The organism is Streptomyces sp. SID13666, from assembly GCF_010548325.1.
Lineage (GTDB): Bacteria > Actinomycetota > Actinomycetes > Streptomycetales > Streptomycetaceae > Actinacidiphila > Actinacidiphila fildesensis.
This window is the reverse complement of sequence record NZ_JAAGLX010000009.1, coordinates 1-217,524: the sequence shown is the minus strand read 5'-3', so window position 1 is coordinate 217,524 and position 217,524 is coordinate 1. Positions and strand designations below refer to the sequence as shown.

186 protein-coding genes, 6 tRNA genes and 6 pseudogenes are annotated in these 217,524 nt (G+C 71.3%); 82 read left to right on the top strand and 116 right to left on the bottom strand.

Going from position 1 to position 217,524, the window contains the following annotated elements; genetic code table 11:
* Window positions 1–464 (top strand): annotated as a pseudogene (locus tag G3I60_RS15755) (Crp/Fnr family transcriptional regulator); the annotation flags it as partial.
* Between the two features lie 80 nt (window positions 465–544).
* Here G3I60_RS15755 and G3I60_RS15750 read toward each other — a convergent pair.
* From G3I60_RS15750 to G3I60_RS15735, 4 genes are all read right to left on the bottom strand, one after another.
* A complete protein-coding gene (locus G3I60_RS15750) occupies window positions 545–1,306 on the bottom strand; it encodes a DUF4239 domain-containing protein (protein WP_138359651.1) in 762 nt (253 codons plus the stop codon).
* Window positions 1,307–1,368: 62 nt separating this feature from the next.
* Entirely contained in the window at window positions 1,369–2,052 is a 684-nt protein-coding gene (locus tag G3I60_RS15745) for a hypothetical protein (RefSeq protein ID WP_164607223.1), read from the bottom strand.
* Between the two features lie 146 nt (window positions 2,053–2,198).
* Entirely contained in the window at window positions 2,199–3,320 is a 1,122-nt protein-coding gene (locus tag G3I60_RS15740; protein ID WP_164294059.1) for an aminopeptidase P family protein, read from the bottom strand.
* A 167-nt stretch (window positions 3,321–3,487) separates the two neighbouring features.
* A tRNA-Val gene (locus tag G3I60_RS15735) sits at window positions 3,488–3,559 on the bottom strand.
* 189 nt (window positions 3,560–3,748) lie between these two features.
* On the opposite strand from G3I60_RS15735, the gene G3I60_RS15730 reads away from it, so the two are divergent.
* The 3 genes from G3I60_RS15730 (at window position 3,749) to G3I60_RS15720 (ending at window position 6,992) form a co-directional block, all read left to right on the top strand.
* Window positions 3,749–4,990 (top strand): hypothetical protein, encoded by a 1,242-nt coding sequence (locus tag G3I60_RS15730; protein ID WP_164294058.1) that lies wholly within the window; start codon window positions 3,749–3,751, stop codon window positions 4,988–4,990.
* Between the two features lie 42 nt (window positions 4,991–5,032).
* Window positions 5,033–5,251, top strand: a complete 219-nt coding sequence (locus tag G3I60_RS15725; protein ID WP_164294057.1) for a zinc ribbon domain-containing protein — start codon at window positions 5,033–5,035, stop codon at window positions 5,249–5,251.
* Window positions 5,252–5,375: 124 nt separating this feature from the next.
* Window positions 5,376–6,992 (top strand): TauD/TfdA family dioxygenase, encoded by a 1,617-nt coding sequence (locus G3I60_RS15720; RefSeq protein WP_239069860.1) that lies wholly within the window; start codon window positions 5,376–5,378, stop codon window positions 6,990–6,992.
* Between the two features lie 133 nt (window positions 6,993–7,125).
* Here G3I60_RS15720 and G3I60_RS15715 read toward each other — a convergent pair whose 3' ends face one another.
* Together G3I60_RS15715 and G3I60_RS15710 are read right to left on the bottom strand one after the other, a co-directional pair.
* Window positions 7,126–9,069, bottom strand: a complete 1,944-nt coding sequence (locus G3I60_RS15715; protein WP_343241033.1) for a phosphocholine-specific phospholipase C — start codon at window positions 9,067–9,069, stop codon at window positions 7,126–7,128.
* A 104-nt stretch (window positions 9,070–9,173) separates the two neighbouring features.
* Complete coding sequence (locus G3I60_RS15710; protein WP_138356798.1) at window positions 9,174–9,902, bottom strand: GntR family transcriptional regulator; 729 nt, start codon at window positions 9,900–9,902, stop codon at window positions 9,174–9,176.
* A 277-nt stretch (window positions 9,903–10,179) separates the two neighbouring features.
* Here G3I60_RS15710 and G3I60_RS15705 point away from each other — a divergent pair, with 277 nt between their 5' ends.
* The 6 genes from G3I60_RS15705 to G3I60_RS15680 are packed head-to-tail and all read left to right on the top strand — an operon-like array spanning window position 10,180 to window position 15,464.
* Window positions 10,180–11,343: an ABC transporter substrate-binding protein gene (locus tag G3I60_RS15705; protein ID WP_164294056.1), complete on the top strand. Its 1,164-nt coding sequence runs from the start codon at window positions 10,180–10,182 to the stop codon at window positions 11,341–11,343.
* Window positions 11,343–12,197, top strand: a complete 855-nt coding sequence (locus tag G3I60_RS15700; protein ID WP_164294055.1) for an ABC transporter permease subunit — start codon at window positions 11,343–11,345, stop codon at window positions 12,195–12,197. The genes G3I60_RS15705 and G3I60_RS15700 overlap by 1 nt, the downstream gene beginning before the upstream one ends.
* Window positions 12,185–13,069 (top strand): ABC transporter permease, encoded by an 885-nt coding sequence (locus G3I60_RS15695; protein ID WP_138356786.1) that lies wholly within the window; start codon window positions 12,185–12,187, stop codon window positions 13,067–13,069. The genes G3I60_RS15700 and G3I60_RS15695 overlap by 13 nt, the downstream gene beginning before the upstream one ends.
* Complete coding sequence (locus G3I60_RS15690; protein ID WP_138356785.1) at window positions 13,066–14,169, top strand: ABC transporter ATP-binding protein; 1,104 nt, start codon at window positions 13,066–13,068, stop codon at window positions 14,167–14,169. The genes G3I60_RS15695 and G3I60_RS15690 overlap by 4 nt, the downstream gene beginning before the upstream one ends.
* Complete coding sequence (locus tag G3I60_RS15685; protein WP_307811581.1) at window positions 14,166–14,867, top strand: HAD family phosphatase; 702 nt, start codon at window positions 14,166–14,168, stop codon at window positions 14,865–14,867. The genes G3I60_RS15690 and G3I60_RS15685 overlap by 4 nt, the downstream gene beginning before the upstream one ends.
* 54 nt (window positions 14,868–14,921) lie before the next feature.
* A complete protein-coding gene (locus G3I60_RS15680; RefSeq protein WP_138356784.1) occupies window positions 14,922–15,464 on the top strand; it encodes a DUF4383 domain-containing protein in 543 nt (180 codons plus the stop codon).
* A gap of 49 nt (window positions 15,465–15,513) precedes the next feature.
* Here G3I60_RS15680 and G3I60_RS15675 read toward each other — a convergent pair whose 3' ends face one another.
* A complete protein-coding gene (locus G3I60_RS15675; RefSeq protein ID WP_138356783.1) occupies window positions 15,514–16,173 on the bottom strand; it encodes an O-methyltransferase in 660 nt (219 codons plus the stop codon).
* Between the two features lie 35 nt (window positions 16,174–16,208).
* Between G3I60_RS15675 and G3I60_RS15670 the strand changes: the two genes are divergently transcribed.
* Window positions 16,209–16,835 (top strand): nucleoside/nucleotide kinase family protein, encoded by a 627-nt coding sequence (locus G3I60_RS15670; protein WP_198359016.1) that lies wholly within the window; start codon window positions 16,209–16,211, stop codon window positions 16,833–16,835.
* A 25-nt stretch (window positions 16,836–16,860) separates the two neighbouring features.
* On the opposite strand, the gene G3I60_RS15665 is transcribed toward G3I60_RS15670, so the two are convergent.
* Genes G3I60_RS15665 through G3I60_RS15655 form a run of 3 tightly spaced genes read right to left on the bottom strand, consistent with a single transcriptional unit; the run spans window position 16,861 to window position 21,334 of the window.
* Complete coding sequence (locus G3I60_RS15665; RefSeq protein WP_164294054.1) at window positions 16,861–17,706, bottom strand: HAD family hydrolase; 846 nt, start codon at window positions 17,704–17,706, stop codon at window positions 16,861–16,863.
* The gene (locus G3I60_RS15660) at window positions 17,703–20,123 is read right to left on the bottom strand and encodes a phosphoribosyltransferase (protein ID WP_164607221.1); all 2,421 of its coding nucleotides are present in this window, start codon (window positions 20,121–20,123) and stop codon (window positions 17,703–17,705) included. Before G3I60_RS15660 ends, G3I60_RS15665 begins: the two co-directional genes overlap by 4 nt.
* A 44-nt stretch (window positions 20,124–20,167) precedes the next feature.
* Window positions 20,168–21,334 (bottom strand): HpcH/HpaI aldolase/citrate lyase family protein, encoded by a 1,167-nt coding sequence (locus tag G3I60_RS15655; protein WP_164294052.1) that lies wholly within the window; start codon window positions 21,332–21,334, stop codon window positions 20,168–20,170.
* Between the two features lie 177 nt (window positions 21,335–21,511).
* On the opposite strand from G3I60_RS15655, the gene G3I60_RS15650 reads away from it, so the two are divergent.
* Complete coding sequence (locus G3I60_RS15650; RefSeq protein WP_138356778.1) at window positions 21,512–22,354, top strand: TerD family protein; 843 nt, start codon at window positions 21,512–21,514, stop codon at window positions 22,352–22,354.
* A gap of 67 nt (window positions 22,355–22,421) precedes the next feature.
* On the opposite strand, the gene G3I60_RS15645 is transcribed toward G3I60_RS15650, so the two are convergent.
* From G3I60_RS15645 to G3I60_RS15620, 6 genes are all read right to left on the bottom strand, one after another.
* The gene (locus tag G3I60_RS15645) at window positions 22,422–23,156 is read right to left on the bottom strand and encodes a Tellurium resistance (protein WP_138356777.1); all 735 of its coding nucleotides are present in this window, start codon (window positions 23,154–23,156) and stop codon (window positions 22,422–22,424) included.
* An 88-nt stretch (window positions 23,157–23,244) separates the two neighbouring features.
* Window positions 23,245–24,387, bottom strand: a complete 1,143-nt coding sequence (locus G3I60_RS15640; RefSeq protein ID WP_164607219.1) for a DUF475 domain-containing protein — start codon at window positions 24,385–24,387, stop codon at window positions 23,245–23,247.
* A gap of 49 nt (window positions 24,388–24,436) precedes the next feature.
* Window positions 24,437–25,012, bottom strand: coding sequence for a TerD family protein (locus tag G3I60_RS15635; protein ID WP_138356775.1), 576 nt, complete (start codon window positions 25,010–25,012; stop codon window positions 24,437–24,439).
* A gap of 85 nt (window positions 25,013–25,097) precedes the next feature.
* Entirely contained in the window at window positions 25,098–25,673 is a 576-nt protein-coding gene (locus G3I60_RS15630) for a TerD family protein (RefSeq protein WP_138356774.1), read from the bottom strand.
* Between the two features lie 98 nt (window positions 25,674–25,771).
* Window positions 25,772–26,230, bottom strand: coding sequence for a peroxiredoxin (locus G3I60_RS15625; protein WP_164294050.1), 459 nt, complete (start codon window positions 26,228–26,230; stop codon window positions 25,772–25,774).
* Between the two features lie 123 nt (window positions 26,231–26,353).
* A complete protein-coding gene (locus tag G3I60_RS15620; protein ID WP_138356772.1) occupies window positions 26,354–26,794 on the bottom strand; it encodes a DUF3052 domain-containing protein in 441 nt (146 codons plus the stop codon).
* 381 nt (window positions 26,795–27,175) lie between these two features.
* Between G3I60_RS15620 and aceE the strand changes: the two genes are divergently transcribed.
* On the top strand, window positions 27,176–29,908 hold the full coding sequence (gene aceE / locus G3I60_RS15615) for a pyruvate dehydrogenase (acetyl-transferring), homodimeric type (protein WP_138356771.1): 2,733 nt from the start codon (window positions 27,176–27,178) through the stop codon (window positions 29,906–29,908).
* Window positions 29,909–30,004: 96 nt separating this feature from the next.
* Here aceE and G3I60_RS15610 read toward each other — a convergent pair whose 3' ends face one another.
* The gene (locus G3I60_RS15610) at window positions 30,005–30,262 is read right to left on the bottom strand and encodes a small hydrophobic protein (RefSeq protein WP_138356770.1); all 258 of its coding nucleotides are present in this window, start codon (window positions 30,260–30,262) and stop codon (window positions 30,005–30,007) included.
* Between the two features lie 64 nt (window positions 30,263–30,326).
* Window positions 30,327–30,686, bottom strand: a complete 360-nt coding sequence (locus G3I60_RS15605; protein WP_164607217.1) for a peptidase inhibitor family I36 protein — start codon at window positions 30,684–30,686, stop codon at window positions 30,327–30,329.
* Between the two features lie 295 nt (window positions 30,687–30,981).
* Between G3I60_RS15605 and G3I60_RS15600 the strand changes: the two genes are divergently transcribed.
* Together G3I60_RS15600 and G3I60_RS15595 are read left to right on the top strand one after the other, a co-directional pair.
* Entirely contained in the window at window positions 30,982–32,187 is a 1,206-nt protein-coding gene (locus G3I60_RS15600) for an alpha/beta hydrolase (protein WP_343241032.1), read from the top strand.
* A gap of 107 nt (window positions 32,188–32,294) precedes the next feature.
* Window positions 32,295–33,020 carry a DUF4429 domain-containing protein gene (locus G3I60_RS15595; protein ID WP_198359017.1) on the top strand — a complete coding sequence of 242 codons (726 nt, stop codon included), beginning with the start codon at window positions 32,295–32,297 and terminating at the stop codon, window positions 33,018–33,020.
* Here the strand turns inward: G3I60_RS15595 and G3I60_RS15590 are convergent.
* Complete coding sequence (locus tag G3I60_RS15590; RefSeq protein ID WP_232486049.1) at window positions 32,998–34,002, bottom strand: aldo/keto reductase; 1,005 nt, start codon at window positions 34,000–34,002, stop codon at window positions 32,998–33,000. The two genes, G3I60_RS15595 and G3I60_RS15590, sit on opposite strands and share 23 nt — an antisense overlap.
* 53 nt (window positions 34,003–34,055) lie before the next feature.
* Window positions 34,056–34,532 (bottom strand): MerR family transcriptional regulator, encoded by a 477-nt coding sequence (locus G3I60_RS15585; RefSeq protein ID WP_138356766.1) that lies wholly within the window; start codon window positions 34,530–34,532, stop codon window positions 34,056–34,058.
* A gap of 78 nt (window positions 34,533–34,610) precedes the next feature.
* On the opposite strand from G3I60_RS15585, the gene G3I60_RS15580 reads away from it, so the two are divergent.
* Window positions 34,611–35,426, top strand: a complete 816-nt coding sequence (locus tag G3I60_RS15580; RefSeq protein ID WP_164294048.1) for a serine hydrolase — start codon at window positions 34,611–34,613, stop codon at window positions 35,424–35,426.
* A gap of 47 nt (window positions 35,427–35,473) precedes the next feature.
* Here G3I60_RS15580 and G3I60_RS15575 read toward each other — a convergent pair whose 3' ends face one another.
* Window positions 35,474–36,133, bottom strand: a complete 660-nt coding sequence (locus G3I60_RS15575) for a pirin family protein (protein WP_164294047.1) — start codon at window positions 36,131–36,133, stop codon at window positions 35,474–35,476.
* A gap of 71 nt (window positions 36,134–36,204) precedes the next feature.
* Here G3I60_RS15575 and G3I60_RS15570 point away from each other — a divergent pair, with 71 nt between their 5' ends.
* From G3I60_RS15570 to G3I60_RS15550, 5 genes are all read left to right on the top strand, one after another.
* Complete coding sequence (locus G3I60_RS15570; protein WP_138356763.1) at window positions 36,205–37,401, top strand: CdaR family transcriptional regulator; 1,197 nt, start codon at window positions 36,205–36,207, stop codon at window positions 37,399–37,401.
* A gap of 89 nt (window positions 37,402–37,490) precedes the next feature.
* Window positions 37,491–38,486, top strand: a complete 996-nt coding sequence (locus tag G3I60_RS15565; RefSeq protein ID WP_138356762.1) for an ACP S-malonyltransferase — start codon at window positions 37,491–37,493, stop codon at window positions 38,484–38,486.
* Window positions 38,483–39,496, top strand: coding sequence for a ketoacyl-ACP synthase III (locus tag G3I60_RS15560; RefSeq protein ID WP_164294046.1), 1,014 nt, complete (start codon window positions 38,483–38,485; stop codon window positions 39,494–39,496). The genes G3I60_RS15565 and G3I60_RS15560 overlap by 4 nt, the downstream gene beginning before the upstream one ends.
* A 68-nt stretch (window positions 39,497–39,564) precedes the next feature.
* Window positions 39,565–39,813, top strand: a complete 249-nt coding sequence (locus G3I60_RS15555; protein ID WP_138356760.1) for an acyl carrier protein — start codon at window positions 39,565–39,567, stop codon at window positions 39,811–39,813.
* A 59-nt stretch (window positions 39,814–39,872) separates the two neighbouring features.
* Complete coding sequence (locus tag G3I60_RS15550; RefSeq protein ID WP_138356759.1) at window positions 39,873–41,135, top strand: beta-ketoacyl synthase; 1,263 nt, start codon at window positions 39,873–39,875, stop codon at window positions 41,133–41,135.
* Window positions 41,136–41,229: 94 nt separating this feature from the next.
* Here G3I60_RS15550 and G3I60_RS15545 read toward each other — a convergent pair.
* The 3 genes and pseudogenes from G3I60_RS15545 to G3I60_RS15535 all read right to left on the bottom strand — a co-directional run.
* Window positions 41,230–41,580, bottom strand: a pseudogene (locus G3I60_RS15545) (3-oxoacyl-[acyl-carrier-protein] synthase III C-terminal domain-containing protein); the annotation flags it as partial.
* Between the two features lie 119 nt (window positions 41,581–41,699).
* Window positions 41,700–42,575 carry an NAD(P)-dependent oxidoreductase gene (locus G3I60_RS15540; protein WP_164294044.1) on the bottom strand — a complete coding sequence of 292 codons (876 nt, stop codon included), beginning with the start codon at window positions 42,573–42,575 and terminating at the stop codon, window positions 41,700–41,702.
* Between the two features lie 63 nt (window positions 42,576–42,638).
* A complete protein-coding gene (locus G3I60_RS15535; protein ID WP_164294043.1) occupies window positions 42,639–43,133 on the bottom strand; it encodes a DUF3145 domain-containing protein in 495 nt (164 codons plus the stop codon).
* 259 nt (window positions 43,134–43,392) lie between these two features.
* Between G3I60_RS15535 and G3I60_RS15530 the strand changes: the two genes are divergently transcribed.
* Both G3I60_RS15530 and G3I60_RS15525 read left to right on the top strand, forming a co-directional pair.
* Window positions 43,393–44,274 carry an SGNH/GDSL hydrolase family protein gene (locus G3I60_RS15530; RefSeq protein ID WP_164294042.1) on the top strand — a complete coding sequence of 294 codons (882 nt, stop codon included), beginning with the start codon at window positions 43,393–43,395 and terminating at the stop codon, window positions 44,272–44,274.
* A gap of 79 nt (window positions 44,275–44,353) precedes the next feature.
* Window positions 44,354–45,838, top strand: a complete 1,485-nt coding sequence (locus tag G3I60_RS15525) for an MFS transporter (RefSeq protein ID WP_138356755.1) — start codon at window positions 44,354–44,356, stop codon at window positions 45,836–45,838.
* Window positions 45,839–45,925: 87 nt separating this feature from the next.
* Here G3I60_RS15525 and G3I60_RS15520 read toward each other — a convergent pair whose 3' ends face one another.
* The 3 genes from G3I60_RS15520 to G3I60_RS15510 form a co-directional block, all read right to left on the bottom strand.
* Entirely contained in the window at window positions 45,926–46,681 is a 756-nt protein-coding gene (locus G3I60_RS15520; protein ID WP_164294040.1) for a class I SAM-dependent methyltransferase, read from the bottom strand.
* An 83-nt stretch (window positions 46,682–46,764) separates the two neighbouring features.
* On the bottom strand, window positions 46,765–47,595 hold the full coding sequence (locus tag G3I60_RS15515) for an EI24 domain-containing protein (RefSeq protein ID WP_164294039.1): 831 nt from the start codon (window positions 47,593–47,595) through the stop codon (window positions 46,765–46,767).
* A gap of 300 nt (window positions 47,596–47,895) precedes the next feature.
* Window positions 47,896–50,382 carry a glycoside hydrolase family 3 protein gene (locus tag G3I60_RS15510; RefSeq protein WP_164607215.1) on the bottom strand — a complete coding sequence of 829 codons (2,487 nt, stop codon included), beginning with the start codon at window positions 50,380–50,382 and terminating at the stop codon, window positions 47,896–47,898.
* 146 nt (window positions 50,383–50,528) lie between these two features.
* On the opposite strand from G3I60_RS15510, the gene G3I60_RS15505 reads away from it, so the two are divergent.
* Window positions 50,529–51,101 (top strand): TetR/AcrR family transcriptional regulator, encoded by a 573-nt coding sequence (locus tag G3I60_RS15505; protein ID WP_164294038.1) that lies wholly within the window; start codon window positions 50,529–50,531, stop codon window positions 51,099–51,101.
* A 52-nt stretch (window positions 51,102–51,153) separates the two neighbouring features.
* Here the strand turns inward: G3I60_RS15505 and G3I60_RS15500 are convergent, their stop codons facing one another.
* Entirely contained in the window at window positions 51,154–51,582 is a 429-nt protein-coding gene (locus tag G3I60_RS15500; protein ID WP_164294037.1) for an organic hydroperoxide resistance protein, read from the bottom strand.
* Window positions 51,583–51,662: 80 nt separating this feature from the next.
* Window positions 51,663–52,679, bottom strand: coding sequence for an NADP-dependent oxidoreductase (locus tag G3I60_RS15495; protein WP_138356795.1), 1,017 nt, complete (start codon window positions 52,677–52,679; stop codon window positions 51,663–51,665).
* Between the two features lie 104 nt (window positions 52,680–52,783).
* Between G3I60_RS15495 and G3I60_RS15490 the strand changes: the two genes are divergently transcribed.
* Both G3I60_RS15490 and G3I60_RS15485 read left to right on the top strand, forming a co-directional pair.
* Window positions 52,784–53,212 carry a MarR family winged helix-turn-helix transcriptional regulator gene (locus G3I60_RS15490; protein WP_138356749.1) on the top strand — a complete coding sequence of 143 codons (429 nt, stop codon included), beginning with the start codon at window positions 52,784–52,786 and terminating at the stop codon, window positions 53,210–53,212.
* Between the two features lie 54 nt (window positions 53,213–53,266).
* Complete coding sequence (locus tag G3I60_RS15485; RefSeq protein WP_164294036.1) at window positions 53,267–53,770, top strand: hypothetical protein; 504 nt, start codon at window positions 53,267–53,269, stop codon at window positions 53,768–53,770.
* 219 nt (window positions 53,771–53,989) lie between these two features.
* Here G3I60_RS15485 and G3I60_RS15480 read toward each other — a convergent pair whose 3' ends face one another.
* The 4 genes from G3I60_RS15480 to G3I60_RS15465 form a co-directional block, all read right to left on the bottom strand.
* Complete coding sequence (locus tag G3I60_RS15480; RefSeq protein ID WP_138356794.1) at window positions 53,990–55,909, bottom strand: ABC transporter ATP-binding protein; 1,920 nt, start codon at window positions 55,907–55,909, stop codon at window positions 53,990–53,992.
* A gap of 41 nt (window positions 55,910–55,950) precedes the next feature.
* Window positions 55,951–57,684 carry an ABC transporter ATP-binding protein gene (locus tag G3I60_RS15475; protein WP_138356747.1) on the bottom strand — a complete coding sequence of 578 codons (1,734 nt, stop codon included), beginning with the start codon at window positions 57,682–57,684 and terminating at the stop codon, window positions 55,951–55,953.
* A 69-nt stretch (window positions 57,685–57,753) separates the two neighbouring features.
* Complete coding sequence (locus G3I60_RS15470; protein WP_138356746.1) at window positions 57,754–59,211, bottom strand: FGGY family carbohydrate kinase; 1,458 nt, start codon at window positions 59,209–59,211, stop codon at window positions 57,754–57,756.
* Window positions 59,212–59,238: 27 nt separating this feature from the next.
* A complete protein-coding gene (locus tag G3I60_RS15465) occupies window positions 59,239–59,535 on the bottom strand; it encodes a YtxH domain-containing protein (RefSeq protein ID WP_138356745.1) in 297 nt (98 codons plus the stop codon).
* A gap of 209 nt (window positions 59,536–59,744) precedes the next feature.
* Here G3I60_RS15465 and G3I60_RS15460 point away from each other — a divergent pair.
* The 3 genes from G3I60_RS15460 to G3I60_RS15450 all read left to right on the top strand — a co-directional run bounded on the left by G3I60_RS15460 (window position 59,745) and on the right by G3I60_RS15450 (window position 60,126).
* Window positions 59,745–59,817 (top strand) — tRNA-Asn (locus G3I60_RS15460).
* 5 nt (window positions 59,818–59,822) lie between these two features.
* Window positions 59,823–59,898 (top strand) — tRNA-Asn (locus G3I60_RS15455).
* A 154-nt stretch (window positions 59,899–60,052) separates the two neighbouring features.
* Window positions 60,053–60,126: transfer RNA gene (locus G3I60_RS15450), tRNA-Ile, on the top strand.
* A 301-nt stretch (window positions 60,127–60,427) separates the two neighbouring features.
* Here the strand turns inward: G3I60_RS15450 and G3I60_RS15445 are convergent.
* From G3I60_RS15445 to dnaG, 3 genes are all read right to left on the bottom strand, one after another.
* Complete coding sequence (locus G3I60_RS15445) at window positions 60,428–61,306, bottom strand: hypothetical protein (RefSeq protein WP_164294035.1); 879 nt, start codon at window positions 61,304–61,306, stop codon at window positions 60,428–60,430.
* 264 nt (window positions 61,307–61,570) lie between these two features.
* Complete coding sequence (locus G3I60_RS15440; RefSeq protein ID WP_239069858.1) at window positions 61,571–62,914, bottom strand: RNA polymerase sigma factor; 1,344 nt, start codon at window positions 62,912–62,914, stop codon at window positions 61,571–61,573.
* A gap of 256 nt (window positions 62,915–63,170) precedes the next feature.
* On the bottom strand, window positions 63,171–65,090 hold the full coding sequence (gene dnaG, locus G3I60_RS15435) for a DNA primase (protein ID WP_164294033.1): 1,920 nt from the start codon (window positions 65,088–65,090) through the stop codon (window positions 63,171–63,173).
* A 120-nt stretch (window positions 65,091–65,210) separates the two neighbouring features.
* Here dnaG and G3I60_RS15430 point away from each other — a divergent pair, with 120 nt between their 5' ends.
* Complete coding sequence (locus tag G3I60_RS15430) at window positions 65,211–67,121, top strand: glycoside hydrolase family 9 protein (protein ID WP_164294032.1); 1,911 nt, start codon at window positions 65,211–65,213, stop codon at window positions 67,119–67,121.
* Window positions 67,122–67,181: 60 nt separating this feature from the next.
* Here the strand turns inward: G3I60_RS15430 and G3I60_RS15425 are convergent.
* The 5 genes and pseudogenes from G3I60_RS15425 to G3I60_RS15405 form a co-directional block, all read right to left on the bottom strand.
* Window positions 67,182–67,559 (bottom strand): annotated as a pseudogene (locus G3I60_RS15425) (GNAT family N-acetyltransferase); the annotation flags it as partial.
* Between the two features lie 35 nt (window positions 67,560–67,594).
* Window positions 67,595–68,857 (bottom strand): NAD(P)/FAD-dependent oxidoreductase, encoded by a 1,263-nt coding sequence (locus G3I60_RS15420; RefSeq protein ID WP_138353241.1) that lies wholly within the window; start codon window positions 68,855–68,857, stop codon window positions 67,595–67,597.
* Between the two features lie 244 nt (window positions 68,858–69,101).
* Window positions 69,102–70,436: a deoxyguanosinetriphosphate triphosphohydrolase gene (locus G3I60_RS15415; protein ID WP_164294031.1), complete on the bottom strand. Its 1,335-nt coding sequence runs from the start codon at window positions 70,434–70,436 to the stop codon at window positions 69,102–69,104.
* Between the two features lie 68 nt (window positions 70,437–70,504).
* Complete coding sequence (locus G3I60_RS15410; RefSeq protein ID WP_164607213.1) at window positions 70,505–71,431, bottom strand: sirohydrochlorin chelatase; 927 nt, start codon at window positions 71,429–71,431, stop codon at window positions 70,505–70,507.
* A gap of 66 nt (window positions 71,432–71,497) precedes the next feature.
* Window positions 71,498–71,962 (bottom strand): gamma-glutamylcyclotransferase, encoded by a 465-nt coding sequence (locus tag G3I60_RS15405; RefSeq protein ID WP_138353238.1) that lies wholly within the window; start codon window positions 71,960–71,962, stop codon window positions 71,498–71,500.
* 129 nt (window positions 71,963–72,091) lie between these two features.
* Between G3I60_RS15405 and G3I60_RS15400 the strand changes: the two genes are divergently transcribed.
* The 3 genes from G3I60_RS15400 to G3I60_RS15390 all read left to right on the top strand — a co-directional run bounded on the left by G3I60_RS15400 (window position 72,092) and on the right by G3I60_RS15390 (window position 75,562).
* A complete protein-coding gene (locus G3I60_RS15400; protein ID WP_164294029.1) occupies window positions 72,092–72,811 on the top strand; it encodes a vancomycin high temperature exclusion protein in 720 nt (239 codons plus the stop codon).
* A 112-nt stretch (window positions 72,812–72,923) separates the two neighbouring features.
* Window positions 72,924–75,020, top strand: a complete 2,097-nt coding sequence (locus tag G3I60_RS15395; protein WP_138353236.1) for a molybdopterin oxidoreductase family protein — start codon at window positions 72,924–72,926, stop codon at window positions 75,018–75,020.
* Window positions 75,021–75,064: 44 nt separating this feature from the next.
* Window positions 75,065–75,562, top strand: coding sequence for an OsmC family protein (locus tag G3I60_RS15390; protein WP_138353235.1), 498 nt, complete (start codon window positions 75,065–75,067; stop codon window positions 75,560–75,562).
* A gap of 73 nt (window positions 75,563–75,635) precedes the next feature.
* Here the strand turns inward: G3I60_RS15390 and G3I60_RS15385 are convergent, their stop codons facing one another.
* The 3 genes from G3I60_RS15385 to G3I60_RS15375 all read right to left on the bottom strand — a co-directional run bounded on the left by G3I60_RS15385 (window position 75,636) and on the right by G3I60_RS15375 (window position 77,645).
* Entirely contained in the window at window positions 75,636–76,541 is a 906-nt protein-coding gene (locus tag G3I60_RS15385; RefSeq protein ID WP_164607211.1) for a DJ-1/PfpI family protein, read from the bottom strand.
* Complete coding sequence (locus G3I60_RS15380) at window positions 76,538–77,122, bottom strand: cysteine hydrolase family protein (protein ID WP_164294027.1); 585 nt, start codon at window positions 77,120–77,122, stop codon at window positions 76,538–76,540. Before G3I60_RS15380 ends, G3I60_RS15385 begins: the two co-directional genes overlap by 4 nt.
* Window positions 77,123–77,198: 76 nt before the next feature.
* A complete protein-coding gene (locus G3I60_RS15375) occupies window positions 77,199–77,645 on the bottom strand; it encodes a MarR family winged helix-turn-helix transcriptional regulator (protein ID WP_232484976.1) in 447 nt (148 codons plus the stop codon).
* Between the two features lie 240 nt (window positions 77,646–77,885).
* On the opposite strand from G3I60_RS15375, the gene G3I60_RS15370 reads away from it, so the two are divergent.
* From G3I60_RS15370 to G3I60_RS15300, 15 genes are all read left to right on the top strand, one after another.
* The gene (locus tag G3I60_RS15370) at window positions 77,886–79,217 is read left to right on the top strand and encodes an NAD(P)/FAD-dependent oxidoreductase (RefSeq protein ID WP_203672991.1); all 1,332 of its coding nucleotides are present in this window, start codon (window positions 77,886–77,888) and stop codon (window positions 79,215–79,217) included.
* Window positions 79,218–79,219: 2 nt separating this feature from the next.
* Window positions 79,220–81,841 carry a nitrite reductase large subunit NirB gene (gene nirB, locus G3I60_RS15365; RefSeq protein ID WP_239069856.1) on the top strand — a complete coding sequence of 874 codons (2,622 nt, stop codon included), beginning with the start codon at window positions 79,220–79,222 and terminating at the stop codon, window positions 81,839–81,841.
* Entirely contained in the window at window positions 81,838–82,161 is a 324-nt protein-coding gene (nirD, locus tag G3I60_RS15360; RefSeq protein WP_138353231.1) for a nitrite reductase small subunit NirD, read from the top strand. The genes nirB and nirD overlap by 4 nt, the downstream gene beginning before the upstream one ends.
* Window positions 82,162–82,305: 144 nt before the next feature.
* Window positions 82,306–83,274: an iron ABC transporter permease gene (locus tag G3I60_RS15355; protein ID WP_343241035.1), complete on the top strand. Its 969-nt coding sequence runs from the start codon at window positions 82,306–82,308 to the stop codon at window positions 83,272–83,274.
* Window positions 83,271–84,401 (top strand): iron chelate uptake ABC transporter family permease subunit, encoded by a 1,131-nt coding sequence (locus tag G3I60_RS15350; RefSeq protein ID WP_164607209.1) that lies wholly within the window; start codon window positions 83,271–83,273, stop codon window positions 84,399–84,401. Before G3I60_RS15355 ends, G3I60_RS15350 begins: the two co-directional genes overlap by 4 nt.
* Window positions 84,398–85,237, top strand: a complete 840-nt coding sequence (locus tag G3I60_RS15345; RefSeq protein WP_164294024.1) for an ABC transporter ATP-binding protein — start codon at window positions 84,398–84,400, stop codon at window positions 85,235–85,237. Before G3I60_RS15350 ends, G3I60_RS15345 begins: the two co-directional genes overlap by 4 nt.
* A gap of 59 nt (window positions 85,238–85,296) precedes the next feature.
* Entirely contained in the window at window positions 85,297–86,304 is a 1,008-nt protein-coding gene (locus G3I60_RS15340) for an ABC transporter substrate-binding protein (RefSeq protein ID WP_164294023.1), read from the top strand.
* Between the two features lie 80 nt (window positions 86,305–86,384).
* Entirely contained in the window at window positions 86,385–87,578 is a 1,194-nt protein-coding gene (locus G3I60_RS15335; RefSeq protein ID WP_164294022.1) for an acetyl-CoA carboxylase biotin carboxylase subunit family protein, read from the top strand.
* Complete coding sequence (locus G3I60_RS15330) at window positions 87,575–89,374, top strand: IucA/IucC family protein (protein WP_164294021.1); 1,800 nt, start codon at window positions 87,575–87,577, stop codon at window positions 89,372–89,374. Before G3I60_RS15335 ends, G3I60_RS15330 begins: the two co-directional genes overlap by 4 nt.
* Window positions 89,371–90,606, top strand: a complete 1,236-nt coding sequence (locus tag G3I60_RS15325; RefSeq protein ID WP_164294020.1) for an MFS transporter — start codon at window positions 89,371–89,373, stop codon at window positions 90,604–90,606. Before G3I60_RS15330 ends, G3I60_RS15325 begins: the two co-directional genes overlap by 4 nt.
* Before the next feature lie 11 nt (window positions 90,607–90,617).
* Window positions 90,618–92,432 carry an IucA/IucC family siderophore biosynthesis protein gene (locus G3I60_RS15320; protein ID WP_164294019.1) on the top strand — a complete coding sequence of 605 codons (1,815 nt, stop codon included), beginning with the start codon at window positions 90,618–90,620 and terminating at the stop codon, window positions 92,430–92,432.
* Window positions 92,429–93,661: a type III PLP-dependent enzyme gene (locus G3I60_RS15315; RefSeq protein ID WP_164607207.1), complete on the top strand. Its 1,233-nt coding sequence runs from the start codon at window positions 92,429–92,431 to the stop codon at window positions 93,659–93,661. Before G3I60_RS15320 ends, G3I60_RS15315 begins: the two co-directional genes overlap by 4 nt.
* A gap of 8 nt (window positions 93,662–93,669) precedes the next feature.
* Window positions 93,670–94,311 (top strand): PhzF family phenazine biosynthesis protein, encoded by a 642-nt coding sequence (locus tag G3I60_RS15310; protein WP_164294017.1) that lies wholly within the window; start codon window positions 93,670–93,672, stop codon window positions 94,309–94,311.
* Window positions 94,312–94,373: 62 nt separating this feature from the next.
* Window positions 94,374–95,144: an alpha/beta fold hydrolase gene (locus G3I60_RS15305; RefSeq protein WP_138353220.1), complete on the top strand. Its 771-nt coding sequence runs from the start codon at window positions 94,374–94,376 to the stop codon at window positions 95,142–95,144.
* A 134-nt stretch (window positions 95,145–95,278) separates the two neighbouring features.
* A complete protein-coding gene (locus G3I60_RS15300; RefSeq protein ID WP_138353219.1) occupies window positions 95,279–96,193 on the top strand; it encodes an oxidoreductase in 915 nt (304 codons plus the stop codon).
* Between the two features lie 49 nt (window positions 96,194–96,242).
* Here the strand turns inward: G3I60_RS15300 and G3I60_RS15295 are convergent, their stop codons facing one another.
* On the bottom strand, window positions 96,243–97,055 hold the full coding sequence (locus G3I60_RS15295; protein ID WP_187144872.1) for an HAD family hydrolase: 813 nt from the start codon (window positions 97,053–97,055) through the stop codon (window positions 96,243–96,245).
* Window positions 97,056–97,267: 212 nt separating this feature from the next.
* On the opposite strand from G3I60_RS15295, the gene G3I60_RS15290 reads away from it, so the two are divergent.
* Window positions 97,268–98,320 (top strand): LPXTG cell wall anchor domain-containing protein, encoded by a 1,053-nt coding sequence (locus G3I60_RS15290; protein ID WP_164294015.1) that lies wholly within the window; start codon window positions 97,268–97,270, stop codon window positions 98,318–98,320.
* Window positions 98,321–98,395: 75 nt separating this feature from the next.
* Here the strand turns inward: G3I60_RS15290 and ppdK are convergent, their stop codons facing one another.
* Both ppdK and dusB read right to left on the bottom strand, forming a co-directional pair.
* Entirely contained in the window at window positions 98,396–101,107 is a 2,712-nt protein-coding gene (gene ppdK, locus G3I60_RS15285; protein WP_138353217.1) for a pyruvate, phosphate dikinase, read from the bottom strand.
* A gap of 440 nt (window positions 101,108–101,547) precedes the next feature.
* Window positions 101,548–102,690 carry a tRNA dihydrouridine synthase DusB gene (gene dusB / locus G3I60_RS15280; protein WP_138353216.1) on the bottom strand — a complete coding sequence of 381 codons (1,143 nt, stop codon included), beginning with the start codon at window positions 102,688–102,690 and terminating at the stop codon, window positions 101,548–101,550.
* A gap of 104 nt (window positions 102,691–102,794) precedes the next feature.
* Between dusB and G3I60_RS15275 the strand changes: the two genes are divergently transcribed.
* The gene (locus G3I60_RS15275) at window positions 102,795–104,219 is read left to right on the top strand and encodes an MFS transporter (RefSeq protein WP_164294014.1); all 1,425 of its coding nucleotides are present in this window, start codon (window positions 102,795–102,797) and stop codon (window positions 104,217–104,219) included.
* On the opposite strand, the gene G3I60_RS15270 is transcribed toward G3I60_RS15275, so the two are convergent.
* Entirely contained in the window at window positions 104,220–105,131 is a 912-nt protein-coding gene (locus G3I60_RS15270) for a helix-turn-helix transcriptional regulator (protein WP_164294013.1), read from the bottom strand.
* A gap of 110 nt (window positions 105,132–105,241) precedes the next feature.
* Between G3I60_RS15270 and G3I60_RS15265 the strand changes: the two genes are divergently transcribed.
* From G3I60_RS15265 to G3I60_RS15255, 3 genes are all read left to right on the top strand, one after another.
* Complete coding sequence (locus G3I60_RS15265; protein ID WP_232485032.1) at window positions 105,242–106,723, top strand: MFS transporter; 1,482 nt, start codon at window positions 105,242–105,244, stop codon at window positions 106,721–106,723.
* 74 nt (window positions 106,724–106,797) lie between these two features.
* On the top strand, window positions 106,798–107,808 hold the full coding sequence (locus tag G3I60_RS15260; protein WP_138353212.1) for an aldo/keto reductase: 1,011 nt from the start codon (window positions 106,798–106,800) through the stop codon (window positions 107,806–107,808).
* Between the two features lie 440 nt (window positions 107,809–108,248).
* Window positions 108,249–108,881 carry a TetR family transcriptional regulator gene (locus tag G3I60_RS15255; RefSeq protein ID WP_164294011.1) on the top strand — a complete coding sequence of 211 codons (633 nt, stop codon included), beginning with the start codon at window positions 108,249–108,251 and terminating at the stop codon, window positions 108,879–108,881.
* On the opposite strand, the gene G3I60_RS15250 is transcribed toward G3I60_RS15255, so the two are convergent.
* The 3 genes from G3I60_RS15250 to G3I60_RS15240 all read right to left on the bottom strand — a co-directional run bounded on the left by G3I60_RS15250 (window position 108,842) and on the right by G3I60_RS15240 (window position 111,572).
* Window positions 108,842–109,624, bottom strand: a complete 783-nt coding sequence (locus G3I60_RS15250; protein WP_164294010.1) for a DUF4097 family beta strand repeat-containing protein — start codon at window positions 109,622–109,624, stop codon at window positions 108,842–108,844. The genes G3I60_RS15255 and G3I60_RS15250 overlap by 40 nt on opposite strands.
* A 71-nt stretch (window positions 109,625–109,695) precedes the next feature.
* Window positions 109,696–110,340, bottom strand: a complete 645-nt coding sequence (locus G3I60_RS15245; protein WP_164294009.1) for a response regulator transcription factor — start codon at window positions 110,338–110,340, stop codon at window positions 109,696–109,698.
* Complete coding sequence (locus G3I60_RS15240; protein WP_164294008.1) at window positions 110,328–111,572, bottom strand: sensor histidine kinase; 1,245 nt, start codon at window positions 111,570–111,572, stop codon at window positions 110,328–110,330. Before G3I60_RS15240 ends, G3I60_RS15245 begins: the two co-directional genes overlap by 13 nt.
* Before the next feature lie 169 nt (window positions 111,573–111,741).
* Between G3I60_RS15240 and G3I60_RS15235 the strand changes: the two genes are divergently transcribed.
* On the top strand, window positions 111,742–112,233 hold the full coding sequence (locus G3I60_RS15235; protein ID WP_164607205.1) for a hypothetical protein: 492 nt from the start codon (window positions 111,742–111,744) through the stop codon (window positions 112,231–112,233).
* Between the two features lie 103 nt (window positions 112,234–112,336).
* On the opposite strand, the gene G3I60_RS15230 is transcribed toward G3I60_RS15235, so the two are convergent.
* On the bottom strand, window positions 112,337–113,719 hold the full coding sequence (locus tag G3I60_RS15230) for a glycine--tRNA ligase (protein WP_138353206.1): 1,383 nt from the start codon (window positions 113,717–113,719) through the stop codon (window positions 112,337–112,339).
* A 141-nt stretch (window positions 113,720–113,860) separates the two neighbouring features.
* Here G3I60_RS15230 and G3I60_RS15225 point away from each other — a divergent pair, with 141 nt between their 5' ends.
* The 4 genes from G3I60_RS15225 to G3I60_RS15210 all read left to right on the top strand — a co-directional run bounded on the left by G3I60_RS15225 (window position 113,861) and on the right by G3I60_RS15210 (window position 117,055).
* Window positions 113,861–114,826: a metal ABC transporter substrate-binding protein gene (locus G3I60_RS15225; protein ID WP_164294006.1), complete on the top strand. Its 966-nt coding sequence runs from the start codon at window positions 113,861–113,863 to the stop codon at window positions 114,824–114,826.
* A 50-nt stretch (window positions 114,827–114,876) separates the two neighbouring features.
* Complete coding sequence (locus tag G3I60_RS15220) at window positions 114,877–115,662, top strand: metal ABC transporter ATP-binding protein (protein ID WP_138353258.1); 786 nt, start codon at window positions 114,877–114,879, stop codon at window positions 115,660–115,662.
* On the top strand, window positions 115,662–116,555 hold the full coding sequence (locus tag G3I60_RS15215; RefSeq protein WP_138353204.1) for a metal ABC transporter permease: 894 nt from the start codon (window positions 115,662–115,664) through the stop codon (window positions 116,553–116,555). The genes G3I60_RS15220 and G3I60_RS15215 overlap by 1 nt, the downstream gene beginning before the upstream one ends.
* A 74-nt stretch (window positions 116,556–116,629) precedes the next feature.
* Window positions 116,630–117,055: a Fur family transcriptional regulator gene (locus tag G3I60_RS15210; RefSeq protein WP_138353203.1), complete on the top strand. Its 426-nt coding sequence runs from the start codon at window positions 116,630–116,632 to the stop codon at window positions 117,053–117,055.
* Between the two features lie 98 nt (window positions 117,056–117,153).
* Here the strand turns inward: G3I60_RS15210 and G3I60_RS15205 are convergent, their stop codons facing one another.
* The 5 genes from G3I60_RS15205 to leuA form a co-directional block, all read right to left on the bottom strand.
* Window positions 117,154–117,984 (bottom strand): isoprenyl transferase, encoded by an 831-nt coding sequence (locus G3I60_RS15205; RefSeq protein WP_138353202.1) that lies wholly within the window; start codon window positions 117,982–117,984, stop codon window positions 117,154–117,156.
* 63 nt (window positions 117,985–118,047) lie between these two features.
* Window positions 118,048–118,794 carry a DNA repair protein RecO gene (gene recO, locus G3I60_RS15200; RefSeq protein ID WP_138353201.1) on the bottom strand — a complete coding sequence of 249 codons (747 nt, stop codon included), beginning with the start codon at window positions 118,792–118,794 and terminating at the stop codon, window positions 118,048–118,050.
* A gap of 110 nt (window positions 118,795–118,904) precedes the next feature.
* A complete protein-coding gene (locus tag G3I60_RS15195; protein ID WP_138353200.1) occupies window positions 118,905–119,252 on the bottom strand; it encodes a hypothetical protein in 348 nt (115 codons plus the stop codon).
* Between the two features lie 149 nt (window positions 119,253–119,401).
* Window positions 119,402–120,118: a TerB family tellurite resistance protein gene (locus G3I60_RS15190; RefSeq protein WP_343241031.1), complete on the bottom strand. Its 717-nt coding sequence runs from the start codon at window positions 120,116–120,118 to the stop codon at window positions 119,402–119,404.
* 427 nt (window positions 120,119–120,545) lie between these two features.
* The gene (leuA, locus tag G3I60_RS15185; RefSeq protein ID WP_164294004.1) at window positions 120,546–122,333 is read right to left on the bottom strand and encodes a 2-isopropylmalate synthase; all 1,788 of its coding nucleotides are present in this window, start codon (window positions 122,331–122,333) and stop codon (window positions 120,546–120,548) included.
* Between the two features lie 287 nt (window positions 122,334–122,620).
* On the opposite strand from leuA, the gene G3I60_RS15180 reads away from it, so the two are divergent.
* Together G3I60_RS15180 and G3I60_RS15175 are read left to right on the top strand one after the other, a co-directional pair.
* A complete protein-coding gene (locus G3I60_RS15180) occupies window positions 122,621–123,700 on the top strand; it encodes a M4 family metallopeptidase (protein WP_164294003.1) in 1,080 nt (359 codons plus the stop codon).
* Window positions 123,701–123,747: 47 nt separating this feature from the next.
* Window positions 123,748–124,014: a protealysin inhibitor emfourin gene (locus tag G3I60_RS15175; RefSeq protein WP_138353196.1), complete on the top strand. Its 267-nt coding sequence runs from the start codon at window positions 123,748–123,750 to the stop codon at window positions 124,012–124,014.
* Between the two features lie 42 nt (window positions 124,015–124,056).
* On the opposite strand, the gene era is transcribed toward G3I60_RS15175, so the two are convergent.
* Window positions 124,057–125,007, bottom strand: a complete 951-nt coding sequence (era, locus tag G3I60_RS15170) for a GTPase Era (RefSeq protein WP_138353195.1) — start codon at window positions 125,005–125,007, stop codon at window positions 124,057–124,059.
* Between the two features lie 200 nt (window positions 125,008–125,207).
* Between era and G3I60_RS15165 the strand changes: the two genes are divergently transcribed.
* Together G3I60_RS15165 and G3I60_RS15160 are read left to right on the top strand one after the other, a co-directional pair.
* A complete protein-coding gene (locus G3I60_RS15165; protein WP_164294002.1) occupies window positions 125,208–126,536 on the top strand; it encodes an ammonium transporter in 1,329 nt (442 codons plus the stop codon).
* Complete coding sequence (locus tag G3I60_RS15160) at window positions 126,533–126,871, top strand: P-II family nitrogen regulator (RefSeq protein WP_138353193.1); 339 nt, start codon at window positions 126,533–126,535, stop codon at window positions 126,869–126,871. The genes G3I60_RS15165 and G3I60_RS15160 overlap by 4 nt, the downstream gene beginning before the upstream one ends.
* 24 nt (window positions 126,872–126,895) lie before the next feature.
* Here G3I60_RS15160 and G3I60_RS15155 read toward each other — a convergent pair whose 3' ends face one another.
* Entirely contained in the window at window positions 126,896–127,249 is a 354-nt protein-coding gene (locus tag G3I60_RS15155) for a cytidine deaminase (RefSeq protein WP_164294001.1), read from the bottom strand.
* 252 nt (window positions 127,250–127,501) lie between these two features.
* Here G3I60_RS15155 and G3I60_RS15150 point away from each other — a divergent pair, with 252 nt between their 5' ends.
* Window positions 127,502–128,731 (top strand): triacylglycerol lipase, encoded by a 1,230-nt coding sequence (locus tag G3I60_RS15150; protein ID WP_138353191.1) that lies wholly within the window; start codon window positions 127,502–127,504, stop codon window positions 128,729–128,731.
* A gap of 738 nt (window positions 128,732–129,469) precedes the next feature.
* On the opposite strand, the gene G3I60_RS15145 is transcribed toward G3I60_RS15150, so the two are convergent.
* On the bottom strand, window positions 129,470–129,907 hold the full coding sequence (locus G3I60_RS15145) for a hypothetical protein (RefSeq protein ID WP_164294000.1): 438 nt from the start codon (window positions 129,905–129,907) through the stop codon (window positions 129,470–129,472).
* A 127-nt stretch (window positions 129,908–130,034) separates the two neighbouring features.
* Here G3I60_RS15145 and G3I60_RS15140 point away from each other — a divergent pair, with 127 nt between their 5' ends.
* From G3I60_RS15140 to G3I60_RS15130, 3 genes are read left to right on the top strand one after another with little or no spacing between them, the layout of a single operon-like run.
* A complete protein-coding gene (locus tag G3I60_RS15140; protein ID WP_164293999.1) occupies window positions 130,035–130,847 on the top strand; it encodes a helix-turn-helix transcriptional regulator in 813 nt (270 codons plus the stop codon).
* Complete coding sequence (locus G3I60_RS15135) at window positions 130,844–131,089, top strand: DUF397 domain-containing protein (RefSeq protein ID WP_164293998.1); 246 nt, start codon at window positions 130,844–130,846, stop codon at window positions 131,087–131,089. The genes G3I60_RS15140 and G3I60_RS15135 overlap by 4 nt, the downstream gene beginning before the upstream one ends.
* Before the next feature lie 30 nt (window positions 131,090–131,119).
* A complete protein-coding gene (locus tag G3I60_RS15130) occupies window positions 131,120–134,509 on the top strand; it encodes an NACHT domain-containing protein (RefSeq protein WP_164293997.1) in 3,390 nt (1,129 codons plus the stop codon).
* A 15-nt stretch (window positions 134,510–134,524) separates the two neighbouring features.
* Here the strand turns inward: G3I60_RS15130 and G3I60_RS15125 are convergent, their stop codons facing one another.
* The 4 genes from G3I60_RS15125 to G3I60_RS15110 all read right to left on the bottom strand — a co-directional run bounded on the left by G3I60_RS15125 (window position 134,525) and on the right by G3I60_RS15110 (window position 139,819).
* Window positions 134,525–135,856, bottom strand: coding sequence for a hemolysin family protein (locus G3I60_RS15125; RefSeq protein ID WP_138353186.1), 1,332 nt, complete (start codon window positions 135,854–135,856; stop codon window positions 134,525–134,527).
* A gap of 5 nt (window positions 135,857–135,861) precedes the next feature.
* Window positions 135,862–136,359, bottom strand: a complete 498-nt coding sequence (gene ybeY / locus G3I60_RS15120; RefSeq protein WP_138353185.1) for an rRNA maturation RNase YbeY — start codon at window positions 136,357–136,359, stop codon at window positions 135,862–135,864.
* 22 nt (window positions 136,360–136,381) lie between these two features.
* The gene (locus G3I60_RS15115) at window positions 136,382–138,508 is read right to left on the bottom strand and encodes a PhoH family protein (RefSeq protein WP_164293996.1); all 2,127 of its coding nucleotides are present in this window, start codon (window positions 138,506–138,508) and stop codon (window positions 136,382–136,384) included.
* Window positions 138,509–138,703: 195 nt separating this feature from the next.
* Entirely contained in the window at window positions 138,704–139,819 is a 1,116-nt protein-coding gene (locus G3I60_RS15110; RefSeq protein ID WP_138353183.1) for a carbohydrate kinase family protein, read from the bottom strand.
* A 46-nt stretch (window positions 139,820–139,865) separates the two neighbouring features.
* Between G3I60_RS15110 and G3I60_RS15105 the strand changes: the two genes are divergently transcribed.
* Entirely contained in the window at window positions 139,866–141,200 is a 1,335-nt protein-coding gene (locus tag G3I60_RS15105) for a 6-phospho-beta-glucosidase (protein ID WP_138353182.1), read from the top strand.
* A gap of 164 nt (window positions 141,201–141,364) precedes the next feature.
* Here G3I60_RS15105 and G3I60_RS15100 read toward each other — a convergent pair whose 3' ends face one another.
* The 4 genes and pseudogenes from G3I60_RS15100 to G3I60_RS15090 form a co-directional block, all read right to left on the bottom strand.
* A complete protein-coding gene (locus tag G3I60_RS15100) occupies window positions 141,365–143,302 on the bottom strand; it encodes a glycoside hydrolase family 5 protein (RefSeq protein ID WP_164293995.1) in 1,938 nt (645 codons plus the stop codon).
* Entirely contained in the window at window positions 143,302–143,568 is a 267-nt protein-coding gene (locus G3I60_RS44600; RefSeq protein WP_203672989.1) for a Beta-galactosidase C-terminal domain, read from the bottom strand. The genes G3I60_RS15100 and G3I60_RS44600 overlap by 1 nt, the downstream gene beginning before the upstream one ends.
* 166 nt (window positions 143,569–143,734) lie before the next feature.
* A pseudogene (locus G3I60_RS44595) lies at window positions 143,735–143,935 on the bottom strand (beta-galactosidase trimerization domain-containing protein); the annotation flags it as partial.
* 371 nt (window positions 143,936–144,306) lie between these two features.
* A complete protein-coding gene (locus G3I60_RS15090) occupies window positions 144,307–145,392 on the bottom strand; it encodes an S-(hydroxymethyl)mycothiol dehydrogenase (RefSeq protein WP_164293994.1) in 1,086 nt (361 codons plus the stop codon).
* Window positions 145,393–145,542: 150 nt separating this feature from the next.
* Here G3I60_RS15090 and G3I60_RS15085 point away from each other — a divergent pair, with 150 nt between their 5' ends.
* Window positions 145,543–146,346: an HAD family acid phosphatase gene (locus G3I60_RS15085; RefSeq protein ID WP_164293993.1), complete on the top strand. Its 804-nt coding sequence runs from the start codon at window positions 145,543–145,545 to the stop codon at window positions 146,344–146,346.
* 82 nt (window positions 146,347–146,428) lie between these two features.
* Here the strand turns inward: G3I60_RS15085 and G3I60_RS15080 are convergent, their stop codons facing one another.
* Together G3I60_RS15080 and G3I60_RS15075 are read right to left on the bottom strand one after the other, a co-directional pair.
* Window positions 146,429–147,421, bottom strand: coding sequence for an adenosine deaminase (locus G3I60_RS15080; protein ID WP_138353178.1), 993 nt, complete (start codon window positions 147,419–147,421; stop codon window positions 146,429–146,431).
* A gap of 152 nt (window positions 147,422–147,573) precedes the next feature.
* Entirely contained in the window at window positions 147,574–148,251 is a 678-nt protein-coding gene (locus G3I60_RS15075) for a TetR/AcrR family transcriptional regulator (protein ID WP_164293992.1), read from the bottom strand.
* A gap of 115 nt (window positions 148,252–148,366) precedes the next feature.
* Between G3I60_RS15075 and G3I60_RS15070 the strand changes: the two genes are divergently transcribed.
* Window positions 148,367–148,741, top strand: a complete 375-nt coding sequence (locus G3I60_RS15070; RefSeq protein WP_164293991.1) for a DoxX family protein — start codon at window positions 148,367–148,369, stop codon at window positions 148,739–148,741.
* Between the two features lie 21 nt (window positions 148,742–148,762).
* Here G3I60_RS15070 and G3I60_RS15065 read toward each other — a convergent pair whose 3' ends face one another.
* The 13 genes from G3I60_RS15065 to hrcA all read right to left on the bottom strand — a co-directional run bounded on the left by G3I60_RS15065 (window position 148,763) and on the right by hrcA (window position 162,641).
* Window positions 148,763–149,350, bottom strand: a complete 588-nt coding sequence (locus tag G3I60_RS15065) for a hypothetical protein (RefSeq protein ID WP_164293990.1) — start codon at window positions 149,348–149,350, stop codon at window positions 148,763–148,765.
* Window positions 149,351–149,354: 4 nt separating this feature from the next.
* On the bottom strand, window positions 149,355–149,954 hold the full coding sequence (locus G3I60_RS15060) for a hypothetical protein (protein WP_138353174.1): 600 nt from the start codon (window positions 149,952–149,954) through the stop codon (window positions 149,355–149,357).
* Window positions 149,951–151,351 carry a hypothetical protein gene (locus G3I60_RS15055; protein ID WP_164293989.1) on the bottom strand — a complete coding sequence of 467 codons (1,401 nt, stop codon included), beginning with the start codon at window positions 151,349–151,351 and terminating at the stop codon, window positions 149,951–149,953. The genes G3I60_RS15060 and G3I60_RS15055 overlap by 4 nt, the downstream gene beginning before the upstream one ends.
* Entirely contained in the window at window positions 151,344–152,816 is a 1,473-nt protein-coding gene (locus G3I60_RS15050) for a putative T7SS-secreted protein (protein ID WP_203672988.1), read from the bottom strand. The genes G3I60_RS15055 and G3I60_RS15050 overlap by 8 nt, the downstream gene beginning before the upstream one ends.
* The gene (locus G3I60_RS15045; protein ID WP_138353172.1) at window positions 152,813–153,115 is read right to left on the bottom strand and encodes a hypothetical protein; all 303 of its coding nucleotides are present in this window, start codon (window positions 153,113–153,115) and stop codon (window positions 152,813–152,815) included. Before G3I60_RS15045 ends, G3I60_RS15050 begins: the two co-directional genes overlap by 4 nt.
* 116 nt (window positions 153,116–153,231) lie before the next feature.
* Window positions 153,232–154,137, bottom strand: a complete 906-nt coding sequence (locus tag G3I60_RS15040) for a ribonuclease Z (RefSeq protein WP_138353171.1) — start codon at window positions 154,135–154,137, stop codon at window positions 153,232–153,234.
* A 5-nt stretch (window positions 154,138–154,142) separates the two neighbouring features.
* Window positions 154,143–154,502: a histidine triad nucleotide-binding protein gene (locus tag G3I60_RS15035; protein ID WP_138353170.1), complete on the bottom strand. Its 360-nt coding sequence runs from the start codon at window positions 154,500–154,502 to the stop codon at window positions 154,143–154,145.
* A 91-nt stretch (window positions 154,503–154,593) separates the two neighbouring features.
* Window positions 154,594–157,890, bottom strand: coding sequence for a S41 family peptidase (locus G3I60_RS15030; RefSeq protein ID WP_164293988.1), 3,297 nt, complete (start codon window positions 157,888–157,890; stop codon window positions 154,594–154,596).
* A gap of 46 nt (window positions 157,891–157,936) precedes the next feature.
* Window positions 157,937–158,401, bottom strand: coding sequence for a hypothetical protein (locus G3I60_RS15025; RefSeq protein ID WP_138353168.1), 465 nt, complete (start codon window positions 158,399–158,401; stop codon window positions 157,937–157,939).
* A 139-nt stretch (window positions 158,402–158,540) separates the two neighbouring features.
* Window positions 158,541–159,290, bottom strand: a complete 750-nt coding sequence (locus G3I60_RS15020) for a 16S rRNA (uracil(1498)-N(3))-methyltransferase (RefSeq protein WP_164293987.1) — start codon at window positions 159,288–159,290, stop codon at window positions 158,541–158,543.
* Window positions 159,287–160,351 carry a nitronate monooxygenase gene (locus tag G3I60_RS15015; protein ID WP_138353166.1) on the bottom strand — a complete coding sequence of 355 codons (1,065 nt, stop codon included), beginning with the start codon at window positions 160,349–160,351 and terminating at the stop codon, window positions 159,287–159,289. Before G3I60_RS15015 ends, G3I60_RS15020 begins: the two co-directional genes overlap by 4 nt.
* 139 nt (window positions 160,352–160,490) lie before the next feature.
* A complete protein-coding gene (gene dnaJ / locus G3I60_RS15010; RefSeq protein WP_138353165.1) occupies window positions 160,491–161,624 on the bottom strand; it encodes a molecular chaperone DnaJ in 1,134 nt (377 codons plus the stop codon).
* Complete coding sequence (hrcA, locus tag G3I60_RS15005; protein WP_138353257.1) at window positions 161,625–162,641, bottom strand: heat-inducible transcriptional repressor HrcA; 1,017 nt, start codon at window positions 162,639–162,641, stop codon at window positions 161,625–161,627. It abuts the gene before it with no gap.
* Between the two features lie 168 nt (window positions 162,642–162,809).
* Here hrcA and G3I60_RS15000 point away from each other — a divergent pair, with 168 nt between their 5' ends.
* Window positions 162,810–163,535 (top strand): MBL fold metallo-hydrolase, encoded by a 726-nt coding sequence (locus G3I60_RS15000; RefSeq protein ID WP_164293985.1) that lies wholly within the window; start codon window positions 162,810–162,812, stop codon window positions 163,533–163,535.
* Window positions 163,536–163,691: 156 nt separating this feature from the next.
* On the top strand, window positions 163,692–164,525 hold the full coding sequence (locus tag G3I60_RS14995; RefSeq protein ID WP_164293984.1) for a DUF3097 domain-containing protein: 834 nt from the start codon (window positions 163,692–163,694) through the stop codon (window positions 164,523–164,525).
* Window positions 164,526–164,687: 162 nt separating this feature from the next.
* Here G3I60_RS14995 and hemW read toward each other — a convergent pair whose 3' ends face one another.
* From hemW to lepA, 3 genes are all read right to left on the bottom strand, one after another.
* Window positions 164,688–165,920 (bottom strand): radical SAM family heme chaperone HemW, encoded by a 1,233-nt coding sequence (gene hemW, locus G3I60_RS14990; RefSeq protein ID WP_164293983.1) that lies wholly within the window; start codon window positions 165,918–165,920, stop codon window positions 164,688–164,690.
* A gap of 68 nt (window positions 165,921–165,988) precedes the next feature.
* Window positions 165,989–167,875: a long-chain fatty acid--CoA ligase gene (locus G3I60_RS14985; RefSeq protein WP_138353161.1), complete on the bottom strand. Its 1,887-nt coding sequence runs from the start codon at window positions 167,873–167,875 to the stop codon at window positions 165,989–165,991.
* Window positions 167,876–168,129: 254 nt separating this feature from the next.
* Window positions 168,130–170,016, bottom strand: coding sequence for a translation elongation factor 4 (gene lepA, locus G3I60_RS14980; RefSeq protein WP_138353160.1), 1,887 nt, complete (start codon window positions 170,014–170,016; stop codon window positions 168,130–168,132).
* Between the two features lie 197 nt (window positions 170,017–170,213).
* On the opposite strand from lepA, the gene rpsT reads away from it, so the two are divergent.
* On the top strand, window positions 170,214–170,480 hold the full coding sequence (gene rpsT, locus G3I60_RS14975) for a 30S ribosomal protein S20 (RefSeq protein ID WP_138353159.1): 267 nt from the start codon (window positions 170,214–170,216) through the stop codon (window positions 170,478–170,480).
* A 202-nt stretch (window positions 170,481–170,682) separates the two neighbouring features.
* On the top strand, window positions 170,683–171,537 hold the full coding sequence (locus G3I60_RS14970; RefSeq protein WP_239069854.1) for a hypothetical protein: 855 nt from the start codon (window positions 170,683–170,685) through the stop codon (window positions 171,535–171,537).
* A 135-nt stretch (window positions 171,538–171,672) separates the two neighbouring features.
* Here the strand turns inward: G3I60_RS14970 and holA are convergent, their stop codons facing one another.
* Window positions 171,673–172,659 (bottom strand): DNA polymerase III subunit delta, encoded by a 987-nt coding sequence (gene holA, locus G3I60_RS14965; RefSeq protein ID WP_138353158.1) that lies wholly within the window; start codon window positions 172,657–172,659, stop codon window positions 171,673–171,675.
* A 57-nt stretch (window positions 172,660–172,716) separates the two neighbouring features.
* Here holA and G3I60_RS14960 point away from each other — a divergent pair, with 57 nt between their 5' ends.
* The 3 genes from G3I60_RS14960 to G3I60_RS14950 all read left to right on the top strand — a co-directional run bounded on the left by G3I60_RS14960 (window position 172,717) and on the right by G3I60_RS14950 (window position 175,244).
* On the top strand, window positions 172,717–172,968 hold the full coding sequence (locus G3I60_RS14960) for a hypothetical protein (protein WP_138353157.1): 252 nt from the start codon (window positions 172,717–172,719) through the stop codon (window positions 172,966–172,968).
* A gap of 183 nt (window positions 172,969–173,151) precedes the next feature.
* Window positions 173,152–173,583 carry a pyridoxamine 5'-phosphate oxidase family protein gene (locus tag G3I60_RS14955; protein ID WP_232484971.1) on the top strand — a complete coding sequence of 144 codons (432 nt, stop codon included), beginning with the start codon at window positions 173,152–173,154 and terminating at the stop codon, window positions 173,581–173,583.
* Between the two features lie 212 nt (window positions 173,584–173,795).
* The gene (locus G3I60_RS14950) at window positions 173,796–175,244 is read left to right on the top strand and encodes an APC family permease (protein WP_164293982.1); all 1,449 of its coding nucleotides are present in this window, start codon (window positions 173,796–173,798) and stop codon (window positions 175,242–175,244) included.
* Window positions 175,245–175,282: 38 nt separating this feature from the next.
* Here the strand turns inward: G3I60_RS14950 and G3I60_RS14945 are convergent, their stop codons facing one another.
* The 9 genes and pseudogenes from G3I60_RS14945 to G3I60_RS14905 form a co-directional block, all read right to left on the bottom strand.
* Window positions 175,283–176,563: an MFS transporter gene (locus G3I60_RS14945; protein WP_164293981.1), complete on the bottom strand. Its 1,281-nt coding sequence runs from the start codon at window positions 176,561–176,563 to the stop codon at window positions 175,283–175,285.
* A gap of 2 nt (window positions 176,564–176,565) precedes the next feature.
* Entirely contained in the window at window positions 176,566–177,207 is a 642-nt protein-coding gene (locus tag G3I60_RS14940) for a helix-turn-helix domain-containing protein (RefSeq protein ID WP_164293980.1), read from the bottom strand.
* A gap of 43 nt (window positions 177,208–177,250) precedes the next feature.
* Window positions 177,251–179,797, bottom strand: a complete 2,547-nt coding sequence (locus tag G3I60_RS14935; protein WP_343241034.1) for a ComEC/Rec2 family competence protein — start codon at window positions 179,795–179,797, stop codon at window positions 177,251–177,253.
* Between the two features lie 71 nt (window positions 179,798–179,868).
* On the bottom strand, window positions 179,869–180,597 hold the full coding sequence (locus G3I60_RS14930; protein ID WP_343241030.1) for a ComEA family DNA-binding protein: 729 nt from the start codon (window positions 180,595–180,597) through the stop codon (window positions 179,869–179,871).
* A gap of 335 nt (window positions 180,598–180,932) precedes the next feature.
* Complete coding sequence (locus G3I60_RS14925) at window positions 180,933–181,778, bottom strand: DegV family protein (protein ID WP_164293977.1); 846 nt, start codon at window positions 181,776–181,778, stop codon at window positions 180,933–180,935.
* Window positions 181,779–181,934: 156 nt separating this feature from the next.
* Window positions 181,935–182,471 (bottom strand): annotated as a pseudogene (locus G3I60_RS14920) (hypothetical protein); the annotation flags it as partial.
* A gap of 168 nt (window positions 182,472–182,639) precedes the next feature.
* Window positions 182,640–185,528, bottom strand: coding sequence for a leucine--tRNA ligase (gene leuS / locus G3I60_RS14915; protein WP_164293975.1), 2,889 nt, complete (start codon window positions 185,526–185,528; stop codon window positions 182,640–182,642).
* 254 nt (window positions 185,529–185,782) lie between these two features.
* Entirely contained in the window at window positions 185,783–187,744 is a 1,962-nt protein-coding gene (locus G3I60_RS14910; protein ID WP_164293974.1) for a protease pro-enzyme activation domain-containing protein, read from the bottom strand.
* A gap of 555 nt (window positions 187,745–188,299) precedes the next feature.
* Window positions 188,300–188,372: transfer RNA gene (locus G3I60_RS14905), tRNA-Ala, on the bottom strand.
* Window positions 188,373–188,581: 209 nt separating this feature from the next.
* Between G3I60_RS14905 and G3I60_RS14900 the strand changes: the two genes are divergently transcribed.
* Window positions 188,582–189,934: a glycosyltransferase 87 family protein gene (locus tag G3I60_RS14900; RefSeq protein WP_343241944.1), complete on the top strand. Its 1,353-nt coding sequence runs from the start codon at window positions 188,582–188,584 to the stop codon at window positions 189,932–189,934.
* 253 nt (window positions 189,935–190,187) lie between these two features.
* Window positions 190,188–190,307: pseudogene (locus G3I60_RS14895) on the top strand (alkene reductase); the annotation flags it as partial.
* A gap of 134 nt (window positions 190,308–190,441) precedes the next feature.
* Here G3I60_RS14895 and G3I60_RS14890 read toward each other — a convergent pair.
* Entirely contained in the window at window positions 190,442–191,890 is a 1,449-nt protein-coding gene (locus G3I60_RS14890) for an MFS transporter (RefSeq protein ID WP_187144877.1), read from the bottom strand.
* A gap of 102 nt (window positions 191,891–191,992) precedes the next feature.
* Between G3I60_RS14890 and G3I60_RS14885 the strand changes: the two genes are divergently transcribed.
* The gene (locus tag G3I60_RS14885) at window positions 191,993–192,955 is read left to right on the top strand and encodes a helix-turn-helix transcriptional regulator (RefSeq protein WP_343241028.1); all 963 of its coding nucleotides are present in this window, start codon (window positions 191,993–191,995) and stop codon (window positions 192,953–192,955) included.
* Window positions 192,956–193,006: 51 nt separating this feature from the next.
* Here G3I60_RS14885 and G3I60_RS14880 read toward each other — a convergent pair whose 3' ends face one another.
* Together G3I60_RS14880 and G3I60_RS14875 are read right to left on the bottom strand one after the other, a co-directional pair.
* Complete coding sequence (locus tag G3I60_RS14880; protein ID WP_164293972.1) at window positions 193,007–193,645, bottom strand: NAD(P)-dependent oxidoreductase; 639 nt, start codon at window positions 193,643–193,645, stop codon at window positions 193,007–193,009.
* A gap of 5 nt (window positions 193,646–193,650) precedes the next feature.
* A complete protein-coding gene (locus tag G3I60_RS14875; RefSeq protein WP_343241027.1) occupies window positions 193,651–194,634 on the bottom strand; it encodes an EamA family transporter in 984 nt (327 codons plus the stop codon).
* A gap of 44 nt (window positions 194,635–194,678) precedes the next feature.
* Here G3I60_RS14875 and G3I60_RS14870 point away from each other — a divergent pair, with 44 nt between their 5' ends.
* On the top strand, window positions 194,679–195,176 hold the full coding sequence (locus G3I60_RS14870) for a MarR family winged helix-turn-helix transcriptional regulator (RefSeq protein WP_138353144.1): 498 nt from the start codon (window positions 194,679–194,681) through the stop codon (window positions 195,174–195,176).
* 93 nt (window positions 195,177–195,269) lie between these two features.
* Here G3I60_RS14870 and G3I60_RS14865 read toward each other — a convergent pair.
* The 6 genes from G3I60_RS14865 to G3I60_RS44590 all read right to left on the bottom strand — a co-directional run bounded on the left by G3I60_RS14865 (window position 195,270) and on the right by G3I60_RS44590 (window position 199,161).
* Window positions 195,270–195,342 (bottom strand) — tRNA-Ala (locus G3I60_RS14865).
* Window positions 195,343–195,436: 94 nt separating this feature from the next.
* The gene (locus G3I60_RS14860; protein ID WP_239069862.1) at window positions 195,437–196,090 is read right to left on the bottom strand and encodes a histidine phosphatase family protein; all 654 of its coding nucleotides are present in this window, start codon (window positions 196,088–196,090) and stop codon (window positions 195,437–195,439) included.
* A complete protein-coding gene (gene rsfS / locus G3I60_RS14855; protein ID WP_138353142.1) occupies window positions 196,087–196,521 on the bottom strand; it encodes a ribosome silencing factor in 435 nt (144 codons plus the stop codon). The genes G3I60_RS14860 and rsfS overlap by 4 nt, the downstream gene beginning before the upstream one ends.
* A gap of 139 nt (window positions 196,522–196,660) precedes the next feature.
* A complete protein-coding gene (locus G3I60_RS14850) occupies window positions 196,661–198,370 on the bottom strand; it encodes an LCP family protein (protein ID WP_164293970.1) in 1,710 nt (569 codons plus the stop codon).
* A 27-nt stretch (window positions 198,371–198,397) separates the two neighbouring features.
* The gene (gene nadD, locus G3I60_RS14845; RefSeq protein ID WP_164293969.1) at window positions 198,398–199,000 is read right to left on the bottom strand and encodes a nicotinate-nucleotide adenylyltransferase; all 603 of its coding nucleotides are present in this window, start codon (window positions 198,998–199,000) and stop codon (window positions 198,398–198,400) included.
* A gap of 8 nt (window positions 199,001–199,008) precedes the next feature.
* Window positions 199,009–199,161, bottom strand: coding sequence for a hypothetical protein (locus G3I60_RS44590; protein ID WP_187144878.1), 153 nt, complete (start codon window positions 199,159–199,161; stop codon window positions 199,009–199,011).
* A gap of 142 nt (window positions 199,162–199,303) precedes the next feature.
* Here G3I60_RS44590 and G3I60_RS14840 point away from each other — a divergent pair, with 142 nt between their 5' ends.
* The gene (locus G3I60_RS14840; RefSeq protein ID WP_343241026.1) at window positions 199,304–200,443 is read left to right on the top strand and encodes a M48 family metallopeptidase; all 1,140 of its coding nucleotides are present in this window, start codon (window positions 199,304–199,306) and stop codon (window positions 200,441–200,443) included.
* 75 nt (window positions 200,444–200,518) lie between these two features.
* Here G3I60_RS14840 and G3I60_RS14835 read toward each other — a convergent pair whose 3' ends face one another.
* From G3I60_RS14835 to galE, 6 genes are all read right to left on the bottom strand, one after another.
* On the bottom strand, window positions 200,519–201,622 hold the full coding sequence (locus G3I60_RS14835; RefSeq protein ID WP_138353138.1) for a hypothetical protein: 1,104 nt from the start codon (window positions 201,620–201,622) through the stop codon (window positions 200,519–200,521).
* Window positions 201,623–201,688: 66 nt separating this feature from the next.
* Window positions 201,689–202,123, bottom strand: coding sequence for a hypothetical protein (locus tag G3I60_RS14830; RefSeq protein WP_138353137.1), 435 nt, complete (start codon window positions 202,121–202,123; stop codon window positions 201,689–201,691).
* Between the two features lie 95 nt (window positions 202,124–202,218).
* Window positions 202,219–203,526, bottom strand: a complete 1,308-nt coding sequence (locus tag G3I60_RS14825; RefSeq protein WP_138353136.1) for a glutamate-5-semialdehyde dehydrogenase — start codon at window positions 203,524–203,526, stop codon at window positions 202,219–202,221.
* A gap of 171 nt (window positions 203,527–203,697) precedes the next feature.
* Entirely contained in the window at window positions 203,698–204,150 is a 453-nt protein-coding gene (locus G3I60_RS14820; protein ID WP_138353135.1) for a hypothetical protein, read from the bottom strand.
* Between the two features lie 156 nt (window positions 204,151–204,306).
* Window positions 204,307–205,437: a glutamate 5-kinase gene (gene proB, locus G3I60_RS14815; RefSeq protein ID WP_343241943.1), complete on the bottom strand. Its 1,131-nt coding sequence runs from the start codon at window positions 205,435–205,437 to the stop codon at window positions 204,307–204,309.
* A 167-nt stretch (window positions 205,438–205,604) separates the two neighbouring features.
* Window positions 205,605–206,585, bottom strand: coding sequence for a UDP-glucose 4-epimerase GalE (galE, locus tag G3I60_RS14810; RefSeq protein ID WP_138353134.1), 981 nt, complete (start codon window positions 206,583–206,585; stop codon window positions 205,605–205,607).
* A gap of 123 nt (window positions 206,586–206,708) precedes the next feature.
* Between galE and G3I60_RS14805 the strand changes: the two genes are divergently transcribed.
* Window positions 206,709–210,278 (top strand): bifunctional glycosyltransferase/CDP-glycerol:glycerophosphate glycerophosphotransferase, encoded by a 3,570-nt coding sequence (locus G3I60_RS14805; protein WP_269285055.1) that lies wholly within the window; start codon window positions 206,709–206,711, stop codon window positions 210,276–210,278.
* Between the two features lie 103 nt (window positions 210,279–210,381).
* Here G3I60_RS14805 and G3I60_RS14800 read toward each other — a convergent pair whose 3' ends face one another.
* The 5 genes from G3I60_RS14800 to G3I60_RS14780 all read right to left on the bottom strand — a co-directional run.
* On the bottom strand, window positions 210,382–211,944 hold the full coding sequence (locus G3I60_RS14800; protein WP_239069851.1) for a glycosyltransferase family 2 protein: 1,563 nt from the start codon (window positions 211,942–211,944) through the stop codon (window positions 210,382–210,384).
* Between the two features lie 111 nt (window positions 211,945–212,055).
* Window positions 212,056–213,486, bottom strand: coding sequence for a GTPase ObgE (gene obgE, locus G3I60_RS14795; RefSeq protein ID WP_138359419.1), 1,431 nt, complete (start codon window positions 213,484–213,486; stop codon window positions 212,056–212,058).
* 136 nt (window positions 213,487–213,622) lie between these two features.
* A complete protein-coding gene (gene rpmA / locus G3I60_RS14790; protein WP_138359421.1) occupies window positions 213,623–213,880 on the bottom strand; it encodes a 50S ribosomal protein L27 in 258 nt (85 codons plus the stop codon).
* 14 nt (window positions 213,881–213,894) lie between these two features.
* The gene (gene rplU, locus G3I60_RS14785; RefSeq protein ID WP_138359423.1) at window positions 213,895–214,215 is read right to left on the bottom strand and encodes a 50S ribosomal protein L21; all 321 of its coding nucleotides are present in this window, start codon (window positions 214,213–214,215) and stop codon (window positions 213,895–213,897) included.
* 262 nt (window positions 214,216–214,477) lie between these two features.
* Window positions 214,478–217,524: Rne/Rng family ribonuclease (locus tag G3I60_RS14780; protein WP_164607203.1), on the bottom strand; the 3,047-nt coding region annotated here is incomplete at its 5' end.

The following is a 217,524-nucleotide window of genomic DNA, read 5'->3' as shown; positions in this document are numbered from 1 at the left end:
GGATCCAGCCGCACGCCGGCCCCCCGCTCCCCGACGACCTCGACGAACTCATCAGCCGCCGCCGCGGCACCCGCTTCCTGCTCGCCCACCCCCGCACCATCGCCGCCATCGGCCGCGAATGGACCCGCAAGGGGCTGTACCCGAGCTCGGTCGAGGTCAGCGGCAGCACCGTCCCCGCCTGGCGCGGTGTGCCGATTCTGAGCTGCAACAAGATCCCGATCAGTGAGGCCCGCACCAGCTCGATCATCGCGGTGCGTACCGGGGAGGACAACCAGGGCGTCATCGGCCTGCGCCAGACCGGCATCCCGGACGAGTACGAGCCCGGGCTGAACGTGCGGTTCATGGGGCTGAGCGAGAAGGCCATCATCAGCTACCTCGTCAGCGCCTACTACTCCGCCGCGGTGCTCGTCCCGGACGCCCTCGGCGTTCTGGAGAACGTCAACATCGCCAACTGGCGCGACTAGAACGGCAAGCGGAAGGGCGGTGGCCCGGGGATCCCTCCCCGGGCCACCGCCCTTCTGTTGTACGCCCCGCTCCGGCTCCGCTACTTCAGTGCCGGGAACAGGTCCAGGAACACATCGGGGGCGACCGCGATGCCCCGGCCGAAGGGCGCGTCGAGGTCCCAGATCAGGAACAGCAGGAACGCGATGAGCGCGCTGAACAGGCCCGCGAGCAGCAACTCCCGGCCCGAGCGGCGGATCTGCAGCGTGAAGATCAGCCCCACCGTCACCAGGGCGCCCGCGATGAGGCCGAACCACACCATCCCGGGCATCGTCGCGCCCGCGTTCTGGCCCCGCGCGGTACGCGCCTCGTCGGCCACCGCGACCTGGTCCACCACCGGCTGGTAGGCCTGGGCGTCCAGGTCCCCCTTGGGCGCGTAGTCCGTCACGTCGCGGCGCACCGCCGACAGCAGTTCCGTCCCCTTCGGGGAGAGGGTGCCGTGGTCGGCCATGTACGGCCACTCCTTGTGGACCACGTACGAGACGTACGCGTCGACGTCCGCCCGGATCCGGTCCCGCACCTCGGGCGGATACACCTGCACGCGCGTGCTGATCTCGTGCAGGGCCTGCGCCTCACGCATCACGTCGTCCTGCGCCGCGCCCTGGCCCTCCCACACTCCGGCGATCGCCAGGCCCAGGACGATCGCGTAGATCACCCCGATCATCATCGTCATGTACTCGATGACGTCGGGCGTCTCGGTGGGGTCGTCGTCCACCGGGACGCGCCGCTGTCTGAGCACCACGACGGTGATGACGACCACGCAGGCCGCGGCCATCGCGATCACCAGAGCAATCCACTGCGACATGACGAACTCCTAGCTGACGTAACTGACAGCGGGTCTACGGGTCACCGGTCGTCGGAACGACGTCAACGGGCCCTGCGGTACACGTGCGAGCCCGGCCGGAGCACGGCCGCCGCGAGCAGTCCCGGCACCGTCGTGAGCAGCATCGTCATCATCAGCGGCCGCCGTTGGTGCTTGGGGGGCGCCGGGGCCGCGGCAGGGGCCGGCCAGTGGACGGCCGGGCGCGGAGGCGGGGCGTGCCGCGGCGACGGGGTCGGCGCGGGGGTGACGACGGGCTCCGGACTGCTGCTCGGCTCCGGGGCCGGCGAGGGCTCGACGCGCGGCGGCGGGGTGACCCGCGGGGGCGGGACGACCACGCGGTGCGTCGGCCTGGGCGCCGGGGTCGGCCTGGGCACGGGCGTCGGAACGGGCGTGGGGGTGGGACCGGGGGTCGGTGTGGGGGTGGGAGTCGGCGTCGGAGTCGGTTCAGGACACGACGGATGGCCCCCGTGCCAGTGCCAGTAGCAGTGGCAGTGGTGCCAACCCCAGTGCCAGTATCCGTGGCCGTGGCCGTGGCCGTGCCCGTCCTCGACGCCGTCCTCGACGCCGTCCTCGTCGCCGGGCCCGTGTCCATGGCTGTCGGGAGCCTGGACGCAGACGTGCACCGAGCCGTGCTCCACCTGGACCGTGACCGGCCCTGGACAGTCCTCGCCGGCGACCGCGACCGGTACCAGCAACCCCGAACCGCACAGGGCGGTCCCCGCCGCCACCACTGCTCCTCGCAGGGCGGCCCTTCCCCACCGATTACTCACAGGACAGATCTTGAGGCCGCGCGAACCGCGACCAGGCCCCAGTTCGAACCTGTTCCCCCGAACGAATCAACGCAAGGTCGTTAAACCTCGCACCAGTTCGAATATCAGCCGACAAGGCGCATCTCGTGGGGGGTGCCGTTGAGCCGCCGACCGCCCTCCTCGGTGCATGTCACGATGTCCTCGATCCGGACCCCGAAGCGCCCCGGCAGATAGATGCCGGGCTCGATCGAGAAGCACATCCCCGGCACGATCGGCCGCTCCTCGCCCTCCACCATGTAGGGCGGCTCGTGCGTCGTCACACCGATGCCGTGGCCGACCCGGTGGATGAAGTACTCGCCGTACCCCGCGTCCGTGATGACCTTGCGGGCCACCCGGTCGATCTCCTGGCAGGCGATACCGGGCCGGACCGCCTCGAAGGCCGTCTGCTGGGCCTCGCGCACGATGTCGTGCACCTTCCGCTCCTCGTCCGAGGGCTCGCCGACGTGCACCGTGCGCGTGGTGTCGGAGCCGTAGCCGTCCTTCAGGCCGCCGAAGTCCAGCACCACCATGTCGCCCTCGGCGATGGTCCGCTCCCCCGCCTCGTGATGCGGGTTGGCGCCGTTCGGCCCGGAGCCCACGACGGTGAAGTCGACCTGGCTGTGCCCGTACGAGATCAGCAGATCCGCGAGGTCGCCCGCCACCTCGGTCTCCCGGCGGCCCGCGAACCGCACCTTCAGGATGTCCCCGTACGCGGCGTCCGCCGCCGCTCCGGCCGCCGCCAGCCGCGCCAGCTCGTGCTCGTCCTTGACCGCCCGCAGCATCGGCAGCACATCGGTCAGCGACGCGTACGCCCTACCGGGCAGCGTCCGCTGGAAGCCCAGCAGGTGCATCGCCCACGCCGAATCGGAGATCCCGTAACGCCCCTCGGGCCGCAGCAGACTGATCGCCGCGTTGTAGGGGTCCTGCCCGTCGGTCCAGTCCGTCAGCAGGACCGCCCCCGCGCCCTCCGCCGTCTCGGCGTCCGGCCGCTCCAGGACCGGCACCAGCATCTGCGGCTCCTCGCCGGCGGACAGCACGAGCATCGTCAGCCGCTCGGTGATCGCCGTCGGCTGGTACCCGCACAGATAGACCAGGTCCGGGCCGGGGGTCACGACCACACCGGCCAGCCCCGCCGCGGCCGCCGCCTCCGCGGCCCGTGCCATCCGGGCCGCGTAGTCCTCCCGCGTGAACGGCTGGATACCCGCCATGACTCCTCCTGAAGCCGCCGGCCACCGGCGGACGCCGGACCGTACGGCTTCCAGCCTCAGGGCTCCCGACCTGGTGCGCGACCGGGGGCGGGCCCGCGGCACCGGCCCCGGGAACGCCGGGAGCCCCCGGCCATGGCTGGCCGGGGGCTCCCGGATGGATCGAGCGGTGGGCGTGGACGGGTTCGAACCGCCGACCAGCGCCGTGTAAAGGCGCTGCTCTACCACTGAGCTACACGCCCTCGGAACGTGAAGTGACAGATTACATCGCCGAACCCCGTGCTCCCCAACCGGATACCAAGGGCGGGTAAAGCATGGCCCGGCGTTCGGTCACGTGTCCGTGCAACCGCCCCGGGCCGTGTATTCGTCTTGGTCAGGTGGGAGACTGGAGCCGACAGACACCAGCGGCGGACCTGCGGGAGAGAGTCACTGTGACGACGGCACGCTCGTGGTGGCGGCGCGGCGACAATCTGCGCGCTGATGCCCAGGCCGCGAAGGACGCCGCCTCCCAGGCCTTCTACGAGCTGGACACCGCCCAACGGGACCTGGACCTGTCGATAGAGACCATCAGCGCCGTCGACAACTCGCCGGCCGCGCAGCGCGCGCTGGCCGGGTTCCGGGCGCTCGGCGAGCAGATCGACCAGGTCAGCGGGGCGTACATCGCCACCGTCGACGCCCATGACCTGGACCGTGACGAGCTGGACACGGCGACCGCCACCCGGGCCCGCAACGAGCTGACGAAGGCGAAGGACGACCTCGACCGGGCCAAGGCGGACCTGGAGCGGTTCGCCGCGAGCCTCGCGCCGCTGCTGGGGAAGGCCGAGACGCAGCTGGCCCGGCTGGCGCCGGCGGTGGAGCGGGCGCGGCAGGGGTTGTTGGCGGCGAGCAACGCGCTGGACGCGGTGCGCGCCGCCGGGCTGAAGGGCGACGAGCTGGCCTCGCGGCTGGCGGCGCTCTCGCCGGAACTCACGAAGCTGAACCAGGGGGCCGGGACGCACGGCGTGCCGGAGACGCTGGCGCGCGCGGAGGACGTGCAGCGCCGTGCGGAGGCGATCCGGGCGGAGGCGTCCCGGCTTCCTGAGCAGGCGAAGGAGATCGACAAGCGGCTGGTCAGCCTGCGCACCCGCGTCGAGGCGCTGGCCACCCGGGCCGGCGGCGTCGAGCCGGTCCTCAGTGAGCTGCGGCGGCGTTTCTCGCTGGCGTGCTGGCAGGACCTGCAGCAGGTGCCGGCGCAGGCGGAGACCGCCGTGGCGCAGGCGAGCGCCAAGCTCGCGGAGGCCGCCAAGGCGCGCGACGAGCAGCGCTGGGCCGACGCGACGTCCCGGCTGAGCACGGTCCGGGCGCTGCTGGACGACGTGGACGGGTCGGTGTCCGCGGCCGGTGACCGGCTGCGCCGGCTGAACGAGGTCAGCAAGGATCCGAAGGCCGAGGTCGAGAGGACCCGGTTCGCCATCCGGGACGCGCAGCGGCTGGCGATGCAGGGCCGGACGACGCCCGAGCCCCGGCATGCCCGGCCGCTGGACGACGCGGTGGCGCGGCTGGACCGGGCGCTCACCGCGCTGGACGGGCGGCATCCGGACTACTGGGCCTTCCTGACGGAGACGGCGGCGGTGCGGGAGACCGTGAACCGGGTCGTCGCGAACATCCGTGAGGACCGGGCGCAGGGGCGCTGACGCTCCGCGGGGCGGTCGGCCGGCGGGGCTATTCTTCGTCGCATGCCCCGATACGAGTTTCGCTGCCGGTCCTGCGGTACCACTTTCGAGCTGAACCGGCCGATGGCCGAGTCCTCCGACCCCGCGAGCTGCCCCGAGGGGCATGACGACACGGTGAAGCTGCTGTCGGCCGTCGCCGTGGGCGGCAGCGCCGCCGCTCCCGCGTCGGGTGGCGGCGGTGGCGGTGGCGGTGGGTGCTGCGGAGGCGGCTGCTGCAGCTGACGCTCCGCGCCGTCCCGCGCCGGGACCAGGTGTTCATCCTCGCGACATGTGGCCGTCCGTCGGTCCTCATGACCGCGTGCGAGGTTCCCTTCTAAAGTTGGCTAGACAACTTATGGAGGACCGTATGGACCTGACCCGTCTCCCGGCGGCCTGGCTGCGGGACAACTGCCGCTGCGCCCAGTGCCGCGATCCGCGCAACGGCCAGAAGCTCTTCCAGATCACCGATCTGCCAACGGACTTGGCGGTCGGCGAGGTGCGGGCCGGTGAGCTCGCGTTCGAGGTGGAGTGGCTCCCCGACGGCCACCGGTCCGTCTACGGGACGGCGTGGCTCGCCTCGGCCGACCCCGACCCCGGCGACGGCAGCGGGGACAGCGGCGACGGCCGTACCGAGGCCGGCAAGCAGCTGTGGTGCGCCGCCGATCTGGACGGGCGGCTGCCCGAGGCCGGCTGGGAGGCGTATCTCGCCGACCCGGCCGAGCGGATACGGGTGCTGGAGTCCGTCCAGCGGCTCGGCTTCGCCCTGCTGCGGGACGTGCCCCGCACGGAGCGGCAGGTGCTGGCCGTCGCCGGGACGTTCGGCCATGTCCGCGAGACGAACTACGGCACGCTGTTCGACGTGCGCGTCGAGGCGGACCCGAACAACCTCGCCTTCACCGGCGCGGCGATCACCCCGCACACCGACAACCCGTACCGCGACCCCGTACCGACCCTGCAGCTGCTGCACTGTCTGACGAACGCCGCCGTCGGCGGCGACTCGGGGCTGGTCGACGGCTTCGCCGCCGCCGCGCTGCTGCGCACCGAGGACCCGGCCGCGTTCGAGGTGCTGACCCGCACCCTGGTGCCCTTCCGCTTCGACGACGCCCGCACCGCGCTGCGCGCCGACCGGCCGCTGATCGACGTGGACCCGCTCGGGCGGATCCGTGAGGTCCGCTTCAACAACCGCTCCATCGGGACGCTGCGGCTGTCGCGGGAGGCGCTGGACTCCTTCTACCGCGCCTACCGGGCCTTCGGTGAGCTGCTGGTGCGCGCGGAGCTGCGGCTCGACTTCCGGCTGGCTCCCGGCGACTGTCTCGTCTTCGACAACACCCGTCTGCTGCACGCCCGTACCGCGTTCGCCGAGAGCGGTGAGCGTCATCTGCAGGGCTGCTACGCCGACCTCGACGGGCTCGCGAGCACGCTCGCCGTGCTGCGCCGGGAGCGGCCGCTCGACGAGCTGGCCGACCTCTTCGACGGCGCGGGCGCCGAGCAGTACCTGGGCGAGGACGTCACCCAGGCCCAGCACATGCTGCAGGCCGCTTCCCTCGCGGAGGCCGCGGGCGCCGCGCCCGCTCTCGTCGCCGCGGCGCTGCTGCACGACGTGGGTCACTTCCACGGGGCGGTGACCGGCGCGGACCTGATGGCCGGGACCGACAACCGTCACAGCCACACGGGCGCGGAGTGGCTGGCGCGGTGGTTCGGACCTGAGGTGACGGAGCCGGTGCGGCTGCACGTCGCCGCCAAGCGGTATCTGTGCGCGGTGGAGCCGGAGTACTTCGGGCGGCTGTCCGAGGCCTCGGTCCACACGCTGCGGGTCCAGGGCGGGCCGATGTCGCAGAGCGAGGTGCGGTCGTTCGAGGCTGAGGCGTTCGGGGTGGATGCTGTGCGGCTTCGGCGGTGGGACGAAGGGGCCAAGGACGTGCGGGTGGCTTCGGTTGCTGGGTTCACTCACTACCGGCCGCTGCTGGCTCGGTTGTTGCGGTAGTGCCCGGACGAGTCGTGGGATCGCCGGGGTATCTCCTCGGGCGACGAACGCGCGTGCCGGCTGCAAACCTCGCGCCGTATTCGTTCGTCGCCCTGCGGGGACACCCCGGCACTCCCCCTCCGGCCGTCGCTCCCTACGGCTGCAGCCGTCCCGCGAAGCGGCGCTCGAAGCCGTCGCCGGTGTCCGCCGTCACCGTGAAGTCGTAGCGGCGTGCGGTGGCGGACGGGACGACCGCGGTCGCCGAGGCGCCCGGCGCGACCGTCACCTGGTGGCCCGGGAAGGTGAACACCGCGGGCTTTCCACCCGCGTTGGAGAGCTTGAGGTGGACGCCGTCCGGCGCCTCGACCGCCGAGACCTCCGGGTGCGCCTTCGCCGGGTTGGTCCAGGTGCGGACGTCGCCCTTGTAGCCGCGCAGGAATCCGTCCGGGCCATGGGTGTCGATGTCGTACGGGCCGCCGCTGACGGCCTGGGCGCTGAAGTAGTCCGTGATGCTGCCGCCCACGGGCAGCGTGTAGCGCCAGGCGCCGAACTTGCGGTGGTTGACGGTGTACATCGACAGGCCGGCGCCGAGGGAGCCGAGGTTTTCCACGGTGATCCAGATCAGGCCCTTGGCGGTGTCGGTCCGCGAGGACGAGCCGAAGCGGTAGCCGGTGGGCAGCGCCGGACGGTCGCCCGGCTCCACCTCGGGGAAGTGCTGGACCACCGGCGGGAAGAGCGGCGGGAGCACCTTCTTGTGCTGCTCGGCCAGGTCCGCCAGGAGCTTCTTGGTGTCGGGCAGGGCGGGGAACGTCGTGGTGGACGTCCGGAAGTCGAACGCCGACATCAGGTCGCCGCAGACGGTACGGCGCCAGGCGGAGATGTTGGGCTCGCGCACCCCCGTCCAGTTCTCCAGGAACCGCAGGACCGACGTGTGGTCGAAGACCTCGGAGTTGATGCGGCCGCCGCGGCTCCAGGGCGATATGACGATCATCGGGACGCGCGGGCCGAGCCCGATGGGCGCGCCGTTGATGAACTCGTCCGGGGTGCCGGCGGGGGCGGCCGGCGGGATGACGTGGTCGAAGAAGCCGTCGTTCTCGTCGTAGTTGAGCAGGACGACGGTCTTGGCCCAGACCTCGGGGTGGGCGGCGAGCGCCTCCAGCACGTAGGAGGAGGTGAAGTCGGCGCCCTGGGCCGGCGGGTGGTTGGGGTGCTCCGACTGGTCGGTGGGGGCCACCACCCAGCTGACAGCGGGCAGTTTCCCGTTGGCCACGTCCTGGGCGAAGTCGTCCGCACCGCGCTTGACCATGCCGTTCACGTAGAGCGGGGAGTCCTTGGAGGCGTTCTGGTACTGCCTGAACCAGGCCAGGGCGTTGTCGTCGTAGTTGTCCTCCTGCTGGTAGACCTTCCAGGAGATGCCCGCTGCCTGCAGCCGCTCCGGATAGGTCGTCCAGGTGTAGCCCTTCTCGCTGTTGTCGACGACCGGGCCGCCGGCGGTGCCGCGCGGGTCGACCGTCCCGGACCACAGGTAGAGGCGGTTGGGGTTGGTGGACGCCATGGTGGAACAGAAGTACTGGTCGCAGAGGGTGAAGGCATCGGCGAGCGCGTACTGGAAAGGGATGTCCTGGCGCCGGTAGTAGCCCATCGTGTACCAGGACTTGGCGGGGATCCAGTTGTTGTACTGGCCGTTGGCCCAGGCGCTGTGGGTGCCGTCCCAGGAGTGGTCCAGGTCGAAGATCCGCTGGGCGTCGGAGGTGGCGGTGTCCAGGTGCCAGGGCAGCAGGCTGGTGCCGCCGACGGAGCCGAGCAGCCGCTGGTGCAGCACGTCGGAGCCGTTCGGGAAGCGGAGCAGCGAGCTGTCGCCGTAGCCGCGGGCGCCGCTCAGGGTGCCGAAGTAGTGGTCGAAGGAGCGGTTCTCCTGCATCAGGACCACGACGTGTTCGACATCGTCCAGCGTGCCCTGTCGTGCGGGCTCGGCCAGCGCCTGCTGCAGGCCGGCGGGCAGGACGCCGGTGCCGATGGCCGCGCCGGTGGCGACGGCCGAACCGAGCAGCGTGCGGCGGGACATGCCGGTTCCGGGCAGGCGGGAGAGGGCGGACACGGTGCCTCCTGGTCAGAGAGGTGCGGGGGGTTACTCGCGGTTACTGGCGAGTAGGATGATGACAGCCGCACATGAACAGGGGAAGACCGGAGACAGACGTTTCGTCAGATTCCCGTGCGACGGGACAGTGAGGTGACCGCCGTCGAGTTGTGGACGGTGAAGGCCACCGTTCCCGGCAGGTAGCGGTCCTGCGACCACTCCACCGGGGAACCCGCCGGATCGGTGGTGCGGCGCCGCTCACGCAGCAGCGGATCGCCCACCAGGCAGCCGAGCAGCCGGGCGTCGTCGGCGTCGGCGAGGGCCAGGTCGATGGTGTGGTGGGCGTCGGTGAACAGCACGCCCTGCTCCTGGAGCGGCACGGTGTGCGAGACCGCGTGCGGGTCCAGCGCCTCGACGAGGGCGCCTATGTGCTCGGGGTAGACGGTGCGCTCCACCATCACCGGGACGCCGGACAGGGTGCGGACCCGCAGCACGCGGTAGACCTCGGCGTCCGGTTCCAGCCGGAGTTGTTCACGTTCGACCTCGTCGGCGGGACTGCGGATGATCTCCACCACCCGGCCGCCGGGCTCCTCGCCGATGGAGCGGGCCCAGCGGGTGAAGCTGAGCAGCTCGCCGAAGCTCTGCACCCGGGCGGTGCCCAGCACGACGCGGCGGGTGCCGCGCCTGGAGGTGACCAGTCCGTCGGCCCGCAGTACGGCCAGGGCCTGGCGCACGGTGCCGCGCGAGACGCCGTAGCGGGTGGCGAGTTCGCCCTCGGCCGGCAGTCGGCCGCCGGACCCGTAGGCGCCGTCGGCGATGGCCTGCCGGAGGTCGGCGGCCACCTTCCGGTACATCGTCTGCCGGCCGTCCGCCACGCTGCTCCCCCACGTCGATCACTGCTCCGGCGACCGAGCCTAGATCCTGTCCGCCGGATCACCCACGGACGGCCCACCGACGGACCACACTCCGACCCTAACCGCCGAATCAACCGCCGATTCCGGGGCAACCGCGTCATTCCCGCGGCCGACACCGGAACGCAGTGGCGCGTTCATCCGCCGGACACTGGACTGCGGCGTACTGAGGTCGTCATTGTTCGAGTTGTACAGCCAACCCTGGCTATCTCCCGTCCCCATGGAGAGTCTCGTGATTCTGCCCCGCCCCCGGGCCGCCGGCCTCGCAGGTGTCCTCGCCATAGCTGCGCTCGGCCTCAGTGCCTGCGGCGCCGCACCCACCGAGAGCACGGCGGCCGACGGCAAGAAGAGTGCCGCCACCGCCACCTCCGCCGCCGAGTTCGGCGGGATGGACGCCCTGGTCGCCGCCGCGAAGAAGGAGGGCAAGCTCAACGCGATCGCCCTGCCGCGCGACTGGGCCAACTACGGCGCGCTCATCGACGGCTTCAGCAAGAAGTACGGCATCAAGGTCGAGGTCGAGAACCCCGACGCCTCCAGCCAGATCGAGATCTCCGCGATCAGCACCCGCAAGGGCCAGGACCGCGCCCCCGACGTCGTCGACCTCGGCAGCGCCTTCGCGCTGAGCGGCGCCTCGCAGGGCCTGTTCGCCTCGTACAAGGTCGCGGACTACGAGAAGATCCCGGCGGCGCAGAAGGACGCACAGGCGCGCTGGTACTACGACTACGGCGGCTACGTCTCGATCGGCTGCGACGCCAAGCGCGTCAAGGAGTGCCCCTCGACCTTCGCGGACCTCCTCAAGCCGCAGTACAAGGGCCAGGTGGCGCTGAACGGCAACCCGACGAAGTCCGGTTCGGCCTTCGGCGGCGTCTACGCGGCGGCCATCGCCAACAAGGGCTCGTTCGACAACATCCAGCCCGGTCTGGACTTCTTCGGGCAGCTGAAGAAGTCGGGCAACTACAACCCGGTGGAGTCCACCCCGGCGACCGTCCAGAAGGGCGAGACACCGATCAGCATCGACTGGGACTACCTCAACGCGGGTTACACCGACGAGTTCAAGACGAAGAACGTGGACTGGAAGGTCGCCATCCCCAGCGACGGCGTCTACGCCCAGTACTACGCGCAGGCCGTGAACAAGGACGCGCCGCACCCGGCCGCCGCCCGCCTGTGGGAGGAGTACCTGTACAGCGCCGAGGGCCAGAACCTGTGGCTCAAGGGCTACGCCCGTCCCGTGCTGATGGACGCCCTCAAGCAGGCCGGCACGCTCGACGCCGCTGCCGCCGCCAAGCTGCCGGCCGTCGCCGGCACCCCGGCCTTCCCGACGCCCCCGCAGGTGGACGCGGCCAAGAAGACCGTCACCCAGGGCTGGGCCAAGGCCGTCGCCTGATGACCCTGAGGACCAAGGCGCCGGCCGGCATGCTGGCGGCGCTGCCACTCGTGCTGTTCATGCTGGTGGCGTTCGGCCTGCCCGCCGTCGCCATGCTGACCGGTGCCTTCAGTACGTCGAGTGACGCGCCCGGCGGCGCGCAGTGGACGACGGCGAACCTCACGGACTCCGTGCAGGGCGCCTACCTCACCGGGCTGGTCAGCAGCGTCAAGCTGTCGGCGCTGTCCGCACTGCTCGCCGCCGTGCTCGGACTCCCCCTCGCGCAGGCCGTGGTGACCTCGCGTCACCGCGCCCTGCGCGAGGGTGTCCTCGCGGCGTCCGGCGTGCTCGCCAACTTCGGCGGGGTACCGCTCGCCTTCGCCTTCATCGCCACCCTCGGCAACGCGGGCGTCCTCACCGAGCACCTGGGCCTGACCGGTGCCGGCTGGAGCCTGTACACGTTCTGGGGCCTGGTCATCGTCTACCTCTACTTCCTGCTGCCGCTGATGGTCCTGGCCATCACCCCGGCGCTGGAGGGCCTGCGCAAGCAGTGGCGCGAGGCCGCGCAGAACAACGGCGCCACCGGCTTCCAGTACTGGCGGTACGTCGCGCTCCCGGTGCTGGCCCCGTCCCTGCTCGGCGGCTACGTGCTGCTCTTCGGCAGCGCCTTCGCCGCCTACGCCACGGCCGCCGCGCTGGGCAGCGGCTCGGTGCCGCTGATCACCGTGCAGATCGCCGACGCGCTGTCCGGCAACGTCCTGGTCGGCCAGGGCAACATCGCGCTCGCGCTCAGCCTGGACATGGTCGTGGTCGCCGGGCTCGTCATGGCGGTCTACGTCCCCCTCCAGCGAAGGAGCGCACGATGGCTCGACTGACCCGCAAGCCGCTGTGGCGCGGCGCCGTCGGCCTGCTGGCCGGCCTGTACTTCCTGGTCCCGGTGGCCGCCTCGGTGATCTTCACCGTGGACGTCCCGGGCCAGGGCTTCACCCTGGACGCGTACAGCGGCATCGTCAGCGCGGACGGCTTCACCGACAGCCTGCTGCTCACCCTGGAGCTGGCCGCCGCGACCATCGTCCTGGTGATGGTGCTGCTGGTCCCGGCGCTCGTCGCGGTGCGCCTCGGCGCTCCCCGGCTGCGGCCGGTCCTGGAGATCATCTGCTCGCTGCCGCTGGTGGTCCCGTCGGTGGCGCTGGTCTCCGGCTACAGCAGCGTGCTGCGCTGGGGCCCGGAACACCTGTCCCGCACCCCGCTGTTCCAGACGTTCACCGCCGTGCAGGACAAGCGGTTCCCGTTCGTCCTGGTCCTCGCCTACACGGTGATGGCGCTGCCGCTCGCCTACCGGGCGCTGGACTCCGGGCTGCGCGCGGTCGACGTCCGCGTCCTGGTGGAGGCCGCTCGCAGCTGCGGCGCGAGCGCTCCGCGGGCCGTCCTGCAGGTGGTGCTGCCCAACCTGCGCGGCGCGCTGCTGAACGCGTCCTTCCTCACCCTCGCGCTGGTTCTCGGCGAGTACACCGTCGGCGCCCTGCTCGGGTACCAGCCGTTCGCGGTATGGATCGTCAACACCGGAGGCAACCAGGCGCAGTTGTCGGTGGCCGTCTCGGTGCTGAGCCTGGTGGTCACCTGGATGCTGCTGCTGGTGTTCGCCGCCCTGGGCCGGCCCCGCGACCGGTCCCGTTCCCTGTCCCGCTCCCGCCGGGCCGGCCGCGACGCGGCCGCTCCCGCACCCATCGCACAGGAGGTGGCATGACCGCCGCCACGGCTTCCACCAAGGCCACCACGTCCGCCCCGGACCCCGCGGACTCCTCGACGGCCACCACCGTCGAGTTCCGCGCGCTCAGCAAGTCGTTCGGCGCCACCGTGGCGCTCGACGGCCTGGACCTGACCGCCCGTCCCGGTGAGCTGCTCGCGCTGCTCGGCCCGTCCGGCTGCGGCAAGACCACCGCGCTGCGGATGCTGGCCGGCTTCGAACGTCCCGACTCCGGCCAGGTCCTGGTCGACGGCCAGGACATCAGCGGGGTGCCCGCGCACCGCCGCGACGCCGGGATGGTCTTCCAGTCGTACAGCCTCTTCCCGCACCTGACGGCCGCCGACAACGTCGCGTTCGGCCTGAAGATGCGGCGGACCGGCGCCGCCGAGCGCCGGAAGCGCGCCCATGAACTGCTGGAGCTGGTCGGGCTGCCGCAGCACGCCGACCGCTTCCCGCACCAGCTCTCCGGCGGCCAGCAGCAGCGCGTGGCGCTCGCCCGCGCGCTGGCGCTGCGGCCCAAGGTGCTGCTGCTGGACGAACCGCTGTCCGCGCTGGACGCCAAGGTCCGGGTGACGCTGCGCGAGGAGATCAGGCGGCTGCAGCAGGAGCTGCGGATCACCACCGTCTTCGTCACGCACGACCAGGAGGAGGCGCTGTCGACGGCCGACCGGGTCGCGGTGATGCGCGACGGCCGGCTGGAGCAGGTCGCGGCCCCCGCCGAGCTGTACGACACGCCCGCGACGGCGTTCGTCGCCGAGTTCGTCGGCACCATGAACCGGCTGCCGGGCGTCATGGCGGACGGTGACGTGGAGGTGCTCGGACAGCGGCTGCCGGTGCGCGGCGCCGCCCCGGCGCAGGGCCCGGTGGACGTCCTGGTCCGGCCGGAGGCCCTGGAGGCCACCGCCGACGGCGAGGGTCGCTCCCGGGTGCTCACCGCCGCCTTCCACGGCTCGGTCACCCGTCTCACCCTGTCGCTGCCGGACGGCGCGACCGTCAAAGCGGACGTGCCCAGCCACCGCGCGGCCACCCTGCCGGCCGGCGCGACCGTCACCGTGACCCTCCCGCAGCGCCCCGTGCTCGTCGACGGACCCACCGCGTGACGCTTCAGGCGGTGCTCTTCGACATGGACGGCACGCTGGTCGACACCGAGGGGGTGTGGTGGGACACGGTCGCCGAGACCGCGTCGGCGCTCGGCTACACGCTGACCGACGCGGACGTCCCCGACGTGCTGGGCCGGTCCGTCGACCACACCACCGGCCATCTGCTCACGGCCACCGGGACCGCCCGCACCCGTGAGCACCTGGCGGCGGAGCTGGACGCCCGCTTCGCCGAGCTGGTGGCCCGCGAGGTACGGCCGCGCCCCGGTGCGACCGTGCTGCTGGCCCGGCTGCGCGCGGAGGGGGTGACGACGGCGCTGGTGTCCGCCTCGCCGCGGCGCGTCGTGGAGCTGGTGCTCGACGTGCTCGGCCGGGAGAACTTCGCGGTCTCCGTCACCGCCGACGACACCCCCCGCACCAAGCCCGCTCCGGACCCGTATCTGGCCGCCGCCCGGCTGCTCGGCGCCGATCCGGCCCGCTGCGTCGCCGTGGAGGACACCCCCACCGGGGTGGCCTCCGCCGAGGCCGCGGGGTGCCAGGTGCTGGCCGTGCCGTCCGTCGTGCCGATCCTGCCCGCACCGGGCCGGACGGTGCTGCGCAGCCTGGAGCAGGCGGGGCCCGCGCTGCTGCGCTCCCTCGTCGCGGACCGGGCGGCAGCCGGCGGAACAGTTGATGAAGAGGCCCGCCGGGAGGATGCTTGAGTTAAGTGGGGCATGTGGTTCCGCTTGCCCCCGCTTCCGCCAAGGAGGCCGCTCATGGTCATACGACTCGACGAGCATCTGCCCGCTGATCACCGGCTGAGCCAGGTCTACCGCGTCGGCGCGGGCCTCACGGGGCTGGTGCTGCTGGTCTTCGGCATCCTGGGGCTGCTGAACCAGGTCCCGTTCCTGGACACCCACGGTGACACGGTGGCTGGACTCAACACCAACGGCACGCTGAGTGTCCTGTCGATCGCCGTCGGACTGCTGCTCTTCGCGGGCATGGTCATCGGCGGGAACATCGCCTCGAACCTGAACATGGTCCTCGGGACCCTGTTCATCCTCAGCGGCTTCGTGAATCTCGCCCTGCTGGACAGCAGCCACAACTTCCTGGCGTTCGAGATGCCCAACGTGATCTTCAGCTTCGTCGTCGGCATCATGCTCCTCATGTTCGGCATGTACGGCCGCGTCACCGGCGGCCTCCCGCACGACAACCCGTACTGGCGACAGCGCCACCCCGAAGCGGCGGCGCGCGAGGCGGCGGCACGAGCGGCTGCGGCCGCCCGCCGGACCCCGCCTCGCGGGCTGCCTCAGCATTAGGATCCGCCGGACAGGCCCTGGCACCGGTCGCCGGAACGCCCGGGATGAGCTACCGCCGGCGGGCGATGGTGAGGCCGTCCGCGACGGTGAGCAGTACGTCGTCCATCCGGTCGTCCGAGCGCACCCGGTCGTTGAAGGCGCGGATGGCCGCCGCGGGGCCCTCGACGGCCGGATCGGCGACCGCACCGTGGAAGAGCGTGTTGTCGGCGACGATCAGGCCGCCGGGGTTCATCCGCGGCACCAGCTCCTCCCAGTACGCGACGTAGCTGACCTTGTCCGCGTCGAGGAAGACGAAGTCGATCCACGGCCCCTCGGGCAGCGCGCGCAGCGTGTCCAGTGCCGGAGCGATCCGCAGGTCGATCCGGTCCGCCACGCCCGCCTTCGCCCAGGCCTCGCGGCCGACGGCCGTCCACTCCTCGGAGACGTCACAGGCGATGAGCTGTCCGTCCGCCGGCATCGCCTGGGCCATCGACAGAGTGGAGAACCCGGTGAACGTGCCGACCTCGACGATGCGGCGGGCCCCGACCAGCCGCACCAGGAAGGCGAGCAGCGGGCCCTGCTCCTCCGCGGTCTGCAGTCCTGAGACATCCGCGAGCCGGGTGTGGGTGAGCTCGACGAGTTCCCGCTGCACCGGGTCGAGCGGCGGGTTGTGCGCGAGTACATATGCGTACAGCTCGGGGGTGAGCTGCGGATTCTTCGTCTCGTACAAGGCTTCTCCTCGGATGGACGCTTAAGGTGACGGGCATGCTCGTCGATGACGCCATCGCCCTTGTGCCCAGCATTCCAGGCCGCAGGGCCCTGCTGGGGATGGCGGGCGCGCCCGCCGCGGGCAAGTCCACCCTCGCCCGCCGGCTGGTCGGCGGGGTCAACGCGCGGCTCGGCGCGGACATGGCGGCGTACGTCCCGATGGACGGTTTCCATCTGTCCAACGCCCAGTTGGCACGGCTGGGCCGGGCCGGCCGCAAGGGCGCGCCCGACACCTTCGACGTCGACGGCTACGTCCAGCTGCTGCGCCGGCTGCGCTCCAGCCATGAACGCCCCGTCTACGTCCCCGAGTTCGACCGCCGGCTGGAGGAGCCGATCGCCGCGGGCCTGGTCGTCCTCCCGCAGGTGCGGCTGATCGTCACGGAGGGGAACTACCTGGCCGACGACGGGCCGGGCTGGGAGGCGGTACGCGATCTGCTCGACGAACTGTGGTTCGTCGACGCCCCGCAGGCGGTACGCGAGCGCCGGCTGCTGCGCCGCCACATCCGCGGCGGGCGCAGCGAACCCGAGGCGCACGCCTTCATAGCGTCCAGCGAGCGCCCCAACGCGGACCGGGTCGAGGCCGCCCGCGCCAACTGCAACCGGGTGGTCACCACCAGGGAGTGACCAACGGCCTACGCCGAGAGCGGTGTCAGGCGGCCGCGGCACCGTCCTCCGCGCCGGCCGCGACCTGCGCGAGCATCCGCCGCAGGATCTCCTCGCCCGCAGCGACACCCACCGTGGCGAGCGGCGTCACATGCGGCGCCCGCCAGCCGCTGTCCGCCAGTTCGCCGTGCCCCGGCTGCCAGCCGGCGTCGGCGGCCATCAGCAGATCGGCGTCCAGGAGGGAGTCGCCCGCGGCCAGCACCTGGTCGGCACCGGTCCGCCGGACGACCTCCTCGAGCGCCGCGCTCTTGCGCAGCGGCTTGGGGACCGTGTAGATCTTCCGGCCCTGCAGCGACACCGTCCAGCCGCGGCTGTCGGCCCACTCGGTGAGGTCCTTCACGAAGTTCTCGGGCAGCAGCGACCGCTCCACCACGAGATACGCGAACAGGTCCTCGGCCACCCGCTCCTTGCGCAGCCACGCCGGGTCCGTCACCCGCGCCAGGTGCGCGCGCACCTCGGCCAGCGGCACCGAACCGTCCGCGAGGCGGCGGCGCATCTCGGCGTTCCAGTCCTGGTCGGTGCGGCCGTCGACCAGCAGATGGCCGCCGTTCGCGCAGATCGCGAAGCGCGGTACCGGGCCCGGCAGGCTGATCCGCCGGTACTGCTTGCGCGTCCGGGTGGTGGCCGGCACGAACTCCGCCTCGGCGGCCAGCCGCTGCACCAGCGCGGCGGCCGTCTCCGTCATGAACGACAGCGGCTTCGCCTCGTGCACCTCGACGCAGAGCAGCCGCGGCGCCTGCTCGTCGGGCATGCCGAGCGCGAGCGCGGCCGAGGAGTAGATCAGCGTCCGGTCCAGGTCGCTGGCGGCGAGGGTACGGAATCCGGCGCTCATCGGGCGACCGCCTTGCCGTCGGTACCGGTGGCGCCTCTGGTGAACCGCGGGTGGATCAGGCCGACACACGAGTACGGCAGCCCGTCCACCTCCTCCACCGGCACCCCGCGCTGCTCGGCGAGCAGCCGGACGTGGTCCAGGTCCGCGCCGGCGCCGCGCTGCGCCAGGATCTTCCACGGGACGCGGCGCAGCAGCACCCGCGTCGTCTCGCCGACACCGGGCTTGACGAGGTTCACGTCCCCGATGCCGTACTCCTCGCTGATCCGCTCGACGGCGGCCCAGCCCTCCCAGGTGGGGCTGCGGTCCTGCGACCGCAGTGCCTTCACGTCCTCGGCGACCGCGTCGGCGACGTCGTCGAAGCGGGCCGTCACCGTGTCCAGGAAGAGCCCGGAGACATCCGCGCCGGCCAGCTCCTGGTAGAACTTCCCGCCGTGGAACTCGTCGGGCCCGTTCAGGTCCGCGCGCAGCACGGTGCGCGAGATGAGCCCGGAGACGGTGGAGTTGAGGCAGGCGGAGGGGATGAGGAAGTCGTCACGGGTGCCGTAGGTGCCCACGCAGCCGCCCGGGTCCGCGAGCACGGCGATGTCCGGGTCGAAGTTCCCGAACGGCTTGACGGCCTCGGCCAGTTCCCGGGTGATCGCGCCCTTGCCGGTCCAGCCGTCGACGAAGACGACCTGCTCCGGGTCGTGGTGCTCGGCCAGCCAGCGCAGCGCGGTGGTGTCGATGCCCCGGCCGCGCACGATCGAGACGGCGTAGTGCGGCAGGTCCAGGCCGTGCGCGTGCCGCGCCCAGCGGCGCATCAGCACCCCGACCGGGGTGCCGGCGCGCGCCAGCGAGACGAGTACGGCGTCCGGGCCGCGCTCGGCGAGCACCAGCTCGGTGACGGCGCCCACCGCCCGCGCGATCCGGTCGGCCGAGGTGTCCAGCGCGGCGCGGAACAGCGCCTGGTACGCCTCGCTCGGCTGGTACTCCACCGGCAGCGACTCCGCGTAGTGCGCCCCACCGCTCTGGATCGCCTCCTCGCGCTCCTCGGTCGGCGCCTCCAGCTCGACGTCCGACAGGTCCTTCAGCAACCACCCGACCTCGTCCGCCGCGTACGACGAGAACGCCGGACCGCGCAGGGGGGAGGGAAGCGTGGGGGTCTGGGCCATCTGCTGAACCTGTCCGTTCGGTTGGTACGCGGGCACGACCGCGAGCAGTACCTGCCCGGTGTGAGCCGCGAGATGCGCGAGCAGCCCGTCGGGCGCGTGCAGCGCCGGGGTGTCCCCCGCCGAGTCCACGACGGCGACGATCACGTCGAAGCCGCCGCCCGCGACGTTGTAGGCGTAGCGCGGGCCGGGCCCGTCGGAGGGGTCGTCGTGCGCGGGGAAGACGATCCGGCTGCGGATCGCATAGCCGGGGTCGTCCACGGCCAGCACGGGCGAGCGGGTGGTGGTGGAGAACCGGACCTCGGCACCGGTCCCGTCCTGGATCTCCTGGGCGAGCCGCAGCGGCGCGTACATCAGCTCCTCGTTGCCGAGGACGAGGATGCGGCGCGGGTCCTGCGCCGGGAGCGCCAGGCGGACCGCCTCGGCCATCGACGGCAGCGCCGCCTCCAGCCGCTCCCGGTCCGCGGGCGTGAAGCCGTGCCGTCCACCGTCCGGCAGCCCTTCGGGCCAGCCGAGGTCCACCCGGACCGCCTCGTACGCCGTCGCGGGCGCGGGCGGCGGGGTGACGCTCGCCCTGACGAGCGCCTGGCCGCGTTCCAGCACGCCCTCCGGCAGCCGGACCGTGCCGGACGCCAGCGACAGCAGGTCGATGCGCGCGCCGAGCCCGGCCGCGAACTCCGTCAGCCGCTCCCGGTCCGTCTCCGACCGCATGTCGACGAGCGCGACGACCACGTAGTGGGCGCGCGGGTGGCGGGCGTGCAGGTCCCTGATCGTGTTGAGGACGGTCTGACCGGTCGAGAACTCGTCGTCGACCAGCACCAGCGGCCCGTCCCCGGTCAGCAGCTCCGGATCCGCCGGCAGCAGCAGATGACCGGTCGCGTGGCTGTGCTCCTCCTCGAAGCCGCCGGCCGCCGCGACCCCGGCGACCACGCGCCGCGTCGAGTGCAGATACGGCGCGAGGGCGACCCCGTCGGCCACCGCGTGCCCCAGGCCCGTCGCGGTCTCCGCGTAGCCGAGCACGACGGACCGCGCGGCCTCCTCGTCACCGAGCAGCTCCCGCACCCGGCGGCCGAGGCCGTACCCGGCGGTGTGGACGTCGAAGGGGTGCTGGGGAACGTGCTTGCCCAGCACGTTCGACACCAGCAGGTGCGCGCGCTTCGGGTTGTCCCGCAGCGCGAGCCCGAGCAGCTCGCTCAGCCCCTCCCCTTCGAGGGCGATGTCCAGCCGGTCGGCGACCCACTGGCCGGACCATGTCGGTGTTGCTGCCATGCGGTGGTTCTCACTTCTGTGCGGCAAAACAGGCGCGGCGTTGATCAGGACGGCAGACAGGCCGCGAGCAGTTCCACGAAGCCGATGTCGGCGCGGGCCACCCCGAAGATCTCGGCGCGGCGCATGGTGCGCTCGGCCCAGGCCCGGTGCGGCTTCACCTCGTTCATCTTGTTCGTGTACGAGGAGCGCAGGACCCCGCCGCCGGTGCGGTCCTCGTGGAGGATGTCGGCGGCGTCGCTGTACTCCTCGTGCGTGACCACGTTCAGCGCGTGCACGGGGAACACATGGGTGGGGTGGATGCAGGTCTTGCCCTGCAGGCCGTTGGCCCGGTCCAGCTCGATCTCGCGGAGCAGCCCGTCCATGTCGTGCTCGATGAGCGCGGTGCGCAGGTCCTCCGCCTCCGGGGTGAAGGGGCTGCGGCGCAGCTGCGGCTTGAACATCCGCTCGTGGTGCCGGAAGTACTCCCACACCGGCCCGGTCACGGTGAACCCGGTCCCGTCGGCCCGGCCGAAGACATTGACGACGTCGGCGATCACCGAGGCGACGATCTGTACGTCGTACGCCGTCATCGCGGGCGCCCTGCGCAGCGCGTACGAGGAGCAGAAGTCCGTCACGCCCAGCCGCAGCGCCAGCACGCGGTCCCGGTACTTGTCGACCGTGCGGTAGATCCCGGAGAGCGTCTCGACGCGGCTCTCCAGGTGCATCAGCTGCGGGGACTCCAGGACCGGCATGGCGAAGAGCCGGTGGCCGCAGGCGGACTCCGCGACGGCCAGCGCCTCCATGAAGGGGACGCCGCTCTCCTCGGTGAACTTCGGCAGTACGAATCCGGACAGCAGTCGCACGGTGTCACCGAGCCGTTGCACCAGGTCGACGATCTGCGCCGGGGTCCGGACCCGGATGAACAGCAGCGGAGGGTCGCCGGCGCCCTGCCGCCGGTCGAGCTCGGCGAACTGCCGGACCAGATTGGCCTCGGCGTCGACGACCTCGCGGTCGTCTATCGAGTCCTCCAGGCACAGCACCATGGACACGACACCGTGCGCGGCCTGCTTCAGTACGTCGTCGGCCAGGTGCGGCCGGGTCGCCGGGCTGTAGAGGGTCGCGCCCAGGGCGACGGAGAGCGTGTGGGCGGAAGAGTCCGCGGTGAATTCCTGCGGCTCGCGGTGGAACAGTTCGTTCCGTACGTCCGTCGCAAGGTGTCCGAAGTGGCGCATATGCCCCCTTTTATGCATGGCTGACCGAATAGCATCTGGCGGATTATCGTACGTGCGGTCACACGACTGACGTTCCCCCCGTGCGTGAAAATCAGGTAACCCCCGCACGTCCGTCGTATGACCGCTCACGGCGCGTCCAGTCCCCTGCGTTGTGGCCCGCGCACCCGGGAAGGCAGGATGACCGCCATGACGCACGCGATGGTGAAGGGCTCGAACATCCCCCTGGACGTCCTGGGGATCAGGGCGGTGCTGCGCTGGAGCCCCGGCGCCGGTGTCCCCGACGTCGACGCCTCGGCCCTGCTGCTGGGCGCGGACGGCCGGGTCCGCTCCGATGCGGACTTCGTGTTCTACAACGAGCCGAGGCATCCGTCGGGGCTCGCCCGGCACCTGCCCAAGAAGCGGGTCGCCGAGGGTCTCACCGACACCGTCGAGGTGGACCTGACGTCGCTGGACGCCTCCGTGGCCCGCGTCGTCATCGCCGCGTCCGCCGACGGCGGCTCCTTCGGGCAGGTCCCCGACCTGCACGTTCTGCTCTTCGACACCGGTGCGGCCGCCGGCTCCGCCCCGCTGGCCACCTTCGACGTCACCCCCGACACCGGCGACGAGACCGCGCTGATCTGCGGCGAGCTGTACCGCCGCGACACCACGTGGAAGTTCCGCGCGCTCGGCCAGGGCTACGCGACCGGCCTCGTCGGCCTCGCCACCGAATTCGGCATCGCCGTCGACGACGAGGCGGAATCCGGCGCGGACCCCGGCTCCGGCCCCGCCGCGGGCTCCCGCGGGCCCGTGCACGCGCCGCCCGCCGTCCCGGAGCCCGAGGCCACCTCCGCGTACGGCTATCCGCTCCCGGAGCCCGCTCCGGGCCACGTACCGGCCCAGCCCGCCTACGGGTACCCCCAGCCGCCGCAGCAGCGCCCCCAGCCCGCCGCACCGGCCTACGGGTACCCGCAGCCGGTGGCGGCCTCCCCCGGCTTCGTGCTGCCTCCCCAGGGCCCCCAGTTCCAGACCGGCCGCCGCTAGACGCCGCCCGGGGGCCGGGGCCGGCCCCGGAACCGGCCCGGGACGGCGTCCTGCCATCGGCGGGCCGTCACACCTTGGTCTTGTAGCCCCGGCCCCACTGCAGGCCCCAGCCGTACAGCCGGTCTATCTCGGCCTGGAACCCGTAGACGTACTTCACCTCGCGCCGCACCATCAGCTCACCCTTGCGGTTCTCGATCAGCACCACCGCACAGGACCGCGCCTGCGGCTCGCGCTCGCTCAGCGGGATCTCGATCCGCGGACCCGAGCTGGGGAAGAGCGTGACCATGGCGTGGGTGCGGTCGAAGGCGGGTGTGCCGTCGTAGATGTAGACGAACACCAGCAGCCGGACGAACTCGTCCCGCTTGTCGAAGTTGATGTAGATCGTCTCGCCCGAGGTGCCGCCGAACCGGTCGTCGCCGCTGAGCTTGACGTACGGCGGCTCGTTCAGGTCGCCCAGGAAGTTGCCGAGCGGCTGGACGACGCCCTTCGTCCCGTCGGCGAGCTCGTACATGCACGCCAGGTCCAGGTCGACATTGACCATCGCCGGCCCCGCCGCCTGCACGATCTCCGGCTTGAACAGGTTCATCCGGCGGCTGAACAGCCCGCCGCCGCCCTGTTTGTTCCACCCGCCGGTGTCCGAAGTGCGCATTTCCCAGGAAAGGTTGATCCGCAGGTTGCCGACGGCCGCGCCCTGTTTGCTCAACGAGACCATGGGGTGCCGCTTCGTGAGCTCCACGGTGTGCGCGTTGGCGACGTCGAACTGCGTCGCGCCACTGGGCCGCAGGAACTTCCACCAGGCCATGACTACCCCTCCCCTGAACGGACACCGCCCCCCGCCGGATCGGCGGGGGGCGGGACTTCTCGCTCCGGGGTTCAGACTGTCAGAGCTGTCAGACCCCGGATGAGACTTCCGCCGTATCGTTCGACCCCTCTGAGTTTTCCCCGATCCGCCGGTTTCGCACCACCGAGGACCAGTAGGAAGCCGCGATCAGCACGACGCCGACGAGGCCGGTGATGACCTCGTTGATCTCGTACTTGATCGTGACGAGGAGGATGACCGCCAGCGCGCCGATCGCGTAGTGCGCGCCGTGCTCCAGGTACACGTAGTCGTCCAGGGTGCCCTTGCGGACCAGGTACACGGTCAGCGACCGGATGTACATGGCGCCGATACCGAGGCCGAGCGCCATCTCGAAGATGTCGTTGGTGATGGCGAACGCGCCGATGACACCGTCGAACGAGAACGACGCGTCGATGACCTCGAGGTACAGGAACATGAAGAACGCGGCCTTGCCGGCCAGCCCGACGACGGCCGCGGTGCTGCCCTTCTTGGCGCCCGCCTCGGCCTCCTCGTCCGCGTCGTCCTCGGCCTCCTCCAGCTGGTCCTCGAAGTAGCCGGAGATCCCGCCGACGACCAGATACGTGATGAGCCCGGCGATCCCGGACAGCAGCACCGTCGCGGCCTTGTCGATCGTCCCGTCCCCGCCGTGCACCGGAACACTGGTGGCGACCGTGGTCGCGGCGACGAGCAGCACGACCATGGCGATCACGACGGAGAGCATGTCCAGCTTGCCGAGCTTGCCCAGCGGCTTCTCCAGCCAGCCGAGCCACCGGATGTCCCGCTCCTCGAAAATGAAGTCGAGGAAGATCATGAGCAGGAACATCCCGCCGAACGCCGCGATCGACGGGTGCGCGCCGGTGACCAGCGCCTCATAGCGGTCGGGGTCGTTGATCGCGACGTCGACCGCCTCGACCGGGCTGAGCTTGGCGGTGATGGAGACGATGACGACCGGGAACACCAGCCGCATACCGAAGACGGCGACGAGGATGCCGACGGTGAGGAACATCTTCTGCCAGAAGGCGTTCATCTTCCGGAGGATCCCGGCGTTGATCACCGCGTTGTCGAATGACAGGGAGATCTCCAGGACCGAGAGGATCGCGACCACCGCGAGCCCCTCCCACCCCCAGAGGTACCCAGCCAAGGCCAGGCCGGCGGCAGTGATGCCGAACGACCAGCCAAATGTCTTGAGGAGCACGGGCTACCCAGTCCTTCTCTACGAGAGATCCCCCGCGCAGGGCGCGGCTTTACGAAACGTTGACCCCGAAGTCTAGGGCGATGCCTCGCAGTCCTGACGCGTACCCCTGGCCTACTGCACGGAATTTCCACTCGCCGTTGTAGCGGTACAGCTCGCCGAAGATCATTGCGGTCTCGCTGGACGCGTCCTCGGAGAGGTCGTAGCGGGCCAACTCGGCCTGGTCGAACTGGTTGACGACGCGGATGTAGGCGTTGCTGACCTGGCCGAAGGTCTGGCCGCGGCTGTCGGCCTCGTGGATGGAAACGGGGAAGACGACCTTGTCGACGCGCTCGGGAACCTTGGTGAGGTCGACGAGGATCTCCTCGTCGTCCCCTTCGCCCTCGCCGGTGAGGTTGTCACCGGTGTGCTCGACGGATCCCTCGGGGCTCTTGAGGTTGTTGTAGAAGACGAAGTGTTCGTCGCTGAGTACCCGGCCGTTGGCGCACAGCAGGGCGCTGGCGTCGAGGTCGAACGGCGCTCCTGTGGTGGAGCGCGCGTCCCAGCCGAGGCCGATCATCACCTGGGTGAGATTCGGTGCGGCCTTGCTGAGGGAGACATTGCCCCCCTTGGCGAGCGTGACGCCCATGGTTTTCGCTTCCTCCCCGTGCGTGCTGAGGTCGGTACGTGCACGGCGCCGCACGCCCTGCCGGGTGTGCGGCGCCGCGAGGGGTTCAGACGTTGACGCCGAAGTCCTGCGCGATGCCGCGCAGTCCGGAGGCGTAGCCCTGGCCGATGGCGCGGAACTTCCACTCCGCGCCGTTGCGGTAGAGCTCACCGAAGACCATGGCGGTCTCGGTGGAGGCGTCCTCGGTGAGGTCGTAGCGCGCCAGTTCGTTGTTGTCGGCCTGGTTCACGACACGGATGTACGCGTTGCGGACCTGGCCGAAGCTCTGCTGACGGCTCTCGGCCTCGTAGATCGAGACCGGGAAGACGATCTTGGCGACATCGGCCGGGACTCCGGCCAGGTTCACCTTGATGACCTCGTCGTCGCCGTCGCCCGAGCCGGTGAGGTTGTCACCGAGGTGCTCGACCGAGCCGTCCGGGCTCTTGAGGTTGTTGAAGAAGACGAAGTGCGCGTCGGAGATGACCTTGCCCTCGGGGCTGGCCAGCAGTGCGCTGGCGTCCAGGTCGAAATCGGCGCCGGTGGTGGTCCTGGCGTCCCATCCCAGAGCGACGATGACCGCCGTGAGATTCGGGGCCTCCTTCGTCAGTGAGACGTTGCCACCCTTGCTGAGGCTGACTCCCACGAGTCCTCCATACGGTCATGGGGTATCAGGCAGTACCCTCGCCCCCGTCGTGCGGTACACAGATCAACGCGTTGAGCTTAGTGAGCGGTTCCCGTCGGCTACAGGTCTTCGAGAGCCTTTGCGTAGTCATTGAGGTCCCGGGCGTCCGGAAGGCCGTTGACGACGGTCCAGCGGACGATGCCGTCCTTGTCGATGACGAAGGTGCCGCGGACCGCGCAGCCCTTCTCCTCGTCGAAGACGCCGTAGGCGCGCGAGGCGTCCCCGTGCGGCCAGAAGTCGGAGAGCAGCGGGTATCCCAGGCCCTCCTGCTCGGCGAAGACGCGCAGCGAGAACGGGGCGTCGCAGGAGACGGCGAGGAGCTGGACGTCGTCGTTCTGGAACGTCGGCAGTTCGTCGCGCAGGGCGCAGAGCTCACCGGTGCAGACGCCGGTGAAGGCGTACGGGTAGAAGAGCAGCACGACGTTCTTCTCGCCGCGGAAGTCGGAGAGCCGCACGGTCTGGCCGTGCTGGTTCTTCAGCTCGAAGTCCGGGGCCTTGCTGCCGACCTCGATCGCCATGCGGGCACATCCTCGTCTCGGTACCGGAAGGTCACGGACAGTCTGTCACTGCCGTCCGGAGCCGAACGCACCGCGCCCCCGGCGACCGAGGTCGACGGGGGCGCGGAGCAGGGTCCGGTAGAGCTACCGCTTTGCGGCCCGGGCCGTCTTCGGAGTGACCAGGCGGCTGCCCGACCAGTCCTTGGCGGCGTTGACTGTGCTGGTTTGGGCCAGACCTGCGGTCTGGGCTGCTTCGCCGATCTCGCTTGGCTCGACGTGGCCCTCACGGCCGGTCTTCGGGGTCATCAGCCAGATCGGGGCGCCGTCGTCGATCGTCGACGTGGCGTCGACCAAGGTGTCGGTGAGGTCGCCGTCGTCCTCCCTGAACCACAGCAGGACGGCGTCGGGCACGTCGTCGTAGTCCTCATCGGCGAGCTCTTCGCCCGTGAGCTCCTCGATACCTTCTCGGAGCTCCTGGTCGCAGTCGTCGTCGTACCCGAGTTCCTGGACCACCTGTCCGGGTTCGAATCCAAGCCGGCTAGCCGGGTTGGTCCGGTCCTCCGCGTGGTCCGCGGTCGCGCTCACGCTTTGCCTCCTGTCATGGGGGGAAACTCCCCGCGCCTGTGCGGGGTTATTGGCGGTAGTCCACACGGACGCGGCGGATCGCGCAAGTACCCGGCCGCCGAGACCGCCTAAACGGTGACGTGTCACCGCAACCCGCACGTCCAATCGTGACGCAGATCACGCCGGTTTGCCGGGGTTGTGCACGAATGAAGTCTGGGGTCGGTCGTACGTCCGAGTGGGCGTAGAGTTCTGATTTGGCCTCTCGTAGGCCTGCTTCGCTGCGCACCTCTCCGTCTCACGGAGTGGCAGTTACCGCTCAGTAGAGATGACGTTTCTGGCGACGCGGTACACGATGGAGGCGGCGCGACCCAGCAGAGCAAGACCTAGTAGCGAAGGAACAGCGTGGCTTCCGGATCCGATCGCAACCCGATCATCATTGGCGGCCTTCCCAGCCAGGTCCCGGACTTTGATCCCGAGGAAACGGCGGAATGGCTCGACTCGCTCGACGCGGCTATCGACGAACGCGGCCGTGAGCGTGCCCGCTACCTCATGCTCCGCCTCATCGAGCGCGCCCGCGAGAAGCGTGTCGCGGTGCCCGAGATGCGCAGCACGGACTACATCAACACCATCGCGACCAAGGACGAGCCGTTCTTCCCCGGCAACGAGGAGATCGAGCGGAAGGTCCTGAACGCGACCCGCTGGAATGCGGCGGTCATGGTGTCGCGCGCACAGCGCCCGGGTATCGGCGTCGGCGGCCACATCGCCACCTTCGCCTCCTCCGCCTCCCTCTACGACGTGGGCTTCAACCACTTCTTCCGGGGCAAGGACGAGGGCGACGGCGGCGACCAGATCTTCTTCCAGGGCCACGCCTCCCCGGGTATCTACGCCCGCGCCTTCCTTCTGGACCGGCTCTCCGAGCAGCAGCTCGACGCGTTCCGCCAGGAGAAGTCGAAGGCCCCGTACGGCCTGTCCAGCTACCCGCACCCCCGGCTCATGCCGGACTTCTGGGAGTTCCCGACCGTCTCGATGGGCCTCGGCCCGCTCGGCGCGATCTACCAGGCGCGGATGAACCGCTACATGGAGGCGCGCGGCATCGCCGACACCTCCAAGTCGCACGTATGGGCGTACCTCGGCGACGGGGAGATGGACGAGCCGGAGTCGCTCGGCCAGCTGTCGATCGCCGCCCGTGAGGGTCTGGACAACCTGACCTTCGTCGTCAACTGCAACCTGCAGCGCCTCGACGGGCCGGTGCGCGGCAACGGCAAGATCATCCAGGAGCTGGAGTCGCAGTTCCGCGGCGCCGGCTGGAACGTCATCAAGCTGGTCTGGGACCGCAGCTGGGACCCGCTGCTCGCCCAGGACCGCGACGGCATCCTGGTCAACAAGATGAACACCACGCCGGACGGACAGTTCCAGACGTACGCCACCGAGACCGGCGGCTACATCCGTGAGCACTTCTTCGGTGACGACCAGCGGCTGCGCAAGATGGTCGAAGGCATGACCGACGAGCAGATCCTGCACCTCGGCCGTGGTGGTCACGACCACAAGAAGGTCTACGCGGCGTACGCGGCGGCCAAGGCCCACAAGGGCCAGCCGACGGTGATCCTCGCCCAGACCATCAAGGGCTGGACGCTCGGTCCGAACTTCGAGGGCCGCAACGCGACCCACCAGATGAAGAAGCTCACGACCGAGGACCTCAAGCGCTTCCGCGACCGGTTGCACATCCCGATCACGGACAAGCAGCTCGACGAGGGCTACCCGCCGTACTACCACCCGGGTCGCGACTCCGAAGAGATCCAGTACATGCACGACCACCGCAAGGCGTGCGGTGGCTATGTGCCGACCCGTGTGGTGCGCGCGAAGCCGCTGCCGCTGCCGGACGAGAAGGCGTACGCGCCGGCCAAGAAGGGCTCCGGTCAGCAGTCGATCGCCACCACCATGGCGTTCGTCCGCATCCTCAAGGAGCTCATGCGGGACAAGGAGATCGGCAAGCGTTTCGTGCTGATCGCCCCGGACGAGTACCGCACCTTCGGTATGGACGCGTTCTTCCCGTCGGCGAAGATCTACAACCCGCTGGGCCAGCAGTACGAGGCGGTCGACCGCGATCTGCTTCTCGCGTACAAGGAGTCGCCGACCGGCCAGATGCTGCACGACGGCATCTCCGAGGCGGGCTGTACGGCCTCGCTGATCGCGGCGGGCTCGGCCTACGCCACGCACGGCGAGCCGCTGATCCCGGTCTACGTCTTCTACTCGATGTTCGGGTTCCAGCGCACCGGTGACCAGTTCTGGCAGATGGCGGACCAGCTGGCGCGTGGTTTCGTGCTCGGCGCGACCGCGGGCCGGACCACCCTTACGGGTGAAGGCCTGCAGCACGCGGACGGCCATTCGCAGCTGCTCGCCTCGACCAACCCGGCCGTCGTCGCGTACGACCCGGCGTTCGGCTTCGAGATCGCGCACATCGTGCAGGACGGTCTGAAGAGGATGTACGGCGAGAACGCCGAGGACGTCTTCTACTACCTGACCGTCTACAACGAGCCGATCCAGCACCCGGCCGAGCCGGCCGATGTGGACGCCGAAGGCATCCTCAAGGGCCTGTACCGGTACGCGGAGGGCACCGAGGGCACCGTTCCGGCGCAGATCCTGGCGTCGGGTGTGGCGGTTCCGTGGGCCGTCGAGGCGCAGCGGATCCTCGCGGCGGACTGGGGCGTCAAGGCGGACGTCTGGTCGGCCACCTCGTGGAACGAGCTGCGTCGTGACGCCATCGCGGTGGAGGAGCACAATCTGCTCCACCCCGAGGAGGAGCAGCGCGTCCCGTACATCACGAGCAAGCTCGCCGGTGTGCAGGGCCCGTTCGTGGCGGTCTCGGACTGGATGCGCGCGGTGCCGGACCAGATCTCGCGCTGGGTGCCGGGCACGTACCAGTCGCTGGGTGCCGACGGGTTCGGTTTCGCCGACACCCGTGGCGCGGCCCGTCGCTTCTTCCACATCGACGCCCAGTCGATCGTCCTGGCGGTGCTCACCGAGCTCGCCCGTGACGGCAAGGTCGACCGTTCGGTGCTGAAGCAGGCCGTGGACCGCTACCAGCTGCTCGACGTCTCGGCGGCCGACCCCGGCGCCGCGGGCGGCGACGCCTGAGATAGCCCCGAGGCGGTACGTCTCACGTTTCGAACGCCGGGCCCGCACCACTTTCCGTGGTGCGGGCCCGGCGTTTTCGTTCGGCTGCCGGACCGGCTACTGCGCCAGCCAGAGGACGGCGACGACGGTGTCGAAGGCGCCGAGGACGACGGCGACGACCGCGGGGATCGACTTCGCGCCACGCCAGCTGCGGCCCATGGCGAGCCAGCCGAAGATGATCGCGAGGGGTCCGAGGACGATCCCCAGGACGAAGAAGCCGACGACGGCGCAGACGGCGCCGACGACGGCGATCGTTCCGATGTCGGACCGGCTGCGGGAACGCATACGGGTACGGGTGCGGGTTCGGGTGGCCATCGTCCCTCCGTAAGGTTTCGGGGCTCGCCGTTCGTGTTCCCCGCCCCCGGCCGCCCATGCGGTGTCAGTTCTCCCAGACCTTGAACGCCCGGACGGTGTAACGGGATTCGGGCACCCAGGTACCCGTCGGATAGGTGTCGAACTCGGCCTCGGTGGCGCACTCCGCGCTCTGGTAGGTGGTGACCGGCCGGCCGATCCGGTTGACGAAGGAGCGGGCGGGGGTGCCCGCGGGGAGCGGCACGCAGTTGTCGATGCCGGTGTCGGCGAGTTCATGGGCCTGCCGGGCGCTGCTGTAGCCGGCCTTGCCCCACAGGCACAGCTGGCCCGGATCGCAGGCCCCTGAGGACGCGGCGGAGGCCGGGGCGAGGGCGGTGACGGGCAGCAGCGCGGCCACCAGGGCGGCGGCGGTGAGGATCGTGTTCATGCGGCTCAGGCTGGTGCGGCCGGCGCGGCGCCCACAAGAGCGGCCGGGCACGTTCCCCCTGATAGGGGGATTGCGCACGGCCCGCCCCACCGGTAACGGCCGCCCCAGTCGCTTGGCCCGTACAGTCACTTTCGAAACGTGACTTGAGTCACCCTTGGCTCAGGCATGGCCCTGCGTCTTCTACGCTGGCGGAGATACCGCAAACCTCCGAGGGGCCACCACACCCCCCGCGCACCTTCTGCCGACGGACCGGGCCGGCGTGCGCGTCCGGGACGATTTCGCGAGGCAATACTGAGTGACCCCATTCGATGAGCGCTTCAATGCAACGTCCATCCGGGCCCTGCTGGCCCTGGCCGTCATCTTCGTCATGCTCGCGACCACCGGCTGGACCGCCATCCGGCCGCACAAGGGCGCCGAGGATCCGCGGGCGGCGGCACTGGTGTCGTGGCTGCACGGCTCGGTGGCCGGGCACAAGCTGCCCAGCGCCTCGGCCGGTGCCGACTCGATAGCGCACTTCTTCGCGACGCTGACCGCGGGCCAGACCCGGCAGCTCGCCAACCGCTACCCGCTCGTCGTCGGCAACCTGGACGGCGCGCCGGTGAGCGTGCGCTATCTCGCCAACCGGGTGGCGCTCGCCCAGACGCGCGTCACGGAGATCGCCCGCTCGCACAGCTCGCTGCTCACACCGGCAGGCCGCAAGGACGCGGACAAGCGCGCCCACCGCTACGCCTCGCTGCTGAGCGACGGCCGGCAGATCCTCGCCTTCGACCCGACCGGAGCCGGCCGGGCCGCCGAGGTCTTCGGTGATCTCGGTACCGCCGACCGGGTGGCCGTGGTCGTGCCGGGTGTGGACACCGACATCAGCACGTTCGAACGCACCGCGAAGTCGTACGCGGCCCCGGTCGGCATGGCGCGCGCCCTGTACTCGGCCGAACGCGCCCAGGACCCGTCCGCGCACACCGCGGTGATCGCCTGGGCGAACTACACGACGCCGTCGGGTGTCGGTCTCGACGCCTCCACCGGCGAGCTGGCGGAGAACGGCGCGGTCCGGCTGAACTCGCTGGTCGAGGCGCTGCCGTCCACCGCGCGCATCTCGCTGTTCTGCCACTCCTACGGCTCGGTGCTGTGCGGTGTGGCCGCTCCCGGCCTGCCGTCGGACAAGATCTCCGACATCACCGTCTTCGGCAGCCCCGGGATGCGGGTGAGCCGCGCCGCGCAGCTGCACACTTCCGCCAATGTGTGGGCCGCCCGCGATCCGAGCGACTGGATCGGCGAGGTGCCGCACCTGGAGATCGCCGGCCTCGGGCATGGCGCCGACCCGGTCTCGGCGTCCTTCGGGGCCCGTGTGGTCGGTACCGAGGGCGCACTGGGGCACCCCGGCTACTTCGCTCCCGACACCGAGAGCCTGGCGAACTTCACCGACATCGCCCTCGGCCAGTACGGCGCGGTGCAGTGTGCGCCGAACCGCGAGGACTGCGCGTCGGGCCTCGGCCAGGGCTGAGCCGGAGTCGCAGGGGTGGTTCCGGGCCTGGCGCCCGGAACCACCCCACGCGCGTTTTTGCGGCCGGTTCGGCAGTTGATCCCACATTCGGCCCTACGATGAGCCACATGGGTGACGTTTTGGCCGGATCCAACGCCGTGTGGGAGTTCGACACGGATGCCGTGGTCATCCGGTACGAGCGCGGGGTGCGCAATTCGAAGCTGCTCCAGACGCTCGGCGAGCGCCGGATCCCGTACGCCGCGCTGACCGGCGTCGAGCTCGTTCCCGGCAAGCGCGGCACGGTCGTGCTGCGCGCCCTGCCCCGGCCTGGCGCCGATCCCCTGATGGAAGCGGCGGGCGGGCAGCTGAAGGACTCCGCGGACCCCTACCGGCTGGTGCTGCCGGCCGACCGCGAGACCCTCGCCGAGTACTACACGGACGAGCTACGGGTCGCGGTCTCCGACAACGACACCGGCGAACCGGCCGACCGCTTCCTGGTCGCCGCGCCCACCGGGCCGCAGTCGTTCAAGGCGTACGACGCCAGGGCCGCCTTCGACGGCCGCACGGTGTCCTTCCGCTGGTTCTGGACGGGCGCCTCGACCGCCAAGTGGAAGGCCGGCGACCAGCACTTCCCGGTCGCCGGCCTGAGCGGGGTCGACTGGCGCTCCCCCGAGCTGCTGCACGGCTATCTGCGGCTGCGGCCGAACGACGACACCGAACACCCCGGCGACCCCGACCAGAACCCGGCCGCGGTGGTCTTCGGGCTCGGCTACGGGCAGGTCCATGAATCGCTGCCGTTCGCCGCGTCCGTGCTGGCCGCCGTGCAGACGGCTACTCGCGCGCGGCGGAAGTAGAGCTCATGTCCGGGTAGCGGTCGCCCGCGACGTGCTCGGCGATCGGTTCCAGCCACTCCAGCTCGATCCGGTCGAGAGTGATCCGGGTCGCCCCGGTGTTCTCCAGCACGCGGCTGACCTTGCGGGTGCCCGGGATCGGCACCACCGTCAGCTGGTGCACCTGGGCCCGCTGCTGCACCCAGGCGAGCGCGATCTGGCCGAGCGTCGCCCCGTGCGCCTTGGCGGCCTTGCGGACCGGGTCCAGCAGATCCGCGTTCCGCTTGGCGTTCTCACCGGTGAACCGGGGCTGGTGCTGCCGGTAGTCGCCACCGCTCAGATCCGTCGTGGCGTCCAGGAACGAGCCGGTCAGGAAGCCCCGGCCCAGCGGTGAGTACGGCACGAAGGCCACGCCCAGCTCGGCGGCGGCCGGTACCGCGCTGCGTTCCACATCCCGGCTGAACAGCGACCACTCGGACTGCAGCGCGGCGATCGGGTGCACGGCGTGCGCCTCGCGCAGCTCCGCGCCCGTCACCTCGGACAGACCCAGGTACCGGACCTTGCCCTCCGCGACCAGCTCGGCCATCGCGCCGACGGACTCCGCGAACGGGACGCCCGGGTCACGGCGGTGCATGTAGTAGAGGTCGATGACGTCCGTGCCCAGCCGGCGCAGGCTGCCCTCGACGGCCTGCCGGATGTACGCCCGGTCGTTGCGGACGCCGCGGTACGTCGCGTCGTCCGCCCTGCGCTCTATGGCGAACTTGGTCGCCAGCGTGATCCCGTCCCGGTGCGCCTTCACGAACGGGGCGAGGAACTCCTCGTTCGCCCCCGAGCCGTAGGCGTCGGCGGTGTCGAAGAGCGTGACGCCCGCCTCGAGGGCCGCTTCCAGCGTCGCCCGCGCCGCGTCCACGTCGGTCTCGCCGTAGAACTCGCTCATGCCCATGCAGCCCAGGCCCTGGACGCCGACCAGCGGTCCGTCCGTGCCCAGCCGTACGGTGTCGATCATTTCCGTGCCGGCTTCCGTGCCGTTCTCGGTGCTCGCGTTGTCGCTCATCAGGGTCAGACCCTCTCCGGCGCCCGCTGGGCGCCCCCATACATGTCGATCTTGTAGTCCAGTACCGCGAGGGTGTCCTGCAGCTCGGCGATCCGCCGGTGCACGTCCTCACGGTGCGCCACGAGCAGCTCCTGCCGCGCGGCGAAGGTCTGCTCGCCCTCGCGCACCATCTCCGCGTACCTGACCATGTCCGCGACCGGCATCCCGGTCAGCCGGAGCTTGCCGACGAAGGCCAGCCAGTGCAGATCGCGGTTGGTGTAGCGGCGCTGCCCGGTGTGGGAGCGGTCGACGTGCGGCATCAGTCCGATCCGCTCGTACCAGCGCAGGGTGTGCGCGCTCAGCCCGGTCACCGTGACCACTTCGCTGATCGTGTACTGGTCCTGCCCGTCGGGCCGCAGAATCGAGGCCTGGTCGTCACAGCTGGCGATCCGGCCGGCCCTGGTCCTCGCCACCTTCGTCACAGCCACCTGCGTTACGGTCATGCCCCTACGCTACGGACTTGGAGTGCACTCGAAGCAAGCGCCTCAGGAGATCTTTTCCGGCCGCGTTACGCTCGCCCCATGGAGAGCTTGCGTGAGATCCGGAACTGGCCCGTCCCCACGGCGGCCGCGGCCGTCGTCCGCCGGGACGGCACGGTGGCCGGGACCCACGGCCCGGTCGGTGAGCCGTTCCGGCTCGCGTCCGTCACCAAGCCGCTGACGGCCTACGCGGCGCTGGTCGCCTGCGAGGAGGGCGTCTTCGAGCTCGACGACCCGGCGGGCCCCGAGGGCTCGACGGTGCGCCATCTGCTCTCCCACACCTCGGGGCTGGCCTTCGACCAGCACCGCGTCATGGCGCCGCCCGGTGACCGCCGGCTCTACTCCAACGCCGGGTTCGAGGTGCTCGCCGACCACATCGCCAAGGCCACCGGCATCCCGTTCCCCGAGTACCTGCGCCAAGCCGTCCTGGAGCCGCTGGGGATGACCGCCACCACGCTGCCCGGCTCGGCCGCCGCCGACGGTGTCTCCACCGTCGAGGACCTCGTCCGCTTCGCCGCCGAACTGCAGGCGCCGCGCATCCTGCACCCGTCGACCCTCGACGAGGCGACGTCCGTCGTCTTCCCCGGCCTCAAGGGCGTGCTGCCCGGCTACGGCCACCAGAACCCCAACGACTGGGGGCTCGGCTTCGAGATCCGGGACTCCAAGACCCCGCACTGGACCGGCCCCGCCTCCAGCCCGCGCACCTTCGGGCACTTCGGCCAGACCGGGACCTTCCTGTGGGTCGACCCGGACGCGGGCGCCGCGTGCGTCTGCCTCACCGACCGCGCCTGGGGCGAATGGGCGGTCCCGCTGTGGCCGGCGCTGACGGACGCGGTCCTCGCGGAGCTGCGGGCCTAGGGCGTGTCGCGAAAGTCCCGCCTGGCCCACGACGCCTGGCACGCGCCCTAGTCCGCCGGGTCGCGCGGCACCGGACGCATCTCCCAGACGAGGTACTCCACCGGGCCCGCCGCCGCCTGCACCAGAAGCCCCTCCTCGTCGGTGATGCGCGCCGCGTCGCCCGCTTCGAGGGTCTCGTCGCCCAGCCGGACGCTGCCGCGCACCACGTGCACGTAGACGAAGGGCGCGGCCGGCAGTTCGCCCGGGCCGCGGCCGACGGACAGTGCCGCGTGCGGCTGCCGGAACGGGACGAAGGGCGTGCCGTGTTCGACGCCGTAGCGCGGGCCGCCGCCGAACACCGCGGGCTCCAGCCACATCTGAAGGAACCTCAGCGGGCTCTCCCCGGCGTTGCGTTCGACGTGGCGGACGCCGTCGCCGGCGCTGAGCAGCTGTGCCTCGCCGGCCCGCACCACGGTCTCGTGGCCCGCGGAGTCCCGGTGCCCCAGCTCGCCCTCGATCACCCACGTCACGATCTCGACTCCCCCGTGCGGGTGCTCCGCGAAGCCGGCGCCGGGCGCCAGCCGCTCCTCGTTGCACGCCATCAGCGGCCCGAAGCGCAGGTTGCCGGGGTCGTAGTGGGAGCCGAACGAGAACGCGTGCAGGGTCTCGATCCCCGCGGCGGGATCACCCCCGGCGTACCGCTGCGCACCGCGCCGAACGTCGATCATTCCGCCACCGTACAAGCGACCGGCGCGCACCCCGGCGCCGTGCGCCCCCGGGGATAAGGCAGTCTTGTCCCGTGCCCGACACTCCGCAGCCCCCGAAAAAGCCCGTCCGCGCTGAGCACGCCGCGACGCTGCGCCGACTGGAGAAGTCGTCCGGCCGGCTCGCGGCGAACGCCATCGCCCGGATGGATGAGCAGCTGCCGTGGTACCGGGCGATGCCACCGGAGAACCGGTCCTGGATCGGGCTGGTGGCGCAGGCGGGCATCGCGGCGTTCACCGAGTGGTTCCGGCATCCCGAGGCGCCGCAGGCGATCAGCACGGATGTGTTCGGGACCGCGCCCAGGGAGCTGACCCGGGCGATCTCGCTGCGGCAGACCGTGGAGATGGTGCGCACCACCATCGAGGTGATGGAAGCGGCCATCGACGAGGTGGCGGCGCCCGGTGACGAGTCCGTGCTGCGCGAGGCGCTGCTGGTCTACGCCCGGGAGATCGCGTTCGCCACCGCCCAGGTGTACGCGCAGGCGGCCGAGGCCCGGGGCGCGTGGGACGCGCGCCTGGAGTCGCTGGTCGTCAACGCGGTGCTGTCCGGTGAGGCGGACGAGGGGGTGCTGTCGCGCGCGGCGGCGTTGGGCTGGAGTTCGCCCGACAAGATCGTGGTGGTGCTCGGGACCGCGCCGAACGGCGACAGCGAGCTGACGGTGGAGGCCATCAGGCGGGCCGCTCGGCACGCGAAGCTGCAGGTGCTCACCGGGGTGCTCGGTGAGCGGCTGGTGGTGATCGCGGGCGGTGAGGGCGAGCCGCTCAAGGTCGCGAAATCACTGATCGCCCCGTTCGCGGCGGGCCCCGTGGTGGCCGGACCGGTCGTCGGGGACCTGCTGTCCGCCACCCGTTCCGCACAGGCCGCCGCCGCCGGTCTCAAGGCGTGCGCCGCCTGGCCGGACGCGCCCCGGCCGGTCGTCTCGGACGACCTGCTGCCCGAGCGTGCGATGGCCGGCGACCGTTACGCGCGTGAACAGCTGGTGGAGGAGATCTACAGACCGCTGGAGGAAGCGGGCTCCGCGCTCCTCGAAACGCTGAGTGTCTACCTCGAACAGGCCTCGTCGCTCGAAGGGGCCGCGCGGATGTTGTTCGTTCACCCAAACACCGTCCGCTACCGGCTGCGACGTGTGACGGATGTCACCGGATGGTCGCCCTCCGACGTACGTTCGGCGTTCACGCTGCGCATCGCCCTCATCCTGGGACGACTGTCCGCCGCCGATCAATCACCCTGAGTTTTTGTTGGACACCAACAAATCGTCCAGCAGTTCTTCGTCCCTGTCCCCACGGGCGGTGAGACCCGCCCGCGAGAGAGAGTGTGTACGTGCTCGTACTCGTCGCTCCCGGCCAGGGTGCCCAGACGCCCGGCTTCCTGACTCCTTGGCTCGACCTTCCCGGCGTCGCCGACCGCCTTCACTGGTGGTCCGCGGTGGCGGGGCTCGACCTTGTCCACTACGGCACGAAGGCCGACGCGGACGAGATCCGCGACACCGCCGTGGCCCAGCCGCTGCTGGTGGCCGCCGGACTGGTCTCGGCCCTGTCGCTGTTCCCGCACCCGGCCGACGGCCGGCGCGCGGTCGGCGCGGTCGCCGGACACAGCGTCGGTGAGATCACCGCCGCCGCCGGTGCCGGGGTGATCACCGCGGAATCGGCGATGGCCCTGGTGCGACAGCGCGGACTGGCCATGGCCAAGGCCGCGGCCGTCACCACCACCGGCATGTCCGCGGTGCTCGGCGGCGACCCCGAAGAGGTCCTCGCGCACCTGGAGAAGCTCGGCCTGACCCCGGCGAACATCAACGGCGGCGGACAGATCGTCGCCGCCGGTACCGCGGAGCAGCTGGCCGCGCTCGCCGAGGACAAGCCCGAGAAGGCCCGCGTCATCGCCCTGAAGGTGGCCGGCGCGTTCCACACCCACCACATGGCTCCCGCGGTGTCCGCGCTGGAGGCCCTCGTGCCCGGTGTGACCGTGCACGATCCGGGTATCCGCTATGTGTCGAACGCCGACGGCCAGGTCGTCGGCAGTGGCGACGAGATCGTCCGCCGGCTGGTCCAGCAGGTCTCCAACCCGGTCCGCTGGGACCTGTGCATGGAGACGTTCAAGGAGCTCGGCGTCACCGCCATCATCGAGATGGCGCCGGCCGGCACGCTGGTCGGCCTGGCCAAGCGCGCGCTGCCGGGCGTCAAGACGCTGGCCCTGAAGACCCCGGACGACATCGACGCGGCTCGCGCGATCGTCGCCGAGCACGGCGACCCGGACGCCGGCGGCGCGTCCCTGCCGCTCATCCATCCCGCGGCCGAAGAGGAGTCACCCCAGACATGACGGCGAAGATCCAGCCCAGCCAGGGTGCCCCGTACGCGCGGATTCGCGGGGTCGGCGGCTACCGGCCGACCCGGGTGGTCCCCAACGAGGTGATCCTGGAGACGATCGACTCCAGCGACGAGTGGATCCGCTCCCGCTCCGGCATCTCCACGCGCCACTGGGCGAACGAGTCGGAGACCGTCGCCGAGATGTCGATCGAGGCCTCGGGCAAGGCGCTCGCGGACGCGGGCCTGTCGGCCGAGGACATCGGCGCGGTGATCGTCGCGACCGTCTCGCACTTCAAGCAGACCCCGGCGATCGCGACCGAGATCGCGTTCCGGCTCGGCGCGGGCAAGGCCGCCGCGTTCGACATCTCCGCGGCCTGCGCCGGCTTCGCCTACGGGCTGACGCTCGCCAAGGGCATGGTCACCGACGGCAGCGCCAAGAACGTGCTGGTGATCGGGGTCGAGCGGCTGAGCGACCTGACCGACCTGACCGACCGGGCGACCGCCTTCCTCTTCGGCGACGGCGCCGGCGCGGTCGTGGTCGGCCCGTCCGACGTGCCCGCCATCGGCCCCTCGATCTGGGGCTCGGAGGGCGACAAGTCCGATGTGATCGCCCAGACCGACTCGTGGGAGGTCTTCCGCGCCGGCGGCCAGCCGGAGACGGGGAAGTTCCCGGCGCTGCGCCAGGAGGGCCAGACGGTCTTCCGCTGGGCGGTCTTCGAGATGGCCAAGGTGGCCCAGCAGGCGCTGGACGCCGCCGGGATCACCGCGGAACAGCTCGACGTGTTCATCCCGCACCAGGCGAACATGCGCATCATCGACTCGATGATCAAGGCACTGAAGCTGCCGGAGCATGTCGCGATCGCCCGCGACATCGAGACCACCGGCAACACCTCGTCGGCCTCCATCCCGCTGGCGATGGAGCGGCTGCTGGCCACCGGCCAGGCCAAGAGCGGCGACACCGCCCTGCTCATCGGCTTCGGGGCGGGTCTCGTGTACGCCGCAACTGTGGTTACTCTCCCCTAGTCACAACCCCTTCGCGGCGCCGCAGTCCCGCACGCCGCACTCCCCCGCAACACATAAGGAGCGCCGTAATGGCCGCCACCCAGGCAGAGATCCTCGAAGGCCTCGCCGAGATCGTCAACGAGATCGCCGGCATCCCGGTCGAGGACGTCCAGACGGAGAAGTCCTTCACCGACGACCTGGACGTCGACTCCCTGTCCATGGTCGAGGTCGTCGTGGCCGCTGAAGAGCGTTTCGAGACCAAGATCCCGGACGACGCCGTCAAGGACCTGAAGACCGTCGGCGACGCCGTCGACTACATCCTCAAGAACCAGGCCTGACATACCCCCTGGGACGACGTGTCTGTCGCCCGCCCTTCTATACGTGGAGAGACATTCCTGTGAACTCGACCAATCGCACCGTGGTCGTCACCGGTATCGGCGCAACCACACCGCTGGGTGGCGACAGCGCGTCGACCTGGGAAGGCCTGGTCGCCGGACGTTCCGGTATCAGCGCCCTGGAGCAGGACTGGGCAGCTGAGCTGCCGGTCCGCATCGCCGGTCAGATCGCCGTCGAACCGTCGGAGATCCTGCCGCGCCCGCTGCTGCGCAAGCTGGACCGCTCGGCGCAGTTCGCGGTGATCGCGGCCCGTGAGGCGTGGGCCGACGCGGGCTTCACCGCCAAGGCCGGCGAGGACTCCTCGATCGACCCGGACCGGCTCGGCACCGTCGTCGCCTCCGGCATCGGCGGCGTCACGACGCTGCTGGGCCAGTACGACGTGCTCAAGGAGCAGGGCGTCCGCAAGGTCTCCCCGCACACCGTTCCCATGCTCATGCCGAACAGCCCGTCCGCCAACGTCGGCCTCGAGGTCAACGCGCGGGCCGGCGTTCACTCGTTGGTGAGCGCGTGCGCCTCCGGCGCGGAAGCGGTCGGCTACGCCATCGAGATGATCCGCACCGGCCGCGCCGATGTGGTCGTCGCGGGCGGCACCGAGGCGGCCATCCACCCGCTGCCGATCGTCGCCTTCGCCAACATGATGGCGATGTCGAAGAACAACGACGACCCGCACGGCGCTTCGCGCCCGTACGACAAGGGCCGTGACGGCTTCGTCCTCGGTGAGGGCGCGGGCGTCATCGTCCTGGAGTCGGCCGAGCACGCCGCGCAGCGCGGCGCCAAGGTCTACTGCGAGGCGCTGGGCCAGGGCCTGTCCGCGGACAGCCACCACATCGCCCAGCCCGAGCCGACCGGCCGCGGCATCTCCGCCGCGCTGGAGCACCTGATCGCCTCCACCGGTCTGAACACCTCCGAGATCATGCACCTGAACGCGCACGCCACCTCGACCCCGCAGGGTGACGTCGCCGAGGTCAAGGCGCTCGCCAAGGTGCTGGGCCACGAGCTGGACCACATCGCGATCTCCGCCACGAAGTCGATGACCGGGCACCTGCTCGGCGGCGCGGGCGGCATCGAGTCCGTCGCCACCGTGCTCGCGCTCCACAACCGCCTCGCCCCGCCGACGATCAACATTGTCGAGCTGGACGACGAGGTCGACGCGAAGCTGGTCTCCACCGAGGCGAAGCCGCTGCCGGAGGGCCCGGTCATCGCCCTCAACAACTCGTTCGGCTTCGGCGGTCACAACGTCGTCCTGGCGTTCCGCACCGTCTGACGGCCACAGCGCCGAAACGGCCTGTTCCCCGGTCCGCCGACCGGGGAACAGGCCGTTCTCGCGTCAGGCGCCCGTTCACGGGCAGGCGACGTCCTTACGGGCAGGCCACCACCTGAGCGGCCCAGGAGAGACCGCCGCCGAAGCCCAGCAGCAGCACCGGGGCGCCCCGCGGGATCGTGCGGTCCTCGACGAGCTTGGAGAGCGCCAGCGGGATCGAGGCGGCGGACGTGTTGCCCGAGACCGTGACATCGCGGGCCACGACGGCCTGCGGGGCATCCAGTTGGCGCACCAGCGAGTCGATGATCCGCAGGTTCGCCTGGTGGGTGACGATGCCGCCCAGGTCCGCGGGGGTGAGGCCGGCGCGGCGGCAGGCCTCGACGGCGACGGGTGCCAACTCGGTGGTGGCCCAGCGGAAGACGGTCTGGCCGTTCTGCCGGAAGCGCGGCTGCCAGTCGTCCTGGAGGCGGGCGCCGTCCCCGCGGGCGGGGTCGGAGCGGCCGCGCCCGCCGCGCGGTGGCGCGGCTGCTGGACGGACCCGCCGCGAACTGAGCGAGGTACCGGCCGCTACGTGTCGAAGCTCGCGAAGTACGAGGCCGCCATGTCCTCGCCGCCGTGCCCCTGGCCGGCCGCGCGGCTGAAGCGCTCCGCGCCCGCCGCGGCCACGTCCAGCTGGACGCCGTGCGCCTCGCCGGCGGCGACGATGAGCCGGGCGTCCTTCAGCGCGCCGTCGACCGTGAAGTTCGGTGCGAAGTCACCACGGAGCATCGCCTCGGCCTTCAGACGCAGATACGGCAGGTCGAGCGGGCCGCCGTCGAGCGCCTCGAAGAAGTGCCGGGGGTCCACGTCCAGGCCCTTGGCCAGGGCCATCGCCTCGGCCGCGCCGTTGGTGACCGCCAGCACCCAGCTGTTGAGAACCAGCTTGAGGCTGCTGGCCGTTCCCTTCCCGCCGTCGTCGCCCAGCCACAGGACCTTGCGCCCGACGGCGTCGAAGACCCGGCCCGCCACCGGCCGGGCGGCTTCCGGGCCGGCCGCCAGCACCGTCAGTTGACCCGCTTCCGCGGCCGACCGGGTGCCGAGCACGGGCGCGTCGACGAAGTGCGCGCCACGCTCGCGGGCCAGGGCCGCCAGCGGTGCCAGCGCGTCGGGCCCCACGGTGCACATCTGGGCCCACACCACACCCTCGCGCAGCCCGGGGGACGCCTCCCGCATCGTCCGGAGCACGGACGGGCCGTCGAGCAGCATGGTGACGACGGCGTCCGCGCCGCGGACCGCCTCGACCAGGTCGCCGGTGATGTGCACTCCGGCGGCGACCAGCGGCTCGGCGCGGGCGAGGGTGCGGTTCCAGGCGCGCACTTCGAGCCCGGCGGCGGCGAGGTTGCGCGCCATGCCCGCGCCCATGAGGCCGGTGCCGAGCACCGCTACGGAAAGTGTGTCGTCCATACCGGCACGTTAGACCCCGCGACGGGACCTACGGCAAGGGCGCGGGCGGAACGTGAGGGGGCGTCACACGACCTGGTGCAGCCAGCGCACCGGTGCGCCCTCGCCCGCGTACCGGAACGGTTCGAGCTCGTCGTCCCACGGTTTGCCGAGCAGCCTGGCGACCTCGGTCTCCAGATCCGCCTCACCGGTGCGGGCCCGCTGGAGCGCGGCGCGGAGCCGGTCCTCGGGGATGAGGATGTCGCCGTGCATGCCCGTGACGGCGTGGAAGATGCCGAGTTCGGGGGTGCAGCTGTATCTCTCCCCTTCGGCGGCCGGGCAGGGTTCGGCCGTGACTTCGAAGCGCAGCAGGTGCCAGCCGCGCAGGGCGGACGCCAGCTTCGAGGCCGTACCGGGCTCCCCCTGCCAGGAGAACTCGGCCCGCCAGGTGCCCGGTGAGACGGGCTGGCGGATCCAGTCGAGGCTTACGCGCACGCCGAGGACGCCCGCGACGGCCCATTCGACGTGCGGGCACAGCGCGCGCGGTGCGGAGTGAACGTACAGAACTCCACGTGTCGTCACCGGTACCTCCAGTGTGGGACGAGGTTCGCCTTCCCCAGCGGCCTCACGCCCGAACCGGCTGCTTCCGGGGCAACATTAGATATTCTGCACCATTGATAACAAACAGGACAAGAGTGAACTCCTGCCAACTGGGCTTCGGTAAACCTCCCGCCGGTTCTCCTGGGCTGTCAGGGAAAAGCTACCGTGCGGCGTCTCCAGAGGAGTGACGTACCGTCGGGCTCGGACCAGATGTCACCCACTCGTCGGAGGGGATCACCGGATGCGACCGTTCCTGCGAGGCTGCGTGGCCGCTGCCGCCGCCTCCCTGTTGCTGGCCGGATGCTCCGGAGGGGGAACCGCACCGCACGAGAAACCGGCCGCCCCGGTCAGCCGCAAACCTGTTCCCCGGCCCACCCCCACGTGGAACGCGCACCCCGCGTCGATCGCCGCGCTGGGCGATTCCATCACCCGTGGCTTCGACGCCTGTTCCCTGCTGGCGGACTGCCCCGAGGTCTCCTGGGTCACCGGCACCCGCAGCCAAGTGGACAGCATCGCCGGGCGGGTACTGACCGCCACCGGCATCGCCGCCAACAGCTGGAACCTCGCCAAGAGCGGCGCCCGGATGTCGGATCTGCCGGACCAGGCGGTGGCGGCCGCCGCGAAGAAACCGTCACTGGTGACGGTCCTGATGGGCTCCAACGACGCCTGCCGGGACTCCGTCGACGACATGACACCGGTGGCCGACTTCCGCGCCGACTTCACCCGGGCGATGACCGGGCTGCACAGCGCCCTGCCGAAGTCCCAGGTGTTCGTGGCGAGCATCCCCGACCTCAAGCGGCTGTGGGAGGTGGGCAAGGAGAACCCGCTCGGCAAGCAGATCTGGAAGCTCGGCATCTGCCCCTCGATGCTGCGCGACGCGGACTCGGTGAGCGAGAGCGCGCAGAGCCGGCGGGACGCGGTCCGGGCGCGCGTGGTGGCGTACAACCGGGTCCTCAAGGAGGTCTGCGCGAAGTACCAGCACTGCCGCTACGACGGCGGCGCGGTCTTCGACTACCGCTTCACGTCGGACGAGTTGAGCAGCTGGGACTGGTTCCACCCCAACGCCCAGGGCCAGGCGCAGCTCGCCCGGATCCTCTACACGGCGGCGTTCGCGAAGCCGTGAAACAGCTCCTTCCGACCCCTTCAACTCCCCTGTTCCTTGCGGACAGAAGCTGACCGCAAGGGTCCGTAACGTACTGCTCATGGACACGAAGAACGCACTTCACCGGTACCGCTGGCTCGGGTACACCGCCGTCATCGCGGCGAGCGTCATGGACCTGCTGGACTCGACCGTCGCCAATGTCGCGGCGCCCGCGATCCGCACCGGACTTGGCGGCTCGTACGCCGACCTCCAGTGGATCGCGGCGGGCTACACCCTCGCCATGGCGGTCGCGCTCCTCACCGGCGGACGGCTGGGCGACATGTACGGCCGCAAGCGGGTCCTGCTGGCCGGGATCGCCGGGTTCACCGTCACCTCGATGATGTGCGCGGCGGCGCAGTCCCCGGAGATGCTGATCGTGGCGCGGATCGCGCAGGGAGTGTGCGGCGCGGTGATGCTGCCACAGGGCTTCGGGCTGACCCGGGACCTGTTCCCCGCCTCCGAGATGAAGAAGGCGTGGGGGATCTTCGGTCCGCTGATGGGGCTGTCCGCGGTGATGGGCCCGATCATCGCCGGCGTGCTGATCCACGCCGACCTGTTCGGTACCGGCTGGCGCATGATCTTCGGCATCAACCTGCCGATCGGCGCGTTCGCGTTCGTGATGGGCTGGAAGTACCTGCCGGACGTGGCGCCGACCGCCCGCGGCGCGCGGCTGGACCTCCCCGGGGTGCTGCTCGCCGGAACCGGCGCCTTCCTACTGGTCTTCCCGCTGGTGCAGGGCCGTGAACTGGGCTGGCCCACCTGGGTGCTGGTGATGCTCGTCGCCTCGCTGCCGGTCCTGGCCGTCTTCGCCCGCTACCAGGTGCTGCGCAAGCGCTCGGGCCGTACGCCGCTGGTGGAGCCCAGCGTCTTCACCAAGCGGGCCTACGTCTCCGGGGTCGCGTTCGCCATCGCCTTCACCGCGTCCATGGGCGGCATGATCCTCACCCTCGGCATCTTCCTGCAGCTCGGCCTCGGTTACACGGCCCTGCACTCCAGCCTGACCACGGCGCCCTGGGCGCTGGGCGCGCTCTTCGGCTCCGCCTTCGGCGGCATCATGATGGCCCGCCTCGGCCGCCGGATCCTGCACCTCGGCCTGCTCCTGATGGGCGGCGGACTGCTCGCCCTCCACGGCGTCTTCCAGTGGGCCGGCGCGGACATCACGGACTGGGACTTCGCCGCCCCGCTGCTGGTCGGCGGCGCCGGGATGGGCATGATCTTCGTGCCGCTCTTCGACATCATCCTCAACGGCGTCGACGGCCACGAGATCGGCTCCGCCTCGGGCACCCTGCAGGCGCTCCAGCAGCTCGGCATGACGCTCGGCTTCGCCGTCCTGGGCACCGTCTTCTTCAACATCCTCAGCGACGCCCGGCCCGGTCCCGCCGGCCATATCGACGCAGCGCTGGACGCCGCGGGGACGACGGCGCTGTGCACGGTGGGACTGATCGCGCTGGCCTTCGTGCTCGGCTTCTTCCTCCCGAAGACGGTCCGCTCCGCGGAGGAAGCGGAAGCGGACGTCACGGCCGACCGGGAACTCGCCCTCGTCTGAGAAGCGCCCTCGAACGCCGGACAGGCTGGTGTCCTCAAGCGCCGGACGGGCTGGAATTTCCAGCCCGTCCGGCGCTTGAGGACGTTCTCAACCTGCCTTGCGCGCCAGGAAGAACATGCTCGGCCCGAACGACACCTTCGCCAGGGGCGACTGGAGGGCGCCCTCGGCGCGGACCAGTGCCTGGTGGGGCACGAACTTCTTGAGCTTGCTGCTGCGCAGGTTGGAGACGGACAGCGTCCGCTCCACCGTCAGACCCGCCGCCGCGAGCTGCTCGGCGACCTTGCGCGGGTGGTGGTTGACGAAGGGGATCGAGTCCCGTTCGCGGTTCTCGGCGGAGCGGATGTCGACCGGCTCGGTGGGGATGCGTTGCCGGCGGGCGGCGTAGCGGACCCGGTTGGCGGCGTGCGCGAGGTTGGCGCTCTCGATGACGGCGATGCCGCCCGGCCGCAGCAGCCGGGCGATCTCGGACAGGGCGGGCACCGGGTCGGGCAGATGGTGCATGACGCGGATCATCGTGACGAGATCCACGCTGGCCTCGTCCATGCCGAGCCGGCCCGCGCTCATCAGCCGCATCGCGACGTTGGTCTCACCGGCGAGGAACTCCTCGGCGTCCGAAAGCTGCTTCCTGCTCGAGTCGACGAGCGTGACGTGATCGGCGAACTCCCGCAGTACGGGGACGAGACGGCCGTAGCCGCCGCCGACGTCGGCGGCGTGGCCGAACCGCCGGCCGTCCAGGAGCGAGCGGAGCGCTGCGACCTCGGCATCGTGCTCGTAGCTCCGGTCCTGCCAGTACGTGCGGTAGCTGTGTTCGTTCTCGTCGTACTGGTTCGTGCGCTCCGGCATGAACGTCCCCTCCCATGTCACTGCGGACTTCCGCATGGACCGGGTTCCCCCCCATGTCGATGCGGTCTCTCGCATGGACATGCCTAGGAGGCCGGAACGGTTCCCGGCGCGTCGTCATGGTGTTCGTCAATTTCCTCGTCGGGCACCGGATCCGGGTCGGCCGCCGGATCGGGGTCGGGTGCCGGGACGAGTTCGCGCACCAGCAGTGCGGCGCCCGCGACGGCGCCCGGCATCGCGAAGACGGCGATGACCGGCACCAGGAACAGGAGGACCAGCGGCACGCCGAAGCCGAGCGCCAGCGGGAGCCGGCCGCGCAGCAGTCGCAGCCGGGTCCGCAGCGGGACGGAGCGGCGCTGCATGGCGACCGAGGTGAGCTCGGTGGTCAGGAAGAAGCCGGAGACGCAGATGCCCACGACGGGGACGACGGTCTGGCCGACCACCGGGATGAAGCCGCAGGCGAAGAGCAGCAGTCCGAAGGCCGCCACCCGCGCCAGCACGGACAGGCTGTCCCGTACCGAGGTGAGGATCTCGCGCCAGAGCGGGATGTCGGGCTTGGGCGGTGCGCCGCCCTCCATCTCCTCGACGCGTTCCGAGAGCGACTCGTAGAACGGGTCGCCGATCAGCAGCGCCACGGCGGTGAAGGTCACCATCGCCAGCAGCAGGCCGCCGCTGAAGACGATGACGGTCAGCGTCCAGCGCAGCAGCGACCGGAAGGGGGTGTCCCAGCCGTCCGCGAACGGCGTCGCCCAGGACGACAGGTCGTCCGCCCAGAAGCCGAGGGCGACGAGCGCCGCGATGTAGAGGACCAGGGCGATCAGGCCGGGCAGCAGCCCGAATCCCCACCACCTCCGGTGCCGCGCCACCCAGCGCTGGCCTTCCAGGAAGTACTTCAGACCGGTCGTGAGATCACGCATGGGCGTCACCCTAACGACCAGGGCCCGTCCGGCGGATCAGGGGCGGTCCAGGCGTCGTCCGGTGCGGTGGATCGCAAGGCGCCGGAATGCCCGCATACGCTTTCGTATGTGCGCGTTTTGGCAACGCCGCGAGCTGCCGTGCCAGGCGGCGAAGGGGCCGTTCATGATCCGCCGGACAGGCCCTGGGTCGGACGGCCCGGCCGGGGAGGGCCGGAAAGGGGCGGGGCGCGTCAGGGCGCCCCGCCCCCGGTCATGGGGTTCCCGTCCGGTCCGGCCGGTCCGGCACGGGCTTCGCGGGTGTTACGGAAGGTCGAGCGGGGCACTCACCCGGAGGTCGGCGAGCGAGCGGCCGGCCTCGACCTCGTAGTGCCCGGGGACCAGCAGCCAGCCGCCGTCCGCCTCGTCCCACACCTCGGCGGCCCGGCGCGGCAGTTCGACGACGACCTCGGCGCTCTCCCCCGGTCCTGCCTGGACGGAGGCGAAGCCGGCCAGCCAGCGGGCCGGCCGCTCGACCGCGTCGGCGGCGGGGGCCAGATAGACCTGGACGACTTCCCGTCCGGGGCGCGAACCGGTGTTGCGGACGCGGACGGTGAGCGTGCCCAGCGCCTCGCCCTCGCCCTCGCCGCGCTCGAACTCCGCCGACTCGTAGGCCCAGTCGGTGTATCCGAGGCCGTGGCCGAAGGCGTACGCGGGGGTGGCGCCGGCCTTCTCCCAGGCGCGGTAGCCGATGAAGACGCCCTCGTCGTAGGAGAGCGTGCCGTCCTGCGGGGTGACCTGGGTGACGGGTACGTCCGCCAGGGCGACCGGCCAGGTCGTGGGCAGCCGGCCGCCCGGCTCCTCGGCGCCGAGCAGGACGTCGGCGGCCCCGGCGCCCGCCTCCTGGCCGGGGAACCAGCCGAGCAGCACCGCGGCGACGTCCTCGCGCCACGGCATCTCCACCGGGGAGCCGGAGTTGACGATGACGACGGTGCGCGGGTTCACCGCGGCGACGCGGGCGACGAGCTCGTCCTGGCGGCCGGGCAGCCGCAGATCGGTGCGGTCGAAGCCCTCGCTCTCGACGCGCTCGGTGGTCGCGACGACCACGATCGCGGTATCGGCGGCGGCGGCCGCCGCGACGGCGTCCTCGATCAGCTGGTCGGGGTCGCGCTCCGGCTCTCCGTGCACGAAGGAGAAGCCGATCGCCTGGATCGGGGCGTCGGCGAACTTCGCGACGGTGTAGGTGAGGCTGACGTCGACGGTCTCGCCCTCGGTCAGTTCCACCGTGCCGCGCGGCACCGGGGAGCCGAAGAACGCCTCGAACGGGTCGGCGTGGTCGGCGGACTGCTCGCCGTCGAAGAGCACGGTCCCGGCGACCACGAGCCGGAAGCCGCCGAGGCCGCGGGTGCCGAAGGCGTGCGCACCACTCTCGCGGGGGGTGAAGGTGCCGGTGGCCTCGACGGTGGTGACCTCGTCGTAGCTGACGCCCTCCGGCATGTCGCCGAGCCACTGCACCATGCCGTTGGGCATCCGCTCGGAGCCGAGCTCCCGGCCCTCGGCGTCGCGGGCGACGGCGCGCAGCGTGAAGCCCCTGTCGGCGACGGAGAGTTCGTCGCTGGGGTCGGCGCCGACCGCGTAGCTCAGCGCGAAGCCCTCGGGCAGCGCGGCGCGCAGGCCGTCGAGCGGGGAGACGATGTGGTCGGGGAAGACCTGCGCGGAGCCGCCGCCGAGCACCCGGGCGTCGCGGGCCGCGGCGCCGATCAGGGCGATGCCGCGGACGGCCGAGGCGTCGACGGGCAGCGCGCGGCCGCCGCCGGCCACGGTCTCGTTGCGCACCAGGACGAAGGCGCGGCGGGCGATCTCGCGGGCCAGCGCCTCGCCGTCGATCCCGGCCGGCCGGTCCGCCTCGGCGACGGCGGCCGGGACACCGTCCAGGATGCCGACGCGGGCGGCGAGCCGCAGCACGTTGCGGACGGCCGCGTCGACCACCGGCTCCTCGACGCTCCCGCCCCGGACGGCGGCGGCCAGCGCCTCGCCGTAGACGGTGCGCGGGCCGGGCATGGCCACGTCCAGGCCGCCGTTGACGGCGCCGACGGTGTCGCGGGCGGCCATCCAGTCCGAGACGATGTAGCCGTCGAAGCCCCATTCGCCGCGCAGCACCACGTTCTGCAGGTAGTGGTGCTCGCTCATCGTGGTGCCGTTGACGCCGTTGTAGGCGCACATGATGCCCCACGGGTGGGCGTTCTTGACGATGGCCTCGAACGGCGCCAGGTACAGCTCGCGCAGCGCGCGGGTACCGACCACGTTGTCGACGGTGAAGCGCTCGGTCTCGGCGTCGTTGGCCACGAAGTGCTTGACGGTGGTGCCGACGCCACCCGCCTGGACGCCCGCCACGTAGCCGGTGCCGATCTCCCCGGTGAGGTACGGGTCCTCGGAGTACGCCTCGAAGTGCCGTCCGCCGAGCGGGGAGCGGTGCAGGTTCACCGTCGGCGCCAGCAGGACGTGCACGCCCTTGCGGCGGGCCTCCTGGGCGAGGAGGTTGCCGGCCCTGCGGGCCAGCTCCGGGTCCCAGGTCGCGGCGAGCGCGGTCGGGCTGGGGAGCGCGATCGACGGGTCATCGGCGGTCCAGCGCACCCCGCGCACCCCGATCGGGCCGTCGGACATCACCAGCGAACCGAGGCCGATCTCCGGCAGCGCGGGCAGCGTCCACATGTCCTGGCCGGACAGCAGCCGTGCCTTCGCGTCCAGATCCAGCTTGCCCAGCGCGGCCTCGACCGCGTCCTCGATGGCCGTGCGCCCGGTGTCCGTCATCGTCTGCTCCCTCTGTCCCTCGGTGTCGTCCCGCGCCCATCCTCACCTCACCTACCTGTAGATCGGTAGGGTAAGTTACAGATACGTTACTTAAATCTTTCACCGATCAGGTTCGATTAGGCTCACGGCCGAACGAAGGGGGCACGGTGTCCAGAACGACCGGAGACCGGCGGGCGGAGATCATCCAGGCCGCGGTGGAAGTGATCGCCGAACGCGGCTACCGGGGGGCCTCCCTCGGCGCGGTGGCCGAGCGGGTGGGACTGACCCAGCAGGGGCTGCTGCACTACTTCCCGACGAAGGAGGCGCTCCTGGTCGCGGTGCTGGCGGCGCGCGACCAGTGGGACGTGGCCTCCACGGCGCTGCACGGCACGACATGGCCGCTGGAGATGCTGACGTCCCTGGTCGAGTACAACGCGACCCGGCCCGGCATCGTGCAGACCTTCACGGTCCTCGCGGGCGACAGCGTCACCGAGGACCATCCGGCCCGCCCCTACTTCGAGGAGCGCTACCGCTGGGTGCGCGAGGGCGCGGCCGACATGCTGCGCGCGGAGTTCGGCGACCGGCTGCCGGGCGGCCTCACCCCGGAGCGGGCGGCTCCGCTGCTCGTCGCCGTCATGGACGGCCTGCAGGTGCAGTGGCTGCTGGATCCGGAGGCGGTGGACATGGCGGCGGCGTTCCGCGACTTCGTCGCCCTGCTGGGCGGTACCGGAAACACGTAAGGGCCGCACCCCTGGGGGTGCGGCCCTCACCCGGCCGATGGCCGAGCGGTGATCAGACGACGGTCAGCGCCACGTCGACGTTGCCGCGCGTCGCGTTGGAGTACGGGCAGACCTGGTGCGCCTTCTCCACGAGCGACTGGGCGGTGGCCGCGTCCACGTTCGGGATCGAGACCGCGAGCTCGACCTTGAGGCCGAAACCGCCGGCCGGGGTCTTGCCGAGGCCGACCTTGGCGGTTACCCGGGAGCCGGATATGTCCGCCTTCTCCTGGCGGGCCACCACACCGAGGGCACCCTGGAAGCAGGCGCTGTAACCGGCGGCGAAGAGCTGCTCCGGGTTGGTGCCGGCACCGTTGCCGCCCAGTTCCTTCGGCGGGTTGACGACGACGTCGAGCTTGCCGTCGTCGGTGGCGACCCGGCCGTCACGGCCGTTCTCGGCCGTGGCGACGGCGGTGTACAGGACGTCTACGGACTGGATGGTCATGAAAAGAACCCCTCCTGGTTGGTGCACTCACGTGCATCGCCGCGACTCGCGCCCACGATCGCAACAATTTGTTGAAGAGCTTACTCCGGCAGGGTGACGATCATCTTGCCGGTGTTGTCGCCCCGCAGTACGCCGAGGAAAGCTTCGAAGTTGTTCTCGATGCCCTCGACGACCGTCTCGCGGTAGTGCAGCTTGCCGTCCCGGATCCAGCCGCCGACCTCCTGCACGAACTGCCCCTGCAGCGCCGCGTGGTCGCCCACGAGCATGCCCTGCAGCCGCAGCCGCTTGCCGATGATCTGCGCCAGGTTGCGCGGCCCGCCCGAGGCCTCGGTGTCGTTGTACTGGGCGATGGCGCCGCACAGCACGGCACGGCCGCGCAGGTTGAACGAGCTGATCGCGGCTTCCAGGTGCTCGCCGCCGACGTTGTCGAAGTAGACGTCGATCCCGTCGGGGGCGGCCTTCTTCAGCTGCTCGGCCACCGGGCCGTTCTTGTAGTTGAAAGCGGCGTCGAAGCCGTACTCCTCGACGAGGAGCTTGACCTTCTCGTCCGAGCCGGCGCTGCCGATCACCCGGGAGGCGCCCTTGAGCTTCGCGATCTGGCCCACCTGGCTGCCGACCGCACCGGCCGCGCCCGAGACGAAGACCACGTCGCCCTCGGTGAACGAGGCGACCTCCAGCAGTCCCGCGTACGCGGTCAGGCCCGGCATGCCGAGCGCGCCGAGGTAGGCGCTGAGCGGCGCCGCTGCCGGGTCGACCTTCACAGCGTGCGCCGCGTCGAGGACCGCGTACTCGCGCCAGCCGAGCCAGTGCAGCACGTGGTCGCCGACCGCGAACCCGTCGGCGTTGGAAGCGGTGACACGGCCGACCGCGCCGCCCGCCATCGGCTCGTTCAGGGCGTACGGCGGCGAGTACGACTTCACGTCGTTCATCCGGCCGCGCATGTACGGGTCCACCGACAGGTGCAGGTTGCGGACGACGATCTGGCCGGGGCCCGGCTCCGCCGTCTCGACCTCGCGCAGGGCGACGTCATCAGTGGTCGGCCACCCGTGGGGGCGGGCTACCAGGTGCCATTCACGGCTCTTCGGCATGAGGGGGATGCCTCCGTCCGCCATAGCTTGACTATGGCAAAGATTGATTTCCTCAAATAACGATGGACCTTGATGTTTGAGGTTGTCAAGTAACCGGGGGTACGCTGTGGCACATGTCCCCCACGCCTCAACGTACCGACCCCCTGACCCTCGAAGTGGTCGACCTGATCGCCACGGTCGTGGCGCGCTACCACGAGGAGTACGAGGAGGCCGCCGCGAACCACCAGCTCACCGGTGCGCAGGCCCGCGTCCTGGCGCTCCTGTCCCGTGAGCCGCTGCCCATGCGGCACATCGCCCAGCAGCTGAAGTGCGAGCCGTCCAACATCACCGGGATCGTCGACCGGCTGGAGGCGCGCGGGCTCGCCGAGCGCCGGCCCGACCCGGCCGACCGCCGCATCAAGCTGGCCGCCGCCACCGACGAGGGCCATGAGACGGCGGCCCGGCTGCGCGGCGCGCTGCACTTCGCCCGGGCGCCGCTCGCCGGGCTGTCCGAGGCGGAGCGCACCTCACTGCGCGATCTGCTCAAGCGCATGCTGACCTGACCTGACGGCCGGCCCGCGGGACCGAACCGCTACTCGCACCACCACAGGACGGGCTTGCAGGTCGGGCTGTGCGTGGGGTGCGGCGTCCGGGTCGGCGAGGGCGAGCCCGAGGCCGTCGGCGACGTCGGGGGCCGGCTGGTCGGCGATGCCGGCCGGGTCGGCGTCCTGGAGCCCGACGGGGTCGCGGACGGCGAGCCCGACGGGGTGCCGGAGGTGCTCGCGGTGGTGGCCGGCTTCGAGTGCGTCGGCCGGGCCGTGGTGTGCCGCGGGGCCGGGCTGGACGCGCCGGCCTGCGGGACGGAGTCCCCGGCGGGCGCCTGCGACGGGCCGGTGTCCGCTTCCGGGCCGCTCGCGAAGGTCCCCGACGACAGTGCCGCGGCCGTGCAGACGACGACCACGAGGCCGACGCCGACTCCCGTCAGCAGCCGCCTCCTGCCGCGCCGCCGCGCCCGGCTCGGTGCCCGGCGCCGGGCGGCCCGGCCGCCCGAATGGTCCGGTTCCGGCGGGGCGGCCGGTGTCCCCGACACCGGCACGGGGTCCACCGGGATGACGAGCTGATCCACGGGCGTGCCGCACCCGGGGCACGACAGGGCGCCGTTGAGGTGCCGACGGCACGAGTAGCAGTAGTCCATTGTGGTTGGGACGCTATGCGGCCCGTAGGTCACGGGTGAACGCGAACGTGTGAAACTTCTGGGAAGATCGCGGCCCCGCAGGGGCGTTGCCGGACAATCCGGTCCCCTCCGGCGCCGGTCGTGCGGCGCCGGAAGGGATCCCGGATCAGTCGACCTCCGCCACCGCCTGCGCGAACTGCGCCGCGTACAGCCGTGCGTAGGCACCCTCGGCGGCCAGCAGTTCACTGTGCGTGCCCTGCTCGACGATCGCGCCGGACTCCATCACCAGGATCACGTCCGCGTCGCGGATCGTGGACAGCCGGTGGGCGATGACGAAGCTGGTCCTGCCGTGCGCCAGGGTCGCCATGGCGCGCTGGATCAGCACCTCGGTACGGGTGTCGACCGAGCTGGTCGCCTCGTCGAGGACGAGGATCACCGGATCGGACAGGAACGCCCGCGCGATGGTGATGAGCTGCTTCTCGCCCGCGCTGACCCCCGAGCCCTCGTCGTCGATCACCGTGTCGTAGCCGTCCGGGAGGGTGCGGATGAAGCGGTCGGCGTGCGCCGCGCGCGCCGCCTCCTCGATCTGCTCCTGGGTACGGCCCTCGGAGCCGTAGGCGATGTTCTCCGCGATGGTGCCGCCGAACAGCCAGGTGTCCTGCAACACCATGCCGATGCCGGAGCGCAGGTCCTCGCGGGACATCTCGGCGATGTCCACGCCGTCCAGGGTGATCCGGCCCGCGGTCACCTCGTAGAACCGCATCAGCAGGTTGACCAGCGTGGTCTTGCCCGCGCCGGTCGGACCGACGATCGCGACGGTGTGGCCGGGCTCGACGCTCAGCGACAGGTCCTCGATCAGCGGCTTGTCCGGCTCGTACCGGAACGCCACCCCTTCCAGGGCGACCCGGCCGAGCAGTTCCCTGGGCCGGGCGGCGTTCGCCGGGTCCGCGTCCTGCTCGGGGGCGTCCAGCAGCTCGAAGACCCGCTCGGCCGAAGCGACCCCGGACTGCACCAGGTTGGACATGCTCGCCACCTGGGTGAGCGGCTGGCTGAACTGCCGGGAGTACTGGATGAACGCCTGGACGTCGCCGATGGACAGCGCGCCGGTCGCGACCCGCAGCCCGCCGACGACCGCCACCAGCACGTAGTTGATGTTCCCGATGAACATCATCGCGGGCTGGATGATCCCGCTGATGAACTGCGCCTTGAAGCCCGTCCGGTAGAGCATCTCGTTCTGCACCCTGAAGGCCTCGGCGGACTCGTCCTGCCGCCCGAAGACCTTCACCAGCGAGTGGCCGGTGTACATCTCCTCGATGTGCGCGTTGAGCTTGCCGGTGGTCTTCCACTGCTGGACGAACTGCGGCTGCGCGCGCTTGCCGACCGCGGTGGCCACGACCACCGACACCGGCACCGTCACCAGCGCGACCAGGGCCAGCAGCGGCGAGATCCAGAACATCATCACCAGCACGCCGACGATCGTGAGCAGCGAGTTCACGATCTGGCCCATGGTCTGCTGCAGGGTCTGCGCGATGTTGTCGATGTCGTTGGTGGCCCGGCTGAGCACCTCACCGCGCGGCTGCTGGTCGAAGTACGACAGCGGCAGCCGCGACAGCTTCGCCTCGATGTCCTCGCGCAGCCGGTAGACGGTGCGCTGGATGATGCCGGTGGCGGTCCGCATCTGTACGAGGCTGAACAGCCCGGCGGCCAGGTAGATCCCCAGGACGGTCAGCAGCACGCTGCCCACCGCCTCGAAGTCGATGCCCTGGCCGGGGGTGAAGTCCACCGCGGAGAGCAGATCGGCGACCTGGCCCTCGCCGTGCTGGCGCATGGCCTCGATCGCCTGCGCCTTGGTGGTGCCGGCCTTGAACTGACCGCCGATCACGCCCGCGAAGATCAGGTCGGTGGCGTGGCCCAGGATCTTGGGGCCCAGCACGGAGAGCGTCACGCTCGCGGTGCCCAGCGCCAGCACCAGGTAGAGGAAGAGCCGGTCCGGACGCATCAGACGGATCAGCCGCCGGAACGAGCCCTTGAAGTCCATCGACCGCTCGACCGGCCCGCCGCCCATGAAGCGCGCGGGCCCGGCCATCGGCGCGGGGCCGCGGCGGGGCGCCGCTTTCGCCGGGGTGGTCATGCTGCCTCCTGCTCGGTGAGCTGGGAGAGCACGATCTCCCGGTAGGTCGGGTTCTCCGACATGAGTTCGCTGTGCGTTCCGGTGCCCACCACCTGGCCCTCGTCGAGGACGATGATGCGGTCGGCGTCCCGGATGGTGCTCACCCGCTGCGCGACGATCACCACGGTGGCCTCGGCGGTCTCCCGGCCGAGCGCCGAGCGCAGGGCCGCGTCCGTCGCGTAGTCGAGCGCGGAGAAGGAGTCGTCGAAGAGGTAGATCTCGGGCCGGCGCACCAGCACCCGCGCGATGGCGAGCCGCTGCCGCTGACCGCCGGAGACGTTCGTGCCGCCCTGCGCGATCGGGGCGTCCAGGCCGCCTTCGAGTTCCTCCACGAAGCCGCGGGCCTGCGCGACCTCCAGCGCGTGCCACAGCTCCTCGTCGGTCGCGTCGGGCTTGCCGTAGCGCAGGTTGGTCGCGACGGTCCCGGAGAACAGGTACGGCTTCTGCGGGACGAGGCCGACGGTCTCGGCGAGCAGCGCGGGGGCCAGGTCCCGGACGGAGGCCCCGTCGACGAGCACGTCGCCGCCGGTCGCGTCGTAGAGCCGTGGGACGAGTCCCAGCAGGGTGCTCTTGCCGCTGCCCGTCGACCCGATCACCGCGGTGGTCTCCCCCGGCCTGGCGACCAGGTCGACCCCGCGCAGCACCGCCGCCTCGGCACCCGGATAGCTGAAGTCCGCGCCGCGCAGCTCCAGATGGCCGTGCCGGAGCAGCTTCGTGATGGGTGCGACCGGCGGAACGACGCTCGACTCGGTCGCCAGGACCTCCTCGATGCGCTCCGCGCAGACCTCGGCGCGCGGCACCATCATGAACATGAAGGTGGCCATCATCACGGACATCAGGATCTGCATCAGATAGCTGAGGAACGCGGTCAGCGCGCCGATCTGCATGCCGCCGCTCGCGATCCGGTGTGCGCCGAACCACATCACCGCGACGCTGGAGACGTTCACGACCGTCATGACGACGGGGAACATCAGTGCCATCAGCCGGCCGGTCTGCAGCGACACGTCCGTCAGCTCGTCGTTCGCGCCGGCGAAGCGCTTCTTCTCGTAGTCGTCCTTCACGAACGCCCGGATCACCCGGATGCCGGTGATCTGCTCACGCAGTACGCGGTTCACCGTGTCGACGCGCACCTGCATGGTGCGGAACAGCGGCCGCATCCGGCGGACGATCAGCCCGATGAGGATGCCGAGCACCGGCACCACGGCCAGCAGAAGCGAGGACAGCGGTACGTCCTGGCCGAGCGCCATGATGATGCCGCCGACGCACATGATCGGCGCCGACACCATCAGGGTGAACGTCATCAGCACCAGCATCTGGACCTGCTGGACGTCATTGGTGGTGCGGGTGATCAGCGACGGGGCGCCGAACTGCCCCACCTCGCGGGCGGAGAAGCTCTGCACCCGGTCGAAGATCGAGGCCCGGATGTCCCGGCCGACGGCCATGGCCGTCCTGGCGCCGAAGAACACGGCGCCGACCGCGCACACCACCTGGAGCACGGTGACCGCGATCATGATGCCGCCGAGCCGCAGGATGTATCCGGTGTCGCCCTTGACGACACCGTTGTCAATGATGTCGGCGTTGAGCGTGGGGAGGTACAGCGTGGCGATGGTCTGCACGAGCTGGAGCAGCACGAGCAGCGTGATGGGTCGCTGGTACGGGCGCAGGTGGGTGCGCAGAATTCGGATCAGCACACGGAATCTCTCAGAGTCGGCTTGATCGGCGAGCGATCCTATCTTCCGACATCCTGGGTCCGCATTCGTTTAAACCTCGGCAAAGGCCCCGGGGTGGGTCTGCTCCCGAACAGCTGTGTACTGCTGGCGTATCGCCTGCCCCACCGGCAGGTCGTCGCCCGGCTCCAGCAGTCGGTGCCCGCCGGTCCGCCAGGCCGGCGGCTCCTGCGCCGTCGCCGAGCCGAGCACCACACCCAGCGACCACGCCGCCTGCCGGGCCGCGCCCAGCGCCGCGTGGTCCCCCGGCTGCGGGACCACCACCTGCGCCTCGAAGAGCGCCGGGGCGATCGCCCGCACGGCGGGCAGCTCGGCGGCCGCCCCCAGCAGGAAGATCCGCCGCACCGCGACCCCGCGCCCGCGCAGCACCTCCAGCGCGTCCGCGAGCCCGCACAGCATGCCCTCGAACGCGGCCCGCGCCAGGTGCTCGGGCTTCATGCTCTCGCGCCGCAGCCCGGCCAGCGTGCCGGCGGTGTGCGGGAGGTCCGGGGTGCGCTCGCCCTCCAGATACGGCAGCAGCACCAGGCCGTAGGCGCCCGGGGTGGAGCGCAGCGCCAGGTCCGACAGGCCCGCGAGGTCGGTGCCGAGCAGCTCGGCGGTCGCGCGCAGCACGCGCACCGCGTTACGGGTCTGGAGCAGTGGCAGATGACGCCCGGTGGCGTCCGCGAAGGAGGTGATCGTCCCGGAGGGGTCCGTCAGGGCTTCGTCGTGCACCGCGAAGACGGTGCTGGAGGCGCCCAGCGAGACCACCGCGTCACCGGGGCCGACGCCCAGGCCGAGCGCGGCCGCCATCGTGTCGCCGCTCCCCGCCGATATCAGCAGCCCCTCGGGGGTCTGCCCGGCCGGCTCGGCGGGACCGAGTACCTGCGGCAGCGCCACCTGGTGTCCGAGCGCCAGCTCCACCAGATCGGAGCGGTACTCCCCGGTGGCCGCCGACCAGTAACCCGTGCCGGACGCGTCGCCGCGGTCGGTCGTACGCCGCTGCGGCCGGCCCAGCAGCTGCCAGACCAGCCAGTCGTGCGGCAGCAGCACCTCGGCGGTGCGCTGCGCCGCCGCCGGCTCGTGCTCGGCCAGCCAGCGCAGCTTCGCCACCGGGTATCCGGCGTGCGGCACGGACTGGACGGCCTGCGCCCACTTCGCCGGGCCGCCGAGCGCCGCGGTCAGATCCAGCGCCTGCGGCTGGGCCCGCTTGTCACCGCGCAGCAGTGCCGGGCGGACCAGCACGCCACCGGCGTCGAGCGCCAGCAGGCCCTGCTGCTGCCCGGATATGCCGATCGCCAGGACGCCCTCGAGCAGGCCGTCCTTGGCCGCCTCGCCGAGCGACAGCAGCCACGACTGTGGATCGCTCTCGGTCGGCTTGCCCGCCGGGGCGGCCTCGCCCTCCACGGGATGGGGCGCGTACCCCTGCCGGAGCACCTCGCCGGTATCCGTGTCGCACACGACGACGGTGGTCCCTGCGGCCGAACTGTCGATGCCCGCGACTTTCCCCATAGGGGGAGATGATGCCGCACGGCACCGTCAGGTGTTCGAGGTACCCCAGTCGTCCTCGGTGCGGCCCCGGTCGCGCAGCGCCCTGACCTTCGCGGTGACCGATTCCGGCATCTTGTCGCCGACCTTGGACCCGACGGCGTCCGCGGCCTTCACCGCTACCCCGCGCCCGGTCTGCGCCGCGCTCTCGGCGGCGTTGCGCACTGCCGGGTTCTGCGCGATCCGCTGGGCGCTCTTGCGCAGCTGCTCGTACCGCTCCCGCCCGGCCCGCGCCCCGAGCACGTACCCGACGACGGCTCCGGTGATGAACGTCAGCCGGTAGCGCATGGGCTCCACCCTTCCTCGTACTCGTACCGGGTCCGGCCCTCGGGGCCGTCCTGTGGACTGTGCTTCGCGCCTACCCGCTGTAGCCGGACGACAACCCCGGCGATAGGGGTTGGCGGAGCACCCCCCCACTTGCGCTAATGTATGTCTCGCAGCGAGCGCGCGCCGTCCGGTTGGTCCGGACGTGGCGTTCCTCGATGCGCACAGCGCAATCCCCTGTAGCTCAATTGGCAGAGCAGCCGGCTGTTAACCGGCAGGTTACTGGTTCGAGTCCAGTCGGGGGAGCGCGGTCCCCTGTAGCTCAATTGGCAGAGCATTCGGCTGTTAACCGGAGGGTTACTGGTTCGAGTCCAGTCGGGGGAGCCAACGACAAGAGGACCCCGTTGGGGTCCTTTTTCGTTTCCCGGGAACCGCCCGCCCCCTGATCGAAGTCCACTCAGTGATGCGTCTGTGACCCGCGAGGGCGACAGATCGTATGAGCAGCTATGCTGCGGCAGACGGCGCGTGAGGCGTGTCGTACGGGGCGGTAGCTCAGCCGGTTAGAGCAGCGGACTCATAATCCGTCGGTCGTGGGTTCGAGTCCCACCCGCCCCACCCTGAGGTCTTGCCGGAGAACTGGCCAGCCGTACTCACGATGGAAACCAAGGCGCAGGGGACGCTCAGGGGACATGAGGGGCCCGTTCCGGGTCGTCGTCAGCTGCTCGCCGACGCCGACCGGGACGATGAGCCGCGGGAGCCGGCCGTCTGCCGTGAGGCTCTGACGCACCACGTGGTCGTTCCGGGGCGCCGCGGGCCTGGTCGGGCGCCCGGCTGCCGTCCGGCGTGGGTTCCGCGCCGGACGGCGACACTGCCAGGGATGAGCGGGCTCGGGCCTGGCGGTGTCCGCATCCGCGGATCAGGCGGTGTGCGTCACCCAAATTGCGGCGTGGAACGGGCCGTTGGCGGTGAATGGGCCGGGGGGCGGCAGGGCCGCTTTTCCCACAACGATCCCCGAACAGCTGGACTGCGACGCCGTGGAGTTGAGTCCGCCCAGGGCAGGCAGATTCGTGAATGCGCCGGTCTTCATGTCGAAGGCGAAAGCGAAGGAGTTGGAGGCGAATACGTTGCCGACAATGAGGTCGCCTTTGATCGCGCTGACCTCGGTGACGCCGTTTCCGGGGCCGATGCTGATGACTGCGTGGGTGGTCAGGTTGAAAGTGGACGACAGGAGGCTGTCTCCGCCCACAGCGGTGTTCCCGCTGACCAGTTGGGAGATCATCAGGCTGCGCCCGAGGTCGGTGCGGGCGTGGGTGAGCAGGTTGTAGGCGTACCCGTGGAGGGCGGCGTTGCCGGCTGTTCGGGATTGGCCCACGACGGTGTGACCGCTGACCGCACTGGCTGTGCTGAAGGTGCCGCCGAGGGTACCGAGGTCGGTCATGGTGCGGGCGTGCCGGTTGTAGGCGAACGCGTGGGTAGCGGCGTTGCCGGTGGTCTGGGACGTCCCGACGACCGTGTCGTCGTCGGCCGCGGCCGCGGAGCTGTTGGTGCCGCCCAGTGCGCCGAGGTCAGCGAATGTGTACTGGACAGCCGGCGTTCCTGGGTCCGCCGGCGCGGGGCCGGCCGCGAGGGCCTGTCCGGCACCGGCGGTGATCAGTGCGAATGTACTCACCGACGCGAGCAGGCACGCACGTAATCGAGTCACTTTCATGTTGCCCCCCTGTAAGAAGGATTGCGAACGCGAAAATGCACGGAATCCGCTATTCCAGCCCCAAGCGGTATCCAAAACATCGTGCATTGCGGCTCCGGCGCTAATTCTGCGCTGACTGAGCCCGTTTCCCCATCACTTTGTACAGCTTTCTCTGCGGGCCACCGGACGGCAATCGCCGTGGCTCGTACTTCCCTTGAGGTGGGCCGGCGCCGGTGGCGCTCAGGTCATCGCGACGAGGCCGGCGGTGAGAGCCGGGAGGCCGATCCCGGCAAGCATGCAATCAACTGCGACCCGGAAGGGACAAACCCTCCAGGGTGCCCGCGCGGCCACCCGCGAGGCTACGGAGCAGGTTCAGTCCAGGTAGCCGCGGAGCTGGTCCGCGAAGGCGTGGTCGCGGAGTTTGTTGAGGGTCTTGGACTCGATCTGGCGGATGCGTTCGCGGGTGACGCCGAAGATGCGGCCGATCTCCTCCAGCGTGCGGGGGCGGCCGTCGGCGAGGCCGTAGCGGAGCTGGACGACCTTGCGTTCGCGTTCGCCGAGGGTGGAGAGCACCGCTTCGAGGTGTTCGCGCAGCAGCAGGAAGGCGGCGGATTCGACGGGGGACGTAGCGTCGCCGTCCTCGATGAGGTCGCCGAGGGCGACGTCGTCCTCCTCGCCGACCGGGGCGTGCAGGGAGACCGGTTCCTGGGCCAGCCGCAGGACTTCGGTGACGCGCTCCTCGGAGAGTTCGAGGTGGGCGGCGACCTCCTCGGTGCTCGGCTCGTAGCCGTGTTCCTGCAGCAGGCGGCGCTGGACGCGCACGACGCGGTTGATGAGCTCGACGACGTGCACCGGGACCCGGATGGTGCGGGCCTGGTCGGCCAGCGCCCGGCTCATGGCCTGCCGGATCCACCAGGTCGCGTACGTCGAGAACTTGTAGCCCCGGGCGTAGTCGAACTTCTCGACGGCGCGGATCAGGCCGAGATTGCCCTCCTGGACGAGGTCGAGCATGGTCAGACCGCGTCCGACGTAGCGCTTGGCGACGGAGACGACGAGCCGCAGGTTGGCCTCGATCAGCCGCCGTTTCGCCATCCGGCCGTTGACCACCAGCCGGTCGAGGTCGACGGCGAGCTGGGAGTCCAGGTCAGGGAAGTTGTTCAGCTTCTCCTCGGCGAACAGGCCGGCCTCGACCCGGCGGGCCAGTTCGACCTCCTCGACGGCGGTGAGCAGCGGTATGCGGCCTATCTCGCGCAGGTACTGCCGGAAGAGGTCCGCGGAAGGGCCCGCCGCCTCCTCGCGGGACCGGCGCTCCCGGTCGTCGGCCTCGTCGTCGGGGTCCCGGGCCTCGGGTTCCCTGACTATGGAGCCGCGGGATTCCCGGGGCTCGCGGGGCTCCGGGGGCTCGGGGGGCGCGGCGGGCTCGGACGCGAGGACCTTCAGGAGCTCCGGCGGCTCGGGTGGCTCCGGGTCCGGTTCCGAGTCCGGGCCGTCCTGCACTTCCCGGCCGTCCTCGGTTTCCAGGACGTCCTCCGTTTCCAGGACGTCCTCCGCTTCCGGGTGGGTGGCGGCGTGGTTCTGCTCCGGTACCCGCTCCCGTTCCCTCGGCTCGGCCTCGGGTTCCGACAAGACCACCTCGGCCACGGTCGTCAGGGGGTGGGTCTGCACGGGAGCGACCTCCATGGTGAGCACAGTCACGGGCTCGGAGACGCGCGGCATTGGGACGGTCGCGGCCTGGCCGCTGTCCGTCCGGGAGTTCGCCGTATGCGGATCACCGGTCGCATCTCTGTTTGCAGAATCCGGTATTCCGCGCTCCGAGGACTCAGGCACCGCCCCCCAGTGTGGCGCACGGCACACCCCCGCCACGAGGGGCGTGCGCCGGGTTTTTCGGGCCAATGTCACGGGGTGCGTTCGATCGGTCACCGCACCGGACAGCGGCCTGGGGGCACCTCCCAGCAATAGCTGGAGGACGGCCCTACAGAGCCGCGGTGCCCTGTTCGCGCAGCCGCTGGCCGTACTGCTGCAGCGCCCACAACTCGCTCTGGACGGCGCTGAGATCATCCGCACCGGCGCGCGGGCCGAGCCGGGTCAGATTGGCGCGGACCTCGCTGATGCGGCGCTCGACGGCCTGCAGCCGGACGGCGACGAGCTGCATGCCCGCGTAGACCTCGTCGGGGGCCCGCCGGGTGTGGGTGGCCTCGACGGCCAGCTCGGTGACGAGGATCCGGACGGTGTCGTCCGGGGCGACGTCCCGGACCCGGGCGAGGTAGCCGTCGTCCGCGTGCTCGGTGCCGCCGGCTTCGGAGATGGCGTGCCGGACGGCGGCGTACGGCGGGGCGGTGAACTCGTCCTCGCCGTAGGCGTCGAAGGCCGGGGAGACCAGGTGCGGATGCTGGAGGGCGAGCTTGAGCAGCTCGCGCTCCACCCGGTGGGAGGGGCTGCGCAGATCCAGCCGCGGGCCGCGCGGCGGCTGGGGGCGGGTGACGCCCTGGCCCGAACCACCGGAGCTCTGGCCCTGGCCCTGCTGACGGTCGCGGCGCGGCTCCGGGCCGCGCTGGCCGCGGTCGCGGGCCCAGCGGGCGAGCTGGGAGACCCGGCGGACGACGAACTGCTCGTCCAGGATGCCGAGCTTGGAGGCGAGCGACACCGCGTACTCGTGCTGGATGGAGCTGTCCTTGATCCCGGCGACGATCGGTGCGGCTTCCTCCAGGGCGGCGGCGCGGCCCTCGGCGGTGTCGGTGTTGTGCCGGGCGACGGCGCTGTGGATGGCGAACTCGAAGAGCGGGGAGGAGTGCTCGACAAGGTTGCGCACGGCCGCGTCACCGTCGGCGAGCCGCAGCTCGCAGGGGTCCATACCGCCGGGGCTGATCGCGATGGAGGTGCGGGCGGCGAACTTCTGGTCGTCCTCGAAGGCGCGCAGCGCGGCCCGCTGGCCGGCCGCGTCCCCGTCGAAGGTGAAGACGACGTGCGAGCTGGAGTTGTCCATCAGCAGCCGGCGGAGGATCTTGATGTGGTCCTCGGCGAAGGCGGTGCCACACGTGGCGATGGCGGTGGTGACGCCCGCGAGATGGCAGGCCATGACGTCGGTGTACCCCTCGACGACGACTGCCTTGCCGGTCTTGGCGATCTCCTTCTTGGCGAGGTCGATGCCGTACAGCACATGCGACTTCTTGTAGAGCGGCGTCTCGGGGGTGTTCAGGTACTTGGGCCCGTTGTCGTCCTCGCGGAGCTTGCGGGCGCCGAAGCCGATCACGTCACCGGTGATGTCGCGGATCGGCCAGATCAGCCGGCCGCGGAAGCGGTCGATCGCCCCGCGGCGGCCCTCGCTGGCCAGCCCGGACGTGAGCAGTTCCTTGTCGGTGAAGCCCTTGCCGCGCAGGAAGCGGATGAGGTGGTCCCAGCCGGCGGGCGCGTATCCGACGCCGAAGTGCTCCGCGGCGGCCTGGTCGAAACCGCGCTCGGTGAGGAACTTGCGGCCGATCTCGGCCTCGGCGCTGCCGAGCTGCTCGACGAAGAACTGCGCGGCGATCTTGTGCGCCTCGATGAGCCGGATCTTCTCGCCCTGCTGGCGGCCGGGGTTGTACCCGCCCTCGTCGTACCGCAGCACGATGCCGGTCTTGGCGGCCAGCCGCTCGACGGCCTCGGAGAAGGAGAGGTGGTCGAGCTTCATGACGAAGTCGAGCGTGTCGCCGCCTTCTTGGCAGCCGAAGCAGTAGAAGAGCCCCTTCGAGGGACTTACCTGGAACGACGGGGACTTTTCATCATGAAAGGGGCAGAGCCCTTTCAGGTTCCCACCACCCGCGTTCTTGAGCTGCAGGTACTCCGAGATGACGGCGTCGATCGGGACCGCGTCCCGGACCGCCTTGACGTCCTCATCCTTGATCCTGCCTGCCACCCGTGAAGTCTAAGGCCCAGGTGTGACAGACCCTTGACCTCCGCCGCGGCCACCCACTAGCTTCCCCAATTGTTAAGAATGTTTACTAATGGCGCGCGGTACCGACGGAGAGGCGGGCGCATGCCCCACAAGCACAGTCGACGACGCGGACTCGGCCTGGCGGCAGGTGCGGCCACGGCCACTGCCGCTGTCGTCGCGGCCCTGCTGAGCGGCGGCGCGGGTTCCGCCGAGGCCGCCACCACCGGACAGGTCCGGGTCAACCAGGTCGGATACGACGGCAGCGGCGCCAAGGAGGCGTTCCTGCTGGCGAAGGGCGCCGTCTCGGGCGCCACCTGGAAGCTGCTCGACAGCACCGGCGCGACCGCCGCCACCGGCACGACCGGCACGAGCCAGGGCAGCTGGAACACCGCCTACCCGGCCGTCTACCTGATCGACTTCAGCTCGGTGCAGGCCGCCGGCACCTACCACCTGGAGGTCAGCGGCGCGGCCACCGGCGCCTCGCCCACCTTCACCATCGGCAGCGCGAAGGCCGTCTACGGCAAGCCCGCCGCCGATGCCACCACCTTCTTCCAGGCCCAGCGCGACGGCCGCGACGTCATACCCGGGTCGCTGAAGCGCCAGCCGTCCCATCTCAACGACGCGCACGCCGCCGTCTACGACTGGCCCAAGTTCACCAGCGGCGACGGCGACACGATCTCCAAGGCGCCGGTCAAGCTCGGCGGCACCGTCGACGCCGAGGGCGGCTGGTTCGACGCGGGCGACTACCTGAAGTTCACCGAGACCACGACGTACGCCGCCGCCACGCTGCAGATCGCCGCCCGCGAGACCGGCGCCTCCCCCACCTCCGCGCTCGGCGCCGAGGCGCAGCACGGCCTGGACTGGCTCGACAAGATGTGGGACGGCGACACCAAGACCCTCTACATCCAGGTCGGCCTCGGCTCCGGAACCGACAGCGGCAGCGTCGTCGGCGACCACGACGTCTGGCGGCTGCCGCAGAAGGACGACTCCGACACCGCCAACGCGTTCCTGCGCAACCGCCCGGTGTTCCGGGCCGGCGCCCCCGGCTCGAAGCTCAGCCCCAACCAGGCCGGCCGGCTCGCCGCCGACTTCGCGCTCGGCGCGCAGCGCTACGCCGCCTCGGACCCCGCGAAGGCCAAGAGCTATCTGGCGGCCGCCGCGCAGGTCTACGCGCTGGCGGACACCAAGCCCGGCAAGCTCGTCACGACCGTCCCGTACGCGTACTACCCGGAGACCAGCTGGCAGGACGACCTGGCCTTCGGCGGCGCCGAGCTGGCGCTGGCCGCGCAGCAGCTGGGCGACTCCCGCGCCGCCGGCTGGCTCCAGCAGTCGGCCACCTGGGCGAAGGCGTACGGCACGACCGGCGACACGCTCAACATGTACGACACCAGCGCGCTCGCCTACACGGACCTGGCGCGCGCCATCAAGGCCGCCGGGAACCCGGCCGGGCTGCCGGTCTCGTACGACACCCTGGTCGCGAACCTCAAGGCGCAGATCGCCTCGGGGCAGGCCCGCGCCGCCAAGGACCCGTTCCACGCAGGCGCGGTCTACAACGACTTCGACGCCGACTCGCACACCCTGGGCCTCGCGGCCACCACCCGGCTCTACCGGGGGCTGACCGGCGACACCTCCGTCAACCGGTTCGCCGTCCAGCAGCTCGACTGGCTGCTCGGCGCCAACGCCTGGGGCACGTCCTTCATGGTCGGCTCGGGCACCACCTACCCCAAGTGCACCGCTGGGCAGCTCGGCAATCTCGCCGGGAGCCTGGACGGCAAGGCGCCGGTGGACACCGGTGCGATCGTCAACGGGCCCAACGGGACCGCGCAGTTCGCCGACGGGCTGGGCGACTACCTGGACGACATGCGCAAGTGCCAGCCCGGCGGCGCGGACCCGTTCGGGACCTTCACCGGGCGCGGAAGTCGCTATGTCGACGACGTCCGGTCCTGGCAGAGCTCCGAGCCCGCGCTCGACATGGACGCCTCCGGACTGCTGGCGTTCTACCTGTCGAGCTGATCCGGCCGTCTTGATCATGAATATGAAGTGCGGTCCGCTCGGTTCGACGATGAACTCCTCGCCGGTCGCGGTGAACCCGAGATGCTCGTAGAAGCCCTGGGCGGACGTACGGCCGTTGCACCACACCAGCTCGGCGCCGCGCACCGTGGCCTCGGCGAGGCCGGCCTGCAGCACGGCCGCGCCGTAGCCCTGGCCGCGCACCTCGGGGGCGCTGCCCATACCCCGGAAGCGGTAGGCGGCGGCGCCCTCGCCGGGCAGCGTGTCGGGGAAGAACGTGACGCACGCCTGGACCGCGCCCTCGTCGTCGTAGGCCGCGACGTGGAAGGTGGACTCGCGGGAGTCCTCCGGGTAGATCGCGGTCTCCCGGGGCAGGCCGGTGCGGAGCACCGCCCAGCGCAGCTCGAAGATCTCCTCGACGGGTACGACGGCCGTGCGCATGACGTGGTCCTCCGCTGGTCAGTCCGGTCCTTCGGTCATTCCAGGAAGGAGGCTAGCGGCACGGTGGGGTCGGACAGCCGGTCGGGGTCGACGGTGCGGCCCGAGCGGATCAGCTGCTGGATCGGGTCGGTGACGTCCCAGACGTTGACGTTCATCCCGGCCAGCACGCGTCCCCCGCTGAGCCAGAAGGCGATGAACTCCCGCTTGCCGACGTCTCCCCGGCACACCACCTGGTCGTAGCTGCCCGGCGCGGCATGGCCGGAGAACTCCATGCCCAGGTCGTACTGGTCGGAGAAGAAGTACGGCACCCGGTCGTAGCTGACGTCCCGGCCGAGCATGGCGCGGGCGGCGGCCGGGCCGCTGTTGAGGGCGTTGGCCCAGTGCTCGACACGCAGCCGGCCGCCGGAGAGCGGGTGCTCGATGTTGGCGACGTCGCCGGCCGCGTAGATGTCCGGGTCCGAGGTGCGCAGGGACGCGTCCACCGCGATACCGCCGCCCGCCGAGCGTTCGGCGAGGGTCAGCCCGGCGGCCTCGGCGAGCGCGGTGCGGGGGGCGGCACCGATCGCGGCCAGCACGTCGTGGGCGGGGTGCTCCTCGCCGTCGTCGGTGACGGCGGCCAGCACCATGCCGTCCTGGCCGGAGATCTCGGCGAGCTTCGCGCCGAAGTGGAAGCGGACGCCGTGCTCGCGGTGCAGATCGGCGAAGACCCCGCCGAGCTCGGGGCCGAGCACCGAGTACAGCGGCGTGGGCTCGGGCTCCACGATGGTGACCTCGGCGCCGTAGCCACGCGCGGCGGCGGCGACCTCCAGGCCGATCCAGCCCGCGCCGGCGATGACGATATGGCCGTTCTCGCGGCCGAGCGAGGTCAGTACGTGCTTGAGGCGCTCCGCGTGCGAGAGCCGCCGCAGGTGGTGGACGCCGGCCAGTTCGGTACCGGGGATGTCCAGCCGGCGCGGCTCGGCGCCGGTGGCGAGCAGCAGCTTGTCGTACGGGAGGACGGTGCCGTCCCCGAGCCGCACGGTTTTGGCCGCGGGGTCGAGGTGCACGACCGGCTGGCCGAGGTGCAGCTCGATGTCGTGCTCCGCGTACCAGGCCGTCTGCTGGACGAAGACCGAGTCGCGTTCCGCGCTGCCGATCAGAAAACCCTTGGACAGGGGTGGCCGCTCGTACGGGTGCTCGCGCTCGTCGCCGATCAGGATCACCCGCCCGGTGAAGCCCTCCGACCGGAGGGTTTCCGCCGCCTTGGCGCCGGCGAGTCCCGCTCCGACGATGACGATGGTCTGGTCTGCGTCCACCACTGTGCGCCTCCCCAACAGATGCCGTACCTGCGAGCGTCCCTTACGTCACGCCTGGCGGGAAGAGCGCCGCGCCGAGTCGACAAAGCGCCCCTCGTATGCCTCGCGCGCCCGCAGTACTTCGGACAGATGCGCGCGGGCCCGGTCGCGGGTGGCCGCGACGGGACCGGAAAGAGTACGTCCGCGGCCGGTCGGCCCGGCCCGGCGGCACGTCGCACCGCCCGGCCCCCACCGCCGCGTCACCGCCTCACAGCAGCCTGGCGGACCGGCCCGTCGTGAGCCGTGTGTGCAGGGCCGTGGCCGTCGCGTCGGTGAGCGACGCGATCTGGTCGACGACGGCGCGCAGCCGCGCACTGTCGTCCGCCGCCTCGTCGAAGATGCCGCGGAACTGCGGGTCCAGGCCCTCGGGGGCGCGCGCCAGCAGCGCTTCTGACAGCTCCGAGATGAGGATCCGCTGCTCGGCGCGGCGGCGCTCCTGCGAGGCGCGCTGCATGACGTACCGGTCGGCGACCGCCTTGAGGACGGCGCACTCCAGGCGCTGTTCGCGCGGCACGACCAGCTCGGCGCGGTACCGGGTGAGCCGCCCGGTACCGTACGCCTCGCGGGTGGCGCGCTCGGCGGCCAGGCAGAACCGGCCGATGAGCTGCGAGGTGGCGTCCTTCAGCCGGGCCTGGGAGATGGCCGAGCCGTCGTAGCCGTGCGGCCACCACGCCTGCTCCAGGAGCCGGTCGAGGGCCTCGGCCAGCTCGTCGGGGGTGGCGTCGGCCGCGTACCGCTCCCCCGCGCAGTCGAAGATGTCGGCGCGCTCGGCGTCGGCGAGCAGCAGGTTCGGGTCGAGGTGGCCGGCGTGCAGGCCGTCCTCCACGTCGTGCACCGAGTACGCGACGTCGTCGGCCCAGTCCATGACCTGGGCCTCGAAGCACTGCCGGTCCGCCGGCGCACCGGCCCGCAGCCAGTCGAAGACCGGCAGATCGTCCTCGTAGGCCCCGAACTTGGGGCTGCCGGGGTTCGTGGGGTGGCCGCCGCGCGGCCATGGGTACTTCGTGGCGGCGTCCAGGGCGGCACGGGTGAGGTTCAGGCCGACGCTGACCATCGTGCCGTCGGCGTCCCGCATGAAGCGCTTCGGCTCGATCCGGGTCAGCAGCCGCAGCGACTGCGCGTTGCCCTCGAAGCCGCCGCACGCCTCGGCGACCTCGGCCAGTACCTGCTCGCCGTTGTGCCCGAAGGGCGGGTGGCCGAGGTCGTGCGCCAGGCACGCCGTCTCGATGAGGTCCGGGTCGCTGCCGAGCGCGGCGCCCAGCTCCCGCCCCACCTGCGCGCACTCCAACGAGTGCGTGAGGCGGGTGCGCGGGCTGGTGTTCATCAGGGCCGAGCCCGGGTCCACCACCTGGGTCTTGCCCGCCAGCCGGCGCAGCGCGGCCGAGTGCAGCACCCGCGCCCGGTCGCGCTGGAACGCCGTGCGGCCCGGCCGCTTGTCGGGCTCGGTCACAAAGCGGTCGGTATCGGCGTCCCCGTACGGCCCGTACCGCTCGTACGGCCCGAGGTGCGCGGCCGCCGCGTCGGTCCGGTAGTTCGCTTCCATGCCTGTGACCGTAACGCTCCGGAGTGACAGACGCGCCGCCGCCACCGGTCCCGCGGTCCCGTACCGGGTTACGCGCTGGCGAGATGGCGCGGCGCGGCCCGGCCGGCGGCGGCCAGCGCCTGGTCGTAACGGTGCAGCACCAGGCGGGCCATGGCGCTGTGCGCGCCCAGCGGCGCCGCCGCGATCCAGGGCGCCCCTGCCGACGTCCGGGTGGCGAACCGACCGGGGGCGGTGAAGTACGAGGCGACCGCGACCCGGTGGCCGCGCGCGGTCAGCGCACCGACCGCCTCGTCGACGGACGGTCCCGCGCCGGAGGCGTAGGCGGGCAGGACGGGGGCGCCGCCGAGCCGGTGGCTGAGGAGTTCGGCGGTGCGGGCGGTGTCGGCGGGCCAGTCGGGGTCGTGGGAGCCGGCGGCCGCCAGCACCACACCCGCGCGCCGCAGGCCCTTGCGCCAGCCGGCCTCCGCGAGGCGCACGTGCAGCGTCTCGGCGAGCAGCGGATGCGGGCCGAGCGGCGCGGCGGTCAGCCCGCGCAGGTGCGGGGCGCGGGCCAGCGCCTGCGGTATGTCCTGCTTGACGTGGTAGCCGTGGCCGAGCAGCAGCGGCACGAGCACCACATCACCGCGCAGCGCGGCGAGTGTGTCGTCGAGCAGCGGCTCGTTCAGCTCGATGTGCCCGAGGTGGACGGGCAGGCCGGGGCGCAGCGCCCGGACCCGGTCGAGGAGCGCGCGCACGGTGCGCCGCGCCGCGGGGTCACGGCTGCCGTGCGCCACGGCGACCAGGGCCGGGCCGCGCGGGACAGCGGTGAGGGTGACGTGGGAGAGCTGGCTGCTGAGCTGTGCGGTGATCCGGTTCAGGAGCTGCGCCGTACTGTCGAAGCTGCCGGACAGGCCGGAGTTGTCGGGGCTGTCAGAGCTGCCGGGGCTGCCGGAGCCGTCGGCCGGGGCCAGGCCGAACTCCGGGTGCGGGTGCGGATGCGCTGTCGACGCCGTCATGGACCGAGCCTGAAGTGCGGAGGTTGCGCCCGCATTGCACAGTGATGACAAGTGTTTTCCTCGGTCTCACGAGCGTCGGTACGGCCTGTGAGACCGCTGGGTGCGGACCCAGTCACCGCCCGGAATGATCCGCCCCGACGCCCGCAGGGTCCTGGCCGGCCCCTCCCCCGCGAGATACACCCAGGCATCGCACCGCAGACCGTCGCAGATCACGCGCAGCGCCAGCCGCTCGTACAGATTCCCGCGCGCGCCCGGGACGTGGTCCTCCAGCCGGTCGAGGTCGGCGAGGACGGTGTCGTACTGGTCGGGCAGCACGTCCAGCAGCTCACCGTGCACGGTATCGGTGACGGGTTCGGCGGCCGGGGCAGCGACCGCGTAGGGGTAGCCGGGCCCGGCGTACAGCAGCGCCCCGGGCAGTACGGCGGGTCTCGGCGGTGCGGTACGGCCCTCCACCAGCGGGTGGTTGGCCTGGCCGGGACGCAGCGTCCCGTAGACGAAGAAGGGCAGGCGGGACGGGGGCGGCGGGGTCAAGGCGGCGGTCCTCTCTTCGCTGGCGGCGCGGCTGCGTCCATCGTGCCCGGAACCGTACCGGCGCCGTACGCGTCGATCCGGACGACGGAGTTGACCGCACGACAGAGTCGCTCAGCGAGGGGACGCCGAATGAAGCCGGGCCGGATACGTGCCGCCGTGCCCGCCGTGCTGCGCAGGCTGCGCCCGCCGCGGACCCGGCGCGGCCGCCAGCTCCTCCTGCAGGCCGTGATGGCCTGCTGCGTCCTGGCGCTGCTGCCCGCGACCTGGCTGCAGGTCACGGCGGACGGACGGGTGCGGGCGGTCGCGGACGTACCGTCGGAGCCGGTGGCAGTGGTGTTCGGCGCGGGCCTGGCGGACGGGAGACCGACGCCGTATCTCGCGCACCGGCTGGACGCGGGCGCCGAGCTGTACCGGACGCACAAGGTCCGGGCGATCCTGGTGACCGGCGACAACAGCCGCACCGACTACAACGAGCCGGGCGCGATGCTCGGCTATCTGCAGAAGCAGGGTGTGCCCGCGTCGAAGGTCGTGCTGGACTACGCGGGCTTCGACACCTGGGACTCGTGCAGCCGCGCCAAGCGGATCTTCGGTGTGGACCGGGCGATCCTCGTCAGCCAGGGCTTCCACATCCGGCGGGCGCTGGCGCTGTGCGACGCGGCGGGCGTCGAGGGGTACGGCGTCGGGGTCGACGAACCGCACGACGTGACGTGGTTCTACGGCGGCGGGCGCGAGCTCGTCGCGGCGACCAAGGCGGCGCTGGACATCGTGGTCGAGCCCGACCCGGTCTTCCTCGGACCCCGGGAGCCGGGCGTGACACGGGCCCTGGCCCCGGACCCGGCGGCACGCTGACGGACGTCCGCCCCGCCCTCACAGGGCGCCCGGCGGCGCGCTGAGGTGCGCGTACCGGCCGCGTAACCGCGTCGCGTACGGGGGCGAAACACGTACGGCGCAGGCTGGGCGGATGAGCCCGAGCACCATTGACACGCACTGTCCCTACTGCGCCCTGCAATGCGGCATGGGGCTCGCGGCGCTGCCGGCGGGCGGCGTCGAGGTCGTGGAACGGCCCGCGTTCCCGGTGAACCGGGGCGCGCTGTGCGGCAAGGGGCGCACCGCGCCCCAGGTGCTGGCACGCGGCGCGCGGCTGACCGGGCCGCTGGTGCGCGGCGCCGGCGGCGCGCTGGAGCCGGCCGGCTGGGACGAGGCGCTCGACCGGGTCGCCGAGGGACTGCTGCGGACGCGGGCCGAGCACGGTCGCGACGCCGTCGGGGTCTTCGGCGGCGGCGGGCTGACCAACGAGAAGGCGTACGCGCTCGGCAAGTTCGCGCGGGTGGTGCTGCGCACCTCGCAGATCGACTACAACGGCCGGTTCTGCATGTCCTCGGCGGCCGCCGCCCACCAGCGGGCCTTCGGCCTGGACCGGGGGCTGCCGTTCCCGCTGGAGGACATCGCCCGCACCGGCTGCGTGATCCTCGTCGGCTCCAACCTCGCCGAGACGATGCCACCCGCGCTGCGGTACCTCACGGAGCTGCGCGAGCGGGGTGGCAAGCTGATCGTCGTCGATCCGCGCCGCACCCGTACCGCCGAGCACGCGGATCTGCATCTGCAGCCGCGGCCCGGCACCGATCTGGCGCTCGCGCTCGGGCTGCTGCACCTCGCCGTCGCCGAGGGACATCTGGACGAGCGGTTCATCGCGGAGCGCACGACCGGCTGGGCCGAGGCGCGGCCGGGCGTCATGGCGCACTGGCCGGAACTGGTGGAACGCATCACCGGGGTGCCGGTGCCGCAACTCCGGGAGGCCGTGCGGATGTTCTGCGCGACACCGGAGAGCATGGTGCTCACCGCGCGCGGCCCCGAGCAGCAGTCCAAGGGCACCGACACCGTCAGCGCCTGGATCAACCTGTGCCTCGCGACCGGCCGCGCGGGCCGGCCGCTCTCCGGCTACGGCTGCCTCACCGGGCAGGGCAACGGGCAGGGCGGGCGCGAGCACGGCCAGAAGGCCGACCAGCTCCCCGGCTACCGCAAGCTGGACGACCCGGGCGCACGGGCGCACGTGGCGGCGGTGTGGGGTGTCGACCCGGACGACCTGCCGGCGCCGGGGCGCAGCGCGTACGAACTGCTGGACACGCTCGGCGTGGAGGTGCACGCGCTGCTGCTGATGGGCTCCAATCCGGTCGTCTCCGCGCCGAACGCCGCGCACATCACCGAACGGATCGCCTCGCTCGGCTTCCTCGCGGTCTGCGACGTCGTCCTGTCGGAGACGGCCGAGCTGGCGGACGTCGTGCTGCCGGTCACCCAGTGGGCGGAGGAGACCGGCACGACCACCAACCTGGAAGGCAGGGTCATCCTGCGCCGCAAGGCGATCGACCCGCCGCCGGAGGTCCGTACCGACCTGGAGGTGCTGAACGGGCTCGCCGCCCGGCTCGGGTGGGAGAAGGGCTTCCCCACCGACCCCGAGGAGGTCTTCGACGAGCTGCGCCGCGCGTCGGCGGGCGGCCCGGCGGACTACTCGGGCATCACCTACCGGCGGATCGCGGAGGAGGACGGCGTCTTCTGGCCGTGCCCGCAAACGTCTTCGGACGCCGCGCACCCCGGAACGCCCCGCCTCTTCCTGGACCGTTTCGCGACGCCGGACGGCCGGGCCCGCTTCGTCCCGGTCCTGCACCGGCCCTCCGCGGAGGAGCCGTCGGCCGACTACCCGCTCCATCTGACGACCGGCCGCGTCCTGGCGCAGTACCAGTCCGGTGCCCAGACCCGCCGTGTCCCCGAACTCAACGCCGCCTCCCCCGGCCCCTTCGTGCAGCTCCATCCACAGCTCGCCGCGCGCCTGGGGGTCGCCGAGGGCGACGTCCTCGCGGTCACCAGCCGCCGGGGCCGCGCCGTCGCCCCCGCGCTCATCAGCTCCGCCATCCGCCCCGACACCGTCTTCATGCCGTTCCACTGGCCGGGCGAGGGCCGCGCCAACACCCTGACCAACCCGGCTCTCGACCCGACGTCCCGCATGCCGGAGTTCAAGGTGTGCGCGGTGCGGGTGGAGGCGGTGGGTCCCGCGACCGGCTGAACGTACTCTGGGCCCTGTCCGGCAGATCAACAGAAGGAGCCGCCGTGCCCACGCCCCACACCTATGACACGCAGGTCACCTGGACCGGCAACCTCGGTACCGGGACGAGCACTTACCGCGCCTACGACCGTTCCCACGAGGTCTCGGCCGCCGGCGTACCCACCATCCTCGGCAGCTCCGACCCGACCTTCCGCGGCGACGCCTCCCGCTGGAACCCCGAGCAGCTGCTCCTCGCCGCACTGTCGCAGTGCCACATGCTCGCCTACCTGCACGTCTGCGCCGTCGGCGGCGTCACCGTCACCGCGTACACGGACAACGCGCACGGCACGATGGAAACCACCCCCGAGGGCGGCCACTTCACGGAAGCGGTCCTGCGCCCACAGGTCGAGGTCGCCTCCCAGGAGATGGCCGACAAGGCCGCCACCCTCCACGCCGACGCCCACCGCACGTGCTTCATCGCCGCCTCGGTCAACTTCCCGGTCCGCCACGAGCCGGTGATCACCGTCTCATCGCTCGCACCACGGGGCAACCGGTCCGCATGATCGATCTTCGATAGCGGCCGATGCGCCGCACCAACCACGTCGGACCACCTCACTCAACCGGGACCCGGCGCCGTCAGGCCCGGGCGCGCAGGCGGCGGAGCATGCGGGCGTCCTCGAAGCCGACGGCTCGGGCGGCGGATTCGATGGTGGAGCCGTGGGAGATGAGGTGTTCGGCGCGCTCGACGCGGAGGACCTGCTGGTAGCGGAGCGGGGTGAGGCCGGTGGCCTCGCCGAAGCGGCGGGTGAGGGTGCGTTCGCTGACGCCGGAGGTGGCGGCGAGGTCGGCGAGGCCGAGGTGTTCGGTGAAACGGGCGTCGATGAGGTCCTGGACGCGGTGGACGGCGTCGCTGAGGTGGGCGCGGTGCCGGAGCATCGCGCTGGTCTGCTGTTCGTCGCCGTTGCGGCGGGCGTAGACGACCATGTTGCGGGCGATGCGGGCGGCGGCGCCCGGCCCGTGCCGGCCGGCGACGAGGTGCAGCGCGAGGTCGATGCCGCTGGCGATGCCGGCGGACGTGACGATCCGGTCGTCGACCACGTAGAGCACATCGCGCACGACGGTGGCCCGCGGGTGGCGGACGGCGAGTTCGTCCTGCACGTCGTGGTGGGTGGTGCAGCGGCGGCCGTCGAGGAGGCCGGCCCGGCCGAGGGCGTCGGCGCCCGCGCAGATGCTGGCGACGACGCCGCCCGCGGCGTGGTGGTCGCGCAGCCGCTGGAGCGTGGACTCCGCCACGTGCCCGTTCTGCCTCAGCGTGCGGGACCGCCAGCCCGGGACGATCACCAGGTCGTCGGGGGTGAGGTCGGGCCAGCGGGTTGCCGCCCTGAGCGGTACGCCCTGGGCGGTCGGGATGTCTTCCTGCTCGCCGACGTAGGCGGTCTCGTAGTCGTAGCCGAAGTCGGCCGCGGTCGAGAACACCTGCGCCGGGCCCGCGAGATCCAGCAGGTGCAGGTGCGGGACGAGCAGGAAGACGACCCGGGTCACGATCCGGTCAGCTCCTTGACGGTGGTCACCCGGGCGAACCGGCCGGCGAGCGCGTACTCGGTGCGCGCGATGATGTCGTCGGTCTGCAGGGTGCGGGGGTCGGCGAGGATCTCCTCGACCGAGCGGCCGGCCGGCGCGTCCCAGTGCTCGCACGGGGTGGTGGCGGTCGCGTCGGTGACGAAGGTGACCTCGTAGCCGAGGTCGGAGGCGAGCCGGGTGGTCGTCTCGACGCACTGCTCGGTGCGGATGCCGCTGGTGATGACCTCGGTGACGCCGCGCGAGGTGAGGAGCTGCTGGAGGTTGGTGGTGGTGAAGGCGTTGTGCGCGGTCTTGGTGAGCACCGGCTCGCCGTCGAGCGGCTCCAGTCCCTCCATCAGGCGCACGTGACCGCTGGCCGGGTCGAAGACCCCGCCGGTGCCGGGCTCGCTGTGCAGCACCCAGACGACGAGGTCGCCCTCGTCGCGGGCGTGCGCCACGAGGCGGTTCACCTGGCCGACGATGCCGGGGTTGGACGAGGCCTGCCACAGCGGGTGCTGGAGGAAGGACTGCTGGACGTCGATGACGATCAGTGCTCGGTTCATGCCTCGATCCTGGCCCTCGGCGGAGTCCGCGGTACAGACACCATTGTGCCTGGATGCGGAACGATCCGGTCACCGATCACGCGTCGGCGGGCGGTCCGGCGGGCGGCAGGGCGAGGGTGCGCAGCGCGGCGAGCAGCGCTTCCTGGTCGGGCGCCGCGCCGAAGAACGCCGCGTCGGTCGCCTCGACCGTGGCGACCGCCTCGGTGGCCAGCTCGGCGCCCGCGGGCGTGATGCCGAGCCGCTTGGCCCGGGTGTCGCTCGGATCGGTCACGCGGGTGAGCAGGCCCTTGTCCTCCAGCCGGCGCAGCACCTGGGACGTCATCTTCACGTCCGTGCCGCTGTGCCGGGCCAGTTGGAGCTGGTTGGGCTGCTCGCCCTGGCTGTCGAGCCACCACAGCCCGGCCAGCAGGACGAACTGGGCGTGGGTGAGATCGAGCGGCGCCAGGGCCGCCGCGATGGCGCGCTGCCAGTGGAGGGAGGTGCGCCAGAACAGGAAACCGGGGCTGTCGTCGGGTGCGGCCATCATCAGACCGTACCCGTCCCCACCGGCCGTCAGCGGATTCGGGGGCAGCAATCTTCGCAGAGATCATCTACGCGCAGTCTTTATTCTGGTTCGGGTGCGGCCCGGGTTCGGCTCTCGTGCGGCTCAGAGCCGCGCCGCCATCCGTCTCACACCCGCCGCCGTCCCGCGCTGAGGGCACCGTTCCCTCAGGGAAACGGACGCGATGCGGCCGGGTAACAGCCGCGCCGCAGGCTGACCGGCATGGACATCGAAGCGGGCACGGAGATCGTGGTGGTGGGCGGCGGGATGGCGGGTGCGCGCCTGGCGCAGCAGCTCGCGCCCGCCGCCCCCGGCGTCCGCGTGACGCTGTTCGGGGAGGAGGCGCACGCCCCGTACAACCGGGTGCTGCTCGCCGAGGTACTCGCCGGACGGTACGAGCCGGACGTCATCACGCTGCCGGACGCCACCTGCACCGTACGGCGCGTGGTGCGGGTGGACCGCGCCGAGCGCCTCGTGATCTGCGACGACGGCTCCGCCACTCGCTACGACCGGCTGGTGCTGGCCACCGGCTCCAACCCGGTGCTCCCGCCGCTGCGCGGCCTGTTCGAGGCCGGGCGCGGTGAACTGCCGCTGGGCGTGCACGCCTTCCGCACCATGGACGACTGCCTGGCGCTGTCCGGGGCGCTGCACCCCGGCGTGCGGGCGGTCGTCGTCGGGGGCGGGCTGCTCGGGGTCTCCGCGGCGCGGGCGCTGGCGGCGCGCGGCGCCCATGTCGTCCTGCTCCAGCAGGGCGAGTACCTGATGGAGCGGCAGCTGGACGAGCAGTCCGGCAGGCTGCTGCGCACGCATCTGGAGTCGATGGGCATCGAGGTCCACACGGAGTGCCGGGTGCGGGGACTGCGGACCGCCCCGGACGGTACGCCGCAGGCCGTCCGCGCCGTCCGGTCCGTCGAACTCGCCGACGGCTACTGCCTCGGCACCGACCTGGTCGTTCTCGCCTGCGGTGTGCGGCCCCGCACCGGGCTGGCGCAGGCGGCGGGGCTCGAGGTCGACCGGGGCATCGTCGTGGACGACGAGCTGCGGACGTCCGACCCGTTCATCCACGCGATCGGCGACTGCTCGCAGCACGGCGGTGTCGTGTACGGCCTGGCGAACGCGGCCCGTGAACAGGCGGACGCGCTGGCGCTGCTGCTCACCGAGGCGGCGCGGGGGCCCGCCCCCGGCCGCCCCGCGGACCCACCGCGCTACACCGGCACCCGCGCCCTGACCCGGCTGACCCTCGGCGGCTCCCCCGCGCCCGCAGCCAACGCCTCAGAGCCCACCCGTACCGGTGCCACCGGGATCGCCCCCTTCGACCTCGCCGCGTTCGGCGACCCGCTGCCGGTCCCCGGCGACGACGTACTGCGCCTCACGGACGCGACCCGCGGCGCCTACCGGAAGGTCGTCATCCGTGACGACCGGCTGGTCGGCGGGATCCTGCTCGGCGATCTCGCCGCGGTGGGCACGCTCGCCCGCACCTGGGAGGCCGACGAGCCGCTCCCGGCCTCATCCGCTCCGCTGCTCCACCTGCTCACCAACGACGGAGGTTCCTGACCATGGCTGTTGACACGATGGCTGGCGGCACGACGGACGTTCCCACGGTTCCGACGATCGTGCTGGTCGGACACGGCATGGTCGGTCAGCGGTTCCTGGAGGCGCTCGCCGACCGGGGCGTCACCGAGCGGACGCGGGTGGTCGTGCTGTGCGAGGAGCCCCGCGCGGCGTACGACCGGGTCCATCTGACCTCGTACTTCTCCGGGACGACGCCGGACGGACTCGCCCTCGCCGAGGACGGCTTCATGGAGAAGCACGGCATCGAGCTGCGGCTGGGGGATCCCGCGCTCACCGTCGACCGCGCGGCCCGCACCGTGACCGCCCGCTCCGGGCTGACCTTCGGGTACGACACGCTGGTGCTGGCCACCGGCTCCTTCCCGTTCGTGCCGCCGGTCCCGGGCAAGGACGCCGAGGGCTGCTTCGTGTACCGCACCATCGAGGACCTGCTGGCGATCGAGGAGTACGCCGCGACCGGCGGCACCGGCACGGTCGTCGGCGGCGGACTGCTGGGCCTGGAGGCGGCGGGCGCCCTGAAGGGGCTCGGACTGGACACGCACGTAGTGGAGTTCGCGCCGCGCCTGATGCCGGTGCAGATCGACGAGGGCGGCGGCGAGGCGCTGCGGCGCACCATCGAGGAGATGGGCGTCACCGTCCACACGGGTGTCGGCACCCAGGCGATCGTGGCGGGCGAGGACGGCAGGGTCGCCGCGATGTCGCTGTCGGACGGCTCGACGCTCACGACCGGCCTGGTGGTCTTCTCGGCCGGCGTCCGCCCCCGCGACCAGCTGGCCCGGGAGTGCGGGCTGCCGGTCGGCGAGCGCGGCGGGATCGTCGTGGACGAGCAGTGCAGGACCGAGGACGAGGCGGTGTACGCGATCGGCGAGTGCGCGCTGGCCTCCGACGGCCGGGTGTACGGGCTGGTCGCGCCCGGCTACGAGATGGCGGAGACGGCGGCGAAGGCGATCGCGGGCGACGCGGGTTCCTTCAAGGGCGCGGATCTGTCGACGAAGCTCAAGCTGCTCGGCGTGGACGTGGCGAGCTTCGGCGACGCCCACGGCGCCACCCCCGGCTGCCTGGACGTGCTGTACTCCGACTCCCGTTCCGGCGTGTACAAGAAGCTGGTGGTCTCGCGCGAGGGTGTGCTGCTGGGCGGCATCCTGGTCGGCGACGCCGACTCGTACGGCATGCTGCGCCCGATGACCGGCTCGGTGCCGCCGGTGCCGCCCGAGCGGCTGGTGCTGCCTGCGGGCGCCGGAGGGCCGGTCGAACTCGGGCCGTCGTCGCTGCCCGACACGGCGGTGATCTGCAGCTGCCACAACGTCACCAAGGGCGCGATCCTCGGCGCCGTCACCGAGCACTCCTGCACCACCGTGCCGCAGCTCAAGAAGTGCACCAAGGCCGGCACGGGCTGCGGCAGTTGCCTGAAGGTGCTGGGGCAGCTGCTGCCGCCCGCCGAGGACAAGGGGCTGTGCGGCTGCTTCGCGCACACCCGCCAGGAGCTGTACGAGATCGTGCGCGCGCTGCGGGTCACCTCGTTCGCGGCACTGCTCGACAGCCACGGGCGCGAGGCGGCCAGGGGCGGCGAGGGCTGCGAGGTCTGCAAGCCGGCGGTGGCCTCGGTCATCGCCTCGCTGGCGCCGTCGATCGGCGCTCCGGTGCATGTACTGGACGGCGGACAGGCCGCGCTCCAGGACACCAACGACCACTTCCTGGCGAACCTGCAGCGCAACGGCTCGTACTCGATCGTGCCGCGTATCCCCGGCGGTGAGATCACCCCGGAGAAGCTCATCGTGATCGGCGAGGTGGCCCGGGACTTCGGCCTCTACACGAAGATCACCGGCGGGCAGCGGATCGACCTCTTCGGCGCCCGTGTCGACCAGCTGCCGCTGATCTGGACACGGCTGGTGGACGCCGGGTTCGAGTCGGGGCACGCGTACGGCAAGGCGCTGCGCACCGTGAAGTCGTGCGTGGGCAGCACCTGGTGCCGGTACGGCGTCCAGGACAGCGTGAAGATGGCCATCGGCCTGGAGTTGCGCTACCGGGGGCTGCGTTCGCCGCACAAGCTCAAGTCCGCCGTCTCGGGGTGCGCCCGCGAGTGCGCGGAGGCCCGTGGCAAGGACTTCGGGATCATCGCCACCGCGTCGGGCTGGAACCTGTACGTCGGCGGCAACGGCGGCGCCGACCCGCGCCACGCGGACCTGCTGGCACAGGACCTCAGCGACGCGGAACTGGTCCGGCTCATCGACCGCTTCCTGATGTTCTACATCCGCACCGCGGACCGGCTGGAGCGTACCTCCGCCTGGCTGGAGCGGATCGAGGGCGGCCTGGAGCACGTCCGCGACGTCGTCGTGCACGACTCGCTGGGCATCTGCGACGAGCTGGAGTCACTGATGTCCGCGCATGTCGCGGGGTACCGCGACGAGTGGGCCGACACCATCAACGACCCCGAGCGGCTGAGCCGCTTCGTCTCCTTCGTCAACGCGCCGGACGTGCCCGACCCCAGCGTCCGGTTCGTCGAGGAGCGCGACCAGGTCAAGCCCGATCTGGATCTGCTGGCCGGCCCGGTGCTGCTGGCCGGCCCCACCCTCGCCATCCGCACCCTCGAAGGGACGGTCACCGCATGACCATCGAACTCCTCCTCGACGACGCCTGGTTCCCGGTCTGCGACGACGCCCTGCTGACCCCGGGCCGGGGCGTCGCCGCCCTGCTGCCCGACGGCTCGCAGGCCGCCCTCTTCCAGGACCGCCACGGCGCCCTCTACGCGATCGGCAACCGGGACCCGTTCACCGGCGCCTACGTGCTGTCCCGCGGCCTGCTCGGCTCGGCGGCGGGCCGGGCGTACGTCGCCTCACCGCTGCTCAAGCAGCGCTTCGACCTGGCGACCGGCACCTGCCTGGACGACGAATCGGTCAGTACCGCCTCGTATGCCGTCAGGTCCCAGTAATCCCCCATACAGCGCGACCGCGTCACGTAATGTGGCGAATGTACAGCGAATTGACAAGGTTAGGTTTACCTAACCTAAGATCGACCGGTGCTCAAGACCCAGCGGACGGCCGTCGCCGGCCAGCTCCCCTCCCCGGTCCGGCGGATACCGCTGTTCCTGCTCGGCGCCGTCGCGTTGACGGCGTGCGCCGCCGCGAGCCTCGCACTCGGCTCGCGGCCGGTCCCCCTCGGCACCGTGCTCGACGCCCTGTTCCACCACGCTCGCGGCCGTGACGCCGTGGTGGTCACCGGGCTGCGCGTACCGCGCACCCTGATCGGGCTCGCGGTCGGCGCGGCGCTCGGGGTGGCGGGCGCCGTCGCCCAGGGCGTCACCCGCAACCCGCTGGCCTCGCCGACCACTCTGGGGATCAACGCGGGCGCCGGCTTCGCCGTCGTGACCGCGATCTACGCACTGCATCTGACGCACCCTTCCCAGTACTTGTGGTTCGCGTTCGCCGGAGCCGCGGCCGCCGCGCTCTTCGCCCAGACGCTCGCCCGGCGGGCGGGCGACCTGGACCCGGTACGGCTCGCACTGGGCGGCACGGTGCTGACGGCCGTCCTGGTGTCCTGGACGTCCGCCGTGATGCTGGCGAGCAACCGCACCCTGGACGAAGCCCGGTTCTGGCTCGCCGGCTCGCTCTCCGGGCGGACACTCGACGTCCTCTACCCCGTACTCCCGCTGATCGCCATCGGGTTGGTCATCGCGCTGGCCATCACCCCGGCGCTCAACGCCCTGGCCCTCGGTGACGAGACCGCGCAGGCCCTGGGCGTGCCGGTGGCCAGGATCCGGGTCGCCGGCGGCCTCTCCGTGGTGCTGCTCGCGGGCTCCGCCGTCGCGGTGGCGGGACCGGTCGCCTTCATCGGGCTGGCCGCCCCGCACCTGGTGCGGCTGGTGTTCGGCAACGACCACCGGCTGCTGGTCCCCGGCTGTCTGATCGCCGGCCCGCTGCTGCTGCTCGGCGCCGACGTCCTGGGCCGCGTCATGATCGCGCCCTCCGAACTGGAGGTCGGCATCGTCACCGCCTTCCTCGGCGCGCCGCTGCTCGCGGTGCTGGCCCGGAAGGTGGCCCGATGACGCCGCCCGCCCCCACGACCCCGCCCACGCCCGTGACCCCGCCCGCCCCCACGACGACGCAGTCCCTCGTCCCCGCACCCCGGAAGGATGCCAAGGATGCCTCCGCCGCCCCGAAGCGGCGGCCCTCCCGCGGGCGCCGGACCGCGCTGTTGAGCGTCTGCGCCGTGGCGGCGATCCTCGTACTGGCCACCACCGCGCTCACCACCGGGCAGATCCCGATGCCCCCGCTCACCGCGCTGCGCGCCCTGATCGGCCTCGGCGACTCCGGCGACGTACTGGTGGTCCAGGAGTTCCGGGCGCCCCGGATGGCGGCGGCGATCGTCGCCGGAGCGGGCCTCGCCGTCGCCGGCGGGCTGCTGCAGCGGCTGTTCCGCAACCCACTCGCCTCCCCCGACGTCATGGGCGTGACCGGCGGCGCCTCCCTCGGCGCCGTCTCGCTGCTCGCCACCGGCGCCTCGCAGACCCTCATCCCGCTGGCCGCCCTCGGCGGCGGGCTGCTCGCCGCCGTCCTGCTCGGCGCGTTCGCCTGGCGCTCGGGGCTCGGCGTCACCCGTCTCGTCCTGGTGGGGCTGGCCGTTCAGGCGGGCCTGGCCGCCGCCGTCAACCTGATGGTGGTGCGCTTCCCCGCCGAACTCGCCAACTCCGCGCTGCAGTGGACGACGGGGTCGCTCTACGGGCGGACCTGGACCGAGGTGTCCGCCGCCGGCGGCGCCGTGGCCGCCGCGATGGCCGCCGCGTTCGTCCTCCACCGGCGCCTCGCCGTCCTCGACCTGGGCGACGACTCCGCGGGCGGGCTCGGCCTGGCGCCGTCCGCCGCACGCCTCCAACTGCTGCTCACCGCCATCGTGCTGGCCTCGCTGGCCGCGGCGCTCACCGGCCCGGTCGCGTTCGTCGCACTCGCCGTACCGCACGTGGTCCGTTTCCTCGCCGGGCCGCCGACCGCCGGAACGCTCGCGCTGTCGGCCCTCACCGGCGCCGTCCTGCTGCTCGGCTCCGACCTGGTCGTCCAGCATCTGCTGCCGGTGCACGGACTGCCCGTCGGCGTGGTCACCGCGACCCTCGGCGCCCCCTGGCTACTCGTCCTGATGATTCGTCAGAGCAGGCCCACGCACAGGAGTTTCGGATGACCGCCCGCGCCGACCGGCCGAACCGCACCAACCAGCTCTCCACCCACGGCCTGGACCTGCGCTACGGCGACCGTCTGGTGATCGGCGGCCTGGACCTCGTCCTGCCCGGCGGCGCCGTCACCGCCATCGTCGGCCCCAACGCCTGCGGGAAGTCGACGCTGCTGCGCGGGCTGTCCCGGCTGCTCTCCCCCGCCGCCGGCACCGTGGCCCTGGACGGCGCGGACATCCACCGGATGCCCGCCCGTTCGCTGGCCCGCCGGATGGGGCTGCTGCCGCAGCAGCCGGTCACCCCCGACGCGATCACCGTCGAGGCGCTGGTCCGGCTCGGCCGCTACCCGCACCAGCGGCTGCTCAGCCCCTGGTCGGCCACCGACCAGGCCGCCGTCGACGAGGCACTGGAGCGCACCGGCACCACGGAACTACGCGACCAGCACGTGGACCAGCTCTCCGGCGGTCAGCGGCAGCGCGCCTGGATCGCGCTGGCCCTCGCCCAGGACACCGAGCTGCTGCTCCTCGACGAGCCCACCACCTTCCTCGACCTGCGGCACCAACTCGACGTCCTCGACCTGGTGTCGGACCTGCACACCGAGTCCGGGCGCACCGTCGTCATGGTGCTGCACGACCTCGGCCAGGCCGCCCGGTACGCCGACCATCTCGTCGTCCTCCAGGAGGGCCGGCCGGCCGCGGCCGGGCCGCCCTCCGAGGTGCTCGACGCGGCGCTGGTGAAGGCCGTGTTCGACGTGGACTGCCAGGTCATCCCCGACCCCGAGACCGGCACCCCGCTCGTCGTGCCCCGCGGCCGCGCCAGACGGCACGCCACCGCCGTCGCCGGCTGAGCCCCGACCTTTCCCTTCCCCGTCCCCCTCTCCTGTCCAGTCGCAAGGAACCCACCCTCATGAACACCAGAGCCCCGCTCCGCCGCCGTCTCGTCCGGCTGATCGCCGCGCCCGTCGCCCTCGTCATCGGCGTGGGAGCGCTCGCCGCCTGCGGCAGCGGGACCGCGGCCAAGGACGACAAGGCGAACGCCGCGGCCACCGCCGACGGTTTCCCGCGCACCATCACGCACGCCATGGGCAGCACCACGATTCCCGCGAAGCCGCGGCGCGTGGTCGTGCTCGACACCGGCGAGCTGGACGACGTGACGATGCTCGGCATCACCCCGGTCGGCGCGGTCGCACCGCACCTCAAGTCCGAGGGCGGCTTCCCGGCGTACCTGAAGGGCAGGACCGAGGGCACCAAGGACGTCGGCCCGTCCGCGGAGCCCGACCTCGAGCTGATCGCGTCCCTCAAGCCGGACCTGATCCTGTCCTCGAAGGTCCGCCACGAGAAGGTCTACGACAAGCTCAAGGCCATCGCGCCGACCGTCTTCACCGCGACCACCGGCTTCCCCTGGAAGGAGAACCTGGCCGTCCACGCCAAGGCTCTCGGCCTGGAGAAGGAAGCCGCTACCGCGCTGAAGTCCTACGAGGACCGCGCCAAGAAGCTCGGTGCGGCCATCAAGGCCAGGAACGGCGGCAAGGAGCCGACCGCCTCGGTCGTCCGCTTCGTCGCCGGCCCGACCCGGCTCTACCAGCTGGACTCGTTCAGCGGCGTCGTGCTGAGCGACATCGGCCTGGGCCGCCCGGCCTCGCAGAACGTCCACAGCGCGATGCTGGAGGTCGGCCCCGAGCAGATCGACAAGGCCGACGCGGACCTGGTCTTCGTCACCGTCTCCGACGACCCGGCCAAGACGCAGCAGAGCGTCGTCGAATCCAACCCGGTCTGGAAGGACCTGGGCGCGGTCAGGAACCACAAGGTCGTCAACGTGACCGACGAGACGTGGATGTCCGGCATCGGCGTCCAGGCCGCGCTCAGCATGCTCGGCGACGTGGCCAAGGCCGCGGGCGTCGACCTGCCGGAGTAAGGCTTCCCGTGTGAGAGGGGCGGGCCTCCCCCCGGCCCGCCCCCTCCCCACCACACGTTCCCAGAACAGGACTCTCAGCCATGCGGCTGTATCTGCTCGCGCTCAACCCCACGGACTCCGTCACCGAGGGTTTCCTGCCGGCCGCCTCCCGGCTCGGCCTGGACGTCACCGTCCTCACCGACTCCCCCGCCGCCCACCAGGAGCTGTACGGCACCCAGGTGGACGTCGAGGAGTGCGACGTACGCGACTTCCGTGCCGTCATCACCCGGATCGCCACCGGCCGCACCCCCCACGCCGTCTTCACCAACAGCGACCACCTGCAGACCCAGACCGCGCTCGCCGCCGAGTACTTCGGTCTGCCCGCCAAGCCCTGGCAGGCCGCCCTGCGCACCAAGGACAAGGCGCAGATGCGCCGCCACCTGGCCGCCACCGGCGCCGACACCGTGTGGTCCGCCGAACTCGCGGCCGGCGCGGACCCCGCCTCGCTGCTCGGCCTGCCGGTCCCCTACCCGTGCGTGGTGAAACCGCGCGAGGGCGTGGCCAGCGAGGACGTGGTCCTCGTCGGCGGCCCCGAGGAACTGGTGCTGCGCTGCAAGGAGATCCAGGCCCGCCGCCCGCGGGCGGCGCTCGTGGCCGAGGAGTACCTCACCGGCGAGCTGTACACGCTGGAGACACTCGGTGACGGCCGGACCCGGCACGTGCTGGGCGGATTCCACACCGGGCTCTCGCCGCTCCCCTACTTCATCGAGGAACGGCTCACCTTCGTTCCCGAGCACCCCGCCGCGGTCGTCGAGCAGATCCTCGCGCAACTGGACGCCCTCGGCGTCGGGTTCGGCGCCTGTCACACCGAGTTCGTGGTCCAGGACGGCCGGGCGCGCATCATCGAGGTGAACTACCGGGCCATCGGCGACCAGTGCGACCTGCTGCTCGCCGGGCTGCTCGACATCCCCCTCTTCGAGCACATCCTCCGCGTCCACCTGGGCGAACCGCTCCCCGCCGACCTCGGCGCCCGCGGCGGCGGCCGCGCCCGGCTGGAGTACCCGTGCGCGGACCGGGCGGGCACCCTGACCGCCGCGCCCGAGGCCACCGAGCGCACGGTGGACGGTGTCCGGCTGGTCTACCGCCCGCTGCGCGCGACCGGTGAACGGCACGAACTGCACCACACCAACCGGGACCTCCTCGGCATCGTGCGCGCCACCGGAACCGACCAGGAGGCGGTGGACCGCGTCGTGACGGACTTCCTCCGGGCGCAGCGCTGGGAGATCACCCCATGACGGGCACCCGTACGACCGATGCCGGTGTGGACGCGGAACTGATGCTGCGCGTGCTCAGCGCGCTGCTGCGCGAGGACGTCGTCGGGCTGCGCACCCGCTCCACCCTCGTCGAGGAGTCCGACGGCCGCTGGCTGCGGCTGCCGTACACCTACGGCGGTGACGGGGCCGGCGGGTTCGGGAAAGCGCTGCTGCTCCCGGTGACCGACGACGGCTTCCAGAGCGAGTACGCCGCCCGGCTGCCGCTGCTGCGGCGCGCCTCGGACGGCCGCGAACTCACCGGCGCCGACGCCGTGCTGCGGGCACTGCGCGCCCTGGCGGACCCCGTCGACCGGGCCGGCTTCGACGCGTTCGCCGAGGAGTGCCGGCAGACCGCGGCGACCCTGCGGCTGCACGACCGGGTGCGCGCGGAGGTGACCGGCCGGCTCGCCGAGCGCTACGGCTCCGACACCGCGTACTGGACGTACGCCCGCAGCCTGGGCTTCGACGCGCTGGCCGCCTTCCTCGACCACCCGGTGTATCCGACATCGCGCGGCCGCAGCGGCCTCGGCGAGTCCGACCTGCGCGCCTACGCGCCGGAGTTCCACGAGGACGTCGCACCGCGCTGGCTCGTCCTGCCCCGTGATGCCGTGACGGAGTCCGGCGGCGGCCCCGCCGAGACGTACGCCTATCTGTGGCCGACACCCGCCTCCCTCGGCATGCCGGAGCTGCGCGACACCCACACCGTGCTCCCGGTGCACCCGCTGACCGTCGGGACGCCGCTGGACGAGGCGCTGCGCGCCACCGGTCTGGAAGGGCGCGCGTTCCTCGCCGAACAGGCGCCGCTGTCCCTCGTCCCCACCCTGTCCATGCGCACGCTCGCGGACCGTACGTATCCGCTGCTGCATCTGAAGCTGCCGCTGGCCACCGCGACTCTGGGGCTGCGCAACCGGCGGACCATCAAGCCGGGCACGCTCGCCGACGGGGCCGCCTGCCAGCTGCTGCTGAGCGAGGTGATCGCCCGCGAACCCCGGTTCCAGGACACCGTGCTGCTCGCCGACGAGCGCCGCTACGCGCACGCCGGGCACGAACTCCTCGCCGTCCTGCTGCGCCGCTATCCGGAGCACCTGCAGAACTCCGTCCTGGTCCCGATGGCCGCGCTGCTCGCCGGCGCCCCGGACGGCCGGCTGGTGATCGACCAGCTCGCCGACCGCTTCTACGACGGCGACCCCATCGCTCTCCTGGACGCCTGCCTGACTCTGCTGTTCGACTGGCAGACCACGCTCTTCGGCTACGGGATCGCCCTGGAGTCGCACCAGCAGAACATCTCCCTCGCCCTGGACCAGGACCGCACGACGGGCACCACCCGGCTGCGGCTGGTCCTCAAGGACAACGACGGGCCACGCATCAACACCGCGCGCCTGAGCCGGGCACTGGGCGAACTTCCGGCCAGGATCGACGAGTTCGACGACGAACGGATCTTCTGCGTCTCCGACGAACCGCTCGTCGACCTGTTCACCACCATCACCGTCCACCTGTGCGCGGGCTCGTACGCCTTCGGGCTGGCCGACCACGGCCGGGCGCCGCTGGACGACCTGCTGCGGCTGGTCCGCGACCGGCTCTCCGAGGCGTTCGACCGTCTGGGCGGCGAGCCGGCCGAGCTGCTGCGCGAACGCGTGCTGAACGCCGAGCGGCTCCCGGTCAAGGCGATGGTCAGCGCCGGGACCCTGCTCAGCAAGGAGCGCTCCGGCGCGGCCGACATCAACAAGCACTACACGACTGGCCCCAACTACCTGCTGGTCGGGACTGGTTCACGGTGAGCGCCGAGGCGGCGACGATTTCCGCCGCTCCGGCTCCCACCCTGGGGCGCCGCCAGGTGCACGCCGTCGCGGCCTGCTACTTCGTCGCCTCGTTCGCCGCGCTCGGCCTGCCCCCGTACCTGACGTCCATCCTGCCGGAGCTGGGTGACCCGACCGCGCACTGGGCCGGGCTGCTCTACATCGTCCCGACGGTCTTCGGCGGCCTCGCCGCCCCGCTGTGGGGGCGGCTGGCCGACCGCTACGGCCGCAAACGGCTGCTGCTGCGGGCCCAGTTCGGGCTGGCGCTGTCGTTCCTGCTGGCCGGGGCCGCCGACTCGCTGCCCACCTTCACCGCCGCCCTCGTGCTGCAGGGCATCCTCGGCGGCACCTTCGCCGCCACCAACGGCTATCTCGCGGCGGGGCTGGACGGCACCCGGCTGTCCTGGGCCCTGACCCTGATGCAGGGCAGCGCCCGCGCCGCCCTCGTCGCCGCGCCCATCGTGGTCGGCACGCTGTCCCCCTGGCTCTCCCCGCACCGCCAGTACGCGCTGCTCGCCCTGCTCCCGCTGGGCGCCGCGGCGATGCTGCTGGCACTGCCGGAACCGCGCGAGACCGTCGTGGTCATGGAGAAGCCGCGGGCGGAGCAGCAGATGACAGCGCCGGTGGCGGAACCGGCGGCGGCAGCGCCGCCGGTCACCGCGCAGCGCGGGCTCCTGCGGGAGCTGTACATCTTCGAGTTCGCGTTCGTCTTCTCGACCGTGATCTCGTTCCCCTACCTCATCGCCCTGCTCGGGGACCGAATATCGGGGATCTCCCCGGTCGTCTCCGGGTCGCTCTTCGCCCTGCCGCACCTGTGTTACCTGCTCTTCGCGGCGCCCGTGCACTCCGCCTTCCGCAACCGCCCCCGGCTCGGTATCGCCCTCGGTTTCACGGCGGTGACCGCGGGTCTCGCGGGGCATGCCGTGGCCGGTTCGCTGATCACGTTCACGGCCGTCCGGCTGCTGCTCGGCGCCGGGCTCACGCTCGGCCTGGTCGGTCTGTCCCTGCTCGCCGCCGACGCGGTGCAAGGCCGCTCGCCGGGAAGGATGTTCGGCTCCCTGGAGTTCGTCTCCAAGGGCGGGGCCGTCGCCGCCGGAGTGGTCGCCGCACTCGGCAACAGCGCCTTCGGACCGACCGCGCCCGTGCTCGCGGGCACCGCCGTCGCTCTGATCACCGTCGCAGCCGCCGTACACGCTCTCTTCTCGCACCCTTGATGGAGCCGTTGATGACGCTTCCCCTGCACCTCGCGCAGCCTTCCGCCGGCCTTTCCGCCAGCGGCCTTTCCGCCAGCGGTCTTCCCGACGCCGATGACGTCGTGGCCCACACCCTCCTCAACTGCCTGCTCCGCGAGGTATCGGGACCCGAGCACCAGACCGCGGTCGCGGACGGCCACCTCCTGCTGCGGCTGCCCCGCGCGGACGCGCTGCTGCGTGTCGCGCTGCGTCGCACCTCGCTCATCGGCGCCCACCGGTTCACCGGCCCCGTCGCGGAGCAACACGCGGACGGGTGGAAGGAGTTGGACTGGTACCGACTCGCCGAGTACGTGCACGACGAGCTGTCACTGCGCACCGGGGTGCGCAACGACGAGTTCCTCGACCAGATCGTCTCCAGCCACCGGGGCGTCGCCGCCGCGCTGTCGCTCCCCCGTCCGGTGCCCGGCAGCGACGACGGTCCCGGCGCCCCGGACTACCTGGAGTCCGAGCGGTCCCTGCTGTTCGGTCACCGCTTCCACCCCACCCCCAAGGCGCGCTCCGGCGACCCGGCGTCGTGGGCCGCGTACGCCCCGGAGGCGGGCGCGACGTTCCCGCTGCGGCACTTCGCCGTCCGCGAGCACCTGATCGCGGAGGAGCGCAGCGAACCCGGCGCCGCCGACCCGCTGGACCGGCTGCGGCCGGTGCCCGCCGGCTACCGGCTGCTGCCCGCGCACCCGTGGCAGTACGGGCTGCTGCACGACCACCCGGCGCTGCGCGCCGCCCTGGCCTGCGGCGACATCCTCGACCTGGGCACCGGCGACGCGGCCGCGGCACCGACCGCGTCGGTCCGCACGCTGTACGACGGCGACACGTTCCTCAAGTTCAGCCTCAACATCCGGATCACCAACTGCCTGCGGAAGAACGCCGTTTACGAGCTGTCCGGCGCGGTCGCGCTCACCCGCCTGCTGGCGCCGGTCCTCGCCGACCTGGCCGGGCGCTTCCCGGACAGCGCCATGCTCCGGGAGCCCGCGTACCGCAGCCTCGCGCTGCCCGGCGCCGACGGGCGCCCGGACATCGGCCTGCTGGAAGGCTTCGGCGTCATCGTCCGCGACGGCCTGGCCGCGCATCTGCGCCCCGGTGTCATCCCGCTGCTGGCGGCCGCCGTCGCCGACGAGTACCCCACCGGCTCCGCGCACATCTCGCGGCTCCTCGACGGGGCGGGCCCACAGGCCGCCCTCGACTGGTGGACGGCGTATCTGCGACTGCTGCTCCCGCCGGTGCTCGCCGCCTATTTCGACCACGGCGTCGTGCTGGAACCGCATCTGCAGAACGTGCTGATCGGGGTGGACGGCGACGGCTTCCCGGTCCAGGTGCTCTTCCGCGATCTGGAGGGCACCAAGCTCCTCCCCGAGCACCATGCCGCCACCCTTGCCGCGCTGCCCGCCGATGTCGCGGCCCCCATGACGTACGACGCGGAACGCGGCTGGGACCGCGTCATCTACTGCCTGCTCGTCAACCACGTCGCCGAACTGCTCGCGGCCCTCGCCGATCTGCACCCGCAGTCCGAGACGGCGCTGTGGGCGCGGGTGCACGGTGTGCTGCGCGAGTACGCGGACGACCACGGCTGCCCGCCCCGGCTCAGCGCCCTGCTCGCCGGGGTCCCGCTGCCCGCCAAGGCCAACCTCCTGACGCGCTGGGAGCGCAAGGCGGACCGCGAGGCCGGCTATGTACGGCTGCCGTCTCCGCTGGCCGAGGACGTGCTGTCGGGGGCGTCGGTGCCGGGCGCGGCGGGCTGCGGAACCGGCGGCGACGACAGCGACCGGACCGAGCCCTGGAGCACCCGATGACCCCGAACCCTTCCGCCGGCCCGGCGCTGCTGACCGACGCGGTCCGCGAACGGGCCACGTACCTCGCCGCCGACGACCTGCCCGCCTACCTCTACGACCTGGCGGAGCTGCGCGCCCACGCCGCCGCCGTACGGGCCGCGCTCCCCGAGCGCGTCGAGCTCTACTACGCCGCCAAGGCCAACCCCGAGCCGGAGATCCTGACCGCGCTCGCCCCGTACGTCGACGGTTTCGAGGTCTCCTCCGGCGGCGAACTGACCCATGTCCGCAAGGCCGTCCCGGACCGCCCGCTGGCCTTCGGCGGGCCCGGCAAGACCCCGGCCGAGATCGCGGCGGCGCTGGAGCTGGGCGTGGAACGCTTCCACGTGGAGAGCGAGTACGAGCTGCGCATGCTCGGCCACCTCGCCGCGCGGCCGGCCCCCGGCCGGACCGTTCCCGTCCTGCTGCGCTTCAACCTGCCGGTGCCGGGCGCGGCGCTGGAAGGCAGTTCACTGGCGATGGGCGGCTGCCCGACCCCGTTCGGCCTCGACCCCGCACAGGCCGACAGCGCCGTCCGGCTGCTCACCGACGGCAGCCACCCCCAACTGGAGCTGCGCGGCATCCACGCCCACCTCGCCAGCGGCCTCGACGCGACGGCGCAGCTCGCCGTGGCCGCCGAGGTGGTGGCGTTCGCGGTGGGCCTGGCCGCCCGGCACGGCATCGCGCTGCCCGAGGTGAACGTCGGCGGTGGCATGACCGTGGACTACGCCGATCCCGGCGCCCGCTTCGACTGGACCGCCTACGGCGAAGGCCTCGCGCGCCTCATCGCCGCCCACCCCGGCCTGCTGCTGCGCATCGAGCCGGGCCGCGCCCTCAGCGCCTACTGCGGCTGGTACGCCACCGAGGCGCTGGACGTGAAGCCCAGCCACGGTGAGGAGTTCGCCGTGCTGCGCGGCGGCACCCACCATCTGCGCACCCCGGCGACGAAGGGCCACGACCAGCCCTGCGAGGTCCTGCCCGTCGGCCACTGGCCGCACCCCTGGCCGCGCCCCGCCGCCGAACAGGACCACGTCACCCTCACCGGCCAGCTCTGCACCCCGAAGGACGTCCTCGCCCGCCGGGTTCCGGCGCCCGGCCTGCGGGCCGGGGACCGCGTGGTGTTCGCGCTGGCCGGGGCGTACGCGTGGAACATCTCCCACCACGACTTCCTGATGCATCCCCGGCCCGGCTTCCACTTCCTGGGCAGTGCTTGAATCGGCCCATGACCGATCATGAAGTGCTCCGGGTGTTCATCGGCCCCGACGGCCGGGGCGGCAACCTCCTGGGCGTGGTGTCGGCCGGCTCCGCCGACCCGGCCGCCCGCCAGGCGATCGCCGCCGAACTCGGCTACAGCGAGACGGTGTTCATCGACGACGCGGAGCGCGGCGACGTTCGGATCTTCACCCCCAGCGTGGAACTCCCCTTCGCCGGCCACCCCCTCACCGGCACCGCCTGGCTCCTGAAGTCGTCCCTCCTGCGCCCGCCGGCCGGCGACGTCCCCGCCTGGACGGAGGGCGACTTCACCTGGATCCGCGGCCGCGCCGCCTGGGCCCCCGGCCGCCGCACCGCGCAGTACGCGACGGTCGCCGAGGTCGACGCCCTGCCCTCCCCGCCACCGGGCGAGGGCTGGCTCTACGCCTGGGCCTGGGCCGACGAAGCGGCGGGCCGCGTCCGCGCCCGCGGCTTCCCCCGCCGCGGCGACGCGATCACCGAGGACGAGGCGACCGGCGCCTCCGCGATCGTCCTCGCCGCCCAACTCGCCCGCCCCCTCGACATCCGCCAGGGCACCGCCTCCCAGATCCTGACCCGCCCCGGCCCGGACGGCACGATCGACGTGGGCGGCCGGGTGGCAGCCGTGCGCTGAAGGCGCGCGAGGGGCCGGTGATCCAGGGGTGGGCCGGACCGCGGCTGAGTAGGGTCTGCCGGATGACTCTTTCTCATGACGTGGCCGGAGACGGCCCGGCCGTGGTGCTGTTGCATTCCGGGGTGTGCGACCGGCGGATGTGGGACGCGCAGTGGACGGACCTGGTCGACGCCGGGTACCGGCCGGTGCGGTGCGACTTCCGGGGGTTCGGCCGCAGTCCCGTGCCGGACCGGCCGTACAGCAACGCCGACGACGTGCTGGACCTCCTCGACACCCTCGGCATCGAGCGGGCCGCGCTGGTGGCGTCCTCCTCCGGCGGCCGGGTCGCTCTGGAGATCGCGGCGCGCCGGCCGGAGCGGGTGAGCGCCCTGGCGCTGCTCTGTTCCGCGCTTCCCGGACATGAGGTCAGCGCCGGGCTGCGCGCGATCGGCGCGCGGGAGGACGAACTGCTGGAGGCGGGGGACGTCGCCGGGGCGGTGGAGCTGATGGTCGACACCTGGGTGGGTCCTGCGGGCGGGCCGGACGTCCGGGAGGCGGTGCGCGGGATGCAGCGGCGCGCCTTCGACGTACAGCTGGCCGCCCTCGAGGAGTTCGAGCCGATCAGGGCCGAGTTCGACCTGGCGGCGGTCACGGCGCCGTGCCTCGCCGTGTCGGGCGCCCATGACGTGACGGACTTCCGGGAGATCGCCGCCGCCCTGCCCGGCCTGCTCGCCGACGCCCGCCACGTCGAACTGCCCTGGGCGGGCCATCTGCCCAGCCTGGAACGGCCTGCCGCCGTCACCGAACTTCTCGTCGGCTTCCTGCGCGGAACGGTACCCGCTGCGGGGCGCTGACCGGCCGCGAGGCCGCACGCGTACGTGCCGTTCTTGTCCTGTCACGCACATGCCTCGTGCATCGGCGGCCCGCTCTCTAAGCTGACCGCCGGGGGATCCGGATTTCGGCCAGCGACACGAGGAGAACCGGTCACATGGGCTGGACTGCGAACGACATCCCCGACCAGACCGGACGCACCGCCGTGGTGACCGGGGCCAACAGCGGCATCGGGTACTGCGCCGCGAAGGAACTGGCGCGGCGCGGGGCGCTGGTCGTCCTGGCGTGCCGCAGCGAGGAGCGCGGGCAGGCGGCGGCGGACCGGTTGGTGGCCGAGGTGCCGGAGGCGCGGGCCGTGTTCCAGCGGCTGGACCTGGGGGACCTGGGGTCGGTGCGGGCCTTCGCGGAGGAGTTCGCGGGCGACCGGCTGGATCTGCTGGTGAACAACGCGGGGGTGATGGCCCTGCCGTACACGCAGACCGCCGACGGGTTCGAGACGCAGTTCGGCGTCAACCACCTCGGTCACTTCGCCCTGACGGGCCTGCTGCTGCCGAAGCTGCTCGCGACACCCGGGGCCCGGGTCGTCAGCGTCTCCAGCGGGATGCACGCGATCGCCAACGTGGATCTCGGCGACCTGAACAGCGAGCGCCGCTACCGCCGCTGGATCGCGTACGGCCGCTCCAAGAGCGCCAATCTGCTGTTCATCCACGAGTTGGCGCGGCAGTTGGGGACGACGGGCGCGGACATCGTGGCCGCCGCCGCGCACCCCGGCTACGCCGAAACGAATCTCCAGACGGCGGGCGCCAAACTGGAGGGCCGCAGGCGCGCCGAGCGCGTCATCGGGATCGGCAACCGGATCATCGGCCAGTCGGCCGCGGCGGGCGCGCTGCCGACGCTCTACGCGGCCACCGCACCGGACGTGGCCCCCGATTCGTTCACCGGCCCCCGCCTGCAGGGCTGGCGTGGCGCGCCCAGCCGCTCCTGGCGCGCCTCCTGGACGAAGGACGACCGCGCGGGCGAGATGCTGTGGACGGCGTCCGAGCAGCTGACGGGTGTGACGTACAAGTTCTGAGGCCCGGGAGCGGACGCGCCGGGGGAACGCGTACCGCCGCGCGCGGGTGCTACCCGCCGTAGAGCTCCTCCAGCACCCGCGCCACCCCGTCCTCATCGTTCGTGGCGGCCCGCAGCGGCGCCGCGGCCAGGACGTCCGGGTGCGCGTTGCTCATCGCGTAGCCGGCTCCTGCCCAGGTCAGGGTGGACAGGTCGTTCGGCATGTCGCCGAAGGAGACCACCTCGGAGGCGCCGATCCCGCGGGCCGCGCACCACAGGGCGAGCGTGCCGGCCTTGGTGACACCGGGCGAGCTGATCTCCAGCATGCCGGAGCCGCCGGAGTGCGTGACCTCGACGCCGGTGAGCGCCGCGTCGTGCGCCGCGGTCATCATCCGGTCCGCGTGGTGCCGCGACGAGTGCACGAGGAGCTTGACGATGTCCTCGTCCGACTCCCACAGCTCGGCGGCGGTCTCCACGATCACCTCCTGGAAGTCCTTCTTCCCGAAGTCCCGCTCGCTGATGAGGCGGTGGCCGGTCTCCAGGGCGAGCGTCGAGCCGGGCAGCACCGCGACGAGCGCCTCCGCCGCCTTGCGCGCGACGGGGTTCGGCATCAGCCGTGCGTCGAGGAACTGCCGGCCGGGGACGTCGTAGACGATCGCGCCGTTGCAGCAGATCGCGGTCCCCTCGTGCCCGGCGCCCTCGGCGATGCCGTCCACGTAACGCGGCGGCCGCGCCGTCACGAAGACGACCTCGGCGCCCGCGGCCGCCACCGACCGCAGCGCCCGCCGGGTCCGCTCCGAGACCGTTCCGTCGCTGCGCAGCAGCGTGCCGTCGAGGTCGGTGGCCACCAGCCGGGGAGGGGTTCGGGAGGGAGAAGCAGTCATGTTCGGATCATGGCAGATACGCCGGAAAAGGGTGGAGACGAAAGGTGGAGGCAGGGCGGCGTGGGGTGAAACGACGGGGGGCGACGAGGGAGAACGGGCTCCTGGGACCACGGGAAGGGTGCGCCCCGTACAACTTCCCATGGCCATCAGGTGTCTTGCAGTGAACACATGGCCATTTCGGCTCTGTGGCTCACGGGGCGAAGGGGACACCGATGGGACGGCACACAAGGGCGATTCTGGCCGGATTGGGACTCGCGGGGCTGCTGCTGGCGGCCGGTCCGGTGGCCGAGGCGCAGGCGGATGCCGGCCCGGTGGACGCCGACGTCCAGATGCAGTTCCTCCACCCGCAGGTGGCTCCCGGCCGGCAGTTCCACTTCTATCTCCTCACGCACCTGAAGTCGGGCACACTGAGCACGTTCCGCGGCTTGGTGCACCTGCCGGAGGGCATGACGTACGTTCCCGTGGTGGAACGTACGTGCGAGCCCACGTCGGCGAACAAGCGGGAGATCGCCTGTCGCCCTGATAGCCAGAGTCTGACCGTCCAGGTCGCGGACGATGTACCGGTCGGCACCAGGCTGACGATCACGGCGACGGCCGACATCGGCGACGCGGTCGACACGCATCCGGAGGACAACACCGCTCGACAGGAGGTGCTGGTCAAGCCGGGCGCGGACTGGAGCGTCAAGTGGACCGGCCCCACCACCCCGGTGCAGCCCGGCAGCACACCGGTGACCACACGGCTGGTCGTCACCAATCACGGCCAGGAGGCAGACCTCCCGTTCATCCTCACCAGCGGCCCGGGCGACTACCCGAGGCAGATGGAGTACTACGGGAAGTGGGACAAGACCTGCGGCATCGCCACCGAGGGAAACGGCCTGTTGTGCCGACCCACCACACCGGTGCCGCCCGGCGGAACGATCACCTACACCTTCCGCTTCAAGGTCTACCCCGCGGCACTCGGTAAGGAGCAGCGCCGGGAGGCCCGCGTCAGCTCCGAATTCCCGGCGACGGAGCCGGACATCAACGACAACACGACCACGCTGGTGGTCAAGGTCGCCGACAAGGCGGCGCAGCCGACCGGCAAGCCCACGTCCCCGGCCACCGGCGGCGCCAAGCCCACCTCGGTACCCACCACGGCGCCCGGCGACCATCTCGCGGACACCGGAGGGGCCGGCACCGGGTCCGCGCTCACCGCGGCCGGAGCAGCCGCCGTGGTCGGCGGCGGCCTCCTGCTGACCTCTCGCCGTCGGCGCCGCAACCACTGACACCAGGGAAAAAAGGGGGGCGGCGTCTCCGCACGAGACGCCGCCCCCGGTGAGGGTGGAGATGGTTCTACGGGGTCACCGGCTGTCGTTGCCGGACGGGTCCGCCGCCGCGCGGCCCGCTTCGAGGCGGGCCACCGGGATGCGGAACGGGGAGCAGGAGACGTAGTCGAGTCCGACCTCGTGGAAGAAGTGGACGGACTCGGGGTCGCCGCCGTGCTCGCCGCAGACGCCGAGCTTGAGGCCGGGGCGCGCCGCGCGGCCGGCTTCACAGGCGGAGCGGATGAGGGCGCCGACGCCGTCCCGGTCGATGGTCTCGAACGGGGAGACGCCGAAGATGCCCTTCTCCAGGTACGCGGTGAAGAACGAGGCCTCCACGTCGTCGCGGGAGAAGCCCCACACCGTCTGGGTCAGGTCGTTCGTGCCGAAGGAGAAGAACTCCGCGGCCTCGGCGATCTGGCCCGCGGTCAGCGCGGCACGCGGCAGTTCGATCATCGTGCCGAGCGTCAGCTTGAGGTTTATGCCGGTGGCGGCCTCCACCTCGGCGATGACCTTCTCGGCCTCCTCGCGGACGATCTCCAGCTCCTGGACGGTGCCCACGAGCGGAATCATGATCTCCGGACGCGGATCGCCCTTCATGTTCTTGCGGTGCGCGGCCGCTTCGGCGATCGCCCGTACCTGCATCGAGAACAGACCGGGGATGACGAGGCCGAGCCGGACACCGCGCAGGCCGAGCATCGGGTTCTGCTCGTGGAGCTTGTGGACGGCCTGCAGCAGGCGCAGATCGTTCTCGTTGGCGTCCTTGCGGGACTCCGCGAGCGCCACCCGCACCGACAGCTCGGTGATGTCGGGCAGGAACTCGTGCAGCGGCGGGTCGAGGAGCCGGACCGTCACCGGCAGGCCGTCCATCGCCTCGAAGAGCTCGATGAAGTCGGCCTTCTGCAGCGGCAGCAAGGCACCCAGTGCCTCGTCGCGCTCGCTGTCGGTGTCGGCGAGGATCAGCCGCTCGACCAGCTCGCGCCGCTCGCCGAGGAACATGTGCTCGGTACGGCACAGGCCGATGCCCTGGGCGCCGAAGCGCCGCGCGCGGTTGGCGTCCTCGGCGTTGTCGGCGTTGGCCCGTACCCGCAGCCGGCGGACCCGGTCGGCGTAGGCCATGATCCGGTGCACGGCCTGAACGAGTTCGTCGGCGTCGTCGGCGCCCGCGTGCATCCGGCCCTCGAAGTACTCGACGACCGGGGACGGGACGACCGGCACCTCACCGAGGTAGACCTTGCCGGAGGAGCCGTCGATGGAGACGACGTCGCCCTCCTCGATGACGATCCCGCCCGGCGCGGTCATCCGGCGCCGCTTGGTGTCGACCTCCAGCTCCTCGGCGCCGCACACACAGGTCTTGCCCATGCCGCGGGCGACGACGGCGGCGTGCGAGGTCTTGCCGCCGCGTGAGGTCAGGATCCCCTCGGCGGCGATCATGCCGTTGAGGTCGTCCGGGTTGGTCTCGCGGCGGATCAGGATGACCTTCTCGCCGGACCGCGACCACTTGACGGCGGTGTACGAGTCGAAGACGGCCTTGCCGACGGCCGCGCCGGGCGAGGCGGCGATGCCCCAGCCGAGCCGCGTGACCTTCGAGTCCTCCTCGAAGCGCGGGAACATCAGCTGCGCGAGCTGCGCTCCGTTGACCCGCTGCAGCGCCTCGGCCTCGTCGATCAGGCCCTGGTCGACGAGCTGGGTGGCGATCCGGAAGGCGGCCGCCGCCGTGCGCTTGCCGACGCGGGTCTGCAGCATCCACAGATGGCCGCGCTCGATGGTGAACTCGATGTCGCACAGGTCCTTGTAGTGCGTTTCGAGCGTCGTCATGATCTGCATGAGCTGGTCGTACGACGCCTTGTCGAGGCCTTCGAGATCGGCGAGCGGCACGGTGTTGCGGATACCCGCGACGACGTCCTCGCCCTGCGCGTTCTGCAGGTAGTCGCCGTAGACGCCCTGGTGGCCGGTGGCCGGGTCACGGGTGAAGGCGACGCCGGTGCCCGAGTCGGGGCCGAGGTTGCCGAAGACCATGGAGCAGATGTTGACGGCCGTGCCGAGGTCGCCGGGGATGCGCTCCTGGCGGCGGTAGAGCTTGGCGCGGTCGGTGTTCCACGAGTCGAAGACCGCGCGCACGGCGAGGTCCATCTGCTCACGCGGCTCCTGCGGGAACTCGCGGCCCGTCTCCTTGAGCACGATGCCCTTGAACTCCTCCACGAGCTGCTGGAGGTCGGCCGCGTCGAGCCCGAGGTCGCTCTCGGCGCCCTTGGCGCGCTTGATCTCCTCGAGGGCCTCCTCGAAGAGCTCACCGTCCACGCCCATGACGGTCTTGCCGAACATCTGCAGCAGCCGGCGGTAGGAGTCCCACGCGAAGCGCTCGTCCCCGGCCTGGGCGGCGAGCCCGGCCACCGAGGCGTCGGACATGCCGATGTTCAGGACGGTGTCCATCATGCCGGGCATGGAGAACTTGGCCCCGGACCGCACGGACACCAGCAGCGGGTTGTCCGGCTGCCCGAGCTTCTTGCCCATCTTCTGCTCGAGGGCGTCGAGGTGCGCACTCACCTCGTCGCGGAGCTCCGCCGGTTCGTGGCCGGAGTCCAGGTAGACCTTGCACGCCTCGGTCGTGATGACGAAGCCCGGAGGGACGGGCAGACCGAGGTTGGTCATCTCGGCGAGGTTCGCACCTTTTCCGCCGAGCAGGTCCTTGAGTTCCTTGTTGCCCTCAGTGAAGTCGTAGACGAACTTCTGCGATACCTGTTCCGACACGGGACTCGACTCCTCGTGAGGTCCCCCCGGACAGGGTCTGGGGGAGGGATGCCCTGACGGCGGGGAGCGTACCCATTCCCAAGGCTTTGCAGCACGTCCATCACCACATCAGACGGCCGTAACCACCCGTCTGCCACTAGATCGAAAGTAACGCGCCCCGGTGATCCACACCGGATTCCGTTCACTTGTCGAATCGACGACCGCGCAGCGTGGTGCGATCACCCATCAGAGATCACCCTGCGTGAGAAATCGTTGATCAAGTGGAGAAGCCAGGATGGCACTGAGTGCCATCCTTTGGAGAGATGCAGTCATGTCTCCGCGCTCATCTGAGCGCAACCCCCATCAAACGTGGCGTGAATCACGCGGTCCCGGAGGCCCCGCTGGACGCCCCATCTCACCTTTCGGACGTCCGAGGACAGCGAGGACAGCGAGCGAGGACGTCAGCCGCCCGACGTGTCCAGTTCGGCTTCCGGGCTGACGGCGGCGCAGTCGTACGGGTCGTTCAGCCAGCCGTCCGGGAGGACGACGCGGTTGTTGCCCGCGGTGCGGCCGCGCGGGCCCTCGGCGCTCTCGGGCCAGGGCTGGTCGAGGTCCACGGCGGCCAGGTGCTCGTCCAGCTCGGCGAGGGAGGAGGAGACGGCGAGGCTGCGGCGCAGCTGGGAGCCGACCGAGAAGCCCTTGGTGTACCAGGCGACGTGCTTGCGGAAGTCGATCACTCCGCGCTCCTCGTCGCCGATCCACTCGCCGAGCAGCTCGGCGTGCCGCCGCATGACGACGGCGACCTCCTTGAAGGTCGGCCGGGCCTGCGCGTCCCCGCCCTCCATGGCGCTGACCAGGTCGCCGAAGATCCAGGGGCGGCCGAGGCAGCCGCGGCCGACCACGACGCCGTCGGCGCCGGTCTCGCGCATCATGCGCAGCGCGTCGTCGGCGCGCCAGATGTCGCCGTTGCCGAGCACCGGGATCTCCGGGACGTGCTCCTTGAGGCGGGCGATGGCGTCCCAGTCGGCGGTGCCGCCGTAGTGCTGTGCGGCGGTGCGGCCGTGCAGGGCGACCGCGGTGACGCCCTCCTCGACCGCGATCCGGCCCGCGTCGAGGTACGTCAGGTGGTCGTCGTCGATGCCCTTGCGCATCTTGATGGTGACCGGCAGGTCGCCCGCGTTGCCGACCGCCTCGCGCAGGATGGAGCGCAGCAGGTTCCGCTTGTACGGGAGGGCCGAGCCGCCGCCCTTGCGGGTCACCTTGGGGACCGGGCAGCCGAAGTTGAGGTCGATGTGGTCGGCCAGGCCCTCGTCCGCGATCATGCGGACGGCCTTGCCGACGGTCACCGGGTCGACGCCGTAGAGCTGGATGGAGCGCGGCTTCTCGGTCGCGTCGAAGCGGATCAGCCGCAGCGTCTTGGAGTCCCGCTCGACGAGGGCGCGGGTGGTGATCATCTCGCTGACGAACAACCCCTTGCCGCCGGAGAACTCACGGCACAGCGTGCGGAAGGGCGCGTTGGTGATGCCGGCCATGGGGGCGAGCACCACGGGCGGCCACACCGTGTGCGGGCCGATCTGAAGTGGCATGGTGGCGTCAGCGGTCATGGCCCCATTGTCGCGTACGCCGGACGGGGATTTCGATGTACCGTTCACGTATATGTGTGCCCTTGGCCACGAGGGCGGAGAACGGCCGATCCCAGGAGGCCCAAGTGCCGGAACTGAGCCCCCGGCGCCGCATGCTCGTGCTGGCGATCTGCTGCATGAGCCTGCTCATGGTCAGCCTCGACAACACCATCCTCAATGTGGCGCTGCCCTCCCTGCAGAAGGAACTGCACGCCTCGGTCTCCGGTCTGCAGTGGACGATCGACGCGTACACGCTGGTGCTGGCCTCGCTGCTGATGCTGGCCGGCTCGACGGCCGACCGGATCGGCCGCCGCCGGGTCTTCCAGACCGGTCTGGTGCTCTTCACCGCGGGCTCGGTGCTCTGCAGCCTGGCGCCCAGCCTCAACTGGCTGGTCGTCTTCCGGATGGTGCAGGCGGTCGGCGGCTCGATGCTCAACCCCGTCGCGATGTCGATCATCACCAACACCTTCACCGACCCCCGGGAGCGCGCCCGCGCGATCGGGGTGTGGGGCGGCGTCGTCGGCGTCAGCATGGCGGCGGGCCCGGTGCTCGGCGGACTGCTCGTGCAGACCGTCGGCTGGCGTTCCATCTTCTGGATCAACCTCCCGGTCGGACTGCTCGCGCTGGCCCTGACCGCCCGCTACGTGCCCGAGTCGCGCGCCCCCAAGCCGCGCCGGGTGGACCCGGTCGGCCAGCTGTTCGTCATCGCCCTGCTCGGCTCCCTGACGTACGCGATCATCGAGGCGCCGGACGCGGGCTGGACGTCGGCGCTGATCCTCGGCTGCCTGGCGGTCGCCATCGGCTCGCTCGCCGGGCTGCTCAGCTACGAGCGGCGCCGCGTGGACCCGCTGATCGAGCTCGGCTTCTTCCGCAGCGCGCCCTTCAGTGGCGCGACGGTCATAGCGGTGAGCGCGTTCGCGGCGCTCGGCGGCTTCCTCTTCCTCAACACCCTGTACCTGCAGAACACCCGCGGTCTCTCCGCCCTCGACGCCGGGCTCTACATGCTGCCGATGGCCGTCATGTGCCTGGTCTTCGCCCCGCTGTCCGGGCGGCTGGTCGGCAACCGGGGGCCACGGCTGTCGCTGGTGCTCGCGGGTACGGCGATGACGATCAGCGGTGCGATGTTCGCGGCCCTGGACGCCGAGTCCTCCAACACACTGCTGTTCACCTCGTACGTCCTCTTCGGCATCGGGTTCGGGCTGGTCAACGCGCCGATCACCAACACCGCCGTGTCCGGGATGCCGCGCTCGCAGGCCGGGGTGGCCGCCGCCGTCGCCTCCACCAGCCGCCAGGTCGGGCAGTCGCTCGGGGTCGCCGTGATCGGCGCCGCCATCGCCGCCGGGCTGCACACCACCGCCTGGTGGATCATCGCGGGCTGCGGCGCCGTCGTCCTGCTCCTCGGCACGCTGACCACCGGCCGCTGGGCCGCCGGGACCGCGGAACGGGCCGCGGCGCGGTTCCGGGAACCGGCGCCCCTGACCGTCGGGACCGAAGCGGTCACGAACTCCTGACTACGACCGGCCCGCCGACGCGAGAACGGGCCGCGCGTCACTCGCGGCAGGGCCGCACAGCTCGTACAGCCGCTGCAGCCGGGTACGCGTCACGTCGTCCGCCGGGGTGTACGTCACGAGCCGCGGCCCGGAGCGCGGGCCGAGCCACAGATGGGTGAAGTCGAAGGTGAGCAGCCCGACCTGCGGGTTCAGATAGCGCTTGGAGCGGTTGTCCGGCTGGAGCACCTCATGGCGGTCCCACGCCTCGCAGAACTCCGGTGACGCCTGCTGGAGGCGCTTGAGGAGCGACTTCCAGGCCGGCTCCGCCAGGTGCTCGGCCATCGCCGACCGGAATTTGGCGGCCATCAGCCGGATCACCTCTTCCCGGTCGATCAGCGCCTCGCGCCAGGCCGGGTCGGTGAAGGCGAGCCACATGATGTTGCGGTCCTCGAAGGGCCGCGCGTCCAGATCGTCGACCAGCCGCCCGTAGGTGCGGTTGTACGCGATCACGTCGTGCCGGCTGTTGGCGACGAAGGCGGGCAGCGGTTCCAGCTGCTCCAGCATCAGACGGATCTGGTCCGACATGCCGGGGCAGTCGGCGAAGGGGCTGGGGTCGGCGACCCCGGCGAGGGTGAACAGGTGCACGCGCTCGTTCGGATCGAGCATCAGGGCGCGGGCGATCGCGTCCGCGACCTGCGCGGACACCTGGATGTCCCGGGCCTGCTCCAGCCACGTGTACCAGGTGACGCCGACCGCGGCGAGCCCCGCGACCTCCTCGCGGCGCAGCCCGGGCGTGCGGCGCCGCCGCCCCGCCGGCAGTCCGACCTGCTCGGGAGCGATGCGCTCGCGGCGGCTGCGCAGGAACGAGGCGAGCTCGCGCCGCTTGATGTCGGCGTCCGACTCGTGCTGCGCGGGGGGCGTCGTCGTAGGCATGCTTCCAGCATGCCGGATCGCGGAGCCAGTTGCGTGGTGGTTCTTATACCTGGATAAACGCTCTCTGGTACCACCCTGAAAACCGGCGCATGGTTGCTCACGTGACCCCCATGGAACGTACTCCCGTCCTCCCCTCCCGCGCCCTGGTCCTGCCCCGGGTGACGCGCATCGGCACTCCCCCGGCCACCACGGGCCCCGCCGCTCCGGCCGGTCCTGTACTGACCGCACTCGGCCTGTTCACCGTGCTGCTCGGCGCGGCCCTGCCGCTGATCGACTTCTTCATCGTCAACGTCGCGCTGCCGACCATCGACCGCGACCTCGCCGCCGGACCGGCCCTGCTGGAGCTGGTGGTGGCCGGCTACGGCACCGCGTACGCCGTGCTCCTGGTGCTCGGCGGGCGGCTCGGCGACATGTTCGGCCGCCGCCGGCTCTTCCTCGCCGGGATGGCCGCCTTCGGCCTGACCTCGCTGGCCTGCGGCCTCGCGCCGGACGCCTGGACGCTGGTCGGCGCCCGGGTGGCGCAGGGCGCCGCGGCCGCGCTGATGCTCCCCCAGGTGCTCGCCACCATCCAGTCCTCCACCGCAGGACCGCGGCGCGCCCGCGCGCTCAGCCTGTACGGCGCCACGGCCGGCCTGTCGATGGTCGCCGGGCAGATCCTCGGCGGCGTCCTGGTGGCCGCCGACATCGCGGGCACCGGATGGCGCGCGGTGTTCCTGGTGAACGTGCCGGTCGCCCTGATCGGCCTGGTCCTGGCGGCCCGCACCATCCCCGAGACCCGCTCCGAGCGCCCCACCCCGATCGACGTCCCGGGCACCGTCCTGCTGGCCGTCTCCCTGGTGACGCTGCTGGCGCCGCTGACCGAGGGCCGCGCCTCCGGCTGGCCGCTGTGGACCTGGATCTCGCTCGCCGCCTTCCCGTTCGCGGCCTGCGCCTTCTACGCGGTCGAACGCCGCGCGGACCGGCAGGGCCGCACCCCGCTGGTGCCGCCGAGCCTCTTCCAACTGCCCGGCATCCGGCGCGGACTGCCGCTCGTCGTCCCGTTCTCCATCGGCTTCGGCGGCTTCATGCTGGTGATGGCGGTGGCCCTGCAGCAGGGCCTGGCCTTCGGCCCGGTCGCGGCCGGCATGGCGATGGCGCCGCTCGCCGTCACGTTCTTCGCCGCCTCCCTGATGGGCCCGCGCCTGGTCGCGCGGTACGGCAGCCGGGTGGTCACGGTCGGCGGCCTGATCCAGGCACTCGGCCTCCTCCTCCTGGTCGCCGCGGCCCTGCACGACTGGCGGCACCTGAACGGCCTCTCCCTCGCCCCGGGCATGGCGGTGGCCGGCTTCGGCCAGGGCCTGCAGCTCCCGGTGCTCTTCCGCATCGTCCTCGCGGAGGTGCCCGCCGAGCGCGCGGGCGTCGGCAGCGGCGTCATGGTCACCACCCAGCAGTCCGCCCTCGCCCTCGGCGTGGCAACGCTCGGCACCCTCTTCCTCGCCCTGATCCCGTCGGCCGGCATGCGGAACGCCCTGGTCATCACCCTGCTCGTGCAGCTCGGCGCGATCGCCCTGACGATCCTGCTCAGCCTGCGACTCCCGCGCCATGTCTCCTAAACTGAATGACAAATATTGAAATCTGTCACTCCATATGCCATGCTTCAGTCACCCCCTCGTCCAAGGAGCACCCCGTGCTGAAGCGCACCCTCGGAACCACCGGCCCCTCCGTCTCCGCCCTCGGCCTCGGCGCCATGGGCATGTCGGCCCTCTACGGCGTCAGTGACGACGCCGAGTCGACCGCCACGATCCACGCCGCACTCGACGCCGGCGTCACCCTCATCGACACCGGTGACTTCTACGGCATGGGCCACAACGAACTCCTCATCCGTGACGCCCTGCGCAGCAGCTCCCAGGGCCGCGACCAGGCCGTCATCAGCGTCAAGTTCGGCGCGCTGCGCGACATCGACGGCGGCTGGTCCGGCTACGACGGCCGGCCCGCCGCCGTGAAGAACTTCCTCGCCTACTCCCTCAACCGCCTCGGCACCGACCACATCGACATCTACCGGATCGCCCGCGTCGACCCCGACGTACCGATCGAGGAGACCGTCGGCGCCATCGCCGACCAGGTCCAGGCAGGCCACGTCCGCCACATCGGCCTCTCCGAGGTCGGCGCGGACGCCCTGCGCCGGGCCGCGGCCACCGCCCCGATCTCCGACCTGCAGATCGAGTACTCGCTCTTCTCCCGCGGCATCGAGGCCGACATCCTGCCGACCGCCCGCGAACTGGGCATCGGCGTCACGGCCTACGGCGTCCTCTCCCGAGGACTGCTCAGCGGCCACTGGACCCGCGAGCGCTCCGCCCGGAGCAGCGCCACCGGCGACTTCCGCGGCATGAGCCCGCGCTTCTCCGGCGACAACCTGGACCGCAACCTCGACCTCGTCGAGGCGCTCCGCAAGATCGCCGGGGCCAAGGGCGTCACCGTCGCGCAGGCCGCGATCGGCTGGGTGCTGGCACAGGGCCCCGACATCGTCCCCCTCGTCGGCGCGCGCCGCCGCGACCGCCTCACCGAGGCGCTCGGCGCCCTCGACGTCACCTTCGACGCGGCCGACCTCGCGGCCATCGAGGCCGCGGTCCCTGCGGGAGCGGCAGCGGGCGCGCGCTACCCGCAGGCACAGATGGCCCACCTCGACAGCGAGAAGTAGCCCGCCCGCCTCCGGCGGGGGTGCGGGTACATCAACCCCCACAGCACCATCACGCCTGCGGCGGGCAATGCCCACCCTCCCGCCCTTTCGCCTACCGGCAGGGGTGGACTGGCGTCCGGCGGGTGCAGGTACGTCGGTCCCCTGCCGCACCGCTGCACTGCGGCGGGCTGTGCCCACCCTCCCGCCCTGGTTCGCCTACCGGCGAGGTCGCCTGCGGCGGACTTCGGGCGCCGGGCCGGACGGACCTGTTGTGACGTGAGGGGGACGGGGCCGCAGGGGGAGGGGTCAGAAATGCTGCCGTGTATTTGTGAGCCGCTGGGGGCACCCCCGGCCGAAGGTTGGGGGATCGTAAATATACGATTTCGGACCCCTCCCCCGGAGGGCCCGGTCCCCGCACCCCCCACACTGGGGACGTAGCACCCCGTACCGAAAGGCCCCCCATGCCGCCCCCGCCCCGGACGCTCACCACCGACCGCATCCTCGAAGCCACCGAGGACGTGCTCCGCCGCTACGGCCCCGCCAAGGCCACCGTCGTGGACGTCGCGCGGGCCCTGGGCGTCAGTCACGGGACCGTCTACCGGCACTTCGCCAGCAAGGCCGCCCTCCGCGAGGCCGTCACCCAGCGCTGGCTGGACCAGTCGCACGCCACGCTCGCCGCCATCACGACCGCCCCGCACCCCGCGCCCGAACGGCTGCGCCAGTGGCTGACGGAGCTGTTCGCGGCGAAGCGCCGCAAGGCCGGCGGCGACCCGGAGCTGTTCGCGACGTACCTGGCGCTCGCGAGCGAGGCCAGCGCCGTGGTCGCCCAGCACGTCGAGGACCTCGTGGGCCAACTCTCAACCATCGTCAGCGGCGGCCTCGCACACGGCGAATTCTTCCTCCCCGAGTCCACCGACCCCTCCACCATCGCCCGCGCCATCTGGGACGCCACCGGCCGCTTCCACGACCCGGTGTACGCGGCCGAGTGGTCGCAGCCCGGCATCGATACCGCCTTCGACGCGGTCTGCGACCTCCTACTGAACGGGCTTCGCCCTCAGGACGCTCCCGGAACCTCCGGTACCCCACCCACATAGTCGACATCCACCGACCCCGACCCCGCCGTCGCGTCGATGATCCGCGGCGACGTGCTCTCCTCCAGCCCCGCCGCATACTCCCGCGACCCGCTCCCGCTGCGCCCGACCACCTGGTAGTGGGAACCCGGCGGGACGCCGATCGTCACGGCGCCCGAGCCCACCTTCGCCGTCACCTTGTCCGGGGCCGTGGTGAACGCCAGGTCCAGCGAACCGGAGTTCGCCCCCACGTCCGCCGTCCGGGAGGAGAGCCCGGTGCCCTCGAGCGCGCCCGATCCGGTGCGGGCCCAGATGGTGCCGCCGACGTCGGTCAGGGTCGTGGACCCTGAGGTGCTCGTCAGGTCCAGGCGGCCGGTGGTGCCGCGCACGTCCGTGGATCCCGAGGTGCCCACGACCTGGATCTCGATCTCCGGCGGGACGTCGAACTCCAGCTTCACCGAGCAGTCCAGGCCGGTCAGCGACCACCAGCCGGGGCACTCCGCCTGCACCTTCAGCACGCTGCCGTCCCACACCTTCCTGACTTGCGGCTTCGTCGTCGACCAGATCAGCGTCTGGCGGACCCGCACCTGACCGGCAGGACCGGGCCGCACCGTCACCGACGCGTTGCCCGCGTCCACCTGCAACCGCTGGACCCGCCCTCCCCCGGGCGGGACCTCGAGCGACTCCGTCGGTCCGGGCCGGTGCCCGCCGAAGTACGCCCAGGTCTCCACGGCCATCGGCGACACGATGAACAGCGCGCTGATCACCGCGACCACCAACCAAGCCGCACGATGCTTGCGGGGCTTCCGGGGATTCGAAGGGCTCCCCTCCGGGACCGTCACGCCCCCTCCAGGAACCGCAGCACAGCAAGCACCCGCCGGTGATCCCCGTCCGCCACCGGCAGATCGAGTTTCGCGAAGATGTTGTTAATGTGCTTGGCGACCGCGCTCTCGCTGACCACCAGTTGCTCGGCGATGCCCGCGTTGGAGCGCCCCTCCGCCATCAGCGAGAGCACTTCGCGCTCGCGCGGCGTCAGCCGCTCCAGCGGGTCGGAGTTGCGGCGCAGCAGAAGCTGCGCGACGACCTGCGGGTCGAGCGCGGTGCCGCCGTTCGCGACGCGGCGCAGGGCGTCGATGAACTCCTCGACGTCCGCGACGCGTTGCTTGAGCAGATAGCCGATACCGCCGCCGTGGGACGACAGCAGGTCGGCCGCGTACCGTTCCTCGACGAACTGGGAGAGCAGCAGGACCGCGGTGTCCGGCCACTGCCGGCGGATCATCAGGGCGGCCCGTACGCCCTCGTCGGAGAAGCCGGGCGGCATCCTGACGTCCACCAGGGCCAGTTGCGGCCGGTGCTCGTCGACGGCCGTCAGCAGGGCCTCGGCGTCGCCCACTTCGGCGGCGACCTCGAAGCCCGCGGTCTCCAGGACCTTGACCAGTCCGATGCGCAACAGGACCGAGTCCTCGGCGATTACAGCCCGCACGGCAACTCCACAGTGATGATGGTCGGGCCCCCGGCGGGGCTGCTGATTCCGATGGATCCGTCGACGGAGCCGACGCGCTGCGCGAGCCCGGCCAGGCCGGTACCGCCCGCCACGTCCGCGCCGCCGATCCCGTCGTCGGTGACGGTCACCCGCAGCACGTCCCCGCGCCACCGCACCTCGACGTCCACCCGCTCCGCGCGGGCGTGCTTGGCGACGTTCGCGAGCGCCTCGGAGACCACGAAGTACGCGACGGCCTCCACGGTGGGCGACGCCCGCCGCTCCATGTCCACCTTCAGATGGACGGGCAGCGGCGCCCGCGCGGCGACACCCGACAGTGCCGCGTCCAGGCCCCGGTCGTCCAGGACGGCCGGATGCAGCCCGCGCACCAGGTTGCTGAGTTCCTCGATGGCTTCCTTCGCCTCGCGGTGCGCCTCGTCGATCACCCGGCGCGCCTCGGGCGGCAGGTCCTTGAGGGTGGCGCGGGCCAGGCCGAGGTTCATCGCGAGGGAGACCAGCCGCTGCTGCGCGCCGTCGTGCAGATCGCGTTCGATCCGGCGGCGTTCGGCGTCCGCGGCGTCCACCACTCCCGCCCGGCTCTCGGCGAGGTCCTCGACGCGGCGCCGCAGTTCCCCGGCCCGGTTGGGCCCCAGCAGCGCGGCGGCGGCCGAGGTGTCGAGCCGGGTGACGGCGGCGGCCAGGAAGGGCGCCACGAGCAGCAGGACGACCCCGGCGGCGGTGACGAGCGTGTACCGCTCGGTCCAGCCGGGCAGCCGGTCCTCGACCGGCAGCGCCCACACCCAGGAGAAGACCAGCGCGCCGAAGATCCCCGCGACCCAGGAGCAGACGACGAGCACCGCTCCGGCCGCCGCCAGCGGGGCGGCCAGCAGGTGGTAGCCCAACTGCCGCCAGGTCGCCTCCGAGCGCAGCCACCGCCAGGCGCCGCGCGGGGTGTACCAGGGGCTCGCCCGCGGCACCCGGGGGACGGTCAGCCCCAGCAGCGACCAGAACCGGCTGCGCTGCAGCATCGTCAGCGGGCCGCACACCAGGGGCAGCGCGGGCAGCAGGATCACCGACCGCCAGTCCGTCACGAGGTCGAAGATCAGCAGCGCGCTCACCCCGGCCAGCGGCACGCCCGCCGTGACGAACGCCGTGTTCCGCCATGCCCAGGCCGACCACGGGGCGTATGCGGCGGCCTGCTGGAGTGCACGCCGCAGCGGCCCTGTTGATGCCATGAGCTCACCGTAGAGCCCCAGGTGGGGCGGTGTGCATCCCGTAGGGGTCCGCTCTCGGGGTATGGCCAGCACCACCACAGGTCGGTCCCGGGCGTTACTGACCTGCGCGGGTCCGGCGACGAGGCTGGTTCCCGTACCCGACCGCCGGGTCCGGAAGGAGTTCACCACCATGTCCGTCCTGGAGATGCCGGCCACCCGGATCCGTCCGACCGCCACCGTGCACGGCAGCACCGGCGCCGAGATCATCGAGTTGTACGCCGTCCCGGAGCCGGAGCCGCGCCGCCCCAGACCGCTCGGCTACGTCCTGATCGCGCTCGGACTGGCCCTGGTCCCCTGGCTGTTCATCCTCGCGACCTCGCTCCCGGACACCGCGCAGGCGTCCCACTGGTCGACCGCCTGGGTGGGCCTGGACGCCCTGGAGGCCGTCGGCCTCATCGGCACCGGCCTGCTCCTGCGCCGCCGCGACCACCGCCACGGTCTCGCGGCGGCCGCCACCGCGATGCTGCTGGTCGTCGACGCCTGGTTCGACGTCACGACGGCCGCCCCTGGAGCAGATATCGCATCCGCGCTCCTGATGGCGGCCTGCCTCGAACTGCCGCTGGCCGCGCTGTGCGCGGCACTGGCCGTACGGGCGTCCGCACGCACGAACTCCCCCAGCTGACGCTGGGGCTCAGTTCATGCGTCCGCACGCGCAAACGCAAACGCCGGCGGGGCTGGAAATTCCAGCCCCGCCGGCGTTTGCGGCGAACGTTGTACAACCCGCCCTAGCAGCCGAGCAGTCGGCCACCCAGGTACGACTGGATCTGGTCCAGCGACACGCGCTCCTGCTTCATGGTGTCGCGCTCGCGCACCGTCACCGCGTTGTCGTCGAGGGTGTCGAAGTCGACAGTGACGCAGAACGGCGTACCGATCTCGTCCTGACGACGGTAGCGGCGGCCGATGGCACCCGCGTCGTCGAACTCGATGTTCCAGTTCTTCCGCAGGTCGGTCGCCAGGCCCTTGGCCTTCGGCGAGAGCTGCGGGTTGCGGGACAGCGGCAGGACGGCGACCTTGACCGGCGCCAGGCGCGGGTCGAGGCGCATGACCGTGCGCTTCTCCATGACGCCCTTGGCGTTGGGCGCCTCGTCCTCGTTGTACGCGTCGAGCATGAAGGCGAGCATGGCGCGGTTCACGCCCGCCGCCGGCTCGATGACGTACGGGAACCAGCGCTCGCCGGCCTCCTGGTCGAAGTACGAGAGGTCCTGGCCGGAGGCCTCGGAGTGCGCCTTGAGGTCGAAGTCGGTGCGGTTGGCCACACCCTCCAGCTCGGAGAACTCGTTGCCGCCGAAGTTGAAGCGGTACTCGATGTCAGTGGTGCGCTTCGAGTAGTGGGACAGCTTCTCCTTGGCGTGCTCGAACCAGCGCATGTTGTCCGGGTTGAGGCCCAGGCCGGTGTACCAGTTCCAGCGCTGCTCCATCCAGTACTCGTGCCACTGCTCGTCCTCGCCCGGCTTGACGAAGAACTCCATCTCCATCTGCTCGAACTCACGGGTCCTGAAGATGAAGTTGCCGGGCGTGATCTCGTTGCGGAAGCTCTTGCCGGTCTGGGCGATACCGAACGGCGGCTTCTTGCGCGAGGTCGTCTGCACCTGGGCGAAGTTGGTGAAGATGCCCTGGGCGGTCTCCGGCCGCAGGTACGCGACGGAGCCCGCGTCCTGGGTCGGGCCGAGGTGTGTCTGCAGCATGCCGGAGAACTGCTTGGGCTCCGTGAAGGCGCCCTTGTTGCCGCAGTTCGGGCAGTTGATGTCGGCGAGACCGTTGGCCGGCGGACGGCCGTGCTTGGACTCGTACGCCTCCTCCAGGTGATCCGCGCGGTAGCGCTTGTGGCAGGAGGTGCACTCGGTCAGCGGGTCCGAGAACGTCGCGACGTGGCCGGACGCCTCCCAGACCTCGCGCGCCAGGATGACCGACGAGTCGAGTCCGACAACGTCGTCGCGCGAGGTGACCATGGAGCGCCACCACTGGCGCTTGATGTTCTCCTTGAGCTCGACGCCGAGCGGCCCGTAGTCCCAGGCGGCCCGCGAGCCGCCGTAGATCTCACTGCACGGGAATACGAAGCCTCGGCGCTTGCTCAGGCTGACGATGGTGTCGATCTTGTCGGCGGCCACGGTGCTCTCTTCAGTACGACGAAGCGGTCAGTTGCCCCAGGTTACCGGCGGGCCCTGTCCCCATATCAAATCGGTTCCGGCGGAACTCCAGGGATCGAGGGCAATTGACAATCGTTTCCACTTCAGATGAAAATGAGTGTCATGAACAAACGCCACCGTCTGATACCCGCCGCCGTCGCCGGAACCGCCGCCCTGGGCCTGCTCACACTGAGTGCCTGCTCGGCTTCGGACGCCGCGGACGGCGCGGGGAGCAGCGGAAAATTGAAGGTCACGGCGTCCTTCTACCCCATGGAATTCCTGGCGAAGGAGATCGGCGGCGACCATGTCGCCGTGACGGCGCTCACCAAGCCGGGCGTCGAGCCGCACGATCTGGAGCTCACCCCGCGGCAGACCGCCGCCCTCGGCAAGGCCGACGTGATCGTCTACCTCAAGGGCCTGCAGCCCGCCGTCGACGAGGCCGTCAAGCAGTCCGGGGTGAAGAACACCGCCGACGCCGCCTCGCTGACCACGCTCGAGGAGCACGGCACCGAGGTCGACGGCCATGCGCACACCACCGGCGACAACCACTCCGGCGAGGGCGAGGCCGGCGCCGACCCGCACATCTGGCTCGACCCGGTGAAGTACGCCGAGGTCGCCAAGGGCGTCAACACCACGCTCGCCAAGGCCGACCCGGACAACGCCGCCACGTACCAGAAGAACACGGACGTGCTGGTCAAGAAGTTGGACGCGCTGAACAACCAGTTCAAGGACGGTCTCAAGAACCGCGCCTCCGACACCTTCATCACCACCCACGCGGCCTTCGGCTACCTCGCCGAGCGCTACGGCCTGGTCGAGGAGGCCATCGGCGGCATCGACCCCGAGGCCGAGCCCAGCGGCGCCCGCATCAAGGCCCTGCAGCAGCTCTCCGCGAAGCACCACGTCTCGACGGTCTTCTTCGAGACGCTCGCCAGCAACGCCACCGCCAAGACCCTGGCCGGCGACCTGAAGCTGAAGACCGATGTACTGGACCCCCTCGAGGGCATCACCGACAAGTCCAAGGGCACCGACTACTTCGAGGTCCAGCAGAGCAACCTCAAGGCTCTGCAGACGGCACTCGGCAGCAAGTGAAGGACGCGATGACCGAGCAGATGACGGAGCACCTGGTGAAGGAGGCAGGCATGACGGAGGCGGACAGGGAGCCGGTCCCGGTCATATCCCTGCGCGGGGCGACGGCCTCGCTCGGATCCCGGCCCGTACTGCGCGGGGTGGACCTGGCGGTCGGCCGCGGAGAGGTCGTCGCGCTGCTCGGTGCCAACGGCTCCGGCAAGTCGACGGCGGTCCGCGCCGTCGTCGGCCAGGTGCCGCTCAGCGAGGGCCGTCTCGAGCTGTTCGGCACCCCGCTCAAGCGCTTCCGCGACTGGGCCAGGATCGGCTACGTCCCGCAGCGCACCACCGCCGCGAGCGGCGTGCCGGCGACCGTCCGCGAGGTCGTCTCCGCCGGCCGGCTGGCCCGTACCCGGCTGCGGCCGCTCGGCCGGGCCGACCGCGCGGCGGTCGACCGGGCGCTGGAGCTGGTCGGTATGGCCGACCGCGCCAGGGACTCCGTCAACGCGCTGTCCGGCGGGCAGCACCAGCGGGTGCTCATCGCCCGCGCGCTGGCCGTGGAGCCCGAACTGCTGATCATGGACGAGCCGATGGCGGGCGTGGACGTGGCCAGCCAGGAGATCCTGGCCGGCACCCTGCGCGAGCAGGTCGCGGGCGGCGCCACCGTGCTGCTCGTCCTGCACGAGCTCGGGCCGCTGGAGCCGCTGATCGACCGCGCGGTGGTGCTGCGGGACGGCTGCGTCGTCCACGACGGACCGCCGCCGCGCGCCGTCGGCCAGCACGCGCTGCCCGGCCACGACCATGTGCACCCGCACGCCGCACACGACGCCGAACCGATCAGGACGGGGCTGCTGAGCTGATGGACATCCTCGACTACGCCTTCATGCAGCGGGCCCTGATCGCGGCCGTCCTGGTCGGCATCACCGCCCCCGCCATCGGCATCTACCTCGTCCAGCGCCGCCAGGCGCTGATGGGCGACGGCATCGGCCATGTCGCGATGACCGGCGTCGGCCTGGGCTTCCTGCTCAACGCCAGCCCGATCTGGATGGCCACCGCCGTGGCCGTCGTCGGCTCCGTCGCCATCGAGCTGATCCGCTGGTACGGCAAGACGCACGGCGACATCGCTCTAGCGATGCTGTTCTACGGCGGCATGGCCGGCGGCGTGATGCTGATGAGCATGTCCGACACGGGCTCCAACGCGAACCTCGTCACGTACCTCTTCGGCTCGCTCAACACCGTCTCGCCGCAGGACGTCACGACCATCTGCGTGCTCGCCGCGTTCGTGGTGCTCGTCACAGTCGGGCTGCGCCGGCAGCTCTTCGCGATCTGCCAGGACGAGGAGTTCGCCCGCGTCACGGGGCTGCCGGTCCGGCTGCTGAACCTGCTCGTGGCGGTCACCGCCGCCGTCACCGTCACCGTCGCGATGCGCGTCGTCGGCCTGCTGCTCGTCAGCGCCCTCATGGTTGTCCCGGTCGCCGCGGCCCAGCAGCTCTCCCGCAGCTTCGCGATGACGTTCGCCCTGGCCGTCCTCATCGGTGTGACGGTGTCGCTCTCCGGAGCCGTCACGTCGTTCTACGTGGACGTTCCGTCGGGACCGACGATCGTTCTGCTGGCCATCGCCATCTTCATCGCCCTGGCCCTGCTCGCCGGTCCGCTCGCAAGAAAACGGGCCCGAGGTTCCGCTGCCGCCGCGGAACGGTGCACCCTGGAGGTACCCGCCGCGCGCGTCCCCCAGGACGACGTTCGGGTTTAGGCCCTGTGGCCTGACACAATGACGACCGACCGGACATCTGGACGGTGACGGTGACGACCGAGAAGGAGGCGTCGGTGACGACCACCAAGCCCCCCGTGCAGGGCCGATCGACCCGGCAGCGCGCTGCCGTCGCCGCCGCGCTCGACGAGGTCGAGGAATTCCGCAGCGCCCAGGACCTCCACGACCTTCTCAAGCACCGCGGCGACTCCGTCGGCCTCACCACCGTCTACCGCACGCTGCAGTCCCTCGCCGACGCCGGCGAGGTCGACGTGCTGCGCACGGACGACGGCGAGTCCGTCTACCGCCGCTGCTCCGACGGCCACCACCACCACCTCGTCTGCCGCATGTGCGGCAAGGCCGTCGAGGTCGAGGGCCCGGCCGTCGAGAAGTGGGCCGAGGCCATCGCCACCGACCACGGCTTCGTCAACGTCGCCCACACGGTGGAGATCTTCGGCACCTGCGCCGAGTGCGCCACCGCGGCTCCCCCGAAGGACGCCTGACCGCTGCGCGGTCCCGCACGTCATAGCAAAGCCGATGGTCCGCCGCGGGTAGGCGGCGGACCATCGGCTTTCGTGCTCAGCCGCGACGCACGCCCTGCTCAGCCGCGCTTATCGGCGTCCGGGACGAGGTCGTTCGGGAGGGCGCCGCCGAAGCGGCGGTCGCGGGAGGCGAATTCGTGGCAGGCGCGCCAGAGGTCGCGGCGGTCGAAGTCGGGCCACAGGACGTCCTGGAAGACCATCTCGGCGTAGGCGGTCTGCCAGAGCAGGAAGTTGGAGGTGCGCTGCTCGCCGGAGGGGCGGATGAAGAGGTCCACGTCCGGCATGTCCGGGTAGTACAGGTACTTCGCGAAGGTCTTCTCGTTGACCTTGGAGGGGTCGAGCTTGCCGGCCTTCACGTCCGCCGCCATGGCGGCGGCCGCGTCCGCGATCTCCGCTCGGCCGCCGTAGTTGACGCAGAAGTACAGCGTCATGGCGTCGTTGTCCTTCGTCTGCTCCTGGGCGACCTGGAGCTCCTGGACGACGGACTTCCACAGCTTGGGCATCCGGCCCACCCAGCGGATGCGGATGCCGAGCTCGTCCATCTCGTCGCGGCGGCGGCGGATGACGTCCCGGTTGAAGTTCATCAGGAAGCGCACCTCGTCGGGCGAGCGCTTCCAGTTCTCGGTCGAGAAGGCGTACAGGGAGAGGTTCTTGACGCCCAGCTCGATGCTGCCCTTGAGGACGTCGAGGACGACGGACTCGCCGACCTTGTGGCCCTCGGTGCGCGGCAGGCCGCGCTCCTTCGCCCAGCGGCCGTTGCCGTCCATGACGATGGCGACGTGCTGCGGCACCAGCTCCCCCGGGATCTTCGGGGGCACCGCACCGGACGGGTGCGGGTCCGGAGTCCGGTACTCCGGTCGGGAACGGCCCAGAATCCCGCGACGTGCCATGCGCGTTGCCTCTCCTACATCTCGGTACTGCGTACTGCTCGGTCCACCGCGCGCTGCCGCGCGCTACTTCTCGACGAACTTCAGCGACCGCAGCCCACGCTCCAGGTGCCACTGCAGATACGCCGCGACCAGCCCGCTGCCCTCCCGGCAGAAGTGCGGCTCGCAGGCGTCCGCCGTCTCCCAGTCCCCGCCCAGCAGCGCGCCGAGCAGTTCCAGGGACTCCCGTGAGGGTACGACGCTTCCCGGCACACGGCACTCGGCGCAGACGACTCCTCCCGCCCCTACCGAAAAGAACCGATTCGGCCCGTCCATACCGCATTTGGCACAGTTGTCGAAGCTGGGCGCATAGCCGTTCACGGCCAGTGAGCGCAGCAGGAACGCGTCGAGGATCAGCCGTGGCTGGTGCTCGCCCGCCGCCAGGGTGCGCAGCGCGCCGACGAGGAGCAGGTACTGCTGGACGGCCGGTTCGCCCTCGTGGTCGGTGAACCGTTCCGCCGTCTCCAGCATCGCCGTGCCGGCGGTGTAGCGGTCGTAGTCGGCCGCGATGGCGCTACCGTACGGAGCGATCGTCTCACCCTGTGTGCACAACGGCAGCCCGCGTCCGACCAGTTCCCCGCCCCGCGCGAACAACTGCACGTCGACATGGCTGAACGGTTCCAGCCGCGCCCCGAACTTCGATTTCGTGCGGCGGACCCCACGGGCCACCGCCCGCACCCGCCCGTGTCTGCGGGTGAGCAGCGTGATGATCCGGTCCGCCTCACCCAGCTTCTGGGTGCGCAGCACGATGCCGTCGTCGCGGAACAGACTCATACGGCCCATTGTCCGGTACGGGAAGGGGCCTCCGGGCACCCTGGCCCGTGCAAGACCGCTGTGCCCCGGTACGGGCTGCGAGCGGCTCGTACCGGGGCGCAGCAGGACGGTCAGACGAACAGGACGGAGCGCAGCTTCAGCCGCTCGGAGCCGTGGCCGGTGAAGGGCCGCAGCCGGTAGGAGTCGCCCTCGCAGCCGGGGTCGGTGAAGACGACGGCGGTGGCGTCGGTGCGGTTCAGCGGAGAGTGCGCGGGCGAGCTCGACGACGGGTCGGCGACCTCGGGGAGGGTGATGCACTCCCGGTTCGGCGGGTTGTCCAAGGTGGCCGACTGTGGGCTGCCGTCCAGGCCGGAGTACGTGTAGACGAAGGTCCCGTCGGCCGCGTCCGCCGGTGCGGACAGGGTCAGGACGAGGGCGAGGGCGCCGAGGGACGCGGCGACCGAATGACGAATGCGCATGGGGACAGGCTCCTGTGAGAAGGCGTACTGAACGCCTGAGCCCTTCCGTCGATGCGCCGGCGTTGCACCTCACCGACCTGCGGAAACGATTCACTGTCACCCGGACGGCCGCGCCCGGGGGGCGCGCCGCCCGGCATCCGGGGGCTGTGTCAGGACGGTGCGCCCGCGGCCTCGGCGAGGAGCCGGTCGGTGTCCCCCGCGGGCAGCGACAGACAGCGGCCGACCGCGACCAGCGCCTCCCGCTCGGCGGGAAGGTAGGGACCGTCGGCGAGGGCGATCCGCGCGCCCTGCAGCAGGATCCGTTCGCGCCCCTGGGGCGCGAGGTGCGCGGAGAGCGGCTCCAGGGCCTCGTGGAGCTCGATGGAGAGCCAACTGCCGCAGCCGTCGAGGGCGTCGGCGAAGGAGTCGGGGCCGAGGGCGTCGGCGGCGCCGGGGAACCGGCCCGCGTCGGCGACGATCGCCGCCAGCAGTCCGAGGAGCTGGTCCTCCGTGCAGTCGGCGAAGCCGGCGGCGCGCACCGCGCGCACGGCTTCCTCCCGGGCCGGCCGGCCCGTGGCCCCGCCCGCCGTCAGCACGGCGAGTGCGACGGTGTGGACGGCGTCGCGCAGCATCGCGGAGAACCGGGCCGTCGTGGGGTGGTCGAGCGTCTCGGCACCGAAGTGCCCGTGGCAGCCGCTGCATTCGATGACCACACCGGCCGGTCCCCGCGTCAGCAGGGGAACGTTGAGCACGGTGAGGCGCCGTGTGCCGCTGCGCCGGTGATAAGCACGGTCGCCACCGCAGGCGGGGCAGAAGAACTCGCCGTCGTCCTCGGTGTGCCATGCGGTGCGCACACCCCAGAAGCACAGCCCTCGCAGCTGAACCACGTTGCACCCTCCGGCGTTTCGTCCCGGTACGCACCGATCCGGCACGCACATGTGCGTAACGCCTCGGCAACGGTGCCGTTACTGCTGCCGTGATGTTAGCCACACCAATGACGCGCAGTCAGTACCGCGTAAGGGGGGATTTCCGGATCGGCCGCCTCCGCACGGAGTCGTAGCAGGTCACAGCGGGTCGGCCCGGGAAGAGGATTGACGTGATCTCGCTGTTGGCCGGCGCCCCTGCGGCCGGTGGGCACAGGACAGGGGTTTCCGGGCGTACCGGGCACGTTCCGGGGTCCGTTCCGCCCAGGTTCCCGGACGCGCCAACGGCCGCGGCGGGCCCGTGAAGGCCGCCGCGGCCGTTGCCGTAGGAGTTCGTCCGCGAGCCGGCCGGACGGGCTCAGGAACGGATGTACTCACCCGAAGGCGTCACTCAGCGGGCCGCCCGGTTGACGGCCGAGACGACCGCCTTCAGGGAGGCGCGCGTGGTGTTGGGGTCGATGCCGATGCCCCACAGCACCTTGCCGTCGATCGCGCACTCGATGTACGACGCCGCCCGGGCGCTCGCGCCCTCGCTCAGCGTGTGCTCGGTGTAGTCCAGCAGCCGCGCGTCGATGCCGACCGAGGACAGCGCGTCGAAGAACGCGGAGATCGGACCGTTGCCGCGACCGTTGAGCACCGTCGCGACACCGTCCACGACGGCTTCCACGGTCAGCGCGTCGCCGCCGTCCGTCGTGGTCTCGGCCTGGGCGGAACGCAGTTCGATGCGGCCCCAGGCGTTCTCCGTCGTCGGCAGGTACTCGTCGCGGAAGGACGCCCAGATCTCGGCGGGCGTGATCTCGCCGCCCACGTCGTCGGTCCTGGTCTGAATGATCTTGGAGAACTCGATCTGCATCCGGCGCGGCAGGTCCAGCTTGTGGTCGTTCTTCAGGACGTACGCGATACCGCCCTTGCCGGACTGCGAGTTGACCCGGATGACGGCCTCGTAGGAGCGGCCGACGTCCTTCGGGTCGATCGGCAGGTACGGGACCGCCCACGGGATCTCGTCGACGGTCCTGCCGGCGGCGGCCGCGTCGGCCTCCATCGCCTCGAAGCCCTTCTTGATGGCGTCCTGGTGGGAGCCGGAGAAGGACGTGTAGACCAGGTCGCCCGCGTACGGGTGGCGCGGGTGGATCTCCATCTGGTTGCAGTACTCGGTGGTGCGGCGGATCTCGTCGATCTGCGAGAAGTCGATCTCCGGGTCCACGCCCTGGCTGAACAGGTTCATGCCCAGGGTGACCAGGTCGACGTTGCCGGTGCGCTCGCCCTGCCCGAACAGGCAGCCCTCGATCCGGTCCGCACCCGCCATGATCGCCAGCTCGGCGGCGGCCACCGCGGTGCCCCGGTCGTTGTGCGGGTGCACCGACAGGCACACGTTCTCGCGGCGCGACAGGTTGCGCGACATCCACTCGAAGCGGTCGGCGTGCGTGCTGGCGGCGGAGCGCTCGACGGTCGCCGGCAGGTTCAGGATGATCTCGCGGCCGGCCTCCGGCTGCCAGACGTCCATGACGCCCTCGCAGACCTCCAGGGCGAAGTCCAGCTCGGTGTCGGTGAAGATCTCCGGGCTGTACTGGTAGCCGAAGACCGTGTCGGAGCCCAGGATCTTCTCCGCGTACTCCATGACCAGCCGCGTGCCGTCCACGGCGATGGCCTTGACCTGCTCCTTGGTGCCGCGGAAGACCACCCGGCGGAAGACCGGCGCGGTCGCGTTGTACAGGTGCACGGTGGCCTGGCGGGCGCCGACCAGCGACTCGACGGTCCGCTCGATCAGCTCCTCGCGGGCCTGCGTCAGGACGGAGATCGTCACGTCCTCGGGGATCGCGCCCTCTTCGATGATGGAGCGCACGAACGCGAAGTCGGTCTCGCCGGACGACGGGAAACCGACCTCGATCTCCTTGTAGCCCATCTTCACCAGCAGATCGAACATCGCCCGCTTGCGCGCCGGGGACATCGGGTCGATCAGCGCCTGGTTGCCGTCCCGCAGGTCCGTGGAGAGCCAGCGCGGCGCCTTGGTGATCCGCGCGTTCGGCCAGGTGCGGTCGGCGATGTCGACGGCGTCGTAGGGCGCGTACTTGTGGATCGGCATCGAGGTGGGGCGCTGGCGCACGCTCGCCGCCGTGATGGGCGTGGGGCGGCCTACGGAATTCGCGGGGTTCTGGGACATCTGCGGTGGGCTCCTCATGGGTCCGGCTCCAGTACGGCCGACGGCGATGCGCACGCCAGAACTCCGCGGGGAGGGGGTCGGCCTACGACTACAGGCCCTCGCCGCGGCAGCTAAGGAGAAGCAGCCCGAAACGCATGATGTGGACGACCATAGCCGAGCCCGCTCGGAAATCGCACCCGAAGCGCGCTCCCTCTCAGTATGCAAGACGAGTGGTTCTGTCCAGTAAAACCATGATCTTCCGTCCCTTTTCAGTAATCATCGTCGCAAGCAGTGACAGTCCCGTCGCCACGTGCCACATTGCCGCCATGGACGCGACACCTACTTTCTGCACGATCATTCCTCCGCACGTCCTCGACAAGATGGCCACGTCCGAGGACCGCGCACTCTCCGATCTCGGCCGCCGCACCCTGGAACGGGATGCCTACGAGCGCACTCACCGCCGGCTGACCACCGTCATCGGCGCTCCTTCCATCGCCGGCGCGATCGTCTCCGACCAGCCGAAACGCACGATCTTCGACGCCAAGCACCAGACGGCGCTCCCGGGCCGGAAGTGCCGCGGCGAGGTCGACAAGGACAGCAAGGACCAGACCGTCAACCGCGCGCACGCGGGTCTCGGCGCCACCTTCGAGCTGTACCTCAAGGCGTACGGACGGCACTCGATCGACGACCAGGGCCTGCCGCTCAACGCGACCGTGCACTACAGCCAGGGGTACAACAACGCCTTCTGGAACGGCGAGCAGATGGTGTTCGGGGACGGCGACGGCGAGATCTTCCTCGACTTCACCCTGCCGATCGACGTGATCGGCCACGAGCTGACCCACGGCGTGACCCAGTACACGGCGAACCTGACCTACTTCGGCCAGTCGGGCGCGCTCAACGAGTCGATGTCCGACGTGTTCGGCTCGCTCATCAAGCAGTACTCGCTGCAGCAGACGGCCGATACGGCCGACTGGCTCATCGGCGCCGGACTGCTCGGCCCGAACATCCACGGTGACGCGCTGCGCTCGATGAGGGCGCCGGGCACGGCCTACGACGACCCCCAGCTCGGCAAGGACCCGCAGCCCGGCAGCATGGACCAGTATGTGACGACCGGCCGTGACAACGGCGGCGTGCACATCAACTCCGGCATCCCCAACCACGCCTTCTACCTGGTGGCCGAGTCCCTCGGCGGGTATGCCTGGGAGAAGGCCGGGCAGATCTGGTACGACGTGCTGACCGGCGGGGAGATCTCCACGAAGGCGACGTTCGCCGAGTTCGCCCGGCTGACCGTCTCCGCCGCTCAGGCGCGGTTCGGGGAAGGTGAGGCGCACCAGGCCGTACTGAAGGCGTGGTCGCAGGTCGGCGTCCCGACGTCGACGGGCAATGGCGCGGACCTCCCGCGCTAGACCTGACGGCCGGACGGCACGTGGGGTCACGAGGGCTGAGGAGCACCGTGCGCATTGAAGTCATCCGTTCCGGCGGCTTCGCCGGAATCGAGCGTCGGGCCGTGCTGGACACCACCGGCCGGCCCGATGCCGCTCATCTGCACGGTGTGGCCCTTGAGGCCGTCGAGCAGGGCGGTTCCGCGCCGGACCGCGGGGTGCCGGACGGTTTCCACTACGAGATCACCGTCGACGGCCGCACCGTCCACTGCGCGGACCCGCACCTGACGGACGCGCAGCGCGATCTGATCCAGACGGTGCTCAAGGAAGGTGCGTGACGGGTGGCCCCGAACGCCGGCCGGCGTTCGGGGCCACGACCGTCAGAACCCCAGCTTGCGCAGCTGCTTCGGGTCGCGCTGCCAGTCCTTGGCGATCTTCACATGCAGATCAAGGAAGACCGGCGTGCCGAGCAGCGCCTCGATGTGCTTGCGCGACTTGGTGCCGACGTCCTTGAGGCGGGCGCCCTTGGGGCCGATGATGATGCCCTTCTGGCTGGACCGCTCGATGTAGATGTTGGCGTGGATGTCGAGCAGCGGCTTGTCCTTCGGCCGGTCCTCGCGCGGGATCATCTCCTCGACGACGACCGCGATGGAGTGCGGCAGCTCGTCCCGTACGCCTTCGAGCGCGGCCTCGCGGATCAGTTCCGCGACCATGATCTGCTCGGGCTCGTCGGTGAGGTCGCCGTCCGCGTAGAGCTGCGGGCCCTCCGGGAGCAGCGGGATGATCAGGTCGGCGAGCAGGCCGACCTGGACGTCCGCGACGGCCGAGACGGGGATGATCTCCGCCCACTCGATGCCCAGCTCGCGGCCGAGCTCCGCGATCGCGAGCAGCTGCTCACGGAGCACCTTGTCGTCGACCAGGTCCGTCTTGGTGACGATCGCGATCTTGGGGGTCTTGCGGACCCCGGCGAGCTCCTTGGCGATGTACTTGTCACCGGGGCCGAGCTTCTGGTCGGCCGGCACACAGAAACCGATCACGTCGACCTCGGCCCAGGTCGAGCGGACCACGTCGTTGAGCCGCTCGCCCAGCAGCGTGCGCGGCTTGTGCAGTCCAGGGGTGTCGACGAGGATCAACTGCGCGTCAGGGCGGTGCACGATGCCGCGCACCGTGTGCCGGGTGGTCTGCGGCCGGCTTGAGGTGATGGCGACCTTGATGCCGACGAGAGCGTTCGTGAGGGTCGACTTGCCCGCGTTGGGGCGGCCGACGAAGCATGCGAAGCCGGACCGGTGGACGGCCTCGGAGGACTGGGGACTGGCGCTCATGCGGCCCATTCTCCCCGATCGCGGCGGGCCCGGGTCACACCGGCACCCGTGAACCCGGGCGGCGGCCGGATGTGAGCTGCCGGAAACTCCTCCGCAACACGAAACACGGCGGAAACACGTCTGCCCACATCCGGAAACCGCCGACCGTGAGGCTCGGGTCCATCCACCGCCGTGCACCACCCCCCGCCGCCCCGGGAAGGGAAGTCCTCGTGCCGTATCTGTCGGCCGGAATCGACTCCGGAGACACCGCCTGGCTGCTCGCCGCCACCGCGCTCGTCCTGCTGATGACACCGGGCCTGGCCCTCTTCTACGGCGGCATGGTCCGCACGAAGAGCGTCCTCAACATGCTCATGATGAGCTTCGTGTCGATCGCGCTGGTGACGGTGGTCTGGCTGGTCGCGGGCTATTCGCTCGCCTTCGGCCCGGACGCCGGCGGCCTCGGGCTGATCGGCGGCCTGGACCATCTGGGCATGCACGACATCGGCCCGACGAGCGTCACGGGCCATGTCCCGACGCTGCTGTTCGCCACGTTCCAGCTGACCTTCGCCGTCGTCACGGCCGCACTGATCAGTGGCGCCATCGCCGACCGCGCGAAGTTCGGCGCCTGGGTGGCGTTCGTGCTCGTCTGGACGCTTCTCGTATACGTCCCGGTGGCCCACTGGGTCTTCGGCACCGGTGGCTGGATCGTGGCGAAACTGGGCGCACTGGACTTCGCGGGCGGCACCGTCGTCGAGGTCTGCTCCGGCGCTTCGGGACTGGCGCTGGCGCTGGTCCTCGGCCCGCGGCTCGGCTTCCGCAAGGAGGCCATGCGGCCGCACAACCTTCCGCTGGTGGTGCTCGGCGCCGGGCTGCTCTGGTTCGGCTGGTTCGGCTTCAACGCGGGCTCGGCACTCGGCGCGAACGGCCTGGCCGCGGCCGCGTTCCTCAACACCCAGGTCGCGGGCTGCGCAGGCCTGCTCGGCTGGCTGATCGTGGAGAAGCGCCGCGACGGCCACGCCACGACGCTGGGTGCCGCGTCCGGTGCGGTGGCCGGCCTGGTCGCGATCACCCCGGCCTGCGGGTCGGTGGACCTGATGGGGGCGCTGGTCGTGGGCCTGGCCGCCGGGGTGCTCTGCTCGTTCGCCGTCAGCTGGAAGTTCCGGCTCGGCTACGACGACTCCCTCGACGTGGTCGGGGTGCACCTCATCGGCGGCATCGTCGGAACCCTGCTCATCGGCTTCCTCGCCACCGCCACCATGACCGGCGGCCCCGAGGGCCTGTTCTACGGCGGCGGCCTCGGCCAGCTCGGCAGGCAGGCCGTCGCGGTGGCGGTCGTCGGGGCGTACGCGTTCACCGTCACGTACGGGATCGGGAAGGTCATCGACCGGCTGATGGGCTTCCGGGTATCGGCGGAGGACGAACTCACCGGCCTCGACCTGACCGTGCACGCGGAGTCGGCATACGATCACGGCGTCGTCTCGCAGGGCGCCCCGCACGTGCACGCCTCGGCTCTCGCCCAGGCCCTTGCCCACGCCAAGAACAGGAGCTCCGCCGAATGAAGCTGGTCACCGGCGTCATCAAGCCGTTCAAGCTGGACGAGGTGAAGACGGCGCTCCTGGAGCTCGGCGTCCACGGCCTCACCGTCACCGAGGCCAGCGGCTACGGGCGCCAGCGCGGCCACACGGAGGTCTACCGGGGGGCCGAGTACCGCGTCGACCTGGTGCCGAAGGTCCGGATCGAGGTCCTGGTGGAGGACGCCGACGCCGAGGCCGTCATCGAGGCGGTCGTGAACGCCGCCCGCACCGGCAAGATCGGCGACGGCAAGGTCTGGTCGGTGCCGGTCGAGACGGCGGTACGGGTCCGCACGGGCGAGCGCGGACCCGACGCGCTCTGAGCGCTGTGCGTCCGGGGGTTTCGGTCAGCCCGCGGAGACCGTGACGCGCAGCGTCCCGTCGGGGCCCGCCAGGTGCACCGGGGTCTCCGGTCCGCCGAGGTCGCGGACGGCGGCCCGGTCGGCGTCGGCCGGGGTCTCGGCGGCGGTGACGACGGCCGCCGCCTCCAGGGACTGCGCGCCGCTGGCGACCGCCATGGCGACGGCGGTCTGCAGGGCGCTGAGCTTCAGCGAGTCCAGCGCGACGGTGCCGGCGACGTACGTACGGCCGGTCTCGTCGCGTACGGCCGCGCCCTCGGGCACGCCGTTGCGGGCCCGGGCGGACCGCGCCAGGGTGATGATCTTCAGGTCCTCGGGCCCCAGCGGGGTCGCATCGCTCATACCGGCGAGCATAAAGCGCCCGCGAGGACGGCGTCCGAGGCGGCGGTCCAACCCGGTGCGCAAGACGGCCTAATGGGCCACCTGATCACGCTATAAGCGTCTTTTAGCCTTATTGCTGATGTTCGGTCATGTTCGGATTACTTCTTCCGCTCCCGGCGATACGTTCCCGATGGCCGCCGAGGACACCGCCGGCGGCCACCGGCAGCACGAGGGGCCCACGGGCCCATGGGGCACATAGGAGGGGACCGACCTATGACCGGACCTGCTGTTCAACCGTTCGGCTCGCTGGGAGCCACCACCGCCCGCGTGACAGGCGACCCGCACGTCGGGCCCGTGGTCGACGAGACCTGGGAGTTCGAGGGCGGCACCGCCTGGGTGTTCTACGCCGAGGGCCACACGGAACTGGTGAAGCCCGTCATCCTGAGCGACGGCTTCTCGATGGGGCCGAGCAATCTCTTCCTGTTCTGGGAAGGGCTGGACCACGGCGAGTACCCGTTCGTCCGCGAACTGGGCGCCCGCGGCTATGACTTGATCATCCTCGGCTACGCCGAGCGGTCCGCGTCGATCCTGAAGAACGCGGAGGTCGCGATCTCCTGTATCAACCGCGCGAAGGACCAGCGCGCGAACAAGAGCGACCTCATGACGGTCGGCGGGTTCAGCATGGGCGGGCTCGTCACCCGGTTCGCCCTCGCCAAGATGGAGCACGAGGGCAGCAACCACGAGGTCGGCACCTACATCTCCTACGACAGCCCGCACCGGGGCGCCTGGATCCCGCTGAGCCTCCAGGGGCTGGCGCACTTCCTGGCGCCGATCAGCGACGGCATGCAGAACATGATCAACAGCGAGGCCGCCACCGAACTCATGTGGCGGCACAAGGCGAGCATCGCCGCGGAGCCCATCCAGCACCAGAACCGTACGGACTTCCTCGCGAAGCTGGCGGAGTACGGATGGTGGCCGACCGGCCCCCTCAACCCGAACGGGATCCGCAAGATCGGCGTCGCCAACGGCTCCGGTACCGGCACCCCCAACGACGTCCCGGCCGGTGAGCTGGCGCTGGAGATCACCGGCGGCCTCTTCAAGAACACCGCCCTGTACCTCCAGGACGACACCGAGAACCAACTCGTGGCCTACCTCAAGCTGTTCCTCCAGACCGCCAAGGAGGTCCACACCTCAGGGCTGCCCGAAATGGACGGAGCTCCCGGCGGAACCCTCGAATCCTTCGGCATCGCCGCCGACGAACTCAACGGCGCCGACCAGCCCGCCACCGCCCACTACCGCTCGATCGCCTTCGTCCCGGCCGTCAGCGCCGTCGCCATCCGCGACATCGACACCCACGAGGACCTCTACGCCGACATCAGCGCGATCCCGTCCCAGGAAAGCGAGCTCGACGCGTTCCTGTGCGCCTCCCAGAACGAGGAACACACCCTCATGACGGAGGAACTGGGCAGCTGGATCATCGACCAGCTGGAACTCAACAAGTAGCCCTCCGGGGGGAGGGGTTGGGGGCTCGCCCGATGGGCGGGCCCCCTCTCGTGTGTTCGTGTACGTGTGCATGTACGTGTGCGGGTGCGGGGGGTGGGTGCGGGGGGTGGGTGCGGGGGGGTGGGTGCGGGGGGTGGGTGCGGGGGGTGGGTGGCTGGGGTTCGAGCGATGCGGAGTGCTCTTCTGCGTCGCTTCGCGCCTTGACCGGGCGGAGGGGGAGGCCCCGGCGCTGCGCGCCTGCCAGTGAGCCGACCCGCTGCGCGGCCCGGTGATGCGAAGCGAACCGGTCAGCTTCGCTCCCCTGGCCGAGTGGTGGGTGGTCGGGGCCGGAGGTGCCCTGACGGTGGCGGGTTCTGGCCGTGGCCGGACTCCGGCCCACTCTCCCCGCCGAAATATGGGGCGAGTGTGACGAGAGATGACCCATGGGGTTCAGGGGGCGCCTTCGGGCCCGATGTGGATCACCGTGTGTGGCCGGAGGACTGCTCAGGCGGCATCCAGGCGCACGGGGTGATCCCTTGCGGCCGCATGGGGCTCAAGGCGTCAGGATGCGCCCCCATCCGGGGAGCGCAGCGGACCGGCCTCACTCCGCACCCGGGGAGCGCAGCGGACCGGATTCACCGCACAACACCGGGCCGCGCAGCGGGGCGGCTCACTGGCAGGCGCGCAGCGCCGGGGCCTCCCCCTCCGCCCGGTCAAGGTGCGCAGCGCCGCAGAAGGGCACTTCGCACCGCCTGAACCTCAACCACGCTCCAACGGGCGCGGCTCCCAGCCGAGTTGGGCACAGAGCGTTCCGTGCAGGAGGTCGGGGTCGACGAGCCGGCGGTCGGGCCGAGGCGCGCAGCGCCAGCTCAGGGGCCAGGTGAGACCGGCGAGGGCGGGGATGCCGACGTAGGCGTCGCGGCCGCCCGATCCCAGACGGGTGGTCCCCGGTGGCCAGCTGCGCCCCGCGGAACTCCCGGGCGCAACCAGGAAGTACATCCACCGGCACCCCGCCGACTCCCCGATCACCGGCCCCGGTTCACCGTTCGTGAGAGCTTCGAGCCGCGTCGCCAGCTCCTCGCCGACCTCTTCCGCGACCCGGACGGCGTCGAAGAAGACGCCGGCCTTGCGAAGCCGGTGCCCGGAGACCGGCAGCCATGGGTGCAGGACGTTGACTCGGTTACTTTCTGTATTCATGCGTCCACTGTCGGCACGCACAGCTAGCCTGAACAGGACCGGAACCTCGACAGAGGCTGGGTGGGGGTTCGGGTCGAACTCCCGTGGAGACGTGTGGAATCGAGCTGACGGGTGTGGGGTGGCGAGAATGGGTCAGAGCGCTGGATCCTCGGGGACCGCACGGTACTTCGCCGAGCTATTGCGTACGTTCCGCAAGTCGCGCGGCCTCACACAGGCCCAGCTGGGCGAGCTGGTACATGTCTCCGACTCGTACGTCAGCGCCGTCGAGACGTGCGAGCGCATCCCGTCGCCTGAGTTCATCGCGGCGGCTGATGAGGCGCTGGAGGCGGGTGGACTTCTGGCGATCGCTACTGAGCACCTGGCTCACGACCGGTACCCGGCGTTCTTCAAGGACTTCGCGAAGCTGGAGGCGGAGGCGTTGAGCGTCTCGTCGTACAGCACGCACATGCTGAATGGGTTGCTGCAGACGGAGGCTTACGCGCGGGCCGTGATCGGTTCGCGCTTCCCCCCGTTGGAGGACGAGGAGGTCGAGCGACTGGTCGAGGCGCGCCTCGCACGGCAGACGCTGTTCTTCCGCAAGCCGGTGGCGTTGTTCAGCTTCGTGATCGAAGAGTCCGTACTGCGGCGGCGGTTCGGAACCCGCGACGGCATGCACGAACTGCTTGACCACATCCTGCGGTGCGCGGCCCTGCGGAACGTGGTCGTGCAGGTTCTGGCTTCGGCTCACGGCGAGCATGCGGGCGTTGATGGCGGAATGACGCTGGTTGAAACCCCGGGGCACAAGCAATTGGTTTATCTGGAGGCACAGGAGCGCAGCCTGTTGATCTCCGACCCGGACGAGGTGGCCCGCTACTCCCAGCGTTATGCAATGATCCGAACGCAGGCCCTCGGGATCGAGGAATCCGCAGCTCTGATCAAGCAGTTGGCGGGAGAGACATGAGCGACCTGATCTGGTTCAAGAGCACCTACAGCGGCGGCAGCGGCGGCGAGTGCATCGAGATCGCCTACGACTGGCGCAAGTCCACCCACAGTGGCGGCGAAGGCGGCGAGTGCGTGGAGGTAGCCATCCACCCCACCACCGTTCACATCCGCGACTCCAAGGACCCGCAGGGACCGGCCCTCGCCGTCCCCGCCTCCTCCTGGGCCGCCTTCGTCGCATTCGCCGCCGCTCAGCCCAGCTGAGCTGAGCCGTCAGCACACGTCGGGGGTTACGTGTTAGTCCAGTCGGCTGCTGCGAACAACACCACGCTCTACACGATGTTCGGCGCCATCACGGCGGCACTCATCGCGGGGGCCGGGCTGCTCTATCAGATACGCCGCACGCGGGCGTTGGAGCGGGACAAGGCCACGTGGGCGGCCGAGCTGGAAGCGCAGAAGGTGCAGCACCAGCTCGATGTCGATCTGGAGGTGAAGCGCCGGACGTGGGACCACGAGGTGGAGACGGCCGAGCGGGAGCGGCGGCGCGCCGAGGCGGAGGCCGAGCGGGAGCGGGAGCGGGCCGCGCTGCTGGAGGCGACGCTCCATCGGGAGGTGGAGCTCGGGGCGGCCGAGTACTGCGAGAAGCTGGCGCACGAGCTGTCGATGCTGCGCATTCTCGACCTGTCACGGCCGTTGGACCTGAAGAAGCTGTACGTCCAGGTGCGGGTGCAGGAGCAGGAGCCGCTGCGGTATCTGTACGACGATGAGCTCCTGACCGCGATCGAGCTGGAAGATCTGGCGTCTGCCGTCGTCGACCAGGAAGGGATCGAGGCGCCCAAGAAGCCTCCGAGGCCCGATCGGGCCTCCCCCGCCACCCTCGCGCCGATGGAGGCGCTGCAGCGGCATCAGCGCATCGTTGTCGTGGGGGATCCCGGTGCCGGCAAGACCACCATGGTGCGGCATCTGGCGTTCGGGATCGCGACCCGGCGCGGGATGCCGGGGCTGCCCGACCTGCCCGCCTACGTGGAGCTGAACCACTTCATCGGCAGCGGCCACACCAGCCTGCTCGACTACCTGGCCGAATTCTGGGCCGATCGGTACGGGTTCGCGGGCTCCCGGGCCCACATGGAGGCGAAGCTCACCGACGGGACAGCCGCGCTCCTGCTCGACGGGCTCGACGAGGTGCTGGGCGGGGGTTCCACCGAGGAGGCGACGGCGGCGTACAACCGCGTGGCCAACGAGGTGAACCGGCTGGCGGCCCGGTTCCCGAAGGCGCCCATGGTCGTCACCTGTCGGCGGCACGGCTGGCGCAGCGGGCTGGTGCAGTTCCAGGTGATGGAAGCGCTGGACTTCGAGTGGGCGCAGATCAAGACGTTCATCGCGAACTGGTTCGGTCCGAAGGACGTTCGCTCCGACGGTCTGGTGCAGGCGCTGTCCGGCAACTCCCGGCTGCAGACCCTCGCCGCGAACCCGCTGCTGCTCAGCCTGATCGCCATCGTGTACGAGCGGGATCTCGAACTTCCGGAGCGACGGGCGGCGTTGTACCGCCGGTGCGTGGAGGTGATGCTCCGCGAGTGGGACTCCCACCGGCAGATCTCCCGGTACAGCCGCTTCACGACCGACAACAAGCAGGATCTCCTCAAGCAGATCGCCTGGCACTACCACCAGCTGGGCCAGCGCTATTTCGCCGAGGACGATCTGCTGGCGCTCATCGCGCAGTATCTGCCGACGATCGATCTCCCGCCGGGCGACAACCGCGCCATCCTCGACGAGATCGCCGCCCAGTACGGCCTGCTCAAGGCCCAGGCGCACGGCTGGTACGGGTTTCTGCATCTGACGCTCCAGGAGCACTTCACCGCCACCGCCCTGTGGGAGCGGGGTCCCGAAGGGATCGAGGTGGCCACGGCGAGGCGCTACGACCCGTGGTGGGAGGAGGTCGTCCTGCTGCTCGCGGGATCGTTGCCGGATGCCACTCCCCTGCTGCTCGGGCTGCTGCAGCTGCCGGCGGACGGCTCCGGGCGCGAGGACGACGTGCTCAGCCTGCCGGACGACGATCTGTTCCACACGGATCTGCTGATGGCCGCGCGGTGTCTCACCGGAAGCCCGCGCATCGCCGACACCCGGCTCCGGCAGCAGATCGTGCGGTCGCTCTGGCGGTTGCTGGAGGAGACGCCGTACGAGCAGGACCGGGAGCGGGCGGCGCAGGTACTGGTGGGGTTGCTCGGTTCCGGACGCCAACTGCCGGAGATCATCGACTACATCGCCGACGATCAGCACTCCGAGGACGTGCGGATCGCCCTCGTCGACGCGCTGGGTGCCCTCGGTGGGCGCGGGGCCGGTGAGCGGCTGCTGGGGCTCTTCACCCTTCGTTCCGAACTGCCCGGTGAGGTGAGAGAGCACTTCATCAGAGCGCTGGGGAAACTGCGGGTCGGGCAGGCGGTTCCCGCGCTTCTTCAGGAGCTCTCGAAACTGCAGAACTCCCGTCCTTCGTCGGACATGGACGCGATCGCCAGAACGCATCTCCTGGCGGCGATCGCCGAGGCGCTGGGCGCTACCGGTGGCCCTGCCGACACTCTTCTTCTCCTTCTGGAGCAGGAGGCAGGATCAGAGTGGTTCGGCACCCTCGTCCGAGCCGTGGGTGACGCGCTGGCGCAGCTCGATGATCCTTCGGTGCCGGATCTCCTGCTGCGGTTCGCGGACCGCAACGGCGGCTGGGACCTCGGCGGTGGTTCGAGCCTGGCCGGGACGTATCTGAACGTTGCCGGAGAACCGGGCTTCCGATCCCTCCTGGACCTCGTCCGAGCCGGCGACGCCACCGGGTGGGAAGCCGTCCTCATCATGGTGAGCCTGGCGGAGTTCAGCACGCGGGGGCACGGCAGGGCCTGGCGGGAGGACTTCCTGGCCCTCGCCGTCGACGACAGCAGGCCCTGGCAGATCCGCTGGCTTGCCATGCACTGTCTGGACCACCTTCCGGGCAGCGTCGATGAACTGGAGTTCCTCACCGCACACCCGAGCAGGAACGTGGCAGTCTCCGCCGCGGTCACGTTGGCGGCCTGGGGAGCACCGGGCCATCTCCACCTGGTCCAGGAGGCGATCGTGAAGCATCGCCTCAGGCCGTTCATCCCTCTCAGGTCCCGCGATATCCGTAGGAGCATTGGGATCGCGTCCGTGAGGGGCCGTCTGATGCAGGTACTCGCACCGTACAACGACGTCGCGTTCTCGCGCCGGCTCACCCGGGCCGCCATCCGGGCCGGAATTGATTCGTCCTCCATGCAATGGCTGTGGGAGATCGATCCGGAGGCCGCATTCGACAACTGCCTGCGCCGGGGCAATCGATTCAGCCTGCTGTCCGACAAGATCTACGCGGTGCTCAAGGTTCCCCGGTCGTGCGTAGCGGACGCGCTGGAGACGATCCGGCACGTCAACGCTCAGCCGACCGTCGACGGGGACATCGGGACGCGGTCCCTGTTGCGGATGATCTCCGTCGTGGCCGACGATGCGGAGACCGTTGCCCGCCTGCTGGCTTTCGTCACCACAGAGATCCGGGATCCACGCCACCTACCTCCGGACTACGGGCTCCACACCAGCCAGCACGCCGTCCGCGAAGCCCTCTACGCCGTCAGCCGCCGCGCCCGCGTGCGGGTCCTCAAGGACGGGACCGTCGTCCCGATCACGTCACGCTAGCGCGCGGCGAACCCGCTACTCGCTGCCGTTCACCGCAGCCGCCGGCCCGCCGTTCGACCCCGCCGTAGCCCCGATCGGCTCCACCAACACCGTGCCGATGCGGTTGCGGCGGCCTGCCTGGGTTTCTGCGGTGAGACGCAGAGCGGTCGGCTGGGCCGGGGTGTAGGCGCCGTCCTGCGGGAGTTCGACGAAGGCGGAGGCGCCGGGGATCGGGACGCGGCCGAGGGACTTGGCAAGGAGGCCGCCGACGGTCTCGACGTCGTCGTCGTCGAGTTCGACGCCGTAGAGGTCGCCGAGGTCGCCGATGTCGAGGCGGGCGGTGACGCGGTAGGAGCCGCCGCCGAGGTCCTCGACGGGCGGGACCTCGCGATCGTACTCGTCGGTGATCTCACCGACGATCTCCTCGAGGATGTCCTCGATGGTGACGATGCCGGCCGTGCCGCCGTATTCGTCGATGACGACGGCGACGTGGTTGCGCTCCTGCTGCATCTCGCGCAGCAGGTCGCCCGCGTTCTTGGTGTCGGGGACGAAGGTGGCGGGCCGCATGACGGACGAGACGAGATCGTTCTCGGCGTCGCGGTTGATGTGCACCCGGCGGGCGAGGTCCTTGAGGTAGACGACGCCGACGATGTCGTCCTCGCTCTCGCCGGTGACCGGGATGCGGGAGAAACCGCTGCGCAGCGCGAGCGTCATGGCCTGGCGGATGGTCTTGAAGCGCTCGATCATCACCAGGTCGGTGCGGGGCACCATGACCTCGCGGACGATGGTGTCGCCGAGTTCGAAGACGGAGTGCACCATGCGGCGCTCGTCGTCCTCGATGAGGGACTCGGACTCGGCGAGGTCGACCATCGCGCGCAGTTCGGCCTCACTCGCGAACGGGCCGCGCTTGAAGCCCTTGCCGGGGGTGAGGGCGTTGCCGAGGAGGATGAGCAGGCCGGGGATGGGGCCCATGATGCGGGCCAGCGGCAGCAGGACGTAGGAGGCCGCCGTGGCCGTGTTGAGCGGGTGCTGGCGGCCGATGGTGCGCGGGGAGACGCCGACCGCGACGTAGCTGACGAGCACCATGATGCCGATGGCGACGCCGAGGACCTGCCACGTCCGGTCGAAATGCCGGTCGCAGACGACCGTCACCAGGACGGCCGCCGCCATCTCGCAGCCGACCCGGACGAGCAGCGCCACGTTGAGGTAGCGGGTGGGGTCGGAGGCGACGGCCATGAGCTTGTCGGCGCCGCGCCGGCCGGTGCGGACGGACTCCTCGGCGCGGAAGCGCGAGGTGCGGGCGATACCGGCCTCGGCGCAGGCGGCGAGCCAGGCGACGACGACGAGCAGTACGGCGGAGAGGACCATCGCCGTCAGTGGGTGGTGGTCGGGGCCGGGGAGGGGCCCTCGATGCCGCGCTCGGTGCGCCAGCCGTCGAGGATGGCCTTCTGGAGGCCGAACATCTCGGCCTTCTGGTCGGCTTCCTCGTGGTCGTATCCGAGCAGGTGCAGCACCCCGTGGACGGTGAGGAGCTGGAGCTCCTCGTCCATGGAGTGCTGCGTCTCCGCTTCCTCGCCCTGCTTCTTCGCGACTTCGGGGCAGAGCACGATGTCGCCGAGGAGGCCCTGCGGGGGCTCCTCGTCGTCCTTCCCGGGGCGCAGTTCGTCCATCGGGAAGGACATGACGTCGGTCGGACCGGGGAGGTCCATCCACTGGATGTGCAGCTGCTCCATGGCGGCCGCGTCCACGACGATCACCGACAGTTCGGCGAGCGGGTGGATTCGCATGCGCTGGAGGGCGTAGCGGGCGATGTCGAGAACCGCCTGCTCGTCCATCTCCCAGCCTGACTCGTTGTTGACGTCGATCGCCATGGTGCGGTGCGACTACTCTCGGTTAGGGGGTACGGGCTTTGCCGCCGTTTGCGGCACTTCGCCCGGCGTTCCCGTCGTCGAAACGCTCGTACGCATCGACGATGCGCCCCACCAGCTTATGACGCACGACGTCGGTGCTCGTCAGGCGCGAGAAGTGGACGTCCTCGACGCCCTCCAGAATGTCCTGCACCTGTCGCAGACCGCTCTTCGTGCCGTTCGGCAGGTCGACCTGGGTGACGTCGCCCGTGATGACCATCTTCGATTCGAAGCCGAGCCGGGTCAGGAACATCTTCATCTGCTCGGCGCTGGTGTTCTGCGCCTCGTCGAGAATGATGAACGCGTCGTTCAGCGTGTTGTGCGTCAACAAGTAGTTCTCGGTGACGTAGAGCGAGTCGGCGGCTGCGACCTGGATGCACACCGCCTCCTCATAACCCGCGGGTTCGATGCTGTCGATGAAACGCATCGGCCGCCCGCCACCCCCGGCGGCCCGGTACTTCTCGAGCTTGCGCGTGAGCCGGAACGGGTCGATGCCTTCAGGCAGTCGGATATCGACGATGTGCGCGTCGCGGCGATGGAGGACGTCACGCCCGTTCGCCTTCCCCGGCGTCCGGCCCTCTGCGGCCCTGCGGCGCGTGTACGCGACGCCTCCCAACGACTGGACCAGCGCGATGACGTCGTCACGGAGCAGGATCGATGTCGTGGTGTATTGAATGCGGCACGTCCGTCCCGCCTGGGCCACCGGCCCCCCATCGGAGTCCAGCAGCCCTTGGAGCAGGGCCAGCCGCACATCCGCAGAGTTGTGGAGATAGTCGTCGGGCACGAACTTCGAACCCGACCTGTTGCCGAGCAGATCCAGGACGCGGAGGGCTCCGGTGACCGGATTCTCCAGGGTGACGACGTCGCCCGGTGCCCTCACACGGCTCAGGGTGTAGTTGACGCGGTCTTTCCACCGCACGTCGGTGCCGGGCAGAGCCGCTTCGAGGGCGGATACGAGTTCCGGGTCGTTGGTGGCGAACGACGGTGTGGTGGAACCGGTCAGACAGCCGTCGCCGAGCAGCAGGCCCAACGCGTACGGATTCATGGGAACGGCGCGTTCCGGGAAGCACACCGGCTGACTCAGCAGCGGCAACTCGTACCGGCGGGCGTGTGCGGCACGGAGGTTCCCGATCATCTCCTTGGTCTCGAGGACTCGCCAGGGCTTGTCCCGACGACGGTCGGACGCCGTTCTGACTGTCCAGAGATGGTCTCCGCAGCAGAGCGTCCAGGCCCCGTCCTGGGCCGTGAGCCGGTAGATCTGCTTCTTTCCCTGCGGGTACACACCCAGGACCGGAGTCGGCTCACCGTTCGATCCGACGACAAGATCGCCTACTGCCAGTTCCCCGATCGGACGGAAGCCGGACGGTGTCAGCACCTTGGTGAAGACCGGCTGAGCCCGGCCGCGCATGTACGCCAGGGGGGCGACCTCGATCGTCCCGGCGGCCATCAGGCGCGGGATGGTGTCGGGGTCGATCATGTCGTGCAGCGCGTCGACGAGCGGGCGCAGATATGGGTCGATCTTCTCGAAGAGCGTGCCGGGCAGGAAGCCGAGGCGCTCACCGGCCTCGACGGCCGGGCGGGTGAGGATGATCCGGCTGACCTGCTTGGCCTGCAGGGCCTGGATGGCCTTGGCCATGGCCAGGTAGGTCTTGCCGGTGCCCGCGGGGCCGATGCCGAAGACGATGGTGTTCTTGTCGATGGCGTCGACGTAACGCTTCTGGTTGAGCGTCATGGGGCGGATGGTGCGGCCGCGGTTGGACAGGATGCTCTGCGTGAGCACCTGTGCCGGGGTCTCCCCCGCCGGGTCGGCCGCGTTGCCGTTGGTACGCAGCATCGCGATGGACCTCTCCACTCCGTCTTCCGTCATCGGCTGGCCGGTGCGGAGCACCAGCAACATCTCGTCGAACAGCCGCTGGATGAGGGCGACGTCCTTGGGCTTCCCGGTCGCGCTGATCTCGTTGCCCCGGACGTGGATGTCGACGGCCGGGAAGGCCGTTTCGATCACACGGAGGAGGGCGTCTCCCGATCCCAGGACCGTCACCATGGGGTGCTTGGCCGGAACGACGAAGTGGGCGCGTGCCTGCGGCTGGTGCTGTGTCGGTGTCTGAGTCATGGGCCGGCTCGGAGCCTGGGAAACCCACCTTCTGATGACGACATGCCCGGTGAGGGCCTTGGAACACCAAGGGTACGTCGGTGACCCTTCTGGCCCGAGGGGTTTTACGCCGGGGTTTCGCGACCGGTTCCGTGACCAGTTCTGTGACGGGTGGGGTTTGACGCGGGCGGGCTCTGCCCCGGGCCCGTCCCGGGCTCAGCGCCTGCCCTTCCCCGCCGGTCCCGCCGGGCGCCGGAAGCCGATGGTCGGTACCGCCCGGGGCAGCGGGCCGGGCCGGGTGCCGGACGGCAGCAGCGCGTCGAGGAACGCGTACCGGCGCATCACGTCCTGGTCCTGCTCGTCGAAGGATTTGGCGTGCTGCCACCAGGCGGCGATCTCGATCCAGCCGGGGGCCGACAGCGAGCCGCCGAATTCCTGGACGGACAGGGACGCCGACAGGCAGGCGAAGGCGAGCCGGTCGGTGAGCGGCCAGCCGGCGAGGGAGCCGGTGACGAAAGCGGCGACGAAGACATCGCCCGCGCCCGTCGGGTCCAGCGCCTCGATCAGCAGGGCCGGGACCTCGGCGGTCTCGCCGGTCGCGGAGTCCACCGCGTACGCGCCCTCGGAGCCGAGCGTGACGACGGCCAGCGGCACCAGCTCGGCGAGCTTGCGGGCGGCGGCGCGCGGGCACTCGGTGCGGGTGTAGTGCATGGCCTCGGTGGCGTTCGGCAGGAAGGCCGCGCAGTGCTCCAGGTCCGCGAGGTCGGCCGGGTCCCAGCGGCCGGAGTCGTCCCAGCCCACGTCGGCGAAGATCCGGCTGCCGTGCCGGGCCGCGTGCCCGATCCACTCCTGGCCGGGGCCGCCGGGCTCCAGGGAGGCCACGCAGGCGCGGGCCGCGGGCGGGCACTCGGGGGCGGGTTCCTCGGGCGGCGGCGCCTCGTGGCCGTGCGAGACCATCGTGCGCTCGCCCTCGTAGGCCATGGAGACCGTGACCGGCGAGTGCCAGCCGGGGATCCGGCGGGACAACGTGAGATCGATGCCCTCCCCCGCCGCCAGGCTGTCCCAGCAGTAGTCGCCGTACATGTCGTCGCCGAAGGCCGCGGCCAGCTTGGTGCGCAGGCCGAGCCGGGCCAGGGCGGTGGCCATGTTGGCGATGCCGCCGGGGCTGGAGCCCATGCCGCGCGCCCACGACTCCGTGCCCCGCACCGGCGCGCTGTCCAGGCCGGTGAAGATGATGTCCAGGAAGACGGTCCCGGTCAGGTACACATCGGATGCCGGGTCTCCGGGAGAGCGGACCCCGGCCAGCGGATCGAATACGGGCTGGTCGTCCATGAACAACACTCTGCACGATGAGACGGACAGTGGAGGTCACAGACGCATGAGACTCGTGATTCTCGGTGGCGGCGGTTTCCGCGTGCCCCTGGTGTACCGGGCGCTGCTCGCGGACGCGGGTGCCCCCGGCGCCTGCCGTGAGCTGGTGCTGCACGACACGGATCCGGTGCGGCTGCGGGTCATGGCGTCCGTGCTGGCCGCACAGGCGGCCGGGGTGCCGGGCGCTCCGGCGGTCCGGATCGCCCAGGACCTGGACGACGCGCTGCGCGGCGCCGATTTCGTCTTCTCCGCCATCCGGGTCGGCGGCACGGCCGGCCGGGTGTGCGACGAGCGGGTGCCGCTCGCGGAGGGGGTGCTCGGGCAGGAGACCGTCGGTGCGGGCGGGGTGCTGTACGGGCTGCGGACGCTGCCGGTCGCGGTCGCCATCGCGGAACGGGTGAAGGCGCTGGCGCCCGACGCCTGGGTCATCAACTTCACCAACCCGGCCGGGATGGTGACCGAGGCCATGGCACGGGTGCTGGGCGGGCGGGTGATCGGCATCTGCGACTCCCCGGTCGGGCTCGTACGCCGCGCCGCGCGCGCCGCGGGCGCCGACCCGGACTCCCCCACGTTCCGCTACGACTACGTGGGCCTCAACCACTTGGGGTGGCTGCGCCGGATGTCGGACGGCGGCCCCGACCTGCTGCCGGGTCTGCTCGCCGATCCCGGGGCGCTGGACTCGTTCGAGGAGGGCAAGCTCTTCGGGGCACCGTGGCTGGCCGCGCTGGGGGCGCTGCCCAACGAGTATCTGCACTACTACTACTTCGAGCGGGAGGCGCTGGCGGCGGTGCGGTCGGCCGAGGCGACCCGCGGGGAGTTCCTGGACCGGCAGCAGGGCGCGTTCTTCGCCTCGGCGGCCGCTGCCGCGGACCGGCCGGCCGACGCGTACACCCTCTGGGACCGGACGCGGCTGGAGCGCGAGGAGACGTACATGGCGGAGAACCGTGCCGCCACCGGCGGCTGGCAGCGCGATCCCCACGACCTGGACGGCGGCGGCTACGACCGGGTCGCGCTGGCCCTGATGCGGGCCATCGCGCGCGACGAGCGGACCACGTTGATCCTCAACGTGCCGAACGGGACGACCGTCCCCGCGCTCGACGCGGAGGCGATCATCGAAGTGCCCTGCGAGGTGGGCGCCTTCGGTGCCCGGCCACTGCCGGTCGCGGCGCCCACCGAGCACCAGGCCGGGCTGATGCTCACCCTCAAGGCCGTCGAACGGTCGGCGATCGAGGCCGCCGCCTCGGGCTCCCGGGCGGCGGCCCTGCGGGCGCTGGCGCTGCATCCGCTGGTCGACTCCGTCGCGGTCGCGGGCCGCATCCTGGACGCCGGGCTGCCGCGGTAGTCCGGCGATACTCGGTGGGACGTGCTCCGGCCGGCCCGTGGGTGGGGCCGGCCGGTGCGTCGGGCCGTCTCGTCTGTCAGGCCGTCTCGTCTGTCAGGCCGTCTCGTCTGTCAGGCGGGTCAGGCGGGTCAGGCGGGTCAGGCGGGTCAGGCGGGTCAGGCGGGTCAGGCCAGCTTGCGGCAGAGCAGGGCGTCCGGGGTCCGGCGGGAGCCGACGCGGCCGGTGTAGGCGATACCGGCCGCGTACTCGTCGGTGGCGCACTGCCCCTTGTAGTTCCCGGACGCGAACTCGCCGCCGGGACCGCCGGCCGGGCGGTTGTCGCCCCGGTCGAACCAGACGGTGCGGCCGGCGGTGCCCAGCGCGGCACGCGCCGGGACGCACAGAGCCGCGGAGACGGCGGCACCGCGGACGCTGTAGCCGTCGAGGAACTGTCCCGCCGGGCATTCGAGCTTGGTGTAGCCGCCCGCCCAGTCGCCACTGCGGACGTAGCTCTCGTCGCGGACGACCGTGTACTCGGGGCCTGCCGACCGCAGGTCACCGGCGCCGGTGTCGGTGCACAGACCGCGGTTCCCGGTGTGCGCCAGGCCGATCAGCCGCTGCCCGTCGGGGCAGGTGGCCTTGCGGGCTCCGGAGTCCCAGTCGGGCCCGCCGCGCATCCGCAGGGACCGGACGGCGTCGGCGTTGTCCAGGTCGAGCATGTTCCAGCGGGCCGGTACCGCCACCTGCCCGGTCCGGGAGGGAGCGGTGATCAGGTGGTTCCAGGCGGCGGACCGCCAGTCGGGGCCGTCGAGGATTCCCGAGCGGTGCCCGGCCGCGTCGTAGCGCACGAGCGCGTAGGCGTCGCCCTGGCCGTTCCCGCTCCAGCCGACCACCGGCCAGTACGAGAAGTCGGTGTCGTTGGTGGCGAGGAAGTCGGTGAAGTTGGCGAACCAGGCGCGCGCCTTGGGGTCGTTCTCCTCGGTGCCGGTGCCGAACTCGCTCACCCACAGCGGCGCCGTGAAGTGCTGCCCCTCGGCGGTGATGAAGAACGCCTGCTGCTGCAGCACCGCGAACAGCTGGTCGCGGGTCATGTCCTGGTAGCGCGGGTCGTGCGTCTCGCCGGTGCCGTAGGCGCCGGTGTGGTTCGGGCCGGTGTATCCGTAGAAGTGCGCGGAGTACACGAGCTTTCCGGACCGCAGGAGGGTGTGGGAGAGCGTGCGGGCCGGTTCCAGGGTGGGGCGGCCGTGCGGGAGGCCGTCGGCCGGGATGCCCGTCCAGTTGATGCCCTCGATGATGATGAGCAGGTCCGGGTCGGCCTCGGTGAGGATCCGGTCGCCGGCCTCCTGGGCGGCGCTGAACCAGTCGTGGCCGTCGCCGCTGCCCCAGTTGGGGTCGTCGAGGATGGTGCGCCGTACCTCGTTGTAGAGGTCGGCGCCGACGACGCGCTGGTTGTCCTTGTAGCGACGGGCCATGAAGACCCAGTCGTCCTCCCACTGGGCGGTCGACTGGGAGGTGTTCCAGCGCTCGTTGCCGTCCAGGCCGCAGCAGAAGCGTGAGGTGTTGGTGTGGTTGTTCAGGACGACCGCGAAGCCGTCACCGGTCAGGGCCGTGATGACGGCGTCGTACACCTGCAGCGGTGTCTTCCCGCGCAGCTGCGGGTTGGCGGCGACGGCGGCGTCCGGGACGGGCGTCGTGTTGTGGATCATCTCGTTGGAGAACGGCAGCCGGATGCTGTTGATCCCGAGCTGGTGGTAGCTGCCCAGCAGGGCGGGCAGGCTCGCCCGGTCCAGCCCGACGGGCATGTTGTACGAGTCCTCGCCCGCGTGGTGGTTGGCCGGGTCGTTGATGTCGCCGCTTCCGGTCCAGCTGCCCTGCGCACCACCCCAGTTGGCGGACCTGAGCTTGAACCGGTCGCCGTGCGCGTCGACGATGTAGCGGCCCCGGGCGGACAGCGGTCCGGTCCAGGAGTCGGCGAGCTGGGCGGCGGTGCGCTGGGTCGCCGTGGGCTGGGCGGTGCTGTCGGGGAGGTCCGGCGCGGCCTGGGAGGCCGGTATCGCCGGGCCTGCGAGGAGCCCGGCCACCGTGGCCAGGACGAGGGTGGAACGAGCCAGGATTCTGTGCATCAATGCCTGCCTTCAGCTGGGTTGCCGAGGACCGCGACGCCGAACGGTTCGAGGGTGATCCGGCGCTGGGGGTCACGGTCCTGGTGCAGCAGATCCCGGCGTTCGCCGGGAAGGTCCACGACGTGGGTACCATCGGTGTGATGGAGCAGGAAGAGGATGTCGTACCCGTCCCCGGCGCGCACCGAGGCCTGCACCCCGGCCGGCAGCCCCGGCAGCACCGGGGTGACTCCCGCGTCGGCGAGGGCGCGCTCCAGGATGGCGCGCATCGTCGCCTCGTCCGGGCGGGTGGCGATGTAGCGGGCCGTTCCTGATCGGTACCCGTGGACCGTCGCCGCCGGGCGGCCGTCCCAGCCGGCCGGCGAAGAGCAGCTCGGGAGCGGCCCCGGTCAGGACCACGTCCTCGCGCCACAGGTCGGCACTGCTCCGCCCCTCATGGGAGGTGCCACCGTCGGCCGCCTCCCGCACGGGGAACGTCGCGCCCTCGTCGGCCGGCCAGAACTCCTCGACGTACAGGCCGAGTACATCGCGCAGGGGTGCCGGGTAGCCGCCCAGGTGGACGCGGTCGTGCTCGTCGACGATGCCGCTGAAGAAGGAGACGACGAGCGAGCCGCCGTCCGCGGCGAAGTGGGTCAGCCGCTCGGCGTGCTCCGCCGAGAGCAGATGGAGCCCGGGGGACGACCACCAAGTGGTACCCGGAGAGGTCGGCCGAGGGGTGGACCACGCCGACGCCGACGCCGAGGTCGACGCCGAGGTCGAGGTCGAGGTCGAGGTCGAGGTCGAGGTCGAGGTCGAGGTCGAGGTCGAGGTCGAAGAGGATCCACGCGGCCGACCCCGACAACTACATCACCTACACCGACCCCGGGGACGCCGGCACCGCAACAGCATGATCTGGCAGGCCGGCGGCTTCCCGTACAAGGTCGCCGGGACCACCGGTGTGACGGCCGACCTCAAGGGCGACCCCGGGGCCCGGAAGTGGGCGGGCGCCTACGGCTCGCTGCACGACGTCAGAACACCACGACCGAGCGCAGCACGTCGCCCTCGTGCATCCGCGCGAACGCCTTCTCGATGTCGCCGAGCCCGATCGTCTCGGTCACGAAGGCGCCCAGGTCGAGGCGGCCCTGCAGATGGAGGTCGATCAGCATCGGGAAGTCCCGCGACGGCAGGCAGTCCCCGTACCAGGACGACTTGAGTGCGCCGCCGCGCCCGAAGACGTCCAGCAGCGGCAGCTCCAGCTTCATTTCGGGCGTGGGCACGCCCACCAGCACGACCGTGCCCGCCAGGTCACGGGCGTAGAACGCCTGCTGGTACGTCTCAGGGTGGCCGACCGCCTCGATGACGACATCCGCGCCATTGCCGGCGGTCAGCTCCCGGATCGCCTCGACCGGGTCGGTGGAGCGGGAGTTGACGGTGTGGGTGGCGCCCATCCGCCGCGCCGTCTCCAGCTTCCGGTCGTCGATGTCGACGGCAATGATCCGGCCGGCGCCCGCGAGCCGCGACCCGGCGATGGCCGCGTCCCCGACGCCGCCGCAGCCGATGACGGCGACGGAGTCACCCCGTCCGACCCCGCCGGTGTTGATCGCGGCGCCGATCCCGGCCATCACACCGCAGCCGAGCAGACCGGCGACCGCCGGGGAGACCGCCGGGTCCACCTTCGTACACTGCCCCGCCGCGACCAGGGTCTTCTCGGCGAACGCGCCGATGCCGAGAGCTGGGGACAACACTGTTCCGTCCTCCAGCGTCATCTTCCTGCTCGCGTTGTGCGTGTTGAAGCAGTACTGGGGACGGCCGCGCAGACAGGCGCGGCACTGGCCGCACACCGCACGCCAGTTGAGGACGACGAAGTCGCCGGGCGCGACCTCCGTCACCCCCTCGCCGACCGACTCCACGATGCCGGAGGCCTCATGGCCGAGCAGGAACGGGAACTCGTCGTTGATCCCGCCCTGCTTGTAGTGCAGATCGGTATGACACACCCCGCAGGCCTGTACCTGGACCACGGCCTCGCCGGGCCCCGGATCCGGCACCAGGATCGTCTCGACGCGAACGGGTTCGTTCTTACCAGGCGCGATTACTCCGCGTACGTGCTGAGTCATGGATTCACCGTACGCCCGGACGGCCGCACCACGCAGGCACCGTGCCGCATCCGCCGGATCCCCGCGCGTAGACCATCCTTGACCAGCCATGATCATGGGTCTAGGTTCGCGGAATCACCCGACGTGCACATGACGTGAAGGAGCACCGCCATGCCCCGGACCCGAGCCCTGGCGCTCACCGCCGCGACCCTTGCGGTCGGCGCCACCCTCTACGGAATCGGCGGCGCCTCCGCCGGCAACTCGGTGCCGCGCAGCGACCAGCAGATCCCCAACCTCACCAACGTCGTCACCGAGATCAAGGCGTACTACGGCGACACCGTGGACGCCGCCGGTGAGCACAACGCGTCGCCGCAGAGCGGCTACGCGCAGCAGGTCGCGGGCATCGAGAGCAAGGCGAAGGACTACCTCAAGGACACCCTGCGGCACGAGGGTCATGGAGACGGGAACGGCTACGGGAGCGGGCACGGCGCCAAGCCCGCGATCGTCCTCGACGTCGACGACACGACGCTGCTCACGTACAACTACGAGCTGGAGGTGGGCTTCAACTACACGCCCGCCACCAACGACACGTACATCCGCACCAAGAACATGGCGCCGGTCTTCGGCATGCCGGACCTGGTCAACTGGGCCTCGGACCACGGCATCACGGTCTTCTTCCTGACCGGCCGCCCCGAGGCGCAGCGTGACCCGTCCACCGCCAACCTCGCCGTCGCGGGCTACAAGCCGGCCGCCGACGCCGCGCACTTCTTCCTGAAGAACAAGACGAGCCCGCCGGCGTACCTGCCGTGCGGTGCGACCTGCACGACGGTCGAGTACAAGGCGGGCACCCGCAAGCACATCGAGTCGCTCGGCTACAACATCGTCGCCAACTTCGGCGACCAGTACAGCGACCTCGAGGGCGGCTACGGGGACAAGACCTTCAAGCTCCCCAACCCCATGTACTTCCTGCCGTAGGCGCCCTGCTGCAAGCGCCTGCCCTAGGCGCACCGTCCGGCCCGGCCGCGGCTCCGAGGGGCCGCCGGCCGGGCCGACGTCATCAGTCGAAGACGTACGCCTCGACCTCGGCGAGGTAGCGCGCCCGCAGGGCCTCGTCCCCGTCGAGGAAAGCCGCCTCGAAGGAGTTGCGGGCCAGCCCGCGCACCGTCTCGTCGTCCAGGCCGAGCGCGGCACGGACCGCCTCGTAGTTGTCCTCGGCGTACCCGCCGAAGTAAGCGGGGTCGTCGGAGTTGACGGTCGCCAGCAGACCGGCGTCGAGCATCGCGCGCAGCGGGTGGTCCTCGATGCGGTCGATGCAGCGCAGCCGGACGTTGGAGAGCGGGCACAGCGTGAGCGGGATGCGGTCGCGGACGAGCCGGGCGACCAGTTCCGGGTCCTCCAGGGAGCGCAGGCCGTGGTCGACGCGCTCGACGCCGAGCACGTCCAGGGCCTCCCAGATGTACGCCGGCGGGCCCTCCTCGCCCGCGTGGGCGACGCGGCGCAGCCCTTCGGCGGCGGCCCGCTCGTAGACCTCGCGGAACTTCGACGGCGGGTTGCCGACCTCGGCGGAGTCCAGGCCGACGGCGGAGATCCGGGACAGGTACGGCTTGGCCGACTCGAAGGTGTCCAGTGCGGACTGCGCGGACTCGTCGCGCAGGAAGCACATGATCAACTGGGTGCTGATGCCGTGCCGTTCCCGCCCGGCGTCCAGCGCGCGGGACAGCCCCTCGACGACGGTGCCGATGTCGACGCCGCGCGCGGTGTGCGCCTGCGGGTCGAAGAAGATCTCGGCGTGCCGTACGCCCTGTTCCGCGGCGCGCGCGAGATAGGCGTCGGCCAGGTCGGCGAAGTCCTCCTCGGTGCGCAGGACGGCCATCAGCGCGTAGTACAGGTCCAGGAAGGACTGCAGGTCCGTGAAGGAGTAGGCGCGGCGGAGCTCGTCGGCGTCGGCGTACGGCAGCGAGATCCCGCCGCGCGCGGCGAGCGCGAAGGCCAGTTCCGGCTCCAGGGTGCCTTCGATGTGGAGGTGCAGTTCAGCCTTGGGAATGGGCACGGGGGAATCACTTCACAGTCGGTACGGCGGCGAGGGGTCGTACAACGGTACAGGTCAGCGCGGTGCCGGCCGCGCGCGCCGCTGTCCGGGGCAGCGCTTTCGGCCGGTGGCGGGGCGTCAGCCGGTTGCGGGGCGTCGGCCGGTTGCGAGCGTCAGCCGGGGCAGGAGCTGCTGCCACCCAGAGCGGCCATGGCGAGGCCGACCTGCGTGGGCGTCAGGGCGGGCTCGGGCAGCGGGTGGGCGCGCTCGGCGCGGAAGCCGTCGAGCAGCAGCGCGAGATGACGCCGCCAGGCGCGCGGTGCGACCTCCCGGGTGGCCTGGGTGATCCGCGCCTGCGACCAGATGAGGAAGGCCAGGTCCTCGGGCGTGAGATCGGGGCGTACGGCGCCGGCCCGCTGGGCCCGGTGCAGGATGTCGCGGCTGAGCTCGAAGGTGCGCAGCCGCAGCCGTTCCACCTCGGGTGACGACGGCAGCCGCATGGACGCCAGGTCGTTGAACCCCCGGTCGCCGGCCTGCAGCGCGCACATGTCCTCCAGATACCCGGCGAACCCTTCCCAGGGATCCTCGGCGGCGGCCCCGCGCTCGGCCGCCGCCAGCCACTCGGCGAGCTTCTCGGCGAAGATCGCCTCGATGACGTCGAGCCGGGTCGGGAAGTGCCGGTAGAGGGTGCCGATGGCGACCCCGGCGCGCTTGGCGATCGACTCCAGCGGCGCGTCGATGCCGTCCTGCGCGAAGGCGGTGCGGGCGACCGCGATCAGTGCGTCACGGTTGCGCTGCGCGTCGCGCCGCAGGACACGCTTCGGGCAGCGAGAGCGGTCGGAGTCGGACATGTCCGCCAGTCTACCGAACCGGAGGCATGCCTCAGGTTCGGTGGTACGGTATTCAACCTGAGGAACATGAGGGTTGCCTCAGGTTCGTCCCCACATCCCGGAAAGAGTCCCCGCCATGAACACCGTTCTCTGGGTCCTGCAGGGCGTTCTCGCCGCCGCCTTCCTCGCGTCCGGACTGATGAAGGTCACTCAGCCCAAGGAGAAGCTCGCCGGCACGATGAAGTTCGTGAACGACTACTCGGCCGGGATGGTCAAGCTCATCGGCGCGGCCGAGGTCCTCGGGGCGATCGGCCTGATCCTCCCGGCCGCGACGGACATAGCGCCGATCCTCACCCCGATCGCCGCCGCCGGCCTCGCGGTGACGATGGCGGGCGCCGCGAACTACCACCTCCGCAAGAAGGACACGGCGAAGGAGGTCCTCCCGTCGGTCGTTCTGCTGGTCCTCGCCGTGGTGATCGCATGGGGCCGCTTCGGGCCGTACTCCTTCTGACCCGGCCCTCGCGTCACACCCTTACGTCGCCGTGATCTTGAGGGTGTGGACGATCTGGTCGGCCGCCGCCGTCATCAGGTCGGCGAGGCCGGGCGCCGTCCAGGAGACGAGGACCATGACCGCGCTCTCGATCCCGGGCGGCCGCACGCCGTAGGTGACCGTCTCCATCAGGGAGCGCTCACCGCTCTGCCCGGTCCCCCGGCCGGCCAGCCCCTGGCGGATGCGGACGGCCGGTCCCGCCGGAAGCATGGCCCGCTCCACCTCCGGCTCCTGGAAGTCACCGGTCGCGAAGACCTCGGTGATCCAGTCCAGCGTGATCGACGGCACCTTGTCGTCGGGGTGGACGACATCCACCTCCAGCACCGCGAGCGCCTCCTCGAACCCCTCCGGATACAGCCCGAACGCGAACACCGGCTCCCGCCCCCGGCTGTCGGCGGCCCGCTCCCGCAGGTCGTACATGAGCGCGTCGGCGTCGACCTCCGCCGGCGCCGCCGCGAGCTTCCCGGCCTGCTCCAGCGCCCACGCGCCGAGGTCGATGCCCGGCTCCAGGGGCAGCGGGATCCAGTCCTCGGGACATTCGATACCGACGTTCCACGTGTCGTCGTTCACTGGCTCATGCGCTCCACTTCAGGGACAGCGCCACGGCGTCGAAGAGATCCGCCATCGCGTCGGCGATCGGGTCGAGGGGCGTGGAGAAGGACAGCAGCAGATACGCCTCCGAGCCCGGCACCGGCACGTGATAGTCCACGGACGTGACCGGCAGCGCGCCGCCGGACGGATCGTCCGCCGCCGGAACCGTCCGGGCCCTGGTCCGCACCGACGAACCGGCCGGCAGGTCCTCGACCGTCACCTGGTACCCGTCAGGACCACCCCGCTCCGCCAGAAACCCGGCCAGGTCGTCCACCGGCACCCCCGACCCCAGGCTCTCCTGCGGCACCAGCGTGACCAGCAGCGACGCCGGAACCGTCAGCGCACCGGCCGACTGCAGGCTCATGTACAGCTCGATCCCGCCGTTCCGGTACGCCTCCAGCGCCCGGCCGCGCAGCTCGTCGCGCACCTGCTGCTTGATGATCGGCGCATCGTCGATCCCTCGGAACTGCCGCTCCACGAGCGCGTCGACCGCGCCCTCCCGCCGCTCCGGATCGAGGTCGATCCGGAACCAGCCGTCCGGGAGCAGGAGTTGGTAGTCACTCGGCGAATCGGCCGGTGTCATGAACGTGGCTCCTGTCGAGAAGTGTTGTCCGGTGCCTGGCCCTGGGCCGGGCGGTCGAGCCGCAGGCGGCTGCGCAGGCTGTGGCTGATCTCCGGTCCCGCCGTGCCGCAGAACGCCAGTGCGCCCGACGCCACGACCAGCCATCCGATCGCCGGATGCGCCCCGGTCACGGACAGGCCCGTGCCGAGGGTGAGGAGCGAGAACAGCGGCACCAGGAACGCGGTCGAGTCACCGATGACTCCCCCGTGGAAACTCGTGATCCGCCGGGCTTGCTTGGCCTCGACGGGGGCCATCTGCACGCTGTCCGCCCGCGCCAGCTGGTCCTGCGGCCACTGCTTGCCCTTGCCGAGCGGGCGGTCTTCCACCGGCCGCCCGACGGCCGCCACGAACTCCGTCCACCGGGCGCCGCCTTCCGCACCGCCGAACCACCAGTTCCAGGGAAGGGCGGCGCGCACCTGGCCGCCGCTGCCCTGCAGTTCGACGCCGAGCGGCGTGCCGTCCGCCGGGGCCAGGAAGCGGACCACCCGGTCCACCGAGTGCGGGCCCGAGCGCGGCAGCCAGCGCTCACCCCCCAGGCTGTCGACCATCACGATGTCCCCGCTCTGCACCCGCACCATCGCGGTAGTACAGAAGCGCGTGGTCGCGCCGGCACCGCCGGGCGGGCAGGGGTTCAGCCGGGCGCGCACGCCGAGGTCGTCGCGGCGCTCCTTCCCACGGGCACGGAGCCGGAGCGTCGCGGTGGCGACCGGCAGCGCGAGCAGGGCGAGGCCGGACACCGCCAGCAGCCACGGAGCGCTGTCGCGCAGCATGAGGCCGAGCAGGAAGGCGACGGCCCAGAGCAGCATGCCGGTTCCCCGGGCCACCGAGTGCCAGACGGGCACCGTGTCGTAGAAGCGGATGTCCTTGTCGCCCCCGCCACTCGAACCCGCCAGCAGCGGATCGTCCGGCTCGTGAACCCGGTGGACGGGAATCCCGGACTCCTTCAGCAGCCCCGCCAGCCCGGTCCGCTCCAACAGCTTCTCGCCGCGCAGGGGATGCGGTTCCACCAGCCCGGATTCGGGCAGCCACTCGGCGAGCGGGATCCGCCATACCGTGCGCCCGTCCCCGTCCTGCAGGTCGACGACGCCCCAGCGGCCCGTGAGTGGCAGCCCCATCTGCCGTGCGGCGTCGAGGCCGAGCAGGTCGGCGTGGACGGCGCGCCGGATGCCTCCGGTGCCGATCGCATGGCGGCGTTCCGTTCCCCGGGGGGAACGGACCACCAGGTCCCGGCCGTCCCGGTAGATCCGCGCGTGGCGGACGACCTCCAGGCCGGGAGGCCGCCGGGCCGACGGCCGCAGCGCCGGCTCCGCGATGCCCGCGGTCCCGTTCCCGACAGGTACCAGCTGCGGATCAGTCACCGATCTCCCTGACTGTGGAGTCCTTCAGTCCCAGCGCGTCACCGGCGCCGGCCTTGTCCGCCGCGTCGATGCCCGAGGCGATGCCGGTCGCACCGATCCATATCCTGGTCTGGGTCTTGAAGACGTCCGCCCCCGCGTGGACCGCGCCGTTGGCGATGTTGCCGACGTTGGCGCGGGCCAGGTTGGCCGCGTCCGTGGCGAGTCCCGTGTCGCCCACTGCGGCACGTACGCCGGTCCAGGTGTTGCCGTGGAACAGCTGGGGAACGTCGCGGAAGGCCTTGAGGTCCTTGACGCTCTGCCAGCTCTCCTTGGCGATCTTGACGGGGTTGACCGCGTCACCGACGCGGCCCCAGCCGGGGAACCAGCCCTTCGGCGCGTTCTTCATGGCGTTCGCGGCATCCTTGCCGCGGGCGGCTCCGCCGGACTCGCGGTTGGCGATCTTCCAGGCCTTGGCCACCTGTTTCTGGTACGCCTTGGTGCCCTTCTTCAGACCGTTCGCGACCGCGCTCTCCATGATCGATTTGTAGCGGGCCGAGCGCGCCAGCGCCCGCGTCCCCGCCGACGCGCCGCGCGCGCCCGCGATCGCGCCGCGGCCGATGCCGAAGGTGGCGAGGCCCACGACGTCGAGGGCGACATCGAACCAGTTGCCGTCGCCGGACAGCGCCAGCAGGACGTGCGCGACGAGCGAGACGAGCGTGGCGACCAGGGCGATCGTGCCGAGGATGCCCGCGAGGGCCTGGCCGATGATGGGGATCCAGCCGACGAGGAGCGAGAGCGTGCCGCAGATCGTGGCGACCCAGCCCGCGATGTCGGCGATCTTCCCGATGATGTCGGCGTGCTCGTGGACCCAGCCCTTGAACTTGTCCCAGCGGCTGTCCTTCAGGCCGTCGTGGTCGATGGCGTGGCGGATCGCGTCGGCTGCCGCCTTCGCGGCGTGGTCGCGGATGTCCTTCGCCCGCTGCAGGTCCTTCTTGGCCTCGCCGATCGCGCCTGCGGCGGCGTCCTGCTTGGCCTTGAGCTTGACGGCCGTCGGGTCGTCCTTGGGGGTGTCAGCGGGCTGTTGGGAGATCGCCCGCTGCGCACCGGAGTGCTCGGTGTCGGCGTCCTGGGCGTCGCGCAGGGCCTTGTCGGCGATCTTCTGCGCACGGTGCAGCTCGCGCGCGTACGGGCCGCCGGTCACGCCGTCGCCGGCGTCCTCCCCGAGGGCCTTGGCCGCCTCGTCGTAGCGGTGGAACGCCTTGCGGAGCTTGTCCGACGCCTTCGACGCCTGGTCGCGGAACTCGTCCGCGACCTTGCCCTTCCAGGCCTCGACGGAGGCGAGCGCCTTGATCTCGCGGGCCTCGCGCTCGATCGACTCCGCCGTCTTCCGCAGCTCCCGGCCCAGCCGGGCCACCGTGTCCGGGTCCCCCGGGACCGGGTCACCGTGCTCGCCGAGGACTTCCCAGCCGTACGAGGGGCGGGTCATTTCTTGTCCTCCCCGCGCAGCGCCTTGGCGAGTTCGGAGTCCACCTGGTCGTATGTGTCCGCCGCCTGTTCGGTGATCTTGGCGAGCTTCTCCAGTTCCTCCGTCAGCTTCGTCCGGTGGACCTTCCAGTTGCTGCCGAAGTCATGGAAGACATCCGTGAGGAGGTCGGAGCCGATCTCCGCCCGGCCGTAGCCGTCCGCCGGGTTCGCGTGCTTGTCGAACTCGTCGTGGACGCGCTTGAGCGCGGCCGAGCACTGCCGTATCCGTAGCGTGTCCGCAGCAAGATCCGGTTCCCCCATGGCTGTCCTCCGCTGACCTCGAGCTGGAAAAGACTTGTACAAGTCTTGGGCAAGATCGAAGCAGGGTATCAACGCAGCGCCAAAGCGGCAGCAATGAAGCATCAAGGGAGCGGCATTCAGCGGCGCTTCGGCACCGGGACGCGCATCAGGTCCTCCGCCACGGTCAGTTCACCCTCGAAACCGGCCTCGCGGGCCTGGCGGCCGAAGAGGGCGGGGTCGGTGTAGCGCTGGGAGAAGTGGGTGAGGACGAGGTGGCGGACGCCGGCTTCTGCGGCCACCTGGGCGGCCTGGCCCGCGGTGAGGTGGCCGTGGTCACGGGCGAGGTGTTCGTCCTCGTTGAGGAACGTGGACTCGATGACGAGGAGATCGCAGCCCTCGGCGAGGGCGTGGACGCCGTCGCAGAGGCGGGTGTCCATGATGAACGCGAAACGCTGTCCGGTACGGACCTCGCTCACCTCGTCGAGGGTCACCCCGTCGAGCACCCCGTCGCGCTGCAGCCGGCCCACGTCCGGGCCGGTGATGCCGTGTGCGGCGAGGCGCGCGGGGATCAGACGGCGGCCGTCGGGTTCGACGAGGCGGTAGCCGTAACTCTCCACGGGGTGCGAGAGCTTGGCCGCGGACAGGGTGAAGGCCTCCGTGGTGGCCAGCACGCCGTCCGCGGCGACCGGCTCCTCGGTGATGACGGCCGTCTCGCGGTAGGCCGTCGAGTAGCGCAGCCGCTCGAAGAAGTGCTGCCCGCTCGCGGGGTAGTGGGCCGCGATCGGGTGCGGGACGCGGTCCAGGTTGATCCGCTGGATCACCCCGGCCAGGCCGAGCGAGTGGTCACCGTGGAAGTGCGTGACGCAGATCCGGGTCAGGTCGTGCGCGGCGACGCCGGCCAGCAGCATCTGGCGCTGGGTGCCCTCTCCCGGGTCGAAGAGGATGCCCTCGCTGTCCCAGCGCAGCAGATAGCCGTTGTGGTTGCGGAGCCGGGTGGGGACCTGGCTGGCGGTGCCGAGCACCACGAATTCACGGATGGACAAGGCGGTTATCCGGGGGGCCACTCAAGGCCGCGCCCACCGAGGACGTGCGCGTGCGCGTGGAACACGGTCTGGCCGGCGCCCGCACCGGTGTTGAAGACGATCCGGTAGCCGCGGTCGACGGTCTTCTCCGCCGCCGCCACCTCGCCCGCCTCGCGCAGCACGTCGACGGCGGCCTGCGGGTCGCCGGCCGCGAGCGCGGCGGCGTCCGCGTAGTGCACCTTGGGGATCACCAGCACATGCGTGGGGGCCTGCGGATTGATGTCGCGGAACGCCACCGTCGTGTCGGTCTCGCGGACGATCGTCGCCGGGATGTCCCCGGCCGCGATCTTGCAGAACAGGCAGTCCGCCTGGGGTTCTCCCGCCACGGGTGCTTCTCCCTCTTCGCTCGTTGCAGCGTTGGTCGTCGAAAGGCGCATCGTATCGGCCGGGCCCCGCCCGGCACGGTCAGGACGGGCCCTACGGCATGGGCGGCGGTGTCTTGGCCGGGTGCTCCGCGAGGGACGCCAGGGCCAGGTCGACGGCGGTGTCGAGCTGCGGGTCGGTGCCCGCGGCCCAGTCCTGCGGGCGCTGCAGCACCTCGACGTCCGGGTCGACGCCGTGGTTCTCGACGTCCCAGCCGTAGCCCTCGAACCAGAAGGCGTACTTGGGCTGGGTGACGGCCGTGCCGTCCACCAGGTCGTACCGGCTGTCGATGCCGACCACGCCGCCCCAGGTGCGGGTGCCGACGACCGGGCCGATGTTCAGGGCCTTGACGGCGGCGTTGACGATGTCCCCGTCCGAGCCGGAGAACTCGTTGGCGACGGCGACGACCGGCCCGCGCGGCGCGTCCAGCGGGTAGCTCTGCGGGCGCAGGCCGCGCGGAAGGTCCCAGCCGACGATGCGGCGCGCGAGCTTCTCGATGACGAGCTGCGACGTGTGCCCGCCGCGGTTCTCGCGGACGTCCACGACCAGGCCCTCGCGGGCGACCTCGACCCGCAGATCGCGGTGCAGCTGCGCCCAGCCGAAGCCGACCATGTCCGGGACGTGCAGATAGCCGAGCCGGCCCCCGGAGCGCTCGTGGACGTGGGCCCGGCGGCCCGCGACCCAGTCGTGGTACCGCAGCGGCTCCTCGTCGGCGAGCGGTACGACCACGACGTACCGGACCGGGCCGCCGTCCGCCGGGGCGACGGTCAGCTCGACGGGCTTGCCCGCCGTGCCGGTCAGCAGCGGGCCGGGGCCGGCGACCGGGTCGACGGCGTGTCCGTCGACCGCCAGCAGGCTGTCGCCGGCACGCACCGCGACCCCGGGTGCGGCGAGCGGGGAGCGGGCCTGCGGGTCCGAGGACTCGCCGGGCAGCACCCGGACGAACTGCCAGCGGCCGTCCTCCGCGCGGGCGATGTCCGCGCCGAGCAGGCCCTGCCGGGTCAGTGCGTCCCGGTGGCCGCCGGGCGGGGTGACGTAGGCGTGCGAGGTGCCGAGTTCCCCCTGCACCTCCCACATCAGGTCCATGAGGTCGTCATGGGTGGCGGCACGCTCCAGGACGGGCTTGTAGCGCTCGCCGACCGCGTTCCAGTCGACGCCGCTCATGTCGGCACGCCAGAAGTTGTCGCGCATCAGCCGGTGCGCCTCGGCGTACATCTGCCGCCACTCGTCCTGCGGCCGTACGGTCACCCGGATCCGCGACAGGTCGACGGTGATGTTCGCGTCCGAGTCGTCGTCGTCCGACGACTTGCTGTCGGCGGGTACGACGCGCAGCCGGCCGTTCGCGGCCAGCAGCACCTTGGTGCCGTCACCGGTGACCGCGAAGTCCTCGGCGTCGTCGGCGAGTTCCTCGACGCGGAGCTGCTTGAGGTCGTAGCGCTCCAGGACGCTGCCGGGCGGCTGCGCCTCGGGCGTGGCCAGGGCGGTGCCGAGGGTGCCGACCAGCGGGTGGCGCAGCCACAGCAGGCCGTTCTTGGCGGCGGTCAGCGAGGTGTAGCGGCCGGCTTCGACGGGGAACGCGACGATGCGGTCGGCGATGCCCTCGAAGTCGACGCGGGTGGCCGGGACCCGGGGGCGGTCCTCGCCGTCGGTCCCCCGGCCGTCCTTGCCCGCGCTGTCGCCGTCGCCCTCGGACTTGTCGTCCTTGGCCTCGTCGTCCGGCTCCTCGACCGGGCGGCCGTGCCGCTGCGGGCCGAAGGGCGACGGGGTGGTGGCGGCCAGCGTGATCAGGTGCGGGCGGCAGGCGTTGGGGAAGGACAGGTCGAAGACATGGGCGTCGTAGACCGGGTCGAAGGCCCGCTCGGACAGGAACGCGAGGTGCTTTCCGTCCGGGGTGAACGCGGGCGCGTAGTCGTTGAAGCGCAGCGGGGTCGCGTCGGCGACGGACAGGTCCGACGTCGCGGCGATCCTGAGCTGGCGCAGCGGGTCGGGGCCCGGGTGCGACCAGGCGAGCCAGGCCGAGTCCGGAGAGAACGCCAGACCGGTCACATCGCCCGCGTCGCTGGCCGCGACCTCGCGCACCTCGCCGGTCTGCGTCTCGACGAGCAGCACCCGGCCGTCGTGCGAGGCGACGGCGATCCGGTGCCCGTCCGGCGACACCTCGAGCTCCAGGACGCGGCCGAGGCGGCCGGCCGCCAGCCGGCGGGGCGCGACGCCGGGCGCCAGACCGGCCGCAGGGGAGAGTTCGAGGGCGTCCTCGCCCTCGGCGTCGGTGACCCAGACGACCTGCTGGTCGCCCTCGCCGCCGAAGGTGCGCGGCAGCCGCGTCCGAACCCCAGGCTCCGCGGCGAGCGCGCGCGCCGGGCCGCCCCGGTGGGTGACCCAGTGGGTGGTGCCGCGGACCTCGACGGCGCTGCCGCGTCCGGTGTGGTCGGGGCGGGCGTCCCCGAGGTGGTGCGAAGCGCGGACCGGGTGCGGCTGCAGGTCGGTGCGCTGGCCGCCGAGGCGGACCGCGAGCGGGCGCGGCGTGGCCGACTCCAGGTCGTCGAGCAGGTGGAGTTCACCGGCGGAGCTGTAGACGACGCGGGTGCCGTCGGTCGCGGCCTGCCGGGCGTAGAAGCCGTCGAGGGGGGTGTGCCGGCGCAGGTCCGAGCCGTCCGGGAGGCTGGAGTAGAGCGCGCCGGTGCCTTCGTGGTCGGAGAGGAACGCAACGCGCCCCCGACCTTCGGCCGGGGGTACCCGCATCTCGCTTCGCTCGCCGACCCAGAGCGGGGATTCGAGGTTGCCGTCGAGGTCCGCGTGCAGCCGCTCGAAGTCGCCGCCGCCCGTCAGGTCGATCCACAGCTTGCCCGCCGTGCCGCCCCGGTAGCGCTTCCAGGCCGCGGCCTCGCGGCCCATCGTCGCCGACTGCAGCAGCACCGCGCCCCCGGGCCCGTAGGCCAGATCGCCGACCGGTCCGTACGGCAGCGTGCGCGCGGGGCCGCCGTCCAGCGGCAGCGCCCGAGCCCAGGTGCGGCGCAGCGATGGCTGGCCCTGCGTGCTGATCGCGACGACCTCGCCGTCCGGCGTCCAGCCGCGCACCGAGGTCTTCGCGCTGCCCCAGTGCGTCAGCCGCCGTGACGGGCCGCCGTCGACGGGTGCCACATGCACCTCGGGCGCTCCGTCGCGGGTGGAGGTCCAGGCGACCGTCGTTCCGTCCGGCGAGATGCGCGGATGGTCGACCGGCATGTTGTCGGCGCTGACGCGCCAGGCACGCCCGCCGTCGAGCGGCGCCACCCAGACGTCGTCCTCGGCGACAAAAGCGACCAACTCACCGTTTACATGCGGATACCGGAGGTACGAAGGCTGTGTCACTCCGCCACATTAACCATGATCGAGGACGCGAACGAGCGCTTTGTCTTCAGCTTCTGGCGGATGCGGCGGAGGTTTTGCCGGACGGGCCGGACGTCGCCGAGCAGTCGCCCAGTCCGTTCACGTCGAAGACCGTACGCTTGCCGACCTGCGCGGTAAGCCTGCCGCGCACACAGCGGCCGTCGAGTTGCTCGGTCACCCGGCCGGTGACGGTGATCTTCTGCTTGTCGGTGGTCTCGCCCTGGCAGTCCACGGACGCGACGCCCTTGACCGGTGCGCCGGACGCCCGGGGGCTCGCCGTGCCGGAGGCGGTCGTGGCGCCGTCCACGGAGGCGTGGCACGACATCCACTGCACATTGATCCCGTGGTCCTTCAGGGCTCGGGTGCCCAGCTGGTCCGTGGTGATCGACACCGCCGAGGCGGTCATCCCACTCGCCGGATCGCACGCCACCACTCCGCCGAACGCGGCCAGTGCGAGGCCTCCGGCCACTCCCCACTGCTGTAAACGCTTCATACCGGCAGGGTCCCGCCGTCCTGCCCGGCGCACATCGCCCACACGACGTAGAACGCCCCTTACGGGACCGGGATTTCGCCACACATCCGGCAGTCTTCGGCGTTCTTCGAGCGTCCTTCGATCCCGTCGACCGGACCGGTCAGGACCAGCGGCCGGTACGCCCGAGGAGCAGCGCGGTCGCGGCGACCCCGGCGGTGGAGGTCCGCAGCACGGTCGCGCCCAGCCGGTACGGCTTGGCCCCGGCGGCGGCGAAGGCGGCGAGCTCGTCGGGCGAGACCCCGCCCTCCGGGCCGACGACGAGCACGATGTCGCCCTCGGGCGGCAGTGCGGCGTCGGCCAGCGGCGCGGAGCCCTCCTCGTGCAGAACGGCGGCGAAGGCCGCCCCGCCGAGCAGACCCGCCAGCTGCCGGGTCGTCATCAACTCGGTGACCTCGGGGAACCGCAGCCGACGCGACTGCTTCGCGGCCTCGCGTGCCGTGGAACGCCACTTCGCGAGCGCCTTGGCACCCCGGTCGCCGCGCCACTGCGTGATGCACCGGGACGCCGCCCACGGCACGATCGCGTCGACACCGGTCTCCGTCATCGTCTCGACGGCCAGCTCACCGCGGTCGCCCTTCGGCAGCGCCTGGACGACGGTGATCCGCGGCGCCGGCGCCGGTTCGGTGCGCAGCTCGGAGACGGCGACCTCCAGCCGGTCCTTGCCCTCGACGGAGGCGACCACGCCGTACGCTCCGAGGCCCTCGCCGTCCGTCAGGACGATCTCCTCGCCGACCGCGAGCCGCCGCACGGACACCGCGTGCCGCCCCTCGGCACCGGACAGCACGATCCGGCCGCCCTGCGACCCGTCCCGCAACTGCCCGGGTTCGACGATGAATACCGGCGCGGTCATCCGAAAGCCTTCCGTGCTGCGTTGAGTTCTTCCATGAGCACGGCGACGAGTTCGCCCGCCGGCAGGTCACGGGCCAGCCGGTGTCCCTGCCCCGCCCACAGCGCCATCGCCTGTGGATCTCCGGCCGCCGCTGCGGCCTTGCGGATGCCCGCGGTCAGATGGTGGATCTGCGGATAGCCCGCGGGCGCGTACGGCCCGTGCTCCCGCATGAAGCGGTTGACCAGCCCGCGCGCCGGCCGCCCGGAGAACGCCCGGGTGAACTCGGTGCGCGCGTAGACCGGGTCGGTGACGGCGCGCTTGTGCAGCGCGTTGGCCCCGGACTCGGGACAGACGAGGAAGGCGGTGCCCAGCTGCGCGGCGTCCGCGCCCACCGCCAGAACGGCCGCGATCTGGTTGCCGCGCATCAGCCCGCCCGTCGCGATGACGGGGAGCTGTACGGCGTCGCGGACCTGTGGGACGAGCGACAGCAGCCCGAACCCCGCGTGGTCCAGCTCCGGATCGTCCCGGTGGGTGCCCTGGTGGCCGCCCGCCTCCGTCCCCTGGACGCACACCGCGTCGGCGCCCGCCCACTGGGCGGCGAGCGCCTCACCGGGTGTGGTGACGGTGACCACGGTGTACGTCCCGGCCTTCGCGAACGCGTCGAAGACCGGCCGGTCGGGACAGCCGAAGGTGAAACTGACGACGGGGACCGGATTGTCCAGCAGTATCGAGACCTTGGCGTCGTAGGCGTCGTCCTGTCCCGATTCGGGGTCGCCGAGCGGCGTGGAGTACCAGGCGGCCTCGCCCGCGAGCTGCTCGGCGTAGACCTCGACGGCGGACCGGTCGGCGGTGTCGGGCTGCGGCGTGAAGAGATTCACGCCGAAGGGGTTCGACGTCAGGTCGCGCAGCTGCCGGATCTCCTCGTACATCGCTTCCGGCGTCTTGTACCCGGCGGCGAGGAATCCCAGGCCGCCGGCGTCACTCACGGCCGCGGCGAGCCGCGGGGTGGACCCGCCGCCGGCCATCGGCGCCTGGATGATCGGGAACGCCGAGAACGACGAGAGATCGGTCAACGCGGACATACGCCCATCGTTTCACGCCGGGCGGGCCCGAACAGGTCAGGCCCGCCCCATGGGGGCACCCCCGGCCGGAGGCTGGGGGACGGTCGGAGCCGGCGCCCCGCTGGAGGAGCCGGCGCCCCGCTGGACGCCGGCGGCGGTCTCAGCGGCCGTTGAAAGCGTCCTTCAACCGGGAGAACAGCCCCTGCTGGCCGGGCTGGAAGTGACCGGTCGGCCGCTCCTCGCCACGCAACTTGGCCAGTTGCCGCAGCAGGTCCTCCTGCGCGGCGTCGAGCTTGTTGGGCGTGATGACCTCGACGTGCACGATCAGGTCACCCCGGCCGCCACCCCGCAGATGGGTCACCCCGCGCTGGTGCAGCGGGATCGACTGGCCGGACTGGGTACCGGGCCGGACGTCGATCTCCTCCATGCCGTCGAGCGTCTCCAGCGGGCACTTCGTGCCCAGGGACGCCGCCGTCATCGGGATGGTGACCGTGCAGTGCAGATCGTCGCCGCGCCGCTGGAAGGTCGGGTGCGGAAGCTCCCGGATCTCCACGTACAGGTCGCCGGCGGGGCCGCCGCCGGGGCCGACCTCGCCCTCGCCCGCCAGCTGGATGCGGGTGCCGTTGTCGACGCCCGCCGGGATCTTGACGGTGAGCGTACGGCGGGACCTGACCCGGCCGTCGCCCGCGCACTCCGGGCACGGGGTCGGCACCACGGTGCCGAAGCCCTGGCACTGCGGGCACGGCCGCGAGGTCATGACCTGGCCCAGGAAGGACCGGGTGACCTGCGAGACCTCACCGCGGCCGCGGCACATGTCGCAGGTCTGCGCCGCCGTGCCGGGCGCAGCGCCCTCGCCGGAGCAGGTGCCGCACGTCACCGCCGTGTCGACCTGGAGGTCCTTGGTGGTGCCGAAGGCCGCCTCGTCCAGCTCGATCTCCAGCCGGATCATGGCGTCCTGGCCGCGCCGGGTCCGCGACCGCGGACCGCGCTGCTGGGACTGCCCGAAGAAGGCGTCCATGATGTCGCTGAAGTTGCCGAAACCGGCTCCGAAGCCGCCCGCGCCACCGCCGCCGGAGGACGACAGAGGGTCGCCGCCCAGGTCGTAGACCTGCTTCTTCGCCGGGTCCGAGAGCACCTCGTACGCGGCGTTGATCTCCTTGAAGCGCTCCTGGGTCTTCGGATCCGGATTCACATCCGGATGCAGCTCGCGCGCGAGGCGGCGGAAGGCCTTCTTGATCTCGTCCTGTCCGGCGTCACGGCGCACGCCAAGGACCGCGTAATAGTCCGTGGCCACCTACGACTCCGCCAGGATCTGTCCGACGTAACGTGCCACTGCGCGTACCGCTCCCATCGTTCCGGGGTAGTCCATGCGGGTCGGTCCGACCACACCGAGTTTGGCGACTGCCTCGTCGCCCGAACCGTAGCCGACCGCCACAACGGATGTGGAATTCAAGCCCTCGTGAAAATTCTCATGCCCGATCCGCACGGTCATGCCCGAGTCGTTGGCCTCACCGAGGAGCTTGAGGAGCACCATCTGCTCCTCAAGGGCTTCCATCACCGGCCGGATCGTCAGCGGGAAGTCGTGGTTGAAGCGCGTCAGGTTCGCCGCGCCGCCGAGCATGATGCGCTCCTCGGTCTCCTCGACGAGCGTCTCCAGCAGCGTCGCCAGCAGGATCGACACCGACGGCCGGTCGTCGTACTCGAAGCCGTCCGGCAGATCCGCCACCAGCGGCGGGACGTCCGCGAACCGGCGGCCCACCACCCGGGCGTTCAGCCGGGCCCGCACATCGGCGAGCAGCGTGTCGCTCATCGGCGCCGGGCAGTCGATGAGCCGCTGCTCGACGCGTCCGGTGTCGGTGATGAGGACCAGCATGATCCGGGCCGGGGCCAGCGCCAGGAGCTCGACGTGCCGCACCGAGGAGCGGGTGAGCGACGGGTACTGGACGACGGCGACCTGCCGGGTGAGCTGCGCGAGCAGCCGTACGGTGCGGCCCACCACGTCGTCGAGGTCCACCGCGCCGTCCAGGAAGTTCTGGATCGCGCGCCGCTCGGCGGACGTGAGCGGCTTCACCCCGGCCAGCTTGTCGACGAACAACCGGTAGCCCTTGTCCGTCGGGATCCGGCCCGCGCTGGTGTGGGGCTGGTGGATGTAGCCCTCGTCCTCCAGCGCCGCCATGTCATTGCGCACCGTGGCCGGCGAGACGCCCAGGCCATGGCGCTCGGTGAGCGCCTTGGAGCCGACCGGCTCCTCCGTGCCCACATAGTCCTGGACGATGGCGCGCAGTACTTCGAGTCTGCGTTCGCTGAGCATCGCGCACACCTCCAGCCGTAGATCCCGCACCAGCACTGCCGTGGCCTGGCACTCATCCGATACGAGTGCCAGCATCCCCCGCAGTCAGTGTACGGCGGAGTAGCAAGGCCCCGGCAAGGGTCGCAACGGTAGCGCGCGGGGAGGGTCCCCCGGCGATAGCGTCACAGGGTGGATACCGCAGAGTCCGGCGCCGACGGCTGGGAGCACCTGGCTCCCGGCGTCGCCCGCCGCCGTCTTCCCTTCCTCGACGTCACGATCGGCCTGGTCGTCGGTGACGAGGGCGTGCTGCTCATCGACACCGGCTCCACCCTCGCCGAAGGCGCTCGACTACGGCTGCAGGTGCGGGAACTGACCGGCCGCCCTGTGACGCACATCGCTCTTACCCACGGCCACTTCGACCATGTCTTCGGCACCGCCGCCTTCTCCGGAGTGCGGGTGTACGGGCACCGGGCACTCGACGGCCGGCTGGAACGCGGGCGCGACGCGCTCCGCGAGGACGCGGTCACGCACGGCGTCGACCCCTCGGCGGCGGCCGAGGCGGCGGACGTCCTGGTGCGCCCCGACCGGCTCGTCGACGACGGCTACGATCTCGACCTCGGCGGCGGCCGCACCGCCCGGCTCTTCCACCCCGGCACCGGCCACACCACCCACGACCTGGCCGTGTACGTGCCCGGAACGCCCGCCGTCGTGTTCTGCGGCGACCTCGTCGAGGAGTCCGGCGAACCACAGGCGGGCCCCGACGCCGTCCCGGCCGCCTGGCCCGCCACCCTCGACCGGCTGCTGGCGGTGGGCGGCGGGACCGCCGTGTACGTCCCCGGCCACGGCGCCGCCGTGGACGCCCGCTTCGTCCGCGCCCAACGCGACGCCCTGACGGCCCGGTTCACCGCGTCGTAGTCCCCGCCCAGGACGCTGTCCTCGATACGATCCGCCCATGCGCGGCAGAGAGTACGGTCCCGACCTCACCCCTCCCTGGCTGCGATCTCCCGGGTGATAACCCCCGTACCCCCAGCAAGCCCACGTCCGCGCCAGCACCTGAGCAGAATGGCCCCCATGCGCAGCAGAGAGTACGGTCCCGACCTCACCCCTCCCTGGAAGAAGAGCGTGCCCGCGCCCGAGGTGGCGGCGGAGCCGGATCTGGTGGTGGAGGAGGTCTCGACGGGATTCTGCGGGGCGGTGATCCGCTGCGAGAAGACGGCGGAGGGCCTGACCGTGACGCTGGAGGACCGCTTCGGCAAGCACCGGGTCTTCCCGATGGAGCCGCGCGGCTTCCTGCTCGACGGCAAACCCGTCACCCTCGTCCGCCCCCGCACCAGCGGCCCCGGGGCGCAGCGCGGCCCGCTGCTGTCCGCGTCGGGCTCGATCGCGGTGCAGGGCGCCCGCGCGCGGGTGGCACGGGCCGGGCGGATCTACGTGGAGGGCCGGCACGACGCGGAGCTGGTCGAGCGGGTCTGGGGCCACGACCTGCGCGTCGAGGGCATCGTCGTCGAGTACCTGGAGGGCATCGACGACCTGCCGGCGATCGTCGCCGCGTTCTCCCCCGGCCCGGACGCACGCCTCGGCGTCCTCGTCGACCACCTGGTGCCCGGCTCCAAGGAGTCCCGGCTCGCGAGCCAGGTCTCCGGCATCGACGACGTACTCGTCGTCGGCCACCCCTACATCGATGTCTGGGAGGCCGTGAAGCCGTCCTCCGTCGGCATCCCCGCCTGGCCCTCGGTACCACGCGGCCAGGACTGGAAGACCGGCGTCTGCGAGGCACTGGGCTGGCGTGAGACCACGGGCGAGGCCTGGCAGCGGATCCTGGCGTCGGTCCACACGTACAAGGACGTGGAACCGGCACTACTGGGCCGCGTGGAAGAACTGATCGACTTCGTCACCGCCCCCTGAGCCGGCCTGCCCACGCGGCACCCCATCCAGCCCGTGCGCCACGGCCCCGTCCAGCCCGTCCGGCGTTTGAGGACAAGGGGGCCCGGGGGCTTGCCCCCGGTTTCGGGAAGGGGCGGGGTCGGGGAACAGCCCCGCAGGGCTCCCACGCCCACCCCCACCCACTCAGTCGACCAGGTCCCGCACCACCGCGTCGGCGAGCAGCCGCCCCCGCAGTGTCAGAACGGCCCGCCCGTCGGCGTAAGGACCGGCCTCCAGGAGACCGTCCGTTACCGCCTTCGCCGCGGCCGCCGCCCCCGCCGGTGCCAGCAACCCCAGCGGGCACCCCGCCGCAAGCCGCAACTCCAGCAGGATCCGCTCGACGCGCCGGTCCTCGTCCGCGAGCACTTCCCGTCCCGCGCCAGGGCTGCGCCCCTCGGCCAGCGCCTGCGCGTACGCGCCCGGATGCTTGACGTTCCACCACCGCACGCCACCGACGTGGCTGTGCGCGCCGGGGCCCGCGCCCCACCAGTCGGCGCCGGTCCAGTACAGCTCGTTGTGCCGGCAGCGGCCCGCTTCGGTGGTCGCCCAGTTCGACACCTCGTACCAGTCGAATCCGGCCGCGGCGAACCGCTCGTCGGCGATCAGGTACCGGTCGGCGTGCACGTCGTCGTCGGTCATCGGCACCTCGCCGCGGCGGATCCGCCGCGCCAGCTGGGTGCCCTCCTCGACGATCAGGGCGTAGGCGGAGACGTGGTCGGGTCCGGCGCCGATCGCCGCGTCCAGCGAGGCCCGCCAGTCGTCGTCCGACTCGCCCGGTGTGCCGTAGATCAGGTCCAGGTTGACGTGCTCGAAGCCGGCGGCGCGCGCCTCCGCGACGCAGGCCTCCGGCCGGCCCGGGGTGTGTTTGCGGTCCAGGATCTTCAGGACGTGCTGCTTGGCGCTCTGCATACCGAACGAGATCCGGTTGAAGCCGCCCGCCCGCAGCTCCGCCAGATAGGCCGGGTCGACGGACTCGGGGTTGGCCTCCGTGGAGATCTCCGCGCCCGGCGCGAAGCCGAACTCGGCGCGGATCGCGGCCAGCATCCGGACCAGGTCGGCGGCCGGCAGCAGCGTCGGGGTGCCGCCGCCGACGAAGACGGTCTCGACCTGGCGCGGGTCGTCGCCGAGCACCTTGCGGGCGAGCCGGACCTCGTCGATCAGGTAGTCCGCGTAGTTCTCGCGCGAGGCGAGCACCCCGCCGGAGCCGCGCAGCTCGCTCGCGGTGTAGGTGTTGAAATCGCAGTAGCCGCAGCGGGTGGCGCAGTACGGGACGTGCAGATAGAACCCCAGCGGCCGGGCGCCCGCCTCTGCGAGCGCGCTCGCGGGCAGCGCCCCGTCCTCGGGCATCGGCTCACCATCAGGCAGTACGGAAGGCATGACCCCATTGTCCGCCCCCGGCGGCGGCGCTCGTCCCACTCACTCGGGGACGAGCGCCATCGCTCCTGCTACGCCTCGCGCGATCCCGCGTACATGTCGTCGATCAGCGACTGGAACTCGCGCTCGACGACCGGCCGCTTGAGCTTGAGGCTCGGGGTCAGGTCGCCGTGCTCGACGTCGAGGTCGCGGGGCAGCAGCCGGAACTGCTTGATCTGCTGCCAGCGCTGCAGGTCCTCGTTGACCCGCGCCACATAGCCCTCGATCAGCTCGCGGGCCTGCGGGGAGGCGACGACCTCGGCGTAGCTCCGGCCTTCGAGCCCGTTCTCGGTGGCCCAGCCGAGGATCGTCGGCTCGTCCAGGGCGAGCAGCGCGGTGCAGAAGTTGCGGTCCGCGCCGATCACCAGGACGTTGCTGACGAACGGGCAGACCGCCTTGAACTGGCCTTCCACCGCGGCGGGCGCGATGTACTTGCCGTTCGAGTTCTTGATGATGTCCTTCTTGCGGTCGGTGATCGTCAGGAAGCCGTCCGCGGACAGCTCCCCGATGTCACCGGTGTGGAACCAGCCGTCGGGCTCCAGGACCTCGGCGGTCTTCTCCGGCAGCCCGTGGTAGCCCTGCATGATGCCGGGGCCGCGCAGCATGATCTCGCCGTCCTCCGCGATCCGGACCTCGAGGCCGGGCAGCGGCTTGCCGACGGTGCCGGTGCGGTACGACTCGCCGGGGTTGACGAAGCTGGCGGCGCTGGACTCGGTGAGCCCGTAGCCCTCCAGGATGTGGATGCCGACGCCGGAGAAGAAGTAGCCGATCTCGGGCGACAGCGCGGCGGAGCCGGAGACGCAGGCGCGCAGCTTGCCGCCGAACGCCTCGCGGATCTTGGCGTAGACGAGCTTGTCGGCCACGGCGTGCTTCGCGGAGAGCCCGAAGGGGGCGCTGGCCTTGCCGGTGAGGCGCAGGTTGTTCTGGGTGACCTTGGCGTACTCGCGGGCCACTTCCGACGCCCACTTGAAGATCTTGTACTTGGCGCCGCCGCCCGCGCGGGCCTTGGCCGCCACACCGTTGTAGACCTTCTCGAAGATCCTGGGCACTGCCGCCATGTAGGTCGGCTGGATCAGCGGCAGATTGGTGATGATCTTGTCGACCCGGCCGTCCACGGCGGTGACGTGGCCGATGGTGATGTGGCCGGCGGTGAGCACCTTGCCGAAGACGTGCGCGAGCGGCAGCCACAGGTACTGGACGTCGTTCTCGTCGAGCAGGCCGACCGACTGGATCGCGCGGGCCATGTAGGCCCAGCAGTCGTGCGGCAGCCGCACGCCCTTGGGGCGGCCGGTGGTGCCGGAGGTGTAGATCAGCGTCGCGAGCTGGTCGCGGGTGATCGCGCCGACGGCGTCCTTGACCGCCTCGGGGTGCTTCTCCAGGAACGCCGCGCCGCGCCGCTCCAGCTCGTCGAGCGAGAGCACCCAGCCGTCACCGGAGCCGTCGGCGTCCTCGACACCGGTGGCGTCGATCACGACCACATGGGCCAGCTCCGGAAGCTCGGCGCGCCGCTCACGGGCCTTGCCGACCTGTACGGCGTCCTCCGCGATCAGCACCCGGCTGCCGGAGTCCGCGAGGATGAAGGCCGTCTCGTCGGCGTTGGTGCTGGGGTAGATCGTCGTGGTGGCCGCACCCGCGCACAGCACTCCCAGGTCGGCGAGGATCCACTCGACCCGTGTCGCGGAGGCGATGGCCACCCGCTCCTCGGAACTGATCCCGAGGTCCATCAGACCGGCCGCGATGGCGAACACCCGTCCCGAGGCCTGGCCCCAGGTCAGCGAACGCCAGCTGTCCGGGCCCCCGGCCGCGTCGATCACGGGGTAGCGGTATGCCTCCGCGTCGGGAGTCGACTCCACCCGTTCGAGGAAGAGTGTCGCCACGGATGGCGGTCGGGTCTCGATCAGCGTCTGTGTCTCTGTCACGACATCCTCCGGGCCCGCGCCTGCTCTGTTAACTCACCAGTAACCTCTGCGTCGCGATCAGAGTAGAGGCCCATCGCCCGGCGCGTAAGGGGCTCAGGGCCGCTCGTTGCAACCGTAACCAATCGAGTAGGTGCCAGGTACATGCTTCGGACGCGTCGCAGGTGGGGGTTGCGCCCGCGAACCGGGCCGGATACACGGAGGGCGCCCCTCCGTTTCCGGTGGGGCGCCCTGGGCGCGGAGTGTGACGCGAAGAACTACTTCTTGCCCTTGCTCTCGCTGCCGCCGCCGTCGGAGTCCGTGGACAGCACCGCGATGAAGGCCTCCTGCGGGACCTCCACGCTGCCGACCATCTTCATTCGCTTCTTGCCTTCCTTCTGCTTCTCCAGCAGCTTGCGCTTACGGGAGATGTCGCCGCCGTAGCACTTGGCGAGCACGTCCTTGCGGATCGCGCGCACCGTCTCACGGGCGATGACGCGGCTGCCGACCGCGGCCTGGATCGGGATCTCGAAGTTCTGCCGCGGGATGAGCTTGCGCAGCTTGTCGACCATCCGGACGCCGTACGCGTACGCCTTGTCCTTGTGCAGGATGGCGGAGAACGCGTCCACCTTGTCGTGGTGCAGCAGGATGTCGACCTTGACGAGGTCGGCGGTCTGCTCGCCCTTGGGCTCGTAGTCCAGCGACGCGTAGCCGCGGGTCTTCGACTTCAGGTTGTCGAAGAAGTCGAAGACGATCTCGGCCATCGGCAGGTCGTAGCGCAGCTCGACGCGGTCCGCCGACAGGTAGTCCATCCCGAGCAACGAGCCGCGACGCGACTGGCACAGCTCCATGATCGCGCCGACGAACTCGTTGGGCGCGAGGATCGTCGACTTCACCATCGGCTCGTACACCGAGGTGATCTTGCCCTCGGGGAACTCGCTCGGGTTCGTGACGATGTGCTCGGAGCGGTCCTCCATCACCACGCGGTAGACCACGTTGGGCGCGGTGGCGATCAGTTCGAGGCCGAACTCGCGCTCCAGCCGCTCACGGACCACGTCCAGGTGCAGCAGGCCGAGGAAGCCGACGCGGAAGCCGAAGCCGAGCGCGGCGGACGTCTCCGGCTCGTAGACCAGCGCGGCGTCGTTGAGCTGGAGCTTGTCCAGCGCCTCCCGCAGCTCCGGGTAGTCCGAGCCGTCGAGCGGGTACAGGCCGGAGAACACCATCGGCTTGGGGTCCTTGTAGCCGCCCAGGGCCACGGTGGCGCCCTTGGACTGCGACGTGATCGTGTCACCGACCCTGGACTGCCGGACGTCCTTCACACCGGTGATGATGTAGCCGACCTCGCCGACCCCGAGACCGTCGGAGGGCGTCATCTCCGGACCGGAGATGCCGATCTCCAGCAGCTCGTGGGTCGCGCCGGTCGACATCATCTGGATGCGCTCGCGCTTCTTGAGCTCACCGTCCACGACCCGCACGTACGTGACCACGCCACGGTAGGAGTCGTAGACCGAGTCGAAGATCATCGCGCGGGCCGGGGCCTCGGCGATGTTGGCGCCGACCGGGGCCGGCACCTTCTTCACGACCTCGTTGAGCAGGTCGCCCACGCCGACGCCGGTCTTCGCGGAGACCTTGAGCACATCGGACGGCTCGCAGCCGATGATGTGCGCCAGCTCCTCGGCGAACTTCTCCGGCTGGGCGGCCGGCAGGTCGATCTTGTTGAGCACCGGGATGATCGCGAGGTCGTTCTCCAGCGCCAGGTACAGGTTGGCGAGGGTCTGGGCCTCGATCCCCTGCGCCGCGTCGACCAGGAGGACGGTGCCCTCGCAGGCGGCGAGCGACCGCGAGACCTCGTACGTGAAGTCCACGTGGCCCGGGGTGTCGATCATGTTCAGGATGTGGGTCGGGGCCGTGGCGTCGCCGTCCGTGGGCGCCCAGGGCAGCCGGACCGCCTGGGACTTGATCGTGATGCCACGCTCACGCTCGATGTCCATGCGGTCGAGATACTGGGCACGCATCTGCCGCGGATCGACCACGCCGGTCAGCTGGAGCATCCGGTCGGCGAGCGTCGACTTGCCATGGTCGATGTGCGCGATGATGCAGAAGTTACGGATCAGCGCCGGGTCGGTACGGCTCGGCTGCGGAACATTGATCGGGGTCGCGGGCACGCAGGGTCCTGTTTCTCGACGCTTGACGTCTGACGTCTGTAGGCGGATCGATACGTTGACCCCCATCGTCCCATGACTGGAGGCCTGGGACCGGTTTGGGAGGTCGTGCGGGCGGCTGGTAGCCTGGAGCACTGTGCCTCGTGCCCTGTGACCCGAGGCGCTCAATGAAAAGTACCCGAACCTGAGAAGGCTCCTTCGTGGCGAACATCAAGTCCCAGATCAAGCGGAACAAGACCAACGAGAAGGCGCGCCTGCGCAACAAGGCGGTCAAGTCCTCCCTCAAGACCGCGATCCGCAAGGCCCGCGAGGCCGCGGCGACCGGTGACCTCGAGAAGGCCACCATCGCCAACCGCGAGGCCGCGCAGAAGCTCGACAAGGCCGTCAGCAAGGGCGTCATCCACAAGAACCAGGCCGCGAACAAGAAGTCCGCGCTGGCTCACAAGGTCGCTTCGATCAAGGCCTGACCGTTTGACCGGGGCCCCTGGCCCCATCTCGCCGGAAACGGAACCAGCGGCCCCTCTACCGCCCGGACCGGCAACCGAAAGACATCGCGCCGCGCTCGGCCGTTCGCCACGCGGGTGCGGCGCACACAGCATCATCCGAAGGCCCCGCAGCCATCCTCACGGGACGGCAGCGGGGCCTTCGGCGTTGCCATATCCTCACGGCATGTCGACGCCGCCTGATCAGCCGAGCGCCTACCCGTATCCGGGTCCCCAGTCCGCCGCGCAGCCCTCGCCGGGGTTCGGGCCGCCGGTTCCGGCCCAGCAGAACCCGTACGCGCAGCCCGTGCCGCAACAGGTACCGCCGCAGCCGGGCCAGCCCGGGTCGTACTACGGACCGCAGGGTGCGCCGATACCGCAGCTGCCGCCACCGCCGCCGGGCGGTGGCTCGGGCGCCGGGAAGGCCGTGCTGTGGGCGGCCGTCGGCGCGCTGGTCGCGTCCGCCTTCTGGGGCGGCGGAGTGCTTCTGCTCGGCGGGAAGGACAAGGACACCGCGACCGCCGACCTCAAGGGGTACAAGGTCCAGTCCGATGTCTGCTCGGCCGCCGAGATCTCGGCCTTCAAGGGCAAGTACCCGGAGAGCGACAGCTCCCCGGTGACGTACACGCTCAAGCACGACGCGCTGGACGACATGTACTGCGACATGGACCTCAAGGCTTCGGGGTCGACCTACGCGGACGCCTATCTGTCCACCACGGTGCAGCTGCACAAGAGGACCGATCCGTCGGCCGAGTTCGTGGCGCGGTGGGAGAGCTACACACAGCGCAAGGGCGACTACAAGGCCGAGAAGGTCACCGGCTTCGGCGACGCGGCCTATCTGATCACCGAGGACACGATCAGCGGCTCGTCCGGGTCGCGCTCGGTGACGCTGGCCGTGCGGGACGGCTGGATGACGTACCAGATGGCCTGGAGCATGTATCTGTCCTCGCTCGACAAGGACAAGACCCCGCCGTCGGTGAGCGAGGTCACCGGCTGGGTGAAGAGCTCCACCACGGCGACGCTGGCCAAGCTGAAGAACTGAACAGGGCCGAAGAACTGAGCCGGGGCTGAGGAACTGAGCCGGGGCTGAGGAACTGAGCCGGGGCTGAGGAACTGAGCCGGGCGGCCCGGCCGGAGGCCTGCTGGGCCGCCCGCGACTCCAGGAGCCGCCAGGCTTCTACGAGCGGTCGCGGGCGGCGCGGGCCACGGCTACGACGGCCTTCTCCAGGGCGTATGCGGGGTCCGCGCTGCCGCCCTTGACCGCGGCGTCCGCCTCGGCGACGGCGCGCAGCGCGGCGGAGACCCCGTCGCCGGTCCAGCCGCGCATCTGCTGGCGCACCCGGTCGATCTTCCACGGGGGCATGCCCAGGTCACGGGCGAGCTGGCCGGGGTTGGCGCCGCGCGGGGCGGAGGCGAGCTTGCCGATGGCGCGCACGCCCGAAGCGAGGGCGAAGGTGATGCCGGGCAGCGGCTGGCCCACCGAGAGGGCCCAGCGCAGCCGCTCCAGCGCCTCCGCGGTCCGGCCGGTGACGGCGAAGTCGGCGACCTCGAAGCCGGTGGCCTCGGCGCGGCCGGTGTAGTAGCGGGCGACGACGGCCTCGTCGATCGTGCCCTCGACGTCGGCGACGAGCTGGGCGGCGGCGCTGGCCAGCTCGCGCAGGTCGCTGCCGATGGCGTCGACCAGCGTCTGGGTGGCCTCGGGGGTCGCGGAGCGGCCCAGGGCGCGGAACTCGCTCCGCACGAACGCCAGCCGGTCGGCCGGCTTGGTCATCTTCGGGCAGGCGACCTCGCGGGCCCCCGCCTTGCGGGCCGCGTCCAGCAGAGCTTTGCCCTTGGCCCCGCCGGCGTGCAGCAGCACCAGGGTGATCTCCTCGGCGGGCGAGTCCAGGTACGCCTTCACGTCCTTGATCGTGTCCGCACCGAGGTCGTGCGCGTCGCGCACGATGACGACCTTGCGCTCGGCGAAGAGCGAGGGGCTGGTCAGCTCGGCGAGGGTGCCGGGCTGCAGCACTCCGGGGGCGAGGTCGCGCACATCGGTGTCGGCGTCGGCGGCGCGCGCCGCCACGATCACCTCCCGCACGGCGCGGTCGAGCAGCAGGTCCTCCTGGCCCACGGCGAGCGTGAGCGGAGCGAGCAGATCGTCTGGGGAACTCTTCCTGGCCATCGCGGACCAGCATCCCACGGGGTACTGACAGCGGCGGCCATGGCGGAGAATGGTCCGGTGAGCGACGTACGACATGTCCTGGTGCTGCCCGACCGCGATGCCGCCGAGGAGGCCGCAGAGGCGGCCATGGAGCGGTTCGGCCTCCCCTTCGAGCCGCAGCTCGTCCGTGACGCCCTGGCCGGCGAGGACGACGCCGAGGACGCCCAGTGGCTGGTCGTGGTGGAGGACGAGGAGGGCCGCCTCGAAGGCGCCGCCCTGCACGCCCTGGCGGAGGAGTTCGACGGCTGGCGGGAACAGCCCCGCGAGTAGCGGGTCGCCAGGGCGGCCTAGGTCCGGAGATCTAGTGCCTCAGGCTGTGGTGGCGTCCGTCGGTGCTCGGTAGCGTCACGGGGCATGACGACACCTTCCGCACCGCTCACGCCTTCCGCCCCTTCTTCCGCTGCCGTCTCTCCCGCTTCGCCCCCTTCGCCCGTTCCGGACGGGCCCCGGAGCTTGAAGCAGCGCAAGGACGAGGCGCTGCACCGGCTCGAACACGACGCGGACGTATGGGTGGCCACCGCCGACGCCCAGGGGGCGCCGTGCCTGGTGCCGCTGTTCTTCCTGTGGGACGGCGAGGCGCTGTGGCTGTCCACCCGCGGTACGAATCCCACCGGCCGCAATCTGCGGGAGAGCGGGCTGGTGCGGGTCTGCCTGGGGCACACCCGTGACGTCGTCCAGATCGATGCCACGGCCGGCACCCTGACCGCCGCGGAGCTGCCCGTCGAGATCGGTGACGCCTTCGCCGCGAAGGGCGACTGGGATCCGCGCGGCGACGGACCGTCCTATCTGTGGTTCCGGGTCCAGCCGCACACCGTCCAGGCGTGGGGCACCGTGGCCGAGTTGAAGGACCGGGACCTGATGCGTGATGGCCAGTGGCTTCTCTGACGGGAATCTATCGAGGTCGACAGCTCGGGTGATCCATTGCTTCGCATACACCATGGAACGGCAATATTGACGACGGATTTCGTTGTTCTGAATCTCTTGACGCGTTCTTGGCGGCCGGGGTTTGATGCCGGGGATGAAGCGGCCGTTCCGCTTCGATTTTCCCTGGACCGGAGGCGGTAAGCCCCCCTCAGCACCATCCGATCGGACCCCGCATGACTGACACGCTGCGTCCTCCGCACTCCCCCATCGCGCCGCCCGTCACCCCGCCGAAGGCCCTCACCCGGTCCATCGGCGTGGTCGGCGGCACGCTGCTGACGCTGTCCTGCCTGACGCCCGCCTCGTCGCTCTTCGTCATCGTGCCGGGCCTCTTCGGGGATCTCGGCACCGGGACGGCGCTGACCATCGTGATCGCGGCCGTCCTGTGCATCGCGGTGGCCTTCTGCTACTCCGAGCTCGGCACCCTCATCCCGAGCGCGGGCGGCGAGTACGCCATGGTCGGGACGCTGATCGGCCGGCTGGCGGGCTGGATCGTCTTCATCCTGTCGCTGATCGTGGTGATGATCGTGCCGCCGATCATCGCGCTCGGCACCGGCGAGTACCTCGAACCGATCATGCACATCAACGCCCAGTGGGCGGGCGCGGGCGTCATGCTGCTCGCCACCGTCATGGGCCTGCTCGATCTGCGGGCGAACGCCTGGATCACCGGCATCTTCCTGGTCCTGGAGGTCATCGCGGCCGGAGTGGTCGCCGTCCTCGGCTTCTCGCACTCCTCCCGTTCGGCGTCCACGCTCATCCACCCGGTCGTCGAGGCGACCGGCGGCGCGCCGGGCAGCCCGGCCACCGCCGCCCTCACCGGCGGCGCGATCGTCGCGGGGCTGGCCGTCGCGCTCTTCGTGCTGCAGGGCTTCAGCACGGCGGTGTACCTGTCGGAGGAGATGGAGAACCCGCGCCGGAACGTCTCGCGGACCGTGCTGTGGACACTGGGCATCGGCGCCGTGGTCGTCATCGTCCCCACCATCGCGATCACGCTCGGCGCGCCCGACATGCAGACCCTGACCGAGGGCAACCTCTCGGCGATGGTGAAGGCCTGGAGCAACTCCGCCGTGGGGACGTTCGTCAGCCTGTGCATCGCGCTGGCGATCATCAACGCGGGCATCGTCATGGTCATCCAGAACTCCCGGGTGCTCTACGCCTCGGCCCGCGACCGCGCCTGGCCGCGGCCGGTCAACAAGGCGTTCTCCACGCTGAACAGCCGCTTCGGTTCCCCGTGGGTGGCCACCCTCGCGGTCGGCGTGCCGGGTGCGGCGCTCTGTTTCGCCCCGCTGGACACGCTCACCAACGTCACCGGGGTCGCGGTCGCCGGGATGTATCTGCTGGTCGCGGTCGGCGCCCTCGCCTCACGGCGCGGCAGCCACAAGTCGCGGCCCGCGTGGCGGATGCCGCTGTGGCCCGTGGTCCCGGCGGTCCTGATCCTGGTGATGGCCTACGTCCTGTACGTGCAGGAGATCAAGGACCTCGCGATCACCGGCGGCATCGTGGCCGTCGCCTGCCTGTACTGGCTGGGCTATCTGCGGCCCCGCCAGGACACCCGCTGGGTGATCACGGTGCCGGAGGAGCAGCTGGGCCTGGAGGACGAGCCCGCGCACGCCACGGTCGGCTGATAACACCGCGGTTGTGCGGCGGCGCTGCGGGCGCCGCGTCACGCCGGCTCCATCGTTGTGGCCTCCCGGGCCGGGATCTCCTCCTGGTCCGGGAGTTCGCGTATCCGGGGTACCGGCGAGGGCAGCAGCCACAGGACGCACAGCACTCCGCCGACGGTGGCGATCCACAGCGTGGGCCGCAGTCCGAGTGCCGTGCCGAGCACGCCGCCCGCCAGGGCGCCGAGCGGGCGGACGCCGTGGTTGACCATGCGGTAGGCCCCGGTCACCCGGGCCCGCAGCCGGTCGGGGATGACGGCGCTCTGCAGGGAGCCGCTGGCTATGTCCAGCACCATCACCCCGAATCCGGAGACGAATTCGGCGAGGAAGAGCAGGGCGAGGACCAGCGGGGTGGGTCCGCCGGCCAGCGGCACCAGGATCAGCGGGGTGGGGAAGACCGCGAAGCCGAGGACGACCGCCGGGCCGATCCCGATCCGCCGGACGATCCGGCCGCTGAGGGCGGCGCCGATGAGTCCGCCGACCGCCCCGGCGCCGATCACCAGCCCCAGCACGCCCGCGTTCAGGCCGAGTTCACCGACCGCGTAGAGCACGACGATGGTGTGGAAGACGAAGTTGAAGAAGTTCACGGTCGCCGCGGCGGCCAGCAGCGGGCGCAGGATGCGGGAGCCCGCCATGAACCGCAGCCCGGCGGTGAAGTGCCCCTTCTCCGCCGGGGCGACCGGTGGTTCCACCGTGGAGATACGTGCCAGGTAGCCGGCCGAGACGAGGTAGGAAACGGCGTCGACGAGCAGCGTGAGCGGTGCGGCGAGTATCTGCACCAGCAGACCGCCCACACTCGGCCCCGCGACGAAGGAGAAGGCCCGGCTGCCGTTGACGAGCGCGTTGCCGTCCACGTACTGGCCGGGCCGCACGAGAGAGACGAAGAGCGTGGCGTTGGAGACGTCGAAGGCGACGCTGCAGGCGCCGACGGCGAAGGCGATCACATACAGGTGCGTAAGGGTCAGCACGTCGAGGGCATAGGCGGCGGGCAGCGAGAGCATCAGCGCCGCGCGGACCAGGTCGGCGGCGATCATGATGCGCCGCCTCCTGCTCCGCCGGTCGGCCCACGCGCCCGCGGGCAGCGAGAACAGCAGGGCCGGCAGCAGACCCGCGGCGGAGAGCCAGCCCATCTGGGCGGCGTCCGCGTGCAGCACCAGGACGGCCGCGAGCGGTATCGCGAGGAACGACACCTGGTCGCCGAAGAGCGAGACGGTCTGGCCGGTCCAGTACCGGCGGAACGGGCGTTCGCGCAGCAGAGCCGGCATGCGCTCGGCGACCTTCATGACTACTCCTCGGCGGTGTCAGGGTCGGGGTTGTCGGCGGGGTCGTTGCCGGGGGCCGGGTTGTCGGCGGGAGCCTCGGCTTCCCGGTCCAGGAAGGCGATCCGCAGGACGGAGACGCGCTGCGCGCCGTCGGGGCGGAGCGCGGGATCCGTGTCGCGGTCGGCGAACGTCTCCAGCAGTTCGTCCACCTTCGCGCCCAGCGCGGTCAGTTCCTCCGGGGTCAGATAGACCCACGTGTCGCCGAACTGCTCCGCTTCCTGCCAGTCGCGCGACAGTTCACGGCGGGTCTCCAGCGCCTTGGTCATCTTCTGGAAGTAGTCCTCGGCGACGGCGACGGTGAGCGCGTCCGCCGCGTCCGCCACCGCCGGGTCGTCCGAGTAGCCGGGCCAGTCCGTGAAGCGCGCCGTCGCCCGCCACGGCTTCTGCCGGCCGTGGCCGCCCTCGGCCTCCTCGACGAGTCCGAACTTGGCAAGCACCCGCAGATGGTAGGAGCAGCTGGCGACGGACTCCCCCGTCAGTTCGGCGGCCCGCGTCGCGGTGAACGGGCCCTCCCGGCGGAGCAGACCGGTGAGCTTCATCCGCGTCGGGTGGGCGTAGGCCCGCAGGGCGCGCGGGTCGCTGAGGTGTATCTGCCGCTCGGTCATGATGTAAAGATACCTTTAGAAAGAAATCTTTACAACGAAGTCTTTACATAGAACTCCCCACCACAGTGGCCCGGAGATCGTCCGCACGGTCCCCCACGACCGCGACCGATCCGTCGGTGTCCGTCCGCAGCACCCTCGCGCCCTGCGCGCGCAGCGCCGAGACCGTACGCGGCGCCGGGTGGCCGTACGGGTTGTCCGCGCCGCAGGAGATCAGCGCCAGACGCGGCCGGAGCCGGGCCAGCAGCACCGGGTCCTGGTAGGCCGAGCCATGGTGCGCGACCTTCAGGACATCCACCCGGGGCAGCTCGGGGACGGCCGCCAGCAACTGCCGCTGGGCCGGCGGCTCCAGGTCGCCGAGCAGCAGGAACGTCAGCCCCGCCGTACGGACCAGCAGGACGACGCTGGCGTCGTTCGGACCGTTGTCCGGCAGCTCGCCCGGGGTCACGGGCGGCCAGAGCAGCTGCCACTCCAGCCCTCCCAGCCGGCGCCGCTCCCCCGCCGCCGCACGGACCACCGGGACCCGCGCGGCGGCCGCCTGTCTGCGGACGAAGGCCGCCTGCTCGGGCGGTTCGTCCAGCGTCGTCGTCTCGATCGCGCCGATCTTGCGACCGCGCAGCACCCCCGGGAGCCCGTCCACATGGTCCGCGTGGAAGTGGGTCAGGATCAGCAGCGCGATCGAGGTCACCCCGAGCGACCGCAGACACCGGTCGACGAGGGCCGGCTCCGGCCCGGCGTCGATGACGACGGCCGAACCGTCCGTCCCGGACAGCACCAGGGCATCCCCCTGGCCCACATCGCACATGGCGAGCCGCCAGCCGGGCGGCGGCCAGCCCGTGATGACGCGTGGGAGCGGTACGGGCCGCAGCACGGCGAGCAGCAGCAGGAGCGCGACCGCCGCGCACAGCCATGGGCGGGCCAGCAGCCGGCGGCCCGTCGTCACCACCGCCACGGTGAGCACGGCGAGCAGCAGGCCCCCGCCCCATCCGCCGGGCCAGCCGATCCCGGCACCGGGCAGTGCCGCGCCCCGCCGGGCGACGGCCGCGATCCAGCCGGTGGGCCACCCGGCCAGCCAGGCCAGCCACTCGGCGGCCGGCATCGCGAACGGCGCGGCGGCCAGCGCCCCGAACCCGAGCACCGTGGCCGGCCCCACCGCCAGTTCCGCGAGCAGATTGCACGGGATCGCGACCAGGCTCACCTGCCCGGCGAGCACCACGATCACCGGGGCGCAGACCGCCTGCGCGGCGCCCGCCGCGCCCAGCGCCTCGGCCGGCCCTGGCGGCATCCCGCGGCGGCGCAGGGCCGCGCTCCACCGTGGGGAGATCGTCAGCAGCGCGCCGGTGGCCAGCACGGAGAGCAGGAAACCGTGGGAGCGGGCGAGCCAGGGGTCGTAGAGGACGAGGAGGAGCACCGCCGCGGCCAGCGCCGGCAGCAGGGCGCGGCGGCGGCCGGTGCCGATCGCCAGCAGCGTGATCAGCCCGCAGGCGGCGGCCCGCAGCACACTCGGATCGGGACGGCAGACGATGACGAACCCGACGGTGAGCAGCCCGCCGAGGACGGCGGTCGTGCGCAGCGGGATCCCGATCCGCGGGGCGAGCCCACGGCGCTCCGCGCGGATGGCGAGGCCGGGCGGCCCGATGAGCAGCAGCAGGACGATGGTCAGATTCGAACCGGAGACCGCCGTCAGATGGGTCAGATCCGTGGTCCGGAACGCCTCGCGCAGTTCCGGAGTGAGCCGTGCGGTGTCCCCTACGACGAGCCCGGGGAGCAGTGCCCGCGCATCGGGCGGCAGCCCGTCCGTCGCCGCGCGCAGCCCCGCCCTGAGCCGCCCCGCGAAACGCTGCGTCGCGGTGGGCGGGCCACTGATGTGCGGCGGCCCGCGCACCGACAGCACGGCGGCGCTCCGCTCGCCGGGCAGGACCGACGGTGCGATCCGTGCCGCCACGGTGACCCGGGTGGACGGCAGCAGTCCGAGCCACGGATCGGCGGACGACGCGGACACCCGGCCCTCCGCGGGACCCGACCCGGCCGGGCGCGAGCCCGGTCCCGTTCGTGGCCCCGGCCGCTGTCCCGGTGCCGGCTTGCGCGGTGCGCCCGCTTCGGCGATGACCAGGACCGGCGTGCGGACCTTCGTGGTCACCCCGTGCGCGGTGACACGGACGGCCTCCGCCGCGACGATCACGGCGTCCGGGGCGCGGGCCGCGCCCCGGACGTGCGGGAGGGCAGGCCGCGGATCGCCGGTGATCCTCAACTCGACGACAGCGTGGGCATGTTCGGCAGCCAGTGCCGGCAGCGGCCCGCGATGACCGTCCGCCGCATGCAGCACGGCGACGGCCGTCGCCGCGGAAGCGCACAGCAGCGCCGTGGCGGTGGCCACCGCCAGCCCGGCGGGCCGCCCCCGCCGGACCACCAGCAGCGCCACCCCCAGTACGGCGGTGACCACCGCACACCAGGCCGCCATCTCTCCCGGCATCCCCAGCGCGAGCGCCGACGCAAGCCAGGCGGCGAGGGCCGGCGGCACGAGCCGCAGGTCCGCAGGGCCCTCCTGGTGCGGGTTGGACGCGCCGAGCGGTGATACCGCCGACGCGTGCACGGCCGAGCGCGCCACGGCGCCCGTATCCGCCCGGCGCCCCGCCGCCGCGTCGGGGCCCGCCCTGGGACGGGTCACGGCTGGACCAGGGGCTTGAGGTCGGAGAAGCGCCGGTCACCGATGCCGGTCACATTGCGCAGCTGGTCGACGGAGGCGAAGCCGCCGTGCTGGGCTCGGTAGTCGAGGATGTGCCGTGCCAGAACCGGTCCGACGCCCGGCAGGGTCTCCAACTGGGCGCTGGTCGCGGAGTTGAGGCTCACAGGACCGGCCGGCGCACCGCCTCCCGGTCCGGGGGCGGCGGGTGCGGGCGGCCCGCCGACGACGACCTGCTCACCGTCGGCGAGCACCCGGGCGAGGTTCAGCGCGCTGGTGTCCGTCCCCGGGAGCGCCCCGCCGGCCGCCGCGAGAGCATCGGCCACCCGCGACCCGGCGGGCAGCCTGAGCAGCCCGGGACGGCGGGCCTTGCCCGCGACGTCCACCGTCAGGACCGTCTTCGCCGCCCCCACGGCGGGTGGCACGTTCGGTACGGACCCGGCCGGCCCGGAGCCGGGCGCGGCGCTCGGCCCCCGCATCGAGAACAGGGACGCTCCGGGCGACGGTCCGTCGACGCGCGCCGGAGCGGAGACCGTCCGCGGGCGCCCGGTCCAGAAGTGCTGCACGGCGAAGCCGACGGCGACGGCCAGGACGACCAGCAGGGCAGCGGCGGTCCTGAACTCCAGGCCGCAGCGCACATACAGCCAGCCGCGGAAGGCTCGTAACCGCTCGGCAGGAGTCGCCCGGAACCGCGCCACGCCCTCAGGCACCGACCCCGACGCCAAGGTCGACGGCGCGGCCGAAGAAGCCGCAGAAGGAGCAGTAGAAGGAGCAGTAGAAGGACTAGAACCAGCGGGCGGTGACGGTGGCGGATCCGGGCGAGGGTCCGGGCGCGGGTCCGGTGGGTCGAAGAGCGCGGCGGCGCGCTCCCCCACCGTCCCCTGGAGGTGCTGAACGCCCCGATTGCCCTGGAGGTGACTGCGGCGGCGGCTGATCGTGGTGAGCGCTGTGGTTCCCATGCCGCGAAACTAAGCGGAATCACCGAACGAAGATGATCACTGCCAAATCCTGTGGATAACCCACGAGTTGTGGACAACTCGCTCACTCAATGAGGTGAAATCACCGCTCCGAGCAGCCCCGGCCCCGCGTGCGCGCCGATCACCGCGCCCACCTCGCTCACCACCAGCTCGTCCAGCCCCGGCACTCGCTCCCGCAGCCGTTCGGCCAGCGCCGCCGCACGGTCGGCGGCGGCCAGGTGGTGGACCGCGACGGCCACCCGCCGGCTGCCGGCCCGCTCGACGACGATCTCCTCCAGCCGCGTGATCGCCCGGGAGGCCGTACGGACCTTCTCCAGCAGCTCGATCCTGCCGTCCACCAGCTGCAGGATCGGCTTGACCGCCAGCGCCGACCCGAACAGCGCCTGCGCGGCACCGATCCGGCCACCGCGCCGCAGATAGTCCAGGGTGTCGACGTAGAAGTACGCCAAGGTGTCCGCCGCGCGCTTCTCGGCGGCGGCCACGACCTCGTCGGCCGTGCCCCCGGAACCGGCGGTCTCGGCCGCCGCCAGAACCGTGAAACCGAGCGCCATCGCGACCATTCCGGTGTCGACGACCCGTACCGGAACGGGCGAGTCGCGCGCGGCGACCAGCGCCGCGTCATGGGTCCCGGAGAACTCGGCGGACAGATGCAGCGAGACGATGTGGTCCGCCCCCGCCTCCGCCGCGGCCCGGTAGCACGCGGCGAACTCCGCCGGGCCGGGTCGCGAGGTGGTCACCGGACGTCTGCGCTGCAGGGCTCTGGCAACCGCCGGGGCGGAGATCTCCGTGCCCTCTTCGAACGCCTCGTCGCCGATCACCACGGTCAGCGGAACGACGGTGATGCCGTGCCGGGCCAGTGCCTCCTGCGACAGGTAGGCCGTGGAATCCGTGACGATAGCGACATGCGGGGACATGTGCGGGAGGTTACCCGGGGCCCGGGCGTGGCGACAGTGCGGCCCGGGTCAAGATCGGCTGATGTGCTTGTGCGGCCCGGGTCAAGATCGGCTGATGTGCTTGGGATCGCCGGCGGGGCCGCCCGTGGGGCCACCGGTCGGCAGCGTGCTCGGCGCCCAGTGGCGCAGCGCTCCGGCCTCGATGTCGATCTGCTGCGCCAGCGCGGTGAGATCGTCGTCGGCGAACTGTCGGGCCCGGTCCTGGGCGGCCCAGCGCAGCGCGTCGGCGGAGTGGGTGATCCGCTCGGTGCGCTCGGCCAGGGACGGCAGCCGGTCGGCGATCCGCGCCTTGTCCGGCTCGCGCTCCAGCACCTTCAGCTCGGTGTCCAGCACCCGCGCGTGATCGTTGAGCCGGGCGAGCAGGGCGGACGCCTCGGAGAGCGAGGCGTCCTCGGCCGAGCCGGCCTCCAGCGCCCGGTAGGTGCTGTCGATGGAGGTCCGCAGGTCCAGCCGGAGTTGCGCCAGCTCCCCCGCCGCCCCCATCAGCGTGTAGCGGCGGGCCTTGAGCGCGGTGTCCTCGACGACCCGGCGGGCCTGCGCGCTGCCGCGCTCCACGCCGCGCTTCACCGCCCGCACGGTCCGTACGGTGGCGACGACGCCCACCGCCACGAACGACGCGAAGAGCAGCAGCAGCACAACGACGGCGATATCCACGGGTGCTCCTCCGGTCGAACGGGCGCGGGCAGCCGGGTGGGCCCACCGTCAACGGTAAACGCACCGGGCGGATCGGTGGCTCCGTACGAACCCCCAATCCGCCCGTAAGGGAAACCCCTGGTACCCGGCGCACCGCCGGATACCAGGGGTTCTGCGCACTCCGTAGCGTCAGCCGGTGACGATGTTGACCAGCTTCGGCGCCCGCACGATCACCTTGCGCACCGCGGCCCCGCCCAGCGCCGCGACCACGCCCGCGTCGGCCAGCGCCAGCTCCTCCAGGTCCGCGTCCGAGATCGTCGGCGGCACCTCCAGACGGGCCTTGACCTTGCCCTTGATCTGAACGACGCAGATCACGGCCTCGTCCTGGACCAGCGCCGGGTCCGCGACCGGGAACGCTGCGTGGACCAGCGAGTCGTCGTGGCCCAGCCTGCGCCACAGCTCCTCGGCGATGTGCGGGGCCAGCGGGGCGACCAGCAGCACCAGCGGCTCGGCGATGGCGCGCGGCACGGCGCCGCCCGCCTTGGTCAGGAAGTTGTTCAGCTCGGTGACCTTGGCGATGGCGGTGTTGAAGCGCAGGCCCGCCATGTCCTGGCCGACGCCGTCGATCGCCTTGTGCAGCGCGCGCAGCGTCGCCTCGTCGGGCTCGGCGTCGGACACGGTGACCGCACCGGTCTCCTCGTCGACGACATTGCGCCACAGCCGCTGCAGCAGCCGGTACTGGCCGACCACCGCGCGGGTGTCCCAGGGGCGCGAGACGTCCAGCGGGCCCATCGCCATCTCGTACAGGCGCAGGGTGTCCGCGCCGTACTCGGCGCAGATCTCGTCCGGGGTGACGGCGTTCTTCAGGGACTTGCCCATCTTGCCCAGTACGCGGCTGACGGGCTCGCCCTGGTGGAAGTAGGCCCCGTCGCGCTCCTCGACCTCGGCGGCCGGCACCGGGAAACCGCGGCTGTCGCGGTACACGAACGCCTGGATCATGCCCTGGTTGTACAGCTTGTGGAACGGCTCGGAGGACGAGATGTGCCCCAGGTCGAACAGCACCTTGGACCAGAAGCGCGCGTACAGCAGGTGCAGCACGGCGTGCTCGGCGCCGCCGACGTACAGGTCGACGCCGCCGTGCGGCTGGCCCTCGCGCGGGCCCATCCAGTACTGCTCGATCGCGGGGTCGACCAGCCGCTCGCTGTTGTTCGGGTCCAGGTAGCGCAGCTCGTACCAGCACGAGCCGGCCCAGTTGGGCATGGTGTTGGTCTCGCGGCGGTAGCGCCGGGTCCCGTTGCCGTCACCCAGGTCCAGGTCGACGTTCACCCAGTCCGCGTTGCGGGACAGCGGGGTCTCCGGGCGGGTGTCCGCGTCGTCCGGGTCGAAGGTGCGCGGCGAGTAGTCGTCGACCTCCGGCAGCTCCAGCGGCAGCATCGACTCGGGCAGCGAGTGCGCCACGCCAGCCTCGTCGTAGACGATCGGGAAGGGCTCGCCCCAGTAGCGCTGCCGGCTGAACAGCCAGTCGCGCAGCCGGAAGTTGACGGTGGCCTCACCGATGCCGTGCCCGGACAGCCACTCGGTGATCCTCGCCTTGGCGTCGACGACACCCAGGCCGTCCAGGGAGAACTCGTCGTTGGCGGAGTTGACCAGCTTCGCCTCGTACGAGGCGAAGGCGTCGTCCCACGCCGCCGGGTCGGTGCCGCGGCCGTCGGAGGGCTGGACGACACAGCGCATCGGCAGCTCGAAGGCGCGGGCGAAGGCGAAGTCGCGGCTGTCGTGCGCCGGGACGGCCATGATCGCGCCGGTGCCGTAGCCCATCAGCACGTAGTCGGCGATGAAGACCGGGACCTGGTCCCCGCTGACCGGGTTCACGGCGTAGGCGCCGGTGAAGACGCCGGTCTTCTCCTTGGCGTCGGCCTGCCGCTCGACGTCGGACTTGGCGGCGGCCATCTTGCGGTACGCGGCCACGGCCTCGCCCGGGGTGGCGTGCCCGCCGGTCCACACGTCGTGGGTGCCCTCGGGCCAGGCGGCCGGGACGACCGTCTCGACCAGTTCGTGCTCGGGCGCCAGCACCATGTAGGTGGCGCCGAACAGCGTGTCCTGGCGGGTCGTGAAGACGGTGATCTTCTCGTCGCCGACGGCGAAGTCCACCCGGGCGCCCTCGGAGCGGCCGATCCAGTTGCGCTGCTGCAGCTTGATGGCCTCGGGCCAGTCCAGCGGCTCCAGGTCGTCGATCAGCCGGTCCGCGTAGGCCGTGATGCGCATGTTCCACTGGCGCAGCTTGGACTTGAAGACCGGGAAGTTGCCGCGCTCGGAGCGGCCGTCCGCGGTGACCTCCTCGTTCGCCAGGACGGTGCCCAGCCCCGGGCACCAGTTGACGCGCGACTCGGACGCGTACGCCAGCCGGTACTCGCCCAGCAGGTCGGAGCGCTCGATGGCGCTCAGCGCGTCCCAGGCGCGGCCGTCCGGGGTCGGGCGGGCGCCGGAGGCGAACTGTGCGACCAGGGTGTCGATCGGACGGGCCCGGCCCGCCTCCTCGTCGTACCAGGAGTTGAAGATCTGCAGGAAGATCCACTGGGTCCACTTGTAGTACGCCGGGTCGATCGTCTCGACCGACCGGCGCATGTCGTGGCCCAGGCCCAGCCGGCGCAGCTGGCGCCGCATGTTCTCGATGGCGTCCTCGGTGGAGGCCCGCGGGTGCGTCCCGGTGGCGACCGCGTGCTGCTCGGCGGGCAGCCCGAAGGAGTCGAAGCCCAGGGTGTGCAGCACGTTGTGGCCGGTCATCCGCTGGTGGCGGGCGTACACATCGGTGGCGATGTAGCCCAGCGGGTGGCCGACGTGCAGTCCCGAGCCCGAGGGGTACGGGAACATGTCCATGATGAATTTCTTGGGCTTGGCGGCCAGCTCGGCGTCCCCCGCCAGGTCACCGCTGGGGTTCGGCGCCTCGTAGGTACCGGACTCCTCCCAGAAGTCCTGCCAGCGGGCCTCGATGTCGGCGGCCAGCTGAGCGGTGTACTTGAAGGTCGGCACAGTACGGTGCGGCTCGGCTGCCTCAGTGGCGGCGGTGGTCTCGCTCATCGTCCTCGAAGCTCCATCGTGATCATGACGGGCGTACGCCGCGTCTGCTGCCTGCCTGCGGAAACGAAAAAACCCCTCGCACAGGAGGGGCCGCCGCACTGACTCGGTTCGTCGTCAGTGCGGCTTGCTAAGCAGAAGGCGTACGGCACGCATGGGGTCAGGTTACCGCAGCGCGCGAGGGGCCCGCACCGGGAATGCCCCGGTGCGGGCCCGTGCACTGGCTCAGGAGCTCAGCCCGTGCGCCGACCGTGAGGTCAGCGGTGGTTCTTCTTCGGCAGGTACGAGGTCACGTAGTCGGCACCAGGGGTACCGACGCCGGTGACGTCGTCGAAGCCGACCGTGGCGTGCAGCGACGCGTCCTTGCCGAGGCTGCGCAGGGACGTGATCGTGCCGTCCGCCGCGTCGACACCGTTGACGAAGTCAACGCGGACGACCGCCTGGTCACGGCCCTGGCCCAGCGGGTGGTCCGTGACGTCGTGGTAGGCCGACGTGGCGTACCGGTCGTAGATCAGCGGGTTGGCGAAGCCGACCGGGATCCCGTGCCGCGCCTGCTGCACGAGCGCCTGGACGCCGGCGATCACCGGGGCGGCGAGCGAGGTGCCGCCGATCCGGTACTCGCTGTACGCCAGCGAACCGTCCGCGAGGGACTGGGTCTGACCGACGAGGAAGCCGGTGTTCGGGTCGGCGACCGCCGAGATGTCCGGCTCGACGCGCTGCTTCACGCCGCCGCCGTTGGCGAGGGCGAGCGAGTCCGGGACGACGTTGCGCTGGTAGAACGGCTGCGCGTACAGGTTGCTGGTGCCGCCGCCCGCGCCCGAGGTGTAGGCGCCGGGGAAGCCCGTCCAGCTGTTGCCGTCAGCCGACAGCACAGCCTTCTCGGTGCCCCATCCGGTCTCCCACTGGTACTTCTCACCCTTGCCGACGTTCAGCGAGGTGCCGCCGACCGAGGTGGCCCAGGGGGAGTTTCCGGGGGTGTCGACCTGCTTCTTGCCGGTCTTGGCGACGTTGTCGCCGGAGTCACCGGAGGAGAAGTAGAAGCCGATGCCCTCGACAGCACCCTGCAGGAAGGTCTGGTCGTAGGCCGCGGCCACGTCCGGGGTCTCATTGGCCTCGACGTCGCCCCACGAGTTGGAGACGATGTCGGCCAGCCGGCCGTCGACGATCTTGTTCAGGGCGTCGAGCAGGTCGTTGTCCTGGCAGGACGCGCCACCCACGTAGACGATGTCGGCGTCGGGGGCCACGGCGTGCACGGCCTCGACGTCGAGCGTCTCCTCGCCGTACCAGCCACCCGCGTCGCAGGCCTCGGTCGAGTTGTAGTCGGCGGGCAGCACCTGGGAGAGCTGGCCCTTGCGGTACGCCTGGTCACCGTTGTTCTTGGCGTACTTCTTCGCGTCCTGGACGATGTACGGCGAGGCGTACGCGTCCGTGATCGCGACCGTGACGTTCTTACCGGTGTAGCTCTTCGCACCGTAGGCGGCGCGCAGGTCCTTGCCGGTGTAGCCCTTGATCGCGTACGGCGCCTTGGTGCCGTAGGCGGACGGGAGCTTCTTGTTGGTGTTCGAGCCGAAGTAGCTCGAGAACGGCCCGGCGTTCTTGAACACCGCGCCGGGAGGCGGCAGCGCCTCGTCGTGCTTGGCGATCTTGGGAGCGTTGTCCAGGCCGACGACCGTGAGCACCGCGCCGTTCAGCGCCGCCGGCGCGGACGCCGTCGTCGCCGGGGCGTGGTAAGTCTTGCCGTCCTTGGCGAAGTTGTGCAGCTGGGTGCCGAACGCCTTCTCCGCGGCCGCCACGTCACCGCTCACGGTGATGTAGTGCTGGGTGGTACCGGTCACCTTGAGGCCCGAGGACTTCAGCCAGGCGGTGACCTGGGCTATCTGGTCCTTCGTCGCACCGAACCGCGCCTGTGTCTGCGCCGCGGTCAGATACTTGCCGTAGGAAGCCGAGTTCGGGTCGGAAACCGCGGTCGCATAGGCCGTGAGGCCCTTCGCGTCCCGGCCCGCCAGGTAGACACGGGCGGTAACGCCGCTGGCGTCCGCCGTGTCGCCCTTGTCCGCATTGGCGGTTGCCCACAGCGGCTTGGTGCCACTGAGCAGCTGCCTGTCGTGCGGTTGGTCAGCCTGCGCGGCAGGTGTGCCCAGCGCGAGCGCGCCGGCCATCAGCGGCAGCGCTGCGGCCACCGCCAGCCCGGCACGCGTTCTTTTGCGCTCAAATCTCATGAAACCCCCATGCGAAGCGAGTTGACGCCGATTACGGTGTCGCCGCTATGCGTACGGCTCGTACCGCAGAGCGCCACTCTTTCGCCGAAAAGCTCATGTCAGGGGCATGCAATTGCCAAGAGCAGGCCAAGGAAACGCCAGCGAACGGTAAGCGGCACGAGCCGGTCACGAGGGGCGGAAGCCGCTGCCCGGCCGGTGGGAACCGTGGCCGGGCCGACCGGAACCGCGGTCCGATCGGCGGGTGCTGACGGGGAATCCGGCACCCGGTCGGATCGACGTTAGCAGCGGCGGCAACGGCGTGGCCGGAGTTGCCGGAAGCCGGCCGCCGGAGGACGACCGCGGCTGCGGGCTCGGCCGGGGTCACGCGCTCGGGGCGCACCGCGCCCGGCTCACCTCGGCAGCGGCGGTGACCGGCGGCCGGCCGGGCGGTCCGCCGCTGTCCGGCGCCGGCGCTGCGACCCGAAGACGCGAAGACGGGAAGACGCGAAGACGCGAGGAGAAGGCCGGACGAGAAGAAGGCCCGACCGCCGGTTCGGCGATCGGGCCTTCTGATTGTGGAGCTACGGAGAATTGAACTCCGGACCTCTTGCATGCCATGCAAGCGCTCTACCAACTGAGCTACAGCCCCGCGGTGTACCCCGCCGGGTTCCCCCGGCGACTCGGCATACATTACACGGCCCTGGGGGTGTTTCGCCAAATCGTTTACCGGGAAGCCGGGGGCTCACCTGGAGGAACGGTTGCTCTGCTGTTCCGAGGCCGAGCCAGGTAATGTCGGGATTCCGTGCCAGGTTCACCGGCGCCCCGTGCCCCCCACCAGTCTCCCTGGAGCAGCGCACTGTGACAGCGACGCAGCTGACCGCCGACACCCGCATGATTGCGGCCAGGACGTTCATTCTGCGGCGACCGACGCTGCTCGCCGCGGCGATCTGCCTGGTCTCCTTCGCCGGCTTCTGGATGGCGCAGCGCGCCTCCCATGTGTCGATGATCGACCTGATGGTCTACCGGGCCGAGGGCGCGACCGTGCGCAACGGCGGCGACCTGTACGAGATGCGGGCCACGTACGCGAACCTCCCGACCACCTATCCACCCTTCGCCGCGCTGATGTTCATGCCTCTGACGTGGATCGGCGTGGGCGGGATGCGCGCGGTGGCGACGGTGGCGAACCTGGGCCTGCTGGTGGCGCTGGTGCATCTGTCGCTGCGGCTGACCGGGCGGCCGGCCAAGCTGCCGGCCGCGGCGGTGACGCTGTCCGTCGCGTCCGTCGCGGTGTGGTGCGAGCCGGTGTGGACGACCCTGCGGTACGGGCAGATCAACCTGCTGCTGGCCGTGCTGGTGCTGTGGGACCTGACGCGGCGCGCGGGCCATCGCTGGGCCGGCTTCGGGACCGGGATCGCGGCGGGCATCAAGCTGACGCCCGCGCTGTTCGCGGTGCTGCTGGCGGTGGCCGGGGTGGCGCTGGGCTGGCGGCGGCTGCGCCGTGGCCACAGCCCCTGGAATCCGCATCTGCGGCGGGCCGCCGTGGCCGTCATCACGTTCGTCGGGACGGTCGCGATGGCAGCGGTGGCGCTACCGCACGACTCACGGCGGTTCTGGACCGAGATGCTCTTCGCGGCGGACCGGGTCGGCTTCGGCGAGGACACCGCCAACCAGTCGCTGCGCGGGATCTTCGCCCGCGCCCTCCACACCGGCGACCCGGGCAGCGGCTGGCTGCTGGCGGCCGCCGCCGTCGGCTGCGCGGGCCTGGCCGTCTCGGTCGCGGCACTGCTCGCCGGGGACCGGCTCCCTTACAACGTGGCCTGGGCGACGCTGGCCTGCGCGGTGACCGCGCTGCTGGTCAGCCCGATCTCCTGGTCGCACCACTGGGTGTGGGGGGTGCCGATGGTGATCCTGCTCGGCACCGAGGCGTTGCGCCGCCGGGACGCGCTGTGGGCGGCGGGGGCGGCCCTGGTGGGGCTGCTGTTCTGCTCGTTCATGCTGTGGCTGGTCCCGCACGGCGCCGGGCGGTTCGAACTGGGGCAGAGCGGCGGGCAAATGGCGCTGTCCGCGGTCTATCCGGCGATCGGCGCCGCGTTCCTCGCGGTGACCGGCACGGTGGCGTTCCAGGCCTTCCGCAACGATCCGCGCCGACGGCGCTCCACACCCGTGCTGTCGTCGCGGCGGGCGGCCGCGTACGACTACGTCAACCGCTGACCGAACCCTCTACCCCGGCAGTCGTCTCCATCGCAGCCGCCTCGCCCGTCCCGTCCGTCTCTTCCGCCCCGTCCATGCCACGGCGGAGCAGGTTGTCCTCGACCCGGGCCAGCAGCCGGGCCAGTTCCCGGCGGTCGGCCGCCGACAGCCCCGCGACGGTGATCTCCTCCAGCTGCCGCCACGCTTCCTCGACGGGTGCGCGCAGCGTGTGGCCGGCCTCGGTCGCCTCGACGAGGACCGCGCGCCCGTCGTCCTCGCCAACCCGGACCTGCCGCGCCGCCTCGCGGCCGGCGGCCCGTACAACACCCCCGACTCCGCCACGTTCTTCGGCGGGGACGAGCGCGGCTTCACCGACTATCCCGCGCTGGTCTGAACGGAGCGGGCGGAGCCGAACGGTTCCGAGCGGAATGGTTCGCAGCGGAACGGTTCGCAGCGAGGCGGTCGGAGCGCGGGGCAGGGGGCGGGAGGAGCCGGGATGCGGGGAGGCGGTCCCGGCTCCGTCCGGCCCTACGCCTTGTCGCGCCGCAGCCCCAGCAGCGCCCCGGCCACCGCGACGACGGTCAGCGCCGCCGCGGTCACCGCGAAGGCATGGGCCGCCGGGTGCGGCCCCGCGACGTCGAGGCGGTTCAGGAACAGGGTGCCGAGGGTGGCCACGCCCACCAGCATGCCGAGCTGGGTGACGGTGGCCAGCAGCCCGCTGGCGTCGGCCGCGTCCTGCGGGGCCACCTTCCCCAGCGCGCGGGTGAGGGTCGGGCTGAACGCCGATCCCAGCCCCGTGCCGATCCCCGCCAGTCCGGCGAAGAGCGCGAACCCGCCGTGCCCGCCGCCGCGCAGCGCCAGGCCGAGCACGGCGAAGGAGAGCGCCCCGACGGCGAAGCCGGCCGGGGCCAGCCACCGGTGCCAGCTCTGCGGCAGACGGCGCCAGTTGAGGCCGACTCCGCCGAAGAACACCGCCGCGACGGCGAAGGTGAGGCCGGTGCGCAGCGCGCTGTCCCCCAGCCCGGTCTGCAGATGCAGGGCGATGCTGAACAGGAAGCCCGCGTTGACCGCCATCGCCAGGCCGATCATCGTCGCCGCCCGCGCCATCCCCGGCGCCCGCAGCACCCGCCCGGACACCAGCGGGGCGCCGCCGCGGCGCGCCAGCCGCGACTCCAGCACCGTGAACAGCCCGAACAGCACCACGCTCAGACCCAGGCAGATCCAGCCCCACACCGGCCAGCCCTCCTCCTGCCCGAGCACCAGCGGCACGGTGAACAGCGTCACCGCGGCAGCCAGCGTCACCAGTCCCGGCAGGTCGAGCCCGCGCCGCCGTTCCGGGGCGCTGCGGACGTCGGCCGGGATCACCCGCGGCGCGACGACCAGCATGACCAGCCCGATCGGTACGTTCACCAGGAACACCGGCCGCCAGCCGGTGCCGAACAGGTCCGCGCTGACGAGCACCCCGCCGAGCGACTGGCCGATCGCCGCGCCCGAGGCGATCACCGCCGAGTAGACGCTGAGCGCCTTCGACCGCGCCTCGCCGCTGAACGTCAGCTGGATCAGGCTGAGCACCTGCGGAATCATCAGGGCCGAGCCCGCGCCCTGGACGAACCGGAAGCCGATCAGCTGACCCGTGGACTGCGCGAGGCCGCAGGCCAGCGACGAGGCCGTGAAGAGGGCCAGTCCTGACAGGAAGACCCGCCGGTGGCCGAGCAGATCGCCGATCCGGGCGCCGGTGATCAGCAGCACGGCGTACGCGATGGTGTAGCCGGCCACGATGAGCTGCAGCCCGGCGCCCGAGGCGTGCAGATCGGTACGGATGGTGGGCGCGGCGACGTTCACGATGAAGACGTCGAGCAGGGCCATGAACTGGCCCGTCAGGATGATGCCGAGCAGCAGGCCGGTGCGCGGGCGCCGGTCGGCGCCGGGGGTGGTCTCCTTGTCGGTGACGGGGAACGGGAGCACGGAATTCGTCATGTCCGCCAGCCTGCGCGCGGCGCACTACTGGTAACGAGAGCCCTGTGATGCTGGTACCGGCAGCACCTGGCAAGCGTGCCCGGGCCGATGGAGGATGGGGAGATGCCCCAACGCCGCACCGAGCTGGCCGCCTTTCTCCGCAGCCGCCGCGCCCGCATCACCCCCGCGGACGTCGGCATGCCGCCGGGGCTGCGGCGCCGTACCCCCGGTCTGCGGCGCGAGGAGGTCGCGCAGCTCGCCGGGGTCGGGGTCACCTGGTACACGTGGCTGGAACAGGGCCGCCCGATCAACGCCAGTGTGCAGGTGCTGGACGCGGTCGGCCGGGTGCTCCAGCTCGACGTGACCGAACGCGAGCACCTCTACCGGCTGGCCGGGGTGCCGTTCGTCCGCCAGGACGTCTCCGACGCGGAGGTGGTGGGCGAGGAGGTGCAGGGCATCCTCGACGCCTTGGACCCGCTGCCCGCCGTGGTCTACAGCGCGCGCTACGACGTACAGGCCTCCAACGCCGCCTACCGCGACATCTGGCCGGCGACCACGTTCGTCCCGCGCGCGGAACGCAATGTGCTGCTGAAGCTGTTCACCATCCCGGACTGCTGCTCGTCGATGGTGAACAGCGACGAGGAACTGCCCCGCATGGTCGGTCAGCTGCGCGCCGCGTACGGCCGGCATGTCGGGGAGCCGGTCTGGGAGACGTTCATCGCGCGCCTGATCCACGAGAGCCCGGAGTTCGCGCAGATGTGGGCACGCGGTGACGTCGCCTCGCCGGGACCGCGGCTCAAGGTGTTCCGGCACGCGTCGGTCGGGCTGATCAACCTGACCTCGGTGTCGCTGGCCATCGACGGCATGGCCGAGCACCGGATCGTCGTCTACACCCCGGCCGACGACGAGAGCCGCGCGCAGATCGAGCGGTTGCGCGTCATGGCCGAGCCGATGATCGGCTGCCCCGTGCACCGCCGGAAGGTCTCGGAGATCGTGGCGGAACGAGAAGCGGAGCGAGCGGCGGAACGGGTGGCCGAGCGGGTGCCCGACCGGGTGGCGGAGCCGGTGGAGTCCCGCCTCCCGTGAGGGGGCGGGACACCCGCACACCGGCGGGCGCGGCCGGCGGCCACCCGGGGATCAGTACCCGGCGGTGAAGCGGGTCCTGTGGTGGCGGGGCCGCTCGGCCTCGTCCAGCAGCGCCACCGCCAGGTCCTCCATGGATATCGCCGAGTCGCCCTTGGCATCGACCAGCAGTTCATCGGTGCCCAGCCGGTAGCGGCCCGTGCGCACTCCCGGCTCCAGCAGCGCGGACGGGCTCAAGTAGGCCCAGTCCACCGCGGTTTCCGCGCGGCAGACGGCGAGCTGCTCGTTGCACGCCAGCGCGATCGGGCGCCACGAGGCGGGGAAGCCGGGTCCGTCGACGACGGTGACGCCCCCGGTGCCGGGCACGGTCAGGCTGCCCGCGCCGCCGACGACCAGCAGCCGGACGCCGGTCCCGGCGAGCCCGGCCAGCAACCCCCGGGTGGCCGTGACGAGTTCGCCCTCGCTGCCGGGGGCGGGACGGGTCGCTCCGATCACCACGTCCTGGCCGGCGCTCAGTTCGGCCACGTCGTCGGCGTTCGCGGCGTTGCCCGCCCGTGCGTCGGCGGCGGCCGGCAGCTCGGGGAAGCGGGCCGGATCGCGCACGACGGCGGTGACCTGATGGCCCCGCGCCAGCGCCTCGGCCACCACCCGGCGCCCTACGTTGCCCGCTGCTCCGAAGACGGTGATGCGCATCAATCTCAGCTCCTGCTCGATGAGTTGTCGATGGGGACGGACGAGGGGTTCCGGACGTCGCCGGCTTCGGGGGCGCCGCCGGTAGCGGTGCCGGCGCCCCGGAACCACGGCGGTCCGCCGGGGCCCGGCCGGTGCGCAGCGTTCCGCGTCTGGGCCACGACGAGGGCGGCGAGGACGATCAGCCCGCCCAGGATCTGGGCCGCGGTGAGCTCCTGGTCCAGGACGAGCCAGCCGAGCACCGTGGCGACCACGGGACTGAGCAGACCGAGGAACGTCACGCTGGTGGGCGACAGGTCGCGGATCCCCCGGAACCACAGGGCGTAGGCGAATGCCGCGCCGATGATCGAGAGATAGCCGTAGCCGGCCAGGTTCTCGGCTGTCAGGTTCGCCGGGGGCGGGCCTTCGACGAGGAGGGCGACCGGGAGCAGCAGCAGGCCGCCCGCGACGAGCTGCCAGCCGGTGGTGGCGAGCAGCGGTGCGGGTGACGTCCACCGCTTGCTGAGCACCACTCCGGTGGCCATCACGACGGCCCCGCCGACAGCGGCCGCGACACCGATCGCGTCGAGCCGCGCGTCGGCCCGCAGCACGAGCAGGCTGACGCCGGCCACGCCCGCTATGCCGGCCAGGACGGTGCGCGGGGACAGCCGCTCGCCGAGCAGACCGGAGGACAGGCCCGCGACCAGCAGGGGCTGGAGCGCGCCGAGGGTCGCGGCGACCCCGCCCGGCAGCCGGTAGGCGGCGATGAACAGCAGCGCGAGGAACGCCCCGATGTTGAGGGAGCCGAGCACCAGGGCACGCCACCACCACGACCCCTGCGGCAGCCGCCGGGTGAGGGCGACGAGCACGAGGCCCGCGGGAAGCGCGCGCAACAGCGCGGCCAGCAGCGGCCGGTCGGGCGGCAGCAGCTCGGTGGTGACGAGGTAGGTGGTGCCCCAGATCGCGGGCGCCAGCGCGGTCACGACGATGATCCGGACTCGATTACTTAGCACTAAGACAATGTATCTCATCGCTAAGACATTGGTACAGTACTCAGGTGGCAGATCATGTGGACCGCGTGCTGGAGCAGTGGGGAACGCAGCGCCCCGACCTCGACGTCTCGCCGATGGCGGTGATCGGCCGGCTGAAACGGCTCTCGCGGGTGATCGACGCCGAACTCCGCCGTACGTTCGCCGCGCACGGACTCGACGCCGCGTCGTTCGACGTCCTCGCCACGCTGCGCCGCAGCGGCCCCGAGAACCGGCTGACACCGGCCGAGCTGATGCTGGCGGCCATGGTCACCTCAGGAGCCGTCACCCAGCGGCTGGACCGCCTCCAGGACCGCGGCCTGGTGACGCGCACCCCCAGCCCGTCGGACCGCCGTGTGGTGCATGTCGCTCTCACCCGTGACGGCCGCGATCTCATCGACGAGGTGCTGCCCGACCACCTCGCCACCGAGAACCGGCTGCTCGCCGCGCTGACCGAACCCGAGCGGGCGGCCCTCGCCAACGCCCTGCGGCATCTCTCCGAGTCCCTCGGCGACACCATCGACTGACCCGCGCCCGGCCAGAGCCGGACCCGCACCCGACTGACCTGCGGAAACGCAAAGATCCCGCCCGATCGCAGTGATCGGACGGGATCCTCATTGTGGAGCTACGGAGAATTGAACTCCGGACCTCTTGCATGCCATGCAAGCGCTCTACCAACTGAGCTACAGCCCCGCCGTTTCCAGCGGCTCGCGCTGGGAACGAGAAGAAGCTTAACCGGTCTCCGGGGCAGATGCGAAATCCGCCCGGTGATCCACCGGCGAGTGGATCAGTTGTCGTCGCCGAGCACCGGTTCGGGCAGCGTGCCCGCGTTGTGCTCCAGCAGCCGCCAACCGCGCGCTCCCTCGCCCAGCACCGACCAGCAGCAGTTCGACAGACCCCCGAGGGCCTCCCAGTTGCCCGCTTCCAGCCCCAGCAGCCGGCCGATCGTGGTGCGGATCGTGCCGCCGTGGCTGACCACCACGAGAGTGCCGCCGTCGGCCAGCTTGTCGGCCTCGCCCAGCACCACGGGCGCCGCCCGGTCCGCGACCTCGGTCTCCAGCTCACCGCCGCCGCGCCGTACCGGCTCGCCGCGCTTCCAGGCGGCGTACTGCTCGCCGTGCCGCGCCACGATCTCCGTGTGGGTCAGACCCTGCCAGTCCCCCGCGTACGTCTCGCGCAGCCCCTCGTAGTGGGTCACACCGAGGCCGGTCACGGCGGCCAGCTCGGCGGCCGTCGCGGAGGCGCGCTGCAGGTCGGACGCGATGATCGCGGCCGGTTCGAGAGCGCCGAGCAGCCTGGCGGCGCGCCGGGCCTGGGCGATACCGTCCGCGGTCAGCGGGATGTCGGTACTGCCCTGGAAGCGCTGCTCCAGGTTCCACTCGGTCTGGCCGTGCCGCCAAAGAACGATCCGGCGGCCGCGGCCCGTCGTGTGCCCGTTCAGCTCAGGTCTCCATCCGCTTCGGCCGCGTACAGCTTCGCGTGCTCCTCGCCCTTGCCACGGGTGGCGACGGCGTCGGCGGGCAGCTCGATCTCGGGGCAGTCCTTCCAGAGCCGCTCGAGGGCGTAGAAAACGCGCTCCTCGGAGTGCTGCACGTGGACCACGATGTCGATGTAGTCGAGCAGCACCCAGCGGCCGTCGCGCTCGCCCTCGCGGCGCACCGGCTTGGTGCCCAGCTCCTTGAGGAGCGCCTCTTCGATGCCGTCGACGATGCCCTTGACCTGCCGGTCGTTCGGGGCGGAGGCCACCAGGAACGCGTCGGTGATGGAGAGGACGTCGCTGACGTCATAGGCGATGATGTCGTGCGCGAGCTTGTCGGCGGCGGCCTGCGCGGCGGCCTTGATGAGCTCGATGGAGTGGTCAGTGGCGGTCACAGGTGAGGCTTTCGGGTCGAGGGCGTGTCTCTCCAGGGTCTCACGCCCCACGGACAGCCCCCGACCCGTTATCCATCAGGCCTGGTCAGGCCCCCTGAGCGGATTCCCGGCCGGTCCGGGGCCGCCGCTCAGGGGGGTGTCAGCCCTTGTAGTCCTTGCCGAGGACGACCGTGATGTCCGCATTCGCGGCGACCGTTCCCTTCTTCACCGCGCCCGCCGGCAGCCCCAGGGTCTTGGCCACATCGGCGGCCGCCGCCTTGCGGGCGTCGTCGGCGTAGAGCACCTCGGAGGCCGGCTGCGACGACGGGGCCGTACCGCCCGCCACGTAGGTGTACACGCCGCCGTTCAGGATCGCGGCCTGGGCCAGGCCCGCCGCCTTCTTGTCGCCGGAGGCGTCCTTGATCAGCACCCTGGCCTGCGCCGAGGCCCCGGCGTTCTTCACGGTGCCGCCCAGCACGTCCTTCACGACGCTCTCGGTGGCCTGCGCGCTCAGCGTCCCGTTCGGCTGCACCGGCAGCAGCGCGGTGCTGTAGGTCCCCGTCTTCGCCTGCTCCGCGAGCTGCGCCAGCGAGGCGCCGAGCGCGTTGACGGGCAGCGACGGGTCCGGGATCGAGTTCAGCGCCTCGACGGTCTTCGTCGCCGAGGCGGAGTCGCTCGGCATCTTCGCCAGGACGGCCTGCATGACCTGGCCGAAGCGGATGAGCTGCTTGGCCTGTGCCTCGCCGGGCCCGCGGTGGGTGGCGTACGCGACGGCCCCCTGGCCGTTCAGCTCCTGCGCCTTGCCCTGGGTGACCAGGACCTTGCCCGCGTCCTTCTGCGTGCCGTTCACCGCGGTGTCGGTGTCCAGGGTGATGCCGCCGAGGGACTCGACGAGGATCTCCAGATACGGGGTGTCCAGCCGCCAGCTGCCCTTGATGTCGGACCCGAGGAGCGTGTTCAGCCCCTGCCGGGTCGGCTCCTGGCCCTGGTCGATCTGCTTGCCGAGGGTGGTCGAGCCGCCGTCGTCGGTACTGAGGGCGAGCGTGTTCGGCAGCAGCACCGTGGTGCCCTTGCCGGTGGTCTGGTTGCTGACCAGCAGCGCCGTGGAGGACTCCGAGCCGTCCACCGGCCGCAGGTTCACCACGATCACATCGCGCTTCTGGCCGCCCGCGCCGGCCGCCGCCGTGTTCTTGCCCGAGCCGCCGAGGCCGGGGATCCGGCCGGTCTTCCAGAGGTAGCCGGCGCCACCGACCAGCGCCACCACGACCAGCAGCACCAGGGCGATCTTGCGCTTGCGGCCACGCCGCTTGGTCTCGGCACGGCGTTCGGTGCGGGACTCCGAGAACTTCAGCCAGTCGATGACCTCTTCCGACTCCTCGTCGTCCTCGTCGACGAAGGCGAACTGCTCGGTGCGGTAGTCCTGTCCGGCCTGCTGCCGCGGCGGTCCGGCGTCGGGCCCGGGGACCTGCGCGGGCACCGGGGCGGGCGCCGCGTAGTACGGCTGAGCGGGCGGCGCGCCGTACTGCGGCTGCTGCTGGTACTGCGGGTCCTGGTACGGCGGCTGCTGCAAGGGCTGCGGCTGCGCGTACTGGGGGTCCGGATACGGCTGCTGCTGCGGGATCCAGCCCTGCTGCTGCCCCGCGTACGTCTGCGCCGGGTCCGCGTAGTACGGGTCGGCGTACCCCGGCTGCTGCTGCGGCGGCTGCTGTTGCCGGGGCTGCTGCTCCGGCTGCTGTGCATACGGGTCGTATCCGTACTGCTGCTGGTAGTAAGGGTCCTGGGGCGCGGGCGGGTCCTGCGGGGCGTTCGGGTCCTGACCGTTCTCAGGACCTCCCTCGGCGTATTGCCAACGGGGGTTTGCGTCGTTCACGAGGACCCCTTCACTGCGATGCGTCCGCTACCCGTCGTCCCGGTAGAGCCTGCGTTTGTCGATGTAGCGCACCACCCCGTCCGGCACCAAGTACCAGACCGGATCGCCCTTGGCCACTCTCTGGCGGCAGTCCGTCGACGAGATCGCCAGCGCGGGAACCTCGACCAGCGAGACCCCGCCCTCCGGGAAGCCCGGATCCGCCAGGGTATGCCCAGGACGCGTCACCCCGATGAAATGCGCGAGGGAGAAGAGCTCCTCGGCGTTCCGCCAGGAGAAGATCTGGTTGAGCGCGTCCGCGCCGGTGATGAAGAAGAGGTCCGCGTCCGCGTGCTCGTCGCGCAGATCCCGCAGGGTGTCGATGGTGTACGTCTTGCCGCCGCGGTCGATGTCACTGCGGCTCACCGAGAACTGCGGGTTGGAGGCGGTGGCGATCACCGTCATCAGATACCGGTCCTCGGGTGGCGAGACCGGTTTGTCGGCCTTCTGCCACGGCCGGCCGGTCGGCACGAAGACGACCTCGTCGAGCTGGAACAGACTCGCCACCTCGCTGGCCGCGACCAGGTGACCGTGGTGGACGGGGTCGAACGTTCCGCCCATCACGCCGATCCGCTTCTTCACGTTCCCAGACATCGCGGAGACTAGTCCCGGTTGAAGCGGGTCGTGATCCACAGCAGGAGGAGCAGCGCGAACAGCGCGCCACCGCCCGTGAGATACGGGCTGAGGCTCTCGTGGTTCCCCCCACCCGACTCCTCGGCGAGGGTGGTCAGTGCGGCAGCTGCGTATGACGTCATGGTCGGCAGGACCTTTGCGGTTTCGAGGGTGGACGGGAAGACTCACGCACATCGTACGGGCGGGCCCTGTGGAACTTAGCGCAGGCTCCGCGCGTCCAGAGTATGTACCGGTTGGCTATCTGGGGGTTGGGTCACTATGTCCGTGCCGAACGATCCGAGCGACTCCACGGAGTCCAGTGGCGGTGCCGCGAAGGTGCCCAGCCGCACGCGCAAGCGCTTCCCGGGGATCTCCTCCAGGGCGTACGAGCATCCCGCCGACCGGTCCGCGCTGGTCGCGCTCCGCAAGCTGACCGGTTTCGACACCGCTTTCAAGGCGCTCAGCGGACTGCTCCCCGAGCGCTCGCTGAGACTGCTGTTCCTCTCGGACTCCGTCCGGGTGAGCGACCAGCAGTTCGCGCACCTGAACGTCATGCTGCTCGACGCCTGCTACATCCTGGACCTGGAGAAGGTCCCGTCGATGTACGTCACGCAGGACCCGCAGCCGAACGCGATGTGCATCGGCATGGACTCGCCGATCATCGTGGTCACCACCGGCCTCGTCGAGCTGCTCGACGAGGAGGAGATGCGGGCGGTCGTGGGCCACGAGGTGGGCCATGCGCTCTCCGGCCACTCGGTCTACCGCACCATCCTGCTGTTCCTGACGAATCTCGCCGTGCGGGTCGCGTGGATCCCGCTGGGCAACCTGGCGATCCTGGCGATCGTCACGGCGCTGCGCGAGTGGTTCCGCAAGTCCGAGCTGTCGGCCGACCGGGCCGGGCTGCTGGTCGGGCAGGACCTGCAGGCGTCGATGCGCGGGCTGATGAAGATCGCCGGCGGCAACCACCTGCACGAGATGAACGTGGACGCGTTCCTGAAGCAGGCCGACGAGTACGAGGCCGCCGGCGACCTGCGCGACTCCGTCCTGAAGATCATGAACGTGCTGCCGCGCACCCACCCCTTCACCACGGTGCGCGCCGCCGAGCTGAAGAAGTGGGCGGCCAGCCGCGACTACCAGCGGCTGATGGACGGGCACTACCCGCGCAGGAGCGAGGACAAGGACACCTCGGTCTACGACACCTTCAAGGAGTCGGCGAACCACTACGCGGAGAACGTCAAGACCAGCAAGGACCCGCTGATGGGCCTGATCCGCGACATATCGACGGGCGCGGGCGACATCGGCGGCAAGCTCAGGAACAAGTTCACCGGTCCGGGCGGCACGCAGACCAGCACCCAGGAGCGGCCGGCGGACGAGACGCAGGACAGCCCCGGGGACAGCCCGGAGAACGGTCCCCGCGCGGAGTGACACCGATTCCCGGGCACCGGCTCCAGGCACCGCCTCCGGGCACCGCCTCCGGGCCGTAACGCCCTCGGGCGCGGCCTAGGGAGCTGCTGAGGACGTGGTGGAGGGCGCCGCCGGGGTACCGGTGGCGCCGTTCGCCAGCCCCGCGCAGACGGATACTGCCGGACGGTCGCGGTCGTACGGATCGGCGGTGGTCGGGCCCTGCGGCGACTGGCCGGCGAGCAGCGGCCGGAAGTAGTCGGCGGCCGGGGCCGTGCAGGACAGCGGTCCGGCGGCGACATCGGCCTGCACCACTTCCATGTGGTGGTCGCGCAGGTCGTCCCGGTCGAAGCGGAACCGCATCTCGCGCCGCACGGTGAACAGCGAGGTGGTGCCCTGCGCCGCCCCGGAACCGGTGACGCCCTGCACCGCGTACACGAAGGTGTGGTCGGCGACGACCTCCAGCCGGTCGTCACCGACCTGGGCCACCGCGATGGTGCCGTTCACCCGTACCTTCTGGTCGGCCAGCCGCACCTTGGCCGGGTCCAGCCGCACCAGCCAGCCGGTCGCCGCGTGCTGCCCGTCGTCGCCAGGGGCGCTCAGGCTGCGGTCGAACTGGTCGACCTGGCCGGGATCGATCAGATCCCGGACGGCGCGCACACCGCCGCCCGTAACCGCTTCCGGGTCGAGCGACGAGGCCACCAGGTACTCCTTGGTGGTGCTGAGCGCCTGCATCACCTGACTCTCGGTGAAGTCCCCGACACGGCGCGCGGTCGGCAGCGGAAGCCCTTCGGCACCGGCCCGGTAGTGCGCGGCCGGATCGTTCGCGTACAGCGACTTCGTGTCCACGGCCGGTACCGGGCCCGGCGGCACCAGCGGTATCAGCGTGATCCGCAGCGGCTCCACCGCATCCGGCCCCGAACTGCTGTACGGATGACGTATGCCCAGGTAGATCGCGGTGCCGAAGGCGACGGCGATGAGTACGACCAGGATCAGGGCCTGGCGCGGGGCGCCGGCGACGGGCCACATATGGCGGACGCGCACCGCCCGCGAGGTCCCGTCCAGCCGCTCACGGGCCGAGTACTCCTGGATACGGGCAGCTCGAACAAACGATTCGTCGAAGACGACGGATCGGTACTCGTCCTCACCACCTCCCGGGACTCCCTCAGGGGCGCCCTCAGGAGGGTCTCCAGGACCGGCCATACCACAAGGTTAAGTCTCCGGAGGCACATATAAACGCCGTGATACGCGACAACTTCTGACAGCAGCTCAGGGAAGCGGGGTCGCGGCGACCGGCGGCAGGGTCTGGCTGCCGACCCGGCCGCTCGACGGAGGCGCAGGTACGGCGGGCTGGCGGCCGCCCCCGGCACCCCGGTACACGGCCGCGAAGGTCAGCGCCACCACGCCGATTCCCATCAGCACGGCGAGCAGCCAGGCGAGTGAACGGTGCCAGCGGACACTGCCGCCGCGGTACGGGCGGCCTTCGGCCATACGGACGTGCTGCAGATACAGGTCGTCGGATTCGCCGGTGTCGTACCGGACGGGATCGGCCGGCGCGGACCCGCCGCCGGAAACGCTTTCGGCCTCGGCACGGGCCCGCGCGGCGGCGAGCATGCGCTGGCGCGCGGTGGGCTCGTGCACGGGCGCGGACCGTACGAAGTCCTCGTCGAAGACCAGGGATGCGAACTCGTCATCATCCGGCATCGCACCAGGGTAGTCCGGCCAACGGCGCTTTGGGCAGGGAGCGGATGAAATACACTGCCCGCCCGCCCAGTTGGCCCTGTGGACGGACCGCCCCGCTACCGGATGTGGCCGTCGCCGGTCACGATGTACTTGGTCGACGTCAGTTCCGGCAGCCCCATCGGGCCGCGGGCGTGCAGTTTCTGGGTGGAAATGCCGATCTCCGCACCGAACCCGAACTCACCGCCGTCCGTGAACCGCGTCGACGCGTTGACGACGACCGCGGCCGCGTCCACCAACTGGGTGAACCGGCGGGCCGCGGGCTGCGAGGTGGTGACGATCGCCTCGGTGTGGCCGGACGACCAGAGCCGGATGTGGTGGACGGCCGCGTCCAGCGAGTCGACGACTCCCGCCGCGATGTCGTAGCTCAGGTACTCGGTCTCCCAGTCCTCCATGGTCGCCGGCACCACGGTGGCCTTGGAGCCGGTCCGCTCGGCCAGCGCCAGCACCCGCTCGTCACCGTGCACGGTCACCCCGGCCTCGGCCAGCGCCGCCAGCGCCAGCGGCAGGAACGCCTCGGCGATGTCCTGGTGCACCAGCAGGGTCTCCGCGGAGTTGCAGACGCTGGGACGCTGCGCCTTGGAGTTGATGAGCACCTCCACCGCCATCGGGAGGTCGGCCTGCGCGTCCACGTAGACGTGGCAGTTGCCGGTACCGGTCTCGATGACCGGCACCGTCGACTGTTCGACGACCGTCCTGATCAGCGACGCTCCGCCGCGCGGGATGAGGACGTCGACCATGCCGCGGGCCCGCATCAGCTCCTTGACGGACTCCCGGCTCTCGCCCGGCACCAGCTGCACCGCGTCGGCCGGCAGCCCGGCACCGCCGACGGCGTCCCGCAGCACCTTCACCAGTGCCTCGTTGGAGGCGTACGCGGAGGACGAACCGCGCAGCAGCACCGCGTTCCCGGACTTCAGGCACAGGGCGGCCGCGTCCACGGTCACGTTCGGCCGGGCCTCGTAGATGATGCCGACCACGCCGAGCGGCACCCGCACCTGGCGCAGATCGAGCCCGTTCGGCAGCGTCGAGCCGCGGACGACCTCGCCGACCGGGTCCGGCAGGCCCGCCACGTCGCGGACGTCGGCGGCGATGGCCGCGACCCGCTCGCGGGTCAGCGTCAGCCGGTCGATGACCGTGTCGCTGCTCCCCGCCGCCCGGGCCCGCGCCACGTCGCGCGCGTTCGCCTCGACGATCTCCTTCGTCCGCACCACCAGCGCGTCGGCGATGGCGAGCAGCGCGTCGTCCTTCACCGAGCGCGGCAGCGGCGCGAGGTCGGCCGCGGCGGCCCTGGCCCGGTAGGCGGCCCGCAGCACGGCGGACTCGGGCAGGGGGGAGGGCAGGGAGGGGGCGTCATGGCTGCTGCTCATGTCAGGCAGCCTACGGCGCCTCCCGGGGACGGCGGGACGGGATTCCGGCCGTTGAGACGGCCCGCCGCCCCGGCCTGCCGGCTCCCCCGCCGGCCGGGCGGGGCGGGACCCGGGCCGGGCTGGGGCACCACTCGGCAGTGGTCAGGGGTGCTGGGGAAACACAGAGACGGCCTAGAAGGGGTGGACACCCACCGGCACGGCCGGCGGGGGGCCGTAGCCCTCGGAGATGCGCTGGTGATAGGTCTCACGGTCGATCACTTCGAGGCCGACCGTCTCCCATGGCGGGAGCTTGGCCGTCGAGCGGTGCTCGCCCCACAGGCGCAGCGCGATGGCCGCGGCATCGTGGAGGTCACGGGCCTCCTCCCAGTACCTGATCTCGGCGTGGTCATGGGCATATCGGCTGGTCAGCAGGAACGGGTGATCGTGCGCGAGCTGTTCCAGCGCGCGTCTGACCTCCGGGAGCGGGGCCCCGGGCCCGGAGACGCTGAGCGTGACGTGCCAGAGCCGGGAGCTGGTGCGCGCTTCCGGCTGATGGTCCGCACTGGTATCCGCTCCGCTGTCGACGCTGACCAGTGCCCGTTCCGTCGTCCCCCGGGGGAACGAACCTGGGCGCCCTCGTCTCACCGGCGGCCTCCCTGTGGCGTTCTGCTTTGCGAGCGCCGCCCGTCCCCGCGGCGGTATTGGCGACTCCTCCGCTTCAAAGTTGACCAGGGTGCGGGCTACCGCGGGGGCGTTTTCGACAAGAAGTCCCCGACTGGGTCTGCCGGGCCGGCCGTTCGCTCAGTGCTGGTGCAGCACAACGAGGTCGTCGCGGTGCACGACCTCGCGCTCGTACGCGGGTCCGAGTTCGCGGGCGAGGTCGTGCGTCGAGCGGCCGAGCAGCCGCGGCAGCTCCCTGGCATCGAAGTTGACGAGGCCTCGGGCGACCGCCCGGCCGGACTCGTCGAGCAGGTCGACCGGGTCGCCGGCCACGAACTGCCCCTCGACGCCGGTCAGTCCGGCCGGCAGCAGCGAGGTACGGCGCTCCGTGACGGCCTTGACCGCGCCCGGGTCCAGGCGCAGCGCGCCGCGCGGGGTGGAGGCGTGCGCGAGCCACAGCAGCCGGTCGGCGGACCGCTTGCCGGTGCGGTGGAAGAGCGTGCCGGTGACGCGGCCGCCGAGGGCGTCGGCGGCGTGGCTGGCGGAGGTGAGCACGACCGGGATGCCGGCGGCGGCCGCGATCCGGGCCGCCTCGACCTTGGTGACCATGCCGCCGGTGCCGACCCCGGCCTTGCCGGCGCTGCCGATGGTGACGCCTTCGAGGTCGGCGGGTCCCGCAACCTCGTCGATCCGGGTGGCGCCGGGCGAGCGCGGGTCGCCGTCGTAGAGGCCGTCCACGTCGGACAGCAGCACCAGCAGGTCGGCGCGGACCAGGTGGGCGACGAGGGACGCCAGCCGGTCGTTGTCGCCGAAGCGGATCTCGTCGGTGGCCACGGTGTCGTTCTCGTTGACGACCGGCACCGCGCCCATGACGAGCAGCTGGTCCAGGGTCCGGTACGCGTTGCGGTAGTGGGCGCGGCGGCTGATGTCGTCGGAGGTCAGCAGCACCTGGCCGACCCGGATCCCGTAGCGGGAGAACGACGCGGTGTACCGCGCCACCAGCAGTCCCTGGCCGACGCTGGCGGCGGCTTGCTGGCGGGCCAGGTCGCGCGGCCGCTTCGCGAGACCGAGCGGGGCGAGGCCTGCGGCGATGGCGCCGGAGGAGACCAGCACGATCTCCTTCGGGCCGTTCTCCCGGGCCGTCGCCAGCACGTCCACCAGCGCGTCGACGCGATCCGCGTCCAGCCCGCCGGAGGCCGTCGTCAGCGAGGACGAACCGACCTTGACCACGACCCTGCGGGCCTCCACCACGTCCTGCCGCGCCGCTGCCACGTACGTCCCCTGTGCTCGCCTGTTCCCGTCGGTCCGCCTGCCCCGATCCGTGCAATCTACGTGATCCGGGGCACCGCGCGGCCGGGCGTATCGCGCCCTGGACACCGCGCCCGGGCACCCGCCGGGGCGACGGGTCCGGGATACGGGTCAGGCCGGCGGATCACAGGTCAGGCCTGCGGGTCCGGGTGCCGCAGCTGCCAGCCGGCCCAGGCCGAGGTGACCATCTGGCGGACGTCGTACCGGGCCGACCAGCCCAGCTCCTTGCCGATCAGCTCGGCCGAGGCGACGACCCGGGCCGGGTCGCCGGCGCGGCGCGGGACGATCTCGGGCGCGAGGTCGGTGTGTCCCGACACCTCGCGGATGAGGTCGATCATCTCCGCCACCGACACGCCCTCGCCGGTGCCGATGTTGAGCTTCAGGGACGCCGAGGGGTCGGCGGTCAGCCGGCGCGCCGCGGCGACGTGGGCGGAGGCGACGTCCTCGATGTGAATGTAGTCACGGACGCAGGTGCCGTCCGGCGTCGGGTAGTCGTCGCCGAAGATCAGTGGCGGCTTGCCCTGGGCCAGTCGCTGGAACACCATCGGCACCAGGTTGAAGATCCCCGGGTCGCCGAGTTCCGCGGAGGCGGCGCCCGCCACGTTGAAGTAGCGCAGCGAGGCGGTGGCCATGCCGTGCGCCCGGCCGACCGCGCCGACCATCCACTCCCCCGTGAGTTTGGTCTCGCCGTAGGGGCTCATCGGGTCGCAGGGGGTCCGCTCGGTGACCAGCTCGACGTCCGGCATGCCGTAGACCGCGGCGGAGGAGGAGAAGAGGAAGCGGCTCACCCCGGCCTCGGCGGCGGCCTCGAGGACCGTCTGCAGGCCGACGACGTTCTCGCGGTAGTAGTGCAGCGGGCGCTCGACCGACTCGCCGACCTGCTTCTTCGCCGCGATGTGCACGATCCCGCGCACCTCGTACTGCCCCAGGACGCGGTCCAGCGCCGCCCGGTCCAGCACGGAACCCTGCTCCAGGGGAACACCGGCGGGCAGCCGCGCCGCGTCACCGGTACTGAGATCGTCGAGGACGACCACCTGTTCACCGCTCTCGACGAGCGCCTTGACGACATGCGATCCGATATATCCGGCGCCGCCGGTGATCATCCAGGTCATCCGGTCAGTCTAAGTCGGTGAGTAGCCATGCGATAAACTCGGAGTGAACCCTCAGCAGGCTGCGCTCCCCCGGAGCAGGACCTCGGTTCGTCATTTCCCGCCACGGAAAGGTTGTCCTGACCCATGGTCCCTCGGCTCTCGGTGGTAGTGCCGATTTACAACGTCGAGATGTTTCTCGAGGAGTGCCTCGAATCCCTCGCCGGCCAGACGCTCCGTGAGCTCGAAGTCATCATGGTCAACGACGGTTCGACGGACAGAAGTGGTGAGATCGCCACCGCCTTCGCCGCCCGCGACCCGCGGTTCCGCCTTGTCGAACAGACGAACGGCGGCCTTGGCCACGCCCGTAACACCGGTGTACGCAACTGCACTCCGGGGGTGGATTACCTCACATTCGTCGACAGCGACGACATCATCCCGGACTACGCCTACGAGCACTTCCTGTCGACGCTGGACGAGACGGGGTCGGACTTCGCGTCCGGCAACGTGTTCACGCTGGACTCGAAAGGCACCGCCCAGTCGGCGATGCACCGCAAGGCCACGGCGACGACGCGGCTGAAGACCCACATCACACGTGACCCGGCACTCATCGCCGACCGGCTCGCCCCCAACAAGGTGTTCCGCCGCACCTTCTGGGACAAGTACGCGATGGAATTCCCCGAAGGTGTGCTCTACGAGGACACTCCGTTGACGGTCCCGGCGCACTTCAGGGCCCGCAGCGTCGACATCCTCGGTGAGCCCACGTACTACTGGCGGCAGCGTGAGGGCGGCGCCGCACCGTCCATCACCCAGCGCCGCACCGAGCTGAAGTCGGTCCGCGACCGCGTGGCCGCCGTCGACTCGGTGAGCCGCTTCCTCGCCGCGCAGCCGGGCAAGGAGTACCGCAAGTACAAGCGCTGGTACGACGAGACGGCCCTCGCCAGCGACATCCGGATCTTCATCAATGTGCTGCCCGACGCGGACCAGGAGTTCCGCGACCTCTTCATGCAGGTCGCCTCGGACTTCCTGAGCCGGGTGGAGCCCCGCGCCCTGGACGCGCTGCCGGCCCTCATGCGGCTGAAGTGGCACCTGATCCGGCACGGCAAGCTGGACGAGCTGCTCGAAGTCCTGTCGTACGAGAAGAAGGAGACCGGCGCGTCCCTGCCGGTCGTCCGGCGGTTCCGCCGCTACGGCAAGTTCCCGTTCTTCGGCAACCGCACCGTGGGTGTGCCGAATCACGTGTACCGCCTCAAGCAGGAACTGGCGCTGCGCACCAAGGTGTCCTCGATCACCTGGCACGGCGACGAACTGAAGATCGAGGGCTTCTCCTACGTCAGCAACCTGAACGTCCACAAGCGGCGGATGTCGCTCAAGGTCATCGCGCTGCGCAACAGCAAGTCCAAGCGCACGCTGGTCATTCCGGCGCGTACGGTCTTCCGTCCCGAGGCCACGTCGACCTCCGGCCAGAACCGCTACTCGTACGACTGGTCCGGCTTCGAGCTGACGGTCAACGCGCAGAAGCTCAAGCAGCGCGGCCACTGGAACGAGTCGACCTGGCGCTTCGCGATCGGCAACCTCAGCCGCGGCCTGCTGCGCAAGGGCGCCCTGAACCCGGGGGCCTTCGGCTCCGGCACCCACCCGCCGGTGCACTACGTCGACGCCGAGACCCGGATCGTCCCGCTGTTCATCGGCGGCCGGCTGCGGCTGCGGGTGGAGAAGGTCCGCGCCCGGGTCACCGGGCACGAACTGACCGACGGATTCATCGAGATCCGCGGAGTGGCGGCCGGCAAGCTCGCCGAGGGCAGCCTGCTGAGCATGCAGCACCTCAAGACCCCCAGCTCGCACGAGTACCCGCTGGAGATCACCGGAAGCTCCCCCAAGGGGCAGACGACCTTCACCGTACGGATCCCGCTGGACGACATCGTCGACGGCCGGATGACGGAGGTCGCACTGTCCTCGGTCAAGGCGCCGGACAGCGAGACCTGGCGCACCGAGATCATCGTTCCCGGTGAGCGCAAGGCACGCCAGCTGATCGCCGACGACGATCTGGCGCCGGGCCGCTACGCGCTGGCACCGTCGGCCTCGGGTCTCCCCCGTGAGCTGGCCCTGCACCGCAACGCACCGGGCTACCTGCTGCTGAGCGACCGGATCGTACGGCCCGTCGTGGACCGGCTGACCTGGCAGTCGGACGGCTCGCTGCTGGTCGAGGGCGAGTGCCCGACCAGCGCCACCGACCCGGCGAACCTGGTGTTGATGCACCGGGCGCACCACGAGGAGAAGGTCTTCCCCGTGACGGTGGCCGACAACCGGTTCACCGCCACCCTCACCGTGCACGCCGTCCCGGGGATGGCCGGCACCCTGCCGCTGCGTCCCGGCCGCTGGAACCTGATGTTCCAGAACTCGGTGGAGGACAACGAGCGCACCCCGGTCGTCATCAGCCCCGCGCTGATCGACGACCTGCCCGCCGAGACCATGGTCGCCGGCCGCAAGTACGTCGCGGCCGCGCACTCCTACGACCGGCTGGCGCTCGAGGTCACCGCGTCGCTGCGGACCGACGAGCAGGGCCCGTACCGGCAGCGCCAGTTGCGGACGCAGTTCTACCCCGAGGCCCGCACCCAGCCGCTGCGCGAGTCCGTGCTGTACGACAGCTACACCGGCAAGCAGTTCTCCGACTCGCCGCGCGCGGTGTTCGAGGAACTGATGCGGCGCGGCGACGACCTGGAGCACCTGTGGGTCGTCCGCGACGAGCAGGTGGAACTGCCGCCGGGCGCGAAGGCCGTCCGCATGTGGGGCCGCGAGTGGTTCGAGGCGCTGGCCCGCAGCCGGTACATCGTCACCAACGCGCACCTGCCGTACTGGCTGAAGCGGCGTCCGGGCCAGGTCGTCGTCCAGGCCTGGCACGGCACCCCGTTGAAGAAGATCGGCCACGACATCGAGGACGTCCAGTTCACCAACGGGCGGTACCTGGAGAACGTGGCGAAGGAGTCGAAGAGCTGGAGCTTCATCGTCTCCCCCAACCGGTTCAGCACGCCGATCCTGAAGCGCGCCTTCGCGTTCGACGGTGAGCTGCTGGAGGCGGGCTACCCGCGCAACGACATGCTCTACGCACCGGAGCGCGACGAGATCGCCCAGAAGGTGCGCGAGCGCATCGGGCTCCCCGCGGGCAAGAAGGTCGTGCTCTACGCCCCGACCTGGCGCGACGACCAGTACTACGGCCCCGGCCGGTACAAGCTCGACCTCCAGGTCGATCTGGTGAAGGCCAAGCAGGAGCTCGGGGACGACTTCGTGCTCCTGGTCCGGCGCCACCCGAACGTGGTGGACACGGTGCCGGGTGCGGGCGAGGGCTTCGTCTGGGACGTCTCGGAGTATCCGGAGATCGGCGAGCTGTTCCTCGCCGCGGACGTTCTGATCACGGACTACTCGTCGCTGATGTTCGACTACGCGAACACCGGCCGCCCGATGCTGTTCTTCACCTACGACCTGGCGCACTACCGCGACCAGCTGCGCGGCTTCTACTTCGACTTCGAGAAGGAGGCCCCCGGGCCGCTGATCTCCACGTCGGACGAGCTGATCGCGTCGCTCAAGGACCTGGACGCGGTGACGGACCGGTACAAGGACGCGTACAAGAAGTTCCAGGACGTCTTCTGCGACCTGGACGACGGCCAGGCCGCCGGCCGGGTCATCGACCGGATGCAGGAGCTGGCGAAGGAGGACTGACCTCCCCGCTCACAGCCGCGAAAGGGCGGCCACCCCTCGGGGTGGCCGCCCTTTCGGGTGAGTCCGGCAGAAGGCGGAGGCAGAAGACCGGAAGGCGGCGGCGTCAGCGGCCGAGCAGCCGGCGCATCCGGGCCTCGGCGACCCTGCGGGCGCCCTGCAGCCCGTCCGCGACCCGCAGCACGAGCGCCCGGCCGCCGGTGACATGCGTCTGGACCAGCAGCACCCGGCCGGTGGGGCGCACCACGATGCCCCGGCGGGGCGCCTGGGCTCCGGCGGCCCGCACCTCCACCGGGGTCGCGGCGCCGTCGGCGTACCGGATCTCGGCCCGTACGTTCCACACGCCCAGCTGCCCGGGGCAGGCCAGCGCCGGTGTCGACAGCCGTACGTCGGCGGTCCAGCCGTCGCCGTCCGGGACCAGCGGTGCCTCCACGCCGACCGCGGGCCGGCTTCCGGTCCGCTCCTCCAGCTCGACATGGATCGTGCGCGGGCCGAGCTCCGCGAGCCGCCCGTACAGCTCGTGCACGTGCAGGCTCAGCCGGGTGCTGCCGCCCGCCCTGACCCGGCCGTCGACGGCCACCGGCAGTTCGGCGGTGGCCAGTAGACCGAGACCCACGGGCGGCGCGGCCGGGTCGTACGGGGGGATCAGCCGGGGCGGGCGGGCGGTCAGCTCCACCAGCCGGCCGAGCTCGGCCGGCTCCGGCGCGGCCAGGATCGCACCGGCGATCCAGCGCGAGACGACAGCCGCGCAGGCGATGCCCTCGGGGTCGAACCCGGCCAGGTAGTCACGGGTGATCCGCCACCAGTCGGCCACGTACTCCCGGTCGCGCTGCGGGAGTTCACGCAAATAGAGCGGCAGGTCGTAGTCGCAGAACTTGGCCTGCGCATGCAGCGCCAGCTCCTCGCGTCCGGCGTTGCGCAGCACCTCGACGACGCCGCGGTGGGCGGTGACGCGGGACTGCCAGTTCCTGATGGCGCCGCGGCTCAGCGAGATCGACAGCTTCGCCGCCTGCCTGCGTACCTGCCAGAGGTAGACGACCTCGTCGGTCACCGCCAGCCGCGGGTCGGCGGCGTAGACCCGCGCGGTGAAGACGAAGTCCTCGTAGTGGAAGGCGCCGTCGGGGAACGTGATGGCGTGCTTCTCCAGGAACGCCCGGCGGTAGAGCTTGTTGACGGACAGGGTGTCCCACAGCATGCGGGGCCGGTCCTCGATCCCCTGGATCACGCTGCCGGGCAGATCGGCACCCGCCGACCGGTCGTAGATCAGCGGGGCCCAGACGGTGGTCGCGCCGTCCGGGAGCTCCACGCGCAGGCACTGGCCGGCGACGACGTCGGCACGCCGCTGCTCGGCGATCGGCAGCAGGGCGCCGATCGCTCCCGGCGGCAGGATGTCGTCACTGTCGAGGAACATCACGTACGGGAAGGCGGCGGCGGCCATGCCGTCGTTGCGCGGTGTCCCGCAGCCCCCGCTGTTCGTCTCCCTGGGGAGGATCCGCACCCGCGGGTCCGCGGCGAGCGGCGCGAGCGCGTCGAGGGTGCCGTCCGTCGAACAGTCGTCGACGACGATCACCTCGCCGACCTCGGACCCCTGCGCGAGCGCGGATTCAACGGCGCTCACGATGCGGGAGGCGTCGTTGTAGACGATCACAACGATGCTGACGTGTCCCATACCCGACCCCATGTCCCTGACCATCAGGAGATCATCTCATCCGGCGCCGGCCGGAAAGTCCCCGAGGAGCGCCTGGTCCGGCGCTCCTCGGGGGTTGTTCGGAACGACTGCTCAGAAGGCTTCGAAGTCGTCGAACTCCTGCTGCGCGTCGTCCTTGTCGCTCTTGTCGCGGCGGCGGTTGACGGCCGGGCGCGGCGGGTCGAAGCGGTGGTCCTCGCCGCGGCGGCCCAGCATCTCGGCACCGGCGGCCATCGTCGGCTCCCAGTCGAAGACGACCGCGTTCTCCTCCTCGCCGATGATGATCTCGTCGCCCGCCTGGGCGCCGGCCTTCACCAGCCGCTCCTCGACACCGAGGCGCGAGAGCCGGTCCGCGAGGTAGCCGACGGCCTCGTCGTTGGAGAAGTCGGTCTGCCGCACCCAGCGCTCGGGCTTCTCGCCGCGGACGCGGTAGGAGCCCTCCTCCTCGGTGACGGTGAAGCCGGCGTCGTCCACCGCGACCGGGCGGATGACGACCCTGGTCGACTCCTGCGCGGGCTTGGCGGCGCGGGTCTCGGCGACGATCTTCGCCAGGGCGAAGGAGAGCTCGCGCAGGCCCAGCCGGGAGACGGCCGAGACCTCGAAGACCTGGTAGCCGCGGGCTTCCAGCTCGGGCCGGATGATGTCGGCGAGGTCCTTGCCGTCCGGCACGTCGATCTTGTTCAGCACGACGATGCGCGGCCGGTCGCCCAGGCCGCCGTACTCGGCCAGCTCGGCCTCGATGACGTCGAGGTCGGTCACCGGGTCCCGGTCGGACTCCAGCGTGGCGGTGTCCAGGATGTGCACGAGCACCGAGCAGCGCTCGACGTGCCGCAGGAACTCCAGGCCCAGGCCGCGGCCCTGGCTGGCGCCCGGGATCAGGCCGGGGACGTCGGCGATCGTGTAGACGACCTCACCGGCGGTGACCACGCCCAGGTTCGGGACCAGGGTGGTGAAGGGGTAGTCGGCGATTTTCGGCTTGGCGGCCGAGAGCACCGAGATGAGCGAGGACTTGCCCGCGCTCGGGTAGCCGACCAGTGCCACGTCGGCGACGGTCTTGAGCTCCAGGACGATGTCCCGGGCCTTGCCGGGCTCGCCGAGCAGCGCGAAGCCGGGGGCCTTGCGGCGGGCCGAGGCCAGCGCCGCGTTGCCCAGGCCGCCGCGGCCGCCCTGGCCGGCGATGAAGGTGGTGCCCTGGCCGACGAGGTCGGCGAGCAGGTTGCCGTCCCGGTCCAGCACGACGGTCCCGTCCGGCACCGGCAGGACCAGGTCCTGGCCCTCGGAGCCGGTGCGGTTGCCGCCCGCGCCGCCCTTGCCGTTGGTGGCCTTGCGGTGCGGGGTGTGGTGGTAGTCGAGGAGCGTGGTGACGTCCTGGTCCACGACCAGGATCACATCGCCGCCACGGCCGCCGTTGCCGCCGTCCGGACCGCCGAGCGGCTTGAACTTCTCCCGGTGAACGGAGGCGCAGCCGTGGCCTCCGTTACCCGCGGCGACATGCAGCTCGACGCGGTCCACGAAGGTGGTCATACGGATTGCCTCCAGATAAATACGGGATTGTCTCAGTACTAACGCACCAAGGGCGGACCCTCTTCCCGCGCGCGGTGCGCGTCGGGGAAGTGGGATCCGCCCTCAGTGGTGTGTCTGTGTTCGTTGCGGAGCCGTATTAGACGGCGGCCGGAACGATGTTCACTACCCTGCGGCCACGCGCGGTGCCGAACTCGACCACACCGGCGGCGAGAGCGAACAGCGTGTCGTCCTTGCCGCGGCCCATGTTCGAACCGGGGTGGAAGTGCGTGCCACGCTGGCGGACGATGATCTCGCCGGCGTTGACGACCTGGCCGCCGAAACGCTTCACGCCGAGAAACTGAGCGTTGGAGTCACGTCCGTTACGGGTGGACGATGCACCCTTCTTGTGTGCCATGTTTTCTCAGTCCCTTACTTCGCAGCCGCGGGGATACCGGTGATCTTGATCGCCGTGTACTGCTGACGGTGACCCTGACGACGGCGGTAACCGGTCTTGTTCTTGTACCGCAGGATGTCGATCTTGACACCCTTGTGGTGGTCCACGATCTCGGCCGCGACCTTGATTCCGGCCAGGACCCACGGGTCACTGGTGACGGAGTCGCCATCGACCACGAGGAGCGTCGAGAGCTCGACCGCGTCGCCCACCTTGCCGGTGGAAATCTTGTCTACCTCGACGACATCGCCAACGGCCACCTTGTGCTGGCGGCCGCCGCTGCGCACGATTGCGTACACGCGGAACTCACTCTCAAGCTCGAATCGGGTACTCCTGAAGCCAGCCATCCCTGTCCTGCATTGGGGGGCCTCTCCCGGCGGACCGGGAGGGATTTGCTCAGGAGCGGGCGCAAAAACGCCGAAGGCCAAGGCTACGGGGCCCGTGGCGCAGGGTCAAACCGGGTGGCCGGGCGGCCGGCGGACGTAGTGCGGAAGGGCGGGCCCGAGGTCTCCGGGCCCGCCCTTCACCGTCTCAAGACGGCTTGTCACACCAGCAGTTGAGCTACTCGCTGTCGGCCGTACCGGCGGTCTTCTTCGTGGCCGCCTTCTTGGCCGGTGCCTTCTTGGCGACGGTCTTCTTGGCCGCCGTCTTCTTCGCCACGGCCTTCTTCGCCGCCGGCGCCTTCTTCGCGGCCGCCTTGCGCGGCGCCCGCTTCTTGGGCTCCGTGACCGCCCCGTCGGCCTCAGCGGCCTCCTGGACGGCCTCCGCGGCCTCGGTGGCGGGCTCGGTGCCGACGACCACCACTGCGGCGCCCTCGGCCGCCGGAGCGGTCACCTCGCGGGTCGCACGGCGGCGGGCCCGGGGCGGTGCGGCGGAGGGAGCGGGCTGCGCCGCCTCCACTGCCGCTTCCACGACCGGCTCCGGCGTCGGCTCGACGACGGGGGCGGCCTCGACCACGGTGACGGGCTCGGCCTCGGAGGAGGCCGGCGAACCCGCCGGGGCGCTCACCTTGCGGGTGGCACGGCGGCGCGTACGGCCCGGGGCCTGCGGCTCCACGACCGGTTCCGCGTCGGGTGCCGGTTCCGCGACAGGCTCCGGCTCGACGACCGGTTCCGGGGCCTCGGCCGCGGGCTCGATCACGAACTCGATCACCTCGGCCGCCGGCGACTGCCGGTCCGCGAAGGGCGCGCCCGCCGGGGCGGTGGCCTTACGGCTCGCCCGGCGGCGGCCGCCACGGCCACGCGACGTCGCCGCGGCCTCGGCCTCGGCGGCGCTGCTGAACCACTCGTCGTCGGTCGCGACCGTCGGCACCAACTCGGCCTCGGTCACCGCGACAGGCTCCAGCTCCGGGTACTCGTCCGCGTCCTCGTGCGCCTCGTACTCGTCGTTCTCGGTGTCGTTGCCGTTCTCGTTCTCGGTGTCGTGCTCGTGCGTGTGCTCGTCGCCCGCACCGGTCCCGGCCTTGCCGCGGCGCTTGCGCTTGCCGCCGCCACCGGTGGTCGTCGCCTGGTCCATGTGGACGATGACGCCGCGCCCGCTGCAGTGCACGCAGACCTCGGAGAACGACTCCAGCAGGCCCTGGCCGACCCGCTTGCGGGTCATCTGCACCAGACCGAGCGAGGTGACCTCGGCGACCTGGTGCTTGGTCCGGTCCCGGCCCAGGCACTCCAGCAGCCGCCGCATGACGAGGTCGCGGTTGGACTCCAGGACCATGTCGATGAAGTCGATGACGACGATGCCGCCCAGGTCGCGCAGCCGCAGCTGGCGCACGATCTCCTCGGCCGCCTCCAGGTTGTTCTTGGTGACGGTCTCCTCGAGGTTGCCGCCCTGACCGGTGAACTTGCCGGTGTTGACGTCGACGACGATCATCGCCTCGGTCTTGTCGATCACCAGCGAACCGCCGGACGGCAGCCAGACCTTGCGGTCCAGCGCCTTCAGCAGCTGCTCGTCGATCCGGTACGTCGCGAAGACGTCGACCTCGGAGGTCCACCGGCTGAGCCGGTCGGTCAGGTCCGGAGCGACATGGTGGACGTACTCGTTGATCGTCTCCCACGCCTCGTCACCGCTGACGATGACCTTGGTGAAGTCCTCGTTGAAGATGTCGCGGACGACGCGGACCGTCATGTCCGGCTCGCCGTAGAGCAGCGTCGGGGCGTTGCCGCCCTTGGCGCGCTTCAGGATGTCGTCCCACTGGCCCTGCAGCCGGTCGACGTCGCTGCGCAGCTCCTCCTCGCTCGCACCCTCGGCGGCGGTGCGCACGATGACGCCCGCGTCCTCGGGGACGATCTTCTTGAGGATGGTCTTGAGCCGGGCGCGCTCGTTGTCGGGCAGCTTGCGGCTGATGCCGGTCATCGAGCCCTCGGGCACGTAGACCAGGTAGCGGCCGGGCAGCGAGATCTGGCTGGTGAGGCGGGCGCCCTTGTGGCCGATCGGGTCCTTGGTGACCTGCACCAGGACCGACTGGCCGGACTTCAGCGCGCTCTCGATCCGGCGCGGACCGTGGCCCATGCCGAGCGCCTCGAAGTTGACCTCGCCGGCGTACAGCACCGCGTTGCGGCCCTTGCCGATGTCGACGAAGGCGGCCTCCATGGACGGCAGCACGTTCTGGACCTTGCCCAGGTAGACGTTGCCGACGTACGAGGTGGCCTGCTCCTTGTTCACGTAGTGCTCGACGAGGACGTTGTCCTCCAGCACGCCGATCTGGGTGCGCTCACCGCTCTGCCGGACGACCATGACGCGCTCGACGGCCTCGCGGCGGGCCAGGAACTCGGCCTCGGTGATGATCGGGACGCGGCGGCGGCCCTGCTCACGGCCCTCACGGCGGCGCTGCTTCTTCGCCTCCATGCGGGTGGAGCCCTTGATGGACGTCACCTCGTCGAAGCCGGTGCCCAGGCTGGGCTCGGCCTTGGCGCGCGGCTCACGGACCTTGACGACCGTGCGCTCCGGGTCGTCGGCGACCGTGCCGTCGTCCCCGCCCGAGTCGCCACTGCGGCGCCGGCGACGGCGCCGGCGACGGCTGCTGGTGGAGCCGTGATCGTCGTCGTCCTGGCCACCGTCCGACGCCTCGGCGTCGTCCTCGGTGTCGTCCTCGTGCTCCTCGTCCTCGGCCGACTGCTCGTCGCCCTCGGCGGACTCGCCACGGCGACGGCGGCGGCCACCACGGCGGCGGCGGCGCGACGGACGGTCGTCCGACTCGTCGTCGTCCTCGTCGGACACGGTCTCCTCGGACACCGCGTCGGCGGTCTCGTCCTCGGCCTCGACGGGCGCGGCTTCGGTCACCACGTCCTCGGCCGGGGCGCCGCGGCGACGGCGGCGGCGACGCGAACCGCCCTCCTGCTCGTCGTCCTCGTCACGGGACCGGACGGCCGGAGCCGGCGGCTCCTCCTGGACCGGTTCGGCGGCGACGGGGGTGGTGACGTGCTCGGCGGCCTGGAAGACCGGCGGCTGGAAGACCATCGTCGGCGGGCGCACCGCACGGCGGCGGCCACGGGTCGGCGCCGGCTCGGCCGGAGCCTCCTCGGGCTCGACGGCCACCGGCGCGGCGGTCTCCTCGGGCTCGGCGGGCTCGACCGGACGGGCGGCCTCGACGGCCTGCTCGGCGGCGACGG

Bases quoted from the DNA above. Each gene is read 5' to 3' on its own strand.
- G3I60_RS15750 (WP_138359651.1), bottom strand. From the start codon at position 1,306: ATGTCGCAGTGGATTGCTCTGGTGATCGCGATGGCCGCGGCCTGCGTG.
- G3I60_RS15740 (WP_164294059.1), bottom strand. From the start codon at position 3,320: ATGGCGGGTATCCAGCCGTTCACGCGGGAGGACTACGCGGCCCGGATG.
- G3I60_RS15725 (WP_164294057.1), top strand. From the start codon at position 5,033: ATGCCCCGATACGAGTTTCGCTGCCGGTCCTGCGGTACCACTTTCGAG.
- G3I60_RS15720 (WP_239069860.1), top strand. From the start codon at position 5,376: ATGGACCTGACCCGTCTCCCGGCGGCCTGGCTGCGGGACAACTGCCGC.
- G3I60_RS15710 (WP_138356798.1), bottom strand. From the start codon at position 9,902: ATGTACCGGAAGGTGGCCGCCGACCTCCGGCAGGCCATCGCCGACGGC.
- G3I60_RS15705 (WP_164294056.1), top strand. From the start codon at position 10,180: ATGGAGAGTCTCGTGATTCTGCCCCGCCCCCGGGCCGCCGGCCTCGCA.
- G3I60_RS15700 (WP_164294055.1), top strand. From the start codon at position 11,343: ATGACCCTGAGGACCAAGGCGCCGGCCGGCATGCTGGCGGCGCTGCCA.
- G3I60_RS15695 (WP_138356786.1), top strand. From the start codon at position 12,185: ATGGCTCGACTGACCCGCAAGCCGCTGTGGCGCGGCGCCGTCGGCCTG.
- G3I60_RS15690 (WP_138356785.1), top strand. From the start codon at position 13,066: ATGACCGCCGCCACGGCTTCCACCAAGGCCACCACGTCCGCCCCGGAC.
- G3I60_RS15680 (WP_138356784.1), top strand. From the start codon at position 14,922: ATGGTCATACGACTCGACGAGCATCTGCCCGCTGATCACCGGCTGAGC.
- G3I60_RS15670 (WP_198359016.1), top strand. From the start codon at position 16,209: ATGCTCGTCGATGACGCCATCGCCCTTGTGCCCAGCATTCCAGGCCGC.
- G3I60_RS15665 (WP_164294054.1), bottom strand. From the start codon at position 17,706: ATGAGCGCCGGATTCCGTACCCTCGCCGCCAGCGACCTGGACCGGACG.
- G3I60_RS15660 (WP_164607221.1), bottom strand. From the start codon at position 20,123: ATGGCAGCAACACCGACATGGTCCGGCCAGTGGGTCGCCGACCGGCTG.
- G3I60_RS15655 (WP_164294052.1), bottom strand. From the start codon at position 21,334: ATGCGCCACTTCGGACACCTTGCGACGGACGTACGGAACGAACTGTTC.
- G3I60_RS15650 (WP_138356778.1), top strand. From the start codon at position 21,512: ATGACCGCCATGACGCACGCGATGGTGAAGGGCTCGAACATCCCCCTG.
- G3I60_RS15645 (WP_138356777.1), bottom strand. From the start codon at position 23,156: ATGGCCTGGTGGAAGTTCCTGCGGCCCAGTGGCGCGACGCAGTTCGAC.
- G3I60_RS15635 (WP_138356775.1), bottom strand. From the start codon at position 25,012: ATGGGCGTCACGCTCGCCAAGGGGGGCAATGTCTCCCTCAGCAAGGCC.
- G3I60_RS15625 (WP_164294050.1), bottom strand. From the start codon at position 26,230: ATGGCGATCGAGGTCGGCAGCAAGGCCCCGGACTTCGAGCTGAAGAAC.
- G3I60_RS15610 (WP_138356770.1), bottom strand. From the start codon at position 30,262: ATGGCCACCCGAACCCGCACCCGTACCCGTATGCGTTCCCGCAGCCGG.
- G3I60_RS15605 (WP_164607217.1), bottom strand. From the start codon at position 30,686: ATGAACACGATCCTCACCGCCGCCGCCCTGGTGGCCGCGCTGCTGCCC.
- G3I60_RS15595 (WP_198359017.1), top strand. From the start codon at position 32,295: ATGGGTGACGTTTTGGCCGGATCCAACGCCGTGTGGGAGTTCGACACG.
- G3I60_RS15590 (WP_232486049.1), bottom strand. From the start codon at position 34,002: ATGATCGACACCGTACGGCTGGGCACGGACGGACCGCTGGTCGGCGTC.
- G3I60_RS15585 (WP_138356766.1), bottom strand. From the start codon at position 34,532: ATGACCGTAACGCAGGTGGCTGTGACGAAGGTGGCGAGGACCAGGGCC.
- G3I60_RS15580 (WP_164294048.1), top strand. From the start codon at position 34,611: ATGGAGAGCTTGCGTGAGATCCGGAACTGGCCCGTCCCCACGGCGGCC.
- G3I60_RS15575 (WP_164294047.1), bottom strand. From the start codon at position 36,133: ATGATCGACGTTCGGCGCGGTGCGCAGCGGTACGCCGGGGGTGATCCC.
- G3I60_RS15560 (WP_164294046.1), top strand. From the start codon at position 38,483: ATGACGGCGAAGATCCAGCCCAGCCAGGGTGCCCCGTACGCGCGGATT.
- G3I60_RS15555 (WP_138356760.1), top strand. From the start codon at position 39,565: ATGGCCGCCACCCAGGCAGAGATCCTCGAAGGCCTCGCCGAGATCGTC.
- G3I60_RS15540 (WP_164294044.1), bottom strand. From the start codon at position 42,575: ATGGACGACACACTTTCCGTAGCGGTGCTCGGCACCGGCCTCATGGGC.
- G3I60_RS15530 (WP_164294042.1), top strand. From the start codon at position 43,393: ATGCGACCGTTCCTGCGAGGCTGCGTGGCCGCTGCCGCCGCCTCCCTG.
- G3I60_RS15525 (WP_138356755.1), top strand. From the start codon at position 44,354: ATGGACACGAAGAACGCACTTCACCGGTACCGCTGGCTCGGGTACACC.
- G3I60_RS15520 (WP_164294040.1), bottom strand. From the start codon at position 46,681: ATGCCGGAGCGCACGAACCAGTACGACGAGAACGAACACAGCTACCGC.
- G3I60_RS15515 (WP_164294039.1), bottom strand. From the start codon at position 47,595: ATGCGTGATCTCACGACCGGTCTGAAGTACTTCCTGGAAGGCCAGCGC.
- G3I60_RS15510 (WP_164607215.1), bottom strand. From the start codon at position 50,382: ATGACGGACACCGGGCGCACGGCCATCGAGGACGCGGTCGAGGCCGCG.
- G3I60_RS15500 (WP_164294037.1), bottom strand. From the start codon at position 51,582: ATGACCATCCAGTCCGTAGACGTCCTGTACACCGCCGTCGCCACGGCC.
- G3I60_RS15490 (WP_138356749.1), top strand. From the start codon at position 52,784: ATGTCCCCCACGCCTCAACGTACCGACCCCCTGACCCTCGAAGTGGTC.
- G3I60_RS15480 (WP_138356794.1), bottom strand. From the start codon at position 55,909: ATGGCCGGGCCCGCGCGCTTCATGGGCGGCGGGCCGGTCGAGCGGTCG.
- G3I60_RS15470 (WP_138356746.1), bottom strand. From the start codon at position 59,211: ATGGGGAAAGTCGCGGGCATCGACAGTTCGGCCGCAGGGACCACCGTC.
- G3I60_RS15465 (WP_138356745.1), bottom strand. From the start codon at position 59,535: ATGCGCTACCGGCTGACGTTCATCACCGGAGCCGTCGTCGGGTACGTG.
- G3I60_RS15445 (WP_164294035.1), bottom strand. From the start codon at position 61,306: ATGCACGATGTTTTGGATACCGCTTGGGGCTGGAATAGCGGATTCCGT.
- G3I60_RS15440 (WP_239069858.1), bottom strand. From the start codon at position 62,914: ATGCCGCGCGTCTCCGAGCCCGTGACTGTGCTCACCATGGAGGTCGCT.
- G3I60_RS15430 (WP_164294032.1), top strand. From the start codon at position 65,211: ATGCCCCACAAGCACAGTCGACGACGCGGACTCGGCCTGGCGGCAGGT.
- G3I60_RS15415 (WP_164294031.1), bottom strand. From the start codon at position 70,436: ATGGAAGCGAACTACCGGACCGACGCGGCGGCCGCGCACCTCGGGCCG.
- G3I60_RS15410 (WP_164607213.1), bottom strand. From the start codon at position 71,431: ATGACGGCGTCGACAGCGCATCCGCACCCGCACCCGGAGTTCGGCCTG.
- G3I60_RS15400 (WP_164294029.1), top strand. From the start codon at position 72,092: ATGAAGCCGGGCCGGATACGTGCCGCCGTGCCCGCCGTGCTGCGCAGG.
- G3I60_RS15395 (WP_138353236.1), top strand. From the start codon at position 72,924: ATGAGCCCGAGCACCATTGACACGCACTGTCCCTACTGCGCCCTGCAA.
- G3I60_RS15380 (WP_164294027.1), bottom strand. From the start codon at position 77,122: ATGAACCGAGCACTGATCGTCATCGACGTCCAGCAGTCCTTCCTCCAG.
- G3I60_RS15375 (WP_232484976.1), bottom strand. From the start codon at position 77,645: ATGGCCGCACCCGACGACAGCCCCGGTTTCCTGTTCTGGCGCACCTCC.
- G3I60_RS15370 (WP_203672991.1), top strand. From the start codon at position 77,886: ATGGACATCGAAGCGGGCACGGAGATCGTGGTGGTGGGCGGCGGGATG.
- nirB (WP_239069856.1), top strand. From the start codon at position 79,220: ATGGCTGTTGACACGATGGCTGGCGGCACGACGGACGTTCCCACGGTT.
- nirD (WP_138353231.1), top strand. From the start codon at position 81,838: ATGACCATCGAACTCCTCCTCGACGACGCCTGGTTCCCGGTCTGCGAC.
- G3I60_RS15350 (WP_164607209.1), top strand. From the start codon at position 83,271: ATGACGCCGCCCGCCCCCACGACCCCGCCCACGCCCGTGACCCCGCCC.
- G3I60_RS15345 (WP_164294024.1), top strand. From the start codon at position 84,398: ATGACCGCCCGCGCCGACCGGCCGAACCGCACCAACCAGCTCTCCACC.
- G3I60_RS15340 (WP_164294023.1), top strand. From the start codon at position 85,297: ATGAACACCAGAGCCCCGCTCCGCCGCCGTCTCGTCCGGCTGATCGCC.
- G3I60_RS15335 (WP_164294022.1), top strand. From the start codon at position 86,385: ATGCGGCTGTATCTGCTCGCGCTCAACCCCACGGACTCCGTCACCGAG.
- G3I60_RS15330 (WP_164294021.1), top strand. From the start codon at position 87,575: ATGACGGGCACCCGTACGACCGATGCCGGTGTGGACGCGGAACTGATG.
- G3I60_RS15320 (WP_164294019.1), top strand. From the start codon at position 90,618: ATGACGCTTCCCCTGCACCTCGCGCAGCCTTCCGCCGGCCTTTCCGCC.
- G3I60_RS15315 (WP_164607207.1), top strand. From the start codon at position 92,429: ATGACCCCGAACCCTTCCGCCGGCCCGGCGCTGCTGACCGACGCGGTC.
- G3I60_RS15310 (WP_164294017.1), top strand. From the start codon at position 93,670: ATGACCGATCATGAAGTGCTCCGGGTGTTCATCGGCCCCGACGGCCGG.
- G3I60_RS15305 (WP_138353220.1), top strand. From the start codon at position 94,374: ATGACTCTTTCTCATGACGTGGCCGGAGACGGCCCGGCCGTGGTGCTG.
- G3I60_RS15300 (WP_138353219.1), top strand. From the start codon at position 95,279: ATGGGCTGGACTGCGAACGACATCCCCGACCAGACCGGACGCACCGCC.
- G3I60_RS15295 (WP_187144872.1), bottom strand. From the start codon at position 97,055: ATGACTGCTTCTCCCTCCCGAACCCCTCCCCGGCTGGTGGCCACCGAC.
- G3I60_RS15290 (WP_164294015.1), top strand. From the start codon at position 97,268: ATGGGACGGCACACAAGGGCGATTCTGGCCGGATTGGGACTCGCGGGG.
- dusB (WP_138353216.1), bottom strand. From the start codon at position 102,690: ATGACCGCTGACGCCACCATGCCACTTCAGATCGGCCCGCACACGGTG.
- G3I60_RS15270 (WP_164294013.1), bottom strand. From the start codon at position 105,131: ATGCCTACGACGACGCCCCCCGCGCAGCACGAGTCGGACGCCGACATC.
- G3I60_RS15265 (WP_232485032.1), top strand. From the start codon at position 105,242: ATGGAACGTACTCCCGTCCTCCCCTCCCGCGCCCTGGTCCTGCCCCGG.
- G3I60_RS15255 (WP_164294011.1), top strand. From the start codon at position 108,249: ATGCCGCCCCCGCCCCGGACGCTCACCACCGACCGCATCCTCGAAGCC.
- G3I60_RS15240 (WP_164294008.1), bottom strand. From the start codon at position 111,572: ATGGCATCAACAGGGCCGCTGCGGCGTGCACTCCAGCAGGCCGCCGCA.
- G3I60_RS15235 (WP_164607205.1), top strand. From the start codon at position 111,742: ATGTCCGTCCTGGAGATGCCGGCCACCCGGATCCGTCCGACCGCCACC.
- G3I60_RS15225 (WP_164294006.1), top strand. From the start codon at position 113,861: ATGAACAAACGCCACCGTCTGATACCCGCCGCCGTCGCCGGAACCGCC.
- G3I60_RS15220 (WP_138353258.1), top strand. From the start codon at position 114,877: ATGACGGAGGCGGACAGGGAGCCGGTCCCGGTCATATCCCTGCGCGGG.
- G3I60_RS15215 (WP_138353204.1), top strand. From the start codon at position 115,662: ATGGACATCCTCGACTACGCCTTCATGCAGCGGGCCCTGATCGCGGCC.
- G3I60_RS15205 (WP_138353202.1), bottom strand. From the start codon at position 117,984: ATGGCACGTCGCGGGATTCTGGGCCGTTCCCGACCGGAGTACCGGACT.
- recO (WP_138353201.1), bottom strand. From the start codon at position 118,794: ATGAGTCTGTTCCGCGACGACGGCATCGTGCTGCGCACCCAGAAGCTG.
- G3I60_RS15195 (WP_138353200.1), bottom strand. From the start codon at position 119,252: ATGCGCATTCGTCATTCGGTCGCCGCGTCCCTCGGCGCCCTCGCCCTC.
- leuA (WP_164294004.1), bottom strand. From the start codon at position 122,333: ATGAGGAGCCCACCGCAGATGTCCCAGAACCCCGCGAATTCCGTAGGC.
- G3I60_RS15180 (WP_164294003.1), top strand. From the start codon at position 122,621: ATGGACGCGACACCTACTTTCTGCACGATCATTCCTCCGCACGTCCTC.
- era (WP_138353195.1), bottom strand. From the start codon at position 125,007: ATGGGCCGCATGAGCGCCAGTCCCCAGTCCTCCGAGGCCGTCCACCGG.
- G3I60_RS15160 (WP_138353193.1), top strand. From the start codon at position 126,533: ATGAAGCTGGTCACCGGCGTCATCAAGCCGTTCAAGCTGGACGAGGTG.
- G3I60_RS15155 (WP_164294001.1), bottom strand. From the start codon at position 127,249: ATGAGCGATGCGACCCCGCTGGGGCCCGAGGACCTGAAGATCATCACC.
- G3I60_RS15150 (WP_138353191.1), top strand. From the start codon at position 127,502: ATGACCGGACCTGCTGTTCAACCGTTCGGCTCGCTGGGAGCCACCACC.
- G3I60_RS15145 (WP_164294000.1), bottom strand. From the start codon at position 129,907: ATGAATACAGAAAGTAACCGAGTCAACGTCCTGCACCCATGGCTGCCG.
- G3I60_RS15140 (WP_164293999.1), top strand. From the start codon at position 130,035: ATGGGTCAGAGCGCTGGATCCTCGGGGACCGCACGGTACTTCGCCGAG.
- G3I60_RS15135 (WP_164293998.1), top strand. From the start codon at position 130,844: ATGAGCGACCTGATCTGGTTCAAGAGCACCTACAGCGGCGGCAGCGGC.
- G3I60_RS15125 (WP_138353186.1), bottom strand. From the start codon at position 135,856: ATGGTCCTCTCCGCCGTACTGCTCGTCGTCGTCGCCTGGCTCGCCGCC.
- ybeY (WP_138353185.1), bottom strand. From the start codon at position 136,359: ATGGCGATCGACGTCAACAACGAGTCAGGCTGGGAGATGGACGAGCAG.
- G3I60_RS15115 (WP_164293996.1), bottom strand. From the start codon at position 138,508: ATGACTCAGACACCGACACAGCACCAGCCGCAGGCACGCGCCCACTTC.
- G3I60_RS15110 (WP_138353183.1), bottom strand. From the start codon at position 139,819: ATGGACGACCAGCCCGTATTCGATCCGCTGGCCGGGGTCCGCTCTCCC.
- G3I60_RS15105 (WP_138353182.1), top strand. From the start codon at position 139,866: ATGAGACTCGTGATTCTCGGTGGCGGCGGTTTCCGCGTGCCCCTGGTG.
- G3I60_RS15100 (WP_164293995.1), bottom strand. From the start codon at position 143,302: ATGCACAGAATCCTGGCTCGTTCCACCCTCGTCCTGGCCACGGTGGCC.
- G3I60_RS44600 (WP_203672989.1), bottom strand. From the start codon at position 143,568: ATGCGCGCCATCCTGGAGCGCGCCCTCGCCGACGCGGGAGTCACCCCG.
- G3I60_RS15090 (WP_164293994.1), bottom strand. From the start codon at position 145,392: ATGACTCAGCACGTACGCGGAGTAATCGCGCCTGGTAAGAACGAACCC.
- G3I60_RS15085 (WP_164293993.1), top strand. From the start codon at position 145,543: ATGCCCCGGACCCGAGCCCTGGCGCTCACCGCCGCGACCCTTGCGGTC.
- G3I60_RS15075 (WP_164293992.1), bottom strand. From the start codon at position 148,251: ATGTCCGACTCCGACCGCTCTCGCTGCCCGAAGCGTGTCCTGCGGCGC.
- G3I60_RS15070 (WP_164293991.1), top strand. From the start codon at position 148,367: ATGAACACCGTTCTCTGGGTCCTGCAGGGCGTTCTCGCCGCCGCCTTC.
- G3I60_RS15060 (WP_138353174.1), bottom strand. From the start codon at position 149,954: ATGACACCGGCCGATTCGCCGAGTGACTACCAACTCCTGCTCCCGGAC.
- G3I60_RS15050 (WP_203672988.1), bottom strand. From the start codon at position 152,816: ATGACCCGCCCCTCGTACGGCTGGGAAGTCCTCGGCGAGCACGGTGAC.
- G3I60_RS15045 (WP_138353172.1), bottom strand. From the start codon at position 153,115: ATGGGGGAACCGGATCTTGCTGCGGACACGCTACGGATACGGCAGTGC.
- G3I60_RS15025 (WP_138353168.1), bottom strand. From the start codon at position 158,401: ATGAAGCGTTTACAGCAGTGGGGAGTGGCCGGAGGCCTCGCACTGGCC.
- G3I60_RS15020 (WP_164293987.1), bottom strand. From the start codon at position 159,290: ATGACCGCGCCGGTATTCATCGTCGAACCCGGGCAGTTGCGGGACGGG.
- G3I60_RS15015 (WP_138353166.1), bottom strand. From the start codon at position 160,351: ATGTCCGCGTTGACCGATCTCTCGTCGTTCTCGGCGTTCCCGATCATC.
- hrcA (WP_138353257.1), bottom strand. From the start codon at position 162,641: ATGCTCAGCGAACGCAGACTCGAAGTACTGCGCGCCATCGTCCAGGAC.
- G3I60_RS14995 (WP_164293984.1), top strand. From the start codon at position 163,692: ATGCGCAGCAGAGAGTACGGTCCCGACCTCACCCCTCCCTGGAAGAAG.
- hemW (WP_164293983.1), bottom strand. From the start codon at position 165,920: ATGCCTTCCGTACTGCCTGATGGTGAGCCGATGCCCGAGGACGGGGCG.
- G3I60_RS14970 (WP_239069854.1), top strand. From the start codon at position 170,683: ATGTCGACGCCGCCTGATCAGCCGAGCGCCTACCCGTATCCGGGTCCC.
- holA (WP_138353158.1), bottom strand. From the start codon at position 172,659: ATGGCCAGGAAGAGTTCCCCAGACGATCTGCTCGCTCCGCTCACGCTC.
- G3I60_RS14950 (WP_164293982.1), top strand. From the start codon at position 173,796: ATGACTGACACGCTGCGTCCTCCGCACTCCCCCATCGCGCCGCCCGTC.
- G3I60_RS14945 (WP_164293981.1), bottom strand. From the start codon at position 176,563: ATGAAGGTCGCCGAGCGCATGCCGGCTCTGCTGCGCGAACGCCCGTTC.
- G3I60_RS14940 (WP_164293980.1), bottom strand. From the start codon at position 177,207: ATGACCGAGCGGCAGATACACCTCAGCGACCCGCGCGCCCTGCGGGCC.
- G3I60_RS14925 (WP_164293977.1), bottom strand. From the start codon at position 181,778: ATGTCCCCGCATGTCGCTATCGTCACGGATTCCACGGCCTACCTGTCG.
- leuS (WP_164293975.1), bottom strand. From the start codon at position 185,528: ATGAGCGAGACCACCGCCGCCACTGAGGCAGCCGAGCCGCACCGTACT.
- G3I60_RS14910 (WP_164293974.1), bottom strand. From the start codon at position 187,744: ATGAGATTTGAGCGCAAAAGAACGCGTGCCGGGCTGGCGGTGGCCGCA.
- G3I60_RS14890 (WP_187144877.1), bottom strand. From the start codon at position 191,890: ATGACGAATTCCGTGCTCCCGTTCCCCGTCACCGACAAGGAGACCACC.
- G3I60_RS14885 (WP_343241028.1), top strand. From the start codon at position 191,993: ATGCCCCAACGCCGCACCGAGCTGGCCGCCTTTCTCCGCAGCCGCCGC.
- G3I60_RS14880 (WP_164293972.1), bottom strand. From the start codon at position 193,645: ATGCGCATCACCGTCTTCGGAGCAGCGGGCAACGTAGGGCGCCGGGTG.
- nadD (WP_164293969.1), bottom strand. From the start codon at position 199,000: ATGTCTGGGAACGTGAAGAAGCGGATCGGCGTGATGGGCGGAACGTTC.
- G3I60_RS44590 (WP_187144878.1), bottom strand. From the start codon at position 199,161: ATGACGTCATACGCAGCTGCCGCACTGACCACCCTCGCCGAGGAGTCG.
- G3I60_RS14835 (WP_138353138.1), bottom strand. From the start codon at position 201,622: ATGGCCGGTCCTGGAGACCCTCCTGAGGGCGCCCCTGAGGGAGTCCCG.
- G3I60_RS14830 (WP_138353137.1), bottom strand. From the start codon at position 202,123: ATGCCGGATGATGACGAGTTCGCATCCCTGGTCTTCGACGAGGACTTC.
- G3I60_RS14825 (WP_138353136.1), bottom strand. From the start codon at position 203,526: ATGAGCAGCAGCCATGACGCCCCCTCCCTGCCCTCCCCCCTGCCCGAG.
- galE (WP_138353134.1), bottom strand. From the start codon at position 206,585: ATGACCTGGATGATCACCGGCGGCGCCGGATATATCGGATCGCATGTC.
- G3I60_RS14805 (WP_269285055.1), top strand. From the start codon at position 206,709: ATGGTCCCTCGGCTCTCGGTGGTAGTGCCGATTTACAACGTCGAGATG.
- G3I60_RS14800 (WP_239069851.1), bottom strand. From the start codon at position 211,944: ATGGGACACGTCAGCATCGTTGTGATCGTCTACAACGACGCCTCCCGC.
- obgE (WP_138359419.1), bottom strand. From the start codon at position 213,486: ATGACCACCTTCGTGGACCGCGTCGAGCTGCATGTCGCCGCGGGTAAC.
- rpmA (WP_138359421.1), bottom strand. From the start codon at position 213,880: ATGGCACACAAGAAGGGTGCATCGTCCACCCGTAACGGACGTGACTCC.